Annotated in this window: 151 protein-coding genes, 1 tRNA gene, 1 rRNA gene and 1 pseudogene; 108 read left to right on the top strand and 46 right to left on the bottom strand. The window is 48.4% G+C overall.

From position 1 onward, the window contains the following. The 3 genes from V4U88_RS07955 to gyrA all read right to left on the bottom strand — a co-directional run. Positions 1-188, bottom strand: a 16S ribosomal RNA gene (locus tag V4U88_RS07955); the annotation flags it as partial. Between the two features lie 284 nt (positions 189-472). Further along, complete coding sequence (locus V4U88_RS07950) at positions 473-1,573, bottom strand: HD-GYP domain-containing protein (protein WP_334072718.1); 1,101 nt, start codon at positions 1,571-1,573, stop codon at positions 473-475. Positions 1,574-1,754: 181 nt separating this feature from the next. Next, the gene (gyrA, locus tag V4U88_RS07945) at positions 1,755-4,265 is read right to left on the bottom strand and encodes a DNA gyrase subunit A (RefSeq protein ID WP_334072717.1); all 2,511 of its coding nucleotides are present in this window, start codon (positions 4,263-4,265) and stop codon (positions 1,755-1,757) included. A gap of 340 nt (positions 4,266-4,605) precedes the next feature. On the opposite strand from gyrA, the gene V4U88_RS07940 reads away from it, so the two are divergent. Continuing rightward, on the top strand, positions 4,606-5,388 hold the full coding sequence (locus tag V4U88_RS07940; protein WP_334072716.1) for a YheC/YheD family protein: 783 nt from the start codon (positions 4,606-4,608) through the stop codon (positions 5,386-5,388). A 74-nt stretch (positions 5,389-5,462) separates the two neighbouring features. On the opposite strand, the gene V4U88_RS07935 is transcribed toward V4U88_RS07940, so the two are convergent. From V4U88_RS07935 to gnd, 13 genes are all read right to left on the bottom strand, one after another. Next, complete coding sequence (locus V4U88_RS07935; RefSeq protein ID WP_334072715.1) at positions 5,463-7,337, bottom strand: DUF2264 domain-containing protein; 1,875 nt, start codon at positions 7,335-7,337, stop codon at positions 5,463-5,465. Between the two features lie 253 nt (positions 7,338-7,590). After that, complete coding sequence (locus V4U88_RS07930) at positions 7,591-8,742, bottom strand: glycoside hydrolase family 88 protein (RefSeq protein ID WP_334072714.1); 1,152 nt, start codon at positions 8,740-8,742, stop codon at positions 7,591-7,593. Positions 8,743-8,757: 15 nt separating this feature from the next. After that, positions 8,758-10,602 carry a heparinase II/III family protein gene (locus V4U88_RS07925; protein WP_334072713.1) on the bottom strand — a complete coding sequence of 615 codons (1,845 nt, stop codon included), beginning with the start codon at positions 10,600-10,602 and terminating at the stop codon, positions 8,758-8,760. 406 nt (positions 10,603-11,008) lie between these two features. Continuing rightward, the gene (gene gyrB / locus V4U88_RS07920) at positions 11,009-12,913 is read right to left on the bottom strand and encodes a DNA topoisomerase (ATP-hydrolyzing) subunit B (protein WP_334072712.1); all 1,905 of its coding nucleotides are present in this window, start codon (positions 12,911-12,913) and stop codon (positions 11,009-11,011) included. Between the two features lie 44 nt (positions 12,914-12,957). Next, on the bottom strand, positions 12,958-13,206 hold the full coding sequence (remB, locus tag V4U88_RS07915) for an extracellular matrix regulator RemB (protein ID WP_334072711.1): 249 nt from the start codon (positions 13,204-13,206) through the stop codon (positions 12,958-12,960). 17 nt (positions 13,207-13,223) lie between these two features. Continuing rightward, positions 13,224-14,336, bottom strand: a complete 1,113-nt coding sequence (gene recF / locus V4U88_RS07910) for a DNA replication/repair protein RecF (protein ID WP_334072710.1) — start codon at positions 14,334-14,336, stop codon at positions 13,224-13,226. 50 nt (positions 14,337-14,386) lie between these two features. After that, the gene (gene yaaA, locus V4U88_RS07905; protein WP_334072709.1) at positions 14,387-14,608 is read right to left on the bottom strand and encodes a S4 domain-containing protein YaaA; all 222 of its coding nucleotides are present in this window, start codon (positions 14,606-14,608) and stop codon (positions 14,387-14,389) included. A 21-nt stretch (positions 14,609-14,629) separates the two neighbouring features. After that, complete coding sequence (gene dnaN / locus V4U88_RS07900; protein WP_334072708.1) at positions 14,630-15,772, bottom strand: DNA polymerase III subunit beta; 1,143 nt, start codon at positions 15,770-15,772, stop codon at positions 14,630-14,632. Positions 15,773-16,531: 759 nt separating this feature from the next. After that, positions 16,532-17,878, bottom strand: a complete 1,347-nt coding sequence (gene dnaA / locus V4U88_RS07895; RefSeq protein WP_334072707.1) for a chromosomal replication initiator protein DnaA — start codon at positions 17,876-17,878, stop codon at positions 16,532-16,534. Between the two features lie 492 nt (positions 17,879-18,370). Further along, a complete protein-coding gene (gntK, locus tag V4U88_RS07890; protein WP_334072706.1) occupies positions 18,371-19,912 on the bottom strand; it encodes a gluconokinase in 1,542 nt (513 codons plus the stop codon). Positions 19,913-19,958: 46 nt separating this feature from the next. Continuing rightward, positions 19,959-21,320 carry a GntP family permease gene (locus tag V4U88_RS07885; RefSeq protein WP_334072705.1) on the bottom strand — a complete coding sequence of 454 codons (1,362 nt, stop codon included), beginning with the start codon at positions 21,318-21,320 and terminating at the stop codon, positions 19,959-19,961. 37 nt (positions 21,321-21,357) lie between these two features. Then, positions 21,358-22,038: a GntR family transcriptional regulator gene (locus tag V4U88_RS07880; RefSeq protein ID WP_334072704.1), complete on the bottom strand. Its 681-nt coding sequence runs from the start codon at positions 22,036-22,038 to the stop codon at positions 21,358-21,360. Positions 22,039-22,050: 12 nt separating this feature from the next. Further along, the gene (gene gnd / locus V4U88_RS07875; protein ID WP_334072703.1) at positions 22,051-22,950 is read right to left on the bottom strand and encodes a phosphogluconate dehydrogenase (NAD(+)-dependent, decarboxylating); all 900 of its coding nucleotides are present in this window, start codon (positions 22,948-22,950) and stop codon (positions 22,051-22,053) included. 360 nt (positions 22,951-23,310) lie between these two features. Between gnd and rpmH the strand changes: the two genes are divergently transcribed. From rpmH to V4U88_RS07815, 12 genes are all read left to right on the top strand, one after another. Continuing rightward, on the top strand, positions 23,311-23,445 hold the full coding sequence (rpmH, locus tag V4U88_RS07870; protein ID WP_040735642.1) for a 50S ribosomal protein L34: 135 nt from the start codon (positions 23,311-23,313) through the stop codon (positions 23,443-23,445). 205 nt (positions 23,446-23,650) lie between these two features. Further along, positions 23,651-24,001 (top strand): ribonuclease P protein component, encoded by a 351-nt coding sequence (gene rnpA / locus V4U88_RS07865; protein WP_148454135.1) that lies wholly within the window; start codon positions 23,651-23,653, stop codon positions 23,999-24,001. Positions 24,002-24,076: 75 nt separating this feature from the next. Next, positions 24,077-24,970: a YidC/Oxa1 family membrane protein insertase gene (locus V4U88_RS07860; RefSeq protein WP_334072702.1), complete on the top strand. Its 894-nt coding sequence runs from the start codon at positions 24,077-24,079 to the stop codon at positions 24,968-24,970. Then, entirely contained in the window at positions 24,967-25,692 is a 726-nt protein-coding gene (gene jag / locus V4U88_RS07855; protein ID WP_334072701.1) for an RNA-binding cell elongation regulator Jag/EloR, read from the top strand. Before V4U88_RS07860 ends, jag begins: the two co-directional genes overlap by 4 nt. A 1,158-nt stretch (positions 25,693-26,850) precedes the next feature. Continuing rightward, positions 26,851-28,230: a tRNA uridine-5-carboxymethylaminomethyl(34) synthesis GTPase MnmE gene (mnmE, locus tag V4U88_RS07850; RefSeq protein WP_334072700.1), complete on the top strand. Its 1,380-nt coding sequence runs from the start codon at positions 26,851-26,853 to the stop codon at positions 28,228-28,230. 145 nt (positions 28,231-28,375) lie between these two features. Next, complete coding sequence (gene mnmG / locus V4U88_RS07845; RefSeq protein ID WP_334072699.1) at positions 28,376-30,262, top strand: tRNA uridine-5-carboxymethylaminomethyl(34) synthesis enzyme MnmG; 1,887 nt, start codon at positions 28,376-28,378, stop codon at positions 30,260-30,262. A gap of 4 nt (positions 30,263-30,266) precedes the next feature. Further along, a complete protein-coding gene (gene rsmG / locus V4U88_RS07840) occupies positions 30,267-30,989 on the top strand; it encodes a 16S rRNA (guanine(527)-N(7))-methyltransferase RsmG (protein ID WP_442951873.1) in 723 nt (240 codons plus the stop codon). A gap of 334 nt (positions 30,990-31,323) precedes the next feature. Then, positions 31,324-32,142, top strand: a complete 819-nt coding sequence (noc, locus tag V4U88_RS07835; RefSeq protein ID WP_334072698.1) for a nucleoid occlusion protein — start codon at positions 31,324-31,326, stop codon at positions 32,140-32,142. 186 nt (positions 32,143-32,328) lie between these two features. Beyond that, positions 32,329-33,090, top strand: a complete 762-nt coding sequence (locus V4U88_RS07830; protein ID WP_334072697.1) for a ParA family protein — start codon at positions 32,329-32,331, stop codon at positions 33,088-33,090. Continuing rightward, positions 33,083-33,925 carry a ParB/RepB/Spo0J family partition protein gene (locus V4U88_RS07825; RefSeq protein ID WP_334072696.1) on the top strand — a complete coding sequence of 281 codons (843 nt, stop codon included), beginning with the start codon at positions 33,083-33,085 and terminating at the stop codon, positions 33,923-33,925. The genes V4U88_RS07830 and V4U88_RS07825 overlap by 8 nt, the downstream gene beginning before the upstream one ends. A gap of 115 nt (positions 33,926-34,040) precedes the next feature. Next, positions 34,041-35,198, top strand: a complete 1,158-nt coding sequence (locus V4U88_RS07820) for an aminotransferase class V-fold PLP-dependent enzyme (protein ID WP_334072695.1) — start codon at positions 34,041-34,043, stop codon at positions 35,196-35,198. A gap of 17 nt (positions 35,199-35,215) precedes the next feature. Continuing rightward, a complete protein-coding gene (locus V4U88_RS07815) occupies positions 35,216-35,716 on the top strand; it encodes a DUF4446 family protein (protein WP_334072694.1) in 501 nt (166 codons plus the stop codon). Here V4U88_RS07815 and yyaC read toward each other — a convergent pair. Beyond that, entirely contained in the window at positions 35,688-36,305 is a 618-nt protein-coding gene (gene yyaC / locus V4U88_RS07810) for a spore protease YyaC (protein ID WP_334072743.1), read from the bottom strand. The two genes, V4U88_RS07815 and yyaC, sit on opposite strands and share 29 nt — an antisense overlap. 153 nt (positions 36,306-36,458) lie before the next feature. Here yyaC and V4U88_RS07805 point away from each other — a divergent pair, with 153 nt between their 5' ends. The 4 genes from V4U88_RS07805 (at position 36,459) to V4U88_RS07790 (ending at position 38,086) form a co-directional block, all read left to right on the top strand. Continuing rightward, on the top strand, positions 36,459-36,740 hold the full coding sequence (locus V4U88_RS07805; protein WP_334072693.1) for a DUF3343 domain-containing protein: 282 nt from the start codon (positions 36,459-36,461) through the stop codon (positions 36,738-36,740). After that, a complete protein-coding gene (locus V4U88_RS07800; RefSeq protein WP_334072692.1) occupies positions 36,737-37,642 on the top strand; it encodes a mechanosensitive ion channel family protein in 906 nt (301 codons plus the stop codon). The genes V4U88_RS07805 and V4U88_RS07800 overlap by 4 nt, the downstream gene beginning before the upstream one ends. A gap of 45 nt (positions 37,643-37,687) precedes the next feature. Next, on the top strand, positions 37,688-37,918 hold the full coding sequence (locus V4U88_RS07795; RefSeq protein WP_334072691.1) for a DUF951 domain-containing protein: 231 nt from the start codon (positions 37,688-37,690) through the stop codon (positions 37,916-37,918). 77 nt (positions 37,919-37,995) lie between these two features. Then, positions 37,996-38,086: transfer RNA gene (locus V4U88_RS07790), tRNA-Ser, on the top strand. Between the two features lie 548 nt (positions 38,087-38,634). Here the strand turns inward: V4U88_RS07790 and V4U88_RS07785 are convergent. Next, a complete protein-coding gene (locus tag V4U88_RS07785; protein WP_213506404.1) occupies positions 38,635-38,832 on the bottom strand; it encodes a YjzC family protein in 198 nt (65 codons plus the stop codon). A 242-nt stretch (positions 38,833-39,074) separates the two neighbouring features. On the opposite strand from V4U88_RS07785, the gene rpsF reads away from it, so the two are divergent. The 20 genes from rpsF to V4U88_RS07685 all read left to right on the top strand — a co-directional run bounded on the left by rpsF (position 39,075) and on the right by V4U88_RS07685 (position 62,534). Then, on the top strand, positions 39,075-39,359 hold the full coding sequence (rpsF, locus tag V4U88_RS07780; RefSeq protein WP_148454100.1) for a 30S ribosomal protein S6: 285 nt from the start codon (positions 39,075-39,077) through the stop codon (positions 39,357-39,359). A 42-nt stretch (positions 39,360-39,401) separates the two neighbouring features. After that, positions 39,402-39,887 (top strand): single-stranded DNA-binding protein, encoded by a 486-nt coding sequence (gene ssb / locus V4U88_RS07775; protein ID WP_334072690.1) that lies wholly within the window; start codon positions 39,402-39,404, stop codon positions 39,885-39,887. Between the two features lie 21 nt (positions 39,888-39,908). Then, positions 39,909-40,178, top strand: a complete 270-nt coding sequence (gene rpsR, locus V4U88_RS07770; protein ID WP_082207605.1) for a 30S ribosomal protein S18 — start codon at positions 39,909-39,911, stop codon at positions 40,176-40,178. Positions 40,179-40,715: 537 nt separating this feature from the next. Next, positions 40,716-42,473: an ABC transporter substrate-binding protein gene (locus V4U88_RS07765; RefSeq protein ID WP_334072689.1), complete on the top strand. Its 1,758-nt coding sequence runs from the start codon at positions 40,716-40,718 to the stop codon at positions 42,471-42,473. 69 nt (positions 42,474-42,542) lie between these two features. Continuing rightward, entirely contained in the window at positions 42,543-43,505 is a 963-nt protein-coding gene (locus V4U88_RS07760) for an ABC transporter permease (protein WP_334072688.1), read from the top strand. Between the two features lie 11 nt (positions 43,506-43,516). Beyond that, on the top strand, positions 43,517-44,440 hold the full coding sequence (gene opp4C / locus V4U88_RS07755; protein ID WP_334072687.1) for an oligopeptide ABC transporter permease: 924 nt from the start codon (positions 43,517-43,519) through the stop codon (positions 44,438-44,440). Between the two features lie 30 nt (positions 44,441-44,470). Continuing rightward, positions 44,471-45,460 (top strand): ABC transporter ATP-binding protein, encoded by a 990-nt coding sequence (locus V4U88_RS07750; protein ID WP_334072686.1) that lies wholly within the window; start codon positions 44,471-44,473, stop codon positions 45,458-45,460. Further along, the gene (locus V4U88_RS07745; protein WP_334072685.1) at positions 45,457-46,422 is read left to right on the top strand and encodes an ABC transporter ATP-binding protein; all 966 of its coding nucleotides are present in this window, start codon (positions 45,457-45,459) and stop codon (positions 46,420-46,422) included. Before V4U88_RS07750 ends, V4U88_RS07745 begins: the two co-directional genes overlap by 4 nt. A 321-nt stretch (positions 46,423-46,743) precedes the next feature. Further along, positions 46,744-47,862, top strand: coding sequence for an LCP family protein (locus V4U88_RS07740; RefSeq protein WP_442951878.1), 1,119 nt, complete (start codon positions 46,744-46,746; stop codon positions 47,860-47,862). A 163-nt stretch (positions 47,863-48,025) separates the two neighbouring features. Further along, the gene (locus tag V4U88_RS07735) at positions 48,026-48,454 is read left to right on the top strand and encodes a CBS domain-containing protein (RefSeq protein ID WP_334072683.1); all 429 of its coding nucleotides are present in this window, start codon (positions 48,026-48,028) and stop codon (positions 48,452-48,454) included. A gap of 119 nt (positions 48,455-48,573) precedes the next feature. Beyond that, positions 48,574-48,876 carry a MazG-like family protein gene (locus V4U88_RS07730; protein WP_334072682.1) on the top strand — a complete coding sequence of 101 codons (303 nt, stop codon included), beginning with the start codon at positions 48,574-48,576 and terminating at the stop codon, positions 48,874-48,876. 6 nt (positions 48,877-48,882) lie between these two features. Next, positions 48,883-49,803: a DUF2232 domain-containing protein gene (locus V4U88_RS07725; RefSeq protein WP_334072681.1), complete on the top strand. Its 921-nt coding sequence runs from the start codon at positions 48,883-48,885 to the stop codon at positions 49,801-49,803. Between the two features lie 11 nt (positions 49,804-49,814). Continuing rightward, positions 49,815-51,821, top strand: a complete 2,007-nt coding sequence (locus V4U88_RS07720; RefSeq protein ID WP_334072680.1) for a DHH family phosphoesterase — start codon at positions 49,815-49,817, stop codon at positions 51,819-51,821. Next, positions 51,818-52,261 carry a 50S ribosomal protein L9 gene (gene rplI / locus V4U88_RS07715; RefSeq protein ID WP_334072679.1) on the top strand — a complete coding sequence of 148 codons (444 nt, stop codon included), beginning with the start codon at positions 51,818-51,820 and terminating at the stop codon, positions 52,259-52,261. The genes V4U88_RS07720 and rplI overlap by 4 nt, the downstream gene beginning before the upstream one ends. 1 nt (position 52,262) lies before the next feature. Beyond that, positions 52,263-53,624, top strand: coding sequence for a replicative DNA helicase (gene dnaB, locus V4U88_RS07710; protein WP_334072678.1), 1,362 nt, complete (start codon positions 52,263-52,265; stop codon positions 53,622-53,624). Positions 53,625-54,101: 477 nt separating this feature from the next. After that, the gene (locus tag V4U88_RS07705; protein WP_334072677.1) at positions 54,102-55,760 is read left to right on the top strand and encodes a pyridoxal phosphate-dependent decarboxylase family protein; all 1,659 of its coding nucleotides are present in this window, start codon (positions 54,102-54,104) and stop codon (positions 55,758-55,760) included. Between the two features lie 379 nt (positions 55,761-56,139). Then, complete coding sequence (locus V4U88_RS07700; RefSeq protein WP_442951877.1) at positions 56,140-57,807, top strand: methyl-accepting chemotaxis protein; 1,668 nt, start codon at positions 56,140-56,142, stop codon at positions 57,805-57,807. Positions 57,808-58,204: 397 nt separating this feature from the next. Further along, on the top strand, positions 58,205-59,491 hold the full coding sequence (locus V4U88_RS07695; RefSeq protein ID WP_334072675.1) for an adenylosuccinate synthase: 1,287 nt from the start codon (positions 58,205-58,207) through the stop codon (positions 59,489-59,491). Positions 59,492-59,945: 454 nt separating this feature from the next. Further along, positions 59,946-60,734 carry a hypothetical protein gene (locus tag V4U88_RS07690; RefSeq protein WP_334072674.1) on the top strand — a complete coding sequence of 263 codons (789 nt, stop codon included), beginning with the start codon at positions 59,946-59,948 and terminating at the stop codon, positions 60,732-60,734. 231 nt (positions 60,735-60,965) lie between these two features. Continuing rightward, positions 60,966-62,534 (top strand): M23 family metallopeptidase, encoded by a 1,569-nt coding sequence (locus V4U88_RS07685; RefSeq protein ID WP_334072673.1) that lies wholly within the window; start codon positions 60,966-60,968, stop codon positions 62,532-62,534. 54 nt (positions 62,535-62,588) lie between these two features. On the opposite strand, the gene V4U88_RS07680 is transcribed toward V4U88_RS07685, so the two are convergent. The 4 genes from V4U88_RS07680 to V4U88_RS07665 all read right to left on the bottom strand — a co-directional run bounded on the left by V4U88_RS07680 (position 62,589) and on the right by V4U88_RS07665 (position 68,914). Next, complete coding sequence (locus tag V4U88_RS07680; protein WP_334072672.1) at positions 62,589-63,644, bottom strand: efflux RND transporter periplasmic adaptor subunit; 1,056 nt, start codon at positions 63,642-63,644, stop codon at positions 62,589-62,591. Next, positions 63,637-66,756 (bottom strand): efflux RND transporter permease subunit, encoded by a 3,120-nt coding sequence (locus V4U88_RS07675; protein ID WP_334072671.1) that lies wholly within the window; start codon positions 66,754-66,756, stop codon positions 63,637-63,639. The genes V4U88_RS07680 and V4U88_RS07675 overlap by 8 nt, the downstream gene beginning before the upstream one ends. A gap of 101 nt (positions 66,757-66,857) precedes the next feature. Beyond that, positions 66,858-68,237 (bottom strand): HAMP domain-containing sensor histidine kinase, encoded by a 1,380-nt coding sequence (locus V4U88_RS07670; RefSeq protein WP_334072670.1) that lies wholly within the window; start codon positions 68,235-68,237, stop codon positions 66,858-66,860. Next, entirely contained in the window at positions 68,234-68,914 is a 681-nt protein-coding gene (locus tag V4U88_RS07665; protein ID WP_334072669.1) for a response regulator transcription factor, read from the bottom strand. Before V4U88_RS07665 ends, V4U88_RS07670 begins: the two co-directional genes overlap by 4 nt. Before the next feature lie 200 nt (positions 68,915-69,114). On the opposite strand from V4U88_RS07665, the gene yycF reads away from it, so the two are divergent. The 5 genes from yycF to V4U88_RS07640 all read left to right on the top strand — a co-directional run bounded on the left by yycF (position 69,115) and on the right by V4U88_RS07640 (position 74,762). Next, positions 69,115-69,828 carry a response regulator YycF gene (gene yycF / locus V4U88_RS07660; RefSeq protein WP_334072668.1) on the top strand — a complete coding sequence of 238 codons (714 nt, stop codon included), beginning with the start codon at positions 69,115-69,117 and terminating at the stop codon, positions 69,826-69,828. A 1-nt stretch (position 69,829) separates the two neighbouring features. Beyond that, on the top strand, positions 69,830-71,653 hold the full coding sequence (gene walK / locus V4U88_RS07655; protein WP_334072667.1) for a cell wall metabolism sensor histidine kinase WalK: 1,824 nt from the start codon (positions 69,830-69,832) through the stop codon (positions 71,651-71,653). Next, the gene (locus tag V4U88_RS07650) at positions 71,650-72,942 is read left to right on the top strand and encodes a YycH family regulatory protein (RefSeq protein ID WP_334072666.1); all 1,293 of its coding nucleotides are present in this window, start codon (positions 71,650-71,652) and stop codon (positions 72,940-72,942) included. Before walK ends, V4U88_RS07650 begins: the two co-directional genes overlap by 4 nt. 256 nt (positions 72,943-73,198) lie before the next feature. Then, positions 73,199-73,948 (top strand): two-component system regulatory protein YycI, encoded by a 750-nt coding sequence (gene yycI / locus V4U88_RS07645; protein ID WP_334072665.1) that lies wholly within the window; start codon positions 73,199-73,201, stop codon positions 73,946-73,948. A gap of 7 nt (positions 73,949-73,955) precedes the next feature. Beyond that, complete coding sequence (locus V4U88_RS07640; protein WP_334072664.1) at positions 73,956-74,762, top strand: MBL fold metallo-hydrolase; 807 nt, start codon at positions 73,956-73,958, stop codon at positions 74,760-74,762. Here the strand turns inward: V4U88_RS07640 and V4U88_RS07635 are convergent. Then, on the bottom strand, positions 74,731-74,940 hold the full coding sequence (locus tag V4U88_RS07635) for a hypothetical protein (RefSeq protein ID WP_334072663.1): 210 nt from the start codon (positions 74,938-74,940) through the stop codon (positions 74,731-74,733). The genes V4U88_RS07640 and V4U88_RS07635 overlap by 32 nt on opposite strands. A gap of 370 nt (positions 74,941-75,310) precedes the next feature. Between V4U88_RS07635 and V4U88_RS07630 the strand changes: the two genes are divergently transcribed. Both V4U88_RS07630 and V4U88_RS07625 read left to right on the top strand, forming a co-directional pair. After that, positions 75,311-76,567 carry a S1C family serine protease gene (locus V4U88_RS07630; protein ID WP_334072662.1) on the top strand — a complete coding sequence of 419 codons (1,257 nt, stop codon included), beginning with the start codon at positions 75,311-75,313 and terminating at the stop codon, positions 76,565-76,567. Positions 76,568-76,603: 36 nt separating this feature from the next. Further along, positions 76,604-76,897 carry a hypothetical protein gene (locus tag V4U88_RS07625; protein ID WP_334072661.1) on the top strand — a complete coding sequence of 98 codons (294 nt, stop codon included), beginning with the start codon at positions 76,604-76,606 and terminating at the stop codon, positions 76,895-76,897. Positions 76,898-77,069: 172 nt separating this feature from the next. Here the strand turns inward: V4U88_RS07625 and V4U88_RS07620 are convergent, their stop codons facing one another. Further along, complete coding sequence (locus V4U88_RS07620) at positions 77,070-77,969, bottom strand: AraC family transcriptional regulator (protein ID WP_334072660.1); 900 nt, start codon at positions 77,967-77,969, stop codon at positions 77,070-77,072. 121 nt (positions 77,970-78,090) lie between these two features. Here V4U88_RS07620 and V4U88_RS07615 point away from each other — a divergent pair, with 121 nt between their 5' ends. From V4U88_RS07615 to V4U88_RS07590, 6 genes are all read left to right on the top strand, one after another. Continuing rightward, positions 78,091-78,999, top strand: a complete 909-nt coding sequence (locus tag V4U88_RS07615) for an EamA family transporter (protein ID WP_334072659.1) — start codon at positions 78,091-78,093, stop codon at positions 78,997-78,999. A 135-nt stretch (positions 79,000-79,134) separates the two neighbouring features. Then, a complete protein-coding gene (locus tag V4U88_RS07610; protein WP_334072658.1) occupies positions 79,135-80,580 on the top strand; it encodes a CAP domain-containing protein in 1,446 nt (481 codons plus the stop codon). A 147-nt stretch (positions 80,581-80,727) separates the two neighbouring features. Beyond that, a complete protein-coding gene (locus tag V4U88_RS07605) occupies positions 80,728-80,895 on the top strand; it encodes a CxxH/CxxC protein (RefSeq protein WP_148454035.1) in 168 nt (55 codons plus the stop codon). A gap of 614 nt (positions 80,896-81,509) precedes the next feature. Next, positions 81,510-81,989: a 23S rRNA (pseudouridine(1915)-N(3))-methyltransferase RlmH gene (gene rlmH / locus V4U88_RS07600; RefSeq protein WP_334072657.1), complete on the top strand. Its 480-nt coding sequence runs from the start codon at positions 81,510-81,512 to the stop codon at positions 81,987-81,989. 183 nt (positions 81,990-82,172) lie between these two features. Continuing rightward, a complete protein-coding gene (locus V4U88_RS07595; protein WP_334072656.1) occupies positions 82,173-83,885 on the top strand; it encodes a hypothetical protein in 1,713 nt (570 codons plus the stop codon). 258 nt (positions 83,886-84,143) lie between these two features. Further along, positions 84,144-86,792 (top strand): diadenylate cyclase, encoded by a 2,649-nt coding sequence (locus V4U88_RS07590; protein ID WP_334072655.1) that lies wholly within the window; start codon positions 84,144-84,146, stop codon positions 86,790-86,792. 355 nt (positions 86,793-87,147) lie between these two features. Here the strand turns inward: V4U88_RS07590 and V4U88_RS07585 are convergent, their stop codons facing one another. Then, positions 87,148-88,056: a LysR family transcriptional regulator gene (locus tag V4U88_RS07585; RefSeq protein WP_334072654.1), complete on the bottom strand. Its 909-nt coding sequence runs from the start codon at positions 88,054-88,056 to the stop codon at positions 87,148-87,150. Between the two features lie 148 nt (positions 88,057-88,204). Here V4U88_RS07585 and V4U88_RS07580 point away from each other — a divergent pair, with 148 nt between their 5' ends. The 8 genes from V4U88_RS07580 to V4U88_RS07545 all read left to right on the top strand — a co-directional run bounded on the left by V4U88_RS07580 (position 88,205) and on the right by V4U88_RS07545 (position 98,089). Next, positions 88,205-89,233 (top strand): alpha/beta fold hydrolase, encoded by a 1,029-nt coding sequence (locus tag V4U88_RS07580; protein ID WP_334072653.1) that lies wholly within the window; start codon positions 88,205-88,207, stop codon positions 89,231-89,233. Between the two features lie 146 nt (positions 89,234-89,379). Then, positions 89,380-89,637 carry a hypothetical protein gene (locus V4U88_RS07575; RefSeq protein ID WP_334072652.1) on the top strand — a complete coding sequence of 86 codons (258 nt, stop codon included), beginning with the start codon at positions 89,380-89,382 and terminating at the stop codon, positions 89,635-89,637. 297 nt (positions 89,638-89,934) lie between these two features. After that, positions 89,935-91,941, top strand: coding sequence for a LacI family DNA-binding transcriptional regulator (locus V4U88_RS07570; protein ID WP_334072651.1), 2,007 nt, complete (start codon positions 89,935-89,937; stop codon positions 91,939-91,941). Between the two features lie 203 nt (positions 91,942-92,144). After that, positions 92,145-93,128 carry a sugar ABC transporter substrate-binding protein gene (locus V4U88_RS07565; RefSeq protein ID WP_334072650.1) on the top strand — a complete coding sequence of 328 codons (984 nt, stop codon included), beginning with the start codon at positions 92,145-92,147 and terminating at the stop codon, positions 93,126-93,128. A 97-nt stretch (positions 93,129-93,225) separates the two neighbouring features. Next, complete coding sequence (locus tag V4U88_RS07560; protein WP_334072649.1) at positions 93,226-94,716, top strand: sugar ABC transporter ATP-binding protein; 1,491 nt, start codon at positions 93,226-93,228, stop codon at positions 94,714-94,716. A gap of 6 nt (positions 94,717-94,722) precedes the next feature. Further along, the gene (locus V4U88_RS07555; protein WP_334072648.1) at positions 94,723-95,718 is read left to right on the top strand and encodes an ABC transporter permease; all 996 of its coding nucleotides are present in this window, start codon (positions 94,723-94,725) and stop codon (positions 95,716-95,718) included. Between the two features lie 48 nt (positions 95,719-95,766). Beyond that, positions 95,767-97,197, top strand: a complete 1,431-nt coding sequence (locus tag V4U88_RS07550) for a hypothetical protein (RefSeq protein WP_334072647.1) — start codon at positions 95,767-95,769, stop codon at positions 97,195-97,197. A gap of 22 nt (positions 97,198-97,219) precedes the next feature. Further along, positions 97,220-98,089, top strand: coding sequence for an ROK family protein (locus tag V4U88_RS07545; protein ID WP_334072742.1), 870 nt, complete (start codon positions 97,220-97,222; stop codon positions 98,087-98,089). A gap of 145 nt (positions 98,090-98,234) precedes the next feature. Here V4U88_RS07545 and V4U88_RS07540 read toward each other — a convergent pair whose 3' ends face one another. Together V4U88_RS07540 and V4U88_RS07535 are read right to left on the bottom strand one after the other, a co-directional pair. Continuing rightward, positions 98,235-98,996 carry an SDR family oxidoreductase gene (locus tag V4U88_RS07540; RefSeq protein WP_334072646.1) on the bottom strand — a complete coding sequence of 254 codons (762 nt, stop codon included), beginning with the start codon at positions 98,994-98,996 and terminating at the stop codon, positions 98,235-98,237. Next, positions 98,993-99,367 (bottom strand): MerR family transcriptional regulator, encoded by a 375-nt coding sequence (locus tag V4U88_RS07535; RefSeq protein WP_334072645.1) that lies wholly within the window; start codon positions 99,365-99,367, stop codon positions 98,993-98,995. Before V4U88_RS07535 ends, V4U88_RS07540 begins: the two co-directional genes overlap by 4 nt. Positions 99,368-99,838: 471 nt before the next feature. On the opposite strand from V4U88_RS07535, the gene V4U88_RS07530 reads away from it, so the two are divergent. Further along, positions 99,839-100,180 (top strand): helix-turn-helix domain-containing protein, encoded by a 342-nt coding sequence (locus V4U88_RS07530; RefSeq protein ID WP_334072644.1) that lies wholly within the window; start codon positions 99,839-99,841, stop codon positions 100,178-100,180. Positions 100,181-100,442: 262 nt separating this feature from the next. On the opposite strand, the gene V4U88_RS07525 is transcribed toward V4U88_RS07530, so the two are convergent. Further along, positions 100,443-101,846: an MFS transporter gene (locus V4U88_RS07525; protein ID WP_334072643.1), complete on the bottom strand. Its 1,404-nt coding sequence runs from the start codon at positions 101,844-101,846 to the stop codon at positions 100,443-100,445. Between the two features lie 113 nt (positions 101,847-101,959). Here V4U88_RS07525 and V4U88_RS07520 point away from each other — a divergent pair, with 113 nt between their 5' ends. Both V4U88_RS07520 and V4U88_RS07515 read left to right on the top strand, forming a co-directional pair. Further along, positions 101,960-102,847 carry a LysR family transcriptional regulator gene (locus V4U88_RS07520; RefSeq protein WP_334072642.1) on the top strand — a complete coding sequence of 296 codons (888 nt, stop codon included), beginning with the start codon at positions 101,960-101,962 and terminating at the stop codon, positions 102,845-102,847. After that, on the top strand, positions 102,844-103,047 hold the full coding sequence (locus tag V4U88_RS07515) for an IS3 family transposase (protein WP_334072741.1): 204 nt from the start codon (positions 102,844-102,846) through the stop codon (positions 103,045-103,047). The genes V4U88_RS07520 and V4U88_RS07515 overlap by 4 nt, the downstream gene beginning before the upstream one ends. A gap of 389 nt (positions 103,048-103,436) precedes the next feature. On the opposite strand, the gene V4U88_RS07510 is transcribed toward V4U88_RS07515, so the two are convergent. Next, positions 103,437-103,853 carry a VOC family protein gene (locus V4U88_RS07510; protein ID WP_334072641.1) on the bottom strand — a complete coding sequence of 139 codons (417 nt, stop codon included), beginning with the start codon at positions 103,851-103,853 and terminating at the stop codon, positions 103,437-103,439. A 280-nt stretch (positions 103,854-104,133) separates the two neighbouring features. On the opposite strand from V4U88_RS07510, the gene V4U88_RS07505 reads away from it, so the two are divergent. Then, on the top strand, positions 104,134-104,256 hold the full coding sequence (locus V4U88_RS07505) for a hypothetical protein (RefSeq protein WP_334072640.1): 123 nt from the start codon (positions 104,134-104,136) through the stop codon (positions 104,254-104,256). Positions 104,257-104,284: 28 nt separating this feature from the next. Here V4U88_RS07505 and V4U88_RS07500 read toward each other — a convergent pair whose 3' ends face one another. Beyond that, positions 104,285-104,851, bottom strand: coding sequence for an isochorismatase family protein (locus tag V4U88_RS07500; protein WP_334072740.1), 567 nt, complete (start codon positions 104,849-104,851; stop codon positions 104,285-104,287). A 150-nt stretch (positions 104,852-105,001) separates the two neighbouring features. Between V4U88_RS07500 and V4U88_RS07495 the strand changes: the two genes are divergently transcribed. Continuing rightward, entirely contained in the window at positions 105,002-105,886 is an 885-nt protein-coding gene (locus V4U88_RS07495; protein WP_334072639.1) for a TetR/AcrR family transcriptional regulator, read from the top strand. 258 nt (positions 105,887-106,144) lie between these two features. On the opposite strand, the gene V4U88_RS07490 is transcribed toward V4U88_RS07495, so the two are convergent. Further along, positions 106,145-107,368, bottom strand: a complete 1,224-nt coding sequence (locus V4U88_RS07490; protein ID WP_334072638.1) for a hypothetical protein — start codon at positions 107,366-107,368, stop codon at positions 106,145-106,147. A gap of 354 nt (positions 107,369-107,722) precedes the next feature. Between V4U88_RS07490 and V4U88_RS07485 the strand changes: the two genes are divergently transcribed. From V4U88_RS07485 to V4U88_RS26955, 5 genes and pseudogenes are all read left to right on the top strand, one after another. Then, positions 107,723-108,085 (top strand): nucleotide excision repair endonuclease, encoded by a 363-nt coding sequence (locus tag V4U88_RS07485; protein ID WP_334072637.1) that lies wholly within the window; start codon positions 107,723-107,725, stop codon positions 108,083-108,085. Continuing rightward, positions 108,086-109,630, top strand: a complete 1,545-nt coding sequence (locus V4U88_RS07480; protein WP_334072636.1) for a tetratricopeptide repeat protein — start codon at positions 108,086-108,088, stop codon at positions 109,628-109,630. It abuts the gene before it with no gap. 131 nt (positions 109,631-109,761) lie between these two features. Beyond that, positions 109,762-109,998, top strand: a complete 237-nt coding sequence (locus V4U88_RS07475) for a DUF6953 family protein (protein WP_114498669.1) — start codon at positions 109,762-109,764, stop codon at positions 109,996-109,998. A gap of 229 nt (positions 109,999-110,227) precedes the next feature. Then, positions 110,228-110,577: pseudogene (locus V4U88_RS26960) on the top strand (transposase); the annotation flags it as partial. Next, the gene (locus V4U88_RS26955; protein WP_442951876.1) at positions 110,565-111,107 is read left to right on the top strand and encodes a transposase; all 543 of its coding nucleotides are present in this window, start codon (positions 110,565-110,567) and stop codon (positions 111,105-111,107) included. The pseudogene V4U88_RS26960 and the gene V4U88_RS26955, both read left to right, overlap by 13 nt. Before the next feature lie 169 nt (positions 111,108-111,276). Here the strand turns inward: V4U88_RS26955 and V4U88_RS07465 are convergent, their stop codons facing one another. Both V4U88_RS07465 and V4U88_RS07460 read right to left on the bottom strand, forming a co-directional pair. Further along, on the bottom strand, positions 111,277-112,143 hold the full coding sequence (locus V4U88_RS07465) for an SDR family NAD(P)-dependent oxidoreductase (protein ID WP_334072635.1): 867 nt from the start codon (positions 112,141-112,143) through the stop codon (positions 111,277-111,279). Positions 112,144-112,163: 20 nt separating this feature from the next. Next, positions 112,164-112,922, bottom strand: a complete 759-nt coding sequence (locus V4U88_RS07460; protein ID WP_334072634.1) for an SDR family oxidoreductase — start codon at positions 112,920-112,922, stop codon at positions 112,164-112,166. A gap of 190 nt (positions 112,923-113,112) precedes the next feature. Between V4U88_RS07460 and V4U88_RS07455 the strand changes: the two genes are divergently transcribed. Next, positions 113,113-113,751: a TetR/AcrR family transcriptional regulator gene (locus V4U88_RS07455; RefSeq protein ID WP_334072633.1), complete on the top strand. Its 639-nt coding sequence runs from the start codon at positions 113,113-113,115 to the stop codon at positions 113,749-113,751. Positions 113,752-114,070: 319 nt separating this feature from the next. Here the strand turns inward: V4U88_RS07455 and V4U88_RS07450 are convergent, their stop codons facing one another. Next, positions 114,071-114,721 (bottom strand): SDR family NAD(P)-dependent oxidoreductase, encoded by a 651-nt coding sequence (locus tag V4U88_RS07450; protein ID WP_334072632.1) that lies wholly within the window; start codon positions 114,719-114,721, stop codon positions 114,071-114,073. A 207-nt stretch (positions 114,722-114,928) separates the two neighbouring features. Between V4U88_RS07450 and V4U88_RS07445 the strand changes: the two genes are divergently transcribed. From V4U88_RS07445 to V4U88_RS07430, 4 genes are all read left to right on the top strand, one after another. Further along, positions 114,929-115,828 (top strand): AraC family transcriptional regulator, encoded by a 900-nt coding sequence (locus V4U88_RS07445; protein ID WP_334072631.1) that lies wholly within the window; start codon positions 114,929-114,931, stop codon positions 115,826-115,828. A gap of 241 nt (positions 115,829-116,069) precedes the next feature. Then, entirely contained in the window at positions 116,070-116,945 is an 876-nt protein-coding gene (locus V4U88_RS07440) for a DUF4261 domain-containing protein (protein ID WP_334072630.1), read from the top strand. 29 nt (positions 116,946-116,974) lie between these two features. After that, positions 116,975-117,922: a helix-turn-helix transcriptional regulator gene (locus V4U88_RS07435; RefSeq protein ID WP_334072629.1), complete on the top strand. Its 948-nt coding sequence runs from the start codon at positions 116,975-116,977 to the stop codon at positions 117,920-117,922. Between the two features lie 79 nt (positions 117,923-118,001). Continuing rightward, complete coding sequence (locus tag V4U88_RS07430; RefSeq protein ID WP_334072628.1) at positions 118,002-118,406, top strand: VOC family protein; 405 nt, start codon at positions 118,002-118,004, stop codon at positions 118,404-118,406. A 185-nt stretch (positions 118,407-118,591) separates the two neighbouring features. Here the strand turns inward: V4U88_RS07430 and V4U88_RS07425 are convergent, their stop codons facing one another. Continuing rightward, the gene (locus V4U88_RS07425; RefSeq protein WP_334072627.1) at positions 118,592-120,094 is read right to left on the bottom strand and encodes a serine hydrolase domain-containing protein; all 1,503 of its coding nucleotides are present in this window, start codon (positions 120,092-120,094) and stop codon (positions 118,592-118,594) included. A gap of 365 nt (positions 120,095-120,459) precedes the next feature. Between V4U88_RS07425 and V4U88_RS07420 the strand changes: the two genes are divergently transcribed. After that, positions 120,460-121,161 carry an alpha/beta hydrolase gene (locus V4U88_RS07420; protein WP_334072626.1) on the top strand — a complete coding sequence of 234 codons (702 nt, stop codon included), beginning with the start codon at positions 120,460-120,462 and terminating at the stop codon, positions 121,159-121,161. Positions 121,162-121,451: 290 nt separating this feature from the next. On the opposite strand, the gene V4U88_RS07415 is transcribed toward V4U88_RS07420, so the two are convergent. From V4U88_RS07415 to V4U88_RS07400, 4 genes are all read right to left on the bottom strand, one after another. Next, a complete protein-coding gene (locus V4U88_RS07415) occupies positions 121,452-121,907 on the bottom strand; it encodes a hypothetical protein (protein ID WP_334072625.1) in 456 nt (151 codons plus the stop codon). Positions 121,908-122,120: 213 nt separating this feature from the next. Continuing rightward, positions 122,121-123,488: a S41 family peptidase gene (locus tag V4U88_RS07410; protein WP_334072624.1), complete on the bottom strand. Its 1,368-nt coding sequence runs from the start codon at positions 123,486-123,488 to the stop codon at positions 122,121-122,123. An 88-nt stretch (positions 123,489-123,576) separates the two neighbouring features. After that, positions 123,577-124,947: a sensor histidine kinase gene (locus tag V4U88_RS07405; protein WP_334072623.1), complete on the bottom strand. Its 1,371-nt coding sequence runs from the start codon at positions 124,945-124,947 to the stop codon at positions 123,577-123,579. Then, positions 124,940-125,623, bottom strand: a complete 684-nt coding sequence (locus tag V4U88_RS07400; RefSeq protein ID WP_334072622.1) for a response regulator transcription factor — start codon at positions 125,621-125,623, stop codon at positions 124,940-124,942. Before V4U88_RS07400 ends, V4U88_RS07405 begins: the two co-directional genes overlap by 8 nt. A gap of 370 nt (positions 125,624-125,993) precedes the next feature. Here V4U88_RS07400 and V4U88_RS07395 point away from each other — a divergent pair, with 370 nt between their 5' ends. From V4U88_RS07395 to V4U88_RS07345, 11 genes are all read left to right on the top strand, one after another. Continuing rightward, positions 125,994-128,117 carry a bifunctional metallophosphatase/5'-nucleotidase gene (locus V4U88_RS07395; protein ID WP_334072621.1) on the top strand — a complete coding sequence of 708 codons (2,124 nt, stop codon included), beginning with the start codon at positions 125,994-125,996 and terminating at the stop codon, positions 128,115-128,117. Between the two features lie 199 nt (positions 128,118-128,316). Then, a complete protein-coding gene (locus V4U88_RS07390; protein WP_334072620.1) occupies positions 128,317-128,940 on the top strand; it encodes a hypothetical protein in 624 nt (207 codons plus the stop codon). Positions 128,941-129,003: 63 nt separating this feature from the next. Then, complete coding sequence (locus tag V4U88_RS07385; RefSeq protein ID WP_334072619.1) at positions 129,004-129,483, top strand: DinB family protein; 480 nt, start codon at positions 129,004-129,006, stop codon at positions 129,481-129,483. An 84-nt stretch (positions 129,484-129,567) separates the two neighbouring features. Then, on the top strand, positions 129,568-130,209 hold the full coding sequence (locus V4U88_RS07380) for a hypothetical protein (RefSeq protein ID WP_334072618.1): 642 nt from the start codon (positions 129,568-129,570) through the stop codon (positions 130,207-130,209). A 37-nt stretch (positions 130,210-130,246) separates the two neighbouring features. Further along, a complete protein-coding gene (locus tag V4U88_RS07375) occupies positions 130,247-130,903 on the top strand; it encodes a response regulator transcription factor (RefSeq protein ID WP_334072617.1) in 657 nt (218 codons plus the stop codon). A gap of 4 nt (positions 130,904-130,907) precedes the next feature. Then, a complete protein-coding gene (locus tag V4U88_RS07370) occupies positions 130,908-132,347 on the top strand; it encodes a sensor histidine kinase (protein WP_334072616.1) in 1,440 nt (479 codons plus the stop codon). Then, complete coding sequence (locus V4U88_RS07365; RefSeq protein ID WP_334072615.1) at positions 132,344-133,117, top strand: hypothetical protein; 774 nt, start codon at positions 132,344-132,346, stop codon at positions 133,115-133,117. Before V4U88_RS07370 ends, V4U88_RS07365 begins: the two co-directional genes overlap by 4 nt. Before the next feature lie 221 nt (positions 133,118-133,338). Next, positions 133,339-134,730 carry an ABC transporter substrate-binding protein gene (locus tag V4U88_RS07360; RefSeq protein WP_334072614.1) on the top strand — a complete coding sequence of 464 codons (1,392 nt, stop codon included), beginning with the start codon at positions 133,339-133,341 and terminating at the stop codon, positions 134,728-134,730. 133 nt (positions 134,731-134,863) lie between these two features. After that, complete coding sequence (locus V4U88_RS07355; protein WP_334072739.1) at positions 134,864-135,730, top strand: carbohydrate ABC transporter permease; 867 nt, start codon at positions 134,864-134,866, stop codon at positions 135,728-135,730. Between the two features lie 53 nt (positions 135,731-135,783). Next, entirely contained in the window at positions 135,784-136,617 is an 834-nt protein-coding gene (locus V4U88_RS07350; protein WP_334072738.1) for a carbohydrate ABC transporter permease, read from the top strand. Between the two features lie 20 nt (positions 136,618-136,637). Beyond that, positions 136,638-137,780, top strand: a complete 1,143-nt coding sequence (locus V4U88_RS07345) for an efflux RND transporter periplasmic adaptor subunit (protein WP_334072613.1) — start codon at positions 136,638-136,640, stop codon at positions 137,778-137,780. A gap of 543 nt (positions 137,781-138,323) precedes the next feature. Here V4U88_RS07345 and V4U88_RS07340 read toward each other — a convergent pair. The 3 genes from V4U88_RS07340 to V4U88_RS07330 all read right to left on the bottom strand — a co-directional run bounded on the left by V4U88_RS07340 (position 138,324) and on the right by V4U88_RS07330 (position 142,019). Further along, positions 138,324-140,087: a hypothetical protein gene (locus V4U88_RS07340; protein WP_334072612.1), complete on the bottom strand. Its 1,764-nt coding sequence runs from the start codon at positions 140,085-140,087 to the stop codon at positions 138,324-138,326. Between the two features lie 70 nt (positions 140,088-140,157). Next, positions 140,158-141,306 (bottom strand): sensor histidine kinase, encoded by a 1,149-nt coding sequence (locus tag V4U88_RS07335; protein WP_334072611.1) that lies wholly within the window; start codon positions 141,304-141,306, stop codon positions 140,158-140,160. After that, positions 141,303-142,019 carry a response regulator transcription factor gene (locus V4U88_RS07330; protein WP_334072610.1) on the bottom strand — a complete coding sequence of 239 codons (717 nt, stop codon included), beginning with the start codon at positions 142,017-142,019 and terminating at the stop codon, positions 141,303-141,305. The genes V4U88_RS07335 and V4U88_RS07330 overlap by 4 nt, the downstream gene beginning before the upstream one ends. Before the next feature lie 535 nt (positions 142,020-142,554). On the opposite strand from V4U88_RS07330, the gene V4U88_RS07325 reads away from it, so the two are divergent. From V4U88_RS07325 to V4U88_RS07245, 17 genes are all read left to right on the top strand, one after another. Further along, positions 142,555-143,928, top strand: coding sequence for an amino acid permease (locus V4U88_RS07325; RefSeq protein WP_334072609.1), 1,374 nt, complete (start codon positions 142,555-142,557; stop codon positions 143,926-143,928). A gap of 360 nt (positions 143,929-144,288) precedes the next feature. Continuing rightward, positions 144,289-145,284 (top strand): SIS domain-containing protein, encoded by a 996-nt coding sequence (locus V4U88_RS07320; RefSeq protein WP_334072608.1) that lies wholly within the window; start codon positions 144,289-144,291, stop codon positions 145,282-145,284. 151 nt (positions 145,285-145,435) lie between these two features. Next, entirely contained in the window at positions 145,436-146,242 is an 807-nt protein-coding gene (frlD, locus tag V4U88_RS07315) for a fructoselysine 6-kinase (protein WP_334072607.1), read from the top strand. An 18-nt stretch (positions 146,243-146,260) separates the two neighbouring features. Next, a complete protein-coding gene (gene frlC, locus V4U88_RS07310) occupies positions 146,261-147,079 on the top strand; it encodes a fructoselysine 3-epimerase (RefSeq protein WP_334072606.1) in 819 nt (272 codons plus the stop codon). Between the two features lie 32 nt (positions 147,080-147,111). Continuing rightward, on the top strand, positions 147,112-147,963 hold the full coding sequence (locus tag V4U88_RS07305) for an amidohydrolase family protein (RefSeq protein WP_334072605.1): 852 nt from the start codon (positions 147,112-147,114) through the stop codon (positions 147,961-147,963). A 17-nt stretch (positions 147,964-147,980) separates the two neighbouring features. After that, positions 147,981-148,406: a secondary thiamine-phosphate synthase enzyme YjbQ gene (locus V4U88_RS07300; RefSeq protein WP_334072604.1), complete on the top strand. Its 426-nt coding sequence runs from the start codon at positions 147,981-147,983 to the stop codon at positions 148,404-148,406. Between the two features lie 97 nt (positions 148,407-148,503). Next, positions 148,504-149,223 (top strand): GntR family transcriptional regulator, encoded by a 720-nt coding sequence (locus tag V4U88_RS07295; protein WP_334072603.1) that lies wholly within the window; start codon positions 148,504-148,506, stop codon positions 149,221-149,223. 27 nt (positions 149,224-149,250) lie between these two features. Beyond that, on the top strand, positions 149,251-150,036 hold the full coding sequence (gene frlD, locus V4U88_RS07290) for a fructoselysine 6-kinase (RefSeq protein ID WP_334072602.1): 786 nt from the start codon (positions 149,251-149,253) through the stop codon (positions 150,034-150,036). A gap of 29 nt (positions 150,037-150,065) precedes the next feature. Next, on the top strand, positions 150,066-150,800 hold the full coding sequence (locus V4U88_RS07285; RefSeq protein WP_334072601.1) for a GntR family transcriptional regulator: 735 nt from the start codon (positions 150,066-150,068) through the stop codon (positions 150,798-150,800). Positions 150,801-150,913: 113 nt separating this feature from the next. After that, a complete protein-coding gene (locus V4U88_RS07280) occupies positions 150,914-151,417 on the top strand; it encodes a MarR family winged helix-turn-helix transcriptional regulator (protein WP_334072600.1) in 504 nt (167 codons plus the stop codon). Between the two features lie 319 nt (positions 151,418-151,736). Next, entirely contained in the window at positions 151,737-152,420 is a 684-nt protein-coding gene (locus V4U88_RS07275) for a response regulator transcription factor (protein ID WP_334072599.1), read from the top strand. Continuing rightward, on the top strand, positions 152,421-153,422 hold the full coding sequence (locus V4U88_RS07270) for a sensor histidine kinase (protein ID WP_334072598.1): 1,002 nt from the start codon (positions 152,421-152,423) through the stop codon (positions 153,420-153,422). Between the two features lie 93 nt (positions 153,423-153,515). After that, positions 153,516-154,451, top strand: a complete 936-nt coding sequence (locus V4U88_RS07265; protein ID WP_334072597.1) for a VanZ family protein — start codon at positions 153,516-153,518, stop codon at positions 154,449-154,451. Positions 154,452-154,541: 90 nt separating this feature from the next. Then, positions 154,542-155,225, top strand: coding sequence for an ABC transporter ATP-binding protein (locus V4U88_RS07260; protein WP_334072596.1), 684 nt, complete (start codon positions 154,542-154,544; stop codon positions 155,223-155,225). Further along, positions 155,222-157,813: an ABC transporter permease gene (locus V4U88_RS07255; protein ID WP_334072595.1), complete on the top strand. Its 2,592-nt coding sequence runs from the start codon at positions 155,222-155,224 to the stop codon at positions 157,811-157,813. Before V4U88_RS07260 ends, V4U88_RS07255 begins: the two co-directional genes overlap by 4 nt. Before the next feature lie 260 nt (positions 157,814-158,073). Next, positions 158,074-158,535, top strand: coding sequence for a MarR family winged helix-turn-helix transcriptional regulator (locus tag V4U88_RS07250; protein WP_334072594.1), 462 nt, complete (start codon positions 158,074-158,076; stop codon positions 158,533-158,535). Positions 158,536-158,567: 32 nt separating this feature from the next. Beyond that, positions 158,568-159,404 carry a DUF6544 family protein gene (locus V4U88_RS07245; RefSeq protein WP_334072593.1) on the top strand — a complete coding sequence of 279 codons (837 nt, stop codon included), beginning with the start codon at positions 158,568-158,570 and terminating at the stop codon, positions 159,402-159,404. A 53-nt stretch (positions 159,405-159,457) separates the two neighbouring features. Here the strand turns inward: V4U88_RS07245 and V4U88_RS07240 are convergent, their stop codons facing one another. Beyond that, a complete protein-coding gene (locus tag V4U88_RS07240) occupies positions 159,458-159,859 on the bottom strand; it encodes a VOC family protein (protein ID WP_334072592.1) in 402 nt (133 codons plus the stop codon). 241 nt (positions 159,860-160,100) lie between these two features. On the opposite strand from V4U88_RS07240, the gene V4U88_RS07235 reads away from it, so the two are divergent. Beyond that, complete coding sequence (locus tag V4U88_RS07235) at positions 160,101-161,024, top strand: hypothetical protein (RefSeq protein ID WP_334072591.1); 924 nt, start codon at positions 160,101-160,103, stop codon at positions 161,022-161,024. Between the two features lie 33 nt (positions 161,025-161,057). Here V4U88_RS07235 and V4U88_RS07230 read toward each other — a convergent pair whose 3' ends face one another. After that, a complete protein-coding gene (locus V4U88_RS07230; RefSeq protein ID WP_334072590.1) occupies positions 161,058-162,410 on the bottom strand; it encodes an MATE family efflux transporter in 1,353 nt (450 codons plus the stop codon). Between the two features lie 140 nt (positions 162,411-162,550). On the opposite strand from V4U88_RS07230, the gene V4U88_RS07225 reads away from it, so the two are divergent. Further along, positions 162,551-163,237, top strand: coding sequence for a TetR/AcrR family transcriptional regulator (locus V4U88_RS07225; protein ID WP_334072589.1), 687 nt, complete (start codon positions 162,551-162,553; stop codon positions 163,235-163,237). 106 nt (positions 163,238-163,343) lie between these two features. On the opposite strand, the gene V4U88_RS07220 is transcribed toward V4U88_RS07225, so the two are convergent. Then, on the bottom strand, positions 163,344-163,517 hold the full coding sequence (locus tag V4U88_RS07220; protein ID WP_334072588.1) for a hypothetical protein: 174 nt from the start codon (positions 163,515-163,517) through the stop codon (positions 163,344-163,346). 509 nt (positions 163,518-164,026) lie between these two features. On the opposite strand from V4U88_RS07220, the gene V4U88_RS07215 reads away from it, so the two are divergent. The 4 genes from V4U88_RS07215 to V4U88_RS07200 all read left to right on the top strand — a co-directional run bounded on the left by V4U88_RS07215 (position 164,027) and on the right by V4U88_RS07200 (position 168,875). Next, positions 164,027-164,845 carry a LytTR family transcriptional regulator DNA-binding domain-containing protein gene (locus tag V4U88_RS07215; RefSeq protein ID WP_334072587.1) on the top strand — a complete coding sequence of 273 codons (819 nt, stop codon included), beginning with the start codon at positions 164,027-164,029 and terminating at the stop codon, positions 164,843-164,845. A gap of 138 nt (positions 164,846-164,983) precedes the next feature. After that, a complete protein-coding gene (locus V4U88_RS07210) occupies positions 164,984-165,829 on the top strand; it encodes an ABC transporter ATP-binding protein (protein ID WP_334072586.1) in 846 nt (281 codons plus the stop codon). Next, positions 165,826-166,557: an ABC transporter permease gene (locus V4U88_RS07205; protein WP_334072585.1), complete on the top strand. Its 732-nt coding sequence runs from the start codon at positions 165,826-165,828 to the stop codon at positions 166,555-166,557. The genes V4U88_RS07210 and V4U88_RS07205 overlap by 4 nt, the downstream gene beginning before the upstream one ends. 20 nt (positions 166,558-166,577) lie before the next feature. Further along, positions 166,578-168,875 carry a preprotein translocase subunit SecA gene (locus V4U88_RS07200; RefSeq protein WP_334072584.1) on the top strand — a complete coding sequence of 766 codons (2,298 nt, stop codon included), beginning with the start codon at positions 166,578-166,580 and terminating at the stop codon, positions 168,873-168,875. Positions 168,876-168,932: 57 nt separating this feature from the next. Here V4U88_RS07200 and V4U88_RS07195 read toward each other — a convergent pair whose 3' ends face one another. Then, positions 168,933-169,784 carry an aldo/keto reductase gene (locus tag V4U88_RS07195; protein WP_334072583.1) on the bottom strand — a complete coding sequence of 284 codons (852 nt, stop codon included), beginning with the start codon at positions 169,782-169,784 and terminating at the stop codon, positions 168,933-168,935. Between the last annotated feature and the right edge of the window lie 85 nt (positions 169,785-169,869).

Below are 169,869 nucleotides of genomic sequence, written 5' to 3'. Positions count from 1 at the left end.
ATAAATTATCCGGTATTAGCTACCGTTTCCGGTAGTTATCCCAGTCTTACGGGCAGGTTGCCTACGTGTTACTCACCCGTCCGCCGCTAACCATCAGAAGTGCAAGCACTCCATCAAGTCCGCTCGACTTGCATGTATTAGGCACGCCGCCAGCGTTCGTCCTGAGCCAGGATCAAACTCTCCAATAAAGTTGAAACTTATTGAATAAGCTGATAGCTCATTTTGAATCTGACGAGAAAACTAATTCTCATTTTAATACTCACTCGTTGTTCAGTTTTCAAAGATCAACTTCGTTTCTAACTCGTTACCGCGTTATCAGCAGCAACTCTTATAATATATCACTAACTGCGGAATTTTGCAAGAGTTTTTTTTAGAAACTAAGCTTTTATTTATTTTCTATGATTCAAATCTTACATCTGCCTTCCGCAGCAGCGAATATTACTATACCTCATAACCAACCCGAAAAGCAACCCTAGGAAAGAACTTCCTCGATATGCAGATGTCTCGCTTGTACGAGATTGACGATTTCTCCATGTACGGAAACCATGGGACGGGTTGGATGCTGCCGGTCGGAAAAAACGATTTCCCCAATGCTGTCATCACTAAGCCGGACCCGTGTTCCATGATGGAACTGCGTCACTTTGTCGACGAAAGTCTGGACCACACCCGGATCTAATTTACCAAAGGCTTCCGATTTGATCTGCTCCAGAACCAAGTAAGGAGACTGGGCTTTGCGGTATCTCCGGTTTAAGGTCATAGCATGAAAAATATCGGCCACGGCCACGATTTTGGCATAAATATGGATCTTATCTCCGGTAAGCCGGAAGGGGTAGCCGGAACCGTCCATTTTCTCATGGTGCTGAAGAGCCGTAAGGCGGACACCTTCATTAATGGCCGACGTCTTACGAAGCTGCTGATATCCATACGTCGTATGCATCCGCATTTCCTCCGCTTCCTCTGCGGTAAGCGAATTCGGTTTATAGAGGATCGCCGGATCGATTTTCGTATTCCCGATGTCATGAAGAAGACCGGCGAAGGCTACTTGCATCCAGTCTTTTTGCGGAAGCTCGTGCCATCTGGCAATCGTATAGGACGTAAGTGCCGACAAAATCGCGTTATGGTACAGGTAGTCGTATTCGTTCACATTGCGCGGCGTGTAGGTAAGCACGTTATAGAATTTCAACTGCTTGATCAAGGCCTCCATTTGATGACGGAGCTCATAAATCGGCAGTTCCGAGGCCAGGACCGATTGGAAGGCGCTCTTGGTCAGATAAAGCATCCGGTCATACTCTTTATGGAGTTGGTCGGCCGCAACCGGTTCACTTTCAATAAGGGATGATGTATGGTCCGCACGCCCCGATTTGGCTGTATCGGAAACCTCCGTCATTTCCTCGCGCCCTTTTACTTGCCCGTCCTCAATTTCAACAAGCTGAACCATGAATGCACGCAAAATATCCAAATCTCTAGGCAGAAGTACTTTTCCTTTATGCAATAACAGTCCACCGATCGGAGTGTGCACATTCTCAATGATTTTCAAACCGGGTTTCAGATCCATTACAGGCACGCTGGCCATAATTCGCTCTCTCCTTAAATCTTCCAAATATGTAGGTCTGGTCCCTATTTAGGGTAAAAAGCACTATATACCGCCATTATATTACGAGACTTGAAGCCCAACAATCCTTTTTCCGCGGCAAAAAAAAGAATGACAAAAAACCGGGCCTCCCTAAGGAAGTCCGGTTTTTATAAACCTGGTCTTATTCCTCCGAATCGGAAACGTCATTCGGTTGAGCGTCCGCCAGGGACTCCCCACCTTCAATTGGCGTTTCTTCCTCCGGTTCTTCTTCGGTCTTATCCGAGCGGCAGACAGTAGCCACGGCATCGTCTTCGCGGATGTTGATCAGCTTGACCCCTTGCGTGTTCCGCCCCATCGTGGAGATCCCCGACATGCTCGTCCGAATCAGGGTACCGCTGGCGGTAATGATCATCAGATCTTCGTCGTCCTTGACCACTTTGAGACCAACGACAGGACCGTTCTTCTCCGTCACATTGATCGTCTTGATCCCTTTACCGCCCCGGCTTTGGATCCGGTATTCCGACGTAGGCGTACGCTTCCCGTAACCGTTGGTCGTCACGATCAGAACATCCTGATCCGGAACGATGACGTCCATTCCGATCAGATGATCATCCTCATCGAGCGTAATCCCCTTTACGCCGGTTGCGGCTCTACCCATCGAGCGGACGTCGCTCTCAGGGAAGCGGATCGACATTCCTTGAGCCGTCCCCATAATGACCTCCTGATTGCCGTCCGTCAGCTTCACGTCGATCAGGGTATCGTCCTCGCGAAGATGCACGGCAATCAATCCGCCCTTGCGGATATTGATGTAGTCTTCGATCGGCGTCTTCTTCACAACCCCTTGACGGGTGGCGAAGAACAAATACCTGTCCTCATCAAAGCGCTCCACCGGAATAACCGCGTTGACCGTCTCCCCCTGCTCAATCTGGATCAGATTGATAATCGGAGTCCCCCGCGCGGTCCGGCCGAGTTCAGGGATTTCGTAAGCCTTCAGGCGATACGCTTTCCCCCGGTCGGTGAAGAACATCAGATAGTGGTGCGAGTTCGTAACGAACAAATGCTCCACAAAATCATCGTTCTTCGTATCCATCCCGACAACGCCCCGTCCTCCGCGTTTTTGGCTGCGGTAGGTCGTGAGCGGCAGACGCTTGATATATCCGGTATGCGTGATCGTGATGACGACCTCTTCCTGCGGAATCAAGTCTTCATCCAGGATACTTTCTTCCCCGACCAGCAACTCGGTGCGCCGTTCATCGGCAAAACGTTCGCGGATTTCCTGAAGCTCGTCGCTGATGATCTGCAGAACGAGGGATTCGTTGGCCAAAATCTCGCGGTATTCCGCAATCTTTTGCAGAAGCTCCTGATACTCGCTCTCGATCTTCTCGCGTTCCAAACCGGTCAACCGCTGCAGACGCATGTCCAGAATCGCCTGGGCCTGCTCCTGGCTGAGCCCGAAACGTTCCATCAACCCGGTGCGGGCGATTTCTGCCGTTTGGGAAGAGCGAATCAGCGCGATAACCTCGTCCAGATGGTCGAGAGCGATGCGCAAGCCTTCGAGGATGTGGGCGCGGGCTTCCGCTTTCCTCAGCTCGAATTCCGTCCGGCGGCGAATAACTTCAACCTGATGCTGCAAATAATAGCTAAGGACTTCCTTCAAGGTTAAAATCTTAGGCTCATTGTTCACGATCGCCAGCATATTGATGCCGAACGTACTTTGCAAAGCCGTGTGCTTGAACAGATTGTTCAACACGATGTTCGGATTGACATCCCGACGCAGTTCAATCACGACACGCATCCCGTTACGGTCCGATTCATCCCGCAGGTCGGTGATGCCGTCGATCTTCTTCTCGCGAACCAACTCGGCTATTTTTTCAACCAACCGGGCCTTATTCACCTGATACGGAAGCTCTTCTACAATGATTCTCGCCTTGTTGTTGTGTTCTTCGATGGTGGTTTTGGCCCGCATCGTGATGGAGCCTCGCCCCGTCGTATAAGCTTGACGTATTCCCGTCCGGCCCATGATATACCCGGCAGTCGGAAAATCCGGGCCTTTGATATATTCCATGAGATCCAGAGAATCGATATCCGGATTGGCGATCAGCGCCTGTACCCCATCTATAACCTCACCCAAATTATGCGGCGGAATGTTCGTAGCCATCCCTACGGCGATCCCCGATACCCCGTTGACCAACAGGTTCGGAAAACGTGCAGGCAGCACGACCGGCTCCTGCTCCTCACCGTCATAGTTAGGCATGAAATCAATTGTCTCTTTATTGATATCGCGCAGCATTTCCATAGCGATTTTGGACAACCGCGCCTCCGTATATCGCATTGCGGCTGCCATATCCCCGTCGACCGACCCGAAGTTGCCGTGGCCATCGACCAGCATATAACGCATGGAAAAATCCTGGGCCATCCGCACCATCGTTTCATAAACCGCGGAGTCACCGTGCGGGTGATACTTACCGATAACTTCACCGACGATTCTCGCTGATTTCTTGAATGGCTTATCGGGATGCATGCCAAGCTCATTCATGGCGTACAGAATACGCCGGTGAACCGGCTTCAGACCATCCCTTACATCCGGCAAAGCACGGCTGACGATAATGCTCATGGCATAATCCATAAAGGATTCGCGCATTTCCACATTAATATCCCGGTCTATAATTTGCGAAAATTTTTCTTCCGCCATGCTGGACCTCCTTCAAATTCTATCCAAGTGCCTATGGTAATGGAATGTTCTCATCCTGCCCCGAATCATTATATTACTTGCACAAAACATGCCCGATTAAACGTGCCGGCCAGAGATTCCATGTGGTATAGACACTATAAATGGGGATGTGTCCATTCCCATTGCCCTTATAGTTCATACACTAAGAATATAGGCATTTAGAGTGGTTGTTCAAAAAAATGGTCAAAAAACTTATAAAATCCCCATATCTTATAATTATATCATTGTTTTTCTCTTCTGTCCTATGTTTTTCATGCCTGAAGTGGTTCCAGCCGGGGTTTTAGAAAGGAAGGATGCTAAGTTGGCTATTCAGCGCATCGCCAGCAAATGGGAGAAGACGGTGATTTTGAGACAAAAGGATACCATCCGGCCTTTTATCCCCGACACGCGCAAATACAGCCTGGAGAATCTGAAGGAAATGATAGAGGCCCATAGTCTAGTTTATGTGAAACCGGACCGCGGCACTTACGGCAACGGTGTCATGAGCATCGAGCCTTGGACCGACGAACTCCTACCCGAACAGCAAGAGCAGGTCACGCAGTATAAACTCCGGTATGGCATTCAAATCGAGCTCTACCCCACCTTGGAGGAACTGCACAACGTCCTGGCTCAGCGGATCGGCAGGAAGGTATATCTCATTCAAAAAGGGATTCATTTGTTGACATACCGACGCCGAAAATTTGATATCCGCGCGCTCGTTCAGAAGACGCCGCAAAAAAGCTGGGAAACGACCGGTTTCATCGGGCGCGTCGCCGCGCAGCAAAAAATCATCACAAATTACCATGGCGGCGGCATGGTAATGACGATCGACGATCTGCTGAGCCCTTATCTCGAACCCAAAGAATTCGCAAAAATATACAAAGAGATGAAGACACTCGGCACCAGAGCAGCCCGTCAACTGGCGCGGAAATTCCCTAATCTGAGGGAAATCGGCCTCGATATCGCCATCGACGAACAGCATCAAATCTGGATTTTGGAGGTGAACACCCTTCCCGCCCTCTTCCCCTTTAAATTTCTCCCCGACAAGGACATTTACAAAAGAATTCGCCGTTATGCGGTCGCCTATGGCCGTCTGAAAAAATAAACAAAGGCGGTTTTCCGCAGGCAGGATCCCCTCACCTGTACACGGAAGCCGCCTTGTTTTCGCTTCGCTCGCTGCTATTTTCCCATCTCTATGACGGTAATTTGTCCATCCAGCCCCGTCACTTGAATCGCGGTTTCCTGCAGCTTCACGCCGAGCCGGACCAGGGCTTCGTTCAGGCCCCAATCAGCGTTTTTGCGGCCGAAGTCCGCTCCGGGTCCCGGTTCGCCATATACGGCGGCCGCCAGCCAATGCACCCCGGCCGAAAGACGGGCACGCACCGTTGGGATTACCGTCCGCGGATGGAGAATATTCGTGTTCGCGTTCGGGTAGACAAGTTCCGCCCGGTCATAACCGAACAGGGATTGAATGCCGACGCCTCCGTGGACCGATCGGACGGCCGAGCCGGCTGCCCTTTCGAACCGCTCCGTTTGCGGGGACAATCCCAGGGCATAGCCGCCCTCGGCGGCGTCCAGTTCGCGGGCCGTGTCTACGCGATGTATCCGGATATGCCAGGGTAATCCGGCAACAATCCAGGTTTGTATTTCGACGTCGCGCCAAGGTACCCATCGGGCATAGAGGAGGTGTCCATCGATTCGGGTCTCCTCATTCCGGCGTCGGACCCGATACAGATTGTCGCCTTCGCTGAGCGCAAGCATCGAGTCGAAAGCCCCTTGGGACAAGCCCCATTCCGCCCGCGGAACACTGAATCCAAACGCTGTGGAGTAGACGAACTTCTCATATTTTGCCGAAGTATGGGTGTGCTCGTTCGTCGTCAGATTTCCGCTGTTAAAAGCGGCGACATGTCCGGACTCCTCCCGGCGGCAAATGACCAGGTGCGGAGGCTTTTGCACCGACACGGGCGGCCCCGCCGGAAGAGGCATCTCCTCAGCCTGCCAGAACGGGTGATCGTCCGGCAAGGCCAGCGGCAGAAACGCCTTCAATGCCCAGTAAGGGGAGCCCGGCGAGTTGTAGTTTTCCGCCATCACCAGGTTCGGATAAGCGTACCCCACGGTCAGCAGCCCCTCCGCGTCGAGCATCGGCTGGCGGAACCACCAGCGGAAATGCCGCAAAATGAGCCCTTTCAGGACCCCGTAGGGCAGATCTTCCATTTCCGCGTAAACCATGGCCCCCCAGAAGGCCGAGTGCGAGAACCGGTAAGTCAGGCTGCGCCCGTAAGGAAGGGAAGCGCCATCCGGTGCAAACCAGTAGAGGAAGTCGGCCGCGAACCGACCTGCCCGTTCCCGGATCAGGGCCGCTCGCTTCGGGTCCTCCCCCTTCATCAGCACGGCATAAAGCAGGCCATAGAAATGAATGGCGAAGGGGACATAGTAGTCACAGTGCGCCCCGGGCCCGTCGCTGTACCAGCCGTCCGCCAAATAGAACGAATCGATTCGGTCCAGGTTGGCCTTCAACTGGTCTTGATCGTACGGGAGTCCTGCCTTGTGAAGCCCCAAATTCACCAGCACATTAAAAAACAACCAGTTGCAATCGTAGCAAGGGTGCCGGTTGATTTGGCCCAACCATTCCTGCAAATGCTTGCGTTCTCGCTCGTTCAGTGGCCCCCAAATCCGGTCCGGAATCAGCGCCAGCGCAAACCCGAACGCCGCCATTTCCACGAGCCGCTGATCATAGTCGGCCACCTCGCCCCAATATTCCGGATGTGCAGGGTCCGTACCGTGGCGAATCCCCTCAAGCACGACCTCCCACAGATCGTCCTCTCCGCCGCCGGCGAGCAGCGGCACCATTCCCCACAGCACGCGGGAAAACCCCTCAATCTCGGCGATAGCGGCGTCGAAGCCGGCTCCGGCCGCGCCAAGCCTTAACCGGGCTTTTCCCTCGCTGTAATGCGGACGTAGCGGCGCAGTAAGCTCTTTTAGGGCCGCTTGAAGGTCCCGCTTTGTTCGCAGCGGGTTTCGCAGCAGCGCTTGGGCGTGCTTCTGCTGACTCATGTTTTTTGCTCCTCCCCTCGTTGGTCACGCTAAACCACTTATTAACGGGAAAACCTCCCACTAATTTTACGCCCTTACCCCTCCTATCCAATTTAGCTGGAAAAACTCCATCTATTTCGCGGCCAAACCGGCGGAATACGTTTTTTCAAACGAATTAACGGGAGGTTTTCCAGCTAATTCGCTTCTGCTGCCGCATAGGCAACCCATTAACAGGAACAATTCCCATTATTGGGGTCGCCCTGGCCCGGCGGTTCTACTCCCAATAAAACGGCCCTTTCCCCTTCAAGCGGGCCAATCCCTCCACATAGAAAAAGTCGCCGTAGATCAGCGGAACATCGATGTTTTTCCCCTCCGGGTAGTTGCTGGTTCCGTGCAGAAGGAGCCCTTCCTCCCCCGGATCGCCCCAGGTTTCGTAGTTTTGGTACAACGATTTGAGGATACGTTCCGCCGACTGGCGGTAAGTCGGTCCTTCCATCTCATTTGCCTTCTCCGCCAGCAACAGCAAGCCGCTGGCCGCACAGGCTCCGGCGGAGGAGTCCCGGTAGATCCTCAATTCCGCCGGGGCCCGGAAATCCCAAGGAGGCACATGATCCTCCGGAAGCTGGGCCAGGAAGAAATGCGCAACCCGTTTGGCCGCATGCAGGTAATCCGGTTTGCCGGTGTGGTGGTAGGCCAGCGTGAGCCCGTAGATCGCCCAGGCGGTTCCCCGGGACCAGGCCGATTCCGGCGCGTAGCCTTGTCCGCCGATGCCTTCCACCCGCTCCCCGGTCAGCGGATCGAACCGGATAATATGGTAAACCGAGCCGTCGGGGCGGAGAAAATGCTCCAGGACGGTATCCATATGCGCTTCGGCAATATGCCGGAACCGGGGATCCCCCGTGATTTCCGAAGCCCAGAACAACAGCGGCATATTCATGCAGCAGTCGATGATCGCCCAACCGGCGTTGTCGTTTCCTGCATACCAGGGATTCCAGGCGCGGATATACCGGCCTTTCAGATTGAACCGGGCAGCCAAATAATTAGCCGCCTTCAGGGCTCGAAGCTTCGACGCCTCGCTGCCGAGCAGCTTAAAGGAAGCCACGCTAGTCAGCGTCCACATAAAACCGATGTCATGGTCCAGGCGGACAAATCCGTCCAACACTCCGTCCAGTTGGGCTTCACATTGCTCGGCCATCGCCCTCAGGGATTCATCTCCGCTATCGTTATACAGCAGCCACAGCATCCCGGGCCAAAACCCGGCCGTCCACCAGGCCGGCTCCGCCAGATCATATTTTCCTCCTTGACTGGCATGCGGAAACCTCGCCCCTATACGCCGGAGGTTGTAACTCGTCTTCTTCAGCGCCTGACTCCAGGCTTCTTCCACCCACGCTAAGCTTTCCGTCAAAGTTATCCGCTCCCCTTTCATTCCGCTCGTTCTAATTTACATAAATTCGAACCATAAAATGACTTGGATCTCATCCAGCAAATGTTCCACGTGAAAATCAAGCGCATACCAGACCCTATCCCGACCAAAATGGTCCCGATAACTTTGCTCCTCCACAGAAGCCTTCAGAACGGAGGGGTCGTATTTTATCCGCAACCTGCGTGCGTAAGCCGCCTCCGCCCCTTCTTTCGCAGGCGACAAGATGATCACGCCCTGCACCTGATCGATTACCGGCGGAGCCAAGGTGACGACCCGCTCACTTAGCGAGCCCGGCGGCTTGAAGAAGCGGAACACATCCTCCAGCTTTAGCACCGGCAGCTCCGATTTGTGCCAAACAAAGGAGCGGATATATGACTTCGGAGCGACAGCAGGCGGATAGGCCCCGGCGAGCTCCAGCCGCAGCAAATCCGCCGTTTCCCCTGTGGAATCCTCCAGCACCGCTGCAGCCCGGTCCTCGCCCGCTTCCTGCCCGTGTCCGTCAATCACAGGTACCGCATGGCCCTGGGACCCATTGCAGGCGTATTCGTACCGGCCGGCCCCGAAATAGTCGGCCGTGTACTCGCCGCAACCCAAGTCCGCCACTAACGCCATTCCGTCGGCCAGCAGCATAAAATGGCCGAGGTCGTTGTGGTTGTGCGGCTCGCCGTTATGCCCGCCCTTGGCGGCAAACCCGAACATTCCCGCCACACTCCGGTAGCGGGAAATGAGCCACTGCGCATCGGGCAAAAAGCAGGCGGCAGTGCCCCACTCACGTTTGCCCTCAAAAACGGCGGGATTGCGCCAGATCAGATTCCGCAGCGCCGGGGCCCATCGGCTGCAATGGTCGTCACGGTAGTCGGCGCGCATGTCCGCGGGCGGGAGTTCAAATTCGGGATAAAACTCCGCCAACTTGTGGGAAAGCCCCACATGAACGGGATGGGTAGGCAGAGAATCGGAAAAATTGGCGACCGCCCTCCCCCCCAAATAGCATTTTTGCTGGAATAACGCGATTTGCCGAACTTTCCCCCGAGTGAACCAATCCAACTCGCCGTCTGTGCGTGAGCGCAGCAGGTCCGCATAATAAACAAAGTAGCCAAATCCGTAATTCCAGTAACCGAGTCCTTCGAGACAGGCCCCATCCCCACCGAACCCCCGCAAATACCACTCCAGGCTTGCCTGAACCCGGAGGAGCAAATCCGTAAGCGCTTCCGGGCTCTGTTCCAGCAACAAACCCGTTGCCCCGATCGATCCTGCGCAAACCGCGGACCAATTGTGGGACGCCGTTTCCCAAAAAAATGGCCCGCAGACCAGAAACGGCCTCAATATCCGCCGGTTCACTTCACTTTCGATCAGACACCTCAGGCGCTGCGGCAGCCTCTCTCCCAAGAGCAGGGATATTTCGGCAAGTGTGAATGCGGTTTCAGCCGAAAATAAGTCAATGGATTGCACAGGATCGTCGTCCACTCCCAAATGAGCTGGCAGACACCAGGTATACTCCCTGCAAATCGACCAGATGGTTTCATGGAGATGCGATGCGTACAGCTTGGAATCAGGTTCCAGCAAACAGAGCAAAGTAAAGGTGTTCAGTCTTCTTCTCCGCTCAAAATAAACCCGTTCATACTCCAACCGCGATCCGGTTGCCCGAAAGATTGAAAACAGCGCATAACCCAGCTCGGGCAACTCCTCCTTCAATAACCGTTCCCCTTCGGATCTGATCTCCTCCAGATTGGACCGGTAAGCCTCATGCTCGCGCACATTCCGCCAAAATCCCGCCGCATCCCCCCAAGCATAGTAAAGCTCCAGATCGGCGGGTGCCATACGATTCACGATCTCCCGGATTTTCCTCCTGTTCAAATCGTCCATCTCCTATCCAACCTCCTTCTCCCGAAAAAAGGCCAGGGCCGGCGGGATATTATCCCCGATACACGGCAGGCGGCATCCCGCATAGCTCTTAAACGTCTTGACCACTCGCAGATTTCGCCAGACGTACAGCTTGTGGTACCCGGCAGTTTTTGGCCCGTTCCATTTTATGCTAGTAACTTATTCGATAAACGTCATCCCGGTTCCCTGCTTGAACAGCCTGCTGAATTAGCCCGGTTTCAGATGAAGATGCTCTCATCTTTGGCCGCTCGCACACGCCAAATTCGCAAGTTCTTCAGGCTGGCGATCCCGGTTAAATGACAAATTGCAAAAAAATACCGTCATCGAAATGACGGTATTTTGCTCATTTTCACGCTAATTTTGACTTGTTCGTGTTCGGTCCTTCCCCTTAAATGTCGAGGTTCTTGACCGTTTTCGCATGCTCATTGATAAAGTCGCGCCGCGGTTCGACGTTGTCGCCCATCAGCGTGTCGAAGATCGCGTCGGCCTGAATTGCGTCGGCGATGGAAACCTGCTGCATGGTCCGGCTTTCCGGATCCATCGTCGTTTCCCACAGCTGCTCGGGATTCATCTCCCCGAGACCTTTATAACGCTGCACGTTGAACTTGGCGTTCTCGCCGAATTCCGCGATGATTTCATCGCGCTCGCGTTCGGAACCGGCATAGCGAACGACCTTGTTCCGCTCGATCTTGAAGAGCGGCGGCATCGCGATGTAGACGTACCCGGCCTCGATGATCTTCCGCATGTAGCGGAAGAAGAACGTCAGCAGCAGGGTGCGGATATGCGCGCCGTCGACGTCGGCATCGGTCATAATGATAATCTTATGGTACCGGGCCTTCGAAATGTCGAACTCCTCGCCGATCCCGGTGCCGAGCGCCGTGATGATCGCCCGGATTTCGGCGTTGCCGAGGATCCGGTCCAAGCGGGCCTTCTCGACGTTCAGGATCTTCCCGCGCAGCGGCAGAATCGCCTGGAAGTGACGATCCCGGCCTTGCTTGGCCGAACCGCCCGCCGAGTCACCTTCGACGATGTAGAGCTCACTGATGGACGCGTCCTTCGAGGAGCAGTCCGCCAGCTTGCCCGGCAGGGCGCTGACTTCAAGCGCACTCTTGCGCCGGGTCAGCTCGCGCGCTTTCCGGGCCGCTTCCCGGGCCCGCGAAGCCTGCAGCGCCTTGTCGAGAACGCGCCGGGCGACCGCCGGATTCTCCTCCATGAACTCCTGCAGCTTCTCGGCAAACAGGGACTCGACAATCCCGCGCACTTCGCTGTTGCCGAGCTTGGTCTTCGTCTGCCCCTCGAACTGCGGTTCGGGAATTTTGACGGAGATGATCGCCGTTAAGCCTTCACGGACATCGTCCCCGGTCAGGTTGGAGTCGTTCTCCTTGATCGCGCTGCTCTTGCGGGCATAGTCGTTGATAATCCGCGTCAAAGCGCTCTTGAAGCCCGACTCGTGCGTACCGCCCTCATGCGTATTGATGTTGTTGGCGAACGAAAAAATATTTTCCGTATAGCTGTCGTTATACTGCAAAGCGATTTCCACCTGAACCATATCCCGCTGGCCTTCCACATAAATCGGCTGCTCGTGGAGGACCTCCCGGTTCTGATTCAGGAACTTCACATACTCCATGATCCCGCCCTCGTAATGGAACGATTCCGATACACCGCTCCGTTCGTCGGTCAAGGAAATATTAATGCCTTTATTCAAAAACGCCAGCTCGCGGATCCGGGTGAGCAGCGTATTGTAATCATAAACTGTGGTTTCGGTAAAAATCTCCGGATCGGGATGAAACGTCGTCTTCGTTCCCGTAATCGAGGAATCGCCTACGACCTTCACATCATATTGCGGTGTCCCGCGGCGGTATTCCTGCTGATAAATATGGCCGTCCCGGTGAACCTGAACCAGCACTTTTTCGGACAGGGCGTTTACGACGGAAACCCCTACCCCGTGAAGACCGCCGGATACTTTATACCCGCCGCCGCCGAACTTACCCCCGGCGTGAAGGACCGTCATGACGACCTCCAGCGTGGATTTCTTCAGCTTCTGATTCTCCCCGACCGGAATACCGCGACCGTTATCGACAACGGTCACGCTGTTGTCTTCATGAACCGTGACATCGATTTTGTTCGCATAGCCGGCCAAGGCTTCGTCAATACTGTTATCGACGATTTCCCAGACCAAATGATGCAGCCCGCGGGAACTGGTCGAACCGATGTACATCCCCGGCCGTTTCCGTACCGCTTCCAGACCTTCCAGTACCTGTATCTGACTCTCATCATACGATTGCTCGTTCATAGACACTGCCTTCACCTACTTCTATAAATTCTATGTCGGGTGGATTAAATCATGGATGAAACGTTGCTCTTCTTCTTCAACGTCGCGGAGGAAATCGGCGAATAGTACACGGTATCCCCGGTGACGACTATCGACTTGGACTCCTCTTCTCCGATCCGCATGACCTGCTTCTCCTTGATAGCATGGCTGACGAATTGCTTCGAGATTTTCGAAGATTTCTCGATCGAAATATCGAAAATCGCCACCACTTCCGAGGATAGGACCACCTTCTCCCCGCCCAGATGAATGTACAACGCGATTCCCCCCGTCTCTATGGATGAACCTGTCCCTCTTGAACATGAAAAATGCTGGCGTCCTGAAGACGGCTGGCATTGAGGCTCTCAATCCCGGTAGCCGTAATGAACGTCTGCACTTTGCTTTGAAACGTTTCAATCAATTGAGTTTGGCGGTAAGGATCCAGTTCGGACAGTACATCGTCCAGAAGTAAAATGGGGTACTCCCCGATTTCCTCGTGAATCAGCTCGATCTCCGCCAATTTAAGTGATAAGGCCGTCGTCCGCTGCTGCCCTTGAGAGCCGAAGCTTTGCGCTTCATTGCCGTTGATATGAAACGCCAAATCGTCCCGGTGCGGACCCGCAAGGGTCATTCCGCGGCGGATTTCCTGATCTTTCGTTTGTGATAACTTTATCATAAATTGCTCCAATAAGACAGCTTCATCTTCTTCTTCGGCTTCGCCGAAGGACGGAAGGTAGGATAATTTCAGGTTTTCCCCGCCCCCGGTAATGCCCTCGTGAATCTGCTGCGCCCATTTTTGCAGTTTTCTTATAAATTGTTTCCTTTTCTTGATGATTTTAACACCATGCTCCGCCAACTGCTCATTCCAGATCTCCAGCATAGTGGTGACCTCCGGTCCTGCCCCCCACGCCTGCTTCAGAAGGTTATTGCGTTGAACCAGCACTTTTTGATACTGCTGAAGGTGAAAAAGATAGCTGGGCTGCACTTGCCCGATCTCCATATCCAGAAACCGCCGCCGGACCCCGGGAGTTCCTTTGACGATCTCCAAATCCTCCGGGGCAAACATCACGGCGTTCAGCGCCCCGATGAAATCGCTCAGCTTCCGCTGCTCCAGGCCGTTCAGCTTGGCCCGTTTTCCCTGTTGGGAGAAGCGCAGCTCGAGACCGACCGTCCCGTATTTCCGCTCCACCTCCGCCCACACCGTAGCCTGGGCGCTGCCAAAGGAGATCAGTTCCTTATCCTTCGCCGTCCGGTGCGATTTGGTAAGCGCAAGTACAAGCAGCGCCTCCAGCAGATTCGTCTTCCCTTGGGCATTGCGCCCGATCATGAGATTGACGCTGCCGAAGGAGCCCAGCGACAGCGCCTCATAATTACGGTAATTCGCAAGTGATATCGATTTAACAAACAATGGTATCCAGGCCCTCCTCGTGTCCCCCTGACGTCCAGGTTAGGGAGCCGTTACTCCTCGCCGCGAACTACCTGGAAAGTACCGCAGTCTTCCACGGAAATCGTATCGCCGGGGTACAGCTTCCGGCCTCTCCGGTCCTCGGGCTCTCCGTTTACCTTGACGGCTTCTTCCTGCAGCAGCGCCTTGGCCATGCCGCCGGTCGAAACGCAGTCGGCCAGCTTCAGAAATTGATCCAGTTTGATATATTCACTGGAAATCGGAATCGTCTTCATCGCGTGTCCAACGACCTCTCTTTAATTTGTAGTCCGGTATGGCAGGATCAGATAAAGGCTTTGGCTGTCATCCACCGGTTTGATGATGATGGGGCTCATGGCCCCGGTGAAACCGATGTGAAGCTGCTCGCTCTCCACCACTTTCAACACATCAAGCATATATTTGGAGTTGAACGAAATCCGCAGCGGATCGCCCGTAAATTCCGCCAGATCCAACTGCTCGGTGACCTTGCCCAGTTCGGAGGAACTGGACGAAATCTCGATCGTTCCGTTCTCCAGCGTCTGCAGCCGCACGATATTCGTTTTTTCTTCACGGGACAGCAAATAAGCGCGGTCAATGGACTCGCTTAATTTTTTTGTATCCAAAACCAGTTCTGTTTTGTAGGTTGTCGGAATAATCTTGGAAGTATCCGGATAAGTTCCGTCCAAAATACGGGTATAAAAGAGTACCCGGTCAATTTTGAACAAGACCTGGTTGTCCGCTACGACGATGTCCACCCGTGTATTCTGGTCGGGAACGATCTTGCTGAGCTCGTTCAGCGTTTTACCGGAAATGACGATATTGCTGAAACGCACGCCTTCCGCATCGTCCAGCCCCGCCGTACGGCTGGCCAGCCGGTGACGGTCGGTAGCCACAAATTTGAACTGGTTATCGCTCAAATTCCACAACACCCCTGTCAGAATCGGGGAGCTTTCATTGGTCGAAATCGAGAAGACCGTTTGCTTGATCATATTTTTAAGCAGGTCGCCCGGAATGGAAATGACCTGATTCTCTTCAATATTCGGCAGCACCGGGAACTCTTCGGGATCCAGGCCGACCATTTGGATATCGGTGGAGCCGGAACGGATTTGCGTTTTAAATCCTTCGCCCACTTCCATTTCGATTTCGCTGGAAGGAAGTTTTTTAATGATTTCCACAAAAAACTTCGCCGGCAGCACTACACTACCCGGGCGTTCAACTTGCACGATTTGCTTCTCCTGATCTTCAGCCGGAATAAACGCCTGGATGGAAATATCGGTATCGCTGGCCGTCAGCGTCATCCCCTGAAAATTAACCTCCAGCTTGATCCCCGTCAAAATCGGGATGGTGGTGCGGCTGGAAATCGCCTTAGCCACATGCTGGATAGATTCGTTCAAATCATGCTTTAAAACGCGGATTTTCATAACTTCAACTCCTAAAAGTTTTATGGAACATCACATCTTGAATAGCCTTTGCAATAAAACTTGCTTCGTAAGCAATTGCTTTGTTTTATGGAGCTTTACTTTTTTGATTTAACTTTATAGGTTGAACTATTGATTTGCATATTAGGCGGCGGTGTAAAGGGTTCTTTTCACACTCTTGGCCTACAACTAATTTGGTTGGTTCAAAATAAAGGGAATTCTTCCCGTTAATTTGGTGCGTACGCGGCTGCAGAGGTGATTTAGCTGGAAAACCTCCCGCTAGTTTCCCTGAAATTGCGTATACCGGCAATTGGGCCGAGAAATAGATGGAGCTTTTCCAGCTAATTCCGATCCAAGAGTCAAGAGCGGTAGATTAACGGGAGACTTTCCCGTTAAAGTGGTGACTCCGACGGTGGCGCTTTATATCTACAATTGTGGAGTTCAACCCCTATTTGCAATAAAGCTTTACTTCGTAGGCATATTATCGGCCCGTACCTGCATATATTTGATTTTAGCAAGTAAATGCAATTTCCGCTAATCCGAACTGAAATGGATAGAAAACCGGAGCTTAATAGCCGGTTGATCTCAGCATAGGTTGTACTGCTCTTCCCGTGGCGGCTTGGCCGCTATTTTATGATGATGTATATCTTTAAAATATATAGAAGAAGTAGTAGGGGCCCTGAATATGTGGATAACGGAACAAAATATATGAAATGAAGCCTATCCACATGTGAATATCATGTGCATAGGCTTATAGCTTATTCAGGATGAATTTTTGATTTTCTCCGTAATGTTGTTGATAACTTTATAGAGATCCTGATCGGTTTTCAACTGCTGGGATATTTTTTCGTGGGCGTGAATGACCGTGGTATGATCCCGTCCGCCGAAGGCATCCCCGATTTTGGGAAGCGAGAAATCCGTTAATTCCCTGGATAAATACATGGCGATTTGACGGGGAAAAGCGATCGCCTTGGTCCGTTTCCGGGCTTTAAAATCCTCCAGCCTCAAGTTGTAATATTCGCCGACTTTTTGCTGGATATCCTGAATTGTAATCATTTTCGGCCGGCTCGATGGAATGATGTCCTTCAGGGCTTCGGCGGCCAAATGGGTGGTGATATCCTGATTGATGAGGGAAGAGTACGCCACCACGCGGATCAGCGCGCCTTCCAGCTCCCGGATGTTCGTATCGATTTGGTTCGCGATATACATCATCGCTTCATTCGGAATATCGAGATTCTCCGCTTTCGCTTTCTTGCGCAGAATCGCGATCCGGGTTTCCAGATCCGGCGGTTGGATATCGGTGATCAGCCCCCATTCGAACCGGGATCTGAGCCGGTCTTCCAAAGTCGGAATTTCCTTGGGCGGCCGGTCACTGGATATGATGATCTGCTTGCGCTCCTCGTGGAGTGCGTTGAAGGTATGGAAAAACTCCTCCTGCGTCGATTCCTTGCCGGCGATAAACTGGATGTCGTCAATCAGCAGGATATCGATGTTCCGATATTTGTTGCGGAAGCTCTCCGCCCGGTTATCCCGGATGGAGTTAATGAATTCGTTCGTAAATTTCTCGGATGAGATGTAGACCACCTTGCTGCTTGGACTATGCTCCAAAATATAGTGACCGATGGCGTGCATCAAATGCGTCTTGCCGAGACCTACCCCTCCGTATAGAAAAAGCGGGTTGTAGGCGCGCGCCGGCGCTTCGGCAACAGCCAGCGAGGCAGCGTGCGCGAACCGGTTGCCGGAACCGATAACGAACGTATCAAAGGTATATTTGGGATTCAGCATATTGGAAACGCTTTCCTCCAGCTGGACGGGTGCGGGGGGTTCCTTGTAAACCTGCGTCTGCTCGGGCGCGGCGGATTCCTCAATCACAAAGGATACGTCAACCTGTTTGCCGAGAAATTCGAAAACCGTGGTTGCGACCAGTTTCGTATAACGGCTCTCCAGCCATTCCACAGCAAAAGTGGTGGGGGCGGAGATGACGATCGAACGATCGTTCAGGGATACGATTTTGGTGGCTTTGAACCAGGTATCGAAGCTGGGTTTGCTGAGTTTTGTATTAATGATGGATAAGATTTGCTGCCATAGGTCGGAGGTATGGCTATCCACAGACGGTCACTCCTTTAAAATCTTCCAATTGTGGCATGAGCCATGCAGAAAGGGTCGAAAAAACATAAATAAAGGGGACATTTATCCCCATGAGTCAGTAAAGTGGAATGATTATAAACATGGATAAATTTGAATTGTTCACAATGTTATCCACAGGCTGTTAATAATTTATGGCTTTAAAATAGATATTCACACCAAAAAACAATATAATCATAGCAAAAGAAGGCTTATATTTCAATGCGTTGCTGTTTTTTATCCACAAATTCAATAACTTGTGTATAATTTTAACCCACAACACTACATATTGTTTATAAATTGTTTAAATTTCGACAACATCCGAGTTGTTTTAAATAAAATTATACACAGGATATCCAAAAGTCCGACATTTTCCTAAATGGGGTTGTGAATACTTTTTATAGACAAAAAAGACGGTTCTCCGAGAAAACTTCGGAGACCGTCTTTTTTCAGGTGCGATTGTTTCGTTCCTTAATCCTATTTCAGGCCGCGCTGGAATTTGGCGATCGCTTCGTAATCCTCCTCCAGCTTGCGGGAGATCCGGATATAAATCGGGAGGAGTTCCTTGTACACCGTGGCATGCTCTTTGATTGGCGAATGCTCGAAGGTGCCGCCGACCATGTCGGAAACGGCGTCAAAGGAATCAATTTTGCCTAGCGCGTACAGCCCCAGGACGACTGCGCCGAGACAAGAGCTTTCGATGCTTTCGGGGATGACAACTTTTTGATCGAAGATGTCGGCCAGCATCTGACGCCAGAGCGGGGAGCGGGCAAATCCGCCCGTAGCTTGGATTTTTCGCGGCTCTCCAATCTGTTCCTCCATTGCCAGCAGTACGGTATACAAATTATATATAACGCCTTCCAATACGGCGCGGATCATATGCTCTTTCTGATGATGCAGCGTCAAGCCGAAAAACGAGCCGCGGGCGTTCGGGTTCCATAAAGGAGCTCGTTCGCCGGCCAGATAAGGATGAAACAGGAGGCCGTTCGATCCCGGCGCCACTCTTTCGCCAATTTTGGTCAATACATCGTAAGGGCTGATCCCCAGCCGTTTGGCGGTCTCCACCTCGGAAGCGGCGAATTCGTCGCGCACCCAGCGGAAAATCACGCCGCCGTTATTGACCGCTCCGCCGATGACCCAGTGTTTTTCGGTCAGCGCATAGCAGAAGATACGGCCTTTGGGGTCGGTTTTCGGACGATCCACGACCGTACGGATGGCGCCGCTCGTTCCGATCGTCACGGCAACGACACCGGGGGCGATGGCGTTCACGCCCAGATTCGACAGCACGCCGTCGCTGGCCCCGATGACGAAGGGAGTGGAGGGGAGGAGCCCCATTTTTTCGGCATAAGATTCGGATAGTCGGTTCATGATGTGGGTGGTCGGTACCAGTGTGGACAGTTGATCCGGCGTGATGCCGGCGACCCGCAGCGCTTCCTCATCCCAATCCAGCCGCTCCAAGTTCAAAAGTCCGGTGCTGGAGGCGATGGAATGATCGACGACGTATTCTCCGAACAGCTTCGCAAAGACATATTCTTTTATGGAGATGAATTTAAAGGTTTGCTTAAAAATATCCGCTTTGTCATGGCGCAGCCACAGCAGCTTGGATAGCGGAGACATCGGGTGGATTGGGGTTCCGGTGCGCAGGTAAATCTCATGTCCGCCGAGCTCATTTTTTAATTTTTTCGACCATTCGACGCTTCGGTTGTCCGCCCAGGTGAGACACCGCATCAGCGGCTTGCCGGATGGGTCGATCGGGATGACGCTATGCATAGCCGTGCTGAAGGAAACGAGCAAAATCCGCTCCGGCGCGGCATTGCTTTGCGTCATGACATGCCGAATCGCATTCAGGACGGCGCTGAAAATTTCCTCCGGATCCTGCTCGGCAACGTCGGCCGCTTCGGTATACAGCGGATATTCTTCATTGGCGGAGGCGACGATGGTCCCGTTTTCTTCGAATAACACCGCTTTGGTGCTTGTCGTTCCAATATCCACGCCGATCATATAAGCTTTTTGTTCCATCCGATATTACCCTCTCTCTCCATGTTTGAATATTTTTATCATTATATTAGAAAAAAGCGTTAATGAGGAGAATCAGTCCCAATCCCACAAGCGAAAGGATCGTCTCCATGACGGTCCAGGATTTCAGCGTCTGCGGAACGGTCATATTGAAAAACTCCTTGACCATCCAGAACCCCGCATCGTTGACGTGCGAAAGCACGATGGAGCCGGCGCCGGTGGCCAGCACGACAAGCTCGACGTTGACGCCGGGCGAGAGCGCCAAGACCGGGGCGACAATCCCCGCGGCGGTCGTCATGGCGACGGTGGCCGAGCCGGTCGCTACCCGGATCAGGGCGGCGACGAACCAGGCGAACAGGATGACGTTAATATGCGCCCCGGTGGCGATTTCGGCAATGGCGCCGCCCACTCCGCTGTTGATCAGCACCTGCTTGAAAGCGCCGCCCGCCCCGATAATCAAGACGATCGTCGCGATCGGAGCCAGACATTCGCTCGTAAACTTCGAAATTTCATGCTTCGTAAAGCCCCGGGAGAAACCGAGCGAGAAAAAGGAAAAGACAACCGCGATCAGCAGAGCCATGATTTCATGGCCGATAAATTCGCAGAACAGCGTAAAGCTGCGCGTGGCCTCAGGATCCAGAATATCGGCGATCGATCCGATGAGCATCAGCAGGACGGGGAGCAGAATCGTAAACAGCGTGATGCCGAAGCCCGGCAGCTTGCGGGATCCTTTGACCGCAAATTGCTCCGCCAGCTCCGCGGGCGGTTCCAGGACGATGCGTTTCCCGATGAATCGGCCGAAAAGGGGCCCCGCAATAATCGCGGTCGGAAAGCCGATCAGAATCGAATACAGAATCGTTCGGCCGAGGTCCGCGCCATACGCGTCGATAGCGATCATCGGAGCCGGATGCGGAGGGACAAGTCCGTGTACGGTGGACAGTCCGGCCAAAATCGGAATGCCGATTTGCAGCAGCGACATTTTCGTTTTTTTGGCCACCGTAAACACAATTGGGATTAGAAGAATGACGCCGACCTCGAAAAAGACGGGAATCCCGACGATAAAACCGACGACCATCATCGCCCAATGGACTTTCTTTTGCCCGAACCGGTCTACAAGCGTCGTGGCGATTTTCTCGGCTCCGCCCGATTCGGCCATCATCTTGCCGAGCATGGTGCCAAGAGCGATGACAATCGCGATGGTGCCCAGCGTACCCCCAAGCCCGCTCGTAATCGAGCTGACGACGTCAAGCGGCTGCATGCCGGCCAGCAGGCCCAGCAAAAGTGCGGAAATTAGCAGTGTCACGAATGGGTTCCATTTATATTTGGAAATGAGAACGACAAGAAAAACAATCGTCACCAGGGTCCAAAATAACAAGGTGGCGTTGTGGCTCATGTTGAATAACGTGCTCATGGTGTTCCTCCTTCTATTTTTTAACCCTTTTTTACTACTATTTCGTTTCCTTCATGCTGGTATGCACGGTGTTTACCGAATCGGCGAAATACTCCTCAATTCCGGCCGCGATCACCGCCGGGCTTCGGGATTGCAGCTCTTTCAGCAGCTTGCGGTGCTTCTCCACCACATAGCTGATTTTTGGTTCGCCCCCGGAAAATACCTCTTCGGTCGTCATCAACATCACGGTCATCACAATGGGCCGGATGCTGGACCAAAGGTGCAACAGCCTGGCATGGTTGGCCGCGGTGATGATGTGCTCATGGAAGGTGAGGTCTTGGTAAGCGAACTCCACGACATCACGATACTTGGCGGCGAGCTCCATCTTGTCGACAATTTGCTGGAGAACGGCGATTAGGGGTGCAGGGTCGGTGGAGGCAAGCCGCCGCCAGGAAAAGCTTTCGATTAAGTAACGGACGTCATACAGCTCCTCGATATCCTTTACCTGCAGTCCGTTAACGACGGCGCCCATTCGCTGCAAAGTGATCAGACCTTCGCTGGAGAGCGCTTTCAAGGCTTCGCGAACCGGAGACCGGCTTGCCGAGAACTCGGCGGCGATGCGGTTCTCGGACAAGACGGTACCGGGCTGAATGGTGCCGTTAATCATCTGAAGGCGCAGCTCGCAAGCGATAAATTCGCCCAAGGAGCTGCCCTTCAGCCAGGAAGACGGGAATTTCATAAAGTCATCCCCTTATTTGGCCGATTCCACGGCATGGCCGCCGAATTCGTTGCGTAGGGCGGCAACGACTTTACCGTGGAACGTATCGGATTCAAGGGAGCGGTAGCGCATAAAAAGGGACAAGGCGATGACCGGAGCGCTGGCTTGCAGATCCAGGGCCGTTTCAACCGTCCACTTGCCTTCTCCGGAGGATCTCATCACGCCGCGGATGCCTTCCAGCTTGGGATCTTTGGAAAAAGCGTTCTCCGTCAGCTCCATGAGCCAGCCGCGAATCACCGAGCCGTTGGACCAGACGCGCGCCACGTCTTCGAAATTGTAGTCAAACGGGCTTTTCTCCAGCAGTTCGAAGCCTTCGGCGATCGCCTGCATCATGCCGTACTCGATTCCGTTATGCACCATCTTCAAAAAATGGCCGCTGCCGTTTTTTCCGGCATATAGATAGCCTTTGTCGACCGCGATATCCCGGAAAATCGGCTCAATCGTCCGGAAAACCGCCTCGTCGCCGCCGATCATAAAGCAGCCGCCTTGATTGGCGCCTTCAACACCGCCGGAGGTACCCACATCAAAGAAGTGTATGCCGTGGCCGGACAATTTTTCGGCAAGGGCCAGCGAATCTTTGTAGTGGGAATTACCGCCGTCGATCACGATATCTCCGGGGGAGAGCAGAGGGATTAAGGAGTCCACCACCGATTGAACCGCGGGACCGGCGGGAACCATCACCCATACGATACGGGGAGCTTCCAGCGATTGAACCAGCTGCTCCAGGCCTGACGCGGGAACCGCACCTTCTTTGGCGGCGTTTTGAACGGCTTCGCCATTCATGTCAAACGCCACCACCTCATGCTGATGATGCAGGAGATTAAGCACAAGGTTGTACCCCATTTTGCCAAGACCGACCATGCCCAATTTCATAAATTTCAACATCCTTTCGCAATTGGTATACTTGTATACAACTTAATTATGATTTATCTTACTCCGATCTGTTGCCGCTGTAAATCATGTAAGAAAGCGATTTCTTCCGAAAAAACCATCTTATTAATACTTTTCCACATGTGCATAACTTCTATTCCGACGTAAAAACTAGCAGGTTGTGGAGAACTTTTTCGAATAAAATATGCACAGGCTCCGAAAAATCACAAATTGGCCCAGAAAGAAATGCCGGGCTCTGTTGACTTTTCAGGGGGGTTATGATTAAATGTAAAAAGGCATTTTCTGTGGATATGAAAATGGTAAATATACAGTGATCGATTCCTGTTAAGGGGGTGCAATACATTGAAACCGACATTTAAGCCGAATGTGAGCAAACGTAAAAAGGTTCACGGTTTCCGCAAAAGAATGAGCACGAAAAACGGCCGTAAGGTTCTCGCTGCTCGCCGTCAAAAAGGCAGAAAAGTATTGAGTGCGTAATGCGTGCATGAAGACCACTACGGTGGTCTTTTTTTACATTGTCATAGATGTGTTTGAACCGGAGCCCCGCAAAGTCGTCTTGAAGAAGCAGAGGTGTAACCGCCTAACTTTGTGGGGTTCTTTTGTATCGTTTGCCGCAGATGGGACATGTCTATAACTACAATGACAGCGAGCCCTAAGGGGCTTGACCGAGGAGAAGAAGCTCGTGCACAGAAAGTTGAGATTACGAAATCGGGCAGACTTCAACCGGGTTTACCGGTACGGAAAATCTTTTGCCAATCGTCAGCTCGTCGTTTACTATTCGACCCGGCCCGAAATCGAGCGTTTCCGGCTCGGCGTTTCCGCCAGCAAGAAGATCGGCAATGCCGTCGTCCGCAATCGGATGCGCCGCATGTTGAAGGAGATCGTCCGCCTGCATGAACCGGAAATCCGGGATCATTTGGACCTGATTCTGATCGTTCGCAACGGGGCGGTCGGTATGGAGTACAAAGAACTGGAGAAAAGCGTGCTTCATGTCCTGCGTAAAGCCGCGCTGCTCAAGCCTTCCGGACGATAAGCATGCTTGTTTCTTTGTCCCATTAAATATGGTATGATTTACGATGTATGGATAGGTTAAGAGAGGGGTTTTGAAGTGTCGCGTCTTACAAAAAATCAAAAGAAATGGCTCCTGCTTATCCTCGCAATCGGTCTGATGGCCGTCCTGGCGGGGTGCGGCGCGAATCCAGCTAATCACATGAGTACTACCGAGGACATGCAAAAAAGCGGTTCCTGGTGGACGGCGAATGTTGTTTATTATTTTTCATTAGCTTTGGATACGTTTGCGAAATGGTTCGGCGGGGCGTATGGATTGGCGATCCTCGTGATGGTGCTGATCGTGCGGACGCTCATTCTGCCGCTTACGTTGAAGCAGGTGAAGAGCTCAAAGGCGATGCAGGCGATTCAGCCGCAAATTCAAAAGATTCGCGAGCAGTATAAGGACAACCCGGAGAAGCAACAGCAAGAGACCATGAAGCTGTTCCAGGAAAACAAGGTAAATCCGATGGCCGGCTGTTTTCCGCTTATAATTCAGATGCCGGTGTTCATCGCTCTATATAACTCGATTTATTACAACTCGGCGATCGCGGGTCACTCGTTCCTCTGGCTGCAGCTCGGCCAGCCGGATCCATGGTATATCCTGCCGATCGTAGCGGCGCTGACGACGTTCATTCAAACGAAGATGATGTCGAACATGAACCCGAGCGGCATGCAGGGCCCAATGCAGTTCATGATGTTTATCTACCCGGTTTTGATCTTCGTCATGGCGATGAATTTTGCCGCGGCGCTTCCTTTGTACTGGATTTTCAGTAACTTGTACACTATCGGGCAGAACTTCTTTATTTACCGCAAGAAGGACCCGGTTGTTGCGGCTAATGTTGCCGGAGCGGGGGCAAGTTCAGTGCCTTCCGGAAAGTCGAAAAAGGGCGGTTCTAATTTAAAAGCCGGTCATCCCGGTAAAAGTGCCAAGGGGGCCAAAAAATCGAAATGAACAAGATCGTGACGTCAGGAAAAACCATTGAAGCAGCTGTAAAACAAGGATTGGCTAAGCTCGGCACCACCGAGGACAAAGTCACCGTGAATGTGTTGGAGCAGCCATCAAGAGGATTCCTGGGACTGATTGGCGTAAAGGAAGCCAAGGTCGAATTGACTTTACTTTCCGAGCAAGAGTCATCGGTTCCGCCGCAAGGGACCACGCCGGAGAAGCAAGCGACGGTGTTCCCGAAGGAGCAGCCCGAGAAAGAGGCTTCCCCTGGACAGGATCCTTATGAAGCGGCGGCGTCATTCATTAAGGACGTCGGTGAGAGCATGGACATTCATGTCGATGTAGAGATCGTTCACCGGAAAGACAGTACGGTCCTAAACATTTCAGGGAACGACCTTGGCGTACTGATTGGCCGCAGAGGGCAAACCCTCGATTCGCTGCAGTATTTGGCTAATATCATTGCCAATCGGTACTCGGACAGCTTTATTCGTTTGACTTTGGATGCCGAGAATTTTCGGGAACGCCGCAAAAAGACCCTGGAGGACTTGGCCGAGCGTCTGGCCGCCAAGGTCGTTCGAACCCGGAAGGAAGTTTCCCTGGAACCTATGTCTCCCCAGGAGCGCAAGGTGATTCACTCCAAACTTCAAGATCATCCGGAGGTCAAAACGTACAGCAAAGGCGACGAGCCCAACCGGCGGGTCGTGATTACATTGAAGCAAAGCAAATGAAGTGTGAAATGCAATGGCGTCTTGCTCCGGCAAATGTCATTGCTTTTCTTTTAACTAAGGATTCTCAACCCACCCAAACCCTCCCTTACCGTAAGGGAGGGCCCCCAGGGCCGGCAGCCCTCGGGACACCCGCAAGGGGAGAAACGTAGGAGTTACAGAGGCGCTCCTGCCTGCTGTCCCCTACGGGGATGCGCTGAACTGTGATGGTGGGCACGCTTTTCCCCCTACGGGTCCGTCTTACTTAAGGTGCACCCGTGCCACCTGAGGGTTGGAGGCACTGCTGCTTTCGGCGCCCCCGGGTGAACTGTAGTGGAAACAGCCGCTTTTCTCCCCGTTGGGGCACGCTTTACGGTAGAGCTCCTACGGGAAGGAAGGCGGTAAGTTAGTGGCTGGGAGTAAGGTGGTGGAAAGAGGGCGCTGTCCCTGCGGGATGCGCTTGCTGTTGGGCAGAACATTTCCTAAAACGGGGCTTTCGGTCGTTTAGGATATACTTATTGGTGAGGAAGATCATTCGGGCTGTGAAGCGCCAAGGATTTACCTATGGTTTTAGAGGCCGCCCCGAAAGCGCGAGGGGCTTGTGCCCGCAGAATGGTGAATCACCAGCGGAGCAGGGCCGAATGAATCTGGAGAAGCGATAGCGCTCGCCTTTGCCATTGGATTGCCTCCGAGTTAGGTTGAGGTGAATGAAGCAATCCAAGGGCAACAGCGATCGGAAGATCATTCGGGCTGCGTAGCGCCCAGGATTCACGACTCAGGGTTTGGCAAGCACGGTGAATCACTAGCGGAGCAGGGCCGAATGAATCTGGAGAAGCGATAGCGCTCGCCTTTGCCGTTGGATTGCCGCCGCTTGAGGTTGAGGTGAATGAAGCAATCCAAGGGCAACAGCGATCGGAAGATCATTCGGGCTGCGTAGCGCCCAGGATTCACGACTCAGGGTTTGGCAAGCACGGTGAATCACCAGCGGAGTGGGGCCGAATGAATCTGGAGAAGCGGTAGCGCTCGCCTTTGCCATTGGATTGCCTCCGAGTTAGGTTCAGGTGAATGAAGCAATCCAATGGCAACAGCGATCGGAAGATCATTCGGTCTGCGAAGCGCCAAGGATTCACGACTTAGGGTTTCGCCCACCGGCATTATTATTAAAATTCGAGGTGACATACCATGCTTAGCGATACAATAGCCGCGATCTCGACTGCGGTCGGCGAGAGCGGAATCGCCGTAATCCGGGTCAGCGGCCCGGAAGCGATCGGCGAAGTGGGGCGGTTGTTCCGCTCCAAAACGGCATTATCGGAGGCGGAGAGCCACACCGTGCATTACGGTTTCATCGTGGACCCCGAGACGGACGAGAAACTGGAAGAAGTGCTCGTATCTTTGTTTCGGGCGCCGCGTTCTTTTACGACGGAAGATGTGGTGGAAATCAGCACCCACGGGGGCATCATATCGGTAAAGCGCGTGATGGATCTGCTGCTGTTGCAGCGGGGAATTCGCCTGGCGGAGCCGGGGGAGTTTACGAAGCGCGCTTTTTTGAATGGACGGATCGATTTGTCGCAGGCGGAGGCGGTTATTGACTTGATCCGGTCGAAATCCGACCGGGCTTTTTCGGTAGCCCTGAAGCAGGTGGAAGGTGATTTGTCGCGCAGAATCAACGCCATGCGGCATAGTTTGGTGGAGACGTTGGCGCATATCGAAGTGAACATCGATTATCCCGAGCATGATGTGGAATCGATGACCATGGAGTTCATAAAAGACAAGTGTACGGAAGTAACAACGCAAATCGACGGGCTCCTGAAAACCGCAAACCAGGGCAAAATCCTCCGGGAAGGGATCACTACAGCCATTGTAGGACGCCCGAATGTAGGAAAGTCTTCCTTGATGAATGCGCTGGCCCGTGAAAATAAAGCGATCGTCACCGATATTCCGGGAACGACGCGCGACGTGATCGAGGAGTACGTCACGATTAACAATATCCCTTTGAAGCTGCTGGACACGGCGGGGATCCGGGAAACGATGGACGTGGTGGAGCAGATTGGCGTGGAGCGGTCCAAGGCGGCCGTAGTGGAAGCAGATTTGATTTTGCTGGTCCTCAACAGTGCCGAATCGCTGCATGAGGATGAATTGAAACTGATGGAGCAATTGACAAATAGACCGACACTTGTGCTGTTAAATAAAATCGATCTTCCTCAGCAGTTGGATCGCGCTCAAATCGCTCATTATTTCCCGGAAAATGCTGTGGTCGAATTGTCCGCCAAAACCCAGGAGGGATTGGATCATTTGGAAGATGCGATCTCGGAACTGTTTTTTGGAGGCAAACTGGAGTCCGGCGATTTGACTTATGTCAGCAACGTCCGGCATATCGCGCTGTTGAAGAAAGCCAAGCAGTCGCTGGCCGACGCTTATGAGGCGGCAGACAGTGGAGTTCCGATCGATATTTTGCAAATCGATGTGCGTTTAGCCTGGGAACAGCTTGGGGAAGTGATCGGTGATTCCGCGCCGGATGCGCTGATTGATCAAATTTTTTCACAATTTTGCCTGGGAAAATAATGATTCCAACGTATGCAATCCGGCGGATCATGGTATGATGATGGAGATTGAAGGATTAATTTAAATTTAAAATATACGTGTGGAGAACACGAAGTGAGTCATAAAGTTCATCAAGGTTCACACTTACGTTTTAGGAGGTTTCAAGATGGGTTATGTTGCCGGAAGTTATGACGTTATCGTCGTAGGGGCGGGTCATGCCGGCTGTGAATCCGCTTTGGCGGCGGCCCGGATGGGCTGCAGCACGCTGATGATCACGATCAATCTGGATATGGTGGCATTTATGCCATGTAATCCATCGATCGGGGGTCCGGCGAAAGGCCATGTGGTGCGCGAAGTGGATGCGCTCGGCGGGGAAATGGGCCGCAATATCGACAAGACGTTTATCCAAATGCGGATGCTGAATACCGGAAAAGGGCCGGCCGTTCATGCTCTGCGGGCGCAGGCGGACAAGTTTTTGTACCAGCAAACGATGAAGGAAACGATGGAGCGGGAGCCGAACTTGACGATGCGTCAAGGGATGGTGGAGGAACTGATCGTCGAGGACGGTCAATGCGTCGGTGTGATCACCAAGACAGGCGCGGAATACCGGGCTAAGGCCGTGGTGCTGACAACCGGCACGTATTTGCGCGGCAAAATCATCATGGGCGAGCTCATGTATGAGAGCGGACCGAACAACCAGCAGCCTTCGGTGAAATTGTCGCAAAATTTGAAGGAGCTGGGCTTTGAATTAGTGCGGTTCAAGACGGGCACGCCGCCGCGGGTTCACAAGGACAGCATCGATTTTTCGCAAACGGAAATTCAGCCGGGAGATGAAAAACCGAAGTTTTTCTCCTATGAAACGAAAAGCTCGGATAACGAGCAATTGCCTTGCTGGTTGACCTACACGTCTTCCGAGACGCATGACATCATCAATGCCAATTTGCATCGGGCGCCCATGTTCTCGGGGGTGATTGAAGGGACGGGGCCGAGGTACTGTCCTTCCATCGAGGACAAAATCGTCCGGTTTGCCGATAAGCCGAAGCACCAAATTTTCCTGGAGCCGGAAGGGAAAAACACCTCGGAGTATTACGTTCAAGGATTTTCGACGAGTATGCCGGAAGATGTTCAATTGCAAATGCTTCGGTCCATACCTGGCCTGCAAAATGTGGAGATGATGCGGACGGGGTATGCCATCGAATATGACGCAGTGGTTCCGACGCAGCTCTGGCCGTCGCTGGAGACGAAGCGTGTGCCGGGGTTATTTACGGCAGGGCAAATCAATGGAACTTCCGGTTATGAGGAAGCGGCCGGCCAAGGCATCATGGCGGGGATTAACGCGGCCCGTAAGGTCCAAGGCAAAGAGCCGGTGATCCTCGACCGTTCTCAAGGTTATATCGGCGTTCTGATTGACGATCTCGTTACGAAAGGGACAAACGAGCCCTATCGGCTGTTGACCTCACGGGCGGAGTATCGTCTGCTGTTGCGTCATGATAACGCAGACCTGCGTTTGACTCCGATCGGATATGAAATCGGGTTGATTACACAGGAGAGATTTAACCAATTTATTGATAAAAAGGAAAAAGTTGATAAAGAAATCGAACGGCTGCGGGAGAAAAAAGTGCGTCCTTCGGATATTAATCCGCTGCTTGAATCCATTGGCTCGGCACCGATCCAGGATGGAAGCAACCTGTTGACAATTCTTCGCCGGCCTGAAGTTACTTATGCACATGTGGGTAACTTATTCCCGTCCGAGGTGGAATTGGACGAAGAAATGAAGGAGCAGGTGGAGATACAGATTAAGTACGCGGGATATATTGAAAAGCAATTGCTTCATGTGGAAAGACTCCAAAAGATGGAGAAGAAGAAGATACCTGAGAATATCAATTATGAGGATATTCATGGACTCGCGATGGAGGCCCGGCAAAAGCTGGCGAAAATCCGTCCGATCTCAATCGGCCAAGCTTCCCGGATCTCCGGCGTCACACCGGCGGATATCTCGATACTCCTCGTTTATCTGGAGCATTATAATCGGGTAACGGCTGCAGGAGGTTGATCTATTGGATACGATACAAACCGATTTCCACTCCCTTCTGTTGAAGCATAAGATCGATCTTACTCCCCAGCAGCTGGACCAATTCGAGACCTATTTTCATGAGCTGGTTTCGTGGAATGAAAAAATGAACCTTACCGGGATTACGGAGCGGGATCAAGTTTATATTAAGCATTTTTATGATTCCATTACACTTTCTTTTTATATCCCGATGGATGAGGTGCAAACTTTGGCCGACATTGGTTCCGGTGCAGGGTTTCCCGGAATTCCTTTAAAGATTTGCTTTCCGCACCTGAAGCTGACGATTATCGATTCCTTGAATAAGCGAATTCATTTTTTGCAGAACGTAGTGGATAAGCTGGGTGTAACCCAAGTGGAACTCCTTCACGGGCGCGCGGAAGATTTGGGGCGAAAGGAAGGGCTCAGGGATTCGTTTGATCTGGTTACCGCTCGCGCGGTCGCTCGAATGGCGGTACTTAATGAGTTTTGCCTGCCTTTTGTTAAGCCCGGAGGTAAATTCGCAGCAATGAAGGGAAGCGACCCGGAGGAAGAAGTTCGAGAGGCAAAGCGCAGTTTAAGCGAACTTAAAGGGAAGCTTGAATCAAGCCATCACTTTGAACTGCCTATGGAGAATTCCGACCGGCACATCATCATTGTCAGCAAAACGGCACCCACGCCAAAGAAATATCCGAGGAAAGCGGGAACTCCGTTAAAGCAGCCTATTGTATAAGGAAATAAGCTAGCACGCTCCTAACTCTTTGTTTCACGTGGAACAATTTGTTAGGGGCTTTTTTTATGCGTGATTTCTTCTAAAAATCATTCAATAAGAGAATAGGATTATAGAGAAAAAAGTGGTAGAATAGAGGTATCACGAATCATTGTCGGGGCATTTTGCTTCAATGATGGGTTATCCTTATATTCCCTGCTGCTGGGGTTCAGACTTCGGAGGAGGGTTTATACATAAGGATTCTCACTTGTATAGGCAGCATAACGCATATTCGCTTGAAAAATGTGCTGCTAAGGTGTGCCTTATGTCACTATGAAATTAGGTGGTAATCTGCGGAATGAAAGAACAATTTTCTAAATTGTTTGGTTTAACCGAACGAACGAACGGTGATGAAGTTAAGCAAATTCCGGTGGGGAACATTGTCGGAAGCCCGTATCAGCCCCGGACCATTTTTGATGATGAGAAGATCGATGAATTGTGTCAGACGATTCGGACGCATGGTGTGATCCAGCCGATTGTAGTGCGTTATCGGAATGACAAATACGAGATTATCGCCGGTGAAAGACGTTGGCGCGCGGTTAAAAAATTGGGATTAGAAACCATTCCGGCTATTATACGGGATTTTAACGACTCCCAAGCGGCATCCATTGCTTTAATCGAAAATTTGCAGCGCGAAGGCTTGACTGCTATTGAAGAAGCGCTCGCGTATCAAAATCTCATCGACTTGCATCAATTAACACAAGAGAGTTTGGCACAAAGATTGGGTAAGAGCCAATCCACCATTGCGAATAAAATACGGCTTCTGCAATTACCCGAAGGCGTTAAAGTTGCGCTTATGGAACGAAAAATTACGGAGCGGCATGCCAGAGCTTTGCTTTCCTTGGATTCGGAAGAACTGCAGTTGAAAGTGTTGGATGAAGTTATTGCCAAAGAATTAAATGTAAAGCAAACGGAAGCGCGAATTGCTTTCTATAAGGAAGTGGCTAAGAACAAGAAGGCTTCCAGACGTATCTCCTTCACCAAGGATGTCAGACTGGCTTTGAATACGATTCGCCAATCGATTGATATGGTGTCTGGCTCGGGTTTAGCGATCAAAACGGCAGAAAAGGATCATGAAGATCATTATGAAATTGTAATACAAATTCCAAAGAGATAGCAGACATGCTACTGACCGGAACCGAAAGGTCTGAGGTCAGTTTCTTTTTGGAAAATGGAACAATCTTTCTTGTTAAGTCAGAAAGGGTACTCGCCAGGAGCGCTGTGGTCTTTTTGTAGCAACAACTTAGTCACTGCACATATTAAACTACAAAGAGATTCTTCTATTATATTGAGGTGAAATGGATTGTCTAAAATAATTGCCATAGCTAACCAAAAAGGGGGCGTCGGCAAAACGACGACCTCTGTTAATTTGGGCGCGGGACTCGCATCAATCGGTAAAAAAGTGCTCCTCATCGATATAGATCCACAAGGGAATACAACGAGTGGAGTCGGAGTTAATAAAGCGGACGTGGCCAATTGTATTTATGATGTACTTATTAATGAAGTAAATCCGCAAGAAGCTATTTTGCCTACGGAAATTGAAGGATTGCACATTATCCCGGCCACTATTCAGTTGGCGGGGGCTGAAATAGAGTTAGTTCCAACGATTTCGCGGGAAGTTCGATTGAAGAAATCACTTCAACAGGTCAAGCATCTTTACGATTATATTCTCATTGATTGCCCACCTTCGTTGGGGATTCTTACCATTAATTCTCTAACCGCCGCGGATTCGGTTTTGATCCCGATTCAATGCGAGTATTACGCGCTGGAAGGGCTGAGCCAGTTATTAAATACTGTGCGGCTTGTTCAAAAGCATCTGAATACTTCTTTGCAGATTGAAGGAGTTCTGTTGACCATGTTCGACGCCCGGACCAATTTGGGGATCCAGGTGATTGAGGAAGTCAAAAAGTACTTCCAGCAAAAAGTTTACAAAACGGTCATTCCAAGAAATGTACGGCTTAGTGAAGCGCCTTCTCACGGTCAGTCCATTATTACCTACGATCCCAGGTCGAAAGGCGCCGAGGTGTATTTAGAGTTGGCAAAGGAAGTGGTCTCCTATGAGTAAACGCTTAGGGAAGGGACTCGATGCATTAATTCCGTCACTTTCCGTTCAGGAAGATGACAAGGTTATAGAAATACCTTTAACTCAGTTACGTGCTAATCCCTATCAGCCGAGAAAAACATTTGATGAAGAGGCTATCAGGGAACTAGCGGAATCCATCCGTCAACACGGCGTCATCCAACCGATTATTGTTCGAAGCGTTCTTAAAGGTTATGAGATTATTGCCGGGGAACGGCGGTTCCGTGCTTCACAGTTTTGCGGGAACACGACAATTCCGGCGGTCGTGCGTACTTTTTCCGATCAGCAGGTAATGGAGATTGCTTTAATCGAAAACCTGCAGCGCGAAAACCTGAATGCAATGGAAGTGGCTGTTGCGTACCAGGGTTTAATGGATCAGTTCCAATTGACTCAAGAAGAGCTTTCCCTAAAAGTAGGTAAATCTCGATCGCATATTGCTAATTTCTTAAGGTTATTGTCATTACCGGAAGAAGTGAAGGAATATGTTTCACGTGGAACATTGTCTATGGGGCATGCACGCGCATTAGTCGGATTAAAAGATCCTGGTAAGATTAAACAGTTGGCCAAGCAGTGTATCGATCATGAATGGAGTGTTCGGGAGCTAGAGGATGCTGTTCAACAGCTGGATCGAAATAAGCAGGAAAAACAAAAACCGGCAAGTAAGAAGCGGGATCCTTATATTGACGAAGTCGAAGAGAGTTTGCGTGACCGGTATAAAACAACCGTTAAAATCAAATCGTCCAATAAGGAAAAGGGAAAGATAGAGATAAATTTTTACAGCAAGGAAGATTTGCAACGACTGCTCGATATGCTGAATTAAACAAATGACATACTCAATGTTCCTCGGGGATGAACGGCCCTTTTAAACAGGAACTTGGGTATGTCATTGCATTCTTATCGTGTTCCTGAAACGACGGTTGGGGAGGAGGGACCATGTGAAGCAGCCCTTGATATATTTGGATCATGCCGCCACTTCATGGCCAAAACCTGCAAGTGTAGGGGAAGCTATGTTGGAAATACTAAATGGACCATCGGCGAACTCCGGACGAGGGAACTATGGAATGGCTTTGCAGGCTGGGCGGACTCTGTTTCAAACCCGCTTGAAATTGGCCAAGCTGTTCCATGTTGAGAACCCGAACAATCTTGTTTTTACCTCCAACACTACGGAGGCTTTGAATCTGGCAATAAAAGGGATTCTGCAGCCGGGAGATCATGTCATTGCAACCATGGTGGAGCATAACTCGGTACGAAGGCCGTTGGAATATCTAAAACGAACCCGTAATGTTTCGGTTGATTATATTGCCGTAAGTCCCGAAGGAAAACTTGATCTGGATCAGTTGAAAAAAGCTTTTCGTCCCAAAACTAAGCTGGTTGTATGTTCTCATAGTTCAAATTTACTTGGATGTATTCTTCCAATTCGGGAAATAGGTAAAATAACTCACAAGCATGAAGCTTTATTAGCTGTGGATGCGGCGCAAACCGCGGGGGGATATCCGATCAACGTGCAAACTATGGGAATCGACTTGTTGGCTTTTCCGGGTCATAAGGGATTGTTGGGGCCGCAAGGAACCGGGGGGTTATACATTCATCCGGATGTAGATTTGGAGCCCATCCTGCATGGGGGGACGGGGAGTCAATCTGAAGCGATGGAGATGCCGACGGTTCGCCCGGATCGTTATGAAGCGGGTACTCAAAATGCCGTAGGAATTGCCGGCTTAGGTGCTGGAGTGAACTATGTTATGGAGTATGGTGTTGAAGCCATCTATGAGCATGAATGGAAACTGGCTCAGCAGCTCATATCCGCTTTGCAAACGATCGAGGGCGTTTCGGTATTGGGACCGGGGCCTGGAAAGCCGAGAACCGGGTTAGTCTCGTTTACGATGGAAGGACGAGATGCTTCGGAAATCGCCTTCCAGCTGGATCGGAAATACGGGATCGCCGTAAGAGCCGGCTACCACTGTAGCCCTTTAGGGCATATGACGGCAGGGACAACGCAAGGAGGAGCCGTAAGGGCGAGTTTCGGACTCACCACGACGTCCGAGGAAGTTCACAAACTAATACTAGCGGTACAGACTATTGCAAAGGATACTTAAACATAGGGGAGAAGAACATGCAGGAGTGGAGTAAACTTTTCTCGGATCAGCTGGCATGGATCGTCACCGGGGTAGCCATTATTTTATTCTGGCTGCTGATATGGAATTTTGTTCAAGGCGCCAAGCTGCGAAAAATGCGACGAAAATACGAGCAGATGATGCAGGGAACAGGGATAGAAGATCTCGAGAGTTTATTGATCGATCTGAAAAACCAGCAAGGCATTATAGAGGATGTGCAAGCGGAACAACGACAACAGTTGGAAAAAATAAGCAACTTGCTCCCCAAGCAAAAAGCAAAGATTGGACTCAAACGCTATAATGCTTTTGGAGAGCGCGGAAATGAACTCAGCTTTTCCGTGGCTTTTGTGGACGATCAAAAGAATGGAATTGTCATTACCGGGTTGTACAGCCGGGATGGGTCTTATGTCTATGCCAAGCCGCTGACGGGAGGGGAATCCCAGCATGCTTTGTCCCCGGAGGAAATTGAGGCTATTGCTCTCGCCGGGCTAGGGGAATAAAGCCCCGGTTCCATTCTTTGATAGCGGTGGAGACGCTGCTGGAAATAATCTCCGACAAGCGCATGACCAGACTGAGACGTGTGTTTTGCAATACAAAATACTCCATAAAGCCGCCGACATTGACGATGCCCGTGACATGGATATCGCCGACCGGCGGCAATTCTTTATTTACACCGGCTCCGGGGCGAAGCGGTCCCTGGACGACCTGGATGGAGCCTACGCTCGATGTTTGACCAAGACAGGCATCAATCCCTATAATGAAAGGGTCCATGAACGTTTGATTAATGGTTTCCAACGTATCTTTTAGATTCATGGCATGAACGGGTTCATCCAAGGTGCCGTATAGATAAAAGTGATTACGGTGATTCAGCTTGGAAAGAGCCGTTCCGACAAGCGGGCCGAGACAATCGCCGGTGGAACGATCCGTGCCGATACATACAATGATCAGATCTTGTCCTGGCGAGATTTTGGCAAAGTGCAAGAGCAACCGATGAATGATAGCGGAATGAATACCGGGATCGGTGTGAGGGATTTTCAAGTAGGGGATATCTTGCTCCGGCCCTGGCACATTAGGCTGAATTTGCGACATGGAATCTTCCTTTCCTTCGTCTAGGATTGCATTTCGGGTCATTGGCTACGCTTTCGGATATTAGTAGATAGTATATGGAAATTTATGAAATTCTATACTCCAACTAAAGTCATAGGCGCAAATACGGCAAAGTTCCCGCCAGGGGATGAAGAAATGGGGGAAAGATCCTTGGACAATTGGCTTGTTATGTCCTTTGATTCCACGCAGCAAGCCTTACGGGCGGAGATGTTACTGGAATATGCGGAGATCGAGATAGATTTGTGCCCTACACCCAAGGAGATTACCGCGGGCTGTGCGCTGTCTATTCAATTTCCGCCGGAATGCTTGGAGCGGGTTAAAGAAATTGTCCTAGGTGAGGCGGTGGAGATTCGCGGGATCTTCTCACGGGTAAACGCGGAGTACAAGGTGATCGACCTGGAGGAGGAGACAAAATGAGGGGATGGGCGCTCAAAGAGCAAATTGGCGATATTACGAAATCGGCGGCAGCCTGGAATGAAAGGTTCTGGAACTGGCTGACGGACATGAATATGTGGGAGAAGGTTCTGTTTGCCGGGTTGAGGATTGTGTTAATCTTTCTATTAACCCGCCTCTTCATGAAGATCATCTATCGGGTTATAGACCGCTCGCTGGAGCGTAGAGAGAAGGGGCGGCTGAATGTTAATCCCCGGAGGTTCGTCACGGTGGGTGAGTTGCTGAAAAACGTGACTTGGATCACGAGCAATTTCATTATGATTATGCTGATTTTGGGTGAAATTGGGATTCAACTGGCTCCCTTGGTGGCAGGTGCGGGCGTAGTGGGGCTGGCGATCGGCTTTGGTGCACAAAGCCTGGTCAAGGATGTGATCACCGGCTTTTTCATTATTCTGGAGGACCAATTTGCCGTGGGGGATGTGATTCAAACCGGCAATTTGAAGGGAACGGTCGAGGTGATCGGCCTGCGTTCTACCCGACTTGTGAGTTGGACCGGAGAGGTACATATCATCCCGAATGGGATGATCACCAATGTCACAAACTTTTCCATCGGCACGGCCTTGGCGGTGGTGGATCTTCCGTTCAGCAATGCACGCAAACTGGAGGACACTTTGGAACTGCTGAAGAAGGCGATGCTTGAGCTGTCCGAAACGACCCCGGAGCTTGCCCAGATCCCCAGCGTGATGGGGGTACAGTCGCTCACGGCCAATGAGTACGTCATTCGGATTGCGGTGGAATGTCAACCCGGGATTCGGGCGGAGATGGAGCGGAAAATCCAGCTGTATGCCAAAGAAGCGCTGGAAGAGGAAGAGGCCCTGCGACTGGCGCAGGAATCAAGGCACGGGCAAGAACAGCAGCCGGGTTAGGTTTGGAGGCGAAACGGGAAGAATGAAGGAAGGGAGGAGAGCGAGATGGAGAGAAAGACATTTCAGTTGGGCGATATCGTCCTTATGAAAAAAAATCATCCCTGCGGAAGCAATGAAATGGAGATCATCCGGATGGGAATGGATATACGGATCAAATGTGTCGGGTGCAAACACAGTGTGCTCGTCCCCCGGGCCAAATTTGAAAAGAACATGCGTAAAGTTTTACGATCAGCCGCAAGGGAAGAAGGGACTTCCGAAGGTCCGGAAGAGGTTTAACTGGCCATGGGAAATTAATTTTCGGCAAGCAGTTGCAAATCATCGACATTCATGGTACAATAAATCTTGCTTGCTGTGGAGAGGTACCCAAGAGGCCCAAGGGGGTTGACTCGAAATCAACTAGGCGTCGCAAGGCGTGCGTGGGTTCGAATCCCACCCTCTCCGCCATATTTTTCATAAATAATAAACTCGAACCTTCTACATTTTAGACGTAGGAGGTTTTTATTAATTAATTATGAATCTATGATCGCCAGGGGCGAAAAGGGCGTGTAAGATGGGTCATAAAGAAGTATATGATGTTTGGACACTCAGTGGTTTGCTGCCAACGAGAAGGTGGCCATTTGTATTTATACATATAATTATGAAGGGATTGGCGGTTAATTCATGAACATCTAAGCCGTAACCCTACTTGAAACAGCAGAAGGGACCCGAAAGGGTCCCTTCTCTGGTTGACGGCGTGCTTATTGGAATTCTTCTCTCACAACCCAAGAAACGGTCGATCCTGCGCGTATGCAGCCCGGACTAAAGAAGAGGGGTCTTCACTAACCCGGGATCTAGGCTTCTACAATGAAGTGAATAAGACTCCTGAAAAATGTTGCTCGCGGATACCTCCAACGGAACCACACCTCTCTTTGCATCACCGTCTGAGTGTATTATGTGCAGCGATCCGGGTTCTATACACACCGATGTTGAAAAAAGATGCCTACGACAAAACCCTAGTGGACACGGGCCTTCTCGGCTTTTTTCCACTTGCGGTTCTTGTTTGTCGTGTCCGGAAACGTTTCGCCGCGCTCCATGGTGATCCGCTTCGGATCATTAATTTGGGTATGGAAGCTGCGCGCCTCGCCGACCTCCACATAAACTCCAGGATTCGGCGCCTTGTCGCCCGGTTCAAATTCCGTACGTTCGCCCATAACGAAGTCTCCTTTCTTTGGAAGAAGTGGAATGATGCAAAGGAAGTGCATCGGATCTAGTCTGTGTAGATCGGAGGCCTTTCATGTAGCCGGTATGGTGGGGACGGTTGTCGTCGAAAAAGAAGGAGCTGACTTGCGAATCTACGGGGAGTTTGCTATACTATTAGGGTTCGAGTTAAGACTCGTTCCTTGCTCCCAAGAGAAACAGGTTGGGGGCCATAGTCCACAAGGAGGTGAACCAGATGCGCAAATATGAAGTGATGTACATTATTCGTCCTGACGTTGAACAAGAAGCTGTTCAAGCTACAGTCGAAAAATTCCAAGGCATCATCCAAAACGGCGGAGAAATTACGAAGCATGATGTAATGGGCAAACGCCGGCTTGCGTATGAGATTAACAAGATCCGTGACGGAATTTACGTGCTCGTAAATTTCACAGCTACTCCAGAGGTAGTTGCTGAGCTTGAGCGGATTCTGAAGATTTCCGACGAGGTTATCCGTTATCTCATTACTAAAGACGTTGCCTAATTGCAAGTTTCGTATTGAACAAGCCCGAAGGAGGGGATTGGATTGTTGAACCGTGTCATTCTGATCGGACGTCTTACCCGGGATCCGGAGCTGCGCTATACGCCATCGGGTGTGGCGGTCACCCAGTTCACGATTGCCGTGGACAGACCATTTACATCGCAGGGCGGAGAGCGCGAAGCCGATTTCATTCCAGTCGTAACCTGGAGACAGCTGGCCGAAACCTGTGCCAATTACTTGCGTAAAGGCCGGTTGACCGCTGTGGAAGGACGCATCCAAGTGCGGAATTACGAGAATAACGAAGGTAAACGTGTTTACGTCACCGAAGTCATTGCCGATAATGTCCGTTTCTTGGAGTCGAACCGCGAAGGCGGGGCGGGCGGCGGAGGACAGCGTGAGGAATCTCCATTCGGAGGCGGCGGCGGTGGCAACACCGGGCGCAGCAGCAATTTCTCGCGGGACAATCAGAAAGATCCTTTCTCCGATGACGGGAAACCGATCGATATTTCGGATGACGATTTGCCATTTTAATTACGGAAAGGACTGAAAAGCATGAGCTTCAAGCAAAGAGAAGGCGGAGACGACAAGAGACCGGCTCGCCGCGGCGGCCGCAACAAACGTCGTAAAGTGTGCTACTTCACTGTGAACAAAATTACGCACATTGACTATAAAGATACTGAGCTGCTGAAGAAATTCATCAGTGAGCGCGGTAAAATTTTGCCTCGCCGTGTAACGGGTACGAGCGCAAAATACCAACGTCTGCTGACAGTAGCGATCAAACGCTCCCGTCAAATCGCATTGCTTCCGTACACTACGGAGTAATCGACAAGACGCCAAGAACAACCGGTTCCTTCGGGAATCGGTTGTTTTTTTATGCTCGCATATTTGGAAATTGGGAAACAAAGAAACTAAAAAATTCGACAGATTTCTTGATTAGGAAAGAACGATTTGAGTAGAAATATGTTATAAAAAGTAAACTTATGTCGAATATAGATGACTTACTGTGTTATAAATAATTACACTCCAATGCTTTTAGGTGTGCTATACGGTAAAATCTATCTCGTTATATTGTAAAGTTTAACTAAAAAAATACTTGACGTTAGAAATATTCACATGTATTATGATCAATAATTCAAATACAGTTCTTCCTCTTTCTTCTAAAGGACCTGTTTACACTTTAATTAACCGCAGGTTTATACCACGCCATTACGTCATCTCTTTTACATATATCTAAAATCAATTGTCTTCCTTGAACAATCATAATGAAGATCCCATGAAAGGCGTTTACCATTCTAAAATTCTATCAGTAATATTTTTCACAAACTATAGATGAAATTATTCATGAGGAGGAGTAAACGTATGAGAAGAACATGGTGGGGGTCATTGGTTCTATTGCTGGTATTTTCGCTCGTACTCGGGGCTTGCAGCGGTGGTGGGGGAAGCAACACCGCAACGACGACGACGGGCAACGAGGAAGCGAACAAAACGGAGACCAAAGGTGAGAGCGCGACTCCCCCTGCGGAATCCGCTCCGGAAGGCGTGATTGAAGCGGCCGATATGTCGTTGAATCCCCCGGCGGCTGTCAATCGCACGGATATCTTAATTGTAGGGATGACCGATCCCAAAGGGGTGTTCAACCCGCTGTTCCGAGAAACCACTTATGATGCTTACGTCTGCTACGTGCTTTTCGATTCCTTTATAGAAGTGGCTGCGGACGGGACGTATGCGAACAGTTTGGCGGAGAAAGTCGACGTATCGGAAGACGGCCTGAAGTATACGTATCATCTGAAGCCTGGCGTAACCTTTTCCGATGGCAAGCCGATGACCGTTAAGGACTACTATTTTACGCTCAAAATGCTACTTGACGCGAGTTATGATGGTCAATTGGACCCGATGAGCTACAACATTGTCGGTGCCAAGGAGTACCACGAGGGGAAGGCCAAGGAAATTTCGGGCGTAAAAATTATTGACGATCACACCGTAGAAGTTTCCATTACGGAGTTCTCCGCACTGACGCCAGTGGAGCTTGGGAACATTTCCATTCTGCCGGAACACTATTATGGCCCCAGCTATACGCAAGGGAAACTCGACGGCGTAAAGGCGCTGAACGCCAAGCCGCTCGGAAGCGGACAATACAAACTGACCAAGTACAGCCCGGGTCAGGAGGTCGCTTTTGAGGCTAACGAGAATTATTTCCGCGGGGCTCCAAAGGTCAAAAATGTGATTTTCAAAACGACGACGGAAACAACGAACCTGCCGATGCTGCAGCAGGGCGAAACCGATATGGATGAAGGGGTCAGCGTAACGGAAGACAATGTCGAGGCTCTGAAAGAAATGGGCTTTGTCGACATCAACCTTCTTCCGAACAATGGTTACGGATATATCGCTTTTAATCACAAATTGAAGAAGTTCCAAGACGTGAAGGTTCGCCAGGCTCTGGTGTACGGCTTAAATCGCAAAGAAATCGTAGCGGGGATTTACGGCCCGTATGCCGATGTAATCAATATTCCGGAGTCGACGGTATCTTGGGCGTATACGAACGAAAATATCGAGACCTATGATTTCGATTTGGAGAAGGCCAAAAAGATGCTGGACGAGGCCGGGTGGAAGGTAGGCAGCGACGGATTGCGCGAAAAAGACGGCGAGAAATTCAAGATCAATTTCTCGGCAACGGCGGATAACCCTGTGGTAGACGCCTTGCTGCCGATCATGACACAAAACTACAAAGAGCTGGGCATCGAAATTGTCGCGGAAACGTTGGATTTCAACGCCATCATGGATAAGGCCAACACCGGTGATTTTGATATGTTCTTTGCCGCCTGGTCGTTGACGCCGGACCCGGACAATACGGTATACATTACGAACGGGGCACAGAACGACTTTGGTTACTCCAACGCCAAAGTGGATGAACTGATGGCCAAAGGCAAGAAGACCCTCGATATTGAAGAACGCAAGAAAATCTATAAAGAAATGTATCAAGAAATGAATAAAGATGTACCGGCTATCCTGCTTTATCAAAGAAAGAATATGCTGGCGGTCAACGGACGCGTCGAAGGTTTCGACTTCTCCCCGTATAAATACTTCTCATATAGCCTGTACCAAGTGCAAATGCAGTAAACCAACAAGCGAATGTACCCGGGAATTTATCCCGGGTACACTCGCACTTTTTATCCAGGGGGAACAGGAATGAAAACGTATATTGTCCGAAGACTCTTGCAAATGATTCCCACGCTGATCGGCATTTCGATTATCATTTACGCGATTTCCGCCATGATTCCCGGAGATTACATAACAGCACTGAACAACCCCAATATGACGCAAGAGCGGGCGGATGAATTAAGAGCCATTTATGGTTTGGATCAACCCGAATATCTGCGGTACTTCACTTGGGTCAAAAATATGATAACCGGCAATATGGGGGAATCCTTTCAGCATAAAAAGCCCGTAATGGAAGTTGTGAATGATTACGTTTGGAACTCCTTTATCATCGCAATAGCTACCCTCGTCTTGAGTTGGACCATCGCCGTGTTTACGGGGATATTTTCAGCAAGATTTCAATATTCTTTCTTTGACAAAATTATTACGCTTATCGTCTTTATATGCATGTCATTGCCGTCGTTTTTTATCGGTCTCCTATTAATTCGGATATTTGCGCTAATACTCGGTTGGTTCCCTGTCGGCGGGATGGTTACGGCCGGATCGAAAGCGATCGGCTGGGACTACATTAAGGATGTGCTGCACCACAGTTTCTTACCGATCCTGGTCCTTACGATGCTCAGCACCGGCAGCCTGACCCGGTATTTCCGCACCAGCATGCTTGAAGTTATCCGCCAGGATTATATCCGGACAGCGCGCGCCAAAGGGTTGAAGGAAAGAACGGTTATTTTCAAACACGCCCTACGCAATGCCATGATTCCGGCGATCACGTTACTTGGCTTCGAACTGCCCGCCTTATTTGGCGGTGCGATGATTATGGAGCAGATCTTCGTATGGCCCGGCATCGGTCATATCTATCTAAATGCCATCAATATGCGGGACTATCCGTTTATGCTAGGGTTCACGATGCTCTTATCCGTGCTAACCTTATTGGGAAATCTGCTCTCGGACGTGCTGTACGGTATAGCTGATCCGCGAATTCGCTTGAAGTAGGAGGAGAAGGTATGGCCACAGAAATAGCCGCAATGAAGAAAAATACGGTTGGCCCGGCCATGACATCGGAATCGCCTTGGCGAATGGCGGTACGGCGCTTTAACCGGAATAAGCTGGCGCTTTTCGGGCTGGTGATCTTGCTGTTGATGTTTCTGATCTGCTTTGTGGGCCCTTTTTTTTCACCATATAGCCTGTATCAATATTCGTTGGCTGACAAAAATATGGCCCCTTCGCCCAGTCATTGGTTCGGCACCGACAAATTGGGCCGGGATATTTTGCTCCGCGTGATGCTGGCCGGCCGAATTTCCCTTCTGGTGGGACTGGTCGCCACCATTATTACGGTTGTTATCGGGGGAACGCTGGGGGCGTTGGCGGGCTTTTACCGTAAACGCGTCGACAGTATCATTATGAGAATAGCCGACATCTTTATGTCTTTGCCAACCCTGCCGATTTTGATTATTTTGGGGGCGGTGATGTCGGACTTAAAGGTCGATCCGAAATTGCGTATTTATTACTTAATGTTCATCATTGGGGCGCTAAGCTGGACGACGTTGGCCCGGCTCGTCAGGGGGCAGATTCTCACTCTTCGGGAACAGGAATTCATGCTGGCGACCGAGGCGCTTGGGCTAAAGGACCGCCGGAAAATATTCCGCCACCTGCTGCCGAATACGATACCGATTATTATCGTAACGGCGACGCTGAGTGTGGCGAGTGCTATTTTGTATGAATCGTCGATGAGCTTTTTGGGGCTTGGTGTTGTGCCGCCAACCCCGTCCTGGGGCAACTTGATTTCGGACGCCAACAACCTGATTGATTTCCGGAAGCGGCCGTGGCTTTGGATCCCTCCGGGGATGTGCATCCTGATTACGACCGTGGCGATTAACCTTATCGGAGATGGACTGCGCGACGCCCTGGATCCCAAAATGAAGAGATGACGTTCTTAACCCATAGAAGGAGATGCGATTATGGCTAAAGATCTTGTGCAATTCCGCAATCTGGAGACCCATTTTCATACTTCGGCCGGCGTTGTCAAAGCCGTCGATAAAATCAGTTTTTCAATCCGCGAGGGGGAAACGGTAGGAGTTGTAGGAGAATCCGGCTGTGGCAAGAGCGTGACGGCCATGTCGCTAATGCGATTGGTGGAGGGGCCGCACGGTGTGATCGCTGGCGGGGAGATCCTGTATCAGGATCAAGACTTGCTTAAGTTAAGCAAGCGGGAAATGGCCCGAATCCGTGGGAAAGATATATCGATCATATTTCAGGAGCCGATGACCTCGCTGAATCCGGTACTGACGATAGGCGATCAAATTACCGAGCCGCTGATGATGCACCTGTTGTTAAGCCGCAAAGAAGCGAAGCAGCGGGCGATCGAGTTGATTGAACTGGTTGGGATTCCGCGGGCCGAACAAATCTTTGACGCCTACCCTCATGAGCTAAGCGGGGGCATGCGCCAGCGCATTATGATTGCCATCGCGTTGAGCTGTAATCCGAAACTGCTGATTGCCGATGAACCCACGACGGCATTGGATGTAACGATTCAGGCTCAGATTCTTGACCTAATGCGGGAAATCAAACAGAAGTTAGGAACGGCTATCATGCTGATTACGCATGATCTTGGGGTTGTCGCGGAAATGGCCGATTACGTCATCGTGATGTATGCCGGCAAAATCATTGAAGAAGCGCCGGTGCTGGAGCTGTTTCAAAATCCGAAGCACCCTTACACCAAGGGGCTTCTTAAAGCGAAGCCCGTTCTCGGGCAGTCTCAGGAACGATTATATTCCATTCCCGGCCAGGTGCCCAATCCCATAGAACTCGAAGATAATTGTCATTTCCATGACCGCTGCGAATTCTGTATGGATATATGCAGACAGCAGCCACCGCCGTTTCGCGAGCATGGTGAAAAGTTACATAAAACCGCTTGTTGGCTGTATGAGGAAGTGGGGGTAACACGATGAGCGCATTAATAGAAGTGGAGCGGTTAAAGAAGTATTTTCCCATTACCGGCGGGGTTTTTCAACGTACCGTCGGCTATGTTAAGGCGGTAGACGACGTATCGTTTCATATCGAGCGGGGAGAGTCGTTCGGTCTCGTAGGGGAGTCGGGATGCGGCAAAAGCACGATTGGCCGGACGCTGCTGCGGCTCAACGATAAGACGAGCGGGAGAGTGGTCTATCAGGGGAAGGAACTCTACGAATTGTCCAAAGAGGAGCTCCGACGATTGCGGCCGAAGCTGCAAATCGTCTTTCAGGACCCGTTCAGTTCGCTCAACCCGCGGATCAAAGTCGGCGACGCGATCGGAGAGGCCTTGTTGGATCACGGGCTGACCGATCGGAAGGAAGTGAAAAAAAGAGTGCTGGAGACCATGGAAATTTGCGGACTGGCCAGCTACCATTATGATCGTTATCCGCATGAGTTTTCCGGCGGACAACGGCAGCGCATCGGCATCGCCCGCGCATTGATCATGGATCCGGACTTTATTGTGGCCGACGAACCCGTATCAGCGCTCGACGTTTCGATCCAGGCCCAAATTATCAATTTGTTAAGCGACTTAAGGAAGGAGAAACAAATTACCTATCTTTTTATCTCGCACGATCTCAGTGTCGTGGAACATTTATGTAACCGGGTTGGCGTGATGTATCTGGGTTCCATGGTGGAACTGGCCAGTAAGGAGGAATTGTTCCGAAATCCGCTTCATCCTTATACGAAGGCGTTGATGTCGGCTATTCCGGTTCCCGATCCTACCTTGAAAAGGGAGCGCATCGTTCTCCAGGGCGATATCCCAAGCCCGGCTAATCCGCCTTCCGGCTGCAAGTTTCATACGCGGTGCCCCATCGCTAAGGATATTTGCAAACAACAAGTCCCCGAGTACCGGGATGCGGGGAATCATCATTTTGTTTCATGCCATTTTGCTATATAAGATTACTTCATATAGTAACTCAAATTAGGGGCAGGTTGCCTGCTCCTTCCCTATACGCCAAATCAAGCAGATAAAGGCTCGCCCCCGATAAGGAGGCTGGGCCTTTTTTAGCGGAAAAAATGGATAAGTGGATATCTCGGGAATAGCGAGTCAAAATTTCGCCATATATAACGGACTTACCACCCCGCATCATATCGCAAGTATGGGTAACATTGTTGTGCCGAAAAACGTCTATATGGTATAGTACGAAACGGTAGAGTAAATATCGAGATTAAGATTTTGTACGATATAGGAAATAATTGATTCTATTGGAGGCATATGATGAAACGAAAAGATAAAAAGGTAAAAGAAAAAAAGGTAAAAGGAAAAGGGAGACTGGGAAGGAAGCAGAAATGGCTTATTGCACTGGCCGTTGTGGTCATCCTCGGGGCGGGAGCCTATACCTTCCGGAAGCCGCTGGCTGTCATGGCTTTCGATCTGTTTCTCTCCGGTCAGGTGGAGGAGAAGCTGGAGAGATCTTACGCTCCGTTGGAAGGTGAACAGCCAAAACCCGTCGTGAAGGAAGAGAAGATGAAGCCGTTCAACGCTTTGCTGCTCGGTGTGGACCAGCGGGCCAATGAGCCGGCTAGGTCGGATACGATGATCTACGCCGTAGTGCGTCCCGAAGAATCCCGGGTTCTGCTGGTATCGATTCCGCGGGATACTTACACGGAGATCGTCGGCAAGGACCGGGAGGATAAGATCAATCACGCATACGCGTACGGTGGCGAGAAAATGGCCAAAGATACCGTGGAACATTTCCTGGGCAATCCTATCGATTATTATGCGGCCATTAACTTTGAAGGACTGCGCAAGGTCGTAGACGAATTGGGCGGGGTCGAGCTGCCGATCACCAAGGACATCGTCAATAAGCAGAAGGATCATGAGAAATTCACCATAAAAGCCAACAAGCCTTTATATAACGGGCAGGAAGCTCTTAATTTCGTCCGTTACCGTGAGGACAGCGATTTTAACCGGACCAGAAGGCACCAAGTATTTCTGAATGCTATCGCGGACCGCGTGCTGAAGCTGAATCAGGTATCGAAGATTCCGGATCTGCTGGATCTGCTGGGCGAGAATTTTAAAACCGATATGATGCCGAGCCAAATTATCGATTTGTCGAAAAAGGTTTTGTTGGGCAACACACCTTCCATTCAAGGTTTTACGATCATGGGGGAAGGCTTCCGAAAGAACGGCGTATACTATGATGCGGTAGATGAAGAGGATCTGGAGTTTGCAAAAGAGATGATCAAGAACTGGAACGATCCCGACACGACACCGGAGCAGCTGATTATGCCGGACGCCCGGGAAAAGGCCAAGGATGCGGATGCTGAAGAAACGCAAACGTCCAGCGGGAAAAGCTCGGAAAGTGGAAACAAGAACAAGAAAACGAACCCATAACCTTATCAATTAGCGATAGCAATCATACATCACATGAATGATTCGGCAGTCCGGTTTCCGGCTGCCGATTTCTCAACCTTTCCTGGAACATACGACAGCCTGATCCGTAAAAATAAAGGTGTGCCGAAGGAAAGGTTATTATTTTGAGGAGGATACGATTGAAATGAATATCGCGTTTTTTTTACTTCCAAAGAATGATGTCGTTAGCGTTACGCTGGACTCCACCTTGCGGCAGACATTGGAACGGATGGAATTCCACCGGTATACGGCCGTGCCGATTCTGGGGCGGGATGGGCAATATGTCGGTACGGTGACGGAGGGCGATCTGCTTTGGTATATGAAAAATTCGGATGGCAAGGTTAATTTTGAGACCGCTTCAAAATTTCATTTGCGGGATGTTCCCCTCAAGATGGATATCCGACCGGTATCGATCAATGCCGATATGGAAGACTTGATTAACCTGGCCAAGGTACAGAACTTTGTGCCGGTGGTCGACGATATGGGCCGATTTATCGGAATCGTCCGCCGGAGTCAGATTATTGAATATTGCGAGAAATTTGTGACGCGCAACGAGTCGGTGCCCAAGCCTTAAACCGGCAAACGAAAGCCGGTTGCTAAAACTTGCTTGTGTCCGTTTGCGTCCCTTACCGCGCTTGCTTTATGCTATAATGAAGAATAAAACTTTTTCGGGGAGGGTGGAAGCTGTCGGCCATGCAAAGGGAGATGGATGTAGCAAAGCGCGCCAAAGTGATTGAATGGCTGAAAACCGAGGTAGTCGATCACGTATCCCGTTTATTCAAAGCATTGTGGGAAGGCAGCACGACACGGATAACGGACAGTCTCGCCAGTCTGATTGTCAGCGGTTATATATTGGGACGCAGACTGGGGGTTTCCTATCGGGACCTGGATGAAGCCATCTTGGATAAGTTGAGAAAACACAAACAGGAGGGGCACCAACTCGAGGATTGGTATCAGGATATATCTACATTGGAAGAACATATGCGTAAGAGGTGAACCCATTTGAAGCTGCGCTGGACATCCGTGGCCTGGAGCGTCGTATATCTGCTGCTCCTGTTGTCACTGGCTACTCCGCTTACCGTCGTCACGGCCTTCTTTCTGATTGTGCCGGGCGTTCTGCTGTATACAACCTTATCGTTCAAAGCGTTCGCGCTGCATGTCATTCCGGTTTTGCTCATATGTACTCTTATCTTTGGACCGTTCATGCTATTGCAGGCGATCTATTTTATCGTCCCGGCTATGGTGATGGGACATTTGTATAAGGCAAAGGCCTCGGCGGTCAGGACGATCCTGTCGGGAGCCGGAACGATTATGGTTCTGTTTTTGCTGGTGCTGCTCATCAGCACCGTGTTCTTTAACTTCAACTTGGCTGCGTCCATTGAGGATATGATCAATACGGTAATGGCCCCGCTGCAAAATATGGCGGACAGCCCGCTCTATACCGGCGCAGTCTGGTCCCCGGAACTAAGCATGCAGCTGTCAAATTTAACGGTACGGCTGATTCCTTTTACGATGATCGTTTGTTCCCTGATCATTACGACGATCGCCCACGCCGTGGTTCGCCCGACGTTAGGCAGCATGGGACATGTCGTACCGAAATTGCCGCCGATTCGCGACTGGCGTTTGCCCCGTTCGCTAATTTGGTATTATTTCGCCGCATTGCTGTTGCAAATGTTTGGCGGTGAGAGCGTGACCCAGGGCTTTTTGGGTACGATTCTCTTGAATTTGACGCCGCTTCTGCAGTTTTTGTTCATGATCCAATCCGCAAGTCTTTTCTTCTTTGCGGCATACCACCGAAAGTGGAATCCGGCGATTCCGGTCCTCCTGGTGGTGGCGATGGTATTTTTTCCGCCGCTACGCATTGTCGGGATTCTGGACATCGCTTTCCCGCTGCGTGAGATGCTTACAAGACCAAGACGATAGGGTGAGAAGGCATGCCTAGTTTACTGCAAAAGCGTTGGCACGGTTATCAAACCGTGTGGATGTTCATGCTCCAACTGCTGCTTGTCATATTCATCTCCTACTACAACTGGATACTCGGTCTGGTCAGCTTGTGTCTGGTAGGGGTGCTCGCGTACCTGATGTTGCAAGCGGAAAGGCGCTTTCGCAAGGATCTCGTCAAGTACGTCACGGATTTGACGTACCGGATCAAGCGAGTGGAGGGGGAGGCGGTCGGCCGCCTGCCTTTCGGCATTATCTTGTACAGTGATGACCGGGTCATCGAATGGCACAATCGTTTTGTAGGCGGAATGTTCGGGCGGGAAAGCGTGGTGGGAGCACCCTTGACGGAACTGCTGCCGCCGCTGCCCCAGCCGCAGACAGCAAAGGAGAAGGAAAAGAAGGATCACAAGGATCATAAGGCCGGAAAAAACACGGTTGAGGTTGTGGCGGCCAATAACCGGCATTACGAATTGACGATCGACCACGATGAGCGGTTGATCTATGTCCACGACATGACGGAGCTGGCGATGCTGCGCGAACGCTACGAGAACGAGCGGGCCGCGTTGGGCATCGTGATGCTGGACAATCTGGACGAGGCCGCGCAGGGGATGGACGATCAGCAGCGCACCGCGCTGATCGCCCGGGTGGCGTCGGCGCTCACGGCGTGGGCGAAGCAGCACCGGATCTACCTGCGGCGCCTGTCCTCCGAGCGGTATCTGATGATGCTGAATCAGAGATCGCTGAACGAACTGGAGCAAAGCCGGTTCGTGATTTTGGACGAGGTCCGCGAAATGACCGCGGACCTGAAGGTGCCGATGACGCTGAGCATCGGCCTGGCTTTTGGCACCGAGCGCTTCAGCGAGCTGGGCGAACTCGCCCAGTCGAGTCTGGACATGGCGCTCGGGCGGGGGGGCGACCAGGCCGCGGTGAAGGCCGGTCAGCGGCTCTCGTTCTACGGCGGAAAGACCGGCGCCGTAGAGAAGCGGACGCGCGTCCGCGCCCGCGTCATCGCGCATGCGCTGCGCGATTTGATGCAGGAGAGCGACCGCGTCATCATCATGGGCCATCAGATGCCCGACCTTGACGTCATCGGCTCCTCCATCGGGGTGGTGAAGGCGGCCGATATGTACAAGGTCGAGGCGCACATTGTGCTGGATGGCCCAAACCCCGGCATCGAGCGGCTTATGGAGCGCATCGATAAAGAGGAGGCGCTAGCGCGCCGGTTCATCTCGCCGGAGCAGGCGCTCGCCATGATGACCCCGCACACGCTGCTGGTCGTCGTCGACACGCACAAAGCGTCGATGACGATGGAGCCGCGGCTCGTGGAGGCCGCCCGGCGGGTGGTCGTCGTGGATCACCACCGCCGGGGCGAGGAGTTCATCAACGACGCCGTGCTCGTTTATCTGGAGCCCTACGCCTCCTCGGCCGGAGAGCTCGTGACCGAACTTCTGCAGTACATCCACGAGAAGGTCGAGCTCAGTCCGCTGGAGGCGACGACCATTCTGGCGGGGATTACGGTGGACACCAAGCATTTCGCGCTGCACACCGGATCGCGGACGTTTGAAGCGGCGGCGTTTCTCCGCCGGATGGGCGCGGATACCGCGATGGTGCAGCGCCTGTTGAAGGAAGACTTGCAGGAATACATCGCCAAGGCCGATATCATCAAGCATGCCCGGATGATTCACGGGCACATCGCGCTGGCGGTGGCGGAGCCGAACCGCAAAATTCCGCAGCTGCTGATCGCCCAGGTGGCGGACACGCTGCTGAATATGACAAACGTGCTGGCCTCGTTCGTGATCAGCGAACGGCCGGACGGCCTGATCGGCATCAGCGCCCGCTCGCTCGGGACGATGAACGTGCAGGTTGTCATGGAGCGGCTTGGCGGCGGCGGGCATTTGACGAATGCCGCCACACAGTTGGAAGGCACCCAGGCGGAAGCGGAGAAACGGCTGCTCGCCGTCCTGGAGGAAATAGAGAAGGAAGAGGGGTTATTCGAATGAAGGTTATCTTTTTGAAGGATGTTAAGGGTCAAGGGAAAAAAGGGGAAATCAAGAATGTCTCGGAAGGCTATGCACAGAACTTCCTGATACCGCAGGGGCTGGTTCGTCCGGCAACCGAAGGCAACGTGAAAACGCTGGAGCATCAAACCGCGGCTGAATTGAAACGCAAAGAGAAGGAAAAGGAAGAAGCGATCGCGCTCGGTAAAAAGCTGGAGGAATTGACGGTGTCGCTGAAGGCCAAGGCCGGTGAAGGCGGCCGTCTGTTCGGCGCCATCACGAGCAAGCAGGTAGCCGAAGCGCTGGAGAAAGCCGGCGTCAAAATCGACAAGCGCAAAATCGAAATGCAGGAACCGATCCGTACGCTGGGCGTAACTCAGGTACCGGTGAAGCTTCATCCTGAAGTGAAGTCGACGTTCAAGGTTCAGGTTACGGAGGAGTAACATGAACGGCGAGCCATTTTTTGACCGGGTTCCCCCGCAAAACCTGGAGGCGGAGCAAGCGGTGCTTGGAGCGATTCTGCTCCAGTCCGAGGCGCTGATTACGGCGATGGAGCGGGTGCGTACCGAGGATTTCTACGACAAGCCCCATCAGCTGATCTTTGAAGCGATGGTGCAGCTCGGCGAGGAAGGGCAGCCGATCGACCTGGTGACCCTGACGGCCCGGCTGCAGGACAAGGGCGAGCTGGAGGAAATCGGCGGCGTCAGCTACCTGGCGAAGCTGGCTCATGCCGTACCGACGGCGGCGAACGTCGATCATTACGCGCGGATCATCGAAGAGAAGTCGATGCTCCGCCGTTTGATCCGCACGGCGACGCAAATCGTCAGCGACGGTTATACCGGCGGCGAGGACGTCTCCGGCATGCTGAGCGACGCCGAGCGGCGCATTCTTGAAATTTCGAATCGGCGCTCCGGCAGCGGTTTTATCGCGATCCGTGACGTGGTCATGGAAGTGTTCGAACGCGTCGAGCAGCTGCACCAGAATCGCGGGAATACGACCGGAATTCCCTCCGGCTTCGTCGATCTGGACAGGATGACGGCCGGTTTTCAGCGGAACGACCTCATTATCGTGGCGGCCCGTCCATCCGTGGGGAAAACCGCTTTTGCGCTCAATATCGCTCAAAACGTGGCGGTGCGCGCCAAAGAAACCGTCGCGATCTTCAGTCTGGAAATGTCCGCCGCCCAGCTGGTACAACGGATGATCTGCGCCGAGGCCAATCTCGACGCCGGGATTATGCGGACGGGCGATTTCAAGAGCGACGAAGATTGGGCGAAGCTGACGATGGGCATTGCGGCTTTATCGGAAGCGGAGATCTATATCGACGATACGCCGGGCGTGACCGTGGCCGATATTCGGGCGAAATGCCGGCGGCTGAAGAAAGAGAGAGGGCTCGGGATGATTCTGATCGATTACCTGCAGCTCATTCACGGACGCGGCAAGCCGGGAGAAAACCGGCAGCAGGAGGTTTCGGAAATCTCCCGGACGCTGAAGCAGATTGCACGGGAGCTGGAAGTGCCTGTCATTGCGCTGTCTCAGCTCAGCCGGGGCGTCGAGCAGCGGCAGGACAAGCGGCCGATGATGTCGGACCTTCGGGAATCCGGCTCGATCGAGCAGGATGCCGACATCGTCGCGTTTCTGTACCGGGACGATTACTATAACCAGGAGACGGAGAAGAAGAATATCATCGAGATCATTATCGCGAAACAGCGGAATGGTCCGGTCGGCACCGTCGAACTGGTCTTCTTGAAAAACTTTAACAAGTTCGCCAATTACGAGCGGGCGCATGCCGATGCCTTTGCCGGCTAGGAGTGGAATGGTGCTGACGCGGGCGGTCAAGGTGGCTCGTTACAGGCTTTGAAGTTGCTAGAATGTACGTCTTATGGCGTGAAGAGCGGACGAATATCGTCGGCTCTTTTTTTTTCATTCCTTCACTCATCTCCCAAGCATCCCGCACATCTCGACAGCAGCCACGTTCCCCCAACAACACCCCCCTAAATCTGCCGCTCATCTCGGCCTGCCTCACCGGATTGCCTCTGTAACGTTTTTTGGGAGATTCTAAGGTTATATGACAAGTATCGGAAACTTCCATTTCGTGGCAGGTATGTCGGAAAATATCTGTACGAAATAGGGCCAACTTGTATAATTGGAATTGTAAGGAAATGAAACATCCTGAAAGGAGGATTATTTATTTTTATGAGCTCCCGGCAAGGGGGAGGATAGATTTTTCAATGAATTATCCAACGATAAAGATACTCAAATCAGGGTGATGAGGAGAGGTAGAAGATGGAAACGAGCAGCAAGCCGGATGTAAGGGATTGGTTTCCAAGCGAGGACGGGAACCCGGCGCAGCGCGAACGGATGATGGAATTGATCGAGCAACTGGTCCATGGCGTGGATGAGCTGAAGGATCCCGAAGGAGTCAACCTGAAAGGGGAGAAGCGGAGGGATCATGATTTTTACGGCCGATTGGCGGCGCAGAGCATCATTCCTGATGTAGGAGCCCCCATGGAGGAGGTAAATGGCGAACTATTGAAGTTGTTGCACGATCATCCGTATCACACCAAGTATTTTTTAACGAATATTTTGCCGATGGCCTCCATTCCCGGGATATTGGGCATGCTTACCGCCATGCTGGTGAACGGGAACAATCTGTGGGATGTTTACGGTCCTGGCGGGGCCGAGGCGGAGGTCAGGGTCATCGCGATGATGTCCAAGCTGGTAGGATATGACGCCCGGACAAGCGGGGGCTATACTACCTGGGGAGGGCAAGGGGCTGTATTTTCCGGATTGCGCATCGCGATTGCCAAATACGCGCCGGACTCGCTGAAGCACGGGGTTCCGAACAACCTGTACGCATTTTGCTCGGAGTCGGCTCATTACGCCCTGCTCAAGTCGGTGGAAGCGACCGGGATCGGCAGCGACCATCTCGTCAAAATTAAAACGTTAGCCGACAGCTCGATGGATGTGGATGATTTGCAGCGAAAAATGGAGCAGGTGGCTTTGAGCGGAGGCATACCTGTCTATATTGTCGCGACCACCGGAACCACGGACGCCATCGGGATCGACGATCTCGGTCAAATACGCGCCGCTGCGGAGAAAACCGCGGAACGGTTCGGTTTGCCATGCCCGCATATCCATGCTGATTCGGCTTTGGGCGGTTTTTTTGCGTTTTTCAACGATTACGATCTGGAGGAAAATCCGCTTGGGTTCAGCGCGGGAGTTATCGGGATGCTGGAGCCGATTCAAAGAAAGATGCGGCTGCTCTCGCTGGCCGATTCCCTGTGCTTCGATTTCCAGAAGCTCGGCCAGGCTCCTTACGTTTCCAGTCTGTTCCTGGTAAAAAATGCGGCCGATCTCCGTTTAATGGATCTGGAGGCGGACGAGACCCCCTACGTCGGACACCGCGGTTATGGTGATTACCACACCGGTTATACGCTGGAGTGCTCGCGCATGGCCAGCTCCATCAGCATGTACAGTTTGCTGCTGTCCTTCGGCATCCAAGGTTATCAGCGCTTGCTTGCGCAATTCCTGGAGGTCAATTTCCGGTTTCGTCACCTTCTGGCTGCGGAAATTCCGCAGGCCGATATCGCCAACCCGGACAATCCGGGCATATCCACGCTGATCCGCATTTATCTGCCGGAAGACCCGCGGTTTGTCGAGGAACTCGGCGGCACTTGTTCCTGGCAGACCATCGAACGGAACAACCGCTTGAATGAACGGCTGTTCGAGAAGTTGGGCAAGCACCGCGACCGGATGTTCTTCGGCGACACGAAGAAGCATCTGCTCGTCAGTACTACCGAAGGGCGGGAGGTTCCGCTTTATGTCAGCAAATTTTTTGTCATTTCGCCTCATACCCGGCCGGAGCATGTCCCCGGGATCGTGCAATATTTGAAAGATTGCATATCCGAGGTGTGTGAAGAGTTTCGTGTATCGATGGCTTAATCGATGATGGCGACATACGCTGGAGGAGCGGGGGGCAAATTAGCGGGATTTCCTCCCGTTAATTAAGTGCCTATGCGGCAGCTAAGGTGAATTAGCTGGATAACCTCCCGCTAACTCACCTGAAATTGAAATATCGGAAGTCAGGGCCGCGAAATAGATGGAGTTTTTCCAGCTAAATCGGATCCAAGAGACAATAGCAGAAAATTAACGGGAGGTTTTCCCGTTAATAGGTGGTTAAATGTGTAGACCGCCAATTCTATAATTCAACTTATATAGATGACTTTTTGAACAACTTTTTTAAATTAACAACCCGGGAGATGAACTTGAAGTGAAGGAAAAGATCAAACGGTTGCTATTCGGACATATCTCTTCGAAGATTATGTTGGGTACGACCGGTTTGCTCCTCGTCGTTATTCTCTGCTTTAGCGGACTGCTTATCTTAGTTAACTCCACCTTAAGCGGAAAGCTTAAGGGCGAGCTCGACCACCGGTTGGAGAGCGATATCCGCATCATCCAGAGCGAACTGGATCGGATTGAAGGCAACAAGCTGGAGATTGAAGGGACGGAAAGCGCGCTTTATCAGGAAACCCGCAAGGCTATGGATAATTTGAAGCAAACGTACAGTCTGGAAAATATCTATATTTTGTCGAACGATGGAGGAACCGAACGCATTATCGCCTTGTCCGACACAGAGGACGATTACAACAAGGATTACGTGTTCTCCGCGGAGATGAAACAGGCGATCGCCCAGGGGAAGGAAACTCTCAGCAACATCTATAAAGATGAGTATGGAGTACATAAGTCGATTTTCGTGCCTTTAAAAAATGCCGAAGGGTCCACGGCAGGGCTGCTCGGACTCGATCTCAACGCTTCCGTGATTCCGGATACCACCGCAAAGGTGCTATGGTACAGTTTGGTCATTACGCTGATCGTCCTTGTGATCGGCGTGCTCTTTGCCTACACGCTGGGCCGGATTATCGCTAAGCCGCTTAAAATGCTGATGTATGCGACCGAAAGTTTCGCCACTGGCGATTTGACCCAGGAAGTCGAGGTCGGAAGCACCGATGAAGTCGGCCGCCTTGCCGGGGCATTCCGCACGATGAGCGGCAATATAAAGCAGTTGATCGGCCATATTTCCAACTCTTCCCGCGAGGTATCGGACACCAGTTCGCAGTTGCTGCACGTCACCAAAGAATCGAGCGAGAGCGCGCAGCAGGTGGCGGTTTCGATGAACAGTATGACCGAAGGGATCAATGAAGTGGTAGAGTCGGTCACCCGCAGCACGACGTCGGTCATGGAAATCGAGCAGCAGCTGGCGGGCGTTGTCACGGAAGTCAACGAGATGCAGTCGATTGCCGAGAAGGTCAGCAAGCAGTCGATTGACGGTCAAAGCATGGTGGACGAGACGCTTCGTCAGATCAATAAGATTGAGCAAGTGATGCGGCACTCGCAATCGACGGCGGGCCAGCTCGAAGAACGGTCCAGGGAGATTGGCGAAGTGATCGGCATGATTACGGATATTGCCCAGCAGACGAACCTGCTCGCCCTCAACGCTTCTATCGAAGCGGCAAGGGTCGGCGAGATGGGCCGGGGGTTTGCCGTAGTCGCGGGCGAAGTGCGCAAGCTGGCCGAGCAGTCGGCTGAAGCCGCTACGTCGATTACCGGATTGGTGGCGGGAACGCAGGAGAACAGCCGCCTTGTGATTGAGAGCATCGGCGAGGGCAGCCAGGCGGTTGAAGAGGGACAGAAGTGGATGAACCAGACGTACCGGAATTTTCAGGATATTTTCCACGGTATCAGCGATTTCTCGGCTCGTACCGATCAACTGCTGCAATCCCTGCTCGTGGTGGAAAACTCCTATCAGAGCATTTCCGCATCGGTTCAGCAAATCTCCGGCGTGACGGAGGAGCAGGCCGCCTCTTCCGAGGAAGTAGCGGCCGCGTCCGAGCAGCAAAGCGCGGCGATGCAGGAGATTGCCGCTGCCATCCGCCAGCTCTCGGCACTGTCCGAAGAGTTGCAGAAAGCCGTAGCGATCTTTAAGTTGTAATTGATTTTTGTAAATCGACATGTGGGGATGTCCTTATGAGGCCTGAGGTTTGTCTTGGACTTCGGCAAGGGGCATCCTCTTTTTTTCGCTCAGGGCTCGGAGGGGGGCGTCTTCCTGGAAAAACCGCAGTAATTCCGAACGATTGTAAAATGCAGTGTAAAAATCGTTCGTTTTTCAATTTGACTTTGAAAATGGAGACTGTTAAACTTATATTGCTGCGCTAAAGCGGCATATGGACTGCAGCATTGCTGCAACGTGTTTGTCAGGACGCTTAAACCAGCTTCAAGTCAGGTTGGTCTCAAACTTATCGGCCGACGATTTTACCGGAAGGGAATCGGAAGCTGTCTTTTGCAATGTTCAAATATAGGTGCTTGGCGCACCAGGCGGGGGAATGTACATGTCAACGGTAGTTGTTGTAGGAACCCAATGGGGAGACGAAGGTAAAGGTAAAATCACGGATTATCTGGCGGAGAGCGCAGATGTGGTGGCCCGTTATCAAGGCGGTAACAACGCCGGTCACACCATTCTTATCGACGGCAAGAAGTACAAACTCAGCCTGATCCCGTCGGGCGTGTTTTATTCGGATAAGAAGTGCGTGATCGGAAACGGTATGGTGGTCAATCCGGCCGCACTGATCGAGGAAATCAATTATATTCACGATAATGGCTTCAGTACGCAAAATCTGGTCATCAGCGACCGGGCGCATGTGATTATGCCTTATCACCTGGTGCTCGACGCATTGGAAGAAGACCGCAAAGGACCGAACAAAATCGGTACGACCCGCAAAGGGATCGGACCGGCTTATATGGATAAAGCGGCGCGCAGCGGCATCCGGATCGCGGATCTGATGGATGCGGAGGAATTTGAGCTGAAGCTGCGCCATCTGATGAAGGAGAAGAACCATGTGATTCAACAGGTCTATGGTTCGGAGCCGCTGGATGTGGAAGAGATCTTGAAGCAGTACCTGGAGTATGCCGAGGTGCTTCGCCCATATGTCACGGATACTTCGGTGGTGCTGAACGATGCGATCGACGCCAAGAAGAAAGTGCTGTTCGAGGGCGCACAGGGCGTCATGCTGGACATCGACCAGGGGACGTATCCGTTCGTTACGTCCTCCAATCCGTCGGCGGGCGGGGTCTGCATCGGGTCCGGGGTCGGACCGTCCAAGATCGATCAGGTGATCGGGGTGGCGAAGTCCTATACGACGCGGGTGGGGGACGGACCGTTCCCGACCGAGCTCGAGGACGAAGTCGGCGACTTCATCCGGGAAACCGGCCACGAGTATGGTACGATAACCGGCCGTCCGCGCCGTGTCGGCTGGTTCGACAGCGTCGTTGTGCGTCACGCCCGCCGGGTGAGCGGAATTACCGGGCTGTCGTTGAACTCGCTGGACGTGCTCACAGGGCTGAAAACGGTCAAAATCTGCACCGGTTATAAATACCGGGGCGAGGTTATCACGCATTACCCGGCCAGCCTGAAAATGCTCGCCGAGTGCGAAGCGGTATACGAGGAGATGCCGGGCTGGTCCGAGGACATCTCCGGGGCGAAGACGCTGGAGGATCTGCCGGAAACGACCCGGAACTACGTGAAGCGGGTATCGGAGCTGACGGGCATTCCGATCACGATTTTCTCGGTCGGCCGCAACCGCAGCCAGACGAACCAGGTTCTGCCGATTTACGAATAATAAGAAGTTGAAGCGTTAGTATTATCATGTAAAGCCGTTCACGGGATAGGGAGGTGACTCCGATCCCGGTGAGCGGCTTTTTTTGCCGGTGGGCCATCGCCCGGTCCGTGCCCCAGCGTTCCTGGACAGCAAGAATAGCTGGAATTTTTCCCGTTAATTTGCTCGGCATTGGGGAGCTGAATAAAATAACTGGAAAAACTCCTTCTATTTCCTGCAATGGGCAGGAAGTTTGGAGAATTAGGCTCAATTAGCGCCGGTTTTTCCGGTTAAATGAGGCAGGGAGCTGGTTTTCCGAAGACTTAGCGGGAGATTTTCCAGCTAAATGGGCCGGGAGTCTCTCTCTGCAATTCTACTTTTACAAGATTACATTTGGCTTCTGCCGTCCATACTGGAATTTAGGAGATAGGATAGCCGGGTCCGGTGGTAGGGGCCGGCGGCAGAAGGAGGAAGGATTATGAGATGGGTGGGGTGGCTGCTGAGGCTGGTTGCCACGGTGGTGATTGTGAGTTTTTTGACGGTGCTGACGACGGGGTATGTTGTGAATACGTATATACAGTCGCTGCTGGAAAGCTATCATCTGCCGATCACGGCTGAAGCCCCAAGCTTGGGCAGCGTCGTGAAGGGGATGTTCGGGTTTGGCGGAAGCAAGGACCGGGGGAGCGATCCAAAAAATAGCGTGGCGGATGCAAGTAAGCGGGCGAATTCCGTCGCTGGATCAAGCGTCGGGAGTCATGATGCGGGATCGGGAGCCGGGAAGGGAGCGGCAGAGGGTGCAGGGGCCGCGAACGGAGCCGCAGGCGGTGCAGGAGGGGCAAACGGAGCGGCAGGCGTCCCAGGAGCCGCAACCGGGACGGTGAGCGGTGACGGTGGTGCTGCGCGCGGGACCGAGTCACGGACGGGTGCCAACGCCGGTGAGAAGCCGCCGGAAGACTCCCTGCCGGTTATGGGCGGCATTTCGGGCAGCGGCGGCAGTGGGGGACAAGGCGGAGCCGGACAGGACCAGCAGGTGATCGTAACGCCGGATCAGATGGTGGCGATGAAGGATGGGCTGCCGGACAAGGAGAAAGAAGAGGTATTTGCGATGCTGATGGCCAAGCTGCCCCAAGAGGAGATGCAGCGGATTACGGAATTGATGGAAGACGGTCTGACGGAGAAGGAAATGATCGAAATCGAACAGATTTTGTCAAAACATTTGAACAAAACGGAGTATGCGAAAATCATGGATTTGTTAAAAGGCGATTAACCCGCCTGGAACCATGTTAGCGGTCCCATTCACAGGATTGTTAATAATTGGCGGTTTCCCTCCAGCTCTTAAAAAATGCCGAAAACCTTGCCGGACGCGGGGTTTCGGCATTTTTGGCTTTGGTTGAAATCCCTTTGCCGACTGTGTTAAAGTAAACAGTAGCGGAAAAAAGGTTAAAATTTTGAAACTTTTTTCTGTCGCAATGAGTCGAAAAGGGAAAAGGAGATCAGCATGAGGGGTTTCAGGGGGATACGTTGGCAGCTGTGGCGCAAGGGCCAAGACCCGGCGCAGACAAATCACGGCCGCCCGGAAAACGATCAGGAGATGTCCGAAGATAAAACGACGGGGCTTTTTGCCGCCCTGCGCGGTTCAAAACCGCGGATGGTCGCGGTCAGCGCGATGGCCGCTCTGTTGGTTGCCGGAGGAATCTACACGGCGGGTCAGCAGTATGTGAAAGCCAATACGGTAACTTATTACCGGGTTTACGTCGCAGGCAAGGAAATCGGCACGATTGCCGACAAATCGCAATTACAGGCTCTTTTTGAGAAGAAGGAGCAGGAATATAAGGAAAAATACCCGAATGTGGACATGGCGGTACATACCGAAGGGATCACGACGGTGGAAGCGCAAGAGTTCAAGGCCAAGGTGGACAGCAAGCAGACGCTGGGCAAGCTGGAAGGCCTGCTGACCGGCTACGCCAAAGGGGTGGAGCTGAAGGTCGACGGCAAGACGATCGGCATCGTCAAGGACCAGGCTACGGCGGATGCGGTGTTGGAAAGGATCAAGGGCAAGTACGCGCCGGCGGACAAGACCGTCATGGCGACAGCCCGGCTGGCCGGCAAGGTGAAGAAAACCGGCGGAATTCAGCAGGCGGCAGCCACCGGCAGCAGTGAAGCGGGCGGCGTTATTCTGGAGTCGGTCGCCATCCAGGAGGATGTCTCCACGGCTTCCGTGGAAGCAGATCCGAACAAAGTGATGGATGTGAACAAGGCGGTCGCCCGGATTTTGCAGGGCGATGAAGCCGCGGTGACTTATGCGGTGCGGGAAGGGGATACGATCTCTTCGATCGCGGCCCGTTTTGGCGCCACACAAAAGGAGCTGTTCCACAATAATCCGGGAATCAAGGAGCGTACGCTTCAGATCGGAACGGAACTGAAGATTAACACAGTGAAGCCGTCGTTGACGGTAAAAACGGTGGAGAAGGTGTCCGAGCAAATCGAAATCGAGCCCCAGGTGATCGTGCGGAAAAGCGATAGTCTGCGCGCTGGTGAAACCAAAGTGCTCTCCTTGGGGACAAGCGGACTCAAGACGATGAAGTACCGGCTCACCAAGGAAAACGGCGACGTGATCGCCGAAGAATGGCTTGGACAGGAGGTTCTTACGGAGTCGAAGCCCAAGGTCGTGGTGCGCGGCACGAAGGTGGTAGGCGAAGGGAGCGGCGATTTTGCCTGGCCGGTATCGGGCGCCACGTTGAGCAGCAGCTACGGCGAGCGGTGGGGCAGAACGCATAAGGGCGTCGACCTCGTCTCTTCCGACCGGAGCATTCTCGCGGCGGACGAGGGCGTTGTTGTCTTCACGGGCACCAAGTCCGGGTACGGCAACTGCATTATCATTGATCATAAGAACGGCTACGAGACACTGTACGGGCATTTGAGCAAGATTAATGTGAAAGAGGGCCAGGTCGTCGAGAAAGGCTCGGAGATCGGCGTGATGGGCAATACGGGGCGTTCCACCGGGACGCATCTCCATTTCGAAATCCACAAGGACGGCAGCGTGCAGAATCCGATGAAATATTTATAAAAATCAAAAGAGGGTGTTCCAAAGTTTACTTTTGGGACACCCTCTTTTTGCGATTTATTTTGCCTTTACAATCTCGATCTCTTGCTTGTCTTTAAGCTGATGCTGCCCGGAGACGATGATTTGCTCGCCCTGCTTGATTCCTTTGGTAACTTCCTGGTACATGCCGTTTAACCGTCCCAGTTCGACCTGACGCTTCTCAGCCTTCCCGGCGGCGTTAATATAGACGAAGGTGCCGGTTTCTTCCCGAACAATCGCCGTGGTCGGAATGGTGAGCACTTCTTGCTCGGCTTCTTCGGTGATCCGGAGCTGAACCTTGGCCCCCGGCTTCCAGGCGTGCTTCGCGTTGTCCGTTTGCAATTCCATCGCGTACGTTCTTTGTTGGGTATCCATAATGTCGGAAAAATAAACGATTTTCGCTTTTTGCAGGACGTCCGGCTGACTGGCGGAGTAGAAGGACAGCTCCTTCTTGCCTTTAACCAGTTCGGCGGAATCCTCCGTGATGTTCGCTTTGATCTTCACGGGGTTGATCTGCTGGATGACCCCCACGTTCCCCGGTGACACGGTCATACCGGTCTTTACGGAAAAATCGGTTAAAATGCCGCTGATCGGAGCCTCCACTCTGTAATTCTCCAGCGTCCGGTTGGCCTCCTGGATCCCGATCTGCGCCAGCTGGATTTGGTCTTTCAGCGGCTGCAGCGCATCCGGGTCGTCCGGATTGTTGAACAGCCCGTTTTTCAAGTTTAGCTGGGCCGTCCGCAGCGAAATTTCGGCCTTTTGTTTCTGGAGGAGCACATCGGTGGTATCCAGTTCAAACAGAAGTTCTCCCTTTTTAACCTGATCTCCGCGCTGTTTATATACTCTCTTTACATCACCGCTGGCTTTGGCGACGACGTCCCGCTGGTCGGAGGCGGCGATTTCCGCCACAACTTCCTGCGGGTCGTCAATCGTACGCAATTCCGCCACGCTCACTTTTACGGACGGCTTCTGCGGCGCATTGGTTTGGACCGGCGGCTTTTGTTCCTCCGCCTTGGTACAGCCGGCCGCGGTCATAGCGACCATGGCCAGCATCGCACTGCCCAGCATAAGTTTATGCCATGTTCTGCTACTCATCGATTACAACCCCTTTCTTGTTGCCTTTGGCCGGTTTCGGTTTGCCTTCCCGGCGGCGGAACAGTCCGCTCATCCGGTTTTTGAACGATTCGATCAATTCATAAACCACAGGTACGACCACGAGGGTCAGAATCGTGGAAGAAACCAAGCCGCCGATAACGACAACGGCCATGCCTTTGGAAATGATCGTGCCTCCTTCAGTAAGTCCGAGCGCGAGCGGCAGCATGGCGATCGCCGTAACTACCGCGGTCATGATGATCGGACGCAGGCGGATCATCCCCGCTTCAACCAGCGCATGGCGGACCGTATAACCTTCCTGCCGCAGCTGCTGCGTCCGGTCGATCAGCAGAATCGCGTTGGTGACGACGATCCCGATCAGCATCATGAAGCCGATAAGGGAAGTGATACTTAGCGATTCCCCCGTCACGAACAGTCCGACCAGGCCCCCGATGACCGCCAGCGGCAGCGAGAACAGGATCGCGAACGGCGCGCTGGTGTTGCCGAAGGAGATGACCATGATCAGATAGACGATAAAGACTGCGGCCGCCATGGCGACAAACAGCTGCGAGAAGCTTTTGCCGATCTCTTCGCTGACGCCGCCGATTTCGCGGCTCACGCCGTCCGGAAGTTCGACTTGGTCGAGGGCGAGAGCGACCTGGGAACTGACGCCGCCCTTGTTTTGACTGTCGATTTTGGCGGTGATCGTAATGACTTGGTCCTGATCCTCGCGCTGAATGCCCGAGGCGGCGTTGATAATGTTCAATTCGGCGATCTCTTTCAGATAGACGACCGAACCGCCGGCTGTCCGGAACGGAATATTCCCGAGCTTGGCCAAGCTGTTCATGTCGGTTTTATCCAATTCCAGCGTGGTGGTGTATGTCGTATTGTCCAGCTTCAAATCGCCGATTTCATCTTTCATCAGCCAGCTGGCAACCGTCTGCTGGGTGGCCGATACGCTAAGCCCATACTGCTGGGCTTTGCTCTGATCGACTTCGATCTGCAGCTCTTTCTTGGCATCGCTCAAGGAATCCTTGACTTCGCTCAGCTCCGGGAATTCCTTGAGTTTCTCTTTCAGGAGTGCCGATGCTTCGGTCAGTTTGAGCAAGTCATCGCCTTTCACCGCATATTGGAAATCCGCGGTTCCGGTTGAGCCGCCCTCCAACGTACGGATGTCCAGCTCGGAACCGGGAGGGAGTTCCGCCAGAAGTTTTTCCTTGTATGTATCCCTCACCTGCTTGACGTCACTGCCTTCGCTAACCTCTGTAAAAATTTGCGCACTATAATTCAACGGGTCTTTGGAACCCTCACTGTAACCTACCAGGGATTCGATAAACGTGAACATCCGGTTTCCCGCGGAATCCTTGGCGTTCTTCAAAATATCCTCCATGTCCTTTACCTTGGCATCCATCGTTTCAAGAGAAGTTTCATACGGCATTTTGACGACGTAATAAAACTCGCGCGGCGGCTCGGTATCGGGCATCAGAGTAATTGACAAGAACGGGACCGTGCCGATAACGGATCCGATGAACAGTACACCGGCCAACAGCAGGGTTTTGATACGGTGACGCAGCGTCAACTCCAGCGTACGCCGGTAGAAATTTACCACGCGGCCTTCCCGGCCTTCTTCGTGGTGCTTGATCTTATCGCCGCGCACCAGCAGCTTCGCCAGCATCGGAATGACCGTCAAGGCGACGAGAAGCGAGGCCAGCATCGCCGTAGCGAGCGTGATGGCGAACGGGCGGAACAGTTGGCCGGCGATCCCGCTGACCATTCCGAGCGGAGCGAATACGCCGACGGTGGTCAGAGTGGAAGAGGTGATGGCGGCGCTCACTTCCATCGTGGCCTTTTTAATGACGGATTCACCGCGTTCCTCCGCTTTTTGCAAATGATTGTAGATATTTTCGATAACGACGATACTGTCGTCCACGACGCGGCCGATCGCGATAAACATTCCGCCGAGCGTCAAGATGTTCAGGGAGATGCCCAGATAGTTCATGACGAGCAGCGTGATCAGAATCGAGAGCGGTATCGAAATCAGGACGATCAGCGTCATCCGCACGTTCCGCAGGAACAGCAAAATCATCAGCGCCGCAAGCAGGGCTCCGGTGATACCTTCCTTGAGCATCCCGTGAATCGATTTGCTTACTTCATCCGAAGTGTCAAATATCGTTTTGAATTGAATATCGGGATTTTGCGTGGACCAATCCTTCATCAGCCGCTCGGTTTCATCCGCGAAGTCGACCGCGTTGGCGTCGGGCGTTTTGTACAACTGGATCCCGATCGCCGGTTTGTCGTTCAGGCGGGCGATGTATCCCGATTCCGTGACCGACTGGATCGTGCCCAACTGCTTCAGACGTACTTGGGTGCCGCTTGGTGTGGTTAACTCCATATTTTCCAGGGCATAGACGCTGTCCGTCTCACTTTTTACCCGGGCCATCAACTCATTGCCGTCGAGTTCGACGGCTCCGGCCGGAACCGAGTTGATGTTTTGGCGCAGGTCGTTGGCGACTAACGGGGGCGTTAACCCATAGGCGGTTAACTTATCGGCATCGAGCCGGATGCTGAGCGTTGTTTTGCGCGAGCCGATTTCGTCCATATGGTCGTAGCCCGGAATCGATTGCAGGCCGGGTTTGATTTCGTTCGCGAACCAATGGTCCAGATCGGTTTGGCTCATGCCGTTTTCCGCGTAAATGGCAAAATAATACGCCGGAATCGAGGAGTACCCGAAGGTGGCGACTTTCGGGGTGCCCGCCGAACTAGGCAGATCCACCTCCTGCAGCAGACTCTCGATATCCAGCTTTTTCTTCTCCGGGTCCGATTTCTCGGTCAAATTGACGATGATGGTGGAGAAGTTGTCGCTCGATGTGGATTGGAGCGAGGTAACGCCCTCCATGTTGGCGATTTTTTTCTCCAGGGGTTTCGTCACCTGCTCCATGACATCGGTCGGAGACCCCGGGTATTGCGTCGTAATGAACACAAGGGGTATGGAGATGTCCGGCATAATTTCGGTCTTCAAATTGCCGGCCGCGTACATGCCGCCTCCGAACAGCATTACAATCATAATGATGAGAGCTCCAACATTTTTCATGGAGAAGTTGGTGAGTTTGTTCATGGCAATCCTCCTATCTGGAAGGAAGGGTACCAAATGAATGTGAACTGAATGTGAATGAAGTTCATTTTCATAAAAAATTGCATAGGTTTACAGGATCGCTTTCATACTTCCTTGGGAGGCTTGAGGCCGTAATAGGGAAGGGTGACCGCGATGGAAGTTCCTTGGCCCGGTCGGCTGTGAACGCGGATACGGCCGTGATGCAGGTCGATCATCTTTTTGACGATCGCCAATCCCAAGCCGTTGCCGCCTTGGCTTCGGTTTCGGGAGCGGTCCACCTTATAGAACCTCTCGAAGATATGCGGCTGGTCCTCCTCGGGAATGCCGATGCCGCTGTCCTTGAAGATTACGACCACTTTATGAATCTCCTGGCGGAGAAAAATGGAGACATGCCCGCCCTCGGGAGTGAATTTCAGGCTGTTGCCGAGCAAGTTGGTCCATACCTGGTTAAGCCCGTCACGGTCGCCCTTGATGACGACAGCCGGCAGTTGGAGGTCGATGTGGATGGACTTGGCCGACCACTGCCGCTCAAAGCCGACGACGACCTGGCGGATTTGCTCATCCAGCCGGAAGGCTTCCGGATGAAAAGGATGATGCTCGGAATCCAGCGACGCGAGCTTTAGGAGGTTGTCACTCATGCGGGACATCCGTTCGCTCTCCGCAATGATGATATCCAGATAGCGGTCGTGATCCTTGGCATCGTGGGTCTCGTCTTTCAGCGCCTTGGCGAACCCGCGGATCGAGGTGAGCGGAGACTGGATTTCATGCGACACATTGGAGACGAAATCCTGCCGCATCTGCTCCATTTGCTGCAGCTGCTGCCGCATTTCGTCAAAATTTTTGACCAGCACGCCCAGTTCGTCCTTGCGCCTGACTTTGAGGTCGGTGCTGAAATCGCCCCGGGCCATCCGTTTGGTCGCTTCCGTCATTTTACGCAGCGGCAGAATCAGAAAAGTGGCTTCGGCGGTAAAAAACAGGCTCCCGCCGATCAGCACGATCCCGATCATCGTCAGGATGATGTTGTTGATCGGGTAACCGACCTGATTGGCCGGACCCGGCTGAATAAAGAGGGCGTAAGCATGCCCTTGGTGCTCAAAGCGAAACCCGACGAACATCTTATCATCGCTGGCTTTTCCCTGAACGGTCTCCCCTTGCAGTACCCGTTCGACCTGATCCCTGCTGACAAAAGACGTACTCCCCGCTTGGTAACCGTAGGTTTCCCGGTTGAAGTTCTCATTGTAAATTTCGAAGCTGATGGACTGAACAAGCACCTTGATATCGTCCATGACCAGTGCCCGATTGTCGAAGCCCGCGCGCTCGAAGAGCCGGACCAGGCTTTCTCCCAGGTGAATCAAATAGGTTTGGGTCTGGTTGGTCACTGATTTTTCGTAAAGATAGCCGGTGATCATGGCCGATGTCAGAAGGCTGACGATGATGGCCGACAGAAACATCAGAACGATGCGGATATATAGTGATTTGATCATTTGAAGACCTCGATCCGATACCCCAATCCATAGACCGTCTCGATGCGAAACGAGGGAGGAGCGTCTTGGGCGAACCGTTCTCTCAGCCGCTTGATATGCACGTCGACCGTCCGGTCATCCCCGCTGTAGTCCGCCCCCCAAATTTGCTGAATCAATTGCTCTCGCGTAAAAATTTGCCCGGGATAGCTGCCCAGCTTGAACAATAATTCAAATTCCTTAGGGGGGAGAGTCAGCTCCTCCGAGCCCCGGATCACCTTGTAGGTTTGGCGGTTCAACCACACATGGCCCAACTGGATGCTCTGCGAGGCCGAAATCCGGTATCGTTTGAGCAGCGCTTTGACGCGGATCACCATTTCGATCGGATCGAACGGTTTGACGAGGTAATCATCGGTCCCCAGGTTGAAGCCCTTGACCTTCTGCCCGGTTTCGCCCTTGGCCGTCACCATCAGCAGGGGGGTGTCCGGATACAGCCTGCGCAGTTCCCTGCACAGCTCCCAGCCGTCCATCACCGGCATCATGATGTCGAGCACCACGAGATCGGCCTGCGTTTGCTCCATCACTTCCAACGCTTCTTTTCCGTCGGCGGCTTGCATCGAATGAAAGCCTTCTCTTTTTAAATACAGACAAATCAGTTCCCGAATGTTCGGATCGTCATCCACTACCAGAATGGTCGTCATCTCAGGCGGGTTCCCCTCTCTATGTATGCGGCTGAATTCTATTATTTGGCGTCGTTTCTAGATTACCAGCAGGAGGGAGGGGGATTCAACAGATTTTGAGCGCTGCCGCTTCCTGGAAGCCGTTGGCTGATGCGGGCGGAGGTATGGTAAGATAGAGGAAGATGGGGCCAATGCCCGAGAGTATGGGGTGAACTGGGAAGATGCAAGGGAAAATTCTGGTCGTGGACGATGAACGGCCCATTGCGGATATATTGAAATTCAATCTGGAAAAAGAGGGCTACGAGGTGATCCTGGCCTTCGACGGCATCGAGGCCGTGGAGCTTGCGTTTGCGGAACAGCCGGACCTGATTCTGCTCGATCTGATGCTGCCCGGCAAGGATGGCATGGACGTATGCCGGGAAGTGCGGGCCAGGCTGCAGACCCCGATCATCATGCTGACCGCCAAAGACGGGGAGATCGACAAGGTGCTGGGCCTGGAGCTTGGGGCGGACGACTATGTTACCAAGCCGTTCAGCACCCGCGAGCTGCTGGCCCGGGTGAAGGCGCAGATGCGGCGGCAGCAAAAGCCCGCGGCGCCGGAGGGGGCCGATGAACGGCAGGGCCTCAGCCTGTTTGAGCTGTTTGTGGACACCGATACATATACGGTGTCCAAGAACGAGGAGCCGCTCGATTTGACCCACCGGGAATTCGAGCTGTTGCATTATCTGGTGAAGAATGCCGGGAAGGTGATGACCCGGGAGCATCTTTTGCAGGCGGTGTGGGGCTTTGAATATTTCGGAGATGTCCGGACGGTCGATGTGACCATTCGGAGGCTGCGGGAGAAAATCGAGAAAGATCCGAGCAAGCCGGAGTATATTTTGACCCGGCGGGGACTCGGCTATATGATGCGCAGCTCCAAGGCGGGTGGATTCTAGGATGAAGCTGCCCTCCTTCTTCCGTACGATCCAGGCGAAGCTGATTATTATTTATGTGCTCCTGATCCTGATCGCCATGCAACTGATCGGGGTTTATTTTGTGAGCGCGATGAAGACTTCCCTGACGAACAACTTCACAAAGGAGCTGCAGGAGCGGGCGGAGCTGCTTTCGGTGCTGGCGGCGCAGAACCTGGGCGTGTCGGGAGAATCGGCGGAGGAGTCGCTGGAGAATTTGCGCGTGCTGGTGAACAATCTGTTCAACATTAACGGCGCGGAAATTCAGGTGCTGGATGCCAGCGGCAAGGTGTTGACCACATCCACGCCTTCGCATGCCGATTATGTCGGCACGAAGAATACGCAGACGGTCGTAAACCGGGCGCTGCAAGGGATTCGCGACAACGAGGAATACATTATCGACGAGGATAATGTCCGCAAGAAAGTCGTGGCCAAGCCGGTCTTCAATGACGGCAAAATCGTGGGCGCGATTTACATCGCGGCCTCGATGAACGAGCTGTACGATACGATGGAACGGATTAATAACATTTTTATATCGGGGATTCTGCTGGCGCTTGGGCTGACCGCGGTGCTCGGCGTGATCCTGGCGCATACGATCACTTCGCCGATCAAGGAAATGACGAGGCGGGCGACGGCGGTGGCCGAAGGGGAGTTTCACCAACAGATGCCGGTGCTGGGGAACGACGAGATCGGCCAGCTCAGCCGGGCGTTTAACTATATGACCAGCCGGCTGCGCGACGCCTTGGCCCAGAATGAGGAAGAGAAGGAGAAGCTGGCCTCGATCCTCACCAACATGAGCGACGGGGTCATCGCGACGGACGAGGCCGGCATCGTGATTCTGATGAACCGCCGGGCCGGGGAAATGCTGCGGATCGTCAAGGACCCGACCGGCGAAACCGACATCATCTCGCTGCTTTGCCTGAGTCCGGAAGAACGTGAAATATTGAAGCAGGGGACGATGCACTCCACAATTCTGGAGAACGAGACCTCGGAAGGGGAAACGTTCCTGATCCGGGTCACGTTTACGCCGATTCACCGCCGGGAGACCGGCGTCGTGGGCACCATTGCCGTGCTCCAGGACGTCACCGAGCAGGAGCAGCTGGAGGCGTCCCGGCGGGAGTTTGTGGCCAACGTCTCCCATGAACTGCGCACGCCGCTGACGACGATCAAGAGTTATACGGAGGCGCTGGAGGACGGAGCGATGGCGGACCCGGAGCTTGGGCCGAAATTCGCTTCCGTCATTCAGAACCAGACCGAGCGGATGATCCGGCTCGTGACCGATCTGCTGCATCTGTCGCGTCTCGACTCCAAGGAAGCGCAGCTGCGGAAGCAGCCGGCTCCCGTGATGGAGATGCTGGAGGAAGTGACCGACCGGTTTTCTTTTCAGATGCAGGAAAAAGACATCAAGCCGACGCTCTTCGTCGGCAACGGGGTAAGCACGGCGTGGGTGGACCGCGACCAAATCGATCAGGTGCTCGACAACCTGATGTCCAACGCCATGAAATACACGCCGGAAGGCGGAACAATCGGACTCGAGGCCAGGGTCAAGGAAGACGGGGCGCTGGAAATTTCGGTGCAGGATAACGGAATCGGGATTCCGAAAAAGGATCTGGACCGGATTTTCGAGCGTTTTTACCGGGTGGACAAGGCCCGGTCGCGGAATATGGGCGGTACGGGGCTCGGACTCTCCATTGCCCGGGAAATCGTCAAGGCGCACGGCGGAACGATCTCATTACAGTCGGAGCTGGGCAAGGGCACCAAAGTGACCTTTACGCTGCCCCAGTATGGACAAGGAGGCGACGGCGCGTGAAGGAAGGTGTGAAATCGCTGGTGCTGACCCTTTTGGTCGTGTGCAGTCTGGTGCAGAGTTATTTTCTCATCTACCGCCTGCCGGGCAGCAACCCGGTTGTCAAAACCGCGAGCGACTATATCAAGACGGAGGATATGGGACAGGAAGCGGAAGCGGAAGAGATGCTGTTTCCCGTGCAAATCGCCGTACATCTGGGCGACAGCCGGCACACGGTGTTTTACCCGGAGTCGGCCTTTTACAACCTGATTTACTCCCGGCTAAAAGGACGGCAATTCGAGGGATTTCAGCGGTACGCCCTGGAAAACCTCGATTGGACGGAAATCCGCAGCCGCTATCCCGGCATCGAACTGCAATTCGGCAGCGGCATCCCGGTATCATTGCTGCAAAGGGTGATGCAGATCGAACCCGACTCCCTGTTTGAAGGCGAAAGCATCAGCCGGGTGCTGATCTATAATGCCGAGGATGGGGCGCAGGTGCGGGTATTCTTCTTCAGCTCGCGGGGGGATGTGGTTTACGAAGCGACCAAGGCCGACTTGACCGTGCAGGATGTGAAGCAGCAGGTTGACTTCGGCAAGGAATGGGTGCCCTATACGTTGGAGAACGGTTACTACCTTCCCGAGAAGCCGATCCGCATGGTGGAAGCGGGCATGAAGATCGGGGTGTTCTCGACGGATCAGATGCAGAGCAGTTTGTTTTTTGATCCGAGCATCACCCGGTATATCCGGGAAAAAGACGGCTCCGAGATCTATACGGACAGCAAGCGCAGCCTGCAGGTGAGGCAGGATCGGAACTGGATCAACTATACCGACCCGGCGGCGCCGGCTGCCGGAGAGAGCAACCCCGGGCGCGTCGCGTTGTCCGCGGTGGACTTCGTCAACCAGCACGGCGGGTGGAACGGCCAGTACCGGCTAAAGGAGACCGAAGACAGCGGAAACGACCAGCATACGGTAGCTTTTCAGCAGTATTACGGCGAAGGCCAGTATGGCGCGCTGCCGATCATTGATATCTCCTCGTTCCACTATGGAGAAATCACGCTTGAATTAAGGCAGGGGACGATTACGGGCTACCAGCGCTCCTTGATTTATCCGACGGGCGAGTTCTGGAGCAAAAAAACGGTCGATCTGCCCGGAGGGAACGAGCTGCGGAAATTCGTCGCCCGGTTGAAGGGAGATGCCGAGATCGTCAGTCTGTATCCGGCTTACCAGCCTTCCCTGACCAAGGACGGGCTGCTGCTGAAGCCCGTATGGGTGGCCGAGCTCCGCAACGGCGCGACAAAGATCTTGCAGTAGAGGGGGGATCTTGCCGATCCCATTTCCAACTTGAAAAGATGCAAATCTGCAGGAATTCAGGCCGATCCGCGAGGGTATTGTGAAAAAGATGCAAGTCTGCAGGTATTTTTAGCGATTTTTCAGACACAAGGCTGTTTCGCCGAAAATGCTTGCAGATTTGCAGGAATTTTGAAATTTTGTCCCTAACAGGAGAAAAAAACTGCAGATTTGCAGGAATTTATTTATATTAGTCAGGTAGCTTGATGGAGGTGGAAGGATGGATTGGGGCCGCGCGAAAAACGTGCTGATCTACGCTTTTTTATTGCTGAATCTGGTATTGGGCTATCAGCTGTGGAACGATTTGCGGGAGCAGGCGGACTCCAATCCGGATTTCACCTCGCTGGAGAGCAATATCCAGAAAGCGATGGACGACAAGCGGATTCGGGTGCTGGCGAAAATCCCCAGCGAGACGCCGGAGCTGCCGAAAATATCGTACCGGTTCGTGAACGGCGGGCAAAACGGTAATATCGTCGAGCTCCCGACGCCGGTGGACAGCAAGCTGATCTTTACGCCAAAGGAACTGGTCAGCGCGTTAAAGACCCGTCTTCCGGGTATCGGAAATTACCGGTATGACGAGGCGGCGAGCCGGGACGGGGAGTTTGTCCTCCATCCGCTGGTTGACGGGAAATGGCCGTTGTTTAAAATAGACTTGAGGTTGTACTACAGCAATCAGAAGATTATCTCCTATCGCGAGCAGAGCATCGAGATCAGCAGTTCGGAAGGCGAGAAACGGCAGCGGGTGCTGTCCGCTTCCAAGGCGCTCGGCAACTTGATCGAGAACTTTCTGCCGGAGGGCTCGGTCGTCACGGGGATCGAGCTGGGGTATTATGGCGAGGTGTTCAATTCCGATGCGCACCTGCCGGCGGCTCCGGCCTGGAGGTTTATTTTGGAGAGCGGGACGGAGTATTACGTGCAAGGCATCAGCGGCGACGTGATCAGTCCGAACATCGAGAAAGCAAAGGAGTAATGGGGAAATGGGTTTAAAATTTACAGTGCTGTCGAGCGGCTCCACGGGAAATGCCACTTTGGTTGCGAACGGAGAGGTAACGCTGATGATCGACGCGGGCTTCAGCTGCCGTCGGATTGACGAGATGCTGGCGGAGCGCGAGGTATCCGGGCAGGAGCTGAGCGGCATTCTGGTGACGCACGAGCACTCCGACCATATCAAGGGACTTGGAGCCGTGGCGAGAAAATACAATTTACCGGTCTACGCGAATGAGAAGACATGGGGCTCTATGGAGAAGGCGATCGGCCAGATTCCGGAGGAGAACCGCCGCCTGTTCGGAACCGGCGAGGCGAAGGACTTCGGGTCGCTGCGCGTGGAATCCTTCGCGATTTCGCACGATGCGGCGGAGCCGGTAGGGTATTGCTTCTACGATGGAAAGGACAAGCTGAGCGTCTGCACTGACCTCGGCTATGCCAGCGACAAGGTGAAGGCGGCGATCGCCGATTCCGACGTGCTGGTGCTGGAGGCGAACCACGATATCGAAATGCTCCGCATGGGCCGGTATCCCTGGAACATCAAGCGCCGTATTCTCGGCGACATGGGACACTTGTCCAACGAAGCCACGGGCGAGCTGTTGAGCGAGCTGCTGAACGGCCGGATCAAGCGGACGTACCTTGCCCATTTGAGCCGGGAGCACAATATGCCGGACCTGGCCCGGATGGCCGTGCGGGGCGCGATGGAAGATCGCGGCTGCTTCTTTAAGGACAGCGAGTTCAAGCTGCGGGACACTTTCTACGACCGGCCTACGCCGTGGGATACGGTGGCGGAATTATAAAACCGTCGAGTTCCGCCGCTTTTTGCTCGATCTCTTGCCGGGTCAAGATCCCTTTTTCAATCAACAGCTCCATAATTGCGCTGAGCGTTACCAATTGGTGGTAATGCTCTTCTTTTATATCTGCCAGCTTGGCGAGGATATTCACCTCGTTCATTGGCGACGAATAATGCGAATTCATGACAAAGCCCCCTTTTTAGTGACTGCCGGTACGAACGGAATACTGTATTTTTCTCCCGAAAATTCCCTTTATGAAAACTGCGCCAGTTTGCCCGGCTTATGGTAGAATGAATCTATCAATCTAGCGCTATATCTTTAGTGTAGTCTTACTTTGCCGTAAACATTCCTAACGGAGTAAAATGGACAGCAATTAATTTGCTCGAACGAGCAACATCCCACCAATTTAGCACGTTAAGAGAGTACCGCAATGAACGGGAATATGAATTTGCCGTTATCGCATAGAGTGAAGTGAGCAGCGACAGTTGGGTAATAAAGAAACAAAGATAGATGGGCGGGAGCCCGGGTAGTGCCATGGAGGGAGAGATTACGGGATGGGATTGTTCGATGATGACTTTTATTCCACAAAGGTGTCCAGACGCCAGCTTCGCAGAAGTTCGGACAAAAATCCGCAATGGCAGGGAAGCCGGCGGAGGACCGGAGGGACTACGCTCCAGGTCACGCTGGTTTCATCCATCCTGAGCGCGGTGCTGGCCGTGCTGCTGTACAGCTTGATCACCGGGCTCCCCTCGGCTTCCCGGCAAGCCGGTGCGAACGGCAATATCGCGTTTGCCGGAGGTGATCCGTTCGACCGGATCAGTTCGGCGGCGGCCAAGGTGGCTCCGGCCGTGGTGAGCATTCTTAACCACAGCGAGCTTGACGGGAAGGAAGACCCGGAGCGGGCGGCGCTCGGGTCGGGCGTGATTTTTAAGAAGGATAAGGGGAAAGCCTACATTATCACCAACACGCACGTCATTTCAGGCGCTGATAATCTGGAGGTCGTGACGAGTAACGGAGGCTCCCGGAAAGCCGCTATCATCGGGCAAGACTCCATCAACGACATCGCCGTGCTGGAAGTGGATGACAAAGGCATCAGCGCCGTGATCGACATCGGGGATTCCAAGAAGCTCCGCCCCGGCGAGACGGTGATCGCGGTCGGCAATCCCCTGGGATTGGGCGGCACGCTCACTTCGGGCATCGTCAGCTATACGAGCCGGATGATTCCGATCTCCCTGAGTCAGGACGGCATTTATGACTGGGAGCAGGAGGTCATTCAGACCGACGCGGCCATTAACGAAGGCAACAGCGGCGGGGCGCTCGTCGATTTGAACGGCCGGCTGATCGGCATCAACACGATGAAGATTTCGGATACCGGCGTGGAGGGGCTCGGCTTTGCCATCCCGATCAACGAGGTGATGAAGACGGTCGACGATCTGATGCTGTACGGCAAGGTCGTCCGCCCATACCTCGGCGTGTACACGCTGGACTTGAACAATCCTTACGCCGAGATCACCGAGGAGCAGCAGCAGGATCTGAAGCTGCCGAGCCATGTGACCGAGGGCGTGATCGTGCTCGAAGCGCACGGACCGGCCAAGGAAGCCGGCTTGAAGCTGAACGACGTCATCACGCAGTTCGACAAACAGCCGATCACCTCGACGCTGGAGCTGCGCAGATACCTTTACGAGAACAAGAAAATCGGCGAAGACCTTGAAGTCACCTACTACCGGGACGGCGAGCCGCATACGGCGACCGTGAAGCTCACCGACAAGCCGTCCGAGACGGAACTGGAGGCCGAGGAAGCCGAAAAATAATACTGCGGAAGATCCCCCTGCATACGCAGCAGCCGAATGGCGCTGCGGTGTGGGCGGGGTCTTTTTTGTGCGGGCGGGTCGGCGGCGGTAGCTGTGGGTCGGCAAGGCTTCGCTCCGGCCGGCGTGCTCACCGGCGGGGAGGCTTGCCGGTGCGGAGCCCTCAACGGCGCAGAGTCCTCGCCGGTGACGGTGACGGTGCCACCGCTGGCGTCAACGCCTCGGCTCCTGCGCTATTCCCCCCACCGGCGGATTAACGGGAAAACCACGGGCTTGGCCCGCGTTTGGCCGTGTTTGGCCCCGCGGAGAATTAACGGGAAAACCTCCCGTTAATTCGGCGCAGACCGGGCGCAGGCAGGGATTACCTGGAAAAAGTGGCGCTAATTTGCCGTGATCGGCCCGGAGCGGCCGGATTCGGGGGAATTAGCGGGAGAAATTCCAGGTAAATGGGCCGGACAGCGCCGAGTGAGCGGAATTAACGGGAGGAAATCCCGTTAATGTGTACTCACGTTGCATCCAACCTGACAGGGTGCTGCTTTTTGTAGGCTAACGGGGTCATATTCATGGATTTTCTGAATTGATGGATGAAGTAGCTTGTACTATTAAATCCTACTTGATAAGCCGCGTCGGTGACATTGTACTCGGGTTGTTGCAGTAATGTCAGGCTTTTTTGAATGCGGTATTCCATCACATAATTCAAAGGGGTTTTCTTTAGAAACCGTTTGAAATAGCGGCAACATTCGGACCTGCTCAATTGCCCTTCCCTTGCGATATCCTCTAAAACGATCCTCTCGGCAAAATGGAGATGGATCCAATTCAGCATTTTCTTCATTCTATGATTCTTTAACATCTCAGCTTCTTTGTACTCTAATTGAAAACCACTAGCGACCAAATTTCTCCAAATATGAGCTAACTGTATCGTAATATCTATTTCATAAAAAGCTGAACTCTGCCGGATCAAACGGTCAATCTCCAGCATGGCATCGACGATGTTTTTTGCCCAGTCCTCCTTGGTAGTCAGGCGAATGTAAGGTAAGTTCGTCGCTCCTATATAAGGATACACATAAGCTCTAAAAAGTTCTTGCGAGAGAATAAAACTCGGAGAAACATTTAAACAAATATAAACGCATCCCGAATGGTTATCGTCTTTGGCCAGGTGGAGGCAACCACTATTGATAAATAGTCCGTCCCCTTCGTCCATCGTCACTTTTTCCTCTTGGATTTGGAAGACAGCTTGTCCCTTCATGATGAGAACAAATTGAAACTCTTCATGCCAATGCAAAGGGATATAGCCATTTATATTGTGACTAATCGTTGTGTGATAACATGCGATGGGCAACACGGTGGTACGATGTTCCGTCAGCTCTTTAAAATTTGGATCAACGGCGAAATCTTTGATTTGCATTGACAGGCCCCAATCTCAATATATTTATATTTTATTATTTGATTTTAGTATATATTTAGACATTTTCTCTTTATTATAGTCAAAATAAAACACAATTTTAATACTTTAGCGGGGGTTGGCTATGGGTAGAGGGAGAGGTATTTTCTTCATCATAACTGGCGCTATATTTTGGGGGATTGGCGGTACAGTTGCAAAAAAGCTATTCCAACAATACGGCATCGATATGGGGTGGCTCGTTACGATTCGGTTACTCATTGGCGGATTGTTACTCCTGGGGGTGCAATCTTTTAGAAAAGGCCGTACAAGCATTCTTGAGATCTGGAAAAATAAAAAGTTTTCCTTTCAACTCCTTATATTTGGATTAGTGGGTATGCTCGGGGTTCAATACACCTATATGGCTTCTATAGAAAGGGGAAACGCTGCTGTAGCAACGTTATTGCAATATCTGGCACCTGTAATCATTATTATATACTTATTTGTCAGTAAACAATCCGCTCCAAAAAAGAAAGATATGTATACGGTATCGCTTGCTTTAACGGGTTGTTTTTTCCTACTGACCGACGGTTCATTGTCTCAATTATCCGTACCGTCAGATGCAGTTATTTGGGGATTATTATCCGGGTTTGCCCTTGCCTTTTATACCTTGTATGCGGTCCGATTCCTCGAGAAATACGATTCGCTGGTTATTGTTGGCTGGGCTATGATCATCGGGGGGGTGGCCTTGAGTTTTATCCACCCGCCTTGGCATATGAAATTTACGAACCTACCCTTAGAAGCCTATTTATATTTGATTTTTGTGATTATTTTTGGCACGATGCTGGCTTTTTGGTTTTCTATCGAAAGTTTAAAAAGTTTATCTCCAAAAGAGTCAAGTCTTTTGGGAAGCATAGAGCCATTAGCGGCTGTATTGACAACCGTTTTTTGGTTAAAGGATTCCTTCGGTTTGTTTCAATGGATAGGGACATCTTGCATCATGGCAATGATTCTTTTCTTGGCTTTTAACAAAGACGCTTCATCAAGCGATAGGTGAGAACGATCGATTCTACATCATTTGGAGGCCAGGGAACCGGGGAAGAAAACTGTTAAATATTAAAGGAATTCATCGTTTTTTGTCGAACTAACGGGAAAAGAATTTTTCAGCTTAGTGCAGAGAGGACAAAGAACGATGAAGAGAATGCTGAAGCGGGGAATGAGTAGTCTCACCATCTTTGGGATGGCCGGAGCAGCCTTAATGGGTGCGGCGGGACCGGCAGGTGTCGCCAAGGCGGCCGGGTTTTCGGATGTACCGGGGTCGCATTGGGCCTACGACATGGTGATGTGGTCGCAGGAGAACGGGGTGACGAGCGGATATCCGGACGGGACCTTCCGGCCTACGCAGGCCGTTACGGAATCGGAGTTTCTGGTTATGCTGGTTCGCGCCTATCCGGAGAAAACCGTCGGGGAGAACAAGACGGGGGGGCCATGGTACACCCCTTATTACAAAGTGGCTTCGGATGCGGGCTGGCCCGTGGCGAATCAGCCGGAACAGAAGATTACCCGCGGCCAGGTGGCGCGTTTGATGGCGGCCGTCATGGGTCAGCAGTTAGCGGAAACGGAAGCGGTTCAACTGGTGCTGGACAAAGGTCTGGGGCAGGGGAAGGCCGGTTCTTCCGGCGTGGCGGGCTTTGCTCCGAACGATGCGCTGTCCCGTGCGGAGGCGCAGACTTTTTTGTATAGATTGAAGCAGCAGACATCCTCTTCGGGCGATGTACCAGCGGCGGCGGACAAGCCGGCGAAGGCGGAAGCGGGAATCTCACTGCAAGGCGTGGCGATCGGCGATGTCGAGTCGAAGGTCGTGGAACTGCTGGGCCAACCGGCCCGTAAGGATGTGACCGGCCACAAAATGGCCTGGTACATCTACAACAGCGACTACAAGCGCTTTGCGCAGATCGGGATTGCGGAAGGACGGGTAGTCGCTCTATATTCCAATGCCGAGGGTTGGCAGTTTGAAGCCGGGGACACCCAGGGGCTAAAGGGAGTCAAATCCCGGGCGGAACAGCTTTGGGGCAAAGCCGAGGAGACGAAAGGCCGCACGTTGAACTACCGGACCGAAGGAAGCTATCTGCATTTATTCCTGGATTCCCATGAGGGCGGAAGCGTCGATGGCGTGCTGGTACAGGAGAAGGTTTATTTTGACGGCGTGAAATCAGGTAATCCGACAGAGGCGGTTCTGGGTGCGACGGAGCGGGAAGTTTTTGACTTGACCAATGCGTTCCGGGTGAAAAAAGGTCTTCAGCCGCTGGCCTGGAACGACAAGGCCGCCGTCGCGGCCCGGCTGCACAGCCAGGATATGGCCAAGCGGAATTACTTCGAGCACGATAGCCCGGACGGACTGTCGGCCGGGGACCGGATGGCGGCACAGGGCCTGAAGGAATACCGCACGTGGGGCGAAAATATCGCGGCCGGTTATGACGATGCGATTGAAGCCTACAACGGCTGGATAAACTCCGCGGGCCACCGGGCCAATATTCTGAAAAGCGGATTCACGACGCTGGGCGTTGGCATGGCGTTGGGTTCGGACAAGAGTGAATACCATACGTACTTCACGCAAAATTTCTATACGCCGCGTTGAGGAAATGCGGAGCATTTGGCAGGAGCCGTCCGGTCCGGTGTGATTTGGACGGTTCCTTTTTTGGGCCGAGTATGGTAGAACAAATAAAGGACAACCTGTAAATACGGAGCCCGCCGCGATGGCGGCAAGAAAGGATGCTTTGAGCGAATGTACGTAGTATGCAAAGATCATGTGGAGCTGGCGATCGACATGTTTGTCGACGAGTTTGAGGACGCGCCGGATGTGGTAGACCTGGAGCACACAAAATTTATCGATTGGGATCCGCCGGTAAAATGCCAGGAATGCGAGCATGAGGCGAGGTTTTTGATCGTATAGGAATGGACTATAATATGGATGGGGCGGTCATCTCCACTTGCGGGAGGAAACCGCCTTTTTTGCGTGGAAAAGGAGAGTGAACTTCGGACAGTCCGTTCATTGTCAAGGCGATGAGGTGTTTAGCGGGATTTTCTCCAGCTAATGCGGCAGATTCTAACTTCCGGGATTCAATTACCTGGAAAAGCTCCAGCTAATTTAGCGGAACATGGCCCAAAACCGCCTTGCCGGGGGAGGATTAACGGGAGAAATTCCAGGTAATTTCGAGTTTCGTGGGATTCGGACCGAATTAGCGGGAGGTTTTCCCGTTAATGTGTTGCGACGGGGCCTCCGGTCTCGCAGAAAAAGGAGGACCCGTCTTAAAGGCTGCCCTCTTTCCGTATGTGTTTTATTCCGCCATTTCCAGGTCATAATGTCCTCGATATCCTGACGGCGAGGGATCAGCAGCGCGACAATGCGGTAGACATGGCAAGAGTGAGAAAGGATTCCCGGGGTGGTTAAAGTGGATTGGTGAGAACAGCCATGGGGAGAACATTTCACACCTGGGTGTCGTTTTGTTGCGGCGGGAGACTAAAGTATAATCATAATATATTTTGAGGCAGATGCGGGAGGTAGCCATGCTTATTCAACTGATCGGAGTCGGCAAACTGAAGGAAAAATACCTGGTCCAGGGGATAGCGGAATACGCCAAACGGCTGGGGCCGTATGTAAAATTCCAGATGACGGAGGTGGTCGACGAAAAAGCGCCGGAGACGATGAGCGAGGCGGAGGTGCTTGGCGTGAAGGCTCGAGAGGGCGAGCGCATCTTGGCGCACGTGAAGAGCGATGCCCATGTCATCGCTCTGGCGATCGGCGGCGAGCTGTGGAGCTCGGAGGAGCTCGCCGCGCAGTTGGACCGGCTCGGTACGTACGGGACGAGCCATGTGGTGTTCGTCATCGGCGGGAGCCACGGGCTCTCCGATGACGTGCTGCGCCGCGCCCAGCAGAAGCTCAGCTTCGGGCGCATGACGCTGCCGCACCAGCTCATGCGGCTGGTGCTGGTGGAGCAGATTTATCGCGCGGTGAAGATTAATCGGGGGGAACCGTATCATAAATGACGTAAAATCTTAACGAGAGGTGGTAGTTGTAAAATAGTTCAGTAATAGAGAAGAGAAATGATTGCAAAAAATGCCCCTAAAATATTACAAAAAATGATAATATAAAGAAGGACTACACGATAAGCATAGGACAATTAATTTTGATGGTATAGAGTCAGGGACATTATTTGGGGGTAGGTTGTATTGAGTCTGGGGATTAATTCTGAAAAACTAAATAAACTATTACCGCAGATTGAGGAAATTAGGAGAAGGAAAATAGTAAATGCTGAAACTGATGATACAGTCAATTATATTGATTCTTCAGAAAATTTAGCGAGGCTTAGTGTACATAATAATCATATTCTTTACGGGCGAAGGGGCAGTGGAAAAACCACTCTTATGTCGGCTGCAATAAAGAATTCAAGCTCCGATTTTCCAATAGTTTATGATTTACAACCCATTCGCAATATGGATGCGGATACTATAATTATAAAACTTGTTTTGAAAATGCTAACCAAAATTCAAGGCTTGATAAGAGATGATTATCTAGTACCAGCTGAAATGATATATAAGTCTCAGTATAAAGGTATAAAGGGTATTTATGCGAAGATAACAAGAAAACGTGATGTTGCTGTGTTAGATAAATATCAGAGATTGGAGCTTTTCTATAGCGCTGTAGGTGATTTTATTGGTATCCTCAATAAAATCGAAAGTACACCTTCTGAAGTAACTTATAAAATAGGGACTAAGATGGCAACTACAAGTTCAATGAAACAAAAGAATGAAAAAGTTGTTAAGTTCCAGAGTGAGACAAAACTTAAAGGGGAAGTAAAGGCGAGCTACGAATTACTGTCAACAACAATTAATAATTTAACAAGTATGGCATATAACTCTACAAATACGGTTGAGCAGGAGAAAAACGATACACTTCAGGTTACTGTAGAGGTAGAAGACAGTAAAACTGTAACAAAAACAGCCTTAATTGATAATGTAAAGGAGGCGCTGGTAACAATTACTAATGAGTTTTTTGATTTAACACAAAAACACATAGTTCTTTACTTAGACGATTTTTATCAAATTTCACTTATTAAACAACCAAGAATATTACAATACCTTCACGATATATATAAAAACTCCAAGAATAACAGCTTTTGTTTTAAGGTATCAACACTACCTCATCGACTAAGAATGAACAATGAGGGGGAATCCAATTTTTCCCACAAAGATGATTATTCTCCTATTAATTTAGACAATGATCTCTCTGAAATTGATCGACAAAAGAAACATTTATTAAGAATTGTATGTTCGATCGATCCATCACTCGAGTTATCACTAAGGGATATAGAATCCTTATTCAGTAGTGAAGATGCGCTTAATTATTCACTTGTTGCAACAGGAGGTATTCCAAGGGATTTCCTTATTATGTTTGGTCAGTTAGTAAAGGCTACAAGAGAAGATCAGCGAGATAGTATTGGCAAGGAGCATATTTACTCGGTTGTACGTGAATTAAGAGCTGATAAAGATAATAATAATGAGACAGATTCTGACTTGACTGATGAAGAATTAAGGGCAGCATTAAACAAGATTGAAAAAGAAATAATAGGGCAATTAAATACAAATGTTATTCTATATCCAACTGTACTAGCAAAGCAAGATGAGCGTTTACTAAATAATTTGGTTAACTTGAGATATCTACACGTTATTAAAGAGTCAACTTCCTCAGAAAAAAGAAAAAAAGAGGAGTTCGTTGCATACTTGGTAGATATGAGTTTTTATGTAACCCAAAAGCAAATGAAGCGGGGATTTGTTTTCAGACAATTCTGGGCAAAAGATAGCGGCCATCGTAGAAAACAGTTAGATTCAGCTCCAATATGGAGTTTTTCTGGTGAGCATGAAAAACTAATGCAAAAAGTATAAATAGTTCAGAAGGAGACTTAAACCTCAATTAAAGCCTTATACCGGGTTGTTCCCCAGCATAAGGCTATTTTAATTTTCTCACAATCCTTCGGGGTATACTTCAAAGCTATCCAAGGAGTTTCGCTGATAGCCCCGTTAGGCTGAACCGCATCATAAATAAAAAGGAATAAATTCTTTTATTAACACTGGAAAAGGAAAGATCATCTATGTATAGAATAAATCATATTAAATATTTTAATCATAGAAGGGATATATATCATGGCGTCTATGACTGATGATTTACTCAATTTAAATAAGATAGTTTACATAAATCTTGATAATATTTTAAAAAAACTAAATAAAAGACTCAATATTAAATGTTATAGTATTTTATTGGGCAGTGATGGCGAAATACAAAGAATTATTAGAATTAAGAATCTTATTTCTAAAAACAACAGAGAAATAAACCAGGAAGAAATAAATAATATTTACACTGTTTTCTCAGAACTAGATGTCGAAAATAACATTCCTAACCTTGAGGAAGATTTTGTTGCCAATTTGCAAGAGTACTTCAATGAAAGAAAATATGATATTGGAACGAATAGATCAGAAATAGCTGCAATAGAATCTATTAGCTCATATGACTCTATTGAAATACCGAAAATTGGAGATATAGATGAGAGAATATTCTATGTAAATACATTAAGTTTGTTAGCAAGGAAAAGTACTCAAAAAGTTATTTACATTATAGAAATTAGTAATATTACACCAGAACAATCTGAGTTGTTTTATAAAACCCCGCAGCTATCTTTTGTCAGAATGAATCTTGATTTTTATTTTCTGGATTACTTTTCCTTACATAATAGTAAAGGCATTTTAATTGATAAAAATGGGGAAATAGGAAGAAAGTACAATGAAGATAGTATTCAGTTTACTCGTAGAATGACACGTTTGTTTTTTGGGAAGTCTCAAAATTTATTTTACAATAATCAACAAGTCACTTCTTCACTGAAAGTTTTTAATGATCAACCTAATAATCAGTATTACATTAATAATTTGCTTGAAAAAATAGATGATATTTCGACAAGAACTTATGAGAACAGTAGTCCTTTCGGATGTATTTTGTTTTTAAATAAAGGGCATCTACAAGAAAAAAGCAAATTGATACATTTCACAATAAAATTTCAAAGTCAAGATTGTATTGAGCTAGAAGACTCAAAACTAATTAGAAAATTACTAGAACTTACAGACTCAGAAAAAGATTTATATTTGATTTCTGACGGTACACATATTTATGGTCTGGGTGAAATTAAGTGGAGTGAATTAGAAGATCAACTGTTATTGAAAGTAGAGTTTAAAGGAATCTCCAAGTATTCGCTTTCTTGGATAACCATTAGGGATGATCATCAGAGTAACGGAAAATTAGTCACGCATAACGAACAAAAGGTATATCGGTTTGAAAGAAATTTGAAGATTCTTTCAAAAGAATTGATTAACGTGGTCTTTAAAAGCCCAAAACTAGGGGAGGAAGGTTATTCGCCAGAAAAGTTTAAAGCGATAATGAGGTCTCAGTTTCTAAACGAAGCTGCTGATTATAAATTTGATGAATCGATTAAATACCTGGAAAGAATCGTCAGAAAATCTAAGGAGCAGAAACATGGTACCATGGTCGTAATCACTGATTATGATACTGCAGTTTCAGAATTAGTAACATTAAAAAAACAGTCAACACTGATTGAACCGACTAAAATAGACCCCGAATATATTAAATTTATAACGTCCATCGATGGAGCTATTTACTTTGATATTCATGGGAAATGCCACGCGATAGGAGTAATCTTAGATGGAATTGCCCGTGAGAATTTAGGTGATTCAAGCCGAGGCGCAAGATTTAATTCAGCATATCGTTACTTTGAGAAAATAACTGATCTTAAGAAAAAGTGTCTGATAGTAGTAATATCTGAAGATGGGATAGTGGATCTAATTCCAGAACTAGATAATGAAGAAAAGTTGTATATGCTCTTTCAAGAGTTCATCGACTTAATTAATCAGGAAGCTCCTAAAAAAGAGGAGTTAATTGTTGAAATAGAAAGAAACATTACTGGATATAAATATATTGATTATCATTTGTTCTTTAAGGTAGCAGAGGCATTTTACAACAAAAAGAACTATGAAAAAGCAGCAGAATATTTTCAAATGGGGATTGAAGGATCTGGAAAAAACTATGTAGCACCTCGGTTTTTTATTTTAAAAGGACATGCACATGGAACGTTTAAATCGGTGGAACAATATAATGCCGCTATTTTATGTTATCGTGAAGCACTGACGCAAGCGAATACCAATACAGATACAGCGTCTATTCATAAGTATATAGCTAATTCCTATTTCTATTTAGCACGAATGTATCCTTCAGATAGTAAGGAATACAAGGATAATTATCTGCTGGCAATAAAAGAGTACGACGAATTTTTTACGCTAGCTAAAGAGAGTAAGATTGATCATCATTTCTATAATAATAGGGCTATTTCGTTAGAGTGTATTGGTGACTTAGAGAAGAACAAAATTGAGAAAAAGAATCTATATTTAAAAGCAAAGGAAAGCTATACAAATTCGATAAATCTAAAAAAGAGTAACGTTCTTTACTCTAATAGATCAGGACTAAACAAAAAACTTGGTTTAATAAAAGAGTGTTTAGAAGATCTTATCTTTGCTGAATTAATTGCATCAAATTCAAATTATATAAAAAAAATTAAAGAAATAATAAAAGATAGCGATTTATTCAGAGAAGCGCTTATTATATATAGTGAAAATAGAACAAATAGTCAAGCTAGTAATGATCTTGAGAAATTTTTTGAAGAATTCCACAGTACATTAAAAGTAACTAATCCAGAAGTTGCTGTAACCCTTGAGGAGTACATGAAAAATTGATTATTATATCCTTCAAGTCAATTTTTTGCTGCTTGGTAGGAATAATTAAAAAAAGCACAATTCGAAAGCTCTCTTTTTTGCTCAATAGTTGTTACGGTTAACCCTATCATAATTAACGGCGGAATCTTGAGCTATCAATCCCCTACGGGCTTGGGATTCGCGCCGGCCAATCTTGGCCGCGTTCCCAGCTTGGTTAGAAGCTCTACTCCAAATAAGCGTCGTTCAGCCCCGTTACACCCAAGACGGGGTTATTCGGTGTTCCTTCAATGTTCCTGTTTTTTGATAATACGTTTGTAAGGGGCAACTAACTACTAACCTTTATTTATCTTGAATCTCTCCCCTTGTTCTCCAACCGTTACGATTCAAAGCTCAAATATCCCTCAGGAGAACCCCCCCTTGCCGCTTCTATGAAAGACAACATGATGGGTGAAAGCCACTTGTCTTTATGCCATGCCATCTGTGTATACACGTGAAGGTCTGGAATTTGCCAGGGAAGAGCAATAAGTTCGCCCCGTTCAACTTCGGCTTCCACTACGATTTCGGGAAGAAAGGCAATGCCGATTCCCGAAATGGCGCATTGTTTAATGGCTTCCGCACTTTGAAACTCTAAATACGTAATACTATCCATGCCTTCTTTCTCAAATGACCGATCAAACATGGTTCGATAGGGGCAGCCCTTTTCATTCGTCAGGAACACTTCTCCGTGAAAATCATCCAGCTGCAGTACTGTTCGTTTAGCGAGCGGGTGGTCTGGAGCGGCGAAAAGGCGGAAAGTCTCTTCCAGTAGAGGCTCCACGGTAAGTCCGTTCGAGCGAACGGGCTCGTCCAGCATAAAGACGATATCGGCCGTTCCCTCAAAGAGTGCCTGCTTGAGTTCCTGATTGGGAACAGAGCGGAAGATCAAACGAACGCCCGGATGCTGCGCACGAAATCGTTGAAAGACAGCCGGAAGCCGATAGGCGCAAATCACCTCGTTAGCACTGATCGTTAGGGTGCCGTTTAGCACTTCATTGTCGTGAACGGCGCTGCGAGCTTCGTCCAATTTATCCAGAACACTTTGGATCTGAGTTAAAAAGCGCTTGCCCGCATGGGTGAGAACAAGCTGCTTCCCCAAGCGGTCAAAGAGGCGAACGCCAAGCTCATCCTCCAACGCTTTGATTTGCATTGTGACGTTGGAGGGAACGTAGTTCAACGCTTCCGCAGCCCGACTGAAATTTAAAGTAGACGCAACCGTACGGAACGTAATAAGTTGGCGCAATTCCATCCTATGATTCCCCTTTAACTTTCAATATTATTGAATGCTAAGTTGAAATTCATTCACTTTTATTGAAGGTAGCACAGTTCTATACTAACAACAAGGAATACATTTTTAGGCATGGGGTAGGGTTCATTTTGAAGGGAGAGGCTATACGATGGATTATGAGATTTTCGATTTGGGCGACGTAACTTTGCAGTCGGGAGTGACGTTACCGGGCGCTTTTCTGGCTTATAAAACTTATGGAAGATTAAATGAAAAAAAAGATAATGTCATCGTCTATCCGACGGCTTTTGGCGATCAGCATGTTCAGAATGAATGGTTGATTGGCAGCGGCATGGCACTGGATCCGCAAAAATATTTCATCATCGTTCCAAATCTGCTGGGCAACGGCTTATCTTCGTCTCCCAGCAACACGCCTCCGCCATTCGACCGGGCGAATTTTCCGCAGGTAACCATCTACGACAACGTTCAATTCCAGCATCGGCTGGTGACTGAAAAATTCGGCATCCAAAAGATCGCTCTCGTCGTTGGATGGTCCATGGGAGGCATTCAAGCATTCCAATGGGGGGCAAGTTATCCCGACATGGTGGAACGCATTGCGCCTTTCGCCGGCATTGCCAAGACTTGGCCTCAAACATATGTGGTCCTGGAAGGCATGAAAGCTTCGCTTATGGCCGCCGTCCGCTTCGATTCAAGCAAACTCAACCAGTTGACTGCTGCAGATATGCGTGCCGTTGGTCGTGTCTATGCGGGATGGGGCGTATCGCAGGCGTTTTACAGAGAGGAACTTTATCGTGAGCTGGGATTTGACTCCTTGGCGGATTTTATGGTCGGCGTCTGGGAAAACAGCTTTATGCGGATGGATCCGCACAATGTTCTAGCCATGTTATGGACGGGACAAAATGCAGATATTAGTGCAAATCCCGCCTACAGCGGAGATTTCGATAAGGCGCTGGGAAGCATTAAGGCGCTTGCCTGCGTCATGCCAGGGAGCACGGATCTCTTCTGCCCGGCGGACGATAGCGAATACGAGGCTGAGCGTATACCGAACGCTATATTTAAGCCTATAGAGTCGATCTGGGGCCATTTTGCCGGTCGCGGCATAAACAGGGCCGATAATACATTTATTGATGACAATCTAAAACGCTTGTTGGCGCTTAGTACAAACGGAAGTCAGCCTTAACATTGGAGTGTCCTTTGAACTTACTTTAGCAGCTGTTCCAGCTGTTCGTCGGTCGTAATGGTAAAAGCATAGATAATTACGAAGAATTCCAAAAGGGAGAAAAAGCAAAAGATACAAAGATCAAGAAGCTGACGTTGGATACATTAATGAAGAATGCAGTGAAAGACGCAAAAACGATGCTAAATCTGGATTTGAAAGGATACAAGGGAGCAAGAGGAACAAATGCATGGGACAAGGATCAAATGACGTTCACCAAAAAAGGGGCTCCCACAGTCATTGCCACAGTGGATGCAGACGGATCGTTTAACGACTTTATAGTAGAGAAGTATGGTCAGCATCTCAGTTTCGGCGGAAACACGATTGTAGGGCCTGCAAATGAGCAACCAAAATTATTAATCAACTAATACGAAATGTGGAAATTACCTATATAGTGAAAGAACGTCTATCATGAAGGCCTGGGCTAGAATAGTAATAAATAGAGATGATTAAGACTCATCCACAGGAAGCCTTTCCGTAATCCGGAGGGGCTTTTGTTGAAGAGCCATCTATCGCAAAAGACAACTATTTACGTAAACTTAGGAGGTTGGTGGATTTAGTTTAAAAATACAAGCCCTTTCAAAGCCGCGGTTCATTGACCCCATTCTAGAAAGGTGATACAATTTTTAAAAATTTACGTAAAAAATATCGGGAGTTGTGATTTGATGGCTACTATTAACGAGATCGCTAAAGAAGCTGGGGTTTCGATTGCTACGGTTTCCCACGTAATAAATAAGTCAAGGTATGTCAGTCCGGAACTTGTTGAAAGAGTAGAGGAGATCATCAAAAGGACCGGCTATGACAAAAAGTTAAAAAATAAAGGCAGCAAGCTGAAAATCGGCAAAAGCTCCGAAATCGCCATCGTCGTCCCTGATTTATGCGGTACTTTGTATGCGAAATTGGTTTCTACGATTTCTGAGTACTTAATTGAAAAAGGGTATAATCCGGTTGTTCATTTTCATCATGACAAGGTCGCTCAGGAAAAAGATATCATTACGAATATCGTATTCAATAAGCGGATTGCCGGGGCCATTATTGTCCCTGTAAGTACGGATGGCAAGCAGTTTGATAAATTAGTGCAGCATCGTATTCCTTTTGTCTTTCTAGACCGAACGGTTAAGAATATAGAGGCTAGCTCTGTGCTTTCCGATGGTGAAGGCGGAATTTATCAAGCGGCCATGCATTTGTTGAGATCCGGACATGAAGAGATCGCTTTAATTATTGAGAGAGGCCGCTTTTCCTCATCGGAGAGCAAGATCGAAGGTTACCGGGGCGCCTTGAATTCGTACAAGCTACCGTTTAGAAGCGAATTGGTGTTAGACGCAGACAACAATAGTTATGAGGATATCGAAAAAAAGGTTAGAGACGTATGGGTCCGCATTAAGCCGACCGCTTTTATTGCAAGTGGTAATCGAATGACGTTAAATCTGTTAAAGGTGTTGAACAAATTAGGCCTGGAATGTCCGACGGATGTGTCGGTTATTGGATTCGGCGATGAAGAGTGGTCTGAAATTGTGACCCCTCCTTTAACCATGCTTAAGCACGATACAGAGGAAATAGGAATTCAAGAGGTCAAGCTTTTGCTCAAACAAATGGAGGACCTTTCCAAAGGGGCTGAACAAATTAATATTCCCATGGAGCTCTCTATACAACGGTCGACCCAAGTTATAGGCAAGGGGCCATTCGGAGAGAGAACGATTTCCCCAGAAGAATTGACGATTTCTCAAGCAGAGGCGGATCAATTAAAGGCGGGAAATTATAAGGTTGCGATTTCCTTTCACTATGGGGGCACCGCATGGGCAAGACTGTATGAGAATGGAATTCGCAACACCCTGGATAAGTACGGAATTTCGATTCTTTCCATTACCAATGCACACTTCGATCCTATATTACAAGTCAACCAGTTGGAAGGGTTGAGGCTTCAACAGCCGGATGCGATCATCGCTATACCTGTCGATGACGAGGTGACGGCAAAGAAATTCCACAGTATTTCGGAACAAGTCAAACTCATTTTCATAAGTAATATTCCCGAAGGAATGAACAAAGACCAGTATGCATCCTGTGTTTCGGTGAATGAACGGGAAAGCGGTCAAAATGTAGCTTTGCTGTTGGGGAACTACTTTAAGAACGAGAAAGACGTCAAGATCGGTTTTATTGGTCACGGCGCTCCGTTTTATGGGACGCATTTGCGCGATGCTGTGGCGAAAGAGGTCATTACCACGAATTTCAAAAACATTGAAATTGTGAATGAGCAGTATTTCCATAAAATCGAAAACACTTATGAAATATGCAAAGAAATGCTGAAGACCAATCCTGAAATTAAAGGACTCTATATATCCTGGGATCGGCCGGCACTTGAAGCGATCAAAGCACTAAAGGAATTAAAAAGAGAAGATATATCGATGTTTACCTTTGATTTGGAAGTTGAAATTGCAACTTATTTAGCAAGAGGAGAAATGGTGAAGGGGCTTTCTAGTCAAAGGCCTTATCAGCAAGGTATTGCGGTTGGATTAGCGACGGCAAAAGCTTTGTTGGGACAAGATGGTTATAAATATATCGGCGTACAACCGTATCGGGTGGAGGCAAAAAATTTATTGAAAGCATGGAAGGATATAACACTTGAGCCGGCTCCGCCTGAGATTGAGAGCATTATATTAAATAAATTTACGTAAAAAATTAGGAAACCCCCTCTATTCAATAAAATTTTATTGAAATCGTTGACTTAAAAAACACTAGTATGCTATATTTTACGTAATCAATAGCTTGAAAGCGCTTCAACATAGAGTATCTGTTGCACTGTTTCGTTTATACAGCTACTCCGGACGCTTTATTAGCTAAAAAAGGAAATTCATTTAAGCCATAGGGGGTTATAAGAGTGAAAAAAATTTTTAAAGCACTTTCAGTGACGGTTTTGGCTTTAACACTTGCCGCATGCGGTAACGCTAAAAACGAAGCAACTACCGGCAATGCAGGCAATGCAGGCAATGCGGCAAAGGGTGACGGCACATTAAGCTTTGCTTTCCTGCCAAACACGCAAAATAATACGTTCCAGACGGCGATGACAAAAACCTACGAAAGACTGGCTAAAGAAAAAGGCGTAAAGCTCACTATGTTGGATCCGGATTACGACTTGAACAAACAAATGAATCAAATGTCTGACGCTGCAAACCAAGGATTTGATGCGGTGTTTATCATTCCGGTTGATTCTGCGGGAATTCGTCAAGGATTAGAACAATTAAATGATAAAAATATTCCGGTATTTAACGTGGATACTGCGGTAATCAAAGACGACCAGGACTTAGTTAAGAGTATAATCGCTACTGATGCTTTCATGGCGGGAAAATTGATGGGAGAGCAAATGGTAAAAGACTTTCCAAACGGCGGAGAAATTGCGATTTTGGATTTCCCTTCCAATGAAAGCTGTGTTCAACGTGTCGCAGGCTTCTTGGAGGGTCTAGGGGATAGTAAATCAAAATTCAATATTGTTGCACAGCAAGACGGTAAAGCCGCATTAGATGCTTCGCTGCCGATCGCTGAGGACATTATCCAAGCCAATCCTAATTTAGCGGCCATCTTTGCGATCAATGACCCTTCCGCACTGGGTGCAGCTGCAGCTGTAGAAGCAAGCGGCAAGAACATTAGCGTGTACTCCATCGATGCTTCTCCAGATGGAAAAGCTGCGATAGTAGATGGATCCCTTAAGGCGGTAGCGGCTCAGGTACCTATTCAAATTGCCGAAAAATCTTTCCAGGCAGCTCTTGATTTAATAGAAGGAAAAGAAATTGAGAAAGAAATGCTGCTGCCTTCTCACGTGGTAACCAAAGAAATGGCTGAAGAAACAGCTGGCGAGTGGCAATAATTCACGATAAAGCCCTTAAATTCGCATAGTCTCATTTTCGTAGAATTCAGGTTTATCTTGCATTCTACATTTTTTTTACTTTCGGAGGTGAACCTCATTGGCTGAAAACGTCCTGGAAATGCATTCGATTGCTAAGAGCTTTGGTCAAACACAAGCTTTAAACGGAATCAACTTCGAGCTTAAATCAGGAGAAATTCACGCTTTACTCGGTGAAAATGGTGCTGGCAAATCCACGTTAATCAAAGTGTTGGGCGGGATTCACCAACCCGATCACGGTGAAATTTTGATCCATGGAAAAACGGTGGACATCAAAGGCGTTCACGATGCACAAGCCCATGGGATCGGTGTCATTCACCAGGAAATCGTTCTCGTACCCTATCTGAGCGTTGCAGAGAACATTTTTTTGGGAAGAGAACCCGTTACGAAATTGGGATTGATCGATAGAAAGCAAATGAACGCTCAAGCCCAAGAAATGGTTAAGGAATTGGGACTAAACCTTGATGTGAACACCTTAGTCGGCGAGTTATCGGTAGCTCACCAGCAGTTAGTAGAGATCGTAAAGGCGATTTCTTTTAATGTAAAAATTTTAGTAATGGATGAACCTACGTCCTCGTTATCGGATGAAGAGGTCAAACATCTCTTTGTAACGATGGAGCGTTTAAGACAAAATGGCGTGAGCATCATTTACATTTCGCATAAGTTTGAAGAACTGTTTACCATAACTGATCGAATTACCATCATTAGAGACGGAACGTATGTTGGAACCGTGATTACGAAAAAGAGCGGCCCTGATGAGCTCGTGGCGATGATGGTAGGCAGAGAGTTAAAAAACTTTTATACAAGGACCTATTCTCGTCAAGATGAGGTTGTGTTGAAAGTCGAACATTTGTCAAAACAGAATGTTTTTGAAGATATTAGCTTTTCCGTACACAAGGGTGAAATCCTTGGCTTCTCCGGCTTGATGGGTGCGGGAAGAAGCGAGCTTATGCTTGCTATATTTGGCGCTTATGGTTATGATCACGGATCTGTTTCTCTGAACGGGGAAGAGCTGAAGATTAAAAGCTGCAGGGATGCCATTGAAAAAGGGATTGCACTGGTTCCGGAGGATCGCAAGGATCAAGGCCTCGTGTTAATGAATTCCGTTGGTTTTAATATGACGCTGTCCGAGCTGAAACACCTTATGAAAAATAAACTGATTGTGAGTGAGGAAAAAAGAAGCGCATTAATCAGCACTTATATAAAGAGTTTAAATATAAAAACGGCTTCGCCTGATGCGGAAGTTTCCAGTTTGTCCGGAGGAAACCAACAAAAAGTGGTATTAGCTAAATGGCTGGCTACGAATCCGAAGCTCTTAATTCTTGACGAACCGACAAGAGGCGTTGATGTAGGCGCGAAATCCGAAATTTATTCCATCATTAACGAGCTTGCCAAACAGGGGCTGGCGATTATTTTAGTCTCCTCTGAACTTCCTGAAATCATCAATATGTGTGATTCTGTTTGTGTCATGCGAGAAGGGAAATTGACCGCACACTTAACCCAGTCCGAACTAACTCAAGAAAATATTATGCGCTATGCAACAGGAGGTTAATATAGCATGACTCAAAAAGCGGAGAGATTAAACAACCCCATCATGTCAGTCATTAGAGGGAATATTGGAATTATTACTGTGTTATTGCTTTTATTTATCACGTTATCCTTCACTTCATCGGTATTTTTAACCCAGGACAATTTGATCACGGTTTTGAGACAGATCTCGATTAACGTCTTTTTGGCTCTTGGGATGACGCTGGTTATTATTCTCGCAGGGATCGATCTTTCCGTCGGGGCCATCGTGGCTTTGTCGGGAACCTTAACGGTAGGATTAATTGTTACCGCGGGAATGCCTGTTTATCTGGCCATTTTAATAGGCCTCCTAATCGGTGCGGTTATCGGATTCGTTAACGGGAGTATAGTCACCCAATTTAAGCTGCCCGCTTTTATTGTTACATTAGCTACAATGAATATTGCGCAGGGGATTGCATATCTGTACAGCGGCGGTCAATCCGTAAGGATTAGAGATGCAGCGTATACCTTGATTGGAACAGGACAGCTCTTTGGGTTTCTTCCGCTGCCGGTCCTGTATATGTTTATCTTAGTTTTTATCTTTTCCATCTTACTAACTAAAACGAAATTTGGAACCTATATTTACGCGATTGGTGGGAATAGAGAAGCTGCACGTCTTTCCGGCGTACCTATTAAAAAGGTGGAAATAGGGGTCTATACGATTACCGGTTTGCTAGCAGCCTTTGCAGGAATCGTCCTCTCCGCAAGAATGTACTCCGGTCAGCCTTCTGTAGGGGCAGGCTATGAAATGGATGCCATTGCTGCCTGTGTATTGGGCGGAGTTTCCATGGCCGGCGGCAGAGGCAGAATTAGCGGAACCATTTTCGGCGCCATGGTGATTGGTGTAATCAGCAACGGTCTTAACCTGCTGGGAGTAAGCTCTTTCTGGCAGCTCGTTGTCAAAGGCGTAATTATTTTGGTTGCCATCCTGGTTGATGCTCAAAAAGGAAAAAAACTGAGCTTTTCCTTAAAAGCAGCTAAACATTAAGACGAAAATCCAACCGGAGATTGAAAACAAAAGAAAAGAGGTTTATCTGTGGACAACAATAAGCAAAGCTTCAAATATAAATATCAGATTATGCTCAATAACCCGGATCATCTAGTAAGGAAGAAGGAGCCGGTCATCACGAAATTGAATTTTACGGAGGATCACGTTCATAAGGATAGTCTTGTCTTAAATGACGATGCGGACAATGCCATTCCTTTTCAGCTGATTGATGCTAGGTTGGAAGGGGACTTTATTCAAGAAGCTTCGATTGTATATCTAGTGGATATGGATAAATTAGTTACCTCTTACTGGCTGTATGCGGATGAAAAGCCTGCTGCGGTTGAGAGGGCGTTTAAAGGGATCGAGAAGCTGGAGGTCACCCAAGACGACGGGTTTAGAAGATTAGACACCGGTTACTACATTTTGGAGCTTTGCTCCGGAACTGCTGACGGAACCTCTTACGGTAAATGGGGAATCCGATATTTTGAAGCCAAAGCGGAAGGGAAGAACCTGATTAAGGACTACTCCAATGCGATTGGCGGATTCTATGGACCGTTTTTCACCCCGAAAAATGGGCTGATCAACCCTCCCGAGCATACTACGGTAGATTGTATCGTTGAAGAGGAAGGCCCGTTGTATTGCAGATATCTGTTTAAAGGCACGGTGCCTGATGGATTGGATGAGAATCTGAAGGGGAAAAAGTTCACGATCACGTGGGAGTTTTTTTACAATTCCCCATGGTTTAGAAGAAAGTATGATGTAGACGATTTTTCAACCACGGTAGACGGTATTCCTGTCGTAAACAAGATTACGGTGGGCGATGAATTCGAGAGCGGCAAAGGGGATAGGGTCTTTACATCCTTTGCTTCCTATGGCGGCACTTATTACAGAGAAGGCGATTTATACGCAAACATTTTGTCTAAAGGCGTTCATGAGCTGCTCGAGCATGCCGATGAACAAACTAACCCGAACATCAAAACATATAAGGATAGTATCGGGGAGGATATTAATAAAGTTTCCTGGGATTATTTCTGGAGGCTATTCTGTGTAAAAGAAGGAATTCTTAGTGCGGAAGAAATCAAACACCATATCTCTACCATTATTCCGGAGTCTCACGCACAAGTACATCAAAGTGAGAGAAACGAGAAGGTATTGTTTGATCGATTTGTGGATGTAAACAGCGCTCCGGAACAAACCATTTTCCCGATGAGTGCTAATAAAACGGCCGAGTTAAATGAGGAGACTGGCTATGCGATGGTATGGTATACGAGCAATGTGGTAGCCCGTTACCAAATTGTTCAGCGCAATGATTCCGGATGGGTCAATTGGGGCACGAATGGTGAGAACGAGCATCCGGAATTACCGACGGGGTCAACGATTTATTCGGCTTACGGACAATTCGACAATTGGGAATTACAGGCGGATACCATGGAGAAAAATATCGATTCCAAGCAAGGTCTTGCAGTTAAACTTAAATAGTACGTGATACAAGGAGCGGGTTATATTGTTTGGTTCGATCGAAGCAGGGGGAACAAAATTTGTCTGTGCCTTGGGAGATCAGGACGGTCAAATCGTCAAAAGGGTAACGTTTCCTACTACAACACCGGATGAAACCATGAATCAAGTATTTGAATTTTTTGATTCCTATCGACTGAAAGCGATGGGGATCGGTTCTTTTGGTCCGATTGATGTGAATCCGAATTCTCCAACCTATGGCTATATTAAGAATACACCGAAACGGTCATGGGCCAATTATAATTTTGTCGGTGCAATAAAAAGTCGGTATGAGATTCCGATCGGATGGTCAACCGATGTCAATGTAGCGGCTCTAAGTGAAGCAACGAAAGGAGCAGGCGCAGGACTAAACAGCGTTCTTTATCTGACCGTTGGCACGGGAATCGGTGGCGGCGCCGTCGTTGACGGGAAAATTTTGGAGGGATTTAGCCACCCTGAAATGGGGCATATCAAGGTCGAGTCCCACCCCAAGGATGAGTTTCAAGGGTTATGTCCATTTCACCATACCTGTTTAGAAGGAATGGCGGCAGGACCAACGATTGAAGCAAGATTAAAGCAAAAAGGGAGCGAGATCGACCCGAATCATGAAGTGTGGAGCTATTTGGCTCATTACTTGGCGCAAGCTCTATATGCCTATACCGTTGTATTAAGCCCTGACATCATTATTCTAGGCGGTGGTGTTATGAAGAGCGGACAGCTTCTCCCGAAGGTGAAGAGAGAACTGGTCGAACGTATAGCCAATTATGTGGAAACCCCGCCGATCGATAAGTATATATGCTTACCTGCATTAGGCGACGACACAGGGATAACCGGAGGACTGCTTCTGGCTAAAAAGGAATATGACGGAGTCGGTTAAATAAATCAAAAGAGGCCTGTCCCCCATAAAAAGAAGGGACAGGCCTCTTTTGCCGTTTGAGGTGGTAAGACGAGCTGGATCATGTAAAATTGCTTGAATCATTTTTCGGACATGTGCCAATTCCAAGTCGTAGCTGCTGCAACTATTATTCCAGCGTATTTTTCATTGCATGATACATCTGCTCTGTGTATTCGTCTATTTCATCTCGCGACATGCGAAGACGGGCCACAGAAGAACCGTACCCTATTTCCGTATGGCCCTGTGCTAGTTCTTTGAAAATTCCATCCGCGAAGGTATCTAACGGTTCGCCATGGGTGTGCAATCCCGTACCGCCTAAATCTGTATTAACGGCCGGAGGGGCAACTTCGATAACTTCGATGGACGTATCCGATAGCTGGTGTCTTAGACTCATCGTAAACGAGTGAAGGGCCGCTTTCGTTGCGGAATAGATCGGAGCAATCGCAAGAGGTGTGAAGGCTAACCCGGATGTCACGTTCAGGATGGTCGCCGATTCTTTGGTTGCAAAAAACGGAGCGAACAACATAGAAAGATGAAAAGGCGCTTCAATGTTCGTTATGATTTCCTGGTTGAAAAAAGGCCAGCTGTCCTTTGCGTCTGCCTTTAATACGTTAAAACGTTGTTGAATCCCTGCATTATTCACTAACACATTCACTTCCGGATAGTTCGCGGTTACCCAGTCAAACAAGGCTGTACGTTCAGATTCCTTCGTTAAATCACTTACATAAGTGATCAGGTTCGGCAACGCTTCTTTCGCCTGTTGGAGTACATGCTCACGTCGTCCGGTAACGATGACGGTGTTCCCAGCCTTGATAAACCGTTCTGCGAAAGCAAGCCCGATTCCGGCATTTCCGCCTGTAATAAGGATGGTATTCCCTGAAAGTTTCATGATCGTTCCTCCCCGATATGTTTTGTATAGCGCTCGATTTTCTCGTCAATCCCCTGCAAGGACTCTGTCATTAAAGCGATCTCGTCCAGCACCGCTTGTTTGTGGTTTCTCATCATTTCGAGTCGGCTTTCGATGGTAGTATCCCCTTCTAAGATCCAACTCAAATACTGCTTTATGGCCTTTATTGGCATATGCGTGTTCTTTAAGCAAATCACGGTTTGCAGAAGCGCCATCTGGTCTTCCGAAAATAACCGCCTGCCTGCTTCATCACGATCGATTAGCGGCAGTAGACCTTGCTTATCATAGTAGCGCAGCGTGGATTCCGGTATATTGAATTTGGCTGCGGCTTCGCTAATAGACCAATACTTCATTTGGAGGCCTCCGAACTTTACATTTTATGGTTTGCTTGTCGACATGAATAGGATACGACTTAAACCATGGTTTAAGTCAATGGGGGAAAATTTCTATCCGGGAATTTGCCGATAAAGACAGCGCGGGAGCCACGACTATTGTAGGGTTCCTTAGCCACTAAATTGGTAAGCCGAAGAAATTCTCCAATTTCGGTAACATAGATATCCGTCGTTGAGTTGTCGGGGAATATGCATAGTACTCTGATGGGACTCATTCCTTTCCTTCTGAAAATGTCTACATTCACTTTTTAATTCTGTTCGTAAAGCCCTGGATGGCGTCTTTTCATGGTTAATTAAGGTTTACTTTTGAAAAAAAAGGACATTCTTAATATATCAACAACAATCCTTATGGGGTATATTTTTATAAAATAAATTCTATAGTATCTTGGAGTAATTATATGGCTGGTCTATGGTTTGCTTAGGGTGATCGCTGTGAGTGATTTGATGAAGATGGTAGGGGAAGGCATTCGGCATTTCCGAAAACTGCGTGGACTAAGCCAGGAGGAGCTTGCCAGTAAGGCTGAAGTCCACGAAACTTATATTGGTAAGCTGGAGCGTTCCGAAAAAGTATGTTCTGTCGTGGTACTGGCCAAAATTACGAATGCGCTCAATCTCTCGATGGTGGAGTTCTTTAGTTATATCCAGCCTGTGAGCGGTGAGAAGAGTGAGTCAATACTTACAGAAATTGTGGACAGGCTCCGAAGCAGAAGTGAAAATGAGCAAAAGAGGATATTAAAAGTTATTGACGCTATGCTGGACGATCGGTTGAATTGAGAGGGAAAACCATAAGAAGGCCGGAGGTTAGGTTGCGGCTGTAGGCATGAGCATAGGGTACCTCATAAGTGGAGGGTGTTCCAAAGTTTACTTTGGGGCACCCTTTTTGCCTATTTATGATACGGAGAACCGTATCGTAAATGACGCGATTTTTTTTGAAGCGTTTAAATTCGGTGTAAACAGGCTTCAGTGAGCTTTTCCGCAGTTTTGCGGAAGGGGGTAACTCAAAAGGTGCTTCTGGACTGTCGGGTAGTTAATTTTACTAGCCAACTCCATTGTTCGCACTAGCCCCTTTCCGTTGTCCAGACACCTGAAATCGAAGACTAATCACAACAAGAATTAAAGCAACGGCTGTGAGGAATACACCAAGAAGGCGAAATCCTGCGAAGCTGAACGTCCCCCTCATGATGATTCCTGTCAATAAGGAAGATAAAATGGTACCCAGATACCGCGAAGTATTAAACAGTCCTGATGCTACACCGGCTATTTCTTTAGGGGAACTTTTAAACAAGGCTGCCTGCATACCGACAGAATTCAGCCCGTTACTGATCCCGAATGCGGTCAATGCAAAGCTCACGCTGATCACCGGTGATGTTTCATTTAAGGTCACGATCCACACCGAACCGACTGCCATCAAGATTGCGGATAACACTAATGCAGGACGGGGTCCCGATTTGTCGATCCATTTGCCTGCGATGGGGGAGGCAACAAGGGAGCTTACGCCTAAGGTCAGCATCAGGATGCCGGTATGGAACTCGCTAACATGACGCACCATTTGCAAATAGGACGGAAGCCCGAAGAATAGGGCATAGAATAGTAGGTTGACCAGCATGAATTGTACATTTACCCATGTTATCGATGGATATAAGGCAAATGTACGCAGCGGAATTAAGGGCGATGTCGTTCTTAACTCGTGTCGGATGAACACGCCCAGAGCCGCAAAGCCGATCGCTGCAACAACCCCATTCCATAATGAGACATATCCGGATGAGTTAGCCGACAGTACGCCAACTAGCAGGGCAACCAGTCCGATAGTAAAAAATATAATCCCTGGGGCATCAACCATAGCCAGCCATTTACGAATGGACATGCGGCCTTCAAAGGAAGCCGGTCGACCTCTGGGGATCATTCTCCAAGCTAAGAGAAAGCTTAGGACCACAAACGGAATATTGACGATAAAGATTGAAGGCCAATCCCACCACTCTAGCAAGATTCCCCCGGCGAAGGGTCCGATGGCTGCCGCTCCGGACATGAAAATAGAGAGAACGGATAGGGCTGTCGCCTGCTTCTCCGTTATATGAACGCGTACAATGGCCATTCCAGTTGCAACCATCATACTTGTCCCGATCGATTGCACAATACGCGACACGATTAGCCAACCAAAGTTAGGTGAGAACGGAGCCAGTAAAGAAGAAATGAAAGATACGACAAGGCCGGCTAGGAATATTTTCCTCCGCCCGAATAAATCGCTCAACTTGCCGACGACGGGCTGCGCAATCGCACTTGCAATGTAGAAGGAGAAAATCAGCCAGGATACCACGTTGAAATCTAGATGATACACGTGTTGCAGCCTCGCGATTGCGACAGCAATCATCGAAGAATTTAACGGGTTCAACATAATCCCGAGCCCGACGGCTATCACTAACCATCTACTTTGAGCACCCATTGCAAATCATCCCCTTTATGTTTGTATAGCTATCTTACTTGAGTATTTACATTTACTCTAACGCATTTTGTGATATAATCCCATTTACTAAAAGGAATGAATGGGGCGTTGAAATGGAACTTCTTCAATTGCAGTATTTTCTCACGGTAGCTCGCTTGGAGCATATGACTGAAGCCTCACGAGCGCTGCACGTTACGCAATCTTCGCTCAGCCGAACGATTCAGCGTCTTGAGGAGAGTTTAGGTGTCCCTCTCTTTAATCGATCAGGCAGAAAACTGAAATTAAGCGAGGCCGGAAGCCGATTCCTTCGCCGTGCGGAAAGGGCTTTGTTTGAACTGGAACAGGGGAAGCTGGAGCTTAATGATTTAGCTGGCCGGGTGCCGGGCACACTCGAATTAGCGGTAACGACCGCAAGCACGTTACCCAATATCCTTCGAGCGTTTCAAAAAAGGAGGAACAACATTCAAGTCCACGTGCAAATGACGAGCTTGTGGGAAATGATCGCGCTCCTCCATAGAGGAGAAGTCGACTTTTGCTTATCCTCCCCGCCAATTTATGAGGAGGACATAGAGTGCCAAATCGTGTTTGTTGACCCGATCCTCGTTGCCGTTCCGAATGGACATCGGCTGGCGAACCGAAACAGCGTTACGCTGTTGGAGCTCAGGGAAGAGCGGTTTGTCGGGGTAAAGAGGGGTTATGGGATTCGCGGTATTGTAGACGCCGCCTGTAAATCGGTTGAATTTGAACCCCATTATGTGTATGAGGGGGATGAACCAGCAAGATTAAGCGCACTCGTGGAAGCCGAGATCGGGATCGCCTTTATGCCGAGTACGGCCAGAAATGAAAGAGACCCGATCCGTTATCTCCATGTCGACGACCATAACTTAGTGCGGGAAATCGCATTGTTACGGCACAAAAGTCGGTACCTTACGCAGGGGGCTTTGGAATTTCGGGAGGTGGTCATTGACTATTTCGAGACACTTTCCAAGCAGAGGATATAGTAGGTCTACGTATCGATAACGGACCGATGGAAGCTTTTTGGGGAACCTTGAAATGTGAGATGTATTATCTGAATACACATCGCACGTTTGAAGAACTCAAGAAAGACATTGATGCCTACATCCACTTTTACAATAACCAGCGTTTACAAGCAAAATTAAACGGCCTTAGTCCCACGGAATTCAGGACGAAGGCCGTCTAATACCTTTACTTATTTGTACTGTCTACTTGACGGGGTGTCCTTCATTTCGCTCTATAGATGATACGCTGAACCGTATCATAAATGACGCAAATTTCTGGTAACGCGGGTTACGGACCATCTGTCTATTAGCAAAAATAACAGCGGCCAATCCCATAGCGACGCAACCCCGTTTTAAAACAGCCGCAGTATATGTGTTATTCGCGTTCCCGGAGGAGATTGCGCAATCTTCGATCGGTCAGCCACAGGCGGCATACAGGATGGGGCAGAGCATTCCGAGAACGCCTATTGTTGCAAGGTGGTGCTCCGAAAATCCAAGTGCGAGCGTACTTTCCACCACTGTCGCCGGCTTGGCATTGTTAATCCAAGTATAAGTGCGCTCTCCGTCATCCTTAACCTTGAGCTGCATCCGTGTTCATGTAGTTGATTGCCCACATATGGCCGTCCAAGTCCTCGAAGGCCCAATGATACATGAAACCATAATCTTCAGGTTCTTCGTACGATTTTCCGCCCAAGGAGACCGCAGTATTCACGATTTCATCCACCTTTTCCCGGCTCTCGAAGGCCAATGCGATCGTCATTTGCGCATACTTGTCCGTATCAACGGTTTCCTTCTGAGTGAGCGACTTTAAAAGTTCTTTGGTGAGCAGCATGACCTGCAGATTGTCGCCGATCACGATGGCTACCGACTCCTCATTCTCGGGGAATTGCGGGTTGAGCTCGAATCCGAGTCCGGTGAAGAACGCCTTCGATTGTTCTACGTTGTTTACAGGCAGATTGAAGCTCGTGAATGTGGAGGTTAATGCCATATTTAAACACCTCATCTTCAAATTGGTTTTTGATGACTTCGTTTATTTAGACGTAAGTCGATCAGGGAATTCATCGGTCCAATCGATCCGGAAGCCCGAATCGATAAAATAATTTCGATTGATGAAATTATGGACGTGGAATACAGGTATCTATTTTCCGCATGTGAATCGGCGTAACAACGTGCCGAAACCAAAAGTGGGATGGCTATGCGATGGTGGAACTTCTGTGGGTTCTCCTTTGCTGATATGCTGATATCAAATCAAAGGAGGAGCGACAATCATGAAAATCAGCATACTGGGAACAGGGAATATGGGGAAGGCATTAGTAAAGCAAGTGGCGATTGATGAGTTAAGCCGTATCATAAATAAGGGCAACGGTTTTTTTAAAACTAGTCAGCGATGAATCAACATCAGCACATCAAACAGAGGCCTTAGGTTGAAGTGCGGGCGCAGGCGAGAATGTCCGCGGTCGTGCGGATTCTCCCGATGCGTGGAAAGATGATTTTCCTCACGTGTTCATGTTCCGCCTCGCTGAAGCCGGTCATGGCGTCTATCGCAAAAATCACCTGATAACCATGGGCGAAAGCTTCACGAGCAGTGGTATCGACACCGATGCCAGAAGCAATGCCGCAAAGCACGATCGTTGTGATGCCCCGTCTGCGCAACTGTTGATCCAGGTCTGTTCCGTAAAATGCTCCCCACTGTCGTTTTGTGATTAAATGGTCGGTAGCGGTGACTCCAATCTCGGGTACAATCTCATCCCACCCAGGCATCAGATTCAAGGCGGGTGGAGCTTGATCCAACAACGGACGTGGCATATCTTTGAAGTCTTTTGTGGATACGCGAACTAGTCCTACGAAGGCGCCAGCCTCACGAAATGCTTGCACCATGGTGGCGGCGCGACTGACGACTTGCTCCGCGGAATGAGGGGCATAGTGGGTTCCCAGCCATCTTTGCAGGTCAATTACAATTAATGCCGTCGTAGACATTTGAAACATGAGTTCTTCCAAGATCAATCACACTCCATTTGGGAAATTGAAACAAGTTTTTGACCTAAAGTACAGTAAAGTAAACTAACGGTCATTTGACTGCATGTTCAATATTTTGTACTATGATTCAAGAAGATGTCAAGAGGGGACTCGTAAGGGATGAGTGTAACCAAGCAGGATATTATTCGTTCGGCTTCAAAGATGCTTAAAGAAAAAGGGTTTCAGGCGACCTCGATACAAGAAATCGCCCAAGACTGTTCCATTGCTAAGGGTTCGGTGTATAAATACTTTCCTTCCAAAGAGGACTTAATGTGCGCGGTTTTTGACGAGTGCCAGACGGCTTATTTTGATCAGGCCGAGTTTCTGAAACAAACCGAAACGGGGACTCTCAAGGAGCGGCTTGTGAATCAGATTGTATTTCGCTTTCAATATTTTATTGAATATAGATCCATTATGGTCGATTTCATCGATCTCCCTATTACGCAGTATGCGAACTTTCGTTTGCTGAGGAATCATGTTCGCGCCCGAATGATGGAATGGCATAAATATTGGCTGCTTGAAGTTTATGGTGAGAGTATCGAGCCGTTTCTCTGGGATCTAATTTTTATCTACCGCGCGATCCTGAAGGACTATCTGCAACGCATCATCTATGAAGTGAACCTGCTGTCGATAGAGGATACGGCTTGGTTTATCATCGATAAAGTGGATGCCCTAGTCAAACATATGTCCGAGTCAGGTTCTAAGGGGCTGCTCGGGCGAAGTGCTTTCGAAACATTCATTCACTCAAACTCAAGCGACTGGAAAAAGGAAAAAGAACGGATTGCCGAGGAAATGTTCGGCCGAGTGGTTGCGTTAGTAGAGAATTGGCCTGGAGGAAGCGCTCGGCGGAGGGAACTTCAAGAAATTGTCCAGCTGTTAGGAGAGGAGTTCTCCCAAACTCAACCCAGAAGGTCACTCATTCAGGCGCTTTGCGATTACTTGGAGCAGGAGCAGGAGCTTAGGAGCCCGGTTATTCAGTGGAAGCAAATTGTCTTGGAGGAATGACCCCATCGTTTGAATGCTCCGCTCAATTGCAATTGACAACAGCGGAATAACTTGCCGTTACTGACACGCGAAGAACCGTATCACAGTAACGGCGAAAATTGGGTTGAGGAGTTTGGGACTTAGCATCGAAGACATGGTATACGTTCTGGGCACACGAAATGAAGTATCCCACAGGAAAATGAAGAAGGGGGCGCCCCTAGGTCATTTAATATGACTTTGGAGAGCGCCCCTTTTCAATCGGAAGGGTCTTCACTTCATTCAGTAATCGCGTGCAGCGTCAAACCAGCGCTGAGCCATCTCCTCGGGTATAGGTTGGCCGATCAGGTGATCAGACTGGCTTAGTTGCCATACTGCTTCACCAAGGTCTTCTCTCTCAACGGTTTCGATCCCTTTGAGTGTATTGAAGCGCACGGTAAAAGCGGTAATGGCTGCCTCAGCATCGGCGAGGCTGCAAGCTTGGGCCAAAGCTGCCTGGGCAACGTCGTAGGCTTCGTTAGCCAGTTTAGCCAGACGTTTGGGCCAGGATGAAAAAGGACGGCCAAACTCGGTCGTCCACCACTCAGGATTTCGTAATTTGCTCACTGAAGTATACCCGTTCCACGGGCGGGTGTTAGCCCGTGTTTTCATTTGCTGCCTTAGACGCTTGCCGGTGATCTCCTCCACGTTGAAGGCGATAAAACTGTCAAGCAACGGCAATGTATCCAAGGGCGGCAAATCACCCAGATCAGGCATGAAGCGCAGCTCCAGATTTGTTAACCGGGCCTGACAAGCCAGCTGGCCCAAGTCGCAGAAGTTGCCCCACAAACTCAGTGATGTAAGGTTTGGGAAACGGCTTAGACACTCCAGCGAGATAGGCTGTGCCAACGGTTCGTTTCGGAGCGTCAGATTCGTGACCTGATGCAGCTCACCCAGGCCGGGCAGCAGGAAGGGAACACCATTATTGCGTCGGCTGGTACGCGGCGCCAGGGTCAGAGAGTAGGGCATATCGCCATCGGCTGAGAAGCGCGACAGATCGCCGGATACACTCAGGCGGAAATAATCAAGCCGATTCGGCAGCTTCAGGTGCAACCTACTTCCAGACGGGTCCAGCCCGATATGCAAGGCATGCAAGTTGGAACGGCTGGCATCCGCCACCGTGTCTGCAGACAAGATCGGAACCCACGTCATTTCTTCAATGGGGCGTTCCCGAGCCCAGTCGAAGAACCCGGCGTCGCTGCCTGTGTAGTATAGAAATCGTGGCCAAGGCGAGCCTGCCGGTGTGGCAAAGGCATCGAATACAGTCCAATCGATATGAGCATCAGGCTCGACGTGCAGGTCTGCCTTCCTGCCCAAACGTGACGGTCCAATGGAGAGGCTGCCCACGCCGGGTTCGATGATAAGCGTATGGCTGTGGGGGCCAATTAGATCGATGGGATAACGTCCAACTTCTCTAATCGAATGCGCAGGGAGCCTAGCTTGGTTATTATTTTGCACTTCCTTCATCCCTTCTTCTTATCACCTGCATTCTGCGTAAGTCCACAACATTTCAAAACTTTAGGTCTCACTTCCATATGTATTTGTAGCCAATAGTATCATTAAATCCGCTTTTCAACTAGAACTACATCCAGCATATAGAGTTGGTTATGGTTACTGAAATATAAAACTGATCATACATCCCCATATCAAATCGCCTATCGCCTGCCTGACAAGAAGGATGGGGTTACTCGCTGGGTAAGGAATGTATTCGTGAAGCGGGAATCGTGGAATCGTAAGAAGTTGGGTATAATGATATCATGTAGTAAGTTCAGAGTACGAACACAGTATACAATCAAATACAGACAAAGGAAGTAAACGATCATGATCGATATCATCATTCCGACACCTAATGTAACCATTACCAAAAAGGTTGATCCTCAGGAAAGCAACATTTACGGCTTCACCGAATTTCACCTGATCACTAGAGAGTTAGGTGGGATTTTTATGTTTTACAACGATAAGGATGAATTGTTGTTCGTCGGAAAAGCCAGAAAGCTACGACCGAGAATAAAAAAACATTTTGAGGATTCCGTATCCCCGATCAGAATGCATAGAGACGAAGTAACGAAAATCGAGGTTTGTATCGTTGAAGATCCTGTCCATAGAGAAATTTATGAAACGTATATCATTAATGAAGGCAAGGCCAAATATAACGAAGACAAAGTATTTTTCAAGCAGGCCTAAATGACAAGCAATCCTAAACAACGTTACCGTTTCAGTGAAGCGCCAATCTGGAAAGTCCAGCGAGAATATTATGAAGAGAAGGGAACAAAGGCCTGGAATAATGGCCAAGTTCCCCAATATATAACGAGTAATCCCATGATCGCTGCTGCATATGCAGAAATGATCTTCGGGTTTCTTCAAGATCGAGTGAATAGGGGAAATGGCTCTGAACCCGTGTATATTGTGGAGCTTGGAGCAGGAGCGGGACGTCTTGCTTTCCATTTGTTAAACGAATTGTGTCAGTTAATAGACTACGCCGGGATCCCGCTGCCTTCGTTCCGCTATATCATGACGGATTTGGCCATGGACAATGTTATGGCATGGAAGGGGCATCCCGCGTTTCAAAAGTTCATTGCCGAAGGATTACTGGACTTTGCGCGATTTGATGCTGTGCATGATTCCGTGCTGAACCTCATTGCATCAGGCACAACGATTCGTGAAGGAGATTTAAAACAACCAATAATCCTTGTTGCCAACTACTTCTTCGATAGCATACCGCAGGAATTGATTTACATTGGAGATGGGGAAGTTTATGAAACAGATGTTTATGTTCAACATTCCGAACGTCATGATTCGCTTCAACCCGCAGAATGGTTAGATCAAATCACTTTACGCTATGAGCATCGACGAGCGCCCGAGTACGAACAGGAAACCTATCCTTACCGCAATGTGATTTCCCTGTATCAGGAAGAACTAGAAGACTCGCATATTTTATTTCCTGCTGTCGGTATCGCTTGTTTGGAGCGTTTGAATCGGTTATCTCCGTGTGGATTTCTATTGATAACCGCAGACAAAGGAGATCACTTGCTGGATAGCTGGAAATTTGCGGAACCGCCCGAGTTGATCTTACATGGAAGTTTTTCTTTAACGGCAAACTACCATGCGATGAAGTATGTCTATGAACAAAAAGGAGCTGCGGCGTTATTCCCTCCGCATCATTATAAGAATATTAATGTGGGCTGTATTCTCCATTTGGATAAACCCGCGGATTATCACAACCTGCGATTAGCTTACCGTCGTTGTATTGAACGCTTTGGTCCTGATGATTTTTTTAGTATGAAATGGTGGGTGGACCGCAATCTGGATAGCATGGGGTTGCAGCAAATCTTAAGTTTTTGGCGTTTGGGCGGCTATGATGCGGAATTTTTCATACAGAGCACGAAGCGGATTTCCAACCTATTGCCAGCATCAAATGAAGAAGAAAAACAGGATTTGCTTAGGGGCGTTCAACGGATGTGGTCCTCGTACTACGTCATGGGGCAGCGATATGATCTGGCGCTCGATGCCGGATTGATCCTATTCGAGATGGACATGTACGAACACTCCAAATATTATTTGGAGATTTCGGTACAAGAAGAGCAAGACGAGGTCGTATCCACTGTATTTTATTGCCTTGCCATTTGCTGTTTCGAGTTAGACTTCGTTGAAGACGCAAAGAGGTACTTACAAAAGTTGTTGGAACTTGAGCCTGAAAACGAAGAGGCATTAGCGCTGTTGAGCTATTGATGCGGGTATCCCAAAATATGACCAAGGTTCGTTTGATCTCTTTGGGACCGTTCTGTCGGATGAAAAAATAAGGAGTCGCTCCGCAGAGGGATGGCACCCGGCAATAAGCGAGTAGAAAGGAGCATCATCCTATGGAAGTAACCGCACAGGAAGTGGCAGAATGGATGGTCAAGGAAATTAGGTCTACGGGAACGTTATACCAGACCGATGCCATTGAATATGTGAAGACTCATTTCGGCGAACAGTTCGTATTCGTGAATGAGAATGGAAATACATCGCTGTCTAAAGAGGTGAAGAAGGCTTTCCGTAAACTCCACGGCGGCAGAATTGCTTGGGACCGCGACGGATTCTTTTGGGCTTGGACCTGAGGAGTATTATGCAGTATTGAGATATACGCTTGCAAGTTTAAGAGCAGGCACTTAGGCGCAATCTTGAATATTTTGGGACTCTCAGCCTTTAGCTTGATTTTATTAGGAAAACGAATATTAAATATTCGTTCAGGCTGTCGAGAAAGTCTCGACAGTCTTCTTTTTGTTCATTTGATTTAAGACGACACCGCGTTAATATTATATAGTATAGATAACTACTCATGAACGGATGGTGTTTTTGGTGCTGAGATCTAACCGGGGTAAGCAAACAAAGCTACGAATTTGTTTCAATCGAAGAGTTGGTTCCGCAGGATCATTTGCTGCGTAAAGTGGATAAGTATATCGACTTCTCATTTATTGAGGATAAGGTTCGCCCCTAGTATTGCGCAGATAACGGGCGGCCAGCCATTGACCCAGTCGTCCTGTTCAAGATGATTTTTCTCGGCTACTTTTACGGCATTCGCTCCGAACGCCAACTGGAACGCGAGATTCAAACCAATTTGGCTTATCGCTGGTTTTTTGGGGCTGGGCTTAACCGATAAAGTCCCGGACCACTCGACGATTAGCTGGAACCGGCGCACCTGTTTGCAAAATGGAAGTTTACCTGCGACACCAAGAATAACTATTATGTTTGTCCAGGGGAACACCGTCTGAATTACCGGACGACTGACCGGAAGGGTTACCGACAATATGCGTCGGATCCGGAGTATTGTAAACAATGCCCTATGCTCGCGCAATGCACGCATTCCCGGAATCACCGGAAGGTGTTGACCCGGCACATCTGGGAAAACAGCAAAGAGTGGGTGCGAGCCAACCGACTGAGCCGGGACGGTAAACAATTGTACCGTAAACGAAAAGAAACGATTGAGCGAAGCTTCGAGGACGCTAAAGAGCTCCATGGGTTTCGCCATTGCCGTTTGCGCGGGTTGGCTAACGTCAAGGAACAAGCCTTGATGACGGCCGCCGTGCAGAACATGAAAAAGATGGCGATCCACCTGGATCGCCTGGAGAAGCGGGGGGGATCCCCCCTTTTTTTGGTCTTAAGCACAGTGCAAATGAAAAAAAGAGAAACCCAGTGTCCAAAAGACACGGGTTTCTCGACAATCTGAGGGGCACCCAAAAGGGTGTCCCTTTAAGCGATATTCCAGACAGAGGCCCTTCGATTAAATCCCCAATGAGATATGCGATCTCGTCCGGCGCGTCCTCCAGGCAGTAATCATTAGCCGTATTGCAAACGAAGTTCAGAAGATCGTCTCCTAAGCCGCGTTCCTCTGGATCTCAGCCATGAAGAACACTCCAGTCAAGAAACTCACGGCTATAGATGTCGGAAATTCTGTCCAGCACACGCTCCGCGTGTTCTGTAAATTTCAAGTCCGCCACCCGATCTTTCAACAAGAACACGCCGGTCTCATTGCGGTTTTTGCCGAGGGCGCCTTCAAATAATAGGTTGGCGCCATGCGTAGGCGGAGAGGCAAACAGCTTCATAAATAGCCCAAACGATGCGGTAAGTCCGGAATCTTTTCCTTTTCTTAGCGTGTTGTTGATTCCCGGGTCGACGCTGCGGATCTTGATGCCTTCCTTGGCAAGTTGCGGTGCGACGGCTTGGGTCCACAACGAAAGAGCCAGCTTTGAAGTCGCATAAGGGCCATACATTTTGCGGAAGGTTTTGGGATGCTCCAAGTTTTCGATCGAAAACTCCTTCGTAAATCTAAACACCTGCGATGAAGTGTTAATCACCGTTTTTAAGCTGCCGTTTGTCAACAGTTCCTTCAATTCCATCAGAACAATATAAGGAACGACCGTCAGCAATTCATAATGCATTTCGCGGCCTTGTTTCGAATAGCGCAGCTCACTTAAGCCTCCTCCGGCGTTGTTGAACAAAATATCGATCCGCCGCTCCTTGCTTTTGATTTCTTCCAAAGCGTGTCTCAAGCTGCCATAATCGGTGAGATCCTTCACTTTATAGGTTCGGAGCTGTCCGTTCTTGAGGGCATTTTGCATGAGCATATCGTCCGCCGGAAAATCGGAACGGTTCAAAGTAAGGACCTGCCAGTTCTGCGATAGAAGTTTCCGGGCTAATGCCAAGCCGATTCCCTGGCTCGCGCCTGTAATCAGTGCGATATGTTCTCGCTGGTTTGTATTCAATGGATGTTCCCCCTCCGGCTTCAGATCTGGGAGCCGCCTCCGTCGACAGGGAACTCGGCCCCGGTGGTATAGGTGGCGTCAAAGGCCAGGAATGCTACGACTTTGGCGACCTCGACGGGATCCCCCAAACGCAGCATCGGGATCTGCTGTGTCATCTGTGCCTTTGTCTGTTCGGCAACTTCCTTCGGCATGGCCTTCTCTAAGATCCCTGTGTCAATGACGCCAGGACTGACTGCGTTGACGCGAATATTTCGAGGCAATAACTCGCGTGCCAGACTTCGAGTCATAGAGCGTAGCGCCGCTTTACTGGCTGCATACGCACTGAGCATGGGGAGACCCACGACGTTCACGATGGAAGTGGTCAGGACTACCCCGCTTCCTGTGCTCAGGAGTGGAGCGAGTTTTTGTACGGTGAAGTACGACCCTTTGGCGTTGATTGTAAAAATCTCGTCGAACGTTTCTTCCGTCGTTGACTCGAATGGAACAAAGCCGGTGACACCTGCGTTAACGAACAGGGCATCGATCGTTCCAAATTCAACCTTCACTCGATCGGCCAACGCGGCGATATCCTCCAATGAAGCGGCATCGCTCAGGAACGAGGTGGCGTTGCCGCCAAGCTGTTCACGAGCCGCGTCAAGCGTCGGCTGAGTACGTCCGGTAATCAGCACGTGTGCTCCCTCATCCACTAGCAGCTTCGCTGTCGCGAGGCCGATTCCACTGCTGCCTCCCGTGATCACGACCTTCTTGCCGGAAAACTTGCCCTTACTGGATAGTTCCATTTGAATCGTCCTCCCTTTGTATAATCCGCAATCGGATGATTAGGTACAGGAACGATTATACAACAGGGTATTTACTAAGTAAACTAAATTAACTAAATTAGTTAACCTAATTCATTTCATTATTAGTGTAAATAAAAAGCAAATTTGTTATAATGCATTTGATACGTATCACAGAGAGGGGCATTCATTCGTGAGAAAAGCCGTGAGTGTGGAGAAATATATAGAAAAAATAAAACCCGTGATTAGAAGAACAAAGTTCAGTCAACTGAAAGTCGACGATCTCGCAAAATATATGGATATCAGCAAAGTGACACTATATAAGTATTTTGCCTCCAAAGATGACATCATCGAACAAGTTGTTGATTATTACATGGATTACTCGAAGAAAGCTGACGCTACGGCCAATGATGATTCCGTCTCTTTTTTGGAGCGGTTCCAAATCACGTTTTTACAATCTTTGATGTGTGCCGTGTATATCTCCGATTTGTTCTTGCAGGATCTGAAGGAATTTTATCCGCACCATTTTGATAATCTGTCGGTAACCCTGCAAAATCGGAATAAAAACTTGCAAGCTTTTTTTGAATCCGGCATGGAGCAACAGATTTTCAACAGATTGAATGCCGTATTGTCTATGGTTCAAGATGACGCTGTGCTGCGGCGGTTTATCGAGCCTTCATTTTCGATTCAGTATGATATCACCTTGAAGCAAGCCATTATGGATTACTACCGCATGAAGCAGTATCAATTGCTAAAACCCGAATACCTGAAGATGATCGACGACTCCCATATGGAGGGGAAAATCGTTCATATTTTGCAAACCATCTCATAACCCTTCCAACTCCCAAAAGATGCAAATCTGCAGGAATTCTATGTGATCAAGGCTGTCTGATGGGGCACTAGATGCTCAGTTAGGCTGCCGAATACGCTTAGTCCAATTGTACTCCCTAAGGATTGAAACAATTGGACTGTTCCGAGAGCAATGCCGCTTTGCTCCTTGTCGACCGACTCCTGAACAATTAAATCGGTACCCTCAATAGGGGGGCCTGATCTCTTTGCTAATAATAAAAGAGGCAATCGCCTCAAATAGATTTTATCTACTTTGGGGATTGCCTCTTTCTGTGTAAGGTCATTCCTCTTAGGGTTCGAAGCTAGCTGTACACAATTTCGTGCTCTTCGCGGTTAACATGCAGCTCCCAGTATTTCTCTGCAATTCGTTCGGGTGAAAAATGAGTGCCCGGAGCTACCGCTCCTGCAATGGTAACCGTTCCGACAAATACACCTTGAGGTTTTAGTTCATCAGCCAGAGTAAAGGCTAGATTGCGTAGCGCTGCTTTGCCTATGGATACAGAAGCGTAGTCTGCCATAGGATACAGCGCAAACCCGCCACCTGTGAAGAGGATCGTTCCTGATTTTTGTTTTACTTGTTCCGGGATAACTTGTAGTGCACAATGTAATGCACCGGCTACATCCACTTGGTAATGAGACACAAGAGATTCTGCGGTTAGGGAAGTTGGTTTTCCGCCCCTTAGGACAGCAGCGTTGTACACCAGCACATCTGTAGCACCATAGTTTCCCTTAATTTGGTCAAAAGCTTCGGTTAATGACAGAGGATTCGCTGCATCCGCTACGATGGCGTAAGCTTCTATTCCTTCCGAGCTCAACTCCTGAACATATTGATTTAGCGCTTCCTGATTTCGGGAGACCAGGACAACACGAAAATGATTAACGCCAAATTTTTTAGCAACATGATTTCCGACACCTGGGCCTGCACCAACCACGACGATTAGCTTCTTATTCATTTTTTATCCTCCCTAATAAATAAGTTCAATGAAGAACAATCGCACATCCCCTTCGTCTCCATTTCCATTATTAGTATGTCACAGTGTTTTCGAAATCCTTAGCCTATTTATATCGGTTTTTTGCCTAATCCTATCAAGACCATACAAACTGAACAAAATATCGATTAGAATGGATTTGTTAAAACTGACGGGAAGGGGGAGTAAGTGATGTCTGAGAAAAGTAATGCACATCAGCAGAAACTAGCCGAGCTTATTGAGCGTTATTCTGATGGAGGCGGCGTACATGCCACCTCTATTCCATCCTTATTCCTGATCCGTGCATCCGCTATGGCAGAACCAATCTATGTTGTTGACGAGCCTTCTTTTTGCATTATTGTGCAGGGGGAGAAGGAGATATGGTTGGGGGAGGAACACCTTCGGTTTGGTGTCGGGAAGTATCTGGTAACGTCCGTTGACTCACCTGTAGTAGGTCACATCAAAGCTTCAATAGACGCTCCTTATTTAGCTCTCAAACTTGAGTTTGCACCGAGCGAAGTTTTAGAGTTTTTAGAGGATAAAGAGGTTCGAGCAGCACATAGGAAAAGTACGAAGAGGGCGATGTTTATAAGTGAAGTGGAACCGCCTTTGTTGGACGCAGTGGTAAGGTTTGCGGCTTTGCTAGACAATCCAAAACACATTCCGAAACTCGCCCCTTTATTCAAAAAGGAAATCCTTTATTGGATTCTACAAGGACCGTATAAAGATGCTTTGGCACAAATGGCCCTAAAAGGAAGTAACGCCTTTCGTATTAAAAAGGTGATTGAATACATTATCGAAAACGTTAAGCGGTCATTTCAAATAGAGGAACTTGCGGAAATGGCTAATATGAGTGTTGCATCTTTCCATCGGCATTTCAAATTAGTGACTGCCATGAGTCCCATTCAGTTTCAAAAACAATTGAGATTGCAGGAAGCGAGGCGTTTGTTATTAGCTGACTCGTCAGATATAGCCAATATCGCCTTCAGAATAGGTTACGAAAGTCAATCGCAATTCAGTCGGGAATATTCCCGTATGTTTGGTTTTCCACCTAAAGTGGATATAAGCCGAATGAAAGAGAACTCAGGTTAAATTTGAGCGCAATTTTTCCAAATCGTCGTTCAGTTTATTTACATTCAATTGGCATACACGTAAGTTCAACTTACCCACCCGCTCCATCACAGTCTTACACGCATGGGCGTTCGGGTTCGGAAAAGACGATATGTCGCATAGACCCGACTTTGGAACCAATTTCCTGGCCGGAGTTGCGTGAACTGTGCGGCAATCTCTATAGTAGAAGGGAAACGACATACGAACGGAGTGGTGGGGAGAAATGGAGAGCGAACGCGTGCTTCAGCAAAATTTAGACGAAAAAAGTGAGTTTCAGCGGTTGTTTCAAATGCATCTGCTGTTTGAGGAGAACGCGGAACGGCCGAATGCGGAAGCCATTCGGAACGCGTTAGAAACCCGTTGCGGGAAAACGGATACCGTGTCGCCAGACGACGCATTATCGTCGTTTGCCGTAGAGGCTTATAAAGTAGCCTACCAGGAGGGAGAACTGCCGGCCCAGGTGATGATGGCCGACGTGACTCCTTTTCAACCGGAGACGATTACCGACTTGGAGCGCACCCAGTTTTGGACGATGCCGGATGCGGAGGACGTTCTGCAAAAATGCCGCTATAAGCTGCTGATCAGCGACTTCATGGCGGCGGGGCTGGACTATAAATCGCGCAGCGCCTTATTGGCGGATTGGCTGGAGGTTGCCGTAAGCCTGTTCCCGACCTGCAAAGCGATCTGGATTCCATCGAGCGGGAAATTGCTGCATCCGGCCGAAATTGTGGATAATCCGTACGAAGGAGCCGCGAGGTTCTTGCAGTTCGGCATGAATATCCGCTATTTTAACATTCATGGTACCGAAGACAGCTTGGTCGATTCGCTCGGCCTGTTTGCTCTTGGACTTCCGGATGTCCAGTATCATTTTCATACGTTGGATCCGGACGACGTGTCACGGCATGCATTCGCTGTCGCCGCCTACTTGTTTGAAGCGGAGGTGCCGGTGAGCGACGGCGAGACGATCGCCGGCTTGCTGAACGGGGAGATGGCGCCGGATGTGCATTGGCCTTGCAGGTTCGAAATGGCGCTGATCCAGCCTTCCAGAGAAGTGATGGACGTCTGTCCGGACGAATATGCGGCAGGAGAACGGGATTAAATCTGGCCGACGTTTCAAGGGGGCAGTCCATGAACAGAACAGATCGTTTGTTGGCCATCGTGCTGGAGCTGCAGGGCAGGAAAGTGGTACGCGCCGAAGATTTGGCGGCACTTTTTGAAACCAGTGTGAGGACCATCTATCGCGACATTCAGGCGCTCAGCGAAGCGGGCGTTCCGATTGCAGGCACTACAGGCACAGGGTATTCCTTAATGGAGGGATATTTTCTGCCGCCGATCCGTTTTACAATAGAGGAAGCCGTGACCTTGCTTATAGGAACGGAATTTATCGAGCAACGATTTGATGATGATTATCGTGACAGAGCTAAGGTTGCTAGGAGGAAAATCGAGGTCACGCTATCGGACAGTGTCCGCAGTGAGACCTCGCGTATACGCAAGTCGCTGCGACTGCTCGCTCCCGGCAAACAGGCAGCTGCGTCAAACGAAAGGGAAAATCTCGATAAGATCCGCCGAGCTCTATTGGATGGGCGAAAGATCAGATTTCATTATTCGAAAAGAATTGCGGATTCCACGGGGAGCCGCCATAGCGAACGTACCGTAGCTCCCTATGGCCTTGTACTCGTTGAAGGGTCTTGGATGCTTGTGGCCCGGTGTGATCTACGCCAAGACATCCGCCATTTCCGGTTGTCCCGAATGGTTGAACTTGTGGAGCTGGACGAGCGATTCGAACTCCCGGAGCATTTTGACTTAAGGGAGTATACGCCTGTAGATGATCGCCACTTGCGAGCATGCCTGCGATTTAACCATGACATCGCAGATAAGGTGAAGGAATCGAACTATCATTACATAGAGGATATGAAAGAGCATCAGGATGGATTGGATGTGGTCTTACGCGTTCGTCAGCTGGATGAATTGCTGCCATGGGTGCTTGGCTGGGGAGCGGGCGTAACCGTATTGGAACCCGAATCATTCCGAAATCGGATTCGTGAGGAAGCCCAAAGAATTCTAAAACGCTACTGACATAATGTTGTCAGTAGCGTTTTTTTATAATTGGACATGTAAATGTAAAGGAGATAGAGATTAGGAAGGATGATATCTTGTGAATTTCGCTTCTGTACGCATCATTACTGACGACGTGGATCGTCTGGTTGATTTCTATGAGAAAGTCATGGGGGTATCGGCGGAGCGACCCGCGCCCGTATTTGCCGAACTCGTTCTGCCATCATGCACCCTTGCCATCGGCCACTCCCAGACGACGCAGCTATTCGGCGCTGATTCCGCAGTGGGGGCCAATAATCGCACTGTCATTCTAGAGTTCCGCGTCGACGATGTCGAAGCCGAATATGCGCGCTTGAAGCCATTTGTCGATCATTGGGTAATGGAACCGACCCTGATGCCATGGGGGAACCGTTCTATGCTGTTCCGCGATCCCGATGGCAACCTGCTTAACCTCTTCGAGCCGGTGACCGAGGATGCGATTGAACGGTTTAGAGGTAGACCTTGACGGGCAGTAAAGGATGGGCTTCTAACTTGCCGTTATAGACAACGCGAAGAAGTATCACCTTTAAGGTTAAAATGGAAAGGGACTCCATGGTGGAGTCCCCGTTGCTATCGCTTGCGTTGTCAGTGTTGGATTAGGTCCGCCAGTCCCGTTGAAATGAACACGGTTATCCCCGATGTAAAGGCGTTTCACCTGCAGTGCCTCACATTGCGTATCTGTAACGTTGCCTTATTCTGCTTCATCTTATGCTTGATTAGGCTTTGGATAAGCAAAAAGGTTTTGATCGCTCCGATGCCTAGCAGCAGGATACAAATAATGAAAATAAAATGCCCAATTCCAGGCAGGTATGTGAAGAAAACAAACCACGGGGCCTTGTTGCCCATTAATACTAATGCTTCAACCGGAATGATCAGGTTGAATATAAGCAGTGATAACAAAGATACAGTTATTCGCGATGGAGTTGGAGTGAACTTTTTCTTCCATTTAAAAAGGTTGTAAATGGACCATACGATAAGAGCGATGATAATAACACATATAAAATCGATAATTGCATAAGTTCTGGTGACATTGGTAATTTCAACGTCTGTTGGTTCTTGTCCATGCATGATCTGTTGAACTCCTGAAGCGATCTTACTGAAGTTCATACCTCGCACGAGAAAGTCCTGAGCATTAATCAAGACTACGATAGCGGTATCCCCATCCAATATCATATCTGAATAGAAGTTTTCTACAGCTCCATTGTGTTGAATAATATTGTCATTAATCTCCCAGCCCATGCCGTAATAATGTCCTGTCGAGGGATCTTCGGCATAAGGCTGGTGCATGGTTGAAACGCTGGCTGGAGAAGCGATGGAGACGTTCTGGTAACTTCCGTTATTTAATTGGGCCATTAGATAGTGAGCCATATCCTCCGCGCTGGAAATGAGGTACCCAGAAGCCAGTATGGATGGATTGTCGGGAAAGTCCACTGGAATCATATAGCCAAAAATAGATTGATACCCTTTGGCCAACCCGTTCTGTTGCGCTTCTGTTACGGAGGTAAAGCTATTTTTCATATCCAGCGGATTAAAAATATGCTCTTGAACATATTCAGCGTAAGTTTGACCTGAGGCCGCCTGAATGATAGCGCCAAGGAGATCATAATTTAGATTTGAATAATGATATGTACTGCCTACTGGATCGCTTAGAGATACATCACCAAGATGAGTGGCAAGCTCATCAATAGAATCAAATTTGTTGTTAAAAACACGTCGTCCCTCATAGGTAGAGAGGCCACTGACCTGGTGAAGCAGATCTTTTACTAGAATAGCCTTGGCGGCTTTTGGATCTGCCAGTTTAAAATTAGGCAAGTATTGCTGTACAGGTGCATTCAAATCGACTTTTCCTTGTTCAACCAATTGCATTATGGACAGAGCGGTGAATGATTTAGTGGTGGAGCCAAGTATAAATGGGGTTTGGGGAGTAATGGGATCTCCGTCAGGTCCAGAAGTTCCATAACCCTTTAAATAAACAATCTGATCGCCTTTTACAATGCCCAAGGCAACACCCGGAATTTGAAGCTGCTCAATCATAGATTCGACGTGATCATCAATTTGGGCGGAATCTACTGGAGTTGTAGTAGAACTGCTGTTAGCTAAGACCGATGAATCAGTTATAAGTACACTACTTACTATCAATGTAAGTACAACCATCCATATTTGAATCTTCTTTCTCACAAAAAACACTCGCTTTCCCTTTAAGCTCTATATGCATAATTTTAAAGGGATTTTTAACCAGGCAGAACAGCCTAAGAGATAGTTCATAGACTGGACGGGGGGAGAGGGTTATCCTCGACTGAGGTCTGGGATTGAATCGTAATAAACTCCATTATAGTATCCTGATGAGCTTAAGGCACCTCATAAATGGGAGATGGTCTACACCAGCTCCTTTCGGTTTTTTCACGTGTTTTGGATGTCCCTTGTTAAAAATCACGGCATACCACTTAAATGTTTGTTATCTTGAGATGGGGACCATAGTTCACCTATTGCAATCGGTAAATGTTGGGGGAGTGGATTGTATGAAAAAACAGTATTTTTACATTGATGGAATACCCTCGATCTATTGGGGCAATCCCACCGAGAAAGTCTTTATTTCAATTCATGGCGTAGGTTCTAATAAAGAAGAGGCCGAATTATTCGCGAAAATCGTTGAAACCAAGGGCTATGGGGTTATTAGTTTCGATATGCCGGAACATGGAGAAAGAATCAACGAAAAAAATACATTGCGGCCCTGGAGCTGCATAGAAGAAATCGACAAAGTATACCGTTATGCCCAGAGTATTTCTTCTAACATCAGCATGTTTGCCACAAGTCTGGGTGCCTATATGAGCCTATTAACCTTTTCGGAGATCAAGTTGGAAAAAGTCCTGTTTCTTTCACCGATTCTTGATCTTCAGCGGCTCATCCGGAATCTGATGTCTGCCTACAACATTACGGAGGCGGAAATTATGGAAAAAGGGGAGATTCCCACTCCGTCAGGGATTACGCTATACGACGATTACTATAAGTACGTTATGGCACATCCAATAACAAAATGGGAAACCCCGACAGAAATTCTGTATGGTGAACACGATAATTTATCCGAATATAAGATTGTAACCGACTTCGCAGACCGATATAACTGCGGCTTGGAATTGATGAAGAATGGGGAACACTGGTTTCATACGGAAGATCAACTTGCCTATTTTTCGGACTGGGTAAATAAACTAATAGCAGGCTGAGAATAACTTACACCGTCGGGGTCTACACCATTAACGGGAAAATCTCCTGTTCATATACCGCTCTCGGCTCTTCGCTCGGATTTAGCTGGAAAAGTTCCATCTATTTCACGCTCCTATTGCCGGTATACACAATTTCAGGCGAATTAGCGGGAGGTTTTCCAGCTAATTCGCCTCTGGAGCCGCATACGCACCAAATTAGCGGGAAGAATTCCCTTTAATTGTTTTGGGGCACTCCATTGTGGTTTTTGCCCAAATATATGGTTGATAACGTCGGTAGCTGGGGCTTTTTTCTATATAGTCACACTCGAATCCGTCAGTTCAAAATACCACTCCAGAAAGGAGTTAAAGCTTTTCCATTGCGAATCCAATTTACCGGCAAAAAAGTCCTCCATCTGCTGGCCCAATCCTAAGCCAAAGACTTCGTCCGTGTTCTTATTATAAAAAAAGCCGAACTCCCCTGCAAAGTTATCCAGCGGAATATATTCTTCAGGCAGGTTTAAAACGGCATGCGTTCTCTCCATACCTAGCATGTAGTCCGAAGAATTGATCATAAACCAACAAATCTGATAGATTTCACGTCGTCTATTAATGAAAGTCGGCCCATCCTCTGCATGTAAATAAAACGCAGCAAAATCTGAACCCAAATCGATGCCTAACTTTACTAAAGCCTGTTCATACTCTTCTAAAATCTCTTCAAACCACCAGTTTTTACTTTTGCAAAAACTGACCACTTTTTCCGATAGCATCTCGACGGCTCCTCCAATACGAAATAAACTGTCTAAGGTATTGCCGTGATTATATCACATCAAAAGGGTATCCGTCCGTCCGCCTTACGGAATGGCTTCGGGATACCCGGTGATTTTGCGGAATGAACGCCAAAAAACCCCCGGCATTTACATTTGCCAGGGGCTTGTGTTTTATCCCATTGGAGGAGTCCCGATGAGTGAAAGGGTTATCCCTTATGGCTTCTTTTTAAGCAATTCCAAAGCGCGGTTCATCACCGGGTCCTTGCCGGCATCAATATCGGCTTGCTTGATCATGATCTTTTCGTCCGGCGGCAGGCCGCGCTGCTCGTAATTAGTGCCGTCAGGCGATGTATAGCGTTCGTTGCTCAGGGTGAATAACTGTTTGTTCGGCAACAGTCTAAGCAGCATGTCCGAAAAGTATCCGCACGTCTTTTCCCCGATAATCGTTACTTTGTCCAATGCTTTTAAGGCCATCGTCCCTGTCTCGCCGGCGCTTACCGTCATCGGACTGGTCAGCACCACAATATTGTCAGCCGAAAACTGCTTTGCTCCCGGTTCGATATATACCTGCGTAGGCTTGGAGAATTGCTCGTATCCGCCTGTTCGGGCCTGTTTGGCATACGCCAGCTTGCGTTTCTCGGCAAACAAGCCGGCTATTTTCAACCCGAAGAAGTCCTCGCCCCCCTCATTAAAGCGCATATCGATTATAAAGTTGCGGCAGTTCGCCAGATCCTGCACCATTTCCGCCAGTGCTTGGTCAATTTTCTGCGGATCGGACTCGTCAAAACCAATCAGCTTAATGTAAGCGCCACCGCTTTTCGTTTGGCCATAAACAATGCGCCCGTCGAGCTTGCTCTTTACCGCCCCTTTCATATATCCGTCTTCGACGTTTCGTTGCATCGACTCCGAATTGGCCATGAAAAATTCCTCTCGCTCAACTTTGGACTTGGAGAAGATCAACCCTTTTTTACCGAATATGATGCTGTGTCCGTCGTTCAGCTTTTGGAACATTTGCGTCAAAATGTCTTCCAGTTCCTTCTCGGAGGTAGCGGCGCCAACTTTGGGCCGATACTCTTTGTACACCTCTTTCCAATTCACTTTGACGAGCGGAAAGAAACTGAAATTCTCTTCAAAGGATTGCCAGAATACTTCAAAATTTTGCACGGGATCCTTGCTGAATCCGTTATACTTCACCTTGGGAAGATTATCGATCCGTTTGAGATGCTGCACGTACCCCAAGCCATCGGTCAAGCTGCCGTTAACGAAGCGGCCCATCAGAAATCGCGGGGCATTAAATTGCTCCTGGGTTTTAGTGTTGTCGTATATTTCATTAATATAAATGTCGCCGTTGTTCTCGATATTTCCTTTCCCGAACGGTACCAAGCTGTCCTTGGTGTAGCTGTAGACCTTAACGGATGGGCCTTCTATTTCGAAGATATGGCCATACCCTTTCGATTGCCAAATCTGGCGCTCGGCGGCTGCGGTTACGGGGGGCGGCTGCTTCCGGTTCTCCTTCGCTTGGGCATAGGTTCCCGACATGCTGAATGTCAGGAGGGTCAAGATGGCAATCCATACTTTCATTTTTGGTCCTCCTTCTGATCAAAAAACATAAAATTGGCTTTTCGAGGATAGTATAAAGCCCGAATTTGTCCTCAGTTTGAACGGAGGATTACAATTCGGGCTTTGTATCTTCGAGGGGAAGTGTGATCGAGAAGGAGGTTCCGCTCCCCAATCTGCTGGACACTTCGATTTTTCCATGATGAAGATCGACAATTCGCTTCACGATGGAAAGACCGATTCCGTTGCCGCTAACATTGCGGTTTCTCGCTTTATCCACTTTGTAGAACGGTTTGAAAATTTGGCTGATTTCCTCCTCAGGTATGCCGATTCCATTGTCCGTCATTCGGACGACTGCGCTTTCGCTTTTCTTGAAGGACTCCACCATTATCTTTCCATGATCGGCGGTAAATTTGATGCAATTGCCAAGCAAGTTGTTCCACACCTGATTCATCTTGTCTTCATCCGCCACAATGGTTATCGGCTCCAGCATAAGTTGCATATCCAGATTGCGGGCAGACCATTGCGGTTCCAGGCGAATGACAGCTTTGCGCAGTTGCTCGTCGAGACGAAACTTTTGCGGGGCGGGCTTTGCATGCTCGTGCTCCAGGCTGGTCAATTCCAGCAGATCGTCGCACAGCCGGGACAGCCTGTCGCTCTCCTCGTCGATAATATTCAGCATCCGCATACGGGTTTTCTCGTCCATGGACTTGATCTTCAGCACACGGGTATATCCTTTGATCGACGTTAGAGGAGATTGGATTTCGTGGGATACATCGGAAACAAACCGCCGACGGAGCATATCCAGCCTTCCCAATTCATCTGCCATCGTGTTAAAGCTTAGGGTAAGCTGTCCAATTTCGTCGCGACGTTTGGTAGACAGGCCAACGTTAAAATCGCCCCGGGCCATTCTTTGCGTTGCATGCGTCAGCTTCCGCAGGGGCCTGACCAAATACCGCGCAGCGATCAACACCAGAATACTTCCCAAACCGAGAGTAAACAGCTGTTGATACCGGATCAAGGAATCGATTTCGTCGAGGAAAAAACCGGTCTGGGTCGTAACCAACAAGGCGTGCGGCGAACCGTTCAGCGCAAAAGGCAGGCCAACCGTAATCTCGTCATCCTCACTGGACCCGTTGCGATAAATTTTGTTTTGCTTGAGCACTTGCTGCAGATACGGTTGATCCTTCTGCTGGTCTGGAGCAGCGCTCCCCGGGTTCAGCAGCGTTCCCGCGCTGTCATAAAACCGTATCTTATAAAAGGGCGTGGAGCTGCTTACTTCCACGAAAGCCTTCGCATCCTGCGGAGCCAATTTCTTATATAATTGAATGATCATTTGGGCATTGCCAATCATCTTCTCTTCCACGATCGCTTCGATATGGCCTTTGTAGAAATAGCTTTGAACGAAAAAAACCGAGAGCAGGCTGACTATGACGGCCCCCAGAAACGTGAACACGACGCGGGCATAGAGCGAGTTAATCATGATACGCCTCCAGACGGTAGCCCATGCCGCGAATCGTTACGATGCGAAAATCTTCGGCATACTGCTCAAACTTGTCGCGCAGACGTTTGACATGCGTGTCCACGGTGCGTTCATCCCCATTGTACGCGTAACCCCAGATGTCGCGGATCAGCATGTCGCGCGTAAAAATTTGCCCGGGATAACTGGCCAGTTTGTAAAGCAGCTCAAATTCTTTTAAAGGAAGAGCCCATTCCTCGCCCGTATCGGAAAAGTGAACCTGGTAGCTCGTTTTATCGAGAATGACTCGACCGAGCTTCACGACATGGGAGGTAGCGATCCGATACCTTTTGAGCAGTGCCTTGACCCGCATGACCATCTCCATCGGATCAAAAGGTTTGGTCAAATAATCGTCCGTCCCCAATCGAAAGCCCTTGACTTTGTCCAGCGACTCCTTTTTGGCCGTGACCATCAGCATCGGCTTGTCCCCGGCCTCCCGCAGCTTTCTGCACAGTTCCCAACCGTCCATGCCGGGCATCATAATATCCAAAATGACTAAATCGACGGAATGATGCAAGTAATAATCCCAGGCTTCGAGACCATCCATTTTCTCTACGACGTCCATACCTTCGTCTCTTAACAACAGCCCTGCCAGTTCGCGGACAAAGGCGTCGTCGTCCACTACCATAATCGTCGGCAATGTTCATTCACCTCGTACTAACTTTCCCTGCCATGAGAAAAGCATCTATTCGAAGCCCTCCCTATTATCTTACACAGAAAAGGGGGGCCGTTGCAAAACGATTCAATACTCCGTAATCGCCATGATATCTGAGAGGAAAGCATGAGTAAAATTTGAAGCTAAAGCATCTGGTATATTGTTCCAACATATGGTACCATGAATTTTACTTTAGAATTGTATGCGTTTTCTTTGGGATCTTGGCTAATAAATAAAGACGGCTCTATTCATTTTTCAACTTTTTTACATAGATTTCATACATTCTACGATGTTTATGAATTTAAACATGATAGAGTATTTCAGGAATAGAAATTGGAGAGGGGTTTTATAACTCATGTCATGGAAAAACAATGTGGGTAAAAGCACCGTTCGTGTGGCTGTTGCTGCACTATTACTTTCCCAGCTATTAGGCGCAGTAGGTTCTGTCTCGGCTGCAAGCCAAGATGTAGAAGTACACTTGATCGGAATCAATGACCTGCACGGTCAGTTAGATACCACCTCGATGGTTAGTGATAAAAAGGTAGGAACAGCTCCAATTCTAGCAGCCTATCTGAAAGAAGCTCAAGCCAAATATGATCACTCCCTACTCTTCCATAATGGAGACTCTGTTGGCGCATCTGCTCCAGTCTCATCTCTGGATCGTGATGAGCCTACGATGGAATGGATGAATATGATGGGCTTTGATGTAGCCTCTTTAGGCAATCATGAATTCGACCAAGGGATCGCGGCATTAAAAGCACAAATCTTTGGGGGCCTTGATCCCAAAGAAGGCAAGGTAACTCATGCCGGTGCAAAATTTGATTATGTCAATGCCAACGTCATTGAAACCTCCACAGGCAAAACACTGCTTAAGCCCTATGTAATTAAAGAAGTGGGCGGCGTCAAAATCGGATTTATCGGATTGGTGACCAAAGCTACACCTGCTAAAGTTTCTCCATCCGGTACAGCGGGCGTTCGTTTCTTAAGCGCAGAAGAAGAAGTCGAAGCGGTCAATAAATATGCCAAAGAATTGCAAGGTCAAGGTGTGGAGACGATCATCGTCTTGGCGCATGATCCGGCAACAACCAAAGAAGGCGTAACAACTGGAGAAGCGGCTGATTTAGCAAAAGCTTTGCCGGCAGATTCCCCTGTGGACGTTATCGTGGCGGGTGACAATCATGCCTTAGCCAACGGTGAAGTGAATGGAAAATTGATCGTTCAAGCTTATTCTTATGGTACGGCATTTGAAGATATTAAGTTGATGATTGACCCTACGACTGGGGATGTAACCGAAAAATCAGCTACAGTGACAACGACTTTTCAAGAGGGTGTAAAAGAAGACCCTGAATCTTTAGCTATTATTAAAAAATCTTTAGACAAACATCCTGAGCTGACGAAGCCGGTAGGTACAACAGATGGTTCTGTCACTCGTACAGATGCTTATAATAACGAAGCGCCTCTAGGAAACCTCATTGCGGACGCCATGCGTCAAGCGGACTTTGGTGATAAAGCAAGCGCTGCTGACTTTGCCTTTATGAACCCAGGCGGCATTCGTGCGGATCTGCCACAAGGCGATGTGACCTTTGCTGATCTTGCGAAAATCCAACCTTTTGGCAATACTTTGGTGAAACTAGAGCTGACCGGTAAGCAAATTCAAACCTTGTTGGAGCAGCAATGGGGAACCAATGCCGATGGTACGCCAAACACAAAAACACTACAAATCTCCGGTTTGAAGTATACCGCGGATTTCAATAAGCCGGTTGCAGAACGTGTCACTAGTCTTAGTCTTGAAGATGGCACACCCATTGATCCCGCAAAAACATATACGGCGGTAGTTAACAACTTTATGGCAGCGGGTGGAGATAACTATAAAGTGCTGGTGGATGCCAAATCCTCCTTGGCAGGCCCGATCGATCTGGATGTATTTTACCAGTACATTGTAGATACGTATAAAGGCGGTAAGATTGAGGCTAAGAAGGAAGGACGTATCACGAACCTGGCTGCATCTACAGAGCAAACAGAATCACCTGTAACCACAGAATTCATTTCCCGTGCTGAATTTGTAAGTGCGCTGGTAGACATGTTGAAACTAAACGAAGTAGCCACAGCGCCTGCATTCAAGGATATTGCTGCTGACGCTGCCTATGCGGATGCAATCGCTGAAGCTGCTCATGCCGGGTTCATTCAAGGCTACGGCGGTAACTTCAATCCGGATCGTGATATCACTCGTGAAGAAGCGGCTACGATTCTTGCTAAATTGTTGAACCATCCAGCTTCTGATAAAAATGCGGCTACGATCCTTGCAGGTTATGAAGATGGCGAAACCGTTTCTGCCTATGCGGTTGAACCCATGGCAAAATTGATTGACAAAGGTATTCTTAGTGCAGCGGAGAAAAATTTGCTTCAACCTAAACAAGGTCTTTCGGTTAACGAAGCAAAGGCTTTAATTCAAAAAGCTGTGGCCGCAAAAGCTTCTTAATTTAGTACTTGTTCAAACCTTATACGAAGGCAGAAAAACACATCCTTTTGGTAAATGTCCCAATCTAGGATGTGTTTTTTCATGCTTATATGGCTCGCCTACCCTTTTCAAATGAGAATCCGGGTATATTGTAGGTAGATTCAGGGAAAATGAGCTTTATAATGGAATTAATATATATGATTAAAGGAGTTATGGCGCTATGTCTTTAAATCAACAGCTTCACAAGGAATCCATGAAGTACCTAACGACCGCTCCCCTTCGTGAAAATGACGCTAAGTTTATCAGCGCAATAAGTGATGTAGCCTATGAGTTTTTAACAACAGACGAAGCAGTTTTGATAGAGCAGCTGTATTTTAAATTGAAAAATATCGCACTACGAAACCAAATTCTGTACGGTCTAATCCGGTGCAAGGAATTGGAACTGAAAGATTTTTTTCAGAAAGCCTATAAAAAGGAACGATACTTGGACATGAGGCTGCTCGCAATCCACGGATTGGCACATTATGCCTCAGAAGAAGAGATCGACAAGGTCATGGATCATTTTCTTAAGATTTTGGTAAAAAGGCCGGAGTCTACCCCCTATAACTACCAAGAATATGAGTTTTTAAGGTCTGCCTTCGGGCTGCCTCTCCTCATTAAAAAATTCGGTTATCCCTGTTTTGAAAAAGTACTGCAACAAGTCGAGAAACAGTATCATGATATGCCGGAAGCGTTTCAAGGGCATTTTACCTTTGATGAAGACGGAAAGGCCGTTCAGTTGAGACTTCCAAGCGAAACGAAAAAAATGATTGATCGCTTTTTTGCCTCGCAGTACGGTCGCTAATACCTGAAGACACTCCCATATCTGCTCGATCGGGGGGCGGACATCGGTGAAGGAGGTTGCGATATGTTGAAACTGTTCGAATATAATTGGCAAGTTCGCAAGGATTGGTTTGCTTGGTGTGATACGGTGAGCGAGGAGGAATTAATGAAAAGGCGCACGGGCGGGATCGGATACATTTTACCCACTTTGTATCACATTGTGGCAGTCGAGTATGGCTGGATATGCGGGGGAATTCAGGGGAAAGACATTAACATCCCTCCTTTCGAGGAGTTGGCCAGCTTACAACAAATTAAAGACTTCTCCGACCGTTGCCACACGGAAGTCGCACCGTTTATCTATGATTGGAATGACAGCCTGGAGGACCTGATTATGATTGATATCACGGATGAAGGGGAACAAGAAGCTCATAAATATGGCGAAGTATTGCGGCACGTTATCGCTCACGAGATTCACCACATCGGTCAATTATCAGTATGGTCACGTGAAATGGGGAAGAAGCCTGTCACTGCAAATTTAATAGGAAGAGGATTATTCGCAATTTAGCGTTGATTTGTTTTGTTGAACTAACGGGGGACGATAGGCTAAACTCCGGCGCACATCGCATTTTTCTTGAGGGAGAGTTGTAAAATGACTATGGACAATCCAATGCATATTTTGGCCCAGAGAAAAGAGAGTATTCTTTACTATGCCGAATCTGTACTATCGAAAGAACAGGGTGCAGGCTGGATCGGCGGGAATGCACCCGCATTCTTTGACGATCAATCAGACCTCATCCACGGAGGGAATCACAAATATGTTTTTTACTTGTGCCTCGTCCATCCCTTTAAACCGGAGAGCATGATTTCGATCTTCATTCCTGAAGACTATGAAGAGTATTTGGAGAATAACATTTATCCAAATTGCTCGATCAAGGTGATGGAACATCCCATTTCAATGGAAAGCGTCAAAGCACTGTTTACTAACCCGGGTCTTATAAAACACACGATTTCAGACGGTGAGTTAAGCAGTGACGAAAAATCGATGGACCAGTCCTTTTTGATCAAAGTAGGCGGCAACCCGAGACTTATTCAAAATGAAGACTATTATTTTACGAAGCTGAAGGAAGAGTCACTTTCCTTTTTATTTCAAGTAGATGAAGAGGGTTACCCGGAAACGTTGATTCAAGAGGATTACAATTATCCTTTTGGTTTTGGATCACTATATATTTTCGCCAAAATGGGGACGACTGAGATACAACACCCAGTAGCGGGTTTCTGGCAATTCTCTTGAGCATAGTGACTATTATTTGCGTTAGGGGATTCAGAGGATGAGCAAAAAGATTTTGATTGTCGAAGACGACGTTCATATATCCAAAATTATTAAAATGAATCTCAATATTGTGAGCTACGAAACGATGGCGGTTTACGATGGCGAAGCTGCGCTTGAGCTAGTGCAACAGGAAAAGTTCGATCTCATTTTGTTGGATGTCATGATTCCGAAACTGGACGGCTTTGAACTTATGAAACGAATTAAGCCGTACAATATTCCGGTTATTTTTTTGACGGCGAAAAACTCGGTTTATGATAAAGTGGACGGGTTGAAGCTGGGGGCTGATGATTACATGGTCAAGCCTTTCGAAGCGATTGAGCTGCTGGCCCGCATAGAAACGGTACTGCGAAGATACGACAAAGAAGAACAGGTGATGGCATTCCAAACCCTTCTCGTCGATCTGGACAAACGGGAAGTAACCAAAAAGGGGGAAGTTGTAGAGCTAACTCCAAAAGAATATGATCTGCTTGTCGTTCTGCTGAAAAACAGGAACATCGCCTTATCAAGAGAGCAGTTCATCGATAAAGTATGGGGCGCCGAATATTATGGCGAAACAAGAACGGTCGATATGCATATTAAATCACTGCGCAAAAAACTAGAGTTGCAAGATCACATCAAGACCATTTATAAACTCGGGTATCGGCTGGAGGATTGAGGGGATGAAATTTTGGCAAAAAATTTATGTCTTCTCGATTCTGGTCTTCGTCATTATCTTTAACGCAGCCTCCATTATGGTTATCGAGCGCAGCCACAATAGAATGCTTGAGCAGGAGATCAATAGTGCGTTAAGCCAAAATATGAGTATTCAATCCAGTGTCAACGCGATTGTCCCGATCCTTCGCATCTATGATTCTATTGATTACGAGAAAACAGTATTAACGAGAATTGCTAATGAATTTGTTGCTACAAATAATGAACAGCGTGTTTATTTGGATATCAGGGATCGGAAGAATCGGGTGGTCTTCAGTAATACCGATTTCCAAATGCCGACACAACGTGAGGAACTGGGCAAGCTGGGCACGGATGAAATCAATTATATTTTAAGGGATATCGATGAGCGAACGATCCTGTTCACGTCAAATATGGTGGATGTTAATCGTACAAGCTATCTATTTACCTATATGGTAGATGTCACCTCTTTATATCAGGACCGTGTAGATCAGTATCAGTTCTTTGTGCAAGTGGATGTGGTGGCTTGTTTCCTCTATATGTTGATCATGTTTTTTGTAAGCCGAGGACTGACGAGATCGATTGATCGGCTGGGTCGAACTGCTCAGGTCATTGCACAGGGGAATTTCTCCGAACGCGTCCAGTTAAAATCAAAGGACGAAATCGGGATGCTGGCTTACAATTTTAACAATATGGCCGCTGTTGTGGAGGACACCATCACTGAACTTGAGCGGAACAATCAAGAAAAACAGCGGTTTATCAATAATTTTACACATGAATTAAATACACCGCTGACTTCAATTATCGCTTATGCGAATTTTATGAGAACAACCAAATATGATGAGGAAACGTTTCTGGACGGTCTCAATGTGATTTATTCAGAAGGCAAGCGATTACAGATGTTGTCGATGAAGCTGATGAACTTGATCGTGTTGCAAGAGGATAACTTCGAAATGGAGCTGCACGATTTGGGAGCGGTTATAGCTGAAATCAAGCCTGCGTTGGACATGATGGCCAAAGAAAAGCAGGTGACAATCGTCACGGAGTGCGAATCGGGCAAACTGAGATTGGAGAGGGATTTGATTAAAGTTCTGATCTTTAATCTGGTGGACAACGCACTCAAAGCTTCGGATGAACAGCAGACTATTATGCTGCGTGTCATATGGCACGATGACTATTGTGTGCTTGCAGTGATGGATCAGGGCATTGGGATCGCTAAGGAACATCAGGATAAAATTTTTGAACCTTTTTACATGGTGGATAAATCCAGGACAAGAAACGGTAAAGGGGCAGGCCTCGGTCTTGCGTTATGTCAAAGTGTCGCGAGTGTCCACAATGCCGTCATCCGGGTAAACAGCAATGAAAACCAAGGTACTACCATAGAAGTCGTATTCGCACTTACCCATCCGAAAGGAGGGATAAAGGAATGAACAAGCTTATTTTAGTTATCATTTGTGTGTCGTTCATGATCCTTGCGACAGGGTGCCAGAGTGTTTTCAATACGATCCCCAAAGATACCGTCATGGTTAAAAAAATAATCAGAGAAAACGATAATGCTGAGGAGGAATATGAGGGCGTTCTGTCCCAGGATGCGGTGAAGACACTTAGTCTAAATGCTGTAAATAAGTACTTCGATGAAAATTTGACGAGGGACGAGCTTCAATTCGAGTTGGCGGTCATTGATCAGAATAAGTTTAAAGTTATGCTTAATGAGGCGAAAAAAGGCCTCGTCCATATGCCAGCAACGGTTCCAGAACTAAAGGTGAATGATCAAATTGATTTTGCTTCGTATTCTAGCGGCGTGTATTATACGACTCTGACCAAATCGACCGATCCTAATGAAGGCTATCTAATCGTGCTGAATGCGAAGGACGGCGATGTCATTAGAGCTGTCAGAAGGCGAGAAACGATACAGGATGATGCCAGGCCTACAATGGAAGAAGATCTATTGTTAAAATATTATATAAAAAAATTTACCACTCTCGCAACAGAATTTATTCGGGATAAAGGGAGCTATCCATTGTCCGAATTAACGCTGAATGAGGACATTACGCGCTCGGGCGGTGTTGTGGAATTTTATTACATGAGCAAGGACGGGGATAAGTTAAAATATGTTGTCACAGTCGATTTGAAACGAAATGAAATTGTCGGTTTCAGTAAGGATGTCATGGCTCTGCTTAGTTACTATTCTAGACTCTAAGCAGACCTACCCGCCTAACCAGTGCTGCAAGACCACACCTACGGTTTTAGCCGCGCAAACAAAGAACTGTCAGGGAACCATTTACCTCTGACGGTTCTTTTTTTGTATTTACAACTTCATTACAAGTCTATCTAACTCCTTATATATCCCCGTACTACACTTAATGGAGTAACTCCACGGGATAATCGCGGAGAGATCGATGATGGGAAGGAAGAAAAACAATGAGAAAAGCTATGTTCATCCTATTCACGTTTATCATGGTCATTGTCTCTGCTTGCAGTACCCCTACTGGCGGCGATGAAGGCAATGAAAGGGGAGCGCAGACGACAGGCAGAGCCAGCAGTAACCATCAAGACAAAGAAGAAGGAATGCCGGTTGATGAAACGAAGGACGGCAAGAAAACCGTTGTTGTATCTCTGCTTGCAGCGGACGATTTCTTCCTTCAAGCGAAGCAGAAATACGAAGCCCAGCATCCGAATACGACGATTCAGTTCAAGGAGTTTCCTACTGAGGGGGCAACGATGAACCCAGCTGAAGTGGAAAGATATGTAAAGCAAATCACTACGGAGGTTTTATCAGGTAAGGGAGCGGATTTATATGCTGTTTCGGTTATTCCCCTGCCCATTGAGAAGTATGTTAACAAAAAGGCTTTTGTTAATTTAGAAGAGCTAATTAAGAGGGATAAAGCTTTTGATCCCAGCCTGTACGAAATGAATATCATTGAAAATTCCCAAATGAATGACGGTATCTATACCCTTCCTTTAGAGTTTGGCTTAGAAGTTTTGTTTGGGGATGCCGCAAATATCGAGAATGCTGGCGTCACCATCGATGATAAGAAGTGGACATGGAGCGATTTTGCAGAAATAAGCAAAGAGTTGGCTAATAAGGGAGAGCATGCCGTCTCCATGGACAATTGGCCTCCGGAACAGCTGTTAAATAACCTTGTATCCGACAATTATGCCAAATTGGTCAATGGGCGGACCGCATCTTTTGACTCCGCGTTATTCATAGATTTGCTTAAGCAAGTGAAATCATTGTATGACGACAATATTATTACGTCGGAAGTCATTGGTGGCTCGCAAAAAACCAATTTCTTATATTCTAGAATCATCTCCCCTTCGGATTATCTTGTCCGTCTCAGTTTATATTATGATAACGCAAAAATCTATCAGAAGCCGCATTCAGCCGACCAACAATCAGGTGTATCCTTTAGCGTGACCAGAGAGCTAGCGATGAATGAAAATTCTACGGTCAAGGGGGAAGCGTGGAATTTCATGAAGTTCTTAATGTCGGAAGAGATGCAGTCCTTCCCGCAGCGATCTTATATTTCTATAAATAAGGCGGTCAATGATAAAGCTATTAAAGATGTAGTGAAGAAAGGGATTAATGATCCTAAGGCCGGTAAGGTCATTGAAGCAAGCGAAGAGAATCTTCAACCATTTAAGGAAATGGTATCTGAGGCCCGTTTAAGAAATTATGGATACGATGACGAACACAACATGTTTTCAAAGATCATCGCAGAGGAAGGGAAAGCATTCTTCACGGGTCAGAAATCTGCCGAAGCCACCGCTAAGCTCGTACAGAACCGGATAATGACCTATTTGAATGAATAAGGAGCAGCGGCATGGAGTGAAGCTTTGGAACGAAGTTAGGGATGAGCCCTGAATAGTTGGTGCAGGGTTCATTCTCTCTTTTTCGAAATGGTGAGGGAGGTACAAGGTGAAAGGCAATCTATTCCGGAGAAATATGAGGGGCAAGCTGCGTCAAGACTGGACCGTTGCAGCTCTGTTTCTGGCACCAAGCCTGATCGGTTTTTCAATCTTTTATCTCGTTCCGTTCGGCATGGGATTTCTCTATTCGTTTCAGGATAGTACGATCGATGGTTCATTTGTTGGATTTGATAATTACAATACATTGCTTGCAAGTTCTTCCTTCCGCAAGGCAGCGACGAATACGTTTCTATTCACAAGTGTGAGCGTGCCCCTTATGATCTTGGTGTCATTGTTGCTTGCTCAGTTGTTAAACAAAAAGTTGTTTCTTCGGAATTGGCTGCAAACTGCTTTTGTATTGCCGCTTGTCGTACCCGTAGCATCGATCGTTATGATCTGGCAAATTGTATTTGACTGGAATGGCACCTTAAATGCATGGTTACAGAACTTCAATGTGGAGCGGATCGATTGGATGAAATCGGAGTGGTCCATTGGTGTGCTGGCCATCGTCTATACGTGGAAAAATATTGGCTACAACATCATATTATTTCTAGCGGGGCTGCAGAGCATTCCCAAAGACTACTATGAAACGGCAGATATCGAAGGAGCGGGCAGATTTCATAAATGGTTCCATATTACACTTGTTTATTTGACTCCGACGATGGTTTTTGTTTTTCTGATGTCTATTATTAATTCATTCAAAGTGTTTCGCGAAACATACCTGATTGCAGGCGATTATCCACATGACCGTATTTATATGTTGCAACATTATATGAACAACATGTTTCTTTCTCTGGATGTTCAGAAGCTGACTGCTGCTGCCGTGTTAATGGTAGTCTGCATTCTTATTTTTGTAATGATGGTGTTAGCTGTCGAACGTCGTTTTAGGGATTCCATGGAATAGGCAAGGTGGTTGGAAAATTGACTTTCATTCAAAAGCTTACTCTATCGTTAGTTATGGGTGTGCTGGCTTTACTGATGCTGTTACCGATTGTGATCACTGTCACCAACTCATTCATGACGGAGGCCGAAATCGAATATAACTATCATCTCATTGGCCAATTGATCAATATTGAAGCAGGGGAAAAGGATGGATTCATTAATATAAAGCTGCTTCCTGATTGGGTATCTTTCCGTCAATATGCGGAGGTACTGGTTCACAAACCTGTGTTTCTCCAAATGTTTTGGAATTCTGTATTTATGGTCGTACCTATTATTGTTTTGCAAGTGCTGGTTGCGTCATTAGCTGCCTATGCGTTTGCAAAGCTGAGGTTTCCGGGACGAGACAAGCTGTTCTTTCTATATGTTTTAACGATGCTTATGCCATTTCAGGTGACACTCGTGCCCAATTATATCATTGCCGATAAGCTGGGGCTTATAAATACAACTTCAGCCATTATATTGCCGGGTATATTCAGTGCTTTCGGTGTATTTATGCTCAGGCAGTTCGTGATGCATATTCCTAATTCTTATATCGAAGCGGCCAAAATAGATGGCGCAGGGCATTTGAGAATTTTTTATCAAATTATTGTCCCGCTTGTTCAGCCCGGTATGGCTGCGCTCGTCGTTCTACTATTCGTTGATAATTGGAATATGGTCGAGCAGCCGCTTATTTTTCTTGAGGATGCATTTAAACAACCGCTGTCGCTGTATTTGTCGCACATTAATAAAGATGCACGTGGCGTCGCCTTTGCTGCATCAGTCTTATATATGACTCCGATGGTGCTTTTGTATTTGTACGCTGAGTCTTATTTTGTACAGGGCATTCAGCTATCAGGAGTTAAAGGTTAGTCTATTGCGGGGGGATATGAATGGAAGTGCAACTTGCTAGTAAAACGATATCTGGACGCAAACGGAGGATTCGCATCTTCTTTGGCTTATTTGTGTTGCTACTCGTTGCATTGACATTGTTTAGCAATACTCTAAAGGCGTTAACGCTCCCTAAGGTTGTAGTTACAACACCGGAAAGAGGGGAGTTAAATCACACTTTTCAAGGTATGGGCATTGTGAAGTGGCGAGAAACATCAGCTTTATCGGGCGCTGCGGGAGGCAAAGTTGAGAAGGTCCATGCCAAGGAAGGCAAAACGGTTAAGAAAGGAGCGATACTTGTTGTTTACAACCAACGGACGCTCCAGCGTCAAATAGAGGATGAGCAGACGCAATTGAGCCAGTTAATGCTTACGCTAAAGGAGCAGCAAAATAGTTATAAGGAAGCTTCGATAAGCGGCGATGAGAAAACAATCGTAAAAGCTAACAACGATATGAAGAGGACCCAAATAGATATCGATGTCCAAAGACGGAAAGTTCAGAGATTGCAGGAGGATTTGCAAGAAAATAGCACATTGATTGCACCTTTTGACGGGATCGTAACGAAGGTTAATGCAGTGGAGGGGCTTGAGTCAAAAGGGGAAGAGTCCGATGTCGTTATCGCCAATTCGAAACTCGGCTTTGAGTTTGAGTTTACGGCTCCAGCGACATTAATTGATAATCTGGAAAAAGGAGCAAGATTGAATGTTCGATTAGGAGGCAGTAATGCCAGACAAGTCGAGGGGAGCATTGAGGATATTAAAGATACCGAACAACCGCTTAGTGAACCAGAAAACGGTGGAAACACACCTGCTTACACAACCCCTATGAAGCAACTGGTTATTGCTATTGAGGATAAGGAGCTAAAGGGCGGAGAGTCGGCAGAGACCCAGTTGATCAAAACGGTGAATGATTTGATCCTAGTACCGAATGAAGCTATCCACAAAGAAGGAGACAAATCGTACGTATTTGGCGTTGAGGAAAGAAACGGACCGCTAGGCAACAGCTTTCTTGTTAAAAAAACCTACATTACGATCATAGATTCGAATGAAAATCAATCGGCAGTAGACGGTTTAATGGAGCATCAACCGATCATTGTTGAGAGCGGTGCTCCGCTGCAAGAAGGCGATAAGATTCGATTGCACTAAGAAAATATTGGGGGCGCGGATTATATGAAAAAACAGTATTTTCATTGATGAATACCCTCGATCTATTGGGGCAATCCCACCGAGAATTTGGTGAAAGTTCGTGTCGCCATACATTCGGTTCTTGAACGGCCTTATGTAGCAATTGTTGCCTACGCGGCTCCGAGATAAATCATGTGGGCAAGTTCGCGGGAAGGAATCAGCAATTCTCCTGGCGCCCAGATTCCGCTAGTAATATTATGAATCGCTTGATCGGGGGGAATCAAATGGATGATCAGCAAGATTAGAGAATCAGAAATCAAGCTAATTACTTAATTGGTGCATTCTTTCGTTGGAAGACATATAAGCAACCATCAAAAGATTGGGAGCATGACCATTGTGAATTTTGTTGGACGAATTATGGAGACTGATAAAGCTGATGTTATTTATAACAAAGGCTGCATAACTGAAACTAACGAAATAATTTTTCGGGTATATGAAGATTGTTTCGATGATTTCAAATTGATGTAAAAAAGGGCCAGAATTTACCTGACCCGTTTAGTTTGATTATTTTTTAACGTATTGGTAAACTGTCACTTCCTTACCTCTTGGCAGATAAGAGATGTTCAGTTCCTTGTCTCCTCTTTTTACTTTTAACTCGAATGATTTAGTGGCAATATCCTCTATTTCATTTCGGTCTGAGAATGATAATATCTCATCTCCATTCTTCAAGCCAGCCAATTCTGCATTGGAACCCGGGATCAGCCCTTTGACAATCTTCTTCTCCTCATTAAAAATAGTATCATCGAAACCAAATTCAAATTGTTTTTCCGCTGTTTCGACCAATTTATAATTGGATAAGAAATAACTTTCCGGCGGAACAATCATATCGCCAGCCGCCATTTTTTCAAATCCAACTGCAGCCCCCTTGCCTGTAATCCCATCTATAATGTTAAAGAGTTCTTTTTTGCCGTAGGGCTCTCCAGCTGCCTTGCTTTCCAGAAGTTCAAGCACCACTGTGTTCAGTGTAGCTTGTCCATTCGACGCTGTTCTGATTTGGTCATCCAATCGGAGCATGTAAACCAGTCCGCGACCATACGGAACGCGTTGAGCAGCATGATGTACCCAGGATTTTTCTATTAACGACCTGTTCGTTTCCCCGTTAAATGGATTTGTGTAATAGGAGAGAAGGCGTTTATTTAATTGTGCTATCAATTCATCTTCAGACAAAACACCCGCTTTATGCGATTCGAATAAAGAGTAAAATTCAGCTGCTCCTTCTGCGAAAAGAGTCTTGTCCTCCATTTCCCCTTGCATGTCCACCCAATTATGAACCATTTCATGGGCAAGCATTAATTGAAGACTTTCCGCTGTAGGGGTAACTTTATTGCTGTATCCAAACATAAAAGAACGAAGAAGAGCCGTTCCGCCTGTACTATCGTAAGGATTTTTTCTGACAAAAATTTTGTAGGGTTCATCGCCATCTTTAAAGGTTTGCGAAATTGTATTAAATAATGTCCCTACCTTTTCGCCTAGGGCTTTCGTATCAATTTCCTGCTCGCCCATCCAGTAGATGGTGAATTTGCTGTCTTCAGATGTTTTAAATTTTTGCAAATTACCAGTAGCGTAGTACGTGTTAGCCAAAATGGAGACGGGACCGATTTTCGTCACATCGCCTTCGCCATAAGACCATACCCCCGAGGCACCAGCCGGCATATGGCGTAAATCCCATTTTAAATGGATGGTATAGTTCTTGCTGTCGTCAGGTAAGGCTAAAAAGGAATTCCCTGCACCATTCAGTCCGTCTGCTTCTTGGCGTAAATCAAAGTATGGCCCTCCTTTGGTTGTGGAATCTACTTTGCGCGGGTAGGCTCGATAACTCAGGGTTACATCTCCAGATGTAGCGCGCTGTGGTGCAAATTGGATTGTCGGCCCATAAAGTTTACTTTTTCCTTCAACGACTTGAAGTGGAATTTCTCCCTCATTGTCGTAGGCTTTAATGTCGCTTTCTTTATATTGTTGAGAAGGAATAGACGTAACCATGACGGGGATTTCCACGAGCATCTTCCCGCTTTCAAGCTTGGGTTCCGGCATTTTCATCTCCACATCCAGGTAGTCTGTCACAGTTCCCGAGCTATGAGGCCGTAAGGTAACATTTAGCGGCGGTGGCGTGGTTGTATCTTCTTTTGGTGGTTTTGACGCTGTTTCAACCTTCCGGGTTTGTTCTGCCTGAGGTGAGGGCTGTGCTTGACAACCTGCCAGCACAACAGTAACAGTCATAATGACCATCAATAGCAAAGTGAAAGGGCGAACTCTGTTTTTTTGTATCATAATAATGCCTCCTAATTAGATTACACTCAAAATTATAGGAAGCATTAGTAAACGGACGGTAAACCGGGAGCTAACTATGCTTAAACAATGAAGGATAGGGCAACAGTGGAATTTCCACCATAATATCCGTTCCTTGTCCCACTTGACTATTCACATAAATGTTACCTTGATGTGCGGAAACCACCTGCTTGACAATGGCCATTCCAAGACCGGTTCCACCGGTATGTGTCCCTGTAGAAGTTCCCCGGTAATAGCGGTCAAATATATGGGAGACCAATTGTTCATCCATTCCTTTCCCGTTATCTTTAATCTGAACCTGGGCAGATGCAGTCTTGTGTACGGTAATTTCAATGTGTGTCCCAGGAGGATTGTGTGACATGGCATTAACCATCAAATTCGAAAATGCCCGATGCAGCAGCTTGGCGTCACCTTGTACATAAAGGCGATTGACATATGTCGTCATCTGTATTGAATAATCTTTACTAATAGACATATTTAACATCTCCGCCGTGACTCTCCGAATTAGTTCGACCAGGTCGATGGGATCGGCTTTGAGATGAGAGGCTGCGGACTCATCCATACGAAAGGCAATTCCCAAGTCTTCAATTAATTCGTGAATATAGGTCGCTTTATCGCGAATCAATTGTAGAAATTTCTGCTTTTCCTGTTCGCTCCATTGATGTTGGTCGGACAAAAGCATATCCGTATAGCCTGAAATATAGGACAGGGGAGTCTTCAAATCATGAGTAATTCCGGCAGCCCATTCCTGTCTTTCCCGCTCAAATTCCTTGCGCTTCGTTTCGTTGATCTGCAGTATGGAAGACAAGTGATCAAGGTTGGATTTAACGTCCTTATACAGTCGGCTGGACATGAAAAATCCTCTACTCTTTTCCTTACGCTGGGCATATTCTCCTTCGGCCAATTGCTTGATGTTGCGGATAATCTCATAAAGTGGATATCCAGCTTTATACCCATAGATAAAGCAATAAATGAGATAAGTAATCAGGACTATCAAGGGGTTTGGAGCATCTAACTTGAAAACAGGGGAGTCTTGTACCACATTTACCAATATTGTGTATGTGATATATGGAATAGCTAAAGCGAATCCAAGAAATAACTGATTGAGCAGGAAATGAAACGTGAACTGTAAGACCAGTTTGTTTTTAAAGGTATTTTTAAGTCTTTCCAAATACCCCTTTAAAATAGATTTTTGGATCATAGCAGCTCACCTGAGGCCGGTGGCACAAATTTATACCCAATACTGCGTAAATTAACTATAATCGTAGGCATTTTTGGGTTTTCTTCGATTTTTTTCCGCAACCGCATAATATGGATCGCAACTGTCTTTTCATCACCGACGCTTTCGTAGCCCCATATCTGCTCATACAATTGTCCTGCCGTAAACACCTGATTGGGATGATCGGCCAGAAAAAATAAAAGTTCCAGCTCTTTGGCCGGGCAGTTGACCTCTTCTCCATGTATCCATAGTTGGGCTGCTTTTCTATCCAGACGTAAATGCCCCATCTGGTACACGTCTTTTTTTTGAGAGTTTACTTGACTAAGCATCATCCTGCGAAACTGGACATTAATTCGGGCTACGACCTCTAGTGGATTAAATGGTTTAGTGATGTAGTCATCCCCACCGATGCTAAGCCCCGTGAGCTTGTCAAGGTCACTGGTGCGAGCAGTCAGGAAGAGGATTGGAGCATTGGTTTGGGCACGAATTTGCTGACATAGCTGGAAACCGTCTGTGTCCGGCAGCATAACATCCAGTACGATTAAATCAAAGTCGGTAATGCGTAAGGCTCTTAGTGCTTCTTCCCCCGTTAACGCTCTCCTGATCATAGTGTAACCTTCCTTTCGGAGGACCGTTTCAAGCATCTGTATAATGCCGATCTCATCGTCCACGATGAGAATCTTTTTGTTTTGCATGAATGAACTATCCTTTCGCAAAAACTTACAACCCTATTCTCGCCCAAGTATACCTTCTTTTAGACACTAAGCCAATGGCCTTGGTTAAGCCCGGATTATCAGGGCCGGCATTCAGAGCCGCATGAATCTTTTTAAAGAGTGTAGTACAGGCAAACCGGTCTTAGGCATGAATCTAGGCACCCACCGCGGGTGCCTTTTTATTTCGCTTATAGATGATGCGATGAGAACGCAATGAGTATCCAAAGGTAAACTCCCTCGCAAATGCTCATAAGAATTAACTCAGGAAATTACTGTGCAAAGTTTATAAAATAAAGCGCATACATTTTTTCGTAGAATCTATTGAATTAAGTTGGAGCATATGATAATTTGAATTAAAGTGGTATTAAAAACTATGTAATTTGATTAATTGCTATAAAATAGTTGGGCCGCCGCACCCAACATTTTATCATTTAATTAAAATGATACCGCTTACTTATTGTTTAATACCTTTTTATTTCCTTTTGTTGATAGATTTTAAAAAAGGAGATTAGGTCCTATGGCGAGTGAAGTTAGGAACGTTACACAAAGTGTCGAAGAGAGAAGTTCTAGCGGCCTCCAGCGTAAATTAGGTTTAAGTGCTGCTATTGCCATTAGTGTTGGTACTACCATTGGTTCAGGTATTTTTTCCTCATTGGGAGAAGTTGCAGCAGCAAGTGGAACAGCTTTATTTGCTATTCTGGCCTTTTTGATTGGCGGTTTAGTTAATATTCCGGCTAATCTATGCTATGCGGAATTAGCGACTGCCTATCCGGAAAATGGCGGCCAATATATTTATTTCAGAGAAGCGGGTTCGCGTCCAATGGCCTTTTTATGCGGATGGATTAGTTTCTGGGCTACTGACACGCCATCTATTTCCATCATGGCAATTGCAACTACAAGCTATTTGGGCTATTTTGTTGGTTTTTCAGGATTAACGATGAAGTTCATTGCGGTTGCACTTATCCTTGTCTTTATGTTCATGCATCTGAGAAGTGTGGAAGGGGGAGGAAAATTCCAAACTTTTATCACGGCATTTAAAATCATCATGTTTGCCATATTAATTGGCGTTGGCTTCTACTATTTCAGCCCTGACTTAATCAGTTCCCCAGTAAAAGCGGGAGCACCGGTTGGCATCATGGCTTTAGTGGCGGGGATTTCAGCAACGACTTGGTCATTTGATGGCATGGCTTCTGTGTGTTATATGACAGGAGAAATTAAGAACCCTAAGAAAACAATGCCTAGAGCACTTATTATCAGCGGCATTCTAATCACCCTTTTGTACGTCCTATTAAGTGTGGTTGTAACAGGATTATTGCCGATGGATACGTTGGCAACAAGTAGTGCTCCAGTTTCTGAGGCAATGAAATATTTGCCTGGAATTGGGCCCGCTACTGGTTCTTTAACAGCTGTTATGGCGATTATTGTTATCATTGGCTCTCTGTCTAGCTGTATCATGTTCCAACCTCGTATGGAATATGCAATGGCAAAAGACGGTTTATTCTTTAAATCCTTTGCAAAAGTCCATCCAAAATGGGGAACTCCACATGTCTCCATCATCATCCAGTGTGCCTTCGCGATTATTTTAGTATTCGCATCATCACTCAGCAGCTTATTAGGATATTTCACAATCGTAGCGTTATTGAAAAACTTCCTTACATTTGGGACTGTTTTTGTGCTTCGCCGGAAGAAATCGGGATACAATCCAATGTGGAGAATGCCGATGGGCTACTTGATGGCCGCAATCGCCATGGTTGTCACTGGAACGTTAATTGTCTCCACCTTTTTATGGGCGCCAATTCCTGGGATCATTTGCGCCATCATCGCAGTGGCGACAGGTCTTCCAGCATACTTTTATTGGGAAAGAAAAAATAACAGCAAAGAGATTGCTTAGTGTTAATTGAGATCGATAGACATGGGATTTTTTTATCTCATGTCTATTTAAGTGTTATGAAATAAGAGATTCATCCTTAGTAAACAAGAATTATATTTTTAAGTACCAATTATTGCGACACGTCCCACCAAACTGAAAAAACGTTTACAATCCTAATAAATCAAATAATTTATGATTTTTTTTCAGAATAAAATTGACGGTGAATTAGGCTGGTGCTATAATTCGATTATCAACAAAATAAATTGGTATTAAATTAATGAAATCATGTATAGTTTTATGAGATTTGATGCGGCACATCTCAATAAATCTCATAGCTAAAGGGAGTAGTAACCAGTATTTAGGAAAGGTAGACGATTAGAAATGTTAAAATTTAATGAAGAACAACAAGTGGAAAGCGTAAACGGAGCCCTTCAATTACGGGGAGGCATTGAGAAAGTAGTAGATGAGATTCATTCTGAAGGTTTTGATAATATTTTTTATTTGGGAATTGGAGGAACTTATGCATCAAGCATGCAAGCGGTGACTTATATTACTGGAAAAAGCACACTGCCAGCATATGTTGAGAATGCAGCGGAATACTTAACTACCGGAAACCGTAAGTTAACGAGTAAATCGGTAGTGATTATATCATCGGTTACAGGAAGCACAGAGGAGATGGTGAGAGCCGTTTCACAAGTAAAAGAAATAGGAGCTCGTGTTCTGGGGTTCATTGATGTAAAAGATGCGCCGCTTGCACAAAGCGTTGATTACTTAATTTCATATCCAGCAAACGAACAAATCAAATTTTTTATGGTTGCCGACCGCTTTATGTTTAACAACGGTGACTTCCCGCAATATGAACAATTCTATGAAGAACTTGATGAACATTTGGCAAAAGCGTTAGTTGAAGCAGAGAAGGCGGCTGATTCTTTTGGAATGCAATTTGCGCAGGATCACAAAGATGATTCCATGCATTATTTTATCGGAGCAGGAAATCAATGGGGGGCGGTTTACTCCTATGCGATGTGTTATTGGGAAGAACAGCACTGGCTTCGTTCGAAGTCGATTCATTCATCAGAGTTTTTCCACGGAACACTGGAAGTTATTGACCGTGATACAGCAGTAACCTTATTTATTGGAGAAGACGAACAGCGTCCGCTGTCGGAAAGAGTGGCCGAGTTTTTACCAAGAGTTTGTTCCAGGTATACCATTATCGATACAAAGAATTATGAATTAAAAGGAATAAGCCTGGAATTTAGAGGTCGGATCTCTCATTTGGTTTTGCGAGCGATCACTTCGCGGATTGATGCTTATATTGAAAAACTCAATTGTCATCCAGTGGAAATCAGACGCTATTACCGCCAACTGAAATACTAAGATGCAGAATTAACGAACATGAAATCAAAGCGACTTCCTGCCAATCTTTGATTTCATGTATTCTGCTTTCTTTCAAATCATAATTGAAAGCGTTTTTTTGGGGGAGCTGCGGTTAAGGTTTTGCTGGAGATGAAAAGTAAGGAGGTCCAATATGAGGTTTGCTGCAATAGGTGACAATTGTATTGATGTTTATGAGCGGCTTAATAAAAAATATCCTACAGGAAATGTAGTGGACACAGGAGTGAATATGCAATTGCTGGGCATCCCGACATCCATTATTTCTACAACTGGAAATGATAAAAATGGAGAGTGGATGATTCATACATTAAAAGAGGAAGGAATCGATATTAGTCACTTAAAGGTGGGGGATGGGCCGACAGCTGTTACCTTTATGCATATGGATGGCCTTGACCGTGTACACGGCGACTATGTGGAGGGTGTCCTCGAAACGATGGTTTTCGATGAGGAAGATATCCGGTTTGCCGCCGAACACGATTTAGTCCATACAGCATTATGGGGGAAGGCCGAGGAGACACTTCCCAAATTGAAGGCCAAGGGTGCAGTCATTAGTTTTGATTATGCGGATCGATTGGATCACCCCCTTGTCGAGCAAACACTCCCCTATGTAGACTATGGATTTTTCTCTTATAAGAAAAGGAGGGATGCCTACATTGAAAATTTTTTGAAGGAAAAAACAGACGGCGGTATGAAGGTGGCTGTTGCTACTTTCGGGGAACAAGGCAGCCTAGCATTTGATGGTCAACGTTTTTATGAAGGAACCGTGTATCCTGCGAGAGTAGTCAATACAGTGGGAGCGGGAGATAGTTTTATTGCGGGTTTCTTATTTGCTATTTTAAAGGGTAAATCCATCCCGGAAGCTTTGGAAAAAGGAGCGAAAATTGCCGCAGAAGTAGTGTCCGTTTTTGAACCATGGGTGAAGCGAAATTTCAATTCATAATGAAATGGGGATTAGATCATGAAGATTGGATTATTTACTTCGGGTTATCAACGCAATCCACTAGAACATGCTTTTATAGACGCAAAGAGATTTGGCTACGATTATATTGAACTATGGGGAGGCCGCCCGCATGCATTTGCGCCTGACTTGAAAAACGGCGACATTGAAATCGTAAAAAAACTGATTGATCAATATGAGATTCAGGTAAGGGTCTATACTCCCGAGCATAATGCATATCCTTATAATTTTATGATTGGCACAGAACAAATGAGAAAAGACGCTATCGATTATTTGAAGTTATCGATGGAGATGGGCAAGGAAATGGGTGCTGAATATACGTTAATGTCTCCCGCCCATGCCGGCTATTTAACTTCCGAAGCTGAAATTTGGCAAAGATTGATTCAATCCATGAAGGAATTAACAGATTATGCGGAAAAAATCGATCATAAAATTATTCTCGAAGCCCTCACGCCGATGGAATCAAACGTTTGTACAACCGCTAATGATTTAGCTAGGGTTTTTGGACAAATCGAATCCACTCATTTGGTTGGAATGTGCGATATTGTGCCGCCATTCGTCCAGCATGAAAGTATGATGGCCTATTTCGATAAATTGCAAGATAAGATGCAGCATCTTCACATTATTGACAGTGATGGAACCAGTGATACTCATATGGTCCCTGGTGAAGGCGTGTTGCCAATGAAGGAATTATTAATGGAACTAAAACAGATAGGATACGTTGGCACAGCGACTATTGAATTAGTAACCGCCTATATGAATGAGCCAAGATTATTTGCCCGCCGAGCCATTAACAATTTAAAAGCCTTAATGGACTAACCGTACTTAAATAGGAAGAAAGAGTGATTGCCATGTTTATCGATATGCACGTTCATCCGGACTTTTATGGTTCGATAAATGGGGATAAGGAACGATTGGAATTCAGACATAGGGTGCTGAATATTCACAAGAACGGAACCCCGACATTACAACATATTTTTAATCAAATGAAGTGTGCCGGCTTGGATAAGCTATGCTTGCTGCCCCAAGACTATACAACAGTGGAAGGGGCGGCAACGGTCACCAACGAAGAGATTAAAAAAATTGTCGACCAGGCTCCAGATCAACTTTTCGGCTTTGCCAGTGTCGATCCCTTCGATTCTAACGCTGTCCAGAGCCTAGAGAAGGCCTTTACAGAGCTGGGGCTCCTTGGATTGAAATTAAATCCAAGCAAACAAAAATACTATCCTGCGGATCCATTGCTAAAAGATATTTATGATATTTGTGAGAAATATGATAAGCCGATTATCTTTCACAGTGGTTTGTCATGGGAACCAGGGACCTTATCGAAATACTCAAGGCCGATAGAATTTGAAGAACTGGCTGTAAGCAGGCCGAAATTAAGGATTTGTCTCGCGCATTTTGGCTGGCCGTGGGTCCAGGAGACAGCCATGTTAATGTTGAAATATCCAAATGTGTATGCGGACACAGCGATTTTGTATTTTGATAATGCCAAAGAATTTTATACTCAAGTTTTTACGAAAGATATTCCTTCGACATGGATCGACCGGAGCCTAAGGCATCAAGTCATGTTTGGCAGCGATAATCCGCGTTTCGAGCAAATTAGAATGGCTCAGGCATTAAATCATTTAGGTTTCCGGGAATCGACAGTGGAATTGATCCGTGGAAAGAATGCCTTGGAATTTTTGGGACGCCCTTTGTGAAAGGAGGAATAAGTTCAATGTATGTAGACAGTATCACGATCTTTACAGATAAATATAATCAATATCTTGTAATCACAGACGAGATTGAGCGAGTCGTCGCCGAAAGCGGGATTAAGAATGGTGTTGTCACAGCCCAAACGAAGCATACTACAACAGGGATTACTGTCAATGAATCATTAGAATGTCTTGAAAGTGATATAGACGAATTTTTAAAAAGAATGGTGCCGGAAGATCACCCCTATGTACATGCACGTATGTTAAAAGATTACGGTTCTACAGCCGGCAATCCGACCGGGCATATCAAAGCGTTACTGACAGGGAATCACTGCCATTTTCCGATTGTTGAAGGAAGGGTTGTTCGGGGTGGGGCGCAGGAGGTATATTTCTGTGAATTTGATGGTCCATCTGAGCGAACGATATTGATTTATATACAAGGGGGATAAGGGCCCCCGATATGATTAACTGTTTTATTCACCTCCACTCTTTATGATATATTTTAAATAGTTGTGTATGTTAAAAGTGTGGAGGAACGCACCAGTTATGGACAATAGTTATTTAAAACCACGCGAAGAAGTGGTAGAAAAAATAGAATATTTTATCGATCAAAATGAATTGCGTCCAAATGATAAACTTCCATCAGAAAGGCAGCTTTGTGAGGTTCTAGGGACAAGCAGAACGACCTTGCGCAGCGCAATCAAGAGGCTCATTATCGAAGGTGTTATATATAGCAAGCGTGGGGCAGGTACATTTGTTGCGCCACAAAAGTTGGCGCGAAACTTGCAGGATATGGAATCCTTGTCAAAAAGTGCGATGAAGGCAGGTAAAGTATTATCAACTAAAGTCTTATATGCAGATATTATTGAATGTAATAAAGACTTATCTAGACGGATGAAACTAACACTCGGAAGCAAAATTTATTGTTTGCAACGATTGAGATTAATAGACGGGATTCCGGCGATGATGGAACTTGCCTATTTTGATTATTCATTATGCAAGGGTATTGAACAGTACGATTTTTCGCAGGAATCCCTTTATCGTATTTTGGAAGAAGTTTATAACGTGACAATTGATCATGGCTCGGAAACATTAAGTGTTACCTACGTGAGTGAACAGGAAGGTGAACTGTTGGATGTCGAGAATGGGACACCTGTTTTCTATATTGCGGGTAATGTATTTACAGAAGAAGAAAAGACGATTGAATTTTATAAATCAATCGTAAGAGCCGATCAAATTCGTTTTTCTTCCATACTTAAACATTAACATTTTAGTCCTGAAGGGGGAACTGGAATGAAAATCGGGGCAGTTGGCGATAATTGTATGGATGTCTATAAGCAGACTGGAGAAGCATTTCCTGGAGGGAACCCTGTCAATGTGGCGGTGTATTGTGTCAGGCTTGGGGAAAATGCTTCTTACACCGGTGTGGTTGGAAATGATGAATATGGAAGGTTATTAAAAGATGCTTTAAAGGATAAAGATGTCGATGTGTCGCATGTAAGGGAATTGCCTGGTAAGACCGCTATTACAGAGGTAGAAATCGTTGATAACGACAGGGTACTTGGTGATTATGATGAAGGTGTTTTAGAACAATTTGTATTGACAGATGAGGATATTGATTTTTTAGCTTCGCATGATATAGTGGTATCAGGAATTTGGGGGAAAATAGAAAAAAACCTAGGTAATATTAAAAGTAAAGGTGTCCCGATTGCTTTTGACTTTGCAAACAAATTGGATCATCCACTTGTAGAAGAAATTATCCCTCATGTTGATTATGCTTTTTTTTCCTACGATGATGGGGAAGATTCGTTTATTAAGGATTACATGAAAAAGATGCATGCTAAAGGTCCACAATTAATTATTGTAACTATGGGTGAAAAAGGCAGTATTGTTTATGATGGCGCTTCCTTTTTCCGTTTTGGAATTCTTCCGTGTAAGGTTATTGATACAATGGGTGCTGGAGACAGTTATATTGCCGGCTTTATTTGCGGAATCCTACAGAAAAAATCGATTGAAGAATGTATGGAAGTGGGAACGAGAAACAGCAGTATTACGATTCAATATCAAGGTGCTTGGTAATGAGTTTAATGAATTTTTGCGGAAAGTGAGTGAGATTGGCCTTGTCTGATATAGATTATCAATCTCCGATGTACTTACAATTGAGAGAAATTATCCGAACGAAGATTGAAGACGGTGAATTTCCTCCCGGTACGGCGATCCCCACCGAGCATGAACTGGCGAAAACATATGGCATTAATCGATTGACAGTTCGAAATGGCATTTCTTCTCTTGTTAATGAAGGATTGCTTAAAAGGATACAAGGGAAAGGTGTATATGTTCTAGGAGAGAAAAGAGAGCACGATTTGGAAACATTAGAAGGTTTCTCGCAAATGGTCAGAAAGAAAAATGCGAATCCATCATTCCAAATTTTAGCAAAAACATTGCGAAATGCAGGACATAAGTACAGCAAGATTTTTAACATTCATCCGGATGAGCAGATCTTTTACATTAAACGGGTAGACTATATTGATAATGAACCATACTCGTTGGAGGAAATCTATACACCGCACAATGTTGTACCACACTTGGGGGATATTGATCTAACCATTTTCTCTTTATATGAGATTTATGATTTTTATAATATTGAGATTGCGTACTCGCAGCAGACGCTTGACCTTGCTCAATTGGATCAATCAGATGCCCGCTTCTTAGACATTGACTCTTCTGCTCCGTTATTGTTATTTACAAACACAAGCTATAATGATGCAGACACTGTAATTGAGTATTCAAGAAGTTACACACGCCCGGATAAAGCAAATTATAAGGTACATTTCAAACGATAAAAATGAAGATGGATATGTTTGTCCCTTTGGCAATTACCGCTGGAATATTGGAGGGTGCCCCATAGTGGCATTATCACAGCACAACAACACATCGCATTTCGTCCTATTGACATATGGCAAATTATATCGGAGTGACCGAAGTGAATGAGAAAATATGGGATCTTTTGATTGATAATTGGAAAAAAATCTTGTCTCCGGAAATCCGGTTAATGATGGATCTATCCTTATCGATGTCAAAAATGGAGTTGATTGCGCTTGTTCTAATTGGGAGAAGTGGCGAAACCATGATGACACAATTAGCAGAGAGCCTTCACATTCCGATGAGCACGGCAACAGGTGTGATAAGCCGGTTGGCCAAACAAGGATATGTTGATAGGTATACAGATGAATCAAACCGCAGGATTGTAAACGTGAGGCTGACACAACAAGGAAAAGATACGGTTGAAAATATCAAGCAGACAGTTATGAAATATTGGGGAATGCTCACTGAATTCCTCTCAGATGAAGAAAAAGATGTTTTAAACAAGTTATTTTCAAAAATATCTGCTTCATTCAGCAGTAGCGACTCTGAAGATCATGGAGATGTTAAGAATATCACAAAAATTCGAATGGATTAGCATCGTATAGCCAAATGTGCAGACATTTGGCCTGTTTATCGCCCTATATTACGTCTCTCGAAATATTCTTTTTCCGAAATAAAAGGAGGTTTTTTAAAATGAGAATTATTTTATATACCGGCAAAGGCGGCATAGGAAAAACGAGTGTTGCGGCCGTCCTCGACTTTTGAGGCCGGTATTCGGGTGGTCAAAATTTTGATTGGGACGAATACGGGGGAACGCTCCTTTCATCCTGCGCTGAAGATGTTTGAGAAAATCTGTTATAATATCGAAACTAAGATGTGTAGTGAATTTTCTCTAACGTAAGGATGATCCGCATATGAAAATATTATTAGTCGAAGATGATAAGACAATCGCGTCGGGACTGGAATATTCGCTGCAGCAAGAGGGTTATCGGGCCGTGCTGTGGCATGATGTCGCCTCAGCCAAAAAGGTGCTCACCGAAGATATCGATCAGTTTGCTTTATGCCTGTTTGATTTACAGCTTCCGGACGGAAGCGGTTATGAATTGTGCAAGATGGCGAAGGAACGGCGAGACATTCCGGTCATCTTCTTAACGGTGATCGACGATGAGGTCAATGTCGTGATGGGGCTCGACATGGGAGCCGACGATTACATTACCAAACCTTTTCGGGTTCGTGAGCTGCTCTCCCGGATCAAGTCCGTCTTGCGGAGATACCAGAAGCCGTCCAACGCTAGAGCGCTAATCGACATCGGCAATGTTCGAATCCATACGCTGGAGGGCAAAGTGCATAAGAACGGCGCCGAAATTCCGCTGACCGCCTTGGAATATCGCTTATTGATGATCTTCGCCAACCACGTTGGACAGGTCCTCACCAGGAATCAGCTCTTGGAGCAGATCTGGGACGTGGCCGGCGAATTCGTGAACGACAATACGTTAACGGTGTATATCAAAAGGCTGCGGGAAAAGTTGGAGGATGATCCTGGGCATCCGGCTTTGATCAAAACGGTACGCGGTTTAGGCTATAAGGTCGGTGATTAGATGCTGCGCAATCGGGAAATTCAAATATTATGGCTCGCTATGAGCTTGATCGGCATAACCGCGACCGTGGTTGCGGCCTTCTTTTCGTCCGTCACGGCCGTATTTGTTTTCATTGTGTCCATGCTGCTTATGGGCACAAGTTTGCTATTCATGAGATGGAGATATCGCGAGCTGGCGAAGCTGTCCGTCTATTTGCGGGAAATCAGCAACGGCAATGATTCCCTTGACGTTCGCGATAACCAGGAAGGCGAGCTAAGTATTTTAAAGAATGATATTTACAAAGTGACGCTCATGCTATCGGAGCACCGGTCGCTATTGCAGCGGGACAAAATTCAACTCACGGATGCCATCTCCGATATTTCGCATCAGCTCAAAACGCCGCTCACCTCCATGACGGTGATGGCGGATTTGTTAAGCGCCCCTGACCTGCCTCCTACCAAAAGAACGGAGTTCACCCATCATATTCGCGTCCAGCTTGAACGCATCGATTGGCTTGTTTCGTCCTTACTTAAGCTATCGAAAATGGACGCGAAGACCATCCCATTCAAAAAAGATCGGATACTCATGAAAAAGCTGATCCAAAAGGCATTAGAGCCGGTTATGATTCCAATGGATATTAAGGGACAGACGGTTTCCATCGCGGGCGATGACGATGTCTCTTTTGTCGGAGATTTCAATTGGACGGCCGAAGCGGTCATCAATATTTTGAAGAACGGCGTGGAGCATACGCCTGAAGGCGGAGCCATCGCCATCGCATTTTCCGAAAACGCGTTATTTACGGAACTCGTCATTGCTGACAGCGGAAAAGGCATTCCGAAAGAAGATTTGCCTTATATTTTTAAACGTTTTTACAAAGGAAAGAACGCCAGTGAAGGGAGCATCGGTATAGGGCTTGCGATGGCTCACAGCATCATTTCCAGCCAGGACGGCGTGATCGATGTGACGAGCGACAGCGGGAAGGGTACGCAGTTTCGAATAAAATTTTATAAGCACGTGATTTAGCGTAAGTGACTGAATTGTCACCTTCAACGTCACTGGAAAGTCATTTTAGGCAGATAAAATGATATTCATCAGATGAACGATGGAGGTAAAACCATGCTTTCGAAGCAACAGCGCAAAGTTATTTTTGCAATCACGATATTCTATACCCTGTTGATTCTTTATTTTTTGTTTTTCGCTTTCGGCAGAGTAGGTAAGGCGGATCGAATCGCCGAGTACACCTTTATTTTTTTACCGGACAGTTTTTTTAGGGTGCCGAGCCTGTCCGATCTTCTGCATCCTACGTTGATGGATTTTGTGGGTTTCGGGAACATCGCAGCCTTTATTCCTTTTGGCATCTTGATTCCGTTATTATATCGGATCCGCTTTGTTCGCTTTATGACATGGTTTATTCTGTCCATTCTCCTGCTGGAGACTATTCAGGCATTCACTTTGCTCGGCAGCTTCGACATGAATGACGTCATACAGAACTCATCGGGCGCAGCTATCGGATTCGGGGCGTACAAACTTGGCTTTCGTACACAAAACAACTGGAGAAATATTGCCGCTACAGGTATTTCCGGTGTTGTCCTGATGCTTGGGGTGTGGGGGGTGTTCGGGATGCTTGACCAAGTATTCACCAAAGAAATGGGCCCCTTTGTGGCGATAGAATTGAAGGATAGTACCGGGAATCCACCAACGGGAACCAAACCGTCCAGTCTTAAGATTGGCGGTCAAGACGTGAAACCCCAATATAATGTGTATACCGCCGAAGGCAAAAACAAGGAAACGTACACATATACGTTAGGCAATAAAGAGGAGATGTATCTCTCCATGAATTATGGGATTCCCGATCAAAAGGATTCTCATGGCAGCATCAGGGTTATCGTCGATGGACATGAGTTCCTGTCCGTATCCGCAGAAGCCGGGCGCCATGAGCCGGATAGGGCCGGAATTTTCCTCCCCCAGGCCAATGAGCTTACGATAACCATGGAGGGGAATGTGACCCTGTGGGATGTGGGATTTAGAAAGATGGTATATTTCTGGAATTAAGCATTTAGGGAAGGCCCATGCTTCCGAAGTGAGTTTTGTACGAAGTCGATTCAAGAAGTAACGCTCACAAAACTTTTAGGAGGTATTACAATGGAAATTTTGAAAATCGAGCATCTGTCTAAAGAATACGGCACAGGCGAATCGGCGGTGAAGGCGCTTGACGATGTTTCCTTTTCGGTCCAAAAAGGCGAATTTGTCGCGATTATCGGCCCGTCCGGATCGGGGAAATCGACGCTCCTTCATATGCTGGGCGGCGTGGATCGGCCGACTGGCGGTAGAGTTTATGTTCAGAATACGGACATGTATGCCTTGAACGAAACGCAGCTGGCCATCTTCAGGCGCAGGCAAATCGGCCTGATCTACCAGTTTTTCAATCTGATTCCCGTCCTGACGGTGGAAGAGAATATTACGCTGCCGCTCTTGCTGGATAAACAAAAGGTAGATCAAAAGCAATTGGAAGGCCTTGTGAATACGTTGAGTTTGCAGCATCGGTTGAACCACCTGCCGAATCAGCTATCCGGTGGACAGCAGCAACGTGCCTCGATCGGCCGGGCGCTCATCGGCCATCCTGCGATCATGCTGGCCGACGAACCGACCGGGAATCTGGACAGCAAGAATAGCAGCGAGATCATCGACTTATTAAAAATGCTGAATAAGACCTATCAACAGACGCTGATCGTGATTACGCACGACGAACGGATCGCCTTGCAAGCCGACAGGATCATTTCGATTGAAGACGGGAGGATTGCCAAAGATGAGGTGATAAGGCGATGAATATTGTCAATACATTAACCCTCCGGCATCTGAAGCAGAACAGGAGACGAACGCTTGTAACCATCATCGGCGTCATTATTTCGGTTGCCATGGTGACCGCTGTCGCTACGCTTGTTGTTTCCTTTTCGGATTTAATGATTAGGCAGACCATTGCGGATACAGGGGAGTGGCATGTCCAATATCACGATGTGACCAAAGAACAACTTGCGGCTATAGAGGGCGATGACAGAGCCAGAAGCGTTGCGATCTCAAGAGACCTTGGCTATGCCTCATTAGAAGGGGGACAAAACCCCAATAAGCCGTACTTGTTCATCAAAGAATATGATGCGCAGGGTTTCGCGCAATTTCAGGTTGAACTAAGCAAGGGGCGTCTTCCGAATACGGACAAGGAAGTCGTGATCTCCGAGCCCGTTGCAACGAACGCCAAAGTGAAGTACGAAATCGGCGATCGTCTAACCCTTCGCATCGGCGAACGATTCGAACAAGGGGGCGATCATCCCCTGGATCAGACCGAACCGCTGCGTAGGGAAGACGGCACATTGACCGAAACGTTGCAGCATATCAAGACAAGGGATTACACGGTGGTAGGCTTCATCAAGCGTCCCGCCTGGGAAACGGCTTGGGCCCCGGGCTATACGATCATTAGCTATGTCAATGAAGATATTATCAGGGGAAACGATCGAGTCGATGCGTCGGTGGCCTTGCAGCGTGTCAATCCGTCCTTGTTCGCTCATGCGGAGGAATTGGCTAAGCAAAACCAAATTGAAACCGTCCAATATAATAACGAATTGCTTCATTATTATGGTTTGTCCAAAAGCGAAGCCTCGTACAGCATGATGTTCTCATTATCGGCGATCCTGATGGCGGTTATTATGATTGGCTCGGTTTCGCTCATCTATAACGCTTTTGCGATATCCGTATCGGAACGTTCCCGCCATTTAGGGATGCTCGCGAGCGTGGGGGCTACGAAAAGACAGAAGCGAAATTCAGTGCTTTTTGAAGGTATCGTCATTGGCTTGATCAGCATTCCCATTGGCATCCTATGCGGTCTTGCCGGGATCGGGATCACCTTTTGGTTCATGAACACGATGATTGAAGGGGCATTATGGACCAGTGAAAAGCTGAGGCTCATCGTCACGCCGTTATCGCTCTTGATGGCTTGTCTTGTTTCGATGCTGACGATTTTCGTTTCGACGTATCTCCCGGCGATCAAAGCCTCCAAGTTATCCGCTATGGACGCGATTCGCCAAACCACCGACGTAAAGCTTACGGCCAAAGCCGTAAAAACGTCGAAGTTCATTCGCAAGCTCTTCGGGATCGAAGCGGAAATCGGGCTGAAAAACTTAAAAAGAAACAAACGGAGATATCATGCTGTTCTTTTTTCGCTGGTCATCAGTATCGTTTTGTTTTTGACGGTATCGTTTTTTACGGCCGGCATGACACAATCCCTGGAACTGTCGCGGGAAGGCGCCAATTACGATATTGAAGTGTCGTACAGCAACGGAAAAAGAATAGATGACCGGTTGATGCGATCGATGGTATCCCTGGATGGCGTCACGGATTACAACGTGATTCACGAGTTATATGGGAACGCTTGGGTCGATGCGGCGATCATCGCCGATGAATTGCAAGAGAAGGTGAAGAAGGATAAGAGTATGCTGCAAGACGGGAAATACCCTTACGACATTAAAATCCATGCATTGAACGATTCGAGTCTGCAAGCCTATGCCAGAGCGGTTGGCGCAGATTACGAACAGCTTACGGATCCGGATCATCCCGCCGCGATCGTGATGGATACGATTCAATACAAAGATATGGACACGGGAAAATATATTCAGACGAAGGCCATGGATACGAAGGTCGGTCAAAGGATCGAGCTAACGAATTTCTATAAAGAGAATGGGGAAGAAACGAAGGCAGACCCAGTGATCGTTGCCGCATTGACGGATCAGGCCCCTATGGGGATGAACCCGACTGGCGTAGGCGGGTTAAATATGATCGTGTCGGAACGCGTCATGAATCGACTGGCAGACGACGAGGACCTGGATAACGTTTCGACGTATCTCCATTTGAAAAGTACGGAACCGATGAGAACGCAGCAGGAAATAGAAGAGATGCATGAGACCAATCTGAACGTCTACAATGTATATCAATCCAGAAAAAGCGAAGAACGACAGATTCTCTTGATGTCCGTCTTTTCTTACGGTTTTATCGTATTAATCTCTGCGATTGCCATTGCGAACATTTTTAATACGATCTCGACGGGGTTGTCTCTTCGCAAACGGGAATTTGCGATGCTGAAATCCGTAGGCATGACGCCAAAAGGCTTTGCGAGAATGATGAACTATGAAAGTATTTTTTACGGGGTCAAGTCGCTGTTGTTCGGGCTTCCCGCCAGTTTCGTCGTGATGGTTCTGATCTACAGGGCATTTGCGAACAAATTCAGCTACGGGTTCACCCTCCCTTGGATGAGCATTCTGTCTGTCATTGTCGCTGTATTTGTCATTGTCGGTTCCGCGATGGTTTATTCCGGCGCGAAAATAAAGAAGGAAAATATTATTGATGCATTAAAGCAAGAGAATATATGATACCCATCGGCCCCGACTTGGTTGAAGTCAGGGCCTGCTTAACAAGGATAAAAACGGCTTTGAACCATTTTACGGAGACGTTAAGAATTAATCAGGATGCCCGAGAAAAATCAACCCGGCCTTATCGACCGGGTTGTTCTTCCCTGCTGTGCATCTATAATGGTGATTTGTTATATAACATACATCACTGAAGAATAGGTAACCGGTTAAGTAAAATAAGAAACGTAACTAGTTACTTATTTGCAAGGAGGTTTAGCGCGATGAATCAAGAGGAGAAGCAAGCATTCATTTTTGCTACTTTGCTGACACTAGCGAATCGGATGCAAATCGTAGGGGATAAATTAGATAAAAACATCACCTTAAAGCAATGGCTCCTAATCGCCATCATTTTAAAGAATGGAAATCCATCTCCCACACTAGGTGAAGTTGCGGTTATCTTCGGTTGTTCCAGACAAAACATAAAGAAACTTGCCATGATTCTGGAGAAGCAGGGGTTTGTCACCCTTAAGAGAGATGAAAAGGATGCGAGAGTGGTGCGGGTTCAGTTGACCTCCCAGTGTCACGCTTATCTTAAGGGACGAGAAGATCTTGAAAATGAGTTTATGCAAGATTTATTTCATCATTTTGATGAGAAGATAACAAACGGTTTATTTTACGGCATTCAACAGTTGGCCGACAATCTGGGACGAATAGAAGAGAATTCCCGAGTAAGGGAGAGTTAAGGATCTGAGGTCAGGAAAGGAGTCGAAAACCCATGTTGACCGGATTGTTTTTACTAGCTTTCATAGTTGTTGCCGTCGTCGTTTATTTTGTTATTCCGTATTCGCCTCTAAAGGCAAAATTTAATCGAGATATCAAGGAGTGTATAGAGCGTTCCAGCCAAGTGACGGGGGTTCTAGCATATAAAGAAGTCGAAGATTTACCCACTCCTGTAAAGCGATATTTAGAGACCTGTGGTTATATAGGCAAACCGAAGAGTTCACACATGAAAATCAGTTTTAAAGATGTGGATTTTAGGCTATCGCGGGAAAAGCCAATGATCAAAATGGATTACTCGCAGGTTAATTTTGTGCAGGAACCCGATCGAGTCGCATTCATCGATACACGGATGTACGGCATTCCATTTCAAGGGTATGACTCTCTTCTGGATGGTGCAGGAGGCATGAAAGGTGTTCTGGCCAAAGGGATTACCTTGTTCAACGAAACGGGAGGGGAGATGGATCAGGCTTGCTTGGTGACCTTTTTATCCGAATCGTTATTGATTCCTGATGCTGCATTGCAAGACTACATGACCTGGAAAGAGGTGGATAAAACGCACGCTAAAGCAATCATAACCTATGAAGGCATAGAAGCTAGCGGTTTATTTACTTTCAGCGAAACCGGGGAATTACTCTCATTTTCAACGGATGATCGGACCTATACTTCAATGAATGGCGAACGGCAGCAAGTGAAGTGGACGGCATTGTTTAGTGACTACCAAACTAAGGATGGCCGTAAGCAACCCTCTCGTTTACAGGCGATTTGGCATGTTCCAGAAGGCGACATGATTTACTTTGATGGTCGTGATTTTCGAATCGATAGATTAATGTGATATATGTAAAAAAAACGCCGGTGACCTTAAGCAGGTGATCCGGCGTTTCCATATTAGCGTTTCGGCATCTTGCTCTGATCCATGTACAGCAGGTTCCAGCGGTGGCCGTCCAGGTCGGCAAATCCTGCGCCGTACATCCAGCCGTCCATTTCACTCGGCTTGCCAAAGATGCTTCCTCCGGCAAACTCTACTTTTTGAATAAAGGCATCTACTTCTTCCCTGCTTTCAGCGCCAATGGAAAATATGACTTCCGCGCTTTGGGAAGTATCCGCGGTTTTTGAACCTGTAAATTTCTCAAAGGCCGCCTCCGGGAACAGAAGAATCGTTGTTTGGCCTATGGCAAGCTTGGCTCTCTCGTTACCCACGCTCTCCGCATGGAACCCAATCTCATTGAAAAAGGCAGTTGACTTCTCAACATCTTTGACCGGCAGGTTAATCCAAATCTCCTGTGACATGGCAGCAGCCTCCTGGAATATATTTTTAACTACCCCTACTATACTCTACTTCTGGCAGCAGAAGCGAATCTTACAAAGCCGCAACTGGGTTTGCCTCCACAGCATGTCATGCATTAGGGCCGCAACTAATGAAAGGGAGGATGCCGCTAGATCACGATTATAATCTTGTAAGGTTTTGGAAAACGGAAGGAGCGTGCTTTATAATTAAGCGTGAAGTCAGCAGTTAAAAGGAGGGGGCAAGATGGGGGCAAATCAAACTATTGTTCTGGCAATTGAAGAATCGATCAGGTTCTTGGATTCTTCCCCGAATTTGGAGGTCAGCGGCGAGTACAGCCGCCACAAATGGAACGGGGCATGGTGGCATATGGCGGCACTTTATGAAATGGGAGAAGTGAAAAAAATCCCCGAATCTGCTATTGTCCGAGCTAAATATTTGCTAGAAACGCAAGTCTGGCAGACCTTCATCATATCTCCCAATGACCATCCAACGAGCGAAAGCGATAAAATGAAGATGGATTGCTGCCATTGTGAACTTGCCGTGTACTATATGATCCTCAAGGCTTATGGCTGTGATTTGGACAATGAACTCCCCTGGATTCGCGAATGGCTATTAAAATATCAGTTACCTGATGGCGGACTGAACTGTGATCCTGATGCTTACGTTCATTCCCATAAGAGCTCCATTATTTCTACCCTTCCTCCGCTCGAAGCTATCTTATGGCATACCAACCGCGATTTTACTGAACAGGAAACCGTATTTCTAGATGAAGGTGCACGCTACTTAATAGAACATCGTCTTGTATGTTCTAAACAAGACGGGAGCATTATCAATCAGGACTGGCTGAAACCCTGTTTCCCGAGATTCTTTGAATATGATATATTGCGAGGGATGTCTTTCTTGGCAGAATGGTCCCGACGCAGGAACAAAGCGCTACCGGCTGGGTTGCTTATTGAGGGATTGGAACGATTGAAACCCTTCATAGGAGTTGGCAGCGTGCGAATCGGCAGACAAGTTTATGATCCACAAGGTCCATGGGGCGGGGATACCTTTCCCTTGTTAGAAGCATTAGCACGAATTGGCGATGTTTCGCCTTATCTGTCCGGACAATTAGATCGAGTTATCGCGCGATACAAATACCTAAAAAAGGGCTGGATCGGGGAGTGACCGGATCCTGCCCTTTTGCGTGTTATAGGTTTCTTACTGAACTAAACTCTCCAAATCCGGCTGCAATTTGTTTCGCAGAACATATAGCATGATGACACCAACCAGGAACGCGACGGCATCCGCAATGACGAGTGACCAGACTACCCCGTGGAAGCCGTTCATATGATTGGCGATAAACAATACGGGAATCAGAGTAACTCCTTGAATAACCGACATCGTAAACGCGGCGGTTCCCTGCGCTGTGGCTTGGAAAATCCCCGTGAACAACGTGGTCATTCCTGTAATGAACAAGGATAAGAATGTTACATGCAGAATGTAGCTGCCCATTTCGATTAATTGCGGGTCATGCGTAAATAAACCAATCAAGTGATCGGAAATCAGATAGACGATGACGCCGAACACAACTGCTAATGCTACAATCACTTTGATCGTAAATCCAATGGTATGCTTCATGCGTAATTTATTTGCTGTAAATGAGAAGGCGATGAGCGGCACGACTCCCTCGCATAACCCCATCAGAATAAACTCGGGAAATTGCAACAAACGTGATGAAATTCCGTAAGCCGCTACGGCCGGATCCCCATATTCAATAAGAAAATGGTTAAAGATGAGCGACATCGCCCCCAAAAAGATACTCATAATAAAGACGGGAACTCCGATTTTGAATACATTGCCCAGAATGTCCTTGGTGGCCTTGAACCATTTCACGGAGACAGTTAAGAATTGGCTCTTAGTTCCCATATGGAAGGCGTAGAAGGCACTCGCAACCAAGTTGGAAATGACCGTAGCGGACGCAACTCCGATCACGCCCCAATGGAAGACAAAGATGACTATCGCATCGAGAATAATATTGACGACAACACTGAGCATCATACCGATCATCGACGTGATGGCCGCACCCTCCGAGCGCACGATATTCTCCAGCGTGAAGAATAATACGACGAATGGCGAACCCATAAGCATAATCGTGACATATTCCTTCGTAAATCCGAAGGAGTCAGGTGTGGCCCCCAGGCCATGAACGATAGGATCGATCAATGGGAGGCCGACGGCAATGACGATCAGACCGAGACCTAAGCTGCTGTAAAAAGCGAATGAAGACACGTGCTTTACATCATCATATTTTTTCTCTCCCAGCAAACGGGAAATGAATGTACCGCCGCCGATACCAACCAAGTTGCCTAGCGCCATAATGATCGCGAATAACGGCAGGGTTAGCGCGAGTGCGGTTAGCATGGCGGTATTGTGAAGTGTACCAAGGAAATAGGCGTTCAAAATGGAATAAATGACACTCATTGACGTGCCTAGCATCATCGGTACAGCGAAGTGAGCTACAGCTTTTGCGACGGGGGCCTTTTCAAAGTAATGGAGGTTTTCTGCATCCATGTGGATCACCACTTTCGTAATATAATTTTAATTGCTAATCTAACAGTGTTAGGTTGAGCCTTACAGTGTTAGATGATATCATAAACTTTATAAACCTGTAAAGCATAAACTTACACTGTTAGGTAAAAGGGCGGGTATCGATGAAAAAACAACAGCCTCAGATTTCGGAGGATAAGATTTTGGAAGCTTCGTGGGAGCTTCTTGGAGAGGATGGCATCGAGAAGTTCAGCATGAGACGATTGGCCGGACGGCTGGGGATTCAGGCTCCCTCGCTGTACTGGCACTTCAAGAGCAAACAAAATCTCTACCAACGTCTGGCCAACCAGGTATCGAAAAAGATTCTGGAGGAGTACCGTGCCGAGGGGGACTGGAAGGAGCAACTGAAGGGGCTTGCGGTAACGGTTCGAAGCGTGCTCGGCCGGTATCCTTGCTCCACGCAGCTCATGATGTCGACGCTGCCCCACGAAGCGGACATCATCCGGTTGAACAACCGTATGCTGCTCTGCGTGGAATCGACGCCGCTCGAGCAAGAGCAGAAAGTGCAGGTGGTTCTCACGCTTATGAATTATGTCTACAACTTCGTTCTGGACGATTATGAGCACCAGCGAAATGTCTCTGCAATTCTTAAAGAGCATGGAGCGGAGGCGCTTCCGGGTGAGCAAATGATTCGCCTTCTGGATTCCATGAGCGAGACGGATGCGGGGCTGTTCCGGAGAATGTTCACGAGCGGGCTGTACGAACTGATGGGAACCGACAAGGCGTTTGAGTTCGGCTTGAAGGTGATTCTGCTCGGGATTGAGCAGGTGATGAAGGAGCAGGAGAAGTAGAATCAATTCGATAGGTAAAGAAAAGGAATCACTGTTTTGGCGCTTGATGTTTTTTTATGGGCGTTCACCCAAGCGCCCTTTCCGCGAATGCATATGATGATCATGCCTACTCATTGAAAGGAGTGATCATATATGGGTTTTTTTCCAGCACCAGGACCTGGCGGAGGATTCCCGGGCGGACCGGGGATTCCAGGTGGATCTCCGGGGGGTGCACCGGGAGGGGTTCAAGCGCCGACAACTCCTCCACCGCAATTCGTACCGCAAATGCAGAGTACCACATTTGCCGTTGACCCCGGAGGGATCAGACGCTGCCTATACCGCAACACATACATTTGGCTAAACAACGGGGAGCAATTCTGGTTCTTCCCGGTATTCGTCGGGCGTAATTCTGTTGCAGGATTCAGATGGTTCGGTTTCTTCTGGGGGTACTTCGGTATCGATTTGAGGCGGATTAGCTCGTTCGCGTGCTTCTAAGGCTGTGCGATCTTCCATGGCCAGGAGTTATCAACCGTTTCGGATCGTGGGAGCTGATGGACGATTTACGTGATGTGAAGAGAAGAGTCAGGGCTCCCGTATGGGAGCCTTTAAATTTGCCGTTATATTTTTCAAAAAAGCACCCCAACATTATAATTGTTATATATATCGTATATCGGCACGGACCGGGAGGACGGCATGCAATTTCAACCAATCTATCATGATGGGGAATTATTTCTACCGAAGATGGAACTAGATATGACATCGAACCAATCAATCGGCATTATAACGGACTTGAAGCGAAAGCAGCTGTTGATGAAACAATTAGCGGATCGTTCCCAATATTACATATTTCGAACTGGGCAGAACGAGTATATGCGTTTAACGGTGGAAGAGCTGATCACTTTTCTAGTCAAGGTGACGGAGAGGAAGGACCGTGCTGCTCAGTTAATGGATTATTTTGCTTTAAAAGAAGAACGGAGGGTAAAAATCAAGAATTTAAGCTCGTCGAAAAGGATGTACGTGACCTTGCTGCGTGTCTTTTTTGCGCATCAGCCTACGCTTGTCCTGGAGGAGCCTTATTTTTACTTGGAGGAAGAGGATCGCCGTCATTTTAAACGGATTTTGGATGACCTTTCGAAAGAGAAGCGGATTCTAATTTTAACTTCGAATTTAGAGGATGCCCTGATTTCCTGTGATGCCATTTATCGATTGAACGAATCCGGATTTCATCCACTCGATATTCGGGACTCGGAAGAGGACAAGCAGGAAGTGCCGGAACAAGATCAGGCCAATATCACGCTGCAGAAGATTTCTACGAAAAAAAATGACAAGGTGATTTTATTTGATCCGCCTGAAGTCGATTACATAGAAAGTGTAGAGGGTTCGATCCTCGTTCATGTGGGTGGAGAAAATTATGTCTGTGCTTTGACGCTAACCGAGCTCGAGCAGAGATTGATGAATTTCGGCTTTTTTAGGTGCCATCGATCCTACATCGTGAATCTGCAAAAGATAAGGGAGATCATTACATGGACGAAGAACAGCTACAGCTTGCGATTAAATACGGGTAAAGATGCCATGGTTCCGTTATCCCGTTCAAAGTTGCAGGAATTAAAGGCGCTTCTTCATCTTTAATTTCCGGGGCAATATTGAACCCATTAGGCATTCCAGGGTACCGTTCAGGCGGCAATAGCTACATTTCGGCGGGTTTTGATGGCTGGAAGCATGCATTATTTATATGCTTAAGGCATCAACGCTAAGGAAGTGGTGTTCATGGATGTGATCCAAGTGGAACATATTCGAAAGAGATTTGGAAGCAAGGATGCGTTGTCGGACGTGTCCTTTTCCATTCCGAAAGGGGAAATTTTCGGGTTCCTGGGTCCGAGCGGTTCGGGAAAAACGACGCTAATCAAGATTCTAACGGCGCAGTTAAATCCGACAAGCGGACAGGCCGGCGTATTTAACGAGCCGGCGGAGAGGATGCGGCAGTCCGCACAGAAGATGCGATTTGGCATTTTGACGGATAACAGCGGTCTATATGAGAGATTAACGGTTGAGGAAAATCTGGAGCTGTATCGTAAATTATATGATCTTCCTAAAACTTCGATCGATAAGGTGCTGCAGTTTGTGAACTTAAGCGGAGAGCGGAAGAAGAAAGTCCATCGCTTATCGAAAGGGATGCGCCAGCGTGTCATGTTGGCCTGCGCGGTGATCCATGAGCCGGAATTATTATTCCTGGATGAGCCTACTTCGGCTTTGGATCCCGTAAACTCGGCACATATTTATAAAGGTTTACGCTATTTAAATGAGAAAGGGACAACGATTTTTTTAACTACGCATGATATGGCTGAGGCAGAATTGCTATGTAACCGTGTAGCGATTTTGTATCAAGGGCAAATTCAAGCCATCGGCTCACCCAAGGAACTTAAAAAACAGCATCGGGACAACGCAATTTGTGTTGAATTAACCACTGGGGAAGCCTACGAGCTTCCCATCGATGAGGGAACGGCCGAGCAAATCGCCGATTGGATGAAACGAGGGCTCATTGATCGATTGGCAACGAAAGAGCCAAGTCTGGGCGATGTCTTCATTAAAATGACAGGAAGTGAGTTGCTATGAGTACGGGTATCTCATTAAAACGGGTGCGCGCGATATTTGTGAAGGATTATAAAGAGTTTTCGCGCAATTATGCGGTCTCCATTATGTTGATTCTCCCTATTATTCTCGCACTTCTTATTCGAGGTGTAGATTCGTCTTTGCCCTTAGCCTCCGTGGCCGGAACTTTCGCTACCGTGCTTAATCTTTCGTTTGTGTTGCTGACATGTTTCGCACAAGCCTGCTTGATTGCGGAAGAAAAGGAGCGTAACACGTTAAGATCATTAATGATGACTCCGGCCACGACCCTGGACGTTTTAGTCGGTAAAAGCAGCCTGGTCTTTGTCATGTCTGCTGTCGTTCTGGCCGTTTCTACGTATATATTCGGATATAAGCCGGCCAATGTATGGGCTTTTGCGGCGGCCGTTATTCTTTCGATCATTCTATACATCGCGGCCGGAACGATCTGCGGCTTATTCTCCAGGACGCTGCTGGATGCATCGTTATCCATAATTCCCGTGGCATTCGTATTTACCGGGGCGCCTTGGGGAGTGTTTCTGGCGGATGATTATCCGATCTTCGGAGTGCTGGATTACGTACCGAGCAGTCAGCTTGTGCATTTGCTACATATAAGCAATGCCGGTTTTACGGCGGGAGATGTGTTGAAACCCCTTCTTATTATTTTGGTATGGACGGTTGTATTAACGATGGTGTCCGTTGTTTTGTATCAACGGCGGTTAAAGGATGAGTAGGAAGGAGGGATCCCATTCCGATGAATTTAGCCGTCAAGTGGATGCGAGAATTGAAAGACTGCGATAACAAGCTTAGGCTGAAAGGTTATCGGGACCAAGCGGAGTTCATCCGAAAACGGAATTTGGAAGCTTGGGACGATCAGCGGCTGCAAACGGAGTCTCTCCGGCTAAAAAAGGAGGCAGCATCGGGTACGCCTTTGGACGAGCTGCTTGTCGATGCGTATGCGCTAGTCTGCGAGGCGGCGAAGAGAACGCTCGGATTGCAGCCTTACGATGTCCAGATCATGGCTGCCGTCGCTCTTCATGAGGGATATTTAATTGAGCAACATACCGGCGAAGGAAAAACGCTCTCCGCGGTGCTGCCCGCTTATCTCAATGCGCTGACCGGCGAAGGCGTTCATGTGCTGACGTTTAACGATTACTTGGCTGATCGGGATGCGGAGTGGATGGGCCCGATCTATCATTTTCTCGGGTTAACGGTAAGGTCGGTTCAAGCTGGCATGAGCCTGTCCGAGAAAAGGGAAGCGTACGCCGCGGATATCACCTATGTGACGGCCAAAGAGGCGGGGTTCGATTATTTGCGCGACTCGATCGCATTGGTCGAAGCCGACACCGTGCATCGTCCTTTCCACTACGTCATCGTCGACGAAGCGGATTCGCTGCTTATCGACGAAGCGCGGGTGCCGCTCGTCATCGCCGGCGAGCCGGGCTCTTCCGAGAGCAACAACGGCACTCGTTTCGCGGAAGTGGCCAGGCAGCTTAAGCAGGGGGAGCATTTCGACTTCGACGAGTTCCAGCGGAATGTTTATTTGAATGAGGCGGGCGCCGCGAAAGCGGAGGAACTGCTGGGATGCGGCAATTTGTACGAAAGCCGTCATAGTGAGTTGTTATCGTCGTTAAATTGCGCGCTGCATGCGGAAGCGTTATTGAAAAAAGACGTCGATTACATCGTCCGTGACGGTAAAATCGAACTGATCGACGAATATACCGGCCGCGTGGCGGAGAATCGGCATTTACCGGAGGGGCTGCAAGCCGCGCTAGCGGCCAAAGAAGGGCTGCCCGTGAAAGCCGGAGGGAACATTCTCGGGACGATCACCCTGCAACACTTCCTTAGCCTATATCCGAAGATTTGCGGAATGACGGCGACCGCGCAAGTTTCCGCCATGGAATTCGAAACGATTTATGCGCTCCAGGTCGTGCCAATTCCGCCGAACCGGCCCAACCGACGGATCGACTATCCGCACCGGATTTATACCCATAAAGAAGCCAAATTTAAGGCGCTTCTCCAGGAAATCTCGTCCGTTCATCGGACGGGACGGCCGATTCTCATCGGTACGTCAAGCGTCGAGGAGTCCGACAGGCTGGCGGAGGCGCTTGCGGCTCTCGGCGTCCCATGCCATGTTCTGAATGCGAAAAACGACGCGGAAGAAGCGGAGATCATCGCCAAAGCGGGAGAAATCGGCGCCGTGACGGTGTCTACGAATATGGCGGGACGCGGCGTCGACATCCGGCTCGGCGGTGGCAACCCCGCGCAAGCGGAAGTAGTCGCAGGGCTGGGCGGGTTGTACGTGATTGGTACGCATGTGCACGAAAGCATGCGGATCGACGACCAACTGCGCGGTCGTTCCGGCCGCCAAGGGGACCCGGGAGCTTCCGTATTTTTCGTAAGCTTAGAAGACGAGTTGATGCTGCGGTTCGGCATCGATAAAGCGATTCCGCCCGCCTATCGCGGTCTCAGGCAGGATGATGCTCTCGAAGAGTCGGTGCTCCGCGGCAAAATCACCCACATTCAGCGCGTGATTATGGGCCAGAACTTCCAGATCCGCCTGGAACTGAACCGTTATTCGGATATGGTGGAGGAACAGCGGCGTATTCTATACGAGGAGCGGCTCGGCATTTTGAAAGGCAAGACGAAGGTGAGCCCTTCGGAGCAGCGGGTGCGGCTTTATTTTATCGACAAGTTCTGGGCTGACCATCTGGCATACGTTTCTTACATTCGCGAAAGCATCCATTTGACGAGCCTGGTTAACCGCCATCCGATCGACGAATTCCATGCGCAAATCATCCAAGCCTTCGAGCAAATTCCGGCTAACATAAATAGAGAGACGGCGAATATGCTCGTAAAGCTCGGGGGTTCCAATGATCCGGCGTTGTGGGAAAAGTTCGGGCTGAAGAACCCTACTTCCACTCGGACTTATATCATCAACGATCAATACATGGAGTACTTGCAGAATCCCGGTTCATGGGGCGCAGGGACGGTACTCGCTTATTGGATGCGCAAGATGTTGAGGCCGGTATTCGGGTGGGAGAAATTTTAGATTAAAAAGAACAGGGGTGCCGGCTCCTGTCCTTTTCGTTAACGGTTGGATCAAGGCTTACAGATCGACTTTCCAGTTGCCCATCATCTTGGCGACTTCCGGATCGTGATACGATAAAAACAGACTTTTTCCCGTATCCAGGGTGGAGATTTGTTCAATATCTTCCGCGCTCAGCTCAAAATCGAAAATGTCGAAGTTTTCGACGATCCGCTCTTTGCGCACCGATTTTGGAATAACAACGACTCCACGCTGAACAAGCCACCGCAACACGACTTGGGCGACGGATTTGTTGTATTTTTCCGCGATCGAGACCAGGACTTTGTTGCCGAACAGGTTGCCCCGTCCTTCAGCAAACGGCGCCCATGACTGGTGCTGCACACCCTGCTGTTTCATAAAAGCGGCGCTCTCGAGCTGGTGGTAGAACGGGTGCGTTTCGATCTGGTTAACCGCGGGAACGATTTCGTTATGCACGATAAGGTCCATCAGACGGTCGGGATGGAAGTTGCTGACCCCGATCGCCTTGATTTTTCCTTCGCGATACAGCTCTTCCATCGCGCGCCAAGCGCCGTAGTAATCGCCGAACGGCTGGTGAATCAGGTACAGATCGAGATAATCCAGCTGCAGCTTCTTCAGGGATTTGGCAAAAGCCAGCTTGGCACTCTCGTAGTCGGCATCCTGAACCCAAAGTTTGGTCGTGATGAACAGCTCCTCACGCGGTATGCCGCTGCGTCTGATCGCGCGCCCGACCGCTTCCTCGTTCAGATAACCGGCGGCGGTGTCGATCAGGCGGTAACCGGCCATCAGTGCTTCATATACTGCGTTCTCGCATTCTTCTGCATCAGGGACCTGGTAAACTCCGAAGCCGATGATCGGCATGTTCACTCCGTTGTTCAGTGTTACGGTTTGCATGGCAACTCCTCCTTAGTTCAAATGTATAACGGCAAACGGCTGCGAATCCCGGGGATTGGCCTTATAGAGCGGCAGCTCCGCTTAT

This window comes from Paenibacillus sp. A14 (genome assembly GCF_036864815.1).
In the GTDB taxonomy this organism is placed as follows: domain Bacteria; phylum Bacillota; class Bacilli; order Paenibacillales; family Paenibacillaceae; genus Fontibacillus; species Fontibacillus sanfengchensis.
Note: the sequence above shows the minus strand (reverse complement) of the source record. Positions and strands in the feature narration are given on the sequence as shown.

Coding starts and splice junctions, on each gene's coding strand:
- V4U88_RS07240 (WP_334072592.1), bottom strand. CDS start 159,859: ATGTCACAGGAGATTTGGATTAACCTGCCGGTCAAAGATGTTGAGAAG.
- V4U88_RS07555 (WP_334072648.1), top strand. CDS start 94,723: ATGACTCAAAAAGCGGAGAGATTAAACAACCCCATCATGTCAGTCATT.
- V4U88_RS07730 (WP_334072682.1), top strand. CDS start 48,574: ATGCAAAGGGAGATGGATGTAGCAAAGCGCGCCAAAGTGATTGAATGG.
- gntK (WP_334072706.1), bottom strand. CDS start 19,912: ATGGAACAAAAAGCTTATATGATCGGCGTGGATATTGGAACGACAAGC.
- V4U88_RS07700 (WP_442951877.1), top strand. CDS start 56,140: ATGTTGGGTACGACCGGTTTGCTCCTCGTCGTTATTCTCTGCTTTAGC.
- V4U88_RS07215 (WP_334072587.1), top strand. CDS start 164,027: ATGAAACAATTAGCGGATCGTTCCCAATATTACATATTTCGAACTGGG.
- V4U88_RS07695 (WP_334072675.1), top strand. CDS start 58,205: ATGTCAACGGTAGTTGTTGTAGGAACCCAATGGGGAGACGAAGGTAAA.
- V4U88_RS07410 (WP_334072624.1), bottom strand. CDS start 123,488: ATGAAAGTATGGATTGCCATCTTGACCCTCCTGACATTCAGCATGTCG.
- V4U88_RS07535 (WP_334072645.1), bottom strand. CDS start 99,367: ATGAAGTATTGGTCTATTAGCGAAGCCGCAGCCAAATTCAATATACCG.
- rplI (WP_334072679.1), top strand. CDS start 51,818: ATGAAGGTTATCTTTTTGAAGGATGTTAAGGGTCAAGGGAAAAAAGGG.
- V4U88_RS07235 (WP_334072591.1), top strand. CDS start 160,101: ATGGGGGCAAATCAAACTATTGTTCTGGCAATTGAAGAATCGATCAGG.
- V4U88_RS07205 (WP_334072585.1), top strand. CDS start 165,826: ATGAGTACGGGTATCTCATTAAAACGGGTGCGCGCGATATTTGTGAAG.
- V4U88_RS07690 (WP_334072674.1), top strand. CDS start 59,946: ATGAGATGGGTGGGGTGGCTGCTGAGGCTGGTTGCCACGGTGGTGATT.
- V4U88_RS07220 (WP_334072588.1), bottom strand. CDS start 163,517: ATGTGGTACTCTGCATTTGCGGTACGAATTGCGGTGGAGGAGTTGTCG.
- V4U88_RS07485 (WP_334072637.1), top strand. CDS start 107,723: ATGATCGATATCATCATTCCGACACCTAATGTAACCATTACCAAAAAG.
- V4U88_RS07800 (WP_334072692.1), top strand. CDS start 36,737: ATGAGGGGATGGGCGCTCAAAGAGCAAATTGGCGATATTACGAAATCG.
- V4U88_RS07925 (WP_334072713.1), bottom strand. CDS start 10,602: ATGGACGATTTGAACAGGAGGAAAATCCGGGAGATCGTGAATCGTATG.
- V4U88_RS07795 (WP_334072691.1), top strand. CDS start 37,688: ATGGAGAGAAAGACATTTCAGTTGGGCGATATCGTCCTTATGAAAAAA.
- V4U88_RS07260 (WP_334072596.1), top strand. CDS start 154,542: ATGGAAATTTTGAAAATCGAGCATCTGTCTAAAGAATACGGCACAGGC.
- V4U88_RS07460 (WP_334072634.1), bottom strand. CDS start 112,922: ATGGAACTATCCAGTAAGGGCAAGTTTTCCGGCAAGAAGGTCGTGATC.
- mnmE (WP_334072700.1), top strand. CDS start 26,851: ATGCTTAGCGATACAATAGCCGCGATCTCGACTGCGGTCGGCGAGAGC.
- V4U88_RS07685 (WP_334072673.1), top strand. CDS start 60,966: ATGAGGGGTTTCAGGGGGATACGTTGGCAGCTGTGGCGCAAGGGCCAA.
- V4U88_RS07210 (WP_334072586.1), top strand. CDS start 164,984: ATGGATGTGATCCAAGTGGAACATATTCGAAAGAGATTTGGAAGCAAG.
- dnaB (WP_334072678.1), top strand. CDS start 52,263: ATGAACGGCGAGCCATTTTTTGACCGGGTTCCCCCGCAAAACCTGGAG.
- V4U88_RS07255 (WP_334072595.1), top strand. CDS start 155,222: ATGAATATTGTCAATACATTAACCCTCCGGCATCTGAAGCAGAACAGG.
- V4U88_RS07585 (WP_334072654.1), bottom strand. CDS start 88,056: ATGGAATTGCGCCAACTTATTACGTTCCGTACGGTTGCGTCTACTTTA.
- V4U88_RS07355 (WP_334072739.1), top strand. CDS start 134,864: ATGAGGGGCAAGCTGCGTCAAGACTGGACCGTTGCAGCTCTGTTTCTG.
- yycI (WP_334072665.1), top strand. CDS start 73,199: ATGGATTGGGGCCGCGCGAAAAACGTGCTGATCTACGCTTTTTTATTG.
- V4U88_RS07765 (WP_334072689.1), top strand. CDS start 40,716: ATGAGAAGAACATGGTGGGGGTCATTGGTTCTATTGCTGGTATTTTCG.
- V4U88_RS07680 (WP_334072672.1), bottom strand. CDS start 63,644: ATGAGTAGCAGAACATGGCATAAACTTATGCTGGGCAGTGCGATGCTG.
- V4U88_RS07825 (WP_334072696.1), top strand. CDS start 33,083: ATGAGTAAACGCTTAGGGAAGGGACTCGATGCATTAATTCCGTCACTT.
- V4U88_RS07750 (WP_334072686.1), top strand. CDS start 44,471: ATGGCTAAAGATCTTGTGCAATTCCGCAATCTGGAGACCCATTTTCAT.
- V4U88_RS07415 (WP_334072625.1), bottom strand. CDS start 121,907: ATGCTATCGGAAAAAGTGGTCAGTTTTTGCAAAAGTAAAAACTGGTGG.
- V4U88_RS07500 (WP_334072740.1), bottom strand. CDS start 104,851: ATGTTTCAAATGTCTACGACGGCATTAATTGTAATTGACCTGCAAAGA.
- V4U88_RS07245 (WP_334072593.1), top strand. CDS start 158,568: ATGTTGACCGGATTGTTTTTACTAGCTTTCATAGTTGTTGCCGTCGTC.
- V4U88_RS07520 (WP_334072642.1), top strand. CDS start 101,960: ATGGAACTTCTTCAATTGCAGTATTTTCTCACGGTAGCTCGCTTGGAG.
- gnd (WP_334072703.1), bottom strand. CDS start 22,950: ATGAAATTGGGCATGGTCGGTCTTGGCAAAATGGGGTACAACCTTGTG.
- V4U88_RS07445 (WP_334072631.1), top strand. CDS start 114,929: ATGTCTGAGAAAAGTAATGCACATCAGCAGAAACTAGCCGAGCTTATT.
- gyrA (WP_334072717.1), bottom strand. CDS start 4,265: ATGGCGGAAGAAAAATTTTCGCAAATTATAGACCGGGATATTAATGTG.
- dnaN (WP_334072708.1), bottom strand. CDS start 15,772: ATGAAAATCCGCGTTTTAAAGCATGATTTGAACGAATCTATCCAGCAT.
- frlD (WP_334072607.1), top strand. CDS start 145,436: ATGAGGTTTGCTGCAATAGGTGACAATTGTATTGATGTTTATGAGCGG.
- V4U88_RS07375 (WP_334072617.1), top strand. CDS start 130,247: ATGAGCAAAAAGATTTTGATTGTCGAAGACGACGTTCATATATCCAAA.
- V4U88_RS07785 (WP_213506404.1), bottom strand. CDS start 38,832: ATGGGCGAACGTACGGAATTTGAACCGGGCGACAAGGCGCCGAATCCT.
- V4U88_RS07665 (WP_334072669.1), bottom strand. CDS start 68,914: ATGACGACCATTCTGGTAGTGGATGACGATCCGAACATTCGGGAACTG.
- V4U88_RS07760 (WP_334072688.1), top strand. CDS start 42,543: ATGAAAACGTATATTGTCCGAAGACTCTTGCAAATGATTCCCACGCTG.
- V4U88_RS07365 (WP_334072615.1), top strand. CDS start 132,344: ATGAACAAGCTTATTTTAGTTATCATTTGTGTGTCGTTCATGATCCTT.
- V4U88_RS07265 (WP_334072597.1), top strand. CDS start 153,516: ATGCTTTCGAAGCAACAGCGCAAAGTTATTTTTGCAATCACGATATTC.
- V4U88_RS07620 (WP_334072660.1), bottom strand. CDS start 77,969: ATGCAAATCAAAGATTTCGCCGTTGATCCAAATTTTAAAGAGCTGACG.
- V4U88_RS07580 (WP_334072653.1), top strand. CDS start 88,205: ATGGATTATGAGATTTTCGATTTGGGCGACGTAACTTTGCAGTCGGGA.
- V4U88_RS07950 (WP_334072718.1), bottom strand. CDS start 1,573: ATGGCCAGCGTGCCTGTAATGGATCTGAAACCCGGTTTGAAAATCATT.
- V4U88_RS07935 (WP_334072715.1), bottom strand. CDS start 7,337: ATGAGTCAGCAGAAGCACGCCCAAGCGCTGCTGCGAAACCCGCTGCGA.
- V4U88_RS07335 (WP_334072611.1), bottom strand. CDS start 141,306: ATGATCCAAAAATCTATTTTAAAGGGGTATTTGGAAAGACTTAAAAAT.
- gyrB (WP_334072712.1), bottom strand. CDS start 12,913: ATGAACGAGCAATCGTATGATGAGAGTCAGATACAGGTACTGGAAGGT.
- V4U88_RS07495 (WP_334072639.1), top strand. CDS start 105,002: ATGAGTGTAACCAAGCAGGATATTATTCGTTCGGCTTCAAAGATGCTT.
- V4U88_RS07745 (WP_334072685.1), top strand. CDS start 45,457: ATGAGCGCATTAATAGAAGTGGAGCGGTTAAAGAAGTATTTTCCCATT.
- opp4C (WP_334072687.1), top strand. CDS start 43,517: ATGGCCACAGAAATAGCCGCAATGAAGAAAAATACGGTTGGCCCGGCC.
- V4U88_RS07885 (WP_334072705.1), bottom strand. CDS start 21,320: ATGAGCACGTTATTCAACATGAGCCACAACGCCACCTTGTTATTTTGG.
- V4U88_RS07370 (WP_334072616.1), top strand. CDS start 130,908: ATGAAATTTTGGCAAAAAATTTATGTCTTCTCGATTCTGGTCTTCGTC.
- frlD (WP_334072602.1), top strand. CDS start 149,251: ATGAAAATCGGGGCAGTTGGCGATAATTGTATGGATGTCTATAAGCAG.
- V4U88_RS07670 (WP_334072670.1), bottom strand. CDS start 68,237: ATGATCAAATCACTATATATCCGCATCGTTCTGATGTTTCTGTCGGCC.
- mnmG (WP_334072699.1), top strand. CDS start 28,376: ATGGGTTATGTTGCCGGAAGTTATGACGTTATCGTCGTAGGGGCGGGT.
- V4U88_RS07295 (WP_334072603.1), top strand. CDS start 148,504: ATGGACAATAGTTATTTAAAACCACGCGAAGAAGTGGTAGAAAAAATA.
- V4U88_RS07325 (WP_334072609.1), top strand. CDS start 142,555: ATGGCGAGTGAAGTTAGGAACGTTACACAAAGTGTCGAAGAGAGAAGT.
- V4U88_RS07380 (WP_334072618.1), top strand. CDS start 129,568: ATGACTATGGACAATCCAATGCATATTTTGGCCCAGAGAAAAGAGAGT.
- V4U88_RS07675 (WP_334072671.1), bottom strand. CDS start 66,756: ATGAACAAACTCACCAACTTCTCCATGAAAAATGTTGGAGCTCTCATC.
- V4U88_RS07930 (WP_334072714.1), bottom strand. CDS start 8,742: ATGAAAGGGGAGCGGATAACTTTGACGGAAAGCTTAGCGTGGGTGGAA.
- V4U88_RS07275 (WP_334072599.1), top strand. CDS start 151,737: ATGAAAATATTATTAGTCGAAGATGATAAGACAATCGCGTCGGGACTG.
- V4U88_RS07510 (WP_334072641.1), bottom strand. CDS start 103,853: ATGGCATTAACCTCCACATTCACGAGCTTCAATCTGCCTGTAAACAAC.
- V4U88_RS07590 (WP_334072655.1), top strand. CDS start 84,144: ATGGCGTCTATGACTGATGATTTACTCAATTTAAATAAGATAGTTTAC.
- V4U88_RS07225 (WP_334072589.1), top strand. CDS start 162,551: ATGAAAAAACAACAGCCTCAGATTTCGGAGGATAAGATTTTGGAAGCT.
- yaaA (WP_334072709.1), bottom strand. CDS start 14,608: ATGAAGACGATTCCGATTTCCAGTGAATATATCAAACTGGATCAATTT.
- V4U88_RS07450 (WP_334072632.1), bottom strand. CDS start 114,721: ATGAATAAGAAGCTAATCGTCGTGGTTGGTGCAGGCCCAGGTGTCGGA.
- V4U88_RS07280 (WP_334072600.1), top strand. CDS start 150,914: ATGGCAAATTATATCGGAGTGACCGAAGTGAATGAGAAAATATGGGAT.
- V4U88_RS07635 (WP_334072663.1), bottom strand. CDS start 74,940: ATGAATTCGCATTATTCGTCGCCAATGAACGAGGTGAATATCCTCGCC.
- V4U88_RS07435 (WP_334072629.1), top strand. CDS start 116,975: ATGAACAGAACAGATCGTTTGTTGGCCATCGTGCTGGAGCTGCAGGGC.
- V4U88_RS07540 (WP_334072646.1), bottom strand. CDS start 98,996: ATGAAACTTTCAGGGAATACCATCCTTATTACAGGCGGAAATGCCGGA.
- V4U88_RS07740 (WP_442951878.1), top strand. CDS start 46,744: ATGAAACGAAAAGATAAAAAGGTAAAAGAAAAAAAGGTAAAAGGAAAA.
- jag (WP_334072701.1), top strand. CDS start 24,967: ATGAACAAGATCGTGACGTCAGGAAAAACCATTGAAGCAGCTGTAAAA.
- V4U88_RS07630 (WP_334072662.1), top strand. CDS start 75,311: ATGGGATTGTTCGATGATGACTTTTATTCCACAAAGGTGTCCAGACGC.
- V4U88_RS07200 (WP_334072584.1), top strand. CDS start 166,578: ATGAATTTAGCCGTCAAGTGGATGCGAGAATTGAAAGACTGCGATAAC.
- yycF (WP_334072668.1), top strand. CDS start 69,115: ATGCAAGGGAAAATTCTGGTCGTGGACGATGAACGGCCCATTGCGGAT.
- V4U88_RS07195 (WP_334072583.1), bottom strand. CDS start 169,784: ATGCAAACCGTAACACTGAACAACGGAGTGAACATGCCGATCATCGGC.
- V4U88_RS07575 (WP_334072652.1), top strand. CDS start 89,380: ATGAAGAATGCAGTGAAAGACGCAAAAACGATGCTAAATCTGGATTTG.
- V4U88_RS07405 (WP_334072623.1), bottom strand. CDS start 124,947: ATGATTAACTCGCTCTATGCCCGCGTCGTGTTCACGTTTCTGGGGGCC.
- V4U88_RS07735 (WP_334072683.1), top strand. CDS start 48,026: ATGAATATCGCGTTTTTTTTACTTCCAAAGAATGATGTCGTTAGCGTT.
- V4U88_RS07340 (WP_334072612.1), bottom strand. CDS start 140,087: ATGATACAAAAAAACAGAGTTCGCCCTTTCACTTTGCTATTGATGGTC.
- rpsF (WP_148454100.1), top strand. CDS start 39,075: ATGCGCAAATATGAAGTGATGTACATTATTCGTCCTGACGTTGAACAA.
- V4U88_RS07270 (WP_334072598.1), top strand. CDS start 152,421: ATGCTGCGCAATCGGGAAATTCAAATATTATGGCTCGCTATGAGCTTG.
- V4U88_RS07615 (WP_334072659.1), top strand. CDS start 78,091: ATGGGTAGAGGGAGAGGTATTTTCTTCATCATAACTGGCGCTATATTT.
- V4U88_RS07230 (WP_334072590.1), bottom strand. CDS start 162,410: ATGGATGCAGAAAACCTCCATTACTTTGAAAAGGCCCCCGTCGCAAAA.
- V4U88_RS07610 (WP_334072658.1), top strand. CDS start 79,135: ATGAAGAGAATGCTGAAGCGGGGAATGAGTAGTCTCACCATCTTTGGG.
- V4U88_RS07525 (WP_334072643.1), bottom strand. CDS start 101,846: ATGGGTGCTCAAAGTAGATGGTTAGTGATAGCCGTCGGGCTCGGGATT.
- V4U88_RS07305 (WP_334072605.1), top strand. CDS start 147,112: ATGTTTATCGATATGCACGTTCATCCGGACTTTTATGGTTCGATAAAT.
- rlmH (WP_334072657.1), top strand. CDS start 81,510: ATGCTTATTCAACTGATCGGAGTCGGCAAACTGAAGGAAAAATACCTG.
- V4U88_RS07480 (WP_334072636.1), top strand. CDS start 108,086: ATGACAAGCAATCCTAAACAACGTTACCGTTTCAGTGAAGCGCCAATC.
- V4U88_RS07720 (WP_334072680.1), top strand. CDS start 49,815: ATGCCTAGTTTACTGCAAAAGCGTTGGCACGGTTATCAAACCGTGTGG.
- V4U88_RS07640 (WP_334072664.1), top strand. CDS start 73,956: ATGGGTTTAAAATTTACAGTGCTGTCGAGCGGCTCCACGGGAAATGCC.
- V4U88_RS07350 (WP_334072738.1), top strand. CDS start 135,784: ATGGGTGTGCTGGCTTTACTGATGCTGTTACCGATTGTGATCACTGTC.
- V4U88_RS07395 (WP_334072621.1), top strand. CDS start 125,994: ATGTCATGGAAAAACAATGTGGGTAAAAGCACCGTTCGTGTGGCTGTT.
- V4U88_RS07360 (WP_334072614.1), top strand. CDS start 133,339: ATGAGAAAAGCTATGTTCATCCTATTCACGTTTATCATGGTCATTGTC.
- V4U88_RS07250 (WP_334072594.1), top strand. CDS start 158,074: ATGAATCAAGAGGAGAAGCAAGCATTCATTTTTGCTACTTTGCTGACA.
- walK (WP_334072667.1), top strand. CDS start 69,830: ATGAAGCTGCCCTCCTTCTTCCGTACGATCCAGGCGAAGCTGATTATT.
- V4U88_RS07420 (WP_334072626.1), top strand. CDS start 120,460: ATGAAAAAACAGTATTTTTACATTGATGGAATACCCTCGATCTATTGG.
- frlC (WP_334072606.1), top strand. CDS start 146,261: ATGAAGATTGGATTATTTACTTCGGGTTATCAACGCAATCCACTAGAA.
- V4U88_RS07330 (WP_334072610.1), bottom strand. CDS start 142,019: ATGCAAAACAAAAAGATTCTCATCGTGGACGATGAGATCGGCATTATA.
- V4U88_RS07475 (WP_114498669.1), top strand. CDS start 109,762: ATGGAAGTAACCGCACAGGAAGTGGCAGAATGGATGGTCAAGGAAATT.
- noc (WP_334072698.1), top strand. CDS start 31,324: ATGAAAGAACAATTTTCTAAATTGTTTGGTTTAACCGAACGAACGAAC.
- V4U88_RS07425 (WP_334072627.1), bottom strand. CDS start 120,094: ATGGTTGTACTTACATTGATAGTAAGTAGTGTACTTATAACTGATTCA.
- V4U88_RS07805 (WP_334072693.1), top strand. CDS start 36,459: ATGGGGGAAAGATCCTTGGACAATTGGCTTGTTATGTCCTTTGATTCC.
- V4U88_RS07505 (WP_334072640.1), top strand. CDS start 104,134: ATGAAAATCAGCATACTGGGAACAGGGAATATGGGGAAGGCATTAGTA.
- rpsR (WP_082207605.1), top strand. CDS start 39,909: ATGAGCTTCAAGCAAAGAGAAGGCGGAGACGACAAGAGACCGGCTCGC.
- V4U88_RS07605 (WP_148454035.1), top strand. CDS start 80,728: ATGTACGTAGTATGCAAAGATCATGTGGAGCTGGCGATCGACATGTTT.
- V4U88_RS07705 (WP_334072677.1), top strand. CDS start 54,102: ATGGAAACGAGCAGCAAGCCGGATGTAAGGGATTGGTTTCCAAGCGAG.
- V4U88_RS07625 (WP_334072661.1), top strand. CDS start 76,604: ATGGCGCTGCGGTGTGGGCGGGGTCTTTTTTGTGCGGGCGGGTCGGCG.
- V4U88_RS07440 (WP_334072630.1), top strand. CDS start 116,070: ATGGAGAGCGAACGCGTGCTTCAGCAAAATTTAGACGAAAAAAGTGAG.
- V4U88_RS07300 (WP_334072604.1), top strand. CDS start 147,981: ATGTATGTAGACAGTATCACGATCTTTACAGATAAATATAATCAATAT.
- V4U88_RS07390 (WP_334072620.1), top strand. CDS start 128,317: ATGTCTTTAAATCAACAGCTTCACAAGGAATCCATGAAGTACCTAACG.
- V4U88_RS07815 (WP_334072694.1), top strand. CDS start 35,216: ATGCAGGAGTGGAGTAAACTTTTCTCGGATCAGCTGGCATGGATCGTC.
- V4U88_RS07385 (WP_334072619.1), top strand. CDS start 129,004: ATGTTGAAACTGTTCGAATATAATTGGCAAGTTCGCAAGGATTGGTTT.
- V4U88_RS07570 (WP_334072651.1), top strand. CDS start 89,935: ATGGCTACTATTAACGAGATCGCTAAAGAAGCTGGGGTTTCGATTGCT.
- yyaC (WP_334072743.1), bottom strand. CDS start 36,305: ATGTCGCAAATTCAGCCTAATGTGCCAGGGCCGGAGCAAGATATCCCC.
- V4U88_RS07490 (WP_334072638.1), bottom strand. CDS start 107,368: ATGAAGGAAGTGCAAAATAATAACCAAGCTAGGCTCCCTGCGCATTCG.
- V4U88_RS07320 (WP_334072608.1), top strand. CDS start 144,289: ATGTTAAAATTTAATGAAGAACAACAAGTGGAAAGCGTAAACGGAGCC.
- V4U88_RS07880 (WP_334072704.1), bottom strand. CDS start 22,038: ATGAAATTCCCGTCTTCCTGGCTGAAGGGCAGCTCCTTGGGCGAATTT.
- V4U88_RS07345 (WP_334072613.1), top strand. CDS start 136,638: ATGGAAGTGCAACTTGCTAGTAAAACGATATCTGGACGCAAACGGAGG.